Raw genomic sequence first — 230686 nt, forward strand, 5'->3', positions numbered from 1 at the left:
TGACTTCCTTTCCTACGGAAGTGCCTCAAAAAATGTATATCTTTTGCTTCTAGAAGACTATTAGTACATGAAAGAAATACTGAGGCGCGCCCTCACAGGGGCAGTTTATGTTGTCCTTTTAATGGGCTCCATTTTTTTAAGCTCAGATGCTTTCGACTTCCTTTTCATGGTTTTTGGTCTGGCCTGCCTGTACGAATTCAAACGAATTGTACGGATTAAAGGCTACTATATTTTCATAGCCTACTTGGCCCTTTGGTGGGCTTTTATCTATATCGTTAAGGAAAGTTTCCCCATTATCATGCTCATGCTGTTAACCATAACGGTTGATCTTGCTCTGCTGGTTTTTCTTTTCTCGAAAAAACAAAAACATTTCAACACCGTACAAAAATTTATTACTGCGGTGCTTTACATAGGTGGTGGCTGTATTTTCCTAACCATGATTCCCTATAAAAACAATGAGTTCGCAAAATTTCTGATCATGGGGATTTTTATTTTGATTTGGGTTAATGACACCTTTGCTTACCTGGTAGGCAGAACCTTGGGAAGAAATAAACTATATTCTGCAGTTTCTCCAAAAAAAACTGTTGAAGGTTCGTTGGGAGGTTTTATTTTTGCACTTATAGCAGCATATATTTTGGCCCCATACGAAACTTATCTTTCCTTAACCCAATGGATGATACTTGCAACTGTTATCGTTGTTGCAGGTAGCTTGGGGGATTTATTGGAATCCAAGTTCAAAAGAATGTCTGGAGTAAAGGATAGCGGAGCTATTCTGCCCGGGCACGGCGGAATTTGGGATCGGCTGGACAGTCTAGTATTCGCTGCCCCTTTTGCTTATCTGACACTAAATATTTTTTCATATGTTTCATAGAGAGGGTCAAAAAATAATTCTTACCACCTTTTTTATTGTGGTGGCCCTTATTATTGCCTCCCAATATTTTATTGATGTAGAATGGGTGAGATGGTCAGTACAAATTGGTGGGTGGGTTGTTTTAATCTTGATTTTGCAATTTTTTCGAAATCCCAAAAGACTGGTTACCCCGAATTTTGATGAAATACTTGCTCCCGTTGACGGAAAAGTGGTTGCCATTGAAGAAGTATATGAGTCTGAGTATTTTAAGGATAACAGAAGGCAAGTATCCATTTTTATGTCTCCTGTCAATGTGCATGTTACCCGCTATGCTGCCAGTGGCACCGTCACCTATTCCAAGTATCATCCAGGGAAATATCTTGTGGCTTGGCATCCAAAATCCAGCACAGAAAACGAACGCACCACCGTAGTGCTGCACACTCCAAAGTTTGGCGAAATTGGTTACCGACAAATTGCGGGGGCCATGGCAAGGAGAATCGTGAACTACGCCGAGGAAGGTGAACAGGTGACCCAAGGTCAGGATGCAGGATTCATTAAATTTGGCTCGCGCGTAGACCTTCTTTTACCACTGGATTGCGACATCGCGATTAGGCTTAATCAAAAAGTTGTAGGTGCCAAAACGTGCATAGCTGCCCTAAGAAAGAAAAATGACTGACGAGGAGTTAAATAAGGCCTTTAAAGAAGCCGTTTCTTATGTAAACAGCTACACTGAACCGTTACCGGCAGACCTATTGCTTAAACTCTATGCGTATTACAAAATAGCGAACAAGAACTACAACAACCCAGGGAGTAAAACCCCCTTGATCAATGCCTTTAAGGCAAATGCCCTAATCCAAGCACAGAAAATCAGCGCCAATGAGGCGATGGAGCACTACATTCAATTGGTAGAAAAAGAGGTGAAGAAAACCTAGGATGCTAATTTGGGAGAGGCACTTTCCTTCTCAAAGTAGGTGAAATAAATACCCCCAAAAACGGTAATACTAAAATAAAGGGACACCAAATATGCGCCTATTGGGAGATACGAGTTAAACCCGAACCAATCCCCGGTCAGGACAATCAAGGCCAAACCGGCAATTCCCCTAAAAAGTTCTACCCAAACGGCATAGGAATCCCTGTCCATCAAGGTGGTATACCCATAAATTCCCACAAATACGAAAGCTCCATAAAAAAGTAAACCTTCGAATCCTATTTCAGCATAGTTGTAGAACATGAACATCATTAAAGCGGTATTCGCCAGCAGTTGAAAAATAGAATATCCTTTTAGATTGTTTGAGGCTTGCGTCTTAAATTTTTTGAAGTTATAAACATCTTCTATGATTTGCACCGGATACTTAGCCTTCACGTCTTGGGGCCTCCATCCTGTTGGCATAAACCAAATCCTGAACTTGTCCCAGTAACTTTTAGCACGCCAAGCATCTTTAATCAATCGCCATATGTGTTGAAAATTGATAATTATTGGGTTCCAGGTTCGGGCCGGTTTCAATACCCCATATTGTGGCGGGACCTCATCCAACTCTTTCTGAAATGTCCCAAACATCCTATCCCAAATACAAAGTATTTGACCCAGATTTTTGTCGATATACTCCGGATTGATAGCATGATGAACCCTATGTTGTGAGGGTGTCACTATGATATATTCCAACCATCCCATTTTTCCAATATGTTGGGTATGATACCAAAATTGGGCAAATAAATGAATAGGAGCCAAAATCGCGATAACCTTGTTTGGCACACCCAATAACGCAGCTGGAATCAACAAAAGAGGAAAATAACCCAAAATGTTGGAAATGGATTGCCTTAGGGCGCAGGCCAAATTAAATTCCTCACTGCTATGGTGAATAACGTGTTGGTTCCAGAAGAAATTAACGTGGTGGCTGAGTCTATGATTCCAATATCCTGCAAAATCGAGAGCGATAAAACCGACCAACCATACCAGCCAGGTTGCTTTTATCTCAGTAAGTGCCAAATGCTCCAAAAGAAATGGATAAGAGACAATGATAACAGCAAGTCCCAGCGAGTCCTTGATGATGTTGGTAAGTCCAGAACTCAAACTACTGACTGTATCCATCACATTGTGCTTTTGCTTCTTGGCAAAGTGTCCATAAAGAACCTCAAAAAGCACTAAGCCAACAAAAAAGGGAATGGCATACAACAGAGCTGTGGCGTAGGTTTCCATAACTAATGTTTTATTATAATTACCAAAGGAGCAGAGGTATAAACAGGCCTTAAGTTACAGTAATTTTTTGAACGATGGGATATCCCAGGCGTCGGTCAGATCTGGAATATGCTCTGAACGTGGCATGCAAAGCATACTTTTGGGATGGGCCCTAATCATATTGGATACAGCTTTGGTAAGTTCCTTTTCGTTTCTGGCCTTATCCAACGGGCATGATTTTAAAAAGGGGTAAATCATTTCACCTGAAAAACTAAAGATGTTCATACTGACTCTTAGTTCACCAGAAACATCACGATATTGACTTAAATTCTGTAAATCTGGCTTTTCAACGATTTCCTTAAGGAAATTATGCTCCGAAATGGTCATTACAGCAAATTTTGCAACGCGCTCGGCATTGAATTTCAATCCAGAGCTGGCATAGCTTATCAAGGCATTTGGCGAATCCCTATGGGTCCGTAAATCCCTTAAGGCCCCTTCGGAATATAAGTTATCTCCGTTGCAGACCGTAAACATCTGTTCTTTAAGTTCGGGAAATTGTTCCATACATTCCTGTAAAGCATCCGCAGTCCCTAAAGGTTTTGTCCGTCCCTTTGGAATAGGTTGTACCGCATAGCAAATTTGCATGCCCTCAGGAAAAATGCCTTTGGATTCCAATTCTTGGAAAGCTTGATTTTCCTTACCTGTAATTAAATACAATTTTGAGTACCCCGCGCTGAACGCCTTTCTAACCAAATAATACAAAAAGGGTTTAGGGACAGCACCCACCGGAATAAGGCTCTTATGAACCAAATTAGAAGGGTTTTCCGATTTAATCACGAAAGATTGAAGGCTCGTTTTCATCCTTGAGGATGTTCCGCCTACCATAACCACCAAACTAGGATTCTCCATTACTCTAATTGCCTATTTCAACCTCGTAAACGGCCTTGGCACGGGTTTCCAAGAACGCCTTTTTTATTTTCTCAATATTATTGTTCCCCACCAGAGCAAGCATGCAACCTCCCCCACCTGAACCAATAATTTTGCATGCAAGAGCACCTGCTTGTTTAGCCGCTTCCATCATTTGCGTCATTTCGGTCGGGGTGTTTTGAATTCGGCTTTGTAGAATCAATTGATGTTCATTCATCAAACCGGCCAGCTTTTTAAGGTCCGGATTCCAATACAACAGCTCTTCTTTGGCTGCTTTGGTAATTTGATAATTGTGCACTGAAGCATACCAATGCTCTTGATATTGGTCCGGAACGATTTCCAAATACCGGTTGTAATCTTCAGGGCTTACTGAATTCAGGTCAAATTCTGGATGGACGGATCGAATGGAAGAAATAGCGTTTTGAGCGTATTCCCTCGCATTTTTCAACACGCTCAACGTCTTTTTTGGCAAGCCTGATTCGGCCACCAATAGCCTCCCCAAGCCATTCTTCAAGCGTGTGCTTTCACCTGTATTTGTATCAATGTAAAGCATTCCCCCTTGTGCAATGGTATATTGGTCCATTAGCCCGCCTGGCTGATTAAAGAACAATACTTCGGCTTGATGGGCCCATCTTGCTATTTGCAAATCACTGATTGGTTTTTTCCTCGGTTGCACGGCAACCAGAAATCGAATCCAAGCCACCACTAATGCTGAAGAGCTTGACAAACCCGCATTGATGGGAATGTCTCCCCAAATTTCAATATGATATCCTTGAGAGAATTGAAATCCTTCATCTTTTAAGATGGATATCCCTGAACGAAAGTAATCTTTGCCACGTATTTTTTCAGATTTTCCACTCAGGGGAATTACAAACTCCTGTTGCAAGTCCTTTAGGACCACGGAAAACTCCTTCCGCTCAATAGGTACAGCTCGAAGACAGATATAGCGATTCACCGTTCCTGCTATGACGGGAAGCCCCAAGTAGTCCTGATGGTCACCAAAAAAACAGATGCGGGCCGGAACCTTTATTGCTATCATCCGATGTTCAGACTATGATATCCAAGGGATTGGTTTCTTTCCAATTTCCCCTTGTAAAATCAGGAAAATACTGCGGTATACCTTCATTCGCGACAGAACTTTCGCTAAGAGGGGCCACGGCACTCCAGAAACATCCTTCGTAAACGTTTTGATCCAAAGGAAGTCCCTTTTGTAGGCACTCCACGATGCGATACACCATTATTCCGTCCATCCCACCATGTCCACTGCCTTTTGCCGCCTGGTTCAATCTTTTGTACAAGGGGTGGTCATACTTTTCATATAGGGCCTGTAATTGTTCGCCTTGCACCCAGGAGTGATGATCTTCGGTGAGGCCCTCCACTCCGCCTTCGAGTGCCACTCTTGTTGGAAATCCAGCCAAGGTTCCCTTTGTGCCTTGTATCAAGTTCAGTCTGGAATAAGGTCTTGGGCTAGTTTCATCCCATTGCACCATTACCGTTTTTCCCCGTTCGGTTTTTATGATCGATGTATTTAAATCGCCCCCTTCATATTCCAATTGGTTCCATTTGTGATCTTTGGGATAATTTTTTTCCGCATAGGTTTTTCTTCCTCTTGCGGGCGTTGAAAACGAAACTAAATTCTTGAAAGTGTCCTCTTTTCTGCCCAAATTCATGTATTGGGCCACTGGTCCCAATCCATGGGTGGGATAAAGATTACCATTTCTCTTGGCATAATGATGGGTTCGCCATGATCCAGTACCTCTCTCCTGCTCTTCCATCTGCCAACGCAGTTCGTGAATATATGCGGCTTCTCCATGTAATATTTCTCCAATAACTCCTTTTCGACACATGTTCAAAAACATAAGTTCATCCCGCCCGTAATTGACATTTTCAAGCATCATACAATGCCTTCTGGTTCTTTCACTCGCATCGACGATGTCCCACATTTCTTCCAAGGTTACCGCAATAGGAACCTCAACCAAAGCATGCGCGCCTTGTTCCATGGCCTCAATGGCCATAGGAGCATGATTCTTCCAATTTGTAGCAATGAACACCACATCGGGTCGCGCTTCTTTTAGCATCTTTCTCCATTCCTCTTCACCGCCCCAGTAGGTAGCAATATCGGTGTGTCTTTCCTCGGATGAAACTTCCTTTACCCAACCCATTTTTTCCTTTACCAAATCCTCGTACAAATCGCAAATTGCGACTACTTCCGTTCTCTCCAAGGCAGCAAAGAACTTTAAATGGGTGCCTCCTCTAGCACCGACTCCAATGAACGCTGCTCTTATATTTTCCAATTTTGGAGCAGCGAATCCACCCATATAAGTAGATTCCAATGGTCTTTCTGGGCTTGCTTTAAGATAATTGGGTAGAAGGGAGATTGCTGCCGCGGAAAGAGAGGTTTTTTTTAAGAAACTGCGACGATCAATGTGTTTCATGGCCTATGGGTTTGACAATGGAATTATTCTGAAGTTATGAATTATTGAAATCTTTGAATCCCTGGTCATCCTACTTAGTGGATAGTCTCAAGAAATACTACCCCAATTTACTTTTAAAAAAATCCATGGTTCGTTTCCAAGCGAGTTCGGCAGCTTCCTTATCGTATCGTGGAGTAGTCGTATTATGAAATCCGTGATTCACATTAGGGTACATGTAAGCAACATAGTCCTTGTTGAATTTTTTCAGCGCCTCTTCGTAAGCCGGCCAACCCTCATTGACCCGTGTGTCCAATCCGGCGAACTGAAGCATTAAAGATGCCTTGATTTTATCGATATCTTCAGCAGGCTGTCGTCCATAAAATGGTACTGCAGCTGCCAAGTCAGGCAATTTTACTGCCATCATGTTAGAAATCCAGCCACCGAAGCAGAAACCAACCACGCCAATCTTGCCGTTACATGCCTCGTGATTCTTTAAATACTGATATGCGGCGATAAAATCTTCTAACATTTCATTTCGGTCTCGTTGTCGTTGCAAGGTCCTACCTTCATCATCATTGCCGGGGTATCCGCCCAGAGGTGTTAATGCATCTGGGGCCAGGGTAACAAAACCGGCCAAAGCGGCCCTACGTGCTGTATCTTCAATATAGGGATTGAGTCCCCTATTTTCGTGCACCACCACAATTCCGCCAAGTTGGTTTTCATTGTTTTTTGGTTTGGACAAAAGACCTTTGATCCTACCACCTCCCTTTTCAGACTCATAGTGGATATAACTAGAATCCAACTCAGGGTCTTTGGGGTCCACCAGCATCGTATCGACATAGTTGGGCATCAAAAAGCTCATCAAAGAAGAAATGGTAAGTCCGCCTACGGCGTAAACAGAAAGTTTCTCAATGAATTCTCGACGTTGCAGCTTATTATGGGCATATTGATCATAAAGATCAAATACCTCTTGCTTGATATCTTTTTTTTTGACTTTTTTCATGATGACCCCTTTAAATTAGCTAGTGCAGAAGATACTAAATTACTGGGGCTTTCAAAAAAGAACAGGATCAAACCAAGCGATTACTCCAAACTGGCCAGGCTTTTTTCCAACGTTTTAATTTTAGCTTCTGCATCAGCCGCTTTTTTGCGTTCCATCGCCACCACCTTTTCAGGAGCGTTGTTTACAAAACGTTCGTTGCCCAATTTTTTCTGCACCGACTGTAAAAAGCCTTTGGTGTAGTTGAGCTCTTCTATTATCTTTTTGATTTCTGCCTCAACATCGATGGCACCGCCTATGGGGATAAAGTACTCGTTACTTTTTACCCGAAAACTTAAAGCACCTTCCAAAGTGGAATCTACATCCTCTATTTTAGAAATATTACCCAATTTGGAGATAATAGCTTGCATTTTTGAATGATTCCCCTCCGCATTCAAAACGAAAAGTTCCAAGGCTTCTTTTTGAGGAATGTTCTTATCCTTTCGAATAGTTCTAATTCCTGAAATCACCTCTGAAGCAAAATCGAAATCCGTTATGATTTTCGTATCCATTTCAGAAGGTTTGGGCCAATTGGAGATGACCAATGCTTGGTCTGGAGTTCTTTGCATGATGTGTTGCCACACCTCTTCGGTCAAAAATGGCATAAATGGATGCAATAGCTTCAGATTTTCCTCGAAGAGATGAATAACGGCGTCATACGTGGTTTGATCTATAGGTTTTTGGTATGCGGGTTTCACAATCTCCAGCAGCCATGAGCAAAAATCATCCCATATCAATTTATAAATGGCCATTAATGCATCTGAAATTCGGTATTTGCTGAAATGATCATCAATTTCCGTCAGTGTTGCATTGAACTTTGCAGTATACCAATCGATTCCAATTTTGGCCGCTTCAGGTTGCTCCAAATCGGCTATTTCCCAACCTTTTACCAAACGAAATGCGTTCCAAATCTTATTGGCAAAGTTTTTTCCTTGCTGACACAGGGCCTCATCAAACAACAGATCATTTCCAGCTGGGGAACTCAATAAGAGTCCCACGCGAACGCCATCCGCCCCGAAATCCTCCATAAGCTTGAGTGCGTCAGGGGAATTACCCAGAGATTTAGACATTTTTCGACGTTGTTTATCCCTCACCAACCCAGTTAAATACACATTGCTGAAAGGTTTCTCACCCCGATACTCGTATCCGGAGATTATCATTCGGGCCACCCAAAAGAAAAGAATATCGGGGCCTGTAATAAGGTCACTAGTGGGGTAATAATAATTGATTTCCTCATTATTGGGGTCCAATATGCCATCAAAAACCGTGATGGGCCATAGCCATGAAGAAAACCAAGTATCCACAACGTCAGGGTCTTGGGTCAAATCCTCAACTTGGAGGTTTGCATTTTTTGATTGGGTTTGAGCCAAAGCAAGCGCATCTTCCAAGGTTTCGGCTACAACAAAATCGTTTTTACCATCCCCATAGTAGTAAGCTGGTATTTGCTGTCCCCACCATAGTTGTCTGGAGATGTTCCAATCTCTGATGTTTTCCATCCAATGGCGGTAGGTGTTTTCAAACTTTTTGGGGTGAAGTTTGACATCTCCTGTCTTTAAAACCCCGTCAAGGGCAGGTTTTGCCAAATTTTCCATTTTTAGGAACCACTGGTCCGATAACCTAGGTTCAACTACGGCCTTAGTGCGCTCCGAAGTGCCAACTTTGTTGGTGTACTGCTCTGTTTTTACCAAAAATCCCTTTTCTTCGAGCTCTTTGGCTATTTCCTTTCGGACGACAAAACGGTCTTTTCCTTCATAATGCAGTCCATAGCTGTTCAAAGAAGCGTCTTCATTGAAAATATCAATGACCTCCAACCCGTGTTTGTCACCTAGATTCTTATCGTTTTCATCATGGGCAGGTGTAACTTTTAAACAGCCTGTTCCAAATTCAATATCCACATAATCATCTTCAATAATAGGAATGGCACGCTCACAAATAGGAACAATAACCTTTTTACCTTTCAAATGTGTATATCGCTCATCATTGGGATTGATACAGACTGCAGTGTCTCCAAGAATGGTCTCTGGTCTCGTGGTGGCAATGGTTACCGTTTCTTCAGAGCATTCAATGGGATACGAAATGTAGTACAAGAGACCCTGTCTTTCTTCATAAATTACTTCTTCATCGGACAATGTTGTCTTGGCTTGGGGATCCCAATTCACCATTCGATATCCTCTGTAAATGAGACCTTTATTATATAAATCAACAAAAACCTTGACCACAGAAGCTGACATATCGTCATCCATGGTGAATTTTTTGCGGCTCCAGTCCAAAGAACATCCCAATTTTTTCAACTGTTCAAAAATCACACCGCCATACTTGTGTGTCCACTCCCAAACATGTTCCAAGAATTTCTCTCGACCAATTTCGCTTTTGGTTATTCCTTCTTCTTTCAATTTGGCCACTACCTTTGCTTCGGTGGCAATAGCGGCATGGTCAGAGCCCGGTACCCAACACGCATTTTTGCCCCTAAGGCGGGCACGGCGAATCAAAACATCCTGAATGGTGTTATTGAGCATATGGCCCATATGCAGGACCCCGGTTACGTTGGGAGGTGGAATTACAATGGTATAAGGCTCCCTGTCATCGGGTTTGGAGCTAAAAAAATCATGCTCCATCCAGTATTGATACCAGTGTTCTTCAACCTTATTGGGCTCATATTTTGAAGGAATTTCCATTTTTCGGTACAGTTTTTGAAAAAATTTATCCGGATTGGGATTTTAAGCGAAGAAAAGTCAAATCAAATTAGTGCTATACTTCGGCTGAAAGCCTATCCGGAAATACGAAACAAAAATAAGTAACGTTATAACATAACAAAAGAATTTTGGAAGCAGTCGACAAATCGGTTACTTTTGAAATTCACCCAAAACTAGAAATGATGAAAAAAACTGTACTCATGTTATTTGTTGGGCTCCTTTCTGTAGGGATTTATGCCCAAGAAACGGCTACGGCAAAAATCAAGTTTAAGAGTGAAACCATCGACTACGGAGAAATTGCCAAAGGTAGTGATGGTGTTCGGGTTTTTGAGTTTACCAATACTGGTGATGCACCTTTGGTGATCACCAATGTAAAATCAAGCTGTGGATGTACCATTCCAAAAAAGCCAGATGCTCCAATTTTGCCTGGTGAAACTGGTGAAATTCAAGTGAAATATGACACCAAAAGGGTAGGTCCGATTCGAAAAGCCATAACGGTGACCTCAAATTCCGATACGCCCACGAAAGTTTTGAAAATTAAGGGAACCGTAAAGCCCGATGACGCAAAATAAAAGCGGATTAAAAATAAAATTGGAAAACCCTTCGAAAAGTATTTTGGAGGGTTTTTTGATTAGAATACTTTTTTGAGAACAAAAGTGAACAATAGGTCTCTATTGTACCGCTCTATCAATACCCGAACACGCTTGCCCTCTTTCTCGTTCAGCATTTTAAGAACTTCTTGGAGCTTGTAGTTGTAAATTCGTTTACCATTTACAGCCAATATCACATCTCCTTCACGAAGGCCTGCCTCAGCAGCTGGACTTCCAGCCCTAATGGCCGAAACCACAATTTCTGGCACTAAACTAAGCCGGGTTTTATTCTCTAAAAGAATTTGCACATTCCCAAAGGAACTATCATCATCAATAACAACACCATTGGAGTTGGCCAAGCTTTCGGCTATATATCTCAATCCATTGTGCTGTAGCTCGATACCTGCCAAGTTGTATTGGAAAGGCGCCTTAAAATTGCCATTTTTCCTTAAACTGACCTTGCCTCTGGAATAATCGAAAACAATATTGAAACGCCTAAGTATTTCGCCACCTATGCTGCCATTACGATCACCAAAGTCCTTAAGAAATCCAAACGATTCCCTATATGGAAATGCCACCTTAGTATCCTTAAGCTCATAATCTCCCAACTTCACTCCGCTGATCTTTGATCGCTTGCCGAATATATCTCCACTCAAACCGCGGCCCAAATAATCCTCATAATTCAGCTCAGGTATTTCCAAGCCCTTTTCAGGTTGATTGAACAACCATAGCGCATCGCTACTCCCCGTATCTACCAATAGCTTAACAGGAACATTTTTATCATCCCTCATCAACACCATTCCCGTAATGTAAGCTTTCCTAGCATGTACCGCCAATGGCAGTACCTGTGTCTTCTTGTGTGGTACATACTCATACGAATCGGGATTGTGCAATTTGATACTTCGAGCAGAATAATTGATTTCAACTACAAAATCACGAAAAAGATCATAACCAAGAATACCATGAACAGGGATTCCCAACGATGTGGAGAAATTGATTTCCCGGTCTAGAACCACGTATAAGTCTTGATTGTAGTTTTTGGCCTTACCCAATTTGAATGCATTCCCTTTTGAACTCAATGCTTGCATGGGCTCTCCATCTCCCAAACCTTTAATGGTAACCTCCGATACATTATTGATTTGCACGGAGTCTTGATCTGATAAATTAAAAAGAATGGGTTTGCTCACACCAGAGTCGAGCACAAACCTCAGTTTAGAGCCATTGATTTCTACTGGAAGAATAATGAGATTATTGATAAGCTCGAACTTCAGTTTTTGAAACTTTTTGTCCTTTGGCAGTATGAATCCTTGTGCACTTGAGACCAAAGGCATCGAAAGGAACAAAAGCATCAAAAAGACCGTAATTTTCTTCAAACTGTTTACTTCTAAAGGGTTAGGTATTTTAAATATAGCAAAATATGGTGAGATTGATCTTCAATTTAACATTCTTCTAACCCAGCAAATAATCGGTAAATCTGTTGTGTGCATGCGCTGCTTTTACCATTTTTGCTAAAATATTAAGCATGCCTGAAATCTCTTCAAAAGGGCGACAAATGCCCGCCTCACCCATTAGAAAATTAGTTCCTTTTGCGGAACAGGCCAAAAAAAGAGGTACCCATGTTATTCACCTCAACATTGGGCAACCTGACATAAAAACACCAAAAATAGCTTTGGATGCGGTCCGTAACCACACCATTGAGGTTTTGGCCTATAGCATGACCGAAGGTTCAGAAGAATATCGGGAGAAAATTGCCAAGTATTATGAAAAGTACCATATTCAGGTAACCTCTCAAGATATCATTGTTACCACAGGTGGTTCGGAGGCCTTGGCCTTTGTTATGGGCACAATAATGGACGCGGATGATGAAATTATTATCCCTGAGCCGTTTTATGCCAATTACAACGGTTTTGCCACAGCTGCGGGAGTAAATGTGGTTCCCATTGTTTCCTCGTTGGATGACAACTTCGCCCTTCCTCCTATTGACCAATTTGAAGCATTAATTGGTCCGAAAACCAAGGCAATTCTTATTTGTAATCCTGGAAACCCTACCGGTTATCTCTATAGCAAGAAGGAAATACAGCAGCTCTCCGAATTGGTCAAAAAACATGACCTTTATTTGGTTGCGGACGAGGTCTATCGTGAATTCACATACGATAATACTGAACATTATTCCATTCTAGAGGAACCTGGTTTAGAAAAACATGCCATCGTGGTGGACTCCGTGTCAAAGCGCTATAGCATGTGCGGTGCCCGAATTGGGTGCCTGGTGTCGAAAAATAAGGATGTCATTCAAACGGCACTAAAATTTGCCCAAGCCCGTCTATCCCCACCCACCTTCGCACAAATCGCCAGTGAAGCAGCTTTGGAAACCCCTCAGTCCTATTTTGATGCAGTTATTGAGGAATATGTTGAACGCAGGAATACTTTGGTCGATGCTTTACAAAAAATCGAGGGTGTTCGGGTAGCCATCCCCAAAGGTGCTTTTTACTGTGTAGTGGAACTGCCCGTGACCGATGCGGACGACTTTGCCCAGTGGCTCCTTGAAAAATTCGAAATGGATGGAAAAACGGTAATGGTGGCTCCTGCTGCAGGGTTTTATGCTACCCCTGGACTCGGAAAAAATCAGATTCGAATTGCTTACGTGCTTGAGAAAGAACAGCTAATAACGGCAGTAAACCTTCTTGCGGAAGCCCTTAAACACTATAGAAGCCTGTGAAAATAGAGGAAAACATATCCTTGCAGAATCTCAATACCTTTGGAATTGACGCCAAAGCGCGATTCTTTCTTGAGGTTACCAGCCTGTTGCAGCTTCAAAAGGTACTTGGCCTAAAGGCTTACCCTGAAAAATTTATTCTAGGCGGAGGTAGCAACCTTTTGCTCACCAAGGACATTGACACCCTTGTACTCCATATTAACCTAAAGGGTATTTCAGTCGTAGAAGAAGCAGATGGCCATGTGGTTGTAAAAGCCATGGCGGGTGAAAACTGGCATAATTTGGTGCTTTGGAGTCTTGATCGAGGTTATGGAGGATTGGAAAACCTATCACTGATACCAGGAAATGTGGGTACTGCACCAATTCAAAACATCGGAGCTTACGGTGTTGAGCTTAAAGATATATTTGAAAGCTGCACAGCCATGGAAATTGCCACTGGTGAATTGGTGGAATTCGACAATGAAGCATGTCAGTTTGGTTATAGGGATTCAATTTTTAAGAACAAGCATAAGGGCAAATACATCATCACATCGGTGAATTTTAGGCTGTCCTCCAAGAATCATGGCTTGAACACCGGTTATGGTGCCATTGAAACAGAACTGAAACAACGAGATATTGTTTATCCTACAATAAGGGATATTTCGGATGCTGTAATAGCAATTCGAAAGAGTAAATTGCCGGACCCCGATGAGATTGGGAATAGTGGTAGCTTCTTTAAAAACCCCGTTGTTTCCAAAAAAGTGGTACAACGCATTAAGAAAGAATACCCCAATGTCCCTTCGTATGAAGTAGATGAGGATTACTTTAAGGTCCCTGCAGGGTGGTTGATAGAGCAATGTGGTTTCAAAGGCAAACGATTCGGAGATGCTGGTGTCCATGAAAAGCAGGCCTTGGTCCTGGTAAACCATGGAAATGCGACCGGGGAGGAAATCTTAAACCTTGCCTTAAAAATTCAAAAAGAGGTCAAGCAAAGGTTCAAAATTGAGATTCAGCCAGAGGTTAATATCATAAAATAACCCCTGCATCAAGAAGAATAACAGGGGTTATACCAAACCAAACTAACCAAAAATTTAATATCGTTTTATATCTCGAATTTCTTTGTTATCGTATTTTTCGTCAACAAATAATGCTTTTTCTAACTTAGCGTCGTTATATATACGTCATAAAACTTATTTTAGATTATTGCCCCCAGAAATTTACCGCTATCCATAGCTAGATGAGCACACTTATTGAAAAGCATATTGTTTCCCTACTTGCTGAAAAAGACGACAAGGCGATAGCCCTATTGTACGAATACTACGCAGACACACTGTATGGGGTGGCATATAAAGTGGTAAAGGACGAGGACTTGGCTCAAGACATTCTTCAGGAAAGCTTTGTGAAAATTTGGAAAAAAGCAGATTCCTACGATGCTTCAAAAGCAAAACTCTTTACTTGGCTTTTCCGAATAACACGAAATACGGCTATTGACAAACTTCGAAGTATAACCAATAAGGCTGATAAAGAAGTCCAAATTGATGTTTCAGACGTATATAACCTAGGAGTAAGTGGAATTAGGCCCGATACTTTAGACCTCCAAGAAAATTTGGAGAAAATCGAGCCGAAGTACCAAATAGTTCTGGAAGCCCTCTTTTTTGAGGGTATGACCCAACAGGAAGCCAGTGAAGAATTGGGCATCCCGTTAGGAACTATAAAGTCGAGATTGAAAATCGGCTTAAGGGAATTGGGCAAAATTTATGGAGCTGCAACAGCCTTACTCTTCTTAATTAATTTGCTGCCATGAAAGAAAAGGTGAAGATTTTTTTAGATTCTGATTTGCTTGAAAAGTATCTTTTGGAGGATACCTCCAAAGAAGAGGCTTCTCAAGTGGAACGTTATATTGCCATGTATCCCGAAGTTCGCGAAACCTATAACGAACTGCAGGTGAATCTTGAGAAGTTTGCCAAATTATATGCTAAAGAGACACCTGAAGGGCTCAAGCAAATTATCTTGCATACCACGAAAAAGGAGAAAGTGGCCAATAGAAGACTGTTCCGTTATGCAGTTGCGGCCAGTGTTGCCATTATGCTGTTTGCTGGATCTTCCTATTTCTTCTGGAATCAGAACAAATCCCTTCAAGAAGAGAACACTTTGGTCACCAACCAGATAAAGTACTTGGAGGAGAACATGAAGAACCAATTGGAAGACGTAAGAAACCAGTTTATCGTTCTCAACAATCCAGATACCAAAAAGTATACGCTTAATGGCAAAAAAGAAGGTAAGGAGCTTAAGGCCATTGCTTACATCAATCCTGTAAAAAAACTTTCTTACATCAATGTGAGCAACGTTCCAGAACTCCCTGAGAACAAATGCTTCCAAATGTGGGCAGAGGTTAACGGAGAACTTGTAAACCTCGGGGTCATTAAGCAATTTGAGGACAAGGATAAGTTGCTTGCCCTACCCTATGCTGAAAATGCCATTGGGTACATCACCATTGAACCCGAAGGCGGAAATAGCATGCCTACGGTTCAAAACATTGTGGCCAACATCAATTATTAGCTTCCTTAAAGTTACATTAAACCCCATTTAGCTTAGGTTCATATTTTGTACTTTTGCACAAAACCTGTATATGAAACTTGCACTACTTACAATTGGGTTGCTTGGGATTGCTTTTGCCGGTATAGCCATAAAAATTTGGTCAAAAAAGGACGGTAAGTTTGCTGGTACCTGTGCCAGTCAAAATCCGTATTTAAACCAAGACGGTGAGGCCTGTGGATTTTGTGGCAAACTCCCAACTGAACAGGATTGCAAAAGGGATTCCGTGACAGAATTGCAGTAGTGACTTCAGATGAATAATTCAGGTTAATCTTTTTTTTTGGAAAAACCCGATTCCATTTTAGAAAATATTAGAAAAGCAAAGGAAGGAAACCAGATTGCCTTTAGCTTTCTCCTCGACACTTTTTGGAACGACGTTTACGGTTTTCAGCTTCTTCGAACTAAGAATGAAAACGATGCTGAGGATATCACCATACGCACCTTTTCGAAAGCTTTTGATAGAATTTCAACTTACGACGAATCCTACGAGTTTCGAACATGGCTAATTACGATATCGAAAAATCTTCATGTCGATCTTATCCGAAAAAGAAAGCGAAGTGTTCTGGATGAAATGGACACCCATGGAGATGCCGTGAAAAAAGTACTTGATGAGACGCCATCAGCCGAGGACCAGCTGATCACCGAACAAAATCTGGCCAACCTTCTTCAAGACATTAAAAAACTGAAACCGCACTATCAAAAGGTCATCAATCTTCGTTATTTTAATGAATTGAGCTATGCAGAAATTGCGAATGAGCTTAATGAGCCCGTGAACAATGTAAAGGTCAAACTACTGAGAGCCAAGAAATTATTGGCCAAAATCATTGCCGAAAAGTGACATTTCACCAGCAATCGGTTTCATACGCAGTTTCGTATCTTTGTACCTCAAAAAATTGATATGAGCACAACAGCGGTTGAAAGTGTTGCACCTCCCAAAGGCAAACCGAAATGGTTACGTGTTAAACTTCCCACTGGTAAAAAATATACCCAGTTAAGAGGTCTTGTCGACAAATATGACCTTCATACCATCTGCACTTCAGGCAGTTGCCCCAATATGGGGGAATGCTGGGGCGAAGGAACCGCTACGTTTATGATTTTGGGTAACGTTTGCACCCGTTCCTGTGGATTCTGTGGCGTCAAAACCGGCAGACCGGAAAGTGTGGACTGGGCAGAACCAGAAAAAGTGGCCCGCTCCATAAAAATAATGGGGATCAAACATGCCGTTGTCACCTCGGTCGACAGAGACGATTTAAAGGATATGGGTTCCATCATTTGGGCGGAAACTGTAAAAGCCATTCGAAGAATGAATCCCGAAACTACTCTTGAGACTTTGATTCCTGATTTTCAAGGAATTGAATCTCACTTGGACCGAATCCTTGAAGTAGCTCCTGAAGTAATTTCCCATAATATGGAAACCGTACGAAGGCTTACCCGTGAGGTAAGAATTCAAGCGAAATATGATCGCAGTCTTGCTGTTTTGAATTATTTAAAGAAAAACGGGGCAAATAGGACCAAATCTGGTATCATGCTAGGCTTGGGTGAGCTAGAAGAAGAGGTCATTGCCACAATGGAAGACTTGCGGAAAGCAGATGTAGATGTGGTGACCATTGGCCAATATCTTCAGCCTTCCAAAAAACATTTGCCCGTAAAGGAGTTCATACTACCTGAGCAGTTTAAAAAATATGGGGAAATAGGGCTTGAAATGGGATTCCGACATGTAGAAAGTGGTGCCTTAGTGCGTTCTTCCTATAAGGCCCATAAGCACATTCATTAACTTCCATTCCAACTTTACCCTAAAGGTATGAAACAAGTGAATCTGGGTATAAATGGCTTCGGACGTATCGGCCGAACGCTGTTTCGATTACTCCAAAATCACGACGATGTCAATATTGTTGCGGTAAATGACGTCACCGACGCCCAAACTTTGGGCCATTTGTTAAAATATGATAGCATTCACGGTGTTTTCCCCGGAAAAGTCAATATTTTGGAAGATGAAATTGAAGTGGGTGGCCGACGTACGAAGGTCTTGAACCATGTTCACCCCAAAGATATTTCTTGGAGCGATTATGGAGTGGACATCGTTATCGAGGCTTCTGGAAAATTCAAATCCAGGGAAGATTTACAATATCACATCAGAAATGGAGCCAAAAAAGTGATCTTATCCGTTCCTCCAGAAGATGAAAACATCAAAATGGTAGTGTTGGGGGTTAATGAAGAAACACTCTCAGAATCCGACGATATTATTTCCAACGCCTCATGTACAACCAATAACGCAGCACCCATGATTAGGGTTATCAACGAGTTGTGCGGTATAGAACAGGCCTATATCACTACAATTCATTCCTATACCTCGGATCAAAGCCTACATGACCACCCTCACCGGGATTTACGTCGGTCCAGAGCTGCTTCACAATCCATTATTCCAACCACTACGGGGGCAGCCAAAGCTTTGACCAAAATATTCCCAGAATTATCAGAAGCAATTGGAGGTTGTGGCATCAGAGTACCTGTTCCCAACGGCTCCTTGACGGATATCACCTTTAACGTCAAGAAAGACACATCAATAGAAGAAGTAAATAAAGAATTTAAAAAACGGGCCAATACCGATTTAAATGGTATTTTGAGCTATACGGAAGACCCTATAGTTTCCATCGATATAAACAATAGTTGTCATTCTTGTACGTTTGATTCATTGATGACCTCTGTTATTGGAAAAATGGTCAAAATAATAGGGTGGTACGATAATGAAACTGGATATTGCTCCAGATTAATTGATTTAATAGCTTTGCTTATTAAGAAGAAATACGTTTGACCTTGAACTTATTACATCTACGCCTTAGCGGCAAAATGTTAATTCTGCTGTGCAGTTTTCTGTACGCACAAGTTACTTTTGCCCAAGATGATGTGAGTTCTACCGCCAAAGTTCAGTCCATTTTTGACTCCTACATTCAATTTAGGCACCAGAACCAGGTCGACCTAGCCCTGGAAACGCTAAATGAGGCCGCTGAAATAGCGGAAAGCAATGAGGATGCAAAACTGCTCCTCGACACCTATCACCAATATGCCCGAATTTTTCTTGAAGAAGGAGACCGTGAAACGGCAATATTCTATTGGGACCGTGCCAGTATTCTTTTAAAAGACCTGTCTTATCCCTTTGGAGAGGCTTTTCACAAATATTTAGAAGCTGCCCTCCGTTTTGACGAAGGAAACTATTTTCAGTCATTAAAACTGTTGGAGGAATCAAGAACCTTGAGCAATAACCGGAATCTCGGTAATAACATCCTATTGTTGGAAGGTTACATCTTTACCAATATCGAAAAGTATGAGGATGCAGCCACCAACCTAAACGCACTCATTGTCAACTCTGACGATAAAGAAAGGCCTTATTTGGCTACGAAGGCGAACCTACAGCTTGCCCAAATAAGCATTAGCCTTGATGACCTTGAAGACGCCATCATACATGGTAAAGCGGCATTGGAGCTGAGCCAAAAGCATAAATTCTCAAAGGAAAGTAAAATCGCGAATCAGCTGCTTTCCGTTATTTACGAAAAAACAGGCAACTTTAACGAGTCCCTTTTCTACAAAAAGAACCTTGAGAAAATAAAGGATTCCATTTTTAATATTGAGAAGGTAAAATTGGAAAACAAGACGGCGGATAGAATTCGTTTTGATCATCAAATGAATGAAATTAACAAACTCACCGCTAAAAACGAAGAGTTGAGCGAATCAAAGAACCGGTCCGAAATCACTGCGATTTTAACCTCGGCTTTTTTGACCATCATTTCGCTTTTGGCTGTATCCCTTTTTAGAAACAACCAGATAAAGCTCAAGACCAACGACCTTCTATACACAAAAAATAAGGAATTGGAGTTGGCTCGCGATGCTGCAGTATCCGCTATGGAGGCCAAGACGAACTTTTTATCCACGGTTACCCATGAGCTAAGAACTCCACTGTATGCGGTTACGGGTCTAACGCACCTTTTACTGGAAGAGAACCCTTCGAACCATCAAAAAGAGCATCTTAAATCCTTAAAGTTTTCAGGAGATTACCTGCTAAACTTTATCAACGATATTCTTCAAATCAATAAAATTGATGCTGATAAGCTGGAACCCCTGAATATTGAGTTCAAGCTTCAAAAGGTACTTACCGATGTGGTGGATTCCCTTCAGCAAAATGCCAATGAAAACAGTACTAGCCTGATATTGGACTATGACCCCAATATTCCGTCCCAATTACTGGGTGACCCTATTAAGCTTTCCCAGATATTCATGAATCTTGTAGGTAACGCCCTAAAATTCACAAAAAATGGTAAGGTAGAGGTCATTGCCAAACTCTTGCGAAAAGAAGAAGAAGAGGTAAAGCTGTATTTTGAAGTTAAGGACAACGGAATTGGAATTTCTGAGGAGCAGCAAAAAAATATCTTTGACAGTTTTGAACAAGGTTCCGTTCAGATCAACCGCGAATACGGTGGAACCGGACTTGGATTGACCATTGTAAAAAGTCTTCTGGGATTGTTCGACAGTAAAATTCATTTGGAAAGTGAATTGGGCCACGGTAGTTCTTTCTTTTTTGAAATGGATCTACGATGCGACAGTGAGGCTTTGCAAAGCGTGGCGTTTGAGCTTGACCCCGAGGAGTTCGACTTTAAAGGACTGCATGTTTTGGTGGTTGAGGATAACAAAATCAATCAGGTGATCACCAAAAAAATGTTGAACAAAAAGGAAATTACCTGCGATATAGCCAACAATGGTAACGAAGCCATTGATTTGGCCAAAGCCAATACGTATGATGCGATTCTTATGGACATCCATATGCCCGGAATTAGCGGTGAAGAAGCCACAAGACAAATACGTAAGTTCGACGAAGAAATCCCGATTATTGCCCTAACGGCCATTTCTTTGGATGATAGTTTGGACAATTTCTATCAAGCCGGTTGTAACGATGTGGTCACCAAGCCTTTTAAACCAGAAGTTTTTTATCAGAAAATCGGGCAGAATATCTTCAAGAAAAAGACCGAGGGGTTAGTTTAGAGAAGATTCCATAGTTCCTCCCGCAATACGCTTTCATCACTTTTGGAAAATTCATGTTCTACCTCTAAATAATAAAGATTTTGGAGTTTTCCTTTCATACGAACATAGTCTTTTTCCGTAGTCACCACCATATCAAAAGCTTTCAACCGCTCTAACTCCCTTGTGCTAAAATCATGATGATCACCATACTCAAGATGCTGAAATTGGAAATCTTTTGATTTCAGATGGGCGATGAACGGTTCCGGGTTGGCAATTCCGGTTACTACCGCGACCTTCTTTTCCAAAAGTTGGTTCCAATCAAGAGTTTTCCCTGAACCACTCTTTAAGCTTGGAGCATAAGAAAAATGACTGAACAACACCTTCTGATTTGGTCGGGGACTAAGCTTTTTGGTGATTCTTTCTTTGTTTTCTTCGGATAGGTCATCAGGGCATTTGGTCACTACAATCAGATTCGCCCGTTTTGCCTCCCGCTTACTATCTCTTAAATCTCCCGTTGGGAGATACCAATCGTCTTTATACAACTTTCCAAAAGTGGTCAATAAGATGGAAAGGGTCGGTTGCACTTTTCGATGTTGAAAGGCATCATCCAATAGAACCAGCTGGGGCTGCACCAACTTTTCAAGATTTTTAATTCCGTTGATCCGATTGGCATCAACAGCAAGGGTAATTTCGGGGAACTTGTTGTACATCTGAAAGGGCTCGTCGCCCAAATCCTGCGCGTTTGAATTCTTGTCCGCCATTAGGAAACCTTTGGATTTACGCTTGTACCCCCTGCTTAAGATAGCCACCTTATACCCCTCAAGAAGTCTGACCAAATATTCGATCATAGGGGTTTTTCCCGTGCCCCCAACACTCAAATTCCCAACACAAACTATTGGCGTATCGAAGCTTTTGGATTTAAAAAACCGGATATCATACAAGAAATTGCGCGCTATTACGGCTATCGCGTAAATCAAGGATATGGGAAAAGCAATTATTCGAAGAATACGCAACATAGGGCGAAAATATATATTTTATCTTTAGCCCAATTTAGAATTCACTCATGAAAGTAAAGGATATCGCCCGAATTTTAGAAGAACTTGCCCCATTGGCCCATGCCGAGGATTTTGACAATACAGGTCTTTTAGTTGGTGACCCCCATACGACTGTAACCGGGGTTTTGGTGACATTGGACACTTTGGAGAATGTTATCGATGAAGCTATTCGGAAAGAGTGTAATCTGGTAATAAGCTTTCATCCCATTATTTTTAAAGGCCTTAAGAAGCTTACAGGCTCCACCTATGTTGAACGGGTAGTAATGAAGGCTATATCCAATGGTATTTCCATATACAGTATGCATACCGCTTTGGATAACAGTCCTCTGGGAGTTAATGCCAAAATATGTGAAGTACTGGGCATTCAAAATCCAACGATTTTGATTCCAAAAAAGAGGACCCTCAAAAAGTTGACCACCTATGTCCCCAAAGATCAAGCCAATGCTCTAAAAGAAGTGCTCTTCAACGCTGGAGCTGGGGCCATTGGGAAATATGACCATTGTAGTTTTACCACCGAGGGCATAGGTAGCTTCAAGGCTACTGAGGGAGCCAATCCCACCGTGGGAGCCATTGGCCAAACCCACTATGAGGATGAAGCCCAAATCAATGTTGTCTTCTCCTTTGAAAAGGAGAAGAACATTTTACAGGCTTTGTTCAAAAATCACCCTTATGAGGAGGTTGCCTATGAGATTTTTACCCTGGATAACCAAAATCAGGATATTGGTATGGGAATGCTAGGCAGTCTCCCGAAAGAAATGGAGGAAAAGGCTTTCCTGGAGCTGGTGAAACAAAAAATGGGCACACCAACTATCCGACACTCTGAATTTCAGGGCAAAACGGTTAAAAAAGTGGCCGTACTTGGAGGAAGTGGTGCGTTCGCCATTTCAGCTGCAAAGCGGGCCAAAGCGGATGTATTCTTAACCGCAGACCTAAAATACCATGATTTCTTTCAAGCAGAAAAAGAATTGCTTCTTGCGGATATTGGACACTTTGAATCTGAGCAGTTTACAAAAGACCTATTGGTTGACCATCTTAGAAAAAAAATTACTAATTTTGCAGTCGCGTTATCGGAAAGTATAACGAATCCCATCAAGTATTTATAAAAATTTATGGCGACGAAAAACGACAGCATTACCGTTGAGGAAAAGTTAAGAGCACTATACGATTTACAACTTATTGATTCCCGGGTTGATGAAATAAGAAATGTAAGGGGCGAACTCCCTTTGGAGGTTCAAGATTTGGAGGATGAAGTGTTGGGTCTTAAAACTCGTATGGATAAGTTAAAGACTGATGTAGAAACCATAAATTTTGAAATTGCCGCCAAGAAAAACCTTATTGAAGAGTCCAAAGGGCTCATCAAAAAATATTCTGAGCAGCAAAAGAATGTACGCAACAGCCGCGAATTTAATTCCTTGAGCAAGGAAGTTGAGTTTCAAGAGCTCGAAATACAACTTGCTGAAAAGAACATCAAGGAGTTCAAAGCGCAAATCGACCAGAAAAAAGAGGTCGTTGCTGACACCAAGGAAAAACTTTCTGAGCGAGAAAATCACCTTAAACACAAAAAAGGTGAGCTTGATGCCATTTTGGCTGAAACCGAAAAGGAAGAAAAAGCGCTTCTCAAAAAATCAGAGGAGTTTGAAGAGAAAATTGAGGAAAGACTAATCCATGCTTACAAGCGGATTCGCAACAACGTAAAAAATGGTTTGGCCGTTGTTCCTGTTGAAAGAGGAGCTTCTGGAGGATCCTTCTTTACTATTCCACCTCAGGTTCAGGCAGAAATTGCATCCAGAAAAAAAATTATCACTGACGAACATAGTGGAAGAATTTTGGTAGACCCCATGCTTGCCGAAGAAGAGCAAGAAAAAATGCAAGGGCTTTTCTCCAAAATCTAACGAATTCAGTTACTCATACCGCAAGCCACCCTTAAGAGGTGGCTTTTTTATTTTCTTTGTAACATGAAAAGGTTTCCAGTTTTGATGATTTTCATGTTTATGCTTACATCCCATGCACAAGAAGGGATGCTCAAATACCGATGGAAAAAGAGGTTGGTCGTTTTGGTCAGTAAGGACTTTAATGACTCAATACCCAAAGTGCAGCTTGACTTGTTAGATCAAGAAAAGGAAAGAATGAAGGACCGGGACATGCTTGTTTTGAGAACAAGCGCAAAATCAGAAGCACTCGGCGAATTTAGCATTTCGAACAATTTCGAAGGTGTCCTTTTGATTGGTAAGGACGGAGGCATAAAAGCCCGTTATCCCTTTATCGTAGAACCGTCTAAACTGTTTGAAATTGTGGATGGTATGCCAATGCGGAAAGCGGAAATGCGAAGAAAAAAGGGCAATTAACGAGATAACAATTGTACCATTTTTTGCTCCACTACTTCTGAATCCCAAATGGTCTCAATATTGGGTAGTCGCATTACCTCTTGCATTATGGCTTCCTGTTTGTCACCAATGGCCAAAGCTTCTGCATACGGCCTTTCTGAAAATGTTACCCGGCTGTACACCGGAACCCACTTCTCTGGATGTCGCTCTGCAAATCTTTTTTCAATCTTTTTTTGAAGGAGAAACATGGGGTCGGCCGTTTTGCTGCTCATTTCCATAAAATTCCGGTAGCTCAACTCGGCAATGGCATCTGCATTAGGTTTACGCTGTATTTGGTAGGCTTCAAAAATAGCTTCCCAATCATCCCCGTTCGATTCAATCAATTGGTCCAGTGCGTAAATGTCTTCAAAGCCCGCATTCATACCTTGACCGTAAAAGGGAACAATGGCGTGTGCAGAGTCCCCAACCAAGGCAACTTTGTTCCAATAGGTCCATGGGTAACACTTCATGGTCACCATGGCACTGGTCGGGTTTTTAAAAAAATCCTCGGTTAAATTTTCGATTTCCTTGCGTACATTGGGGAAATACGACTTGAAAAATGCTTTTGCCTCTTTTTCCGTAGTGATATTTTCAAAGGAAACCTCTCCTTCAAAAGGCATAAAAAGGGTGCAGGTAAAACTTCCATCCAAATTGGGCATGGCAATCAGCATGAATTGTCCGCGAGGCCAAATGTGAAAAGAGTTTTTGTCAAGTTTATGCCTTCCATCCACATTTGCGGGAATGGTCAGCTCCTTATAGCCAACATTGATAAAATGCTGGGAATAGTTGAACCTACTGCGCCTTTGCATTTTATGGCGAACTCGGGAAAAGGCACCGTCACAACCAAAAATGAGGTCAAATTGATATTCTTTCCATTCACTTTTTTCAGTTTCCCCAGTGTAGACCTTAGTTTCGGGTAAATCAACATCCCAGACCTTTTCATTAAACCGGAATACCGCTCCAGCCTCCTCTGCCAAATCAATCATTTTTCGATTCAAAACTCCACGGGAAATGGACCAAATGGCTTCTCCTTCCTTACCGTAATTTTGGAAGTACACAGGTTTATCATTCACATGCATGGCCCTCTTTTCCAATGGAATGGCAATTTTCTTGATTTCATCCTCCAAACCCACTCTCCGGAGAGCCTTCCAGCCCCTATTGCTCATGGCCAGATTAATGGAACGGCCCGAAAACTGAACCGTTCTGATATCTGGTCTGCGATCAAAAATTGTAACCGCATGTCCCCGTTTTTTTAAATAAATGGCTAAAAGTGAACCCACCAATCCCGAACCGATGATGGCAATATTTTTTGCAGTTTGCGCCATGAAATGACTTGAGGTCAATTTGTTGTTGAGAAGCTAAAATAAACAATTAAACCCTGAACAAAGTTTTTCCAACAATCCTTATACACTAAGAATTTAATTTTGTTTATCTTTTATGTAAATTTGTTAAACAAAATATGAATTACTTCTCCCAACACTCTTTAGAGCACCTGCCATCACGTCAACGGGCCAATCTTATCAACACCATTACGGGATATAAATCGGCCAATCTCATAGCTACACGTACTCCTCAAGGGACCACCAACCTTGCTATTTTTAACTCTGTAATACATTTGGGAAGTAATCCGGCCCTTCTCGGTTTTGTACTTCGCCCCTTAACGATTAGGCGCCATACCTATGACAACCTGAAGGCGACCTCGTGCTTCACGGTTAATGCCATCACTCAGGAAATGTATCGTGAGGCCCATCATACTTCAGCCAAATATCCCGAAAACGAATCGGAATTTTCCATGACTTCATTTACGGAAAGCTATAAAGATGGTTTTGAAGCACCCTACGTTCAGCAAAGCCCTATTCAAATAGGGTGTCGCTATGTAAACGAATATGAAATCAAAGAAAACGGTTGCATTCTAATGGTGGGTGCCGTTGAGCATATATACGTGGTCCCAGGACTTTTGCATGAGGACCATTGGGCTCAATTGGATAGAGCGAAAATAATGTCCGTCGTCGGGATAGACGGATATGCTTTACCCGAGCTCGAAGACCGTTTGGCCTATGCTCGACCCAATCTGACACAAAAATCCATTCTCGATGGCCCACAAGAAGGTTAATCTACCCACCAAAATATGTGCAATCTGCGAGAAGCCATTTGTGTGGCGCAAAAAATGGAAACGCAACTGGGAAGAAGTAAAACATTGTAGTGAACGCTGTAGAAAATCAAAACAACATGCATAACAGTCTAGTCTGGTTCAGAAATGATTTAAGAGTAGCTGACAACAACAGTCTTTCGGAAGCTTTAAAAGCAGATAAGGTAATTGCCGTTTATTTTTTCGACCCAAGGCAGTATGCCATGGATGCCTTCGGTTTCAAAAAAATGGAAAGGTTTAGGGCAAAGTTCTTGCTGGAAACCGTCGCCCAACTGCAAGAAAATCTCAAAAAACTGAACATCACCCTACTTACTTATCATGCCAAACCTGAGGACATCCTCCCTAATTTAATTGAAAAGCATCGTATAGGCAGTCTGTATTTGCAAAAAGAATGGACCAGCGAGGAAACCAAGGTCTTGAATTTGGTCAAAGGTCGACTTCACCGAAATATTTCCATTGTTGAAACCTATGACCAGTTTTTGTTCCATCCTTTGGATATTCCATATGCCTCCTTTCAGGCAATACCAAATGTGTTCACGCAATTCAGGAAAAAGTGTGAAAAAATGGTCGTTGTACGCCCCAGCCTTCCAGAACCTACGGCAAAACCAATAGAAAATCAAATTGAGAATCCTACATGTCTTCCCACATTAGCCGAGTTGGGCCTTCAAACTTTTGTAACTGACCCCCGAAGCGCCTTTCCCTTCAAAGGAGGCGAAAATGAGGCGTTGAACCGACTTCAAAACTACTTTTGGGAAACCAAAAAGCTGGCGTATTACAAAAAAACACGCAACGGACTTGTGGGTACGGACTACAGTTCCAAATTCTCACCTTGGTTGGCCAATGGCAGTATTTCCGCACGCACAGTTTATTGGGAGGTAAACCGTTTTGAAAAGGAAATCAAGAAAAATCAAGATACCTACTGGTTAATTTTTGAGCTTATATGGCGGGATTACTTCAAGTACGTTTCCATGAAATATGGAAATCAAATTTTCAAAATAGGTGGAATCTTAAATAAAGAATATGCATGGGGCCAAGATGAAAAACTGCTAAACCCATGGATTAATGGCAACACCTCGGAAGCTTTTGTCAATGCCAACATGATAGAGCTTAGGGAAACCGGCTGGATGAGCAATCGGGGACGTCAAAATGTGGCCAGCTATTGGGCCAAGGAGCTTGAACAGGATTGGCGCATCGGTGCTGCCTATTTTGAATCCATGCTCATTGATTATGACGTTCACAGTAATTGGGGCAATTGGATGTACAATAGTGGGGTGGGCAACGACCCCAGAGACCGGAAGTTCAACATTAAACGGCAAGCGGATATGTATGACGCCAACAGCAAGTTCCAAAACCTTTGGTTGCAAGAAACACTTTTTTAAAAAATGAAAACACTGCGACTAGTTTTAGGGGACCAATTGAATTTGCACCATAGTTGGTATGCCCATACAGATGATGCCGTAATCTATGTGATGGCAGAAATGCGCCAAGAAACAGATTACGTGAAGCATCATGTTCAAAAGGTAGTAGGGTTTTTTCTTGCCATGCGGAATTTTGCGCAATCACTTCGGGAAAAAGGACATCAGGTAATCTATTTTGAAATAGGTGATTCTGAAAATCCACAAGATTTAAATCGAATCGTTAAGAATCTAATTTCCAAACATGCTATAGAAAAATTCGAATACCAACTCCCAGATGAATATCGTTTAGATGGACAGTTATCCAACATATGTGGTTCCTTAGATATTTCCTCTGAAGCGTTTGACACGGAACATTTTTACACAGGTCGATATGAATTGAGGGATTTCTTCCAAGGCAAAAAGCAGCTCATCATGGAAAATTTTTATCGCATGATGCGCAAAAAGCATGACATCATGATGGTAAACGGGCAACCGGATGGCGGTAAATGGAATTTTGACCAAAGCAACCGTAAAAAATGGAAGGGCGATCCTGCCATTCCAAAGGAATTGAACTTAAAAAAGGAAGTAACTAATATCCTTGAAAAAATAAAAGACGCAGGGGTAACTACATTTGGGAACATTGACCCCAAAACTTTTAATTGGCCTGTTACTGAAGAAGAGTGCAAAAAGCTATTGGAGTATTTCTGTGAAAAGCTTCTTGTACATTTTGGTGATTATCAAGATGCGTTTCACACGGATGAAAAGTTCTTGTTCCACTCCCGATTGTCCTTTGCGATGAACAGTAAAATGCTATCCCCCAAACAAGTTGTGGACACCGTTTTGGAATATTATTATAAAAACACCTCTGACATCCATATCTCCCAGGTGGAAGGTTTTGTAAGACAGATTTTAGGATGGCGCGAATATATGAGGGGTATTTACTGGAAAGAAATGCCTGCTTACAAAGAACTCAACGAGCTTGACAATCAAAACCCTTTACCTGATTTCTTTTGGACAGGGAATACCAAAATGAACTGCCTGAAGCACTCCATATCGCAAAGCTTGGACGAGGCGTACTCCCATCACATTCAACGATTGATGATTATTGGAAATTATGCTTTGCTCACCCAAATACACCCAGATGAAGTAGATGAATGGTATTTGGGTGTATACATTGATGCCATCGAATGGGTGGAAATCACCAATACCCGAGGAATGAGTCAATTTGCGGATGGAGGAATCGTAGCCACAAAACCTTACGTAAGCAGTGCGAACTACATCAATAAAATGGGAAACTATTGCCAAGGATGTCACTATAAGCATTCTGAAAAAATCGGGGACACGGCTTGTCCCTTCAATGCATTGTATTGGAACTTCTTGGATGAGAAAAAATCCTATTTTCAGGATAACCAACGAATGACGATGATGTTGAACCTCCTTAAAAAGAAAAACCCGAAAGAATTATCGGCCTTAAAACAGCGTGCCAAGGAGATAATAGAACATCCAGAGCAGTTTTAGCACTTTTTAACATAAAACCTTGAACTTTTGGTACTGTTGTTGCCGTATATATTATGAATATTCCGCTTCGGCGTCCATATATATGCAGAAAGTCCTTCGTAGTTCATACGAAGGACTTTTTCCCTTTTAAAAGAAATTCTTCTATTCTAAAATCCCGTCAACGATTCCGTATTCAACAGATTCCTCAGCACCCATCCAGTAATCCCTATCAAAATCTTTCATTACCTTTTCATAGGTCTGTCCACAGTTTTCAGCCAAAATTTTAGCACCCAAATCTTTGGTCTTGATGATTTCCCTGGCCTGAATCTCAATATTCGAAGCTTGGCCCTGGGCACCACCACTGGGCTGATGAATCATTACTCGTGCATGGGGCTGGATAAAACGTCTCCCCTTTTCACCTACGGATAACAAAATAGAACCCATAGATGCCGCCAAGCCGGAACAAACGGTTGAAACTGGGCTTTTGATTTGCTTAATGGTATCATAGATTGCAAATCCGGAAGTAACATAGCCTCCAGGGCTGTTAATGATCAGCTGTATTTCGTCATTGCTTTGAATATCTAAATACAACAAGCGGTCGATTACATGTTTTGCCGAATCGTCATCCACCATTCCCCATAAAAACACTTTGCGTTCCTCCAATAATTTCTCTTGGACCAATTCGTTGACTTTTCCTTTTTTTGAACTCATTTTTTGTTTGTTGAAAGTTTCAAAATTAATCAAATTCAAAGGATTTATGGGTCATCATCTCCAGTTGTTCGGTTAAAAACCCTTAAGACTTGATTTCCACCTTTTCAGAGACTACATCCTTTATGGGAATCACATATTTTCCAGACTTGGTGACCAAAGTAAGGCTATTGTTTTCGATGGCCTCAATGGTCCCAGAATATTCACCGATAACCACCTTATCTCCAACAGCATACGTTCTTCGGGTGTAAAAAGACCGCAACATATCGGTGATCACATCACGAGATCCCAAGCCCAAGCCGAGGGCGAAGGCTAACAAAAAAGCCCCCAAGATCATAGTAATATTGTTGGTAATTATTGTGGTGTCTATCCCTGCTTGATTCAAGGCCGTGATGGAAATAAAGATGACAATGATGTAAAACAACAAGTTGCTGACCACATTGGACCCCGAAAACTCAAGACTGTCAAAAAGCCTTTTCACTGTGGTCTTAACAAAGTTACCCACATAAAGCCCAATCATCATAAGGGCCAAGGCACTGAACAATCGGGGCAGATAGCGCAGAAGGTTTCCAATTTCGGTGGAAATGATTTCCCAGCTTAAAATGTCTGCGGCCACGATCAGGAAAACCAAAAGCAAGAGCCATTTTACAAACCCCAAGATGATTTTTATGATATCAAACTTAAAATCGCCTTTGCCGAAAAGATTCATTTCATTGATCTTATCACTGAGGGTATCCATTTTGGCCAATTTCAAAATCTTTCCCAAAACAAAAAGGATGATTTTGGTAACCAGCCAGCCAATGATCAGTACAATGAGGGCACCAATGATTTTAGGCAAGGCAGATGCAATATCCCTTCCCATGGTTATCAGGGAATTAAAGGTCAGGTCTTTCCATTCGTTTATCGTTTCCATTTGTATCGTTTTAGTGTTGTTTTAATTATTGCCAAGTGTTTTAAATAGCCTGCGAAGCGCAGAACCGATATTGAACGAGAACAGGGAACCCAAATCCATGATAAGCTTGGCCGCTGCGATATCGTTCATTACTTTTTTCTTCATCCCTGGGGGAACTTCCCGCAAAGAAGCTTCCAATTCTTTAAAAGGATTTTTCATCTTTTTTGCCATGGTCTACAGGGTTTTATAGGTTTCCATCAATCTTTCTTTAGCACGTTTTAAGCGCATTTTTACAGCACTTTCTCCAATTTCGAGCAGTGTCTCAAGGTCTTTTATGCTTGCCCCATCTTGATACTTCAGCAACAAAATGGATTTGTCTTCCGCGGTAATAAGGTCCAATGCCTTCTTTAATTTTTTGGCCTTCATTTCAAACAGGCTCTCGTCAGGCACTTCTTCGGAAAGCTTGTACTCGGTGTTCTCCATGGGAACCGACTTGTCGCTCATTTTTCGTTGCTTGTTCCTGTTGACATAATTGACACAGAAATTGTACGTAAACGAATACAGCCAAGTAGAAAATTTTGATTTTCCCTTGAACATTTTAAGCTTTATGAAAAGCTGTAGAAATACGTCTTGCGTCAAATCTTCCGCCTCATCATCCGATTTGGCAAAGCCATAGCATTTGTTGTAGACCATCTTCGCATAGCGGTCGTACAACTTTCCAAATAGCATTGGATTATTGTTTGCAACAATTTGAGCTACCAATTGCTCATCCGAAAGGCTGGAATACGGGTCATTCTCCTCCAATGATGCTTTATCAAGGTTATTTATAAGAATGAGAAACAGCCTCTTTAAAAAAGTCACTGGATACGCTTGTTATTGGTGGTTAGTTCTTGGCTTATACCTTCCCCAAGATAAGTGAAAACAAGGTATCTTTGAATCAAAATTCAAACATGAAACCATTCCTAAGCGTTATTTGCCTTTTCACCATCCTCATTTTTGGATGCAAGACCGAACCAAAAAAAGAAACAGCCTCAGAAATCAAGGAGGAAAAATCCGTTTTGGAAAAAATTGCGGATGCGCATGGCTTTCAAAATTGGAACTCTGTAAAGGAATTTCATTTTACATTCAATGTAGATCGAGACAGTTCACATTTTGAACGCAGTTGGGTTTGGAAGCCTAAATTGAACGAAGTTACTGCCATGAATTCCAAGGATACCATTACCTATGCGAGGAGTGACATGGACAGCATTGCTTTTAAGGCCAATGCAGGTTTTATCAATGATCGTTATTGGGTACTGGCTCCTTTCAATCTGATTTGGGATCAAAAGAATTTTGAGCATACCTATGTTGAGAATGCTACCGCACCCATCAGCAAAAAAACCATGCAGAAATTGACCATTGTTTACGGTAATGAGGGCGGCTATACGCCAGGTGATGCGTATGACTTTTACTTCAATAACGACCATATAATCCGTGAGTGGGTATTTCGAAAGAGCAATCAACAAGAGCCTTCAATGACCACCTCTTGGGAAAATTATGTGGAGCTCGAAGGTTTGGTATTGGCCCAAGACCATAAAAAAGCCGACGAGGTCTTCAATTTGAATTTCACGAATTTGAAAGTGGTAAACTAGAGCGTCATTTTTTCTTTCGCAGGAAGAATGTAATGGCCAAAACGAAGATCACACAACCCAATAGGGCATAAAAACTATGCCTTAATGATGCTTCCTCCGCCAGAAATCCAAGGATAACAGGGCCTATCAAAAATCCTGAGTATCCTGTTCCAGCTATAAAAGCTACGCCTTGAGCAGACTCTACACCTTTGACATTGCCCCCAATGCGGAATAGTTCGGGAACAATTACAGAAAACCCCAACCCATTAAGGGCAAAGCCGACAATGGCCAAGAGGGTGTGACCAGAAAGTACGGTACCATAGCCCACTATGGCAATTACGGACCCCAAAGCAACAATATTGACAGAACCTATCCGTGAGCTTATACCATCGCCCAAGAATCGTCCTACGGTCATGGCCGTCGAAAATGCTAAAAATCCTGCTCCGATAAGAGCTTCGGGAGCCAAGGTAATCTCCTTAAGATAAAGTCCACTCCAGTCCACAATGGCACCTTCACTGCCCATGGCAACAAAACCAACCAAGCCCAACAACAACAGCGGTTTGAAAAGTTTAAGGCTAAAGGGTTCTTTTTCTATGGGAGCCGATTTAATATGATAATAATGCCGTTTGAAATACAAATTGACCACAAAAACAAGAATCACTGTTAACAACATGTGCAAAGGAGGGTTGTTGAACAAGGGAATCAAAAAGCTACCCAGTCCTGCTATCACACCGCCCAGACTAAAAAAGCCATGTGCTGCTGACATAAAATTCTGTTTGTCCTCCTTTTCAATTTCTGTCACCAAGGTATTCATGGAAATATCGGTGAGCCCGTTAGAAGCTCCAAATACAAAAAGGGCACCCATAAGTAAATAATAGTTCGGTACAAAAAGTGGAAAAAGGGCAGCTACGCTACTTAACACTACGCCATACCAAGTAGCACGACCTACGCCTAACTTGTTTATGATGGTGGAAGCCAATGGAAAAATGGTAAAAACGCCTAGCGACAGGCAAAAAATGGCAATCCCTAAATCAGCCTTATTGATCCCCAAATTCTCTTTTACCGATGGAATATAAACTGCCCAGGTTCCAAACCAGATGTTTAAACTGGCGAACACCCACGCGGGAGCAAAATACCTGGGATTGGAAAAAATAAGTTGTAATGATTTCATAGCGATATAACAGCGACAAAGTAATTATAGAAAAGAATAAACCTGTAGCATAAATTATTCTAGTTTAAGGACATTATATTCCCATATGGCCTCTTATTTGTTTAAAAAAGATAATTTTAACCCATGAGACCGATGGTAGAGACCGTTAATGTAGCTGCGAATACCTCCTTCAAAGTGGAGACCTATAGTAATTCCCATTCTTGTGGATCTGCAGGCTGGCACATACACCCTGAGTACGAGTTAGTATTCGTGAGAAATGGCTCGGGCAGTTTACGCATAGGAACTGAGAAAAGGTCGTATGCCAATGGCGCATTGGTGTTTTTAGGTGGTAATATTCCACATGCGGACTTTGGAAACAAGGACCGAGAAGATAATCTGGAAGTTGTTGTTCAGTTCAAAAAAGAATTTCTTGAGGAAAAAATAAAGGTATTTCCAGAGCTTACGAAAATCAAAAAATTAGTTGAAAAGTCGAAACAGGTATTGTTGTTTGGTGAAGAGGTACATCACCGCTTGGGAAATGATTTCCTACAGTTCCGTAAGTTAGATGAACAAGGTAGCTTGGTGAAACTACTCTATTTGCTCGATGAACTATCCAAAAATGTGCCATACGAAACCCTGTTTGACTCTTTCACAAGGAGCACTTACAAAAGGGATGAAATCAAAAGATTGGAAGATACCTTCGAGTATGTTAATGAACGGTACGATCAAAATATCTCTGTAAGTGAAATCGCCAATCGGATAGGGCTTACCCCAAATTCCTTTTGTAGATTCTTTAAGCGTATGACCCAGAAAACTTTTATCGGTTTTGTAAATGAGTTTAGAGTGGAAAAAGCGGTAGAACTTTTTCGGGAAGAAAACACTTCCATTTCGGAAGTAATGTATCGATCAGGGTTTAATGACCCTTCCTATTTCGCCCGGCAATTTAAAAAGTATCAAGGGCAAACACCTTCCGAATATCTAAAGGGCAAATACAGCTAACACTATTTGCTGAGAATACCTTCTTTTAGAATCTGACCAAAATGGTACATATCGCTGTAGGAGCAATAAAACGGTGCGGGCCCCAATCGAATTACATTGGGTTCACGCCAGTCGGTAATCACACCATTTTTCATCAGGTAATCGAACAAGGTCCTTCCTTCCCCATGAAGGAAAACCGAAAGTTGACAACCCCGTTCCTTGGGCGTTATCACTTCAAAGGTGCTATCGACTTCTTTGTCTATTTCTTGTAAAACGAATTCGAGATAGGACACAATTTTTTTCTGTTTTTCTAGCAAAGCATCCATGCCAACCTCATCGAATAATTCCAAGGAGGCCAAATACGGCGCCACGGAAAGTACGGGAGGATTGCTAAGTTGCCAGGCATCGGCAGTTTCTATTGGGTCAAACTGGGGTTGCATTAAAAAACGAGTCTCTTTTTTGGTGCCCCACCAACCTTCAAATCTGGGAATGTCGGTTTTTCCCAAATGTCTTGCGTGAATGAATATTCCTGAAGCATTCCCAGGGCCGCTGTTCATATATTTATAGCTGCACCAAGCCGCAAAATCAACATCCCAATCATGAAGTTTCAACTCAATATTACCAGCAGCATGCGCCAAATCCCATCCCACAAAAGCACCTACCGACTTTCCAGCTTTTGTTATTTCCTTCATGTCGAATACCTGGCCGTTATAGTAGTTCACACCACCAATCAAAATCAAAGCCAATTCATCTCCAACAGTTTCGATGGTGTTTAATATATCCTCGGTTCTCCAAAAATGCTCCCCATCCCTTTTTTTGACTTCAACGATGGCCTCATTGGGGTCCAATCCATGAAACCTTACCTGACTTTGCAACATGTACTGATCGGAAGGAAAAGCTTTCTCCTCACATAGAATCTTATATCTTTTCTGGCTGGGTCGGTAAAAGGACACCATTAAAAGATGAAGGTTGACGGTAAGGGTGTTCATAACGGATATTTCCTCTGGGCTAGCACCCACTACCCTGCCTAAACCCTTAGCGAGTCGTTCATGGTAATCCCACCAAGGTTTTTCGGCATAAAAGTGCCCTTCAACTGCCAATTCGCGCCAATCTTTCATTACATCATCCACAAATTTCTGGGTACGCCTGGGCTGCAAACCCAAGGAGTTTCCGGTGAAGTAAATCACGTCTTTTCCATTAACCTGAGGATAATGAAATTCACTGCGATATTTGGCTAAAGGGTCATCGGCATCAAGCTGATTGGCGAATGCCAAGGTATTTTGGTATGATAGGATTTCCATTCTCCAAAAATACGATATGTAGGTCGAATTAAAGTGCTTATGAATCGAGCCTCATTTCTATAATGTGCTTTTTAAACCCTACCTTCTCATAGGCTTTAATGGCAGGAGTATTGTCATCATATACGGTGAGTCGAATTTCGGTGAGACCCTTCTTTTCTGACCAATTTTTCAACTCTTCCACTATCATCGCATTAACGCCCATGCCCCGAAAGTCGGGATGGGTGTACATAAAGCCTAAATAGGCATAATATTCATGATCAAGGTAGTGTCTTGCCCGCTTGGCGATGGCATAACCCGAAGCAATGATTTTACCTTCTTCTTCGGCTACCACAACATGGGCATTTTCGTCCCCTAGCATCTTTGCCAAGTCGTAATAATGGACCGGGTCTTTATCAATCGTTGGGTCGAAAGGTCGTTCGGCCTTTATGATTTCCTGCTCAAAATTGAGCAATACCTCCAAATCGGCAATTGTAGCCTTACGTACAGAACCTTTAAAGGTTTTCATGTTTTGATTCTCATTTACAAACAGAATTTCTAATGTACTTCTTTTCTATATTTTTGCGAAAACTACAGCATGCATTTCCTTTCCCCAATTTTGGAAAACTACATAGAAGAGCACTCGCAGGAAGAACCAAAACTATTAAGAGAACTGACTCGAGAAACCCATTTGAAGGCCGTGCGACCTAGAATGATTACCGGGCATTTTCAAGGTAGGGTGCTTAGCATGATATCAAAAATCATTGCACCCAAAAAGATTTTGGAAATTGGCACATACACGGGTTACTCAGCACTTTGCTTAGCCGAAGGACTTCAGAAAAATGGAGCGTTGCACACTATCGAAATCAACGAAGAACTTTTGGAACTACAGCGTAAATATTTTGAAAGAAGCCCGTATGGCAGTCAAATTGTACAACACATTGGAGACGCATTGCAAATTGTTCCAGAATTGGATGAGGTTTTTGATTTGGTATTTATTGATGCCCAGAAAGTAAGCTACGACGCTTTTTTTGAAGCTGCTCTACAAAAAACTAAGGCTGGCAGCATCATTTTGTCCGATAATGTGCTGTGGTCAGGTAAAGTGGTAGAGCCCATTGAAAAATCGGATAAGGCTACCGAAGCTCTGGTGCGTTATAACGAAAAACTTAAAAAAGACCCAAGGGTTGAGACGGTACTGCTTCCTATTAGGGATGGACTGACATTGAGTCGGGTTTTGTAAAGCGATTAAAAGCCAGATAAAAAATCAACGCTAGGAGAACTCCTGCAAAAGCACCGGCCATTACATCCAACGGGAAGTGTACTCCAAGATACAACCTGCTATAGGAGAACAGCAAGGGCCAAACAAAAAACACGGGGGCCCATTTAACTTTTTCGCGTAAAAAGAGAAACACCAAAAGAGTTATGGAAAATGAACTCGAGGCATGGCCCGAAAAAAAACTATAATCGCCCGGCGTTTTCAGAATACGCATCATAGCATTTATGGATTCGTCATTGCAGGGTCGTAAACGTTCTGACCAAATCTTCACGAATTTCGCCAACCAGGTAATCAAGAACGCAAGTACGGCCACAAGGGCAAATTTTGACAATGCTATTCGTCTAGGAAACTTAATAAATAAAAGAAGTCCAAAGATGAGAAAGAGGGGAATCCAAGTACTGATTTTGGTAATGATGAGCCAAAAAAAGTCGTATTTCTCAGAACCTAATCCATTTAAATAAAGTAAGACTTCCTTGTCCCATTGAATCAAGCGCTCAAACATGGGGCTATTGCCTTTTGATAGTACCTGTTACCTCATCGACATTTTTCTTCACCTCGTTGAGTTCCTCACGAATCTCTTTGGTAAAGTCAGTGTCGATGCCCTGTTTTTCAGCACTTTTTTGGATTTCTCTTTTGATATCATCCGTGGCATCCCGCAATTGGCGCATTCCCTTGCCCAATCCTTTGGCAATTCCAGGAATTTTATCCGCACCAAACACCATCACCACAATGAAGAGGATGAAAAAGATTTCGGCACCACTGATGAATAGAAAATACATGAAACAAATATAGTGAGAACTTCAAAAGGAAAACAAAAAGCCCCGTGAAATCACAGGGCTTTTAAATTTTATTTGGGATTTCTTACTTCCCTTTGATGCTTTCCTTGAATTTGTCAAAATCGGATTTCTCCTCTTTTTTAGGCCAAGAATTATTAGCAGTATCAATATCGGCAGTCTCCAATTTAGGATCAACCACAATACCTACCAGTTCTTTTTGTGTGGCCAATACGCGCTTAACCTCAGCGTCGTTCTTTCTCCAAATTTCTGGAGGATAGGTAACACTTTCCGTGCTTCCATCGGCATAGGTGTATTCAACGATCAAAGGCATTGGAATTCCACCTGGCTTGTCGAAGGTAATTTCGTAAAAGAATTTAGGTTCTTCTACTTGCGCCCTTTCCTCGGCGGTCATGTTGTCCATCATGAATTCTTTCAGGTTTTGTGAAATCTCAGTCGGACTTTTGCCTTTAAGTTCAGGTAAAAAATCTTCACTGTCTTCTTCGGCAAGGTATACCAGCGGTGGGAAATCGGCCTCTGTTAGGTTACGGTCTTCCATATACTTTTGCATTTCTTGGTTCGGCTTGGAAGAAACGTAGTATTTTTTAACGCCCTTCACCCCAATATCAACATAATCGGTGGTGTAGAACCAACCTCTCCAATACCAGTCCAAATCAACTGCAGAAGCATCTTCCATGGTTCGGAAGAAATCCTCAGGGGTTGGGTGCTTGAACTTCCATCGTTGCGCATAGGTTTTAAAAGCATGATCGAACAGCTCCTTGCCCATTACGGTCTCTCTCAGAATATTCAGTGCAGTTGCTGGTTTGCCATAGGCATTGGGTCCAAGCTTGTATACATTTTCTGGATTGGACATGATTGGTGCAATAAAATCTTGGTCACCACTCATGTAAGGAACAATCTTAGAAGGTTCGCCTCTTCGAGAAGGGTAATTCTCATTGGGAGCTACAACTTCTGGGAAGTTCTTTCCGAATTCCTGCTCTGCCAAATATTGCATAAAGGTATCCAAACCTTCATCCATCCATCCCCATTGACGTTCATCTGAATTTACAATCATTGGGAAGAAGTTATGTCCTACTTCGTGGATAATAACACTGATCATTCCATACTTGGTTCGGTCTGAGTATGTCCCATCCTCATTGGGTCTTCCATAGTTCCAACAAATCATGGGATATTCCATCCCTTGGTTTTTGGCGTGCACGGAAATTGCTTTGTGATAAGGATAATCAAAAGTATGCTTGGAATAGGTATGTAGAGTCTGCACCACAGCTTTGGTGGACATGTCTTCCCATAAAGGATTGCCCTCTTTAGGGTAAAGCGAAACTGCCATAACGTCTTTTCCACCGATTTTTACGGCCTGCATATCCCAAATGAATTTTCTGGAAGTGGCAAATCCGTAATCACGTACATTGGTTGCCTTGAATTTCCATGTCTTTTTATTTTCGGAAAATCCTTGTTCCGCAGCTTCAGCCTCTTCTTGGGTAACAATGAGAACAGGCTTATCATAAGATTTTTTGGCCTGTTTGTATCGCTTCATCATTTCCTTGGAAAACACCTCATCGCGGTTTTGCAATACTCCGGTCGCATCCAAAACATGGTCTGCAGGTACGGTGATGCTCACATCATAATTTCCAAAAGGCAGAGCAAACTCTCCACTGCCCCAGAATTGATGGTTTTGCCATCCTTCTACATCACTATAAACCGCCATTCTTGGGAAAAACTGGGCAATAACGTACGCCCTGTTTCCGTCTTTTGCAAAGTACTCAAACCCAGAACGGGCACGGTTAACGGTATGATCGGGAATATTGTACCACCATTTGATGGAAAATGAGATTTTCTCACCACTTTTCAATGGTTGGGGAATATTCAACCGCATCATGGTTTGATTAATGGTATACGACAAAGGCTTCCCACTGGCATCTTTTACAAAATCTATGTTAAAACCACCATCAAAGGGTTCAGTAACATAGGTCTGGGCAAAATTTCCGGCGGTATACGCAAAATTGACCCCATTCCCATTTCTAAGAGGGGACTTTGAGTCCTTGGCCCGTACATTTTGATCTAGCTGCACCCAAAGGAATTCCAAGTCCTCGGGCGAATTGTTGTGGTAAGTAATGGTTTCCTCACCGTAGATTTTAGCGTTCTTATCGTCCAGTTCGATATTCATGACGTAATCAGCCTGCTGCTGATAGTAATCTGGTCCTGGAGCTCCAGAGGCAGAGCGGTAGGTATTGGGAGTGGAAAACTCCTCATAGAGCTGCTTGAACTTGCTCTGATTATAATGACCAGGCTTCCGTTCTTCTTTGACTTCCTCCTCTTGGGCCATCCCAAGGGCGCCGAAAAGAAACAATAAGGAAGCAAAACAATACTTGATTTTGTTCATTTCTTTTTTGATTTTAAAACGTGGGAAAATAACTTTTTTTTAACCAAATCTTAAGAGATCGCTATAAGTTTAACATTCCTTTATTATTCTCTTTGAAGAGTACAAAACTTTTCTTTTTTCCATTCCACTTGAAATGCACGATATTCTGCTGCTCATCAAATAAATCGGTCAAAATTTCATTTTGGAAAGCTACCGAGTTAAGATCATCCAACTTTACATCTGAAAGCTCCAAGTAGCATATGATCACATCGTTATCGTAAGCTTTGCCCAGAAATTGATAATCTACCTTTTCTCCATCGAGTTCTAGCACAAATTTGGCCCTAAAATACTTCTCGATATAGGTCTCGGCAATAGTTGACTCCCGATTTGTGGCCAAATTACTGGTCACTCCATACCGTTCTTGCAAAACAGCCTCCAAATCATCAATAAAAATACGGCTGGTGATTTGTAATGAATTGTTCTTTTCGGAGTATTGAATATTGGTCACGCTAACATAAAACTTGTGTGCAAAACCAAAAGACATCAGCCCCAACACAAGGGTCACTAAAACTGTAGATTTCAAAATTCGTATCATCTGTAATCTTTTCATCATTTTTTTCTGGGAAGGTATCCTCTTAAGGGCAAAGCCCATGCCAAATCTAATCAAGTTTGTTGTTCGCCCGGTAAGTCCGACTCTTGGTTACCATAAAATCCCATATGCGTAGCTTATCTCTGGAATTGACAACCTCTTTAAATCCCTCATCCACCTCGCAGAAATACATAAAATCATCTATTTTTTCCATTGGAATTTTTAAAGTGGTCACAAAAAGGGAATCCACATAGAAGTTCTGGACCCTTTGAGTGCGGGCATATTTTTTGTCCACCTTGACCCTATTTTTGAGCATTTTGGTGCGTCCTGTAATGGCATTTATTAGAGGATCTAACGGAGGGCTAAGAATCATCCCGGCATTGAATTTTGGCCCTGCCGCCTGTTGTAATTTTCTTTCGCTTTGGGTCTTAATTCTAACTTGTGCATTGGGAAGTCCTAAAGCTTCAGCACTAACATCTTTTTCCAATTGAAGTTCCTCCAAATCTTGATCAAGGTTTCCTGATAAATTAAACGGTTTAACCACAACTTCGTCGAGTTCATTAACGAAAACTTCGAGAGGAACCGTAACAAAATTGGAATTGAAAATTACTGCATTTACCGACAGTACTTTTCTTCTGAACTGGACCGCTGAAAACACCAAAGTATCGTTGAGACGTACTCTAATGGAAAACCCGCCATCCATATCGGTAATTACTGCCCGATTCATTGAGATGTTTTGCACGACCACCCCAACAACATCTTTATCATTTGCAGAAACCCGACCCATTAATTCTTTGGAAGTTCTGGTTTGTGAGAGCCCCAAATACACATTAATGAACAGGAGTATAAAAAGGAGGCTATTCCTCATTCAGCTCGACCAAATAATTTTTGCTTTGTGATACCAAAAAATCAATAAGCTGAAATTCATTTTCCTTGCGCAATAAGGTTTGGGAAGGAATTTTATCGTCGCAGTACAACAGAAAGGCATCGATTTTATCCTGTGGAAGTTTTAGGTCAACCACAAAGAACTCATCGTCATAAACCTGACGAAGCACTTCACTGACTTTGAGGGGAGTTCTTTCCACACCCTCTTGATTTCTCGATTTAAAAAGTGCCTTGAAAATATTGACGAAGTTCAGGCCATCCTGCATCCCTCGAACAGTGCGGGACTCAGCAACATTTTCCACTTCGGTGCCTCGGTCGATCTCATATTCAAATCCCTTAAAATCTTCATTTTTAACTTCCAAGAATTTCTTCTGATTCTCTGGGCTTACCACAACCTCGTCCAGCTCACGAATTTTTTCCGTAACCTCAACAACAAGTCGATTATTACGTAATATATCGTCCGTAATGGTCACCACCTCTAACTGATAGTTGACCGCTGTAAATACCAATTGATCTCCTGTCTTTACCATAATAGCAAACCGCCCATCATCATTGGTTATGGTCGCCGTTTCGGCAGTGGCATTGATGACATTTTCATTGGCCACGTTGTTTCCTCGATACAATACCGTTCCCCGTAACATTTGCCTTCCATCTTGAGCTAAAACCAACGTCGTCAAAGAGGAGAACAGCAAAAAGAGAAGGAATTTCTTCATAAAATAACGTTTAGCTTTTGTTAAAGAAAACCTTTGGGACGGAGATAAAAAAATAATTCGATTCTAAACTTTTGTTAATTCTGGCAAAACTACATTGAAACCACAAAGTTCATTCAGCCTTGAACCAAGACATTTTAACGGTAATAATTAGAATAATCGGTTCATAGCTTTAGTTTTGAGGATTACTAAACCCTCAAAGAAACACCTTGTGAAAAAACATGTCCTGTTTTTGATTCTTGGCCTACTCCTGGGAACTTCTGTCAAAGGCCAAATCAAGATTGGGGATAACCCACAAACACTAGACCCTTCCTCAGTTCTGGAATTGGAAAGCAACTCAAGGGTATTCGTCATTACCCGGGTCAACGATGCTCAAATGCAGAGCATAACACCGCTTAGAGGCGCAATGGTCTACAATACTGACACGCAATGCGTTCATTTCTACAACGGAACCGAATGGATCAATCCCTGTGATCAACCAGATGAACAGACGTTTTCGGCAGATGCCATTGTAAACTTCGCCCCTACCATGATCATCACGGAGAATGGAACCAATTTCAATTTCGAAGTAGGGCAAATCACAGGGGACAACATTGTCGGAACCACAGTAAATGGAGATTTTCATTTACAGGATGAATCCGTGACCACCCGCAAACTTGCGGATGGCTTGATAACCCTTGATAAATTGGCCGATGGTACCAGTGCCGGAGAACTTATCCGCTGGAACGGAACCAACTGGGAACTTATTGATGAAACTGGATTGGTGGTAACCGAGCAAGATGGTATTATTGGAAATGAAATTACGGATGCAGCCGATGGAACCTTGGTTCGTTCAGGAACAGGGATTGTTGGCGATGAGTTTTTATTGGATGTAAGTCCTTTGGGCATTACCGATGCAGAGTTGGCCAACAATGCTGTGACCACAAACAAAATTTTGGATGCCAATGTTACAAATGCCAAATTGGACAAGGCCAATATTCCCATTAGTGGGTTTCAAGCTGCTGCTGCAAATATAGATTTGGGAAATTTTCAAATCAACAATCTTTTGGACCCTACCTTGGCACAGGATGCGGCGACCAAAAGTTATGTGGATAATGTAGCAGATGACGATATCACCTCTGCAAGCTTCGACGCGCCAACGAACGTCCTTACCATCAACGAGGGCGCCAGTTTCGTCACGGCGGACCTGAGCGACCTGGACGACAGTGCGGGCGTAACCGCCAATACCACGGCCATTACCGCAAACACAACCAATATCACAACCAATGCAACCGACATAGCAAACCATATTGCAGCCGACGGTGACACCGACGATGAAAACGAGCTGTCGGACCTGAGTCTGACACTGACCACATTGGAGCTGACCAACGCTGCAACTGGGGCAACAGGGGTCGACCTGGACGCAACCTTCGCAACCGACGCCGAGCTACTGGCCGCAACGGATGACGACATCACCTCTGCAAGCTTCAACGCGCCAACGAACGTCCTTACCATCAACGAGGGCGCCAGTTTCGTCACGGCGGACCTGAGCGACCTGGACGACAGTGCGGGCGTAACCGCCAATACCACGGCCATTACCGCAAACACAACCAATATCACAACCAATGCAAATGCTATCGCAGCCATCGATGTAACCGTTAAGCCCATCACTTCTACTGGTTCTGACATTACACTCACGAATGCAAATTACACGGTTATACTTAATAATTCTGGAAGCTTCTCAACAGGTGTTACCTTACCTACAGCCGCAACAGCTCCGCTAGGTAAAATCTTTGTCATTCGGAATAACAGTGGAGGACCTGTCCCAATTGTGGGAGCTACTGTTCCAACAGTATCCGATGCCTCTGCTGTATGGGTACAAAATGATGGTGCAATCTGGCAACAAATAAACTAATGCAAAGAATATTCGCCATACTGTTCATTTTAGGGGTGGGGTTTACCCAAGCCCAAACCGCCCTATACAATAACGGAAACCTGCGTATCCATGCAGGTGGCAATCTGGGCTTCCATACTGATTTAATCAATGACGTTCCTTTTGACAACAATCTGGGACTAGCTGGTTTTTATAGCAATACCCCTATTCAGGTACAAGGGAGTATTTCTCCCACCTTTACTGATGTAGAGTTTTTGGTTCCCAGTAATTTGTTTTTGGGCAACAACCTAAACGTCTTGAACAATGCCAATTTCATTGATGGCAACGTACTTACCCCTCAAAACGATCAAACCATCTATTTGAATTTTGGGGATATTGGCTTTTTCACTGGTGAAAATGATGATTCCAAAGTATCTGGTTTTGCAGCAATTGAAAATCGCGAGTTTTTCTCTTTTCCTGTGGGCGACCAGACCCAGTTACGACCTTTAATGCTGGAATCTGAAGGAATCACACCTTTGGCCATCTGTGCCTATTTCTTTGAGGACCCTTCCAGCCCCTCCTCTATTTTGGAAAGTTTTGATGTCAATGAAAAAGTTCGGGATATTGGCACGGTTTCCGACAGGGAGTTTTGGATTGTGCAAAGTGACGTAACATCGACCGTTACCATTAGTTGGAACCTAAGAAGCAATTTAGCCTTGATCCCAAATGCAACCGCGGAAGATATTATTGTGGTGGGTTGGAGCAAGCAGGCCAACCAATGGGTCATTATTGGTAGTTCGGCGCGAAGTGGTGATATTTCTCAAGGTTTTGTGGTTTCAGAACCTTTCATTCCCAGCGATTTTGCTGCCATTACTTTTGGCACTTTGCCATTGCCAACAGACACCTTTGCTGTGAACAATCCCACCTTGGGAAACTACTTTCTTAGTCCAAACGGCGACGGGACCAACGACTTTTTGGTTATTGATGGCATGGAGGAATCCCCTAATAACAGCCTTCAAATTTATAACCGATTCGGGCAAAAGGTATACGAAAGAGTTAACTACGTAAACGAATTCGTGGGGGAGTCCAACACTGGCAATCTCATCCTAAGTCAAGATATTGGACTCCCTGAAGGAATTTACTACTATCTGGTCACTTTGGACGACTTTCAGTTGGAATATCAAGGATTCCTCTTCTTGGATAGATAACTTGTAAGAAACTTCTTATATCGTTGTAATTATCTAATCCATAGACGATTGGTATAGGCTATTCCCTTTACCACGTCAAACTTTCATTACACAACATTTAATGGCGATTACCTCTTGAATCGCATACTTTTACGCTGCCCTGAAAATTATTGTGAAGTAATGAAAAGAAGATTATACCTTTTTGCTCTTTTGTTTCCCATTCTTGCCTCCTCTCAGGTTAAAGTCGGGAATAATCCAAATACAATTAATCCAGCTTCGATAATTGAGCTGGAAAGTAGTGATAAGGCGTTGGTTCTTACACGTCTCTCGTCTGCACAAATGCAAAGCATCTCCCCATTAAACGGGGCATTGGTTTACAACACGGATACCTCGTGCATCCATTATTTTAATGGATCTCAATGGATAAACCTTTGTAATGGTTCCAGCCCGGCCGGTTTTTCATTTGTTGATAATGGTGATGGTACGTTTACCATTAATTATGACGATGGAACAGTTTTTACTTCATCAGATTTAACAGGACCGCAGGGACCTCAGGGCGATATTGGACCTCAGGGACCACAGGGTCTACAGGGCGATGTCGGACCACAAGGGCCGCAAGGATTACAGGGTGACGTTGGGCCTCAGGGACCTCAGGGTGACGTTGGACCCCAAGGGCCGCAAGGTGACGTCGGACCACAAGGGCCGCAAGGTGATATTGGACCGCAGGGACCACAAGGATCACAGGGCGATACCGGACCACAAGGACTACAGGGTGACGTTGGACCGCAAGGGCCGCAAGGAGACACAGGAGCTCAAGGACCACAAGGACTTCAGGGTGACGTTGGACCGCAGGGACCACAAGGAGATACCGGACCACAAGGGCCACAGGGTGACGTTGGGCCGCAGGGACCACAGGGACTCCAGGGCGACGTTGGACCACAAGGATTACAAGGTGATGTCGGGCCACAGGGACCACAGGGTGACGTCGGACCTCAGGGACCGCAGGGTGACGCCGGACCACAAGGGCCACAGGGTGATGCCGGGCCGCAAGGACCACAAGGTTTGCAGGGTGATGTCGGACCTCAAGGGCCACAAGGATTACAAGGTGACATTGGACTGCAGGGACCACAGGGTCTACAGGGCGATGTCGGACCACAAGGGCCGCAAGGACTCCAGGGCGATGTCGGGCCTCAAGGGCCACAGGGCGATGTGGGACCGCAAGGGCCACAAGGACTTCAGGGCGACGTTGGACCTCAGGGACCACAGGGAGACGCCGGACCACAGGGACCACAAGGATTGCAGGGTGATGCCGGACCGCAAGGGCCACAGGGTCTACAGGGCGATGTCGGACCACAAGGATTGCAGGGTGACGTTGGACCACAGGGTCTACAGGGCGATGTCGGACCGCAAGGGCCGCAAGGACTCCAGGGTGATGTCGGACCACAGGGACCACAAGGAGATACTGGACCACAAGGATTACAGGGTGACGCCGGACCGCAAGGACTCCAGGGCGATGTCGGGCCTCAAGGGCCACAAGGACTTCAAGGTGACATTGGACCGCAGGGACCACAGGGCGATGTCGGACCACAAGGACCGCAAGGAATACAGGGTGACGTCGGACCGCAAGGGCCACAAGGAGACGCCGGACCTCAGGGACCACAAGGAGATACCGGAGCTCAGGGACCCCAAGGAGACACAGGAGCTCAAGGGCCGCAAGGTGATGTTGGACCACAAGGATTACAGGGTGATGTCGGGCCACAAGGGCCGCAAGGTGACGTTGGACCACAAGGATTACAGGGTGATGTCGGGCCACAAGGGCCGCAAGGATTACAAGGTGACGTTGGACCTCAGGGACCACAGGGTGATGTTGGACCCCAAGGGCCGCAAGGTGACGTCGGACCGCAGGGACCACAAGGAGATACTGGACCACAAGGATTACAGGGCGATGTCGGACCGCAAGGGCCACAGGGTCTACATGGCGATGTCGGACCACAAGGGCCGCAAGGATTACAAGGTGACGTTGGGCCTCAGGGACCTCAAGGACTACAGGGTGACGCCGGACCGCAAGGACTCCAGGGCGATGTCGGGCCACAGGGACCACAAGGACTTCAGGGTGACATTGGACCTCAGGGACCACAGGGAGACGCCGGACCACAGGGACCACAAGGAGATACTGGACCACAAGGATTACAGGGTGATGCAGGACCTCAGGGGCCGCAAGGAGATACCGGAGCTCAGGGAGCTCAGGGTGACGTTGGACCGCAAGGGCCACAAGGAGACGCTGGACCACAAGGGCCACAGGGTGATGCCGGGCCGCAAGGACCACAAGGTTTGCAGGGTGATGTCGGACCTCAGGGACCTCAGGGTGACGTCGGACCACAGGGACTTCAGGGCGATGTCGGACCACAAGGACCACAAGGACTCCAGGGCGATGTCGGACCTCAGGGGCCGCAAGGTGACGCCGGACCACAGGGGCCACAAGGACTTCAGGGTGACATTGGACCGCAGGGACCACAAGGTTTGCAGGGTGACATAGGACCGCAAGGGCCACAAGGTGACGCCGGACCACAGGGGCCACAAGGACTTCAGGGTGATGTCGGGCCGCAAGGACCACAAGGATTGCAGGGTGATGTCGGACCACAGGGTGACGTTGGACCACAGGGACCACAGGGTCTACAGGGCGATGTCGGACCGCAAGGACCGCAAGGTGATATTGGACCGCAGGGACCACAAGGACTCCAGGGAGATGCCGGACCACAAGGATTACAGGGCGATGTCGGACCGCAAGGGCCGCAAGGACTCCAGGGCGACGTCGGACCACAGGGACCACAAGGAGATACTGGACCACAAGGATTACAGGGTGATGCAGGACCTCAGGGGCCGCAAGGTGACGCCGGACCACAGGGACCACAAGGACTTCAGGGTGACATTGGACCTCAGGGACCACAAGGAGATACCGGAGCTCAGGGACTACAGGGTGACGTTGGGCCGCAAGGACCACAAGGATTACAGGGTGATGTCGGACCTCAGGGACCACAAGGAGATACCGGAGCTCAGGGACCCCAAGGAGACACAGGAGCTCAAGGGCCGCAAGGTGATGTTGGACCACAAGGATTACAGGGTGATGTCGGGCCACAAGGGCCACAAGGATTGCAGGGTGATGCCGGACCGCAAGGGCCACAGGGTCTACAGGGCGATGTCGGACCACAAGGGCCACAAGGATTACAAGGTGACGTTGGGCCTCAGGGACCTCAGGGTGACGTTGGACCACAAGGATTACAGGGTGATGTCGGACCACAAGGGCCGCAAGGATTACAAGGTGACGTTGGACCGCAGGGACCACAAGGACTTCAGGGTGATGTCGGACCACAGGGACCCCAAGGACTCCAGGGCGATACCGGGCCACAAGGGTTACAAGGTGACGTTGGACCACAGGGACTACAGGGTGATGTCGGGCCACAAGGGTTACAAGGTGACGTCGGACCACAGGGACCACAGGGCGATACCGGACCTCAAGGAATACAGGGCGACGTTGGACCTCAGGGACCTCAGGGTGACGCCGGACCACAAGGATTACAGGGTGATGTCGGACCACAAGGACCACAAGGACCTGTTGGACCACCACAAACCTTAAGCAAAGCTGGAAATACTATTACCTTAAGTGATGGTGGAGGGTCAGTTGATGAAACCGTCACCAATTTGACCCAAAACACCACTACGGGTGTAATCACGTATACGAATGAAACCAATACGAACCAAACCGCAAACGTGGTTGGAGCCGAAACAAATAATAGTATAACCGTTGGGGCCAATGGCGGAGCATTTTATGAAAGCCCTATAAAGGCCTTTGGAAAAATTGCAGCCAATGGAAGCGTTACCCGCGCTACAGCAGGTATTACGGTTACTAAACTTAGTGGAAACGGGTACTATCGCGTGAATCTACCAACAGGACTGGTAGGTGATGCCAATTACATCATTCAACTTTCGCAGCCCAGTAGGGATGGTTCAGGAAATGATGACCCAGGTATTTCTTATAGAAATCAAACCAGTACGAGCTTTGAGGTTATCGTAGGAGATAATGACAACGGTGGATCCGATAGAAACCGTTTCAACTCCGAATTCATGTTCACCGTTATTGATCTATAATCTTCAATATGAAAAGACTGTTTCATCTATTATTGCTTTTTTCAAGCTTGCAGATTGTAGCCCAGGCGCCAACCGCAGGGGATTTGGTAGGTATCCATAATGTTACCGATACAGAAATGAGCAATATCGCGAACCCCATCGAAGGTTCCATGGTGTATAATACAACTACTCGCAGCATTCATTTTTTTAGTAATGGGGCATGGGTGGAAGTGCCCAATGTCACAAACACATACATGGGTACTTTTCAAATTTCCAATACAGGAAACCAAACCATTTCCGGAATACCCTTTGAACCAAACAGCGTTACCTTTTGGGCCTACGCCAATGTGGAGAATTTCAATTTGAATTCTGATAACGGTGTTGGAAACAATAACTCCGGTATTGCGAATTCTTTTGGCTCAATGACAGGATTTGCCAGAAATGATGGAGGAAGTATCACCGAACAAGTAATTTATGTCGGAGGTAGTGGAAATTCAATCAACGATATTTCAAGGTACGCTTCCAACTCTCATTCTATCGGCCTGCGATACGGGAATCAGAATGGAAACAATTTGGGTATCACCTCAGCTACGGTGACCCGTTTTAACTCAGACGGATTTTTACTGAATACAGATAGTTTTGCCGACGGGATTGTGGTGATTTTTCAGGCTTTTAGATGAAACAAAAAAGATGAACAAGAAACTTGGAACATACTTTTTGAGTTTACTGGCGGCAATGACCTTCTCATTGATCAACGCCCAGGATGCCTTCCATAATTTTGGGAATCTGCAGTTCCATTCCACCTCTGCCGTAGGATTTCATTTGGATGTAATTGATGATGGCACTTTTGACAATAACCGAGGACTAACCGGGTTTTATAGTTCGGGTCGATTGAACATTTCGGGCTCGTCAAATCCCATTTTTGAAGATATGGAAATTTTCGTTGATAATGGGTTGCAGTTGGATACCTGGGTGGGTGTTACCAACAATGCCAATTTCATTTCGGGAGATGTCACTACAGTTAAATCAAACTTAAATGACTACCTAAACTTTATCGACGATGCATTTTATACAGGTACCGGTAACAACACTCATGTAAACGGTTATACCGGTGCTTCAAATAAATCGTTGATCACATTTCCTGTTGGTGATGGCGAACGTATACGGTATTTGACCTTAAATTCGGTTGAAATCAATAGTTTGGCACGATGTTCTTACTTTTTTGAAGACCCTAACGCTCCTGTTTCGCTGTCCCAAACTTTCAGCACTGACCTTACCTCCCAAGATGACTTGCAAGTAAGCACCCTGGAATTCTGGAGATTACAGGGTGATCGAAGTTCAGTGGTCACGCTTACATGGGATACCAGAAGTAGTGTATCCCTGCTGGCTGAAACTGTTGAAAGTCTTGTTGTGGTGGGGTGGAACAGAAATGAGGGAGTATGGGAAAATCTCGGCAATACCTCAATTTCCGGGAATTTGGAGAACGGAAGTATTACGTCGGTCAACTTTATTCCAGATGATTACGAGATTCTAACGCTTGGTGGAACGGATGACCTTTTACAGCCCTTTTCAATTTTGGAACTGGACAACTACTTCCTTACGCCAAATAATGACGGTATCAATGATTTTCTGGTAATCGATGGAATAGAAAATGTACCCAATAACATCTTGAACATCTATAACCGATATGGCGTTCTGGTTTATTCGAAAGTAAACTACAATAACGAGTTCAATGGTCTTTCAAACAGAAATGCTGTAATACGTCAAGATTCTGGCTTGTCCGCTGGGATTTATTTCTATGTACTAACCGTAAATGATACCAAAGAAAAGTTTCAAGGCTACCTGTACCTTTCGAACTAAACATGACGGTTAAACAATTGTTCGTCGGCTAGACTGAAAAATACTTCTTAACTTCGGACAAAATCCAATTGTAATTCATGCAAAGAAGGAATTTCATTAAGACAACTGCCGTTGCTGGTGCGGCTTTGGCTTTGCCGCCCTTCGTCTATCCCCAATCCGATATAGAGTATTCCATAGAAGAATTAATGGGTAAGGCGGATATTGAGCTTTTTGGTGAAGGTATCAATCTAAGGGAAGAGGCCTATAAATCCTATCAAGCGATGAAAAAGGCGGCGTATTCGGACGGGTTCAATATAAAAATGATATCTAGTTACCGTGACTTCTATCGGCAAGAAGGAATTTGGGAACGAAAGTATCTTAGGTTTACCGAGGATGATGGAATGCAACCTCTTGACGCTATTGATAAAATAATCGAATATTCTACAATTCCCGGGACCAGTAGGCATCATTGGGGCACGGATATAGATATTATCGATGGCTACCCTAAGGTAAATGGTGATGTTCTTGTTCCAGAAAAGTTTGAAGCTGGAGGTCCTTTCGAAGCATTCAAAAAATGGCTTGATGAAAACTCGGAGCGCTTTGGATTTTATCTGGTCTACACGGATGAACCCAAACGAAGGGGGTTCAAATATGAGCCTTGGCACTATAGCTATGCCCCCATTTCAATACCCATGCTTACGGCATTCCGTAAAAAAAACATCCTTAAACTTCTTCAAAATGAAGATTTTATAGGCTGCGAACACTTCACAACGGGTTTTTTGAGGTCTTATATCCAAGACAACATTTTGGATATCAACCCTAAACTTCTGTAGTCTGATTTTTGTATCTTGAGGTGCCTTCAAGACGTACACCATGAGAAGAGGAAGTTGGAAAATTCGAATTTTAATTGGTCTGGCCATTGTTGCCTTTGCTTTTATACAGCGGTGCAGCAATAAGGAGACGAACCCTTACACTGGGCGAGTACAGAACATCAATATGACTGCTGACCAAGAAATTGCCATAGGGTTACAAAGCGCGCCTGAAATGGCGCAGCAGCATGGAGGGTTATATCCCGATCAACGGATGCAGGCCCTAGTGGATGCTGTTGGCAAAAGATTGGTGCAAAATAGTATTGCTAGGGAAACTCCCTATCAATTTGATTTTCATTTACTGGCCGATGACCGTACCATTAATGCTTTCGCCCTACCTGGCGGACAGTGTTTCATCACCTATGCCCTCTTCTCACAGTTAGATGAAGCGCAACTTGCTGGCGTTTTAGGTCATGAAATAGGCCATGTTATTGGAAGGCATTCTGCCGAACGAATTGCCGAAAGTAGTTTTTGGCAAACCCTTACCATGGGAGCCAGCGTAGGTGGGGATTTAGGTGGATTGGTCAGTGGTATTGGCCAAAATACATTGCTTAAGAATGGCCGGGGCGACGAGTTGGAAAGTGATGAATTGGGAGTGATTTTATTGATTCAATCGGGCTATGACCCCAATCAAATGATCAAAGTAATGGAGATTTTAAAGGCTGCAGCGGGGCCCAATCGTGTACCCGAATTTCAAAGCACACATCCTGATCCTGAAAACCGTATCGAAAAAATTAAAGAAGCTATTGAAAAATATTCAGGTCGATAGAATTGCCACGTTCATCGATTAAAACAAACAATTCCTCAGTTTTGTTTACCTTTGAGTGACCCCAAATCAAGCTACCTTTTCATTTAACCCATTTGTGCTGCCAAATACGAGAACAGATGGGAACACTATTACATTTTAAATCGCTGTACCACGAAGCTTTTGATGATTGCAGGCCAAGTTTTTTGGTAATGCTCCTAAAGGCCTATGCCGTTTTTTGTGGAGTATTGTTAGCTATGGCATTTTACGCCTTTCTATACAGGGCATTCACAGGTTTCGATTTTTAAATCAGTACACTCTTTTACAAGAACACTATATAGTAAAATGAGCAAAAAAGCCCTTCCAAATTGGAAGGGCTTTTTTAGGATGAATAAACTCCTTTCTTATTTTTTCATAGCAGCTTTCAATGCCTGTAACGCTTCCATGGCGCCTGAAAGTTCAGCGTACTTGGCAGCTGTATAGCCTTTATCACACTTTTTCTTGGCATTGGCACCGTTGGCCAATAACAGTTCTACAATCTCAACCCGATTGTAGCGTGCGGCATAATGGATAGGTGCCATCCCCAATGATTTTTTGTCAACGTCCTCTCCAAGTTCAATAAGTTTTTTAACGGTTTCCACGTCTCCTTTTACAATGGCCTTGCAGAAAGAGTTCAGCTCTACCGAAATTTTTGGAACTTCAACTGTGTTGTCCACCGCAGTGGAATTGTTTGCGTTCATGCCCGTGGCCACAAAAAGGCACACGGCAACGACTGTTAGGATTGTTTTTTTCATGATGAATAATTTTTGATTATAAATAAGTTTTATAACTAGATAGACTCCTTCTATCTTCAAATGTTACAGGATTAACACTTATATAACTTAATTTTAACAAGAGCGCACGAAATGGTCCAAATTATTATCAAAATCGCAAAAGGAAAAGACCTTGAAAATCTAGGGCATCCCGCTTAATCATATTATTTTTGGAAATCAACCGATTACGATGGAAAAAAAAGTCATTCTGATGATATTGGATGGTTGGGGGAAATCTCCCGACCCCAAAGTTTCTGCAATTGCACAAGCCGATACCCCATTTGTTGATTCCCTATATCAAAATTATCCTGACGCCAACCTACTGACCGATGGGATGAACGTAGGTCTTCCCGAAGGACAAATGGGAAATAGCGAAGTGGGCCATATGAATTTGGGAGCAGGAAGAATTGTTTACCAAGATCTGGCAAAAATCAACAAGGCCGTAAAGGAGGATACACTTAAAAATGAACCTGTACTAAAAGAAGCTTTCAATTATGCTTTGGAAAACCGCAAGGCCGTTCATTTTTTGGGATTGGTCAGTGATGGAGGGGTTCATAGTCATATTGACCACCTAAAAGCTTTGATTTCGGCGTTTGATGAGCTAGGCAAAGGTGAGGGCAATGGTTATGTACATGCTTTTACAGATGGAAGGGATGTTGATCCAAAAAGTGGTAAAGGCTTTTTGGCGGATTTGGCCTATTTCTGTTCCAATAAGAATACCAAATTGGCTTCCGTAGTGGGTCGTTATTATGCCATGGATCGCGATAAACGATGGGAACGTGTAAAACTAGCCTACGATTTGGTTGTAAATGGCAAGGGTGAAAAAGTGGGCCAGATAGAGAAAGCCATGCAGAACAGCTATGATGAAGGCGTTACCGATGAATTCGTCAAACCAATCGCGATTGTCGATGCAGATAATCAACCTCTTGGGACAATAAAAGAAGGAGATGTTGTCGTTTTCTTCAATTTTAGGACGGACAGAGGTCGTGAATTGACCATGGCTTTGAGCCAACAAGATTTTCACGAGCAAAACATGCATAAGTTAGCGCTTCATTATGTCACCATGACCAACTATGACGATACCTTCGAAGGAATCAAGGTGGTTTATGACAAGGAGAATATCAAAGACACCCTTGGAGAGGTCTTGGCGAACGCGGGCAAAAAACAAATTCGAATAGCAGAAACAGAAAAATATCCCCATGTTACCTTCTTTTTTAATGGAGGTCGTGAAAAACCCTTTGAAGGGGAAAAGCGCATTCTTTGCCCATCACCAAAAGTGGCAACCTATGACCTAAAACCTGAGATGAGTGCCTATGAAATTCGTGATGCCATTGTTCCAGAGCTTGCAAAAGGAGAGGCAGATTTTGTGTGCCTCAATTTTGCAAATCCAGATATGGTGGGACATACGGGAATCATGGAAGCCGCCATCAAAGCATGCGAAACTGTCGATGAATGCGCAAAGGATGTCATTGAAGCTGGATTGGAGAATGGATACTCCACCATCGTAATTGCCGATCATGGAAACTGTGATACCATGGTCAATCCTGATGGAAGCCCCAACACGGCCCATACGACCAACCCCGTCCCGATTATTCTCGTGGATCCCGAAATAAAGAATATTAAAGATGGTGTTCTCGGGGATATAGCCCCAACCATTCTAAAGCTTATCGGGATAGAACAACCGGAACGCATGACTCAAGACTCACTCATATAACCCAACCATGAAAAAGACATTTGTTATCCTTTTGCTCTTGCCCTCCATCCTATTGGGCCAAGAATTAAAATCCCCGAACGGAAAATTCAGCTTGCAGTTTAAACTGGAAGAGGGAACACCGAGCTATGAGCTTTCAATGAGTGGAGAACCCATTATTGAACCTAGCGGATTAGGATTCGAACTGGTGGATATGCCATCCCTTCTAAGCGATTTTGAAATAAAAAATACGACTACCTCAACTTTCGACGAGACTTGGGAGCCTGTTTGGGGCGAATCAAGCAGCATCCGAAACCATTATAACGAATTGTTGGTGGAATTGGAACAAACCAGCACAAATAGGTTGATGAATATCCGTTTTCGCTTGTTTGATGATGGCCTAGGTTTTCGTTATGAATTTCCTGAGCAGGAAAAACTGGTCTATTTCGTTATACAAGAAGAAAAAACACAGTTTGCCCTAACCGGGGACCACAAAGCCTTTTGGATTCCAGGGGATTATGATACCCAAGAATATAACTATACCACCTCCAAGCTTTCTGAAATTCCTGGATTGATGGATGAGGCAGTTACACCAAATGCCTCCCAAACCCCCTTTTCAAAAAACGGAGTGCAAACGGCTTTAATGCTCAAAACCGATAAAGGAATCTACATCAACATCCATGAGGCGGCTTTGGTTGAATACGCTTGCATACATTTGGAGGTCAATCCTGGGACATTTGTTCTTGAATCTCATTTGACCCCCGATGCGCAGGGAAAAAAAGGGTATATGCAATCCCCAAGGAACACCCCATGGAGAACCGTAATTGCCAGTAAGCATGCGGGGGATATTTTGTTGTCCAATATCACATTGAATCTTAACGAGCCCACAGCTTACGAGGACACCTCATGGATTAAGCCCGTAAAGTACATAGGGGTTTGGTGGGAAATGATCACCGGTAAAAGCTCTTGGGCCTATACAGATGTCCCCAGTGTTCGATTGGGAGAAACAGATTTTGAAAATGCCATACCCAACGGAAGGCATGCCGCCAACAACGAAAAAGTAAAGCGCTACATTGACTTTGCAGCAGAACATGGTTTCTCACAGGTTTTGGTAGAGGGCTGGAATGTAGGTTGGGAAGATTGGTTTGGTAAATCCAAGGATTACGTTTTTGACTTTTTGACGCCGTATCCTGATTTTGATGTAGTCATGCTTAGGGATTATGCCAAATCAAAAGGTGTCCGTCTAATGATGCACCACGAAACTTCGGGATCTGCTCGTAATTACGAACGATTTATGGACAAGGCTTACCAGTTTATGGCTGATAACAATTACAATTCCGTTAAAAGCGGGTATGTGGGCAATATTATTCCAAGAGGTGAAACTCACTACGGGCAATGGATGGTGAATCATTACCAATATGCCTTGGAAAAGGCTGCAGAATATAAAATTATGGTCAATGCCCATGAAGCGGTTCGGCCAACAGGTTTGAGCAGAACCTATCCTAACTTAATTGGAAACGAATCCGCTAGGGGAACTGAATACGAAGCCTTTGGTGGAAATACCCCAGACCATACTACCATTTTGCCATTTACACGGCTTATTGGGGGTCCGATGGATTATACACCAGGTATATTTGAAACGGATATGACAAAATTGAACCCTGATAACAAATCCAGGGTCAATACTACCATAGCCCGCCAGTTGGCGCTCTATGTGACCATGTACAGCCCTCTCCAAATGGCTGCCGACTTACCGGAGCACTATGAGCAACACTTGGATGCTTTTCAGTTCATAAAAGATGTCGCCATAGATTGGGATACTTCTCTGGTTTTAGAGGCAGAACCTGGTGATTACATCACTTATGCACGTAAGGAAAAGGGGACCAACAATTGGTTCGTAGGACGCACAAATGACGAGGAAACAAGAACCTCAAATATTGATTTTAGCTTTTTGGATAAGGATAAAACTTATGTTGCCACTATTTATAGTGATGATGCCACAGCCCATTATTTAACCAATCCAAAGGGTTACAAAATCAGCAAGTACCGAGTGACCCCAAAATCAAAGCTAAGCCAGATGTGTGCTCCAGGAGGAGGTTATGCTATCAGTATTATGGAGGTAAAGGACAAAAGTGAAACCAAAGGTCTAAAAAGACTTTAATCGCAATTTCATTTGCTGTAAAGGGATTTCGCGATTAATGTATCTTTGCAGCCATGATTAAAATCAAAACTGCAGAAGAGATTGAATTGATGCGGGAAAGTGCACTGGTAGTGTCCCGCACTTTGGGTATGCTTGCTTCCGAAATAAAGCCCGGGGCCAATCCATTGAAATTGGACAAAATGGCCGAGGAATTCATCCGGGAACAAGGGGCAACTCCAGGATTTTTGGGAATGTACGACTTTCCCAACACCCTAAATTGGAGTCCTAATGCGCAAGTGGTTCATGGTATCCCTAACAATGACCCATTGAAGGATGGGGATATCATCTCGGTGGATTGTGGCGCCCTAAAAAATGGCTTCTATGGAGACCACGCATATACCTTCGAAGTTGGAGAAGTTACGGAGGACACCCGAAAGCTCCTTCGGGTTACCAAAGAATCGCTTTACATAGGAATTCGAGAATTCAAAGCTGGCAATCGAGTTGGAGATGTCGGCTACGCCATTCAAAGGTATTGTGAAAGTTATGGCTACGGTGTGGTTCGAGAGTTGGTGGGTCACGGATTGGGAACCGAACTTCACGAAGATCCCCAAATGCCCAATTATGGAAAACGGGGTCGAGGAAAAAAGTTTGTGGATGGTATGGTTGTGGCCATTGAGCCTATGATCAATATGGGAACACGTCGCATAAAGCAATTAAACGATGGTTGGACCATCTTAACTGCAGATGGAAAGCCCAGTGCCCATTTTGAACATGATGTGGCCTTAATCGACGGTAAACCCGAATTGTTATCTACCTTCCAGTACATTTATGATGCGTTGGGCATACAGAGTGATGAAGAGGAAGAGTTTAGAAGTAAAAAGTTGCAATTATAGCCATTCGTTTCTTTTTCGACAGATTTCTACTGCATGAAAAGGCTTTTTAGATTTTTTCTCAATCTTATTCCGAGACCTTGGCTTATTAAGTTAAGCTATTGGGTAAGACCACTTATAGCTTTTTCCCTTAAAGGAAATCGATTTATCGATCCCATTGATGGAAGAACCTTTAAGAGCTTTTTGCCCTATGGATATGAAAATCCAAGGGAGAATGTATTATCCCCTTCCACCCTGTCGTTGGAACGACATCGTTTGCTTTGGCTTTACCTTCAAAACGAAACAGATTTCTTCAAAAAAAATCAAAAAGTACTGCACTTCGCTCCAGAGCAAGCGTTCCACAAGAGATTTAAAAAGCTCAAGAACATTGAATATACCACCACAGATTTAAATTCTCCCTTGGCCGAAGTAAAGGCTGATATCTGTAACCTACCGTTTGAAGACAACTCCTACGACGTAATTTTATGCAACCATGTTTTGGAGCATATTCCGGATGATACGACGGCCATGCGCGAGTTATATCGGGTTTTGAAACCTGGTGGATGGGGCATTTTCCAAATTCCACAAGATTTAAGTCGGGCGTTTACTTTTGAGGATGATTCGATAACCGACAGAAAGGAAAGGGCCAAAATCTTTGGTCAGTACGATCACGTGCGCATTTATGGCCGTGATTATTTTGACAAACTAAGGAGCGTGGGCTTCAAAGTGCAAGAAGTGGATTATACCGCTAAGCTTTCTTCGGACGAGGTGGAAAAATATAGACTTGCCAAAGGAGAAATCCTTCCGGTGGTATCCAAATAATCAGTTTTGTACCAAATGTTGGAATCCTGGGGTCATAAACTCTTGGGTTTTTCCTTCCTCATCAATATAAATGATGTAAGCCTCCAATTCGTCGCGTTCCTCCAAGAGCAATTGAGAATCTTTTAAATCCATGGCCATAAACGCTGTGGCGAAGGCATCCGCTTCAGCGCAGGTATGGGCCACAACACTGGTCGCTAATACACTTGAATTTTTGGTATACCCCGTCTTTGGATTTATCGTATGCACGTATTTCATTCCTGTTTTTTTATCAATCCTGAATTTTCGGTAGTTACCAGAGGAAGCCATAGCCTTGTTTTCAAGAGAGACAATGCGCTTCAATTGTCGGCCTTCTTCAGCCTGGGGATCGTCTATTCCAACGGTCCACTGTTTTTGCGAGATAGGATTGGTGCCTTTGGTCAAAACCTCACCCCCTACCTCGACCAAATAATTGGAAATTCCCTTTGCATCGAGCATAGCACCCAAACGGTCAATGGCATATCCTTTGGCAATCGCATTGAAATCAAAGTAAATGGATTTGCTTCTTTTTCGCACCGTATTGTTTTCAGTCAAATTGACTTTGTCAAAACCCACATAATCCAACAAACTGTCCACCCGCATGTTATCGAGTTCAATTTGTTCTCCAGGTCCAAATCCCCAAGCATTGACCAAAACACCAACCGTAGGGTCAAAATAGCCCTTGCTGTAGCCATGGATTTTTTTCGAAAGCTCAAAAACTTCTTGGAACATATGGTCCACTACAATAGTTGAATCACCCTGATTGATCTTTGAAATATCCGAAGTAGGAATATAGGTGGAAAGGGATTGGTTCATGACCCGAAATACCGAATCGATTTCTTGTTGAAAGTCCAGAGGCTCATCAGCAATATAAATTATCGAATAGGTGGTACCTAAGGCATTTCCGACGTTTTGATTTTTGACGAGTTCTTTTTGACAAGCAGTGAAAAATACCAACGCAAGAAGCAACAAAACTCTTTTTATCATCTTATATTTCTATTAATCCCTGATATTCCACAATATACTCCTCGTTCAATAGAACCGGTAAGTTTTGGTCCGAGGCATTGGAGAGTCCCACACCTGCAAAATAGGTTTTGGCCTCAAACTTGTCTGCGTGCGACTTTACCTTTTGCATTAAGGCATCGTCAAAATCTCTAGGGTCATCTGGAAAAACTACATTGCGAACTACTATAAAATGCAATGTTTTTTCCTTTAAACACACATATTGCGGATTCTTTCTGGGCTTGCTGTTGATGGCCATAAACTCGAAACCATCCGCCTCTAGCTGACGTCCCACAATGTTCATCGCCAAGTTGTGTAATTCCTGTTCTGTTAATTCTCTGCTCATCGGAAACAAAAGACCGATGCTTTAGGGCATCGGTCAGGTTTATTTTAAAATACCACTCGAACAAGCTCGAGAGGATAAGGGACTAAATATCTATTATCCGCCAAAATCGTCAAAGCGTATATTCTCATCTGGAATACCGAAATCCTCTCCCATTTTCTGAACAGCCTTGTTCATCAATGGAGGACCGCAGAAGTATAATTCGATATCTTCAGGTGCCTCGTGATGGTTCAAATAGTTGTCTATAACGCAATTGTGGATAAATCCAACAAACCCATCACCTTCGGCGTCAATGTCCTTTTTTACTTTCCAGTTATCTTCTTCCAAAGGCTCAGAAAGGGCCATATAGAATTTAAAATTAGGAAACTCACGTTCCAATTGCTTGAAGTGGTCGATGTAGAACAATTCTCTTTTCGAACGTCCTCCGTACCAATAGGTAACCTTCCTGTTTGTTTTCAAGGTTTTGAAAAGGTGATATAAATGCGAGCGCATAGGCGCCATACCGGCTCCACCGCCCACATAAAGCATTTCTGCATCGGACTCGTTGATGAAGAATTCACCAAACGGACCTGAAATGGTAACATCGTCCCCGGGCTTCAATCCAAAGATGTAAGAGGAGGCAACCCCAGGGTTGACATCCATCCATCCATTTTTTGAACGGTCCCACGGTGGCGTGGCAATACGCACATTCAACATAATTTCACGCCCTTCTGCCGGATAGGAAGCCATGGAATAGGCTCGTTCGACAGTTTCGGTATTTTTCATCACCAAGGGCCACAGATTGAACTTATCCCATTCGTTTTTAAACTTATCTGGAGTTTCATGTTCCTCAGGATGCGCGGTGATATCTATGTCTGCATACTTTACTTCGCAAGGTGGTATCTCGATTTGAATGTATCCTCCCGCCTTGTAGTTCATATCCTCCGGAATCTCAACAACAAACTCTTTGATGAAAGAAGCCACATTGAAGTTCCGAACCACCTTGGCATGCCATTTCTTGATTCCGAAGACTTCCTCTGGAATGGTAATTTCCATATCCTGCTTCACCTTCACCTGGCAGGCCAAACGGGCACCTTCATTCAATTCTTTCTTGGAAAAGTGCGGTGTCTCTGTTGGAAGTGCCTCTCCCCCACCAGAAAGTACGTGGCATTCACATTGGATACAGGTTCCCCCTCCTCCACAAGCGGAAGGCAAGAATACTTTTTGGTTTCCCAAAGTTGATAAAAGTGAACTCCCAGAGGCCACTTCAATTTCCTTTTCTCCATTAATGGTAATGGTCACGGGTCCTGATGGAGCCAACTTTTCTTTGGTAAATAGTAATAGTGCCACCAAAAGCAGCAATAAAATAAGGAACGATACAACTGTAATTAGAATGGTACCCCCTGTACTTGCGGCTAAAATCATCTTTACTTGTTTATGACTTCGTTATAAGAGACTGCCTTCTCTTCGTCCTCAATCTCTTTTTCAATTTTCTTTTCTTCAACTTTTTTTGCTGTGGACGTATCTACATCCTCAGGTGGCTCATTGTCTCCGGTCAACATTCCCCCGAAACTCTGAAAACCAATTCCCATCAATCCAGTGATGATGAAAGTGATTCCCAATCCACGAAGTGGAGCCGGAACATTGGAATATCTGATTTTTTCCCGAATGGCCGCAATGGCCAAAATGGCCAAAAACCATCCGATTCCTGAGCTAATCCCATAATTCAAGGCCAAGCCCAAGGAAGGTATTTCCCTAGCTTGCATGAAGAGTGATCCCCCGAGAATGGCACAATTCACCGCAATCAACGGCAAAAATATACCCAAGGAATTATAAAGTGCAGGAGAAAATTTCTCAACAACAATCTCCACCAATTGCACCATTGTGGCAATGGTTGCAATGAATAGGATGAACGACAAAAAGCTTAGGTTGTAATCCGCATATTCTGGACCCAACCAGGCCAATGCCCCATCTTGTAGCAAGTAGGTGTCCAACAACCAGTTCAAAGGTACTGTTACTCCCAAAACAAAGATTACAGCGGCACCAAGTCCTACTGCAGTACTTACCTTTTTGGAAACCGCCAAATAGGAACACATCCCCAAGAATACGGCAAATACCATGTTGTCGATGAAGATGGACTTAAAAAATAATTCTATATGCTCTAACATAACTTCCTCTTTGTTTTTATGCTTCTTCTATCAATGCTCTGTTTCTTGAACGCTGCACCCAGATAATAATCCCAACTACGATCAAAGCCGCAGGAGGTATGATCATAAATCCGTTGTTTTCATAACCTATGGAATACAATCCTGTTTTCGCTACAGGGTCTCCAAATACTGGAATCCCAAAAAGCGTTCCCGATCCCAAAAGCTCACGGAAAAATCCGACGATAATAAGGATAACACCGTATCCAAGGGCATTTCCAATTCCATCTAAAAAGGACCTCCAAACACCGTTGCCCAAGGCAAAGGCTTCAAAACGTCCCATGATAATACAGTTGGTAATAATCAATCCGATAAATACCCCTAGGGTTTTGCTCAGTTCGTACGCAAATGCCTTGAGCACTTGGTCCACCATAATTACCAATGAGGCCACGACAACCAATTGCACAATAATCCGGATTTTGGATGGTATCAAATTTCGCATCAAGGAAATCACAACATTCCCGACGCCCATCACAAAAATTACGGATAGGGCCATTACAACAGAAGCTTTTAATTCAGCGGTAATCGCCAAGGCGGAACAGATTCCCAATACCTGAATGGTAATTGGGTTGTTATCAGCCAAAGGGTCTAGAATCAGATTTGCATCTTTCTTGGATAGTAAGGCCATATTAATTGGATCTAATCGTTTTTAAATAAGGTTCGTAAAGCTTCAGGCTTTCTTTGATCATTGCAGTAACTCCGTTACCAGTAATTGTGGCACCGGCCAGGGCATCGACTTCATTATCGTCTTTATCGGTGTTAGCAGGATCATTATTTCCTTTGACCACCCCAATACCAGCAAACCGATTACCTTCAAGAAGAGACTCACCTATAAAGTCATCCATGAAATAGCGCTGCTTGATATTGGCCCCAAGTCCTGGTGTTTCGGCCTTGTGATCGAAATACACGCCTTGTACCACCATATTTTCATCCAAGGACATAAAACCCCAAATGGCGTCCCATAATCCTTTTCCATACATCGGTAAGATGTAGGTTTTCTTACCATCCTTCTCACCAATAAAAACGGGCAACTGAGCTTCCTGACCATTTTTCAAAGCACTGATCTGCTTTTTTAGGTCAATCAGGTATGCCTCGCTATTTTCCTCAACACCACTATTGGTAATCACCAATTGCTTTTGAATGTATTTTGCAAACTCTTCTTCAACAATATCAGTGGGGACAAAGCTCACATCACCGTTTCCTTCATTCTGATTCACGCCCATGGCATACAGAATATTTTGTTGCTTCTCGAACCGTTCGTTCTCATCGATTCGAGGTCGAAGTCCAGAGGCAAAGAAGGCCAAAATGGATCCTACCACTACCACCATGATGACAGCAAAGAGTACGGTAAAGCTATTTTTTTCAGTGTCTATCGCCATTGTTATACAGTTTCAGTTTTTAATTCTTCCACCTCACCGGATACTTTAGGGAAGATGGTTGCATTTTTCAATCGCTTCATTCTTCGTTTTACGTTTCCTCGAACTACGTAGTGATCTATGGTAGGAGCAAAAACGTTCATCAATAGGATTGCCAAGAATACACCTTCCGGATATCCTGGGTTGAATACCCGAATCATAACGGACAGGAATCCAATCAAGAAACCATAAATCCATTTGCCTCTATTGGTTTGGGAGCCTGTAACTGGGTCTGTGGCCATGTAGACAATACCGAAGGCCAAACCGCCAACAAGCAGGTGTTGCCAGAACTCAAAGCTCATCAATCCATAAAACTTGCTGTATTCAGGAATCCATTCGGCAGCAACTATTCCATTGAATATAAGTCCCATAGCCAATGATCCCACTACGGCACTCACCATTATTCTCCAAGAAGCGATTTTGCTAAAAATCAAGAACAGACCTCCCAAGAGAATTAGGAATGTGGAGGTTTCACCTACCGACCCTGGAATGAATCCAAAAAACATTTCGGAAAGATCATATTTAGCGAACATCTCAGTATTGTTGCCCTGGGCCAGATATCCCAAAACCGTTTCACCTGAAATGGCATCGGCAGTACCGGCTCTATCGACAGCACCGTGCACCCAAACTTTATCACCACTCATCCAAGTAGGGTATGCAAAGAACAAGAAAGCCCGAATGGTCAAAGCAGGATTCAAGATATTCATTCCCGTTCCTCCAAACACCTCTTTTCCTATTACAACACCAAAAGCAACGGCAACAGCCAACATCCAAAGTGGCGTATCAACAGGAACAATAAGGGGAACCAACATCCCGGTCACTAAATACCCTTCTTCCACTTCATGCCCTTTAATTACAGCAAATAGAAACTCAATGGCCAAACCTACTCCGTAGGAAACCACAACTATAGGTAGTACGGTTATTGCGCCCAACCAAAAGTTATCCCATGTAATAAAGTGCTCTAAAACCGAGAAGTTTTCTGGAAAACCATTTATGGCAGAATAGTGCTGATAGCCAGCATTGAAAATCCCGAACAGCAAGCAGGGCACCAAGGCCATAATTACTGTGTTCATCGTGCGCTTTAGGTCGTCAACTGCTCGAACGTGACTTCCAGAATGGGTTGTTTCGTTAGGGCTGTACAAAAAGGTGTGCAAAGCGTTGAACGCCGGTGCCATTTTTTTGCCCTGATACTTCAATTTAGTTTGATGTAACTTTTCTTTCAATCCCATGTTTTATCCAATTTCTTGATACAATAAATCCAGTCCTTCCCTGATTATTTGCTGGTGCGGTTGTTTGGAGATACAAATGAACTCTGTTAAGGAGAAATCCTCAGGGGCCACTTCATACAAGCCCAACTGCTCCATTTCATCCAAATCCTTAACCATGCAGGCCTTAAGCAACTGCAAGGGGTAGATGTCCAATGGGAATACCGCCTCATATCTGCCGGTGACCACAAAGGCCCTATGCTCTCCATTGGTATTTGTATCCAAATCATATTTTTTGTTCGGCTGCATCCACGAAAAGGTCAGTGCCCTTGTGGAGGATATTTTGTTGAATACCGGTTTGTTCCAACCAAAGAACTCGTAATCGTCACCTTCCGGTATGGCCGTAACCGTATTATTATAAAACCCTAAATGACCTTCCGGATGCGTCTTAGATCCTGTGAGCACATCTCCATTGATCAATCTGAACTTTTCTTGACTTACTCCACTCGCATACAAAAAGGTAGAAATCTCAGCGCCAATCTTGGTCGTGTAATACTTGGGAGATTTTACAACCGAACCTCCCAAAGCTATAGTTCGCTCAGCATTGAACTTCCCAGTAAGGAATAACTCACCAATTATGACCAAATCCTGCGGGCTTATGGTCCATACCACCTCCCCTTTATTGACGGGGTCTATTTTATTTATTTGGGTTCCTACGAGCCCAGCGGGATGCGGGCCACTCACCTTATGCAAGGTAATACCCTCCAAACCGGCCAAAGGAGATTGGCTCGATTTACCAACTGAAACATGTATTTTTCCCGGTGTTAATGTCCTTAAAGCACTTATTGCCGCTTGAAGCTCAGCTTCCTTTCCCTGCAAAACAAAATCTGGGTCTGCCGCTAAAGGTGCTGTGGCGTATCCGGAAATAAAAATGGCTTTGGGAGTGGAGTCAGGGGTGGCAATAATGTCATAGGGCCTTTGTTTGATGAAGGGCCATGCACCTGATTGAAGAAGAAACTTGCGCACTTCATCAGCTTCAGCCTTTTCGACATCCATTACTTTGTGCGAAGTGTACTCCTGTGTCTTGTCCGCTAGTATTTTAAGCGTCAAAATTCTTCTTCTTGCTCCTCTTACAATTTCCACTAGCTCACCACTAACCGGAGAAACAAATAACATTTCCTCGTTAGCTTTATTGTAAAACAGAGGCTCCCCAGCTTTGACCTCGGCTCCTTGTTTTACCAACATTTTAGGTGTAATTCCGTGAAAATCGTCTAGGTTCAGGGCGTATACGTTACTTAAAACGGCTTTGGAAGTTGTCTTTTCAGCCGCCCCGACGAGATTGATGTTCAATCCCTTCTTAATCCGAATGTCTTTAGACATATTGGTAGACCTTTTATTATGAAAAATTGGTCGCAAATTTACTACTAAAAGCATTCTTTTCATAATAATTGACCACAAAAAACGGGATTACAACGAGCTAAATTTGGTAGGCACACTTTTTGTTTACCTTTACCCAAAAATTGGGTCCCAAATGCGTTTGATGATCAAACAATTTATATTGCTGTTGTTTACTTCAGGTCTTGTTGCCCAAGTGCAAGAAGAGGTAAATCCACCATCCAACATAAAAACGGTGATTTTTCGTGGTCCGACGGAAGATCAATTCCCTGTTATTAAAATTGGCGAAACCATTACCCTCGAGTTTGACGACCTTACCGCCAGCGAGCAGGATTACTATTATAAAATTGTTCACTGTGATTACGATTGGACACCATCGCAGCTTTTAAAGTCACAATATTTAGTGGGCATAGACAACCAGCGCATTATTGACTACGAAAACAGTTACACCACCTTGCAACCGTATTCGAACTATCGCTTAAGCATCCCCAATGAGAACATAAGACTTAAAGTGAGCGGAAACTATGTTCTTGAAATCTACAACATGCAAGGGGACCTGCAGTTTTCAAGAAGGTTTGTAGTTTATCGTGATTTGGTTCAGGTTGGTGGCGCAATTAGACGCTCCCGCGATTTCAACTTTCTCAACGAAAAACAGGTCGTACAGTTTTCCATAAACACTGCTGGTTTTCCTGTGGTGAATCCCAAAAAGGAAATCAAAGTGGCCATTGTTCAAAATCATTTTTGGCCCACTGCGCTCTATAACATCAAACCACAATTTACGGTTGGCACAGAATTGGTCTATCGCTATGATCAGGAGACCAGTTTTTATGGGGGAAATGAATTTCTCAATTTTGATACCAAGGACCTCCGGACCACTTCTTTTGCCATTTCCAGAATTGAATTGGAAGACGTTTACAACCACTATCTTTTTACCAACGAGTTTCGATATGATCAAAACTATACCTACTTTCCCGATATCAACGGAGATTTTGTGGTAAGGACATTCCAAGGCCAAGACGAAGCGCGGGAAGCGGAGTACACCCGGGTACATTTTAGCCTACCCTATTCGAATGAAATTGGTCTGGACAATGTATATGTCATTGGGAAGTTCAACAACTACACCATTGAAGAGGAGAATCGAATGGAATTTAATGAGAAAGAAGCTAAAATGGAGCTCTCCCTTTTGATGAAACAGGGGTTTTATAACTACAAATATGTTGTAGAACGTGAGGATGGCTCCATAGATCTCAACTACGTGAGCGGCAATTTTCACTTCACCGAAAACAACTATTTAATTTTGGTGTATTACCGCGATTTTGGGGATATGTACGATAGCCTCATCGGCATTGGCTCCATTAATTCGAGAACTATTAGCAATTAATTATCTTTATCGATAAACCGACCAGCGCTATGGAAAACAAACCAACCCTAATTTCCAAGGGGCGTTACGAGTTGAAGTATCGTGGAGACCAATGTCTGAATTGTGGCCATCCATTGGACGTAAGCGATAAATACTGCCCTAATTGCTCTCAGGCCAACAGCACCAAGAAACTTGTTCTTAAGGATTTCGTGGATGAATTTTTTTCAAGCTTGGTGAATTACGATTCCAAACTGCTAAAAACCCTCTATGCGCTGTTGGTCAAACCGGGAACGATTACCAAGGACTACATTGAGGGAAAGCGAATTTCATATACCAATCCTTTCCGGTTTTTGCTGAGTTTGGCCTTCATCTATCTTCTGATGTTCGGTTACAACAACAATTTTTCAAATTTGGACCGAACGGTAAAGGGGTTTGATGGTAAAATCAATCAATCCGGACCCATATCCTTTGATTTGGAATCAGGTTCAATAAATACGGATAGTACAGTAATAAGGGAAGAAACTGAAAAGGTGCTAAAAAAACTGGATTCCCTCGGTGAAGGTAATTCCAACCTTACCGACCAACTTCAGGTACTGGATTCCCTTGGGGTTTTTAGTTCAAAAAAAGAAATCGATGAAGATTCGCTTATTTTGGCAAATCCCAGAGCCTTTTATGATTCCATCAATCTTAAAGAATCGGCAAGTAATCGCTTTATCAACAAGATAGACTTCTTTGCAACATTGATCAAGGACGATTCCATTGTAAATCTTTCAGAAGCGAACACCAGATATCAAATTCCGGAAAGCCGAGGCAATAAAATGGCTTTCAATGCGGCCAACAGCCTTTTAAGGGTTGTTGCACAACCAGGTAATTTTGTAAACGCGACGATTTCGAAAATGCCGTTTGTTATTTTCTTGTTCTTGCCGATCTTCACGGTCTTCATTTGGTTGGTGTACATCAGAAAAAAATATACCTACACCGATCATCTCATCTTTAGCTTTCACAACCAATCCCTATTGTTTATCTTGCTCATCCTTAGTCTCATAATAGACGCTATTTTTGATGGGGCCAGCTCAGGTATTTTTCTGACCATTTTCGGTTTTTATCTGTATAAGGCCATGCGAAAATTTTATGGACAGGGTAGGTTTAAAACGATTGTCAAATACCTCTTTCTGAACACCATTTTTGCTTTACTGGCATTCTTTACAGTGGTGTTATTGTTTACAGGAAGTGCATTTACATATTAAAACTATGTTCACGCAAGTCACAAAAGGAATCAAGGTTTCTGTACAAACCACATTTGAGGGTACTTTTTTCAAGAACTACAAAATGCACTATGCCTTTGGGTATACTGTGACCATTGAAAATCAAAGTAAAAACACGGTACAGCTCACGGCCAGACATTGGGATATTTTTGATTCTTTAAAGGAAATGGAAACTGTTGATGGGGAAGGTGTAATTGGCAGAAAACCGGTCATTAAACCTGGTAAATCCCATACCTATAGTTCGGGCTGTTTATTGGCTTCCCCGGTTGGAGCCATGCAGGGCTATTACCATATGGTGAACCTAGGCACATCGGAAGAGTTTGAAGTGGAAATCCCCACTTTTAAATTTGCCGCTCCCTTTGCCATGAACTAATCAATTTCATTTTACAATCGTTCCTCCTTTTAGTACCTTTGTTGGCATTTTAAATCTAAAAAAATCACCGACATGGGAAAAGGCTTCTTTCAAGTTCCAACTGCATATAACGAACCTATAAAAAGCTACGCTCCAGGCACACCTGAGCGGGAGGAAGTACTTCAACAATACAAGGCATATTATAACGCAAAGGTTGAGGTTCCTTTATATATTGGCGCACAACAAGTGAAGACGGGAAACACAAAACCCATGTCACCACCCCATGAGCACCAACATGTTGTGGGTCACTATCATATTGCCGATAAAAAACAGGTTGAAGAAGCTATAGCAACGGGTCTGGCGGCACGGGAACAATGGGCCAACCTGACCTGGGAACAACGAGCTGCCATCTTCTTAAAAGCAGCTGAATTGATTGCCGGTCCTTACCGTGCAAAAATCAATGCAGCCACTATGATGGCCCAATCAAAAACCATTCACCAAGCAGAAATCGATGCCGCCTGTGAGTTTATAGATTTCCTCCGTTTTAACGTGGAGTATATGTCACAGATATATGCTGAACAACCTGAGTCTTCCGATGGTATTTGGAACAGGGTCGAATACCGACCTTTGGAAGGATTTGTATATGCCATTACCCCGTTCAACTTTACTGCCATTTCAGGAAACCTTCCTGCCAGTGCCGCCATGATGGGGAATGTGGTGCTTTGGAAGCCCAGCGATAGCCAAGTGTATTCCGCAAAAGTAATCATGGACGTTTTTCAGGAAGCGGGGCTCCCAGACGGAGTCATCAATATGGTAATGGGTGACCCTGTTATGATAACAGAAACGGTGCTTTCCAATCCAGATTTCTCAGGACTTCATTTTACCGGTTCCACTTTTGTCTTTAAAGAACTTTGGAAACAAATAGGCAACAACATCCATACCTATAAAACCTATCCCCGCATAGTTGGGGAAACAGGAGGTAAGGACTTTATTGTGGCCCACCCTTCGGCAAAACCTCAACAAGTGGCTACTGCGATTGTCCGCGGAGCTTTTGAGTTCCAAGGGCAAAAGTGTAGCGCGGCCTCAAGGGTCTACTTACCGAAATCCACTGCGGATGAAATCTTGGATTTGGTTAAAAAAGACATTGCTTCGTTCAACAAACCTGGATCCCCAGAAGATATGTCCAACTTTATAACAGCTGTAATCCATGAAGGCTCTTTCGATAAATTGGCTAAATACATTGATCAGGCCAAAACGGATAAGAACGCTGAAATTATTGCTGGTGGAGGGTACGACAAATCCGTAGGGTATTTTGTGGAGCCTACGGTGATTTTGACCACTGATCCCAAATACACCACCATGGAAACCGAACTTTTTGGGCCTGTGGTGACCATCTATGTGTATGAGGATGCAGAGTGGTCCGAAACTCTGGAGTTGGTAGACACCACCTCCGAATATGCACTTACGGGAGCTGTAATATCGCAAGATCGATATGCCATCGATGAAGCCACCAAGGCCTTGCAAAATTGTGCCGGAAACTTCTATATCAATGACAAACCCACAGGTGCTGTGGTAGGGCAACAACCCTTTGGAGGAGCAAGAGCTTCTGGAACCAACGATAAGGCTGGTTCTGCACAAAATTTGTTGCGTTGGGTATCACCACGTTTGATAAAGGAGACTTTTGTCACGCCAGAGGATTACAGGTATCCTTTTTTGGGGTAATTTGTCCCTAACATGCGTGCCTTTTTCTTAATTCCACCCGAAGTCCAATTACTGGACATTACTGGTCCGGCCCATTTGTTTTACGAGGCAAAGGAGTATGGTGCCGAAATACAGGCGCATTATCTTAGCATGGAGGCCTCCGGTCAAGAAATTTCCAGTGCTGGTCTGGCACTGGGCAATTTGAAATCTTTTTCGGAATTTTCATTGACCCAAAACGATTTACTTTTTATCCCCGGTCTGGAGTCCCATCTTTTTTTCTCTGATGATTTTCCCAAGAAAAATCAGCCGTTTTTGGAATGGCTTCCGACTCAATATAAACAAGGTGCCAAAATCTGTTCCGTATGCACTGGGGCTTATATTTTGGCATTCGCCGGATTGTTGGATGAAAAAGAGTGCACCACACATTGGAAGTATTTTAATGATTTTTCCGAACGCTTCCCCAAGGTCAAATTGCTGCAGGATCGATTATTGGTAAAAGATGGCAATCTCTATTCCAGTGCAGGGGTTTCATCTGGAATTGATTTGGCCCTATTTCTTTTGGAAGAATTATTTGGGTCGGTCTTTGCTTCAAAAATAGCGAAGGAGGTCGTTATTTTTTTGCGACGCTCGCCGGGAGATCCCCAACTCAGCGTATTCTTGCAATATCGGAACCATATCGATACCAGAATCCATCAAGTTCAAGATGCCATGGCCCAAAATCTGTCCGAAAAAACCTCTATTGAAGATTTGGCCGAAAAAGTATATATGAGTCCTAGAAACTTGACTCGGCTTTTCAAAAAAACAACTGGCATTACCATAGGTCATTACTTGGACAAACTTCGTGTAGAAATGGCCATAAAACTACTATCCAAAGGGGAAAAGGTGAGTTCGGTATCGAACTCCTGTGGACTCAAGAGCACCAATCAACTCCGAAGCCTTCTTAAAAAATATACCGCATCACTACCCTCTGAGTTCTCTAGTTAGCATGTCCCAATCCTGCGTTTGATTGTCCTTTTCAATTCCATGACGCAGGGTTAGCTTTGTACTTAAATCATCAAAAAATGAACAGGATCGCTCAAATATCTATTTTCTTTTTTAGTATATTTTCTATCATGGCCCAACAAAGTGCCAACACAGAATCTAAGTACATTTGTCCTCCGTGCAGTAGTAGTTGCGACAACATTGAACATGAAGAACCAGGAGTATGTTCACATTGCAATATGGTGCTTATGAAAAAAAATGATTCAAAAACTATTGCCTTTTACCTTCAAGATGGGGTAGAGGTATTGGACTTTGCAGGTCCCATGGAGGTTTTTGCCTATGCCGGCTATCAAGTATTTACAGTCTCAGCGACCAAATCCCAGATTAAATCACAAGGCATCCTAAAGGTCACACCTGACTACAGCATTGAGGATGCTCCCAATGCTGATATTCTGGCTTTTTTCGGAGGAAATTCCAATGTGGCGGTTCAAAATCCCAAAGTAATCGATTGGGTAAGACAGCAAGAAAGCGTTCAATACCATTTTTCGGTGTGCACAGGTGCCTTTATTTTGGCCGAAGCTGGGGTGCTCGATGGAAAAACAGCAACTACTTTTCACAACGCATTGGAAAATTTGGAAGGCTCCTATCCCAAAGTAGATGTTCGAAAGAATGTTCGTTTTGTTGACAACGGAAATGTAATCACAACGGCAGGTATTTCCGCAGGAATTGACGGTGCCCTTCATTTAGTTGCCAAGCTACAAGGAGTGAATGTCGCCAAGCGAACAGCCTTTTATATGGAATATGACAACTGGAAATTGGGCGACGGCCTTATTTTGTCAGATGACAATCCGTACACAAACCAAATATCGATTACCAGTTTAAGCGAATTTGAAGGCACTTATGAATATGAAAATAATCAAAAAATCGAGTTAAAACTCAATGCTGGCAACAAGGACCTTTTTGCAGTGATTGATGGTATGTCACACCCCATTTACCATGAGAGGGGAGATACGTTTTCCAACGAAACCAATAGACCCATACATTTCAAAAGGGATTCCAAAGGAAACATTTTGGGGTATTCCCTAACCGGCGATGGTCCGCTATTTAAAAAGCTATGGTAGCAGTTCCAAAGCAACCTTTGTGATAGGGCTACATCTTTGAGGAAACCTCTGCGATGAACAAACGTGTATCCCTTCTTTTAGTGCCCCTAGTCTTTTTGTTTATTTCTTGCTCTTCTGATGACGATGGTGTGGAGACCGCGAATCTTCGGGTCAATTACTACACATTGCCCTGTACAGGTTCTTTTCCAACAGATTGTTTACAGGTTCAAGAAGGCAATGAAATTGGTGGTTCCAGTTGGTTTAATTTCTTCGGCACCATAGAAGGATTCGAGTTTGAGCCCGGTTTTGTATATGATTTGCAAATTGAAAAGACCCGGATTGAAAATCCTCCGGCTGACGGGTCCTCCTATTCCTTGCGGCTTGTTCGTTTAGTTTCAAAGAGTGAGGTGGTTTGCACTTTTGAAGACCCTGTAGCGGATTTGGAATGGCTTAGCAACGAAATCCGGCGAAGGGAAATTCAAGCCAATGATGAAACTAAGTATTGTTACATTTCGCAGGCCGAACTGGACGGGGAGCCTGTATTTCTTTATTTTGATTGCAACCCACTGATCAACAAAGTGATTCCTGTTTTTGATTGTTTGGGAAGAGCATTGGGTCATTTAGGGCCAGAGAGTGTTGATCCTGCCAACGTCTCCAATTACGAAATCATCTGGCAACCCGAAGATTTTGCCTGTATCGTTTTGTAAGTGCTCAGCCTTTGAATTTTTGTGGCAGATATACCACTTTTTTGGTTTCGAAAAATGGCTCGGAAAAATAATCACTAAGATCAAAGATTTCGGCATTAGGAAAATTTTGTAGTTCCTCGGTCAAATCCCCTCCCTTTAAATAAAGAATGCCATTTCTCCGCTCATGGCTCGATTGTTTTTTGATTTTTCCTTTGGTCCATCGTACAAAAGTTGGCATGGCAGCAACTGCCCGGCTCACTATAAAATCAAACTGATCTTCCAAATCCTCTACTCTGGTATGAATGGCCTTCACATTTTTTAATTCAAGACCATCAATTACCTCTTGAACCACTTTTATTTTTTTCCCAATGGCATCGACCAAGGTAAATTGGGTTTCTGGGAATAAAATAGCCAAAGGAATTCCCGGAAATCCTCCCCCGGTACCAACGTCCAGTATTTGAGAACCCTCATTAAACTGCTGAATCTTGGCTATTCCCAAAGAATGAAGCACGTGCCTCAAATACAGTTCATCGATATCCTTCCTAGAAACCACATTTATTTTGCTGTTCCAATCCTTATATAGCAATTCCAGGGCTTCAAAAAGCTCCTTTTGATGGTCGGTGAGCGTCGTAAAATAGGGATAGATTAGATCAACATTCATTAGGTAAGCTGTTAATTTCAACAAAATTAATACTTTTAGGCACCTTAACATCGTTTTGTAAAAAGGCAACAAAGTTGAGAAGTCAATTTGGTTACCTTTGTAAAAAAATATTTTATGGATAAGAATACCATCCGGTTTTCAAGAAAAGACTCTGCACAATTTTTTAGAACACTGAATAAAAGAGTCAATCAATATTTCGCAGAAAATAAGATTAAGAAAACCGGTAACTGGAAACTTCACCTGAAGACCATTGTGATGTTTGCCGTCTTTTTAACTCCCTATTTTTTGATCTTGACATTAAATCTTCCCTTTTGGGGCTATTTGTTACTGTCCATAACGATGGGCGTTGGAATGGCCGGGGTTGGTATGAACGTGATGCACGATGGTAACCATGGTTCCTATTCGAATAAAAAATGGGTCAACAAGATCATGGGAAGCAGTATTTACATCTTGGCAGGCAATGTATACAACTGGCAAGTACAGCACAATGTATTGCATCATACATATACCAATATACACGAGCACGACGAGGACATGGAAGCAGGAAGAATCCTTCGCTTCTCAAAGCATGCAGAGTGGCAAAAACACCATAGATTCCAACATTATTATTCCATTTTTCTATATGGTTTACTGACCTTTAATTGGGCCGTGACCACAGATTTCCAGCAAATGTATCGATACATGAAGAGGAGATTATCTTATGGTAAATTGCCCAACCCAGTAATCAACTGGAGTACTTTGGTCATCACCAAAATGCTCTACATAACCATTTGGATAGTCTTACCGCTAATTTTTGTAAGCGTTGCCTGGTGGCAGGTATTGTTGGGCTTCTTTATTATGCATTATGTGGCGGGCGTAATTTTAAGTGTCGTCTTTCAATTGGCCCATATTGTGGATGATGCGGAAACTCCTCTTCCTGATGAAAGTGGGACAATGAAAAACACTTGGGCCATACATCAACTGTTCACTACAGTGAATTTTGGCACCAAAAACAGAATTGTGAACTGGTTTACGGGAGGATTGAACCACCAAGTTGAGCATCATATTTTTCCAAACATCAGTCATGTTCACTACACAAAAATTTCCAAAATTGTGAAACAGACTGCCAAGGAATTTAATTTACCTTACAACGAATATAAAACTACCAGAAAAGCTATAATTTCGCACTTCAAACATTTGAAGGAATTGGGTAAAAATCCCGCACTTCAGTACCAGTAAAACCAAAAATCAATGAGCACGCATTTATCCGATCGGATTCAGAACATGTCCACATCGGCGACCTTGGCTATGGCGGCCAAGGCACGTGAATTGCGCAACCAAGGCAAAGACATTATAGGACTAAGTTTGGGGGAGCCCGATTTCAATATTCCTGATTTCATTAAGGAAGCCGCCAAACAGGCCATTGATGATAACTATAGCAGTTATACCCCCGTGGATGGGTATGCTGAACTAAAAACTGCTATCTGCAACAAGTTCAAAAGGGACAATAATCTTGATTATACTCCCAGCCAGGTGGTGGTCTCAACAGGTGCGAAGCAATCCCTTTTCAATGTGGCCATGGTTATTCTAAATCCTGGTGAAGAAGTCATTTTACCCGCACCTTATTGGGTAAGTTACAGCGACATTGTTAAACTGACAGAAGGAGTCCCTGTTGAAGTAAAAACGAGTATTGATACCGATTTCAAGATGACCCCTGAGCAGTTGGAGGCGGCAATTACGCCCAAAACACGTATGCTTTGGTTCAGCTCTCCTTGTAACCCAAGTGGGTCGGTTTATAGCAAATCTGAGCTTGAAGGGCTTGCCCAGGTCTTAAGAAAACATCCTGATATTTATGTAGTTTCCGATGAGATATATGAGCATATCAACTTTGTTGGAGGTCATGTCAGTATTGCGGGGATTGATGGCATGTATGACAGAACCATTACGGTCAATGGAGTTTCAAAAGCCTTTGCCATGACCGGATGGCGGATTGGGTACATTGGAGCTCCCGAATGGATAGCCAAGGGATGTACCAAACTTCAAGGTCAGGTAACAAGCGGGGCCAACGCCATTGCACAGCGCTCCGTAATCACAGCTTTGAAAGCCCCGGTTTCCAAAATCCAATTCATGATTGATGAATTTCATCAACGAAGGGATTTGGTATTGAAGCTTTTGGGTGAAATAGAAGGGTTCAAAGTAAACGTCCCTGAGGGTGCTTTTTACGTTTTCCCAGATGTATCGTCTTTCTTTGGAAAGACCCTAAACGGAACCGTGGTCAACAATGCATCGGACTTTGCTTTATATCTGTTGGAACACGCCAATGTGGCAACGGTAACCGGAGAAGCTTTTGGAAATCCCAATTGCATCCGTATTTCGTATGCGGCTTCGGAAAATGAGCTTCGGGAAGCTATTTCAAGAATTGCTGCGGCAGTCTGATTCAAAGTAACAAAATGAAATGAAATCCCTTAGGATGTAAACCCTGAGGGATTTTTTATATCCTTTTCCAAAAATAGGGGGTCAATAGTATAAGCACGGTGAAAAGCTCAAGCCGGCCCAGTAACATTAAAAAACCACACCACCATTTTCCAAGATTCGGAAGACTATTGTAATTACTAACTGGGTTTAAATCCCCCAGAGCGGGCCCTACATTCCCTAAAGAGGAGGCAGAACCTCCAATGGCTGAGATGAAATCAAGCCCAAGAAAACCCAAAAACAGGGAACCAATAATAAAAAGCAGCATATAAAGCACAAAAAAGGCTATGATATTGTAAACGATATGTTCCGTTACCGTTTTACTATTGTAGCGAACAGGAATTATCGCATTGCTATGAAGGGTACGCTTAAATTCCAATATGCCATTTTTGATAATCAATATATGGCGCATGACTTTGATACCCCCGGCAGTAGACCCTGCTGAACCTCCCAAAAACATTAATCCAAAGAAAAAAACCGTCAAAAACGGTGTCCATCCCGTAAAGTCTGCGGTTACAAAACCCGTGGTGGTCACCACAGCCACCACTTGGAAGAGCGCATGCCTAAAAGCGCTTTCCCCTTCTCCCCAAACCATGGGATGAAAATTGGAAACAGGTACTTCAGCCCTAAAGTATACGACCAATGCGGCTAAAATTGTAAAAAGTACCAAGAAGCTTAGATAATACTTGAACTCTTCGTCCTTCAGGATTCGTTGGACCTTTCCGGTAAAGGCAAAATAGCTCAACACGAAGTTACTCCCGGCCAAAATCATAAAGAGAATCACGATATACTGCACCAAGGGTTGATTATTCCAATAGGCCAAGCTGGCATTCTTGGTAGAGAATCCACCCGTGGAAAGCGTGGCCAAACTATGGTTTATGGCATCAAAAAAAGACATACCGGCCAATTTCAATAACAAAGTCTCAGCAACGGTATACCCAAAATAAATGAGCCATAGTCTTTTAGCAGTGTCCGTTATTCTTGGGTGTAGTTTATCGCCTGCAGGGCCAGGCGCCTCGGCCGCAAATAACTGCATCCCTCCTATTCCCAATAACGGTAAGATGGCAATCGCCAATACAATAATCCCCATTCCTCCAATCCAATGGGTCAAACTTCGCCAGAGAAGAATCCCTTCAGGCAAAGATTCGATATCATCCAAGATGGACGCTCCCGTGGTGGTATATCCTGATATGGTTTCAAAAAATGCGTTGGTAAACGAAGGGATGGCACCGGAAAAAAGGTAAGGCAGGGTCCCCGAAATAGACATAATAATCCATCCAAAGGTAACCACAATATAGCCCTCCTTTCGCTTTACTTCCTTCTTGTGCCCCCGGGTGTAAAACATGGCCATCACCCCAAAAAGCATGGTAACAATGGCAGCCAATGTAATATCCAAAGTAGCTCCGTCTTGACAAATACCACTTGTAAACGCAGCCAAAAGCATAAAAGAGCCGTTGCACAAGAGCAACAAGCCCATAATGTGAACAATAATTCGCGTATTGAGCCCCATTAAAGGAATAGCTTTTCAATTCTCGGAATAGCCTTGGGAAGGCTGCACACCACAACTCGGTCACCTTCCAGTATTTTGAAATCCCCCAAAGCGATGATTCCTTTGCCATCTCGTATGACCCCACCGATGATAGCCTCTCTTGGGAAATCCAGTTCCTTGATGATTTCCCCATTTACAAGGGAAGTTGGCTTTACCTCAAACTCCAAAATCTCTGCATTGAGATTGTTTAAGCGGGTGAGCGCCAAAACCTCTCCCCTTCTGATGTATCTAAAAATATTATTGGCAGCCAGTAGTTTCTTATTGATAAGGGTATCTACACCAATGGACTGGGACAACTGGAAGTAGTCCATATTTTCAACTAGCGCAATGGTCTTTTTAATTTTCTTGGTTTTTGCCACCAAGCAAGACATAATATTGGTCTCAGAATTTCCAGTAACGGCAATAAAAGCATCCATGGAATCCAAACTCTCCTCGTCAAGTAACTCTACATTTCGGCCATCTCCATTGATGACCAAGGCATGTGGTAGTTCATCGGCAATGTCAAAGGCTTTTTCTTTATTTTTTTCGATAAGCTTTACATTGAATTTGTTGGCGCAAAGATCTCTAGCTGTCTTATACCCCACTTTGCTACCTCCCAAGATCATTACATTCTTGATTTCGCGCTTTTGCATACCTGTGAGCTTGTACAACTCATCAACGCCCTCATCCGAAGTTATAAAATAGACTTGGTCTCCTTCCTTGAATACGGTATCTCCCCTGGGAATTACCGTGAATTGGGTCCCCATTCGCTGTAAGGCTATGGGCATAAAGTGCAATTCTGGAAAAATATTTGCGGCTTCTTTTACCATCTTGCCAACAAAAGGAGCAGATTTAGGAAGAAAAACACCAATCATGATCAACAACCCTTCCTCAAACTCGTAGGTATCGTTGAACGCAGATTGGTTGAGAAGGAGCTGAATTTCCTCTGCTGCCAACTCCTCTGGAGAAATCAGTTCGTCTATACCAAGTTCCTCAAATTTAATGAGGTCTCGATTGTCCATAAATTCAGTGTTGGATATTCTGGCAATGGTACGCTCGCATCCCAATTGTTTTGCTAAAAAGCATAGTGTAAGATTGGTGGTTTCCGAGGCGGTCACACCAATTACAAGGTCCGAGGTGTCGACCTTGGCCTCACGAAGCACCTCAACCGATGTGGCGTCTCCTCGAAGTACCCGTATATCCAAATGGCTATCGGCATAGGCCAAGCTTTCCTTGTCCGTATCGATCAATGTAATTTCTTGGGCTTCGTAAGACAATAGTTTTGCCAAATGAAAGCCCACCTCACCTGCTCCAGCAATAATGATCTTCATCGATTAATAATAAGAGAGTTTCTTTGAATCGACCTTTTCCGAGGTCGTATTGTGATAAGTTTTGGATCATCATCCAAAAAGCTACTATCGTGCATAAAATGGAAAAGCTTTCCTTACTACAGGGCAAAATTACATAATTATTTTGTACTCCTACCGTATACCTAAGTCGTATATTTGCGGCCAAAATAGATGGCATGTCCAAAAAAGTCAATCCTTATAAAGATTCTAGCTTGGGGAAAAAGGAACAGGTCAAACAAATGTTTGATACTATTTCTGGGGATTACGACGGATTAAATCGTGTTATATCCTTTGGAATTGATTTAAAATGGAGAAAAAGGGTCGTTGCCTTGGTGGGGAAAGGTTCTCCACAATCGGTTTTAGATATTGCCACCGGGACAGGAGATTTGGCCATTGCCCTTACTAAAATCGGAGCAACAAAAATTGTAGGTCTTGATATTTCCCCCGGCATGCTGGAGGTTGGAAAGAAGAAGATTTCCCAAAAAAAATTGGAAGAAACCATTGAAATGGTGGTGGGCGACAGTGAAAAGTTGTCTTTTGAGGATAACTCCTTCGATGCCATCACAGTGGCTTTTGGAGTTCGCAACTTTGAAAATCTACAAAAGGGTCTTGCTGAAATCCATCGTGTGCTGAAACCCAACGGACGTTTTGTAGTACTGGAAACCTCTGTTCCGACAAAAACCCCTTTTAAACAAGGGTATAAGGTCTACACGAAATACATTCTCCCCACCATTGGCAAAATTTTCTCAAAAGATCGTTCTGCCTATGCTTATTTGAGTGAATCGGCCTCAGTTTTTCCACATGGGGAGGAGTTCAACAATATTTTGGCCAAAATCGGGTTTATAGGAGTAGAGAACATGCCCCAGACATTTGGGGTGGCATCAATATATGTCGCTACAAAATAACTGAATGAAAAACATCCTGTTCACCCTGGGCATAGGTTTACTTTTATGTTCCCATTCCCCGGCACAATTTGCGAAAGACCCCATTCTCAATCTTCAATCGGAAGACCAGAAACTTTTGAATTGGGGATACTATCTTGGTTTCAATCAATATGACTTTCAATTTGAATATGAAGATGATATTGGTCAGGATATTTTAGTGGATACGAGTTTTGGTTTTAATGTGGGTCTTATCGGGGAGTTGCGTCTTAACGAGTTTTTAGACGCCCGGTTTGAGCCCGGTTTATTATATACCCAGCGAATTCTTGGTTTTCCTGGATTTACCACAGAGGCCGAAGCCATTCGTGAAGTACGTTCCACCTATATTCGTTTTCCCTTGCTTTTAAAGGTAAGTACCAAACGCTTCGGAAATTGGAAACCCTACATTACGGGAGGTGTTTATGCCGCCACCAATTTGGGAAGCAAAGAAGATAGCCTTGACGATAACAGCAGTGGGGAGTTTCGAATGAAATCCAACGTATACGGCTATGAATTGGGTTTTGGAATAGATTTTTATACGGAATACTTCAAGTTTTCCCCTTCTATTCGCGGAGTTTTCGCCCTTACGGATGAATTGGTACCAGACAATGATCCCAATAGTCCTTGGACAGGAAATATTAACGCCATGCGAACACGTGGCATTTTTATAAACTTCACTTTTGAGTAAGGGTTAAGTACAAAAACTCGAAAAAGAAACTAGTTTCTTCTTATTTCACTGAGCAGAATCGCGGTTGCGGTGGCCACATTTAGACTTTCGGTGGTTGGTTCACCAAATTGGGGTATGCCAATACGTTCGGTAACATATTTTTCTACTTCGGAAGAAATTCCATTGGCTTCATTGCCCATGACCAAGATGCCCTGTTCTCCCAACTTTTTCCCATACATATTCGTTCCATCCATAAAAGCCCCGTAAACCGGATGTTCATTCTTTTTCAAAAAATCTTCCAAATCCAAATATTGAACCTCTACCCTGGCTATGGAACCCATGGTTGCTTGAAGTACTTTTGGGTTATAACAATCTACGGTATCGGGAGAGCAGATGAGATATTTGATATCGAACCAATCACATAATCGAATTATGGTACCTAAATTCCCAGGGTCACGTATTGAATCAAGGATTATTGCCCAACCTTCAAAATGTAGTTTTTCTTTCTTGGGCATGTGAAATACGCCCAATACCCCATTCGGACTGCTTAAGCTGCTCATTTTTTTAAGAACGGATGGAGAAACCACTTCGCAATTTGTTGCTATTTGATCTGCAAGCGCTTCATTAACCACATAAACCCCATGTGGCTCAATGCCACCTTCAAGAAGTTCATTGACCAATTTAACACCTTCGGCCACAAAGAGTCCATGTTGAGTTCGGTACTTTTTTTGCTGTAAGCTGGTAACTAATTTAATTTGGTTTTTGGGAACCATCTAAATCCTTAATTTTGGCGACTATGAAGGTTTTTCAGGGTGCATTGTGTAATAGGGCAAAAATAGGACTATTGTTGCTCATGGTCACCCTGGCCGGATGCAATACCTTAAAAAAAGTTGATGATGATCAACTTTTGCTCACTAACAATACCATCTATACCGATGACGAAAAGGTAAATGAATCTGACCTCAAAAGCCTAATCGTCCAAAAGCCGAACAGCAGTGTTTTGGGGTATCCCTTGCGACTGAACCTTTATAATTTGGCCAAAGAAGATTCCGATTCATCTTTTCAAAATTGGCTCCATAGAAAAGAAAAGCGGGAGAAAAGATTGAACCGATTACTCTCCAAAAAACAAGTAAATCGGCTTAAGGAGTCTTTTGTGGTTAAGGGAGCCAGTGATTTTTTAAAAAGAATTGGCGAGCCTCCTGTTGTTGTTGACACCTCCCTGGCCCAAAAATCTGTAGATCGATTAAAAGCTTACTTCAATAGTAAGGGCTACTTCAATAACAAAGGTCGTTATGAAATTGTCGAAGGAAGACGAAAAAAGAGGGCAGCCGTTGATTACAAGATTGCCTTGGGTATGCCTTATATGATTGATACGGTATTAAAAAACATTGTTTCGCCCGAGCTTGATTCCATTTACAATATTTCATCAAGCAAATCCTTTGTGAAAAAAGGGGAACAGTTCGATTTGGGCAATTTTAATCTGGAACGGGAACGTTTGACCACTCTTTTCAGAAATTCTGGCGTTTATAATTTCCAGGAAAGTTCCATCAACTATGACATTTTAAGGGATACCGTAGCGGCTTCTGATGATAAATTGATGGAAGTCCAGCTCAACATTCAAAAACCAAGAAGCTCTGACGCCGCCGATTCCTTGAGCAATTTCTATCGCGTTCACCGTTTTGAGAAAATCAACATTTACAGCGATTATCTTATTGGAGGTTCAAGAGATTCCCTCAATTCCTTGGAGTACAACAACTACACGATTTATTTCAACGACAAGTTGAAATACAAACCCAAAGCATTGGTAGATGCGATTTTCTTTCAAAAAGACAGTGTTTACCGAGATTTGGACCGAATTCGTTCCTACAGGCAAATTACCAACCTCAATACTTTCAAATATCCCAATATCGAATTGATTCCTGATACGACCAATGCAAGATTGATTTCGAATATTTACTTGGCACCAAGACCCAAGTACTCCGTTAATTTCAGTTTTGATGTTACCCATTCCAATATTCAACAAATTGGAACCGCTTTTGGGGCAACGGTGGTCACAAGAAACGTGTTTGGCGGTGCTGAAACCCTAAATGTATCCGCTAGGGGCTCCATAGGGCTTTTGAGCGATGCTTCCTTATCCGACGAAACCTTTACCTCAGAATTGGGTGGTGATATCAATATTACCTTTCCTCGTATCTGGCTACCCTTTAACACGGAGCGTATCATTCCCTTTTATATGTTGCCCCAAAGTCGATTTCTTGTGGGTACCAACTTTCAACGGAACATTGGTCTTGACAGACAGACGTTTAACACTATATTATCCTATAATTGGTCTCCGAATCTAAGCTTAAAGAATGAGTTGGAACTGCTCGATATAGAGTTTGTTAGAAATGTAAATCCGGACAATTTTTTTAATGTTTACCAAAACACCTTTAGCAATTTAGACGGAATTGCCGATGATTTTGAGGACAATCCTGATTTTGCTGGGTTTTATGATGAAAATGTAGATCCAAACCTTGATGAGGATGATGAACTCGATCTAATTATTTCAGAAGGGGCCAATTCATTTATCGATGCTATCCTAACACCAGGATTCCAGGTGAGTCAAGATACTCTGGCGGCGGTTAGGAGCATTCAAGAGCGTAGACAACGACTCACGGAAAACAACCTCATTTTCGCTAGTAACTTTACAATCACCAAAAACAGCAAGGACGACATCAACGACCTTGATTTTTATCAGTTCAGTGCCAAATTGGAAAGTGCGGGCAACGTGCTTTCGCTAATGGCCAATGTGGTGCCGTACAACGAGAACGATAATGACCAACTCTTGGTTTTTGGAGTCCCATTTTCCCAATATTTGAAGACAGAGTTTGATTTTATTAGGCATTGGCAAGTTGGTGATGCAAGCGTACTGGCCTTCAGAAGCTTCTCAGGTATCGCCATACCCTATGGGAATTCAGATAATATCCCGTTTGTTAGAAGTTACTTTGCTGGGGGATCAAATGATAATAGAGCTTGGAATGCTTATGAATTAGGACCCGGGAGCACTAGTAACCTCAACGATTTCAATGAAGCCAATCTCAAGATTGCCCTGAACTTTGAATATCGTTTTCCAATCGCTGGGGATGTGAAGGGGGCCTTGTTCGCAGATGCTGGAAATATCTGGAACGTTTTTGATAATGAGGACAATCCCGATGCCATTTTTACCGGATTTGAATCCCTGGGTGACCTTGCTTTGGGCACAGGATTTGGGCTTCGTTACGATTTCTCTTATTTTATTTTTAGATTGGACGTCGGTTTTAAGACCTATAATCCTGCGGAAGAGATTTCCCGACGCTGGTTCAGGGATTATAACTTTAGAAATGCCGTCTTTAACATAGGAATCAATTATCCCTTCTAGAGGAAATATTTTATTACTTTTGTTGCTTGATTTAAACCTATAACTAACTGATTTATGTCCCACAATATAAAGCCCGGAGTGGCTACAGGTGACGAGGTTCAAGCTATTTTTGATCACGCTAAAGCCAACAATTATGCATTACCTGCGGTAAACGTAATTGGCTCCAATACAATAAACTCCGTTTTAGAAACTGCAGCGGAACTGAATTCGCCGGTTATCATTCAATTTTCAAATGGAGGCGCCCAGTTCAACGCTGGTAAGGGATTGTCCAACGAAAACCAAAGAGCAGCTGTTCTTGGGGCGGTAGCTGGTGCAAAGCACGTTCATGAAATGGCCGAGGCCTATGGTGCCACGGTAATCTTGCATACCGACCACTGTGCCAAGAAATTATTGCCTTGGATGGATGGTATGTTGGATGCCAACGAAGCACACTTTAAGGCAACCGGAAAATCCCTTTTTAGTTCTCATATGATCGACCTTTCCGAAGAACCACTTGAAGAAAACATAGAAATATGCAAGGGGTATTTAGAAAGAATGAGCAAAATGGGAATGACCTTGGAGATTGAGTTGGGTGTTACCGGAGGTGAAGAGGATGGAGTGGATAATACGGACGTTGATAGCTCAAAATTATATACCCAACCCGAGGAAGTCGCATACGCCTATGAAGAATTGTCCAAGGTAAGCCCGAGGTTTACTGTAGCTGCGGCGTTTGGAAATGTTCATGGGGTATATAAACCCGGTAACGTGACCTTGACTCCCAAAATCTTGAAAAACTCACAAGAATTTGTATCAGAAAAATATGGTGTAGAACATAATCATATCGATTTTGTTTTCCATGGCGGTTCTGGTTCGACTGTTGAGGAAATTAGAGAGGCCATTGGTTATGGAGTTATAAAAATGAATATTGATACTGATCTTCAGTATGCCTTTTTAGCTGGTGTACGGGATTATGTTTCTGATAAATCAGGCTACTTACAATCGCAGATTGGAAATCCTGATGGTGCTGACCAGCCCAATAAGAAATTCTATGATCCAAGGGTTTGGCTTCGTGAAGGGGAAAAATCTTTTGTGACCCGATTAAAAAAGGCTTTTGAAGACCTTAATAATGTCAATACGCTTTAATATTCCGAAAATAGCTGTTTAATTAAATTTTGATTACATGTCGTCTTGGTTTAAAAGAAAGGAAAAAGGAATTCAGACTGCTACTGAGGAAAAGAAAGACACCCCTAGGGGGCTTTGGTATAAGTCGCCCACAGGAAAAATTGTTGAGTCAGAGGAATTAGCGAAAAACTTTTATGTCAGCCCCGAAGATGATTACCATGTTCGAATAGGCAGTAAAGAATACTTCGAAATTCTCTTTGACGACAATAAGTTCAAAGAACTTGATGAAAAACTATCCTCGAAAGACCCACTGAAGTTCGTGGATACCAAAAAATATTCGGATCGCCTAAAGGCGGCACAGCAAAAAACCAAATTGAAAGATGCGGTACGCACGGCTGTTGGAAAATCAATGGGAAAAGAATTGGTGGTAGCTTGTATGGATTTTAGCTTTATTGGTGGATCTATGGGAAGCGTTGTTGGAGAAAAGATAGCTCGTGCCATTGATGTGGCCAAACGTAGAAAGCTTCCATTTTTGATGATTTCAAAATCGGGGGGCGCCCGAATGATGGAAGCCGCTCTTTCCTTGATGCAGTTGGCAAAGACTTCGGCAAAATTGGCGCAATTGGCAGAAGCGAAAATTCCATACATCTCCCTTTGCACAGATCCCACAACAGGTGGAACCACGGCCTCCTATGCCATGTTAGGGGATATTAATATTTCTGAACCTGGAGCGCTGATTGGATTTGCCGGCCCAAGGGTTGTAAAAGATACCGTTGGAAAGGATTTGCCCGAAGGTTTCCAAACCTCGGAATTTGTAAAAGAGCACGGGTTTCTCGATTTCATCACCCATCGAAGGGATTTAAAAGAAAAAGTGAATCTTTACATCGACTTAATACAAAATCAACCGATAAGAGCATAAAAAAAAAGCCTGCGTTACGCAGGCTTTTTCAGTTACAACCAGAACAAATCTACTTCAAGAATCTTCTAAGAAATATTTCCTGTTCAGTTCCGTCAGGATAGGTCAAAATGCCTTTGGCATCACAACTCCCGTCACCAAAATCCAAACTGGCCGTATTGTCGTTTCTTGAGATTTCCAAAACACCGCTTACAATAAATCGGCACGCCAATTCTCTTCGCAAGGGCTCTATCACCTCTTTTACATACACATTGCCCAATCTTCCGATATAGGTTCTTTTCCCGGTGATCAAAAAGACATTATCCCCCCAAAAACCACTTCCGAAACCTTCAATCCACTCTCTTGTACGAGTTCCATTAAAGGAAGCTGTATCGCCATTTGGCCATGTAGCACTAAATGAAGCATTAACTGTTCCCTGCGGATTGCCATTTTCATTGGCACGTACACGAAGTACATCAGCAGACCCTTCAACAGCCACACCGTTAAACGTGAAATTTTCCAAAGTAAGGGCAATGGATTTGGATGCTGCCTCCATATCCTTGGCATAGCTTAAAAAGATAATTCCACTAAGCACATTGCCATTGGGCAACTCACATCCATCACCAAAATCTATGGTTTTCTCTCGTGTCGTATCTGTCACAACTGTAGTGATCGTCACACAATCAGGTAAATAATCTGAAGCGTAATCACTTTTGGCTGTCAACGAAATTTCATCTGCGGCATATACGTCTTCCGCAATTGTTGAAACTTCTTCTGAAATCAATTCTGTTTCATCACTGGCCTGCAGTTCAGCAACGGTGATAACCTCATCTTGATCTGCAGCTGTATCGATAGCCGTTTCTTCTTCCTTGGTACAGGATACCACTGTTAAAAGTGCAAGACCTATAGCAAGTGGGGCAATTTTTAAAAAGTTCATTTGTTTGAGACTCTTTTTCATAATGATTGAATTTTAGGATTTGGTTCTATGACCCACCCAAATCAAAAAGGTTTAATCTCGGAGGAAAAAATTTTTCATTCTGAAAAAAGGATTATCTTTGCACGCTGATTGAAAGACAATCAAATACATAAAAATCATTAAACTAATATTGGAATGTATTTATCTAAGGAAGTAAAGGCCGACATCTTCAAGAAACATGGCGGTTCTGAAACAAACACCGGTTCCACGGAAGGGCAGATTGCCTTGTTCACGTACCGTATTAATCACTTGACAAAACACCTAAAGAACAACCACAAAGATTTTGCCACTGAGCGTTCTTTGGTAAAATTGGTAGGTAAAAGAAGAAGCCTTTTGGACTACCTGAAGAAAAAAGATATTGAAAAATACCGAAGCCTTATCAAGGAATTAAGTATTAGAAAATAAAATAATGGGGAGGTTTTGCCTCCCTTTTATTTTGGCTGGGTATCAGCCTCCCGTTTTGGTCCCCTAAGACCAAAACCAACATAAAAAGCTGCTTTTTCAGTTTTTCATTGGTCAACACAACAACACAACCCGACCGTCCGGAAGACGGTAGACCAAATGTTTAACGACCCGTATCGAAACGGGTAAGATTAATTTTATGATTCCAAAAACTTTTAAAGAGGTCATTGACCTCGGTGACGGTAGGGAAATTTCTATCGAAACCGGAAAATTGGCAAAACAGGCCCATGGTTCTGTTGTTGTCCAATCAGGCAAATGTATGTTGCTATGTACAGTTGTCTCCAACTACAAACAAAGTGATGTTGATTTTTTACCTCTTACGGTAGATTATCGCGAAAAATTTGCTGCAGCCGGGCGTTATCCCGGAGGATTCTTCAAACGTGAAGCACGCCCCAGTGATGGTGAAGTATTGACCATGAGATTGGTTGACCGTGTTCTTCGCCCTCTTTTTCCGAAGGACTATCATTCTGAGACGCAAGTGATGATCCAATTGATGTCACATGATGAAAACGTAATGCCAGACGCAATGGCTGGTTTGGCCGCATCTGCCGCCATCCAACTTTCAGATTTCCCATTTGAATGCGCCATCTCTGAGGTAAGAGTGGGTAGAGTAAATGGTGAATTGATCATCAATCCAACCAGAGACCAATTAAAAGAATCAGACATCGATATGGTTATTGGTGCTTCTGCAGATTCTGTAATGATGGTCGAAGGGGAAATGGATGAGATTTCCGAGGAAGAAATGGTTGAGGCCATTAAATTTGCCCATGAAGCCATTAAAGTACAATGTGCTGCCCAAATTAAGTTGGCAGAAGCTTTCGGAAAGAAAGAAGTACGTGAGTATGAGCCAGAGGTAGAAGATGAAGATTTGGCCAAAAAGGTACATGACCTTACGTATGACAAGGTTTATGCCATAGCCAAAGCAGGTTCGGCCAAACAAGAAAGAAGTGCTGCATTCGACGCCATAAAGGAAGAGGTAAAAGCAACCTTTTCAGAAGAAGAGTTGGAAGAAATTGGAGATTTGGTCTCCAAATACTTCTATAAAGCTGAAAAAGCCGCGGTTAGAGACCTTACCCTAAATGAAGGGCTCCGTTTGGATGGACGTAAAACCGATGAAATTCGCCCCATCTGGTGTGAAATCGATTATTTGCCATCAGTTCATGGCTCCTCCATTTTCACAAGAGGAGAAACCCAGGCCCTGGCCACTGTAACCTTAGGTACCTCCAGAGAGGCGAATCAAATTGACATGCCGTCCTTTGAAGGGGAAGAAACCTTTTATTTGCACTACAACTTCCCTCCTTTTTCAACTGGGGAAGCAAGACCAATTCGAGGTACTTCACGAAGAGAGGTAGGTCACGGAAACTTGGCCCAACGTGCCTTAAAAGGAATGATTCCTGAAGATTGTCCATATACGGTACGTGTTGTTTCAGAGGTATTGGAGTCCAACGGATCCTCATCCATGGCTACCGTTTGTTCTGGAACCATGGCTTTGATGGATGCTGGTGTTCAGTTGAAAAAACCTGTATCTGGTATTGCAATGGGATTGATTACCGATACCGAAAGTGGCAAATACGCCGTTCTTTCAGATATTTTGGGTGATGAAGACCATTTGGGAGATATGGACTTTAAGGTGACTGGTACCGCAGACGGTATCACGGCCTGCCAAATGGATATCAAAGTAAAAGGCCTGTCCTACGAAATTTTGGTGAAGGCCCTAATGCAAGCCAAAGATGGAAGACTTCATATCCTTGGTAAACTTACGGATACCATTGCAGAACCAAAACCAGAGGTAAAATCCTACGCTCCAAAAATTGTTACCAAAATTATTCCTGGAGAATACATTGGTGCAGTAATTGGTTCAGGAGGAAAGGTGATTCAAGAACTTCAAAAAGAAACCAATACCACTATTGTTATCAACGAAGATCCCGAAACCGAAGAAGGTATTGTGGAAATTCTGGGTACTGGTCAGGATGGTATTGATGCGGTTATCGCCAAAATTGACGCTTTGATGTTTAAACCCGAAGTAGGTAGTATTTATGAGGTAAAAGTCATAAAACTACTTGATTTTGGTGCAGTTGTTGAATATACCGAAGCCCCTGGCAATGAAGTATTGCTGCACGTATCAGAGTTGGCATGGGAACGTACCGACAAGGTGACCGATGTGGTCAACATGGGAGATACCATCGATATTAAATACTTTGGAATCGATCCTAGAACCAGAAAGGAGAAAGTATCCAGAAAAGCTTTGCTCCCAAAACCGGAAGGGTATAAGGAACGTCCTCCAAGAAACGACCGTGGAGGCGACCGCAGAGGTGGAAATCGCGATAGAAAACCACGAAGAGACTAGGTCCACAGTCCTAGATGTAAATAAAACCCCGGGAAAACCCCGGGGTTTCTTGTTTACGAAAAATTATCCAAATAAGTTTTACCAAATTGTAACTTTTTGTCTTTTTCTACGTATAAACTAATGAGCTCTGCTCACAAACTTAAATTGAAGGGATAAAATAGATGAGACAGTTAAAGATTACAAAACAGGTTACCAATAGGGAAACCGCATCGTTAGACAAGTATCTACAGGAAATCGGTAAGGTGGATTTGATCACCGCCGATGAGGAAGTGGAATTGGCACAGCGAATCAAAGCGGGAGACCAAATAGCCTTGGAAAAATTAACTAAAGCCAACCTCAGATTCGTGGTTTCTGTTGCCAAGCAGTATCAAAACCAAGGATTGACCCTTCCTGACTTGATCAATGAAGGAAACTTGGGACTAATCAAAGCGGCACAACGTTTTGATGAAACCCGTGGATTTAAATTCATTTCATATGCAGTATGGTGGATTCGTCAATCCATTCTTCAGGCCCTGGCCGAACAATCCCGTATTGTTCGCCTGCCTTTGAATAAAATTGGTTCTATCAATAAAATCAACAAGACGTTTGCCTTCTTGGAGCAAGCCCATGAAAGGGTACCTTCTGCGGAGGAAATTGCCAAAGAATTGGACATGACCGTTGAGGATGTGAAACAATCCTTAAAAAATTCGGGCCGTCACGTTTCTATGGATGCTCCGTTGATCGATGGTGAAGATTCCAACCTATATGACGTACTTAGAAGTGGGGAATCTCCCAATCCAGATAAGGAATTATTGCACGAATCACTTCGCACTGAAATAGAACGAGCTTTGGAAACCTTGACCCCCAGAGAAGCTGATGTTATCCGTCTTTACTTCGGTTTGGCCGGACAGCACTCAATGACCTTGGAGGAAATTGGCGAAACTTTTGACCTGACCCGAGAGCGTGTACGTCAAATTAAAGAGAAGGCAATCAGAAGGTTGAAACATACCTCCAGAAGCAAGATTTTGAAGACGTATTTAGGATAATTTTAAGGATTATCAACACAAATTACAGTTAAACATACCTTAAATTGGTTTTTTGGCAAGAAAGTTGTAATTTGTAAACCTATAACAGTTTATCATGACTGTTCGTTTTTTGATTGATGAATAAACTCCGGCTGATTACCGGAGTTTTTTCATTTATATACCTTTCTCTTTAACAAAATATCCTCTTTTAGCCCTATTTTTTGTTAAATTTTCAATGCCGCGGACTTTTGGACTTCCCTGCTCGTAGATATCTAGTAGCCATCATATTTTGATATTTAACCCCTGCTCATATGGATTTTAGCATTGATATTCAGTTTTTAGGAGGACTCACTCCCAATCAAGAAATGGTTTTTGATGACGCTTCTGCCCGTTGGGCGGAAATTATTACAGGAAGCTTACCCCGTGTACAGCTTGCCAACGGTGAAATTGTCGAAAACGTTCGTATTGATGCCCAAGGCACCAGTATTGATGGAGCCTCAGGAATCTTAGGTCAAGCCGGGCCAACGCAGCTTCGTTCGGGCAGTTTGTTACCCGCCACGGGCCTTATGCGCTTTGACACGGCAGATTTGGCCCGATTGGAAGCCGAAAACAGCTTAAAAGACGTTATTATTCATGAAATGGGTCATGTTTTGGGCTTTGGAACCCTTTGGTCCCAAGAGTTGTTGAACCTTATTTCAGGGGAAGGCACTGACGACCCTCGATTCACGGGAAAAAACGCCATTCGCGAATATCAGACCCTGATAGATGATTCTGATACTACTTCTGTTCCTGTTGCCAACACAGGAGGATCGGGCACCCGGGATGGTCATTGGAGAGAGCTTGTTTTTGACAACGAGCTAATGACAGGCTTCATCGATGCTGGCGAAAACCCCATTAGCAGGTTGTCCATAGCTGCTTTTGAAGACATGGGCTACGAGGTAAATTATATCGTAGCGGATGATTATTCATTACCAGACCCAGAACTTTTGGCATTGAAATCCCTTGATGAAAATAGGCAATGTAAAATGTGTAGCAGGCGAATTTTGAGATGTCAGCCCATAATTTTGCCAGAATCTGCCTATATCGACTGATTTCTGGGGCCTATTAAAGGGAGGTTCATCCTTGCTTGTGTTCGAAGCTCATCCAAAAATGATTACTTTAGGGAACAAGAGTCAGTATACACTTTCTTATGGAATTCAATTGGGCCCTTTTGTTTTTCTTTAGTGCACTTGGCGCTTTTAATGGACTTTGCTTGGGCCTTTATTTCCTTTTGATAGCCAAACCCAAACACATTTCAAGCAAGTTTTTGGGAGTACTTCTGCTGATGATGAGTGTACGTATTGGAAAATCGGTTTTCTTCTATTTTAAACCTGATTTGGCCTTCATTTATCTTCAATTGGGGATTACAGCCTGCTTTTTTATTGGGCCGTTTTTGTACTTCTATGTCAAATCGGTTGTGCAGCCCAATAGTTCCATAGTAAAGAATTGGAAGTATCACCTCGCCATTTTGATACCTTTTATTTTGATCATTGGGATTATTTATCCCTTTGAGACTCACGTAGATTTATGGAGACCTTATATCGTTTATGGCATTTACCTGCAGTGGCTGGCTTACATTCTTATTTCTGGATGGGTACTACGGGGAGATTTGAAACAACTGTTCTATCGCTCCAAAAGCTTAAAGACCCAACAGGTTTGGCTTTTGAGTATTTTTCTGGGCAACCTCATGATTTGGGCCGCCTATTTCTTTACCAATTTCACGTACTACATTGTGGGGGCATTGACTTTTTCCTTTCTTTTTTACCTTCTCGCCTTGTTGGTTTTCATCAACCGAAAAAAGAAATCCCATCTGTTCATTCCTGAGCAAAAATATGCTGATAAACGAATTGCCACCTCTGAAGCCAAAGCATTATTGGACAAACTGACCCAGCTTGTGGAAAATGAGGAACCCTTTACCAATGCCAATCTGAAGTCTTCTGATATTGCCAAGAAAATGCAGTTATCCGTACATCAATTATCACAGTTGCTCAATGATAATCTAGGTAAAAGCTTTCCAATTTTTATTAACGAACATCGCATAGCAAAGGCGCAAAAAATGTTGGCTTCCAACGATATATTGACCTTAGAGGCGATTGGATACGAATGTGGATTTAATTCAAAATCAACCTTTTACACTACTTTCAAAAAGATAACGGGCTCCACTCCTGCCCAATATAAAGCCCAGCTTCGGGGTTCGTATTTATAAATCCGAACTCCTAATTTATAATCTCTTATCTGCGTCCATCATAAAAAGCACAAATTGCTTTTAAAAATTTAGGGCGATGAAACAACTTTTAGCAGTATGCCTCCTGATAGGGCTCATAGGTTGCATTAAGAACCAAAGCGCAAACAAGGAGAACTCTTCCCTTACATCAGAAGCACCTCAGAATTCACTTGAAAAGGAGCGAGTACTTTTTGTTGTTTCAAATCAACATACATATGGTGAAACAGATATCAATGCAGCGAACCACTTCGCAGAAATTGTTCTCGCCTATGATGTATTTAAGAAGTCAGGTTTTGCCATCGACTTTGTAAGTCCCGAAGGAGGAGCCATTCCCATTGGGTATCTCAGCACTTCCGATTCCATTGAAAAACAGTATCTCTATGATTTTGAATTTATGAAGCTGTTGAAAAACACGCATAAATCAGAAGAAATAGACCCCTCAAGATACAGCGCCGTTTATTACGGAGGTGGTGGAGCAGCCATGTTTGGAGTACCAGAAAATGAACAAATCCAGAAAATTTCCATGGCCATTTACGAAGAAAATGGCGGGGTAGTTTCTGCCATCTGCCATGGTACAGCCGGTTTGGTCAATCTAAAAACCAAGGAAGGATCCTTCTTGTACGAAGGAAAAAAAGTAAACGGGTTCCCAGACCTTTTTGAAAATATGGACGCCCTCTACTATCAGCAATTTCCATTTTCCATAGAACAGACCATTAAAGAACGAGGTGGGATCTTCAGTTTCTCCGCAGAAGGCTGGGACAATTATTTTGTAGTGGATAATCGGTTGATTACGGGACAAGATCCAACTGCTGCTGCATCAGTTGCCCATAAAGTAGTTGAAGCATTGGCTTCCAAATAAGAAAATCAAATACAAGAACTTTTAGACCTTATCATGAAAAAGACTTTCCTTTTTATTTTTTTCTGCGGAACCCTATCAGCACTGGCACAACTTTCCCCAATAGAAGAGCAAGAAATCGATAGTATATTCCAATCTTGGAAAGATAAAGATGCTCCTGGGGTGGCCTCAGGTTTAATCTATGGAAAAACAATTAAATACACCAAAGCATTTGGTCTGGCCGATGTTGAAAACAAAAAACCAATCACCCCGCAGACCAAATTTCAGGTTGATTATCTGTCCAGGCAATTCACTGCCTTGGCTATACTGCTATTGGAAGAACAAGGTAAGATTGCTTGGAACGATCCCATTCAAAAATACCTCCCTGACTTTCCAGAATACGAACACCCTCTCGCGGTATCACATTTACTAAATCATTCCAGTGGATTGAACGACTATGAGATGCTAAAAGGGTTACTTGGCAAACAGGAAAATGATGTTTTCACCCATGAAGATGCCCTTCTATTGATAAAAAGCCAACGCAAATTGAATTTTGTGCCGGGCACTCAATTTTCCTTTATGACCTCCAAAACCGAATTGACCCTTTTGGCAGAAATCATAAAGAAAGCCTCTGGGCAATCCTTTTCGGAATTTACTGGGACGAACATTTTTGGACCCCTACAAATGAATCATACGATGTTTGTGGAAGACTATAATACCATCATTCCCAACGTCGCTAAGTCCTACCAAATTGCAGAGGAGGAGTTGTTCTTTCGCAAAACGAATATCGGGAACGCAGGGCCAACCAATCTTTATACTTCCGCCCAAGATCTGTTGAAATGGTACGACACCCTAACGGGCAATTCACAATCAGAACTTGCCAGCCTTATAAAAAGGCTGGATGAACCGGTAAAACTGGATGATGGTTCTGTCTTTGAATCTTGGTGGGGAAGACTTACACTTGGTCGAGCATTCTATCACAAGGAACGCGGTTTGCCCGCTTTTTGGCAATTTGGACTTGCAGGCGGCTATGCAGCAAACGTATTTCGATTTCCAGAACAAGAACTTACCTCTTTTGTAATAGGGAACAACAATACCTATAATGGTATGCCCGCCATGCTTCAGGCCAACCACTTCATTGAAAACGAGTATACCGAGCCCAGTTCCATTGATCCTACACAAATTGATTCTAAAAACGTACCCCCAAAGCAATTAAAAAAATTTGAAGGACATTATTGGGATGCAAAACGGGGTATAGCTCGAAAACTCCATATAGTTGAAGACACGCTTTTTTATGCACGACTCGAAGCGGATCGGGGAGCACCCATGCTTCCGCTTACTGGAGAGGACAGGTTCCAGTTGCAAATCGAAGGGGACGAAAAGATTATATTTTCCTTTAAGACCATTGATGAAAACTTGGCTTACGAGATTACTTTAGGGGATAGTAGGCCGTATACCTATGTTCAATATCAACCCGTTGAATATACACCCCAAGAACTTGAAGGATACACCGGTAGGTTCCTAATGCAAGACCTAAATTTAGTATACCATTTTAAGGTTGAAAAGGGACAACTTATTGCTCTTGGTCCCGAAGGTTCAGAGCTGACTTTTCATTCAGTTAGCAACGATGTTTTTCGAAGTCCCACGCCATCCATGGGCAGTATTAGATTTCAAAGAAATCAATCAGGAGCAATTATCGGTTTTGCCATATATACAGATGGAATCCAAAACATGCAATTCAAAAAACTCAGTCTATAGCTTTCTTTGTTAATTGGTTGCCAATACGTCCTCAAATCAGAATGGCGCAAAGCACGCATACCATTTGATTTCGCTACTTTTGTACCATAAATTTGAATCATATTATGGGCAAACGTTTGATAGCACCTTCCCTTTTGGCAGCCGATTTTGGAAACCTTCAACACGATATTGAAATGGTGAATGCAAGTGAGGCAGATTGGTTCCATCTTGATATTATGGATGGGGTTTTTGTACCCAATATATCCTTTGGAATGCCTGTGGTAAAAGCTATTGCCAAACATGCCAAAAAAACCTTGGATGTACACTTGATGATTGTTGACCCAGACCGTTATATCAAAGAATTTGCAGACCTTGGTGCCGATGTTTTGACTGTACACTATGAAACCTGCAACCACCTGAATCGAACAATCCAAGCCATTAAAGGAGAAGGTATGAAGGCGGGGGTGGCCATTACGCCACATACTTCTGTTCATTTGCTGGAAGACTCATTGGAGGACATTGATTTGGTTTGTGTAATGAGCGTGAACCCTGGATTTGGCGGGCAATCGTTTATAGAGAATACATATAACAAGGTTTCTGCCCTTAAAGAATTAATAGAAAAGAAAAACACCAATACATTAATTGAAATTGATGGTGGGGTCAATGCAACCAATGCCAAAAGATTGGTGGAAGCTGGCGCCAACGTATTGGTGGCCGGAAGTTTTGTCTTCAAAAGTGAAAATCCTACTTTGACTATATCCGAATTAAAAAAGGAAATTGCATGAGTCAGGTTTATGATATTTTGATTGTTGGTGGAGGACCAATTGGTATAGCTTGTGGTTTGGAAGCTAAAAAAAAAGGACTTTCCTATATAATCATTGAAAAGGGACCCATTGTCAACTCCTTGTTCAACTATCCCATCAATATGCAGTTTTTCTCTTCTTCAGAGAAACTTGAAATTGACGACATCCCTTTTATCAGTAAAGAAGCGAAGCCCAAGCGAAACGAGGCCTTGGAATATTACAGAAGAATTGTCACTTCCAACAAGTTGAACATTCACCTTTTTGAAAAGGTGACCGGGGTTCAAAAATTTCAGGATAGCTTTCTCGTTGAGACGACAAAAGACCAGTATCATGGCAAGAATGTTATCGTAGCCACGGGCTTTTATGACCTTCCCAATAAAATCAACGTCCCGGGAGAGGATTTGCCCAAGGTATCTCACTATTACAAAGACCCTCACTTTTACGCCAGTCAAAAATTGGCCGTTATCGGTGCGAGCAACTCAGCTATCGATGCTGCTTTGGAATGTTGGCGAAAAGGCGCAGAGGTCACTTTGATCATTCGTGGGCCAGAAGTGGGCCAACGTGTTAAATATTGGGTACGTCCCGATATCATCAATCGTATTGAAGAAGGTAGCATAAAGGCGTACTACAATTCCACCGTCAAAGAGATTACAGATAATACGGTGATTATTGATTCCCCAGAGGGTTCTGTGACCCTTGAAAATGATTTTGTCCTGGCGCTTACCGGATATATGCCCAATTTTGAGTTTTTGGAGCAACTGGGGATACGACTTTCAGCAGATGAAAAGCGCTTGCCTGAATACGACCAGAAAACCATGGAAACCAATGTGGATGGGCTTTTTCTTGCAGGGGTCATTTGTGGAGGCATGGAAACCCACAAGTGGTTTATCGAAAACTCAAGAATACATGCCAAAATTATCGTTAAGGCCATTCTTGATAAGATGCAGTTGGTGGAAGAGTCCTAGTCCTGGTTCCAAAAGTCTTCCATTGGAAAATCATTACATTTAGGGAACAACCCTAACATACCTAAAATGGATATGCTCACTCAGCTGCACCTTGCGGCGCAATACCTCGCCACCGCAGGAATCAGTTTCTTGGATAAAAAGGATGATGACAGCCACACCAACCTTGGTTTTTCTATAGAAAATAAAGGCCTTGAGACTTGGCCATTGGATGCCGATGGAACCAAACTTTGTTTGGATTATGCTAATTTTTCCTTGAATTGGGTTGCTCAGGATTCTCTTTCGCTGTCGCTGCATGGAAAATCGCATGAAGATGTGGTGAAATGGATTCAAAAAGCTTCCCAAGCTTTAAATTCAAAAAAATCCTACCAATATGATTTACACTATGAGCTTCCCTATAGTATGAGTTCCAAGGATATTTTTCAACTTTCAGATAAGAGTGAAATCAACAGCTTGGTGAATTTGCGAAGTCTTGCCCAAAAAGTTCTGATTGCAGTATTGGATAAAGAAAATTTGACCTCAGATGTTCGCATTTGGCCCCATCATTTCGACACAGGCGCTTTTGCACCTTTAAAAAATGGAAATACTGCAGTGGGTTTTGGACTATCGATACCTGACGCTTTAGTCGATGACCATTATTTCTACATTAGTGGCTACCAGGGTCATGACAGTCTTGACACTTCCAATTTCCAAACTTTAACGACCGGAGATTGGTTGAATAACGGTTTCAAAGGTGCTGTTCTACCAGCCAATGGAGTGGATAAGCATACGGCCGTTCAATTTTTCAGCGAGGCCATAAATTCATATCGAAAGTAGAAGTATGGAAGGTTGGTATGTTCCCATTACCATTGTCCCCGGAATTGGATTGCTTTTGATGTCCACTTCAAATCTGTTGCTCGGTCTGAGCAATGAGATTAAGGAATTAATCGTGGAACAAGCCAATTATCTGGATTTGCTGGAACGGAAATTAAGACAATTGAAGCTCTTGAACTATGCGATGGTTTTTCTGTACGTTTCCGTGGCCTTCTTTGTGATTTCCGGATTGATTGCAGGTCTTTACGAAAACACTCACCTTATGGAAGGGCAAATACCGCTTTATTTTTCAGGGATTGGTATTATAAGTGCCCTGGCAGCTCTTCTTCTCTTAATCATTTATGCCTTTAGAGCAGTTCGAATCAAACAAGACCAGTTTAAACAGCACTTTTAGAGCGAAAATTGGTATTGCAGGGAAATGCTTCCAATAAATCCCTGGGCGACCTCATCGCCACTAGTGATCACATTGATTTCCCTTCCGAAGCCCAAAGTGAGGCCAATTTGCGATTTGGTGTTTTTTATCGGAAGAAAATACCCCCCTTCCAACCAAGGTTGGAGAACCAAGATATAGGTACTTCCTGAAATTCGGGTCACAGGACCACTTGGAGACTCTTGAAAGTCATCGGTCCAGTCAATGTTCAAACTCCATATATCCAAATTAAGACCAGCAATAAAGCTTCCCTTTCCTGAAGGAAAGTGCTTTCTATAGCCCACAGAGCCTCCAAAACCTTCTCCTTCTTCCGAAACATTTACATCACTAAAATCTTGGCGGTCGGTAAAGTTTCCCCCAAGTCTAAAAAGCAAAGAAGTGTCTTCACCTAAAAAATGCTCTAGATTGATAGTCGGGATGAAGCCAGCTGGATAAGCTTGAATGGAAACGCCTAAATCCGTCTTCTTAGTTGTACCATCGGTATTTTGACCCCATGATAAAACTGGTATCGACATCGCCAATGCGAGTAAAAAAACAAGTGGCTTTATGTTCATTCAAATGAGTTTCAATTGTGCCTCAAGCTGCCCGTTTGCCTTCAACATGGCGCGTCCGTCCCTAAAACTAAGATAGGAGTGCCCCATTTTATGGTTCATGATGCTAATCTCATTTAGGTAGCCCCAATGTCTGGTTATTTCCTTCCAGGCGAAGAAAATTGAATGTCTAGGGTCATAGATGTGTGTGGCTTCGCCCCCTGCTCCGTTGATTTCGATAACACTGAAGTTTTTTCCCTCGGTAAGTTCAGCAAACGAATTGTACAGTACATCGAGTCTTCCATAGTGAAACCCCTCGATTTTTGAACAAATTCCATCAATAATATCGGTAAGCTCCTTATTGATTCTATGGGTATCATCGATAAATTTGGCACCTCGGGTGTGACTTCCGTAAGGCACCAATATAAATTCCTCACCGGAGGCCAGTACCTTGTTCAAGGATTCCCCGAACTTCTTTCTGAGTGCTTTAAGTTGAAAATGGCTTCTTGCATCTTTTTTTATAAGATGAAGCACCGAGCTTTTACCATCCCCCATAACAGAAAGAAATTGTTTGGATACAATTCCGGTTATTCTTCCCCTGACCTCATCGGGTCTGCGTACGTAAAAAATGCCCATTTCCTTGTTAAAAGGAATTAATTCTTGAACCAAGAAATTTTCGGGACTCCGTTGAAAATACTTTTGAAATTCTTCCTTATTATTTACTTTTTCAACTCCGAAGGCCTTCATGCCAATGTCGGGTTTTGCAATAAAAGGGAACCCAATGCCCTTATTCAAAATCCTTTCCAAAGCAAGTTCGGGAGCTTCATCCTTGGCAACAAACAGCGTTTCTGGGATATGCTCATTTGGAATCATGTTATAGATGTCCATTTTAGATTCCATGGCCATTCCCCCATTTTTCATCGTCGGATTAGCGGCATTAAAGAAAAAAAAGGAGCGGGCTTTAATGGAGTAATATAGCCAAACCGGAAAAAGCGGGTAGTAAATGGCCCAAAGTGGCCAATATTCCCAATGCGTCAGTTTGTGCCATCGAAGCCTCCAAGAATCCATTACAGCGAAGTTTCCAATTTATTGGATGAAAAGTCAACCAGATATCTTTTATCTCCTAAAAGATCAAAGTGTTTCAGTGTTACTTCGGAAGATTTCAAAATGGCCTGTGTAACACTGAAGGTTCTTAAACCCGTTTTTCTATCAATTACAAATCCATTCTCATAGTCATTGTGATTATTGGAATGAAAATCCACAATACTTGAGGGCGTCACGGTCTTATGTTCTTCAACAAACTTCGAAAAAAGTTCCTCTCTTGTCTGAATTGCGTCGTCATCATATAATGTGACGGAGGACCAGATATAGCTTTGTTCAGGGTTTAAAATTGAGAAATGTTTCTTGCTACCGTCCCATCGCGATTCCACCAGTCGTCCATCTGCAAAAATCACTACCGTAAAGGGTTCAATGTTTTCCAAATCCATTTCCTGAATTATGGCCAACGGATTTTTGGAACCTATGATCTCTAAGAGTACCAATCCCCTACTTCTTGCATACGGACCTTTGGATTCGTGCCTTACAAAACCACCATTTAAAAGTACTGCCGCCTGATTGTATTCATTGACGGCAAACCAGGTTCCTCCAGCTTTGGGGTCCTGCGGAAACACAACCCGAACCGAATTTATGTTCTGCTCCTTGGGAGCGTACGCCTTCTGACGTGAAATATGTTCATCGCGATTAGACGTGATGAAATAGGAATCATTATGTGCTATGAAACTTACTGTGCACATGCTTCTCGATATTGCAAAGTTGATGGGGCTACGCCGAACGATTCCGGTAGCTGTAAATCTGTTAAGTGTTTGATCCCAACTTTGATCAGGGCATGATGGTGGATGGTATGCTCCAGGTTGTACATCACCTCCCTAAAATAATTGGAATCCAAAACCGCCTCATTTCCTCCAAGTTCATAGGTAATTTTCACCTCCTTGTTCGGTTTTTCAAGTTCATTTTGAATGCGTTCGAGCTGTTGTATGGCAAATGCAGGATCCTGTTCTATTTTCAAGTTTCTTTCCCTTCGATCATAGGAGACATCAGCTGATTCATAACCTTGAATAAGACAAAGATATAGCTCAATGATATGACGGGTATGTTGTCCGATACTTGAATTGGACAATACCTCACAGGATTTGGCATATACTTCTTGGGGAAGCTCCAACAATATTTGTTTGAATTGTTCAATTGTATGTATTGAAGAAATGAACATAGGTATGTTTATTGAAGTTTAAGGTTAAGACGTTTTTTTAGTAAAAGAAATAAAAGATAGAAAGAAAAACCAAGGTACAGCAGACCCAATAACGAATTGGTGACTGTACTGTATTTTTCATAATCGGTAAAAACATATTTGCCCAAGGAAATAAAAATCCCAAGCCCAATCAGCGTTCCTGAACCGATTCCCAATAAATAAAAGTTGTACGATGTTTTTGATTTCATCAAAATTCCTTTGGAGGAAAGCACCTTGGTCCAGGTCATCCAAAAAGGAATCTGCAGGGGATTCAAAGCACTAAGTAAAAGTCCCAAAACAAAAGTAGAATTGATTTTTGGCAATAGCTTAGCTTTCGAACCCACTTCCGAAACTTGGGCGGCCTCCATAAAACTTGAAATACCGAGATAGGCCAGAAAAATAATTCCGAAAGCAAATAGGTAATTGGTGAATCGTGTGGTAAGTTGAAACCTTTCATTGCCGTATATGGTCAATCGAACCACGAGCAGTTCCACTAAAACCACGGCCACAGCGAACCAAAAAGCAGAAAACAATCCTTGGGAAGCTGCTATATCGAATGCAGTCACGTTGAGCGTCCCCAAAGGCAACGCGCCCAGAAAACTGATCAACAAACCTGCAAGAAGAACTTTAGCCGTTTTTTTCATCAACCCTATAAAAATCACACTTCAAAATGGATACAAGCTTATCAGTAAATTATGTTTACTTGAGCTTTACTTCCTCCCAATTTTGATCGGCCTTTAGTTTAAGTTTTTCTGGTGATTCTTTCAACCAAAGCTGCAAGGTGTTCGTTTTTCCGGCATTGTAAAATAGCAGAAGCTGACCGTCCCTAATTTCAAAAGTTTCGGGATTTACATTTACTTTCTTTCCAGAAGTTGCCACTGCATAAGCACAATAGCCGCCATATTGGGGAACATATTTTTCGGGGTCGGATTGAAATTTCTCCAGATTTTCCTGTGAAGAAAACTTGTAGTCAACTCCATCATGGGCAGCACTAAAGGTGTTGTTGCCCTCAACTGCCTGTCCATCGAAATAAGCGACAACGTCATAGCCATTGGCGACATAACCTTTTTTTGTGTTGTAATCTATCGCTTGGGCAGAGCCTAAGGCGCTTATCAATAAGAATGCTAGTACAAATATCTTTTTCATTTTAGTAGATTGAGGATTCTTTATTTAGTTTTTCTATTTCAGTAACATCGATTCGCAAAACATGCCAATCTTCAAGTTTTTCGACCTCACCTTGTAATTGGGAAGGTTGCCCGATATATGGTAGTATGTCTTTATGGAGCGGATTTCCTTTCAAATCCGTCAATAAAAAGTAGTCTGAGATTGCATTTTCATCCGAAGTTACCAAAACTGGGGGTATTCCGCCTGAAATGCAAAGGGAGGCACAACTCCGATGAATTTTTCCATAGCCCGGTTTCATTACCCCAAAATAACACTTAGGATCAACAATCTCCCCTTCCAAGATCTTTTTTCCCAGGGCTTCTTTTGAAATCGGATTCTTTTTACTTGAGTTTGTAAGTGAAATTTTCTGACTGTCATCAATCTGTAGAAGGGTCTTTCCGTTGTAGTAGATCAAATTCCCCTCTATCGTTAATTGCATTCCTTCTAGCGTCCCCTCCTTTTTACAAATGTCCTTCAAATAGGGATTGGCGCCAAACTTCCCAAACCCCAACAATAAAATGTTCTTATGAACATCCTTTTCCAATGCCACCCGAAGCATGGGATAGGGCATTTCATGATAAACTCCTGAAACCTTTGTTGCCGTATCAAAATCAAAACTGCTGTTGCTGGCAGGTCTTTGGAAAAAGCCGAACAAAAAAGCACCCAGGATCAAGGTCCCCAAAGCACCTAAAACAAATACTTTTATCGACTTTCTGGTGTTCTTCCCTACAGAATCTACGTAGCCGATATAAAATTCATCCTTATCTCCCAATTTCTAGCATTTAACGGGTTCAACTTCGGTTCCTTCGTCCAATCCTCTAGGATTAACATAGACCATTCCACTTTCTAACCGTAGCTCATAGGTGGCCACTTTCTCGGTAAAGGGAGGCGGAGATTGACCATTATGTGGCAAATATTGATATCCATGCCAGGGACAGGTCACACATCCATCCACAATCTTTCCTTCTCCCAATGGTCCCCCTTGATGTTTGCATACATTGTGAATTGCAGATAATTTTCCATCATATTTAAAGATTGCCACTCTCTCGCGTCCAACGGTAAATATCTTGGCGCGATTCTCATCTATCTCATCCACAAGACATACCTTAAGCCAACCATTAGCATCTATTTCTCCCTTAAAGGCATCCACCTTTGACTCTTTTAGGGCGGCTCTAATATGAAGCCCCGCCACCAAAAAGAAACCTATCACCAAGATGCCTGTCGTAGCCATTGAGGTTTCTTGTTGAAAGGCTCCCAGAAAGACATGGAGTAAAATCAAGGCATAGGCTAGGTAAACCATCATGTGGAGTCCTTTCCAAACTGATGGTGAAAGATTTTTCAAAAAGAAATCATGACTGGTGGAAGCCATAAAAAATAGAATCAACAGTGCCAAAAATCCTAACACCTGAAAGGGAAAGTTCGTCAAGGAGCCATAATCCATATTCGATGTAAAAATGGAATATATGGGGTTGACATTGCCCAAGGTATGGAATTGAATTATGGAAAAAGCTCCATGAATCAATGCGGCCAAAAACATGCTTACCCCTAAATGTCTTCGATTGTACAAAAGAGGTAGGAAGCTTGGGTTCAACCTAGACAGGGGTCCTATGATCAATATGATGTGCAACATTAAAATGGCCAACGAACCAAATGCCCGAATGATCATGGTCTCCGCTGTACCTTCAGGGTTGAAAACCAGGGTAAGCATCACAAAAAGAACCAAATAGACCACCATGCCCAAAGCGATAAGCTTATCATAGGTTTTTTTGTGCTTGTTCCAGAGAACCAATTTGTAATCCAATCCCATTAAAATTCCAATTTTAGAATACTTTGTTTCTTAATAGGGTCCTTAATGATAATCCCTTTTACACCTTCCTCTACCTGAAACGAATAGGAACCAACACCTTCCAGCTGACCCAACAGTGTTTCTCTTTCCTGCGTGCCCGTCAAAGCAAAAACCACTGAGGATGTGGATCTCAACGGAGATTTTACTACGATTTCTAAAATGCTTCTTTCTTGATTATTGAGAAGAACTGCTGAGACTTTTTCATTTTCCGCCTTGGCCATGGCTGTGGATGAAGTTGTTTCCAACTTAACTATTTCACTGTTTTGGGAAAACCCCAAGTCCTTAGCAACCCAAATGAGTAGCACCATCAATACTGGTGCTAGGACAATCCAAATAATTTTATGTCGCTTCCGAAGCTTTGCGTCCATCAGTTAACCGTTTTGGAATTGAAAAGTTTGCCCAGTAAAAAAGGCCAGGTAGCTACCACCCCAGGAAATAAAAGAAATCGGACCCTTTTTTTGCTGTTTCCCAATAAGGGATCGATGCGCTTTGCGGAAAAAAGGAAAATCAACCCGAATACCAATCCTGCCAAAAAATAAATTTCCAGTGCGATAATAAAGGCCTGTACTATGGTTTGCATATTATATTAAATTAACATCAGTGATGACTTCTAGCACCGCAGGACCCTTTTGATTGAAAAGCGCCTCCATAGCTTTCGTCAAATCCTTTTCTTTTTCCACACGGTGTCCCCAAGCACCGCAAGATTGTGCAAATTCTGAAAAATTTGGATTGGATAAGGAAGTTTTCCAAACGTCAAATTCTCCAGCACGCTGTTCCTTAGAAATTTTGCCCAACTCATGATTGTTCAATACAATCAATTTTACCGGCATTTCGTATTTGACCAAAGTGGTGATTTCAGCAAGATATTGACATAATCCGCCATCTCCTGCAACAGCAACTACTGGTCGCGAAGCACCAACCGCTGTCCACGCTCCAATTGATGCTGGCAAGGCAAAACCAATAGAACCCAAATAGCCAGACATTAAAAAATCATGCTCCTTAGATTCGAAATACCTTCCGAAGGAATAGGCATTGTTTCCGACATCAACACACATCACGGCATTTTCTGGTGTTAATTGGTTCATAGCTTCAAAAACGGCAATGGAACTCACTCCAGTATCGGACGTTTCCAAAAGTCTTTTGGCCTTTTCTTTTTTCCAAATGTCCCAACGTTCTGCGATTTCCTGGGTTTGATCAAAGGTGTTGATATTTCCTTTTAATTCATTCTCAAAAATCTCCAAAGTCCTTGAAATTTCTCCCCAGACGGCTACCTCAACTTGGTGAAACTTGCTCAAGGCCAAGGGGTCAAAATCGACTTGGATAATCGGTTTTTTCGATGTGATTCCTGTGTGGTTCGAAAATGATGCTCCAAAAGCCACCAATAAATCAGCTTCATTCATGAACCAAGATGCAATGGGTGTACCGCTTCGGCCCAAAACTCCTCCTCCCAAGGGGTGGTTGTCAGGAATCAGTCCCTTGCCCTTAAAGGTGGTAACCACGGCAGCATTAAGGCTCTCCGCAAATTGCACAACGGCCTTTTTATGATTCCTAGCCCCATGGCCCATAACAATAAGCGGTCGTTTTGCTTTTTTTAGTAAAGCTATGGCATCTTCCGCTGCTTGTTTTGGAGGAGCAATTTCTAGGGAGGTAATCCTTTTTTCCGGAGTTTGCGGTTTTTCCTCCGGTTTTGTGTTTCGTTCTTGAACCTCATCAGGAAAAGTCAAATGGGAGACATCCCGTTTCAAAATGGCATGTTTTACGGCCAAGGACATCAACTCTGCATGCTTGCTATCACTTTGGACCCTATGATTGAATTCTGCAACACTTCCGAAGGCTTGTACCAAATCTACTTCTTGAAAATTTCCGGTACCCACTACCTGGGTGGCTACCTGTCCCGTTAAGGCCAAGAGTGGCGCTCTATCCACTTTGGCATCCCACATGCCTGTAAACATATTGGTAGCTCCAGGACCGGCAATCGAAAAACAGGCCGCGGGCTTTCCGGTCAGTTTACCATAGGCTGAAGCTGCAAAGGCTGCTGCACCTTCATGCCGGATACCATAAAAATTTAATCTTCCTTTTTCTTCCTGTCTTCGCATAGCATCGGCAAATCCCAAATTGGAATGGCCGACCATGCCAAAAACCTTGGTCACACCCCAGTTGACCATGGTCTCTGCCATAATATCCGACACAGTAGTTTCGTGTTGGTCTTCTTCTGGTAATCCTATAAAAATAGCATCGTCCTCTTCCTTTACTTCAAAAGTTTCCACACCATCATCATAACCTCCTGGTGGCAGTCCGGTACAGGGATGAAAATCCCACCCATGCCATGGACATCGAAGCATTCCATTTTCTATTGACCCTTCTCCCAAAGGCCCACCTTGATGTGGGCATTTGTTATCCAAAGCGGAAAATTTTCCCTCGAAATGGGTCAAACAAATTCCTTTATGGGCGGCCGTCACGGTCTTTACCCTTCCTTCAGGAAGTTCTTTTTTATTGTCCAGAACTTTATACCACACTATCTTTTCTGATGCCATGTCCTTACTTAATGTGTTGTTTGTTTAGTCAAAAGTCTTTTTACCACTTTATCTATGGTCAACCCTTGAACCAGTATTGAAAATACCACCACGGTGTAGGTGGCGAATATTAAAATCTCACGAAACTCTCCCTCCGGGAGGGTCAAGGCCAAGGCGATTGAAATTCCTCCGCGTAAACCTGCCCATGTCAAGATAACCACTTTCTTTCTATCGCTCCTATGCCCTTTTTTCAAAAAAACGTTGGAAAGAAAGACTGAAACAAACCGGGACATCAGAACAATAGGTATCGCCAAGAAGCCCACCAGAAGATAGTTCATTTTAAAGTCAAGACTTACAATCTCCAAGCCTATCAAAACAAAAAGGATGGCATTCAGGATCTCGTCCAATACCTTCCAGAAAACATTCATGTTTTCCTTAAGTGGTTCGCTTTTGCATGATTTGTGCAAATAGTCCCCAATAAGCAAACCGGTGACCACCATCGCCAGTGCTCCAGAAATATGAAGTACGGACGCCAACCAGTATCCTCCCATGACCAGCGCCAAGGAAATATGAACTGCAACCACAGGCGCTTCATAGATATTTCTTAGGAAAAATCGTCCCAAATAACCTAGGGCAAAACCCATCGCTACCCCGCCCAATGCCTCTTGAGCAAACTCAAGAAGTATGTGAGATGGTTCTACGCCATGACCTCCAACCATAGTGGCAATGGAAAGTAATGAAATGAAAACAACAATGCCCACCCCATCATTAAAAAGGGATTCTCCAACAATTTTGATTTCCATATCCTTGGGAGCTCCCGCTTTCTTTAAAAGGGCTAAGACCGCAATGGGGTCTGTTGGCGAAATTAAAGCCCCAAAAACCAAACAGTAGATGTAATCGATATGAAGACCAAAAAGCATAACAGCATAGAAAAAGACGGTCCCAATCAAAAAGGTAGAAATCAACACTCCCAATGAGGCGTAAACAAGAACAGGCCCTCTTTCCTTGATAAGGCTATGTACCTGAACATGAATAGATCCCGCAAAAAGGAGAAAACTTAATAGAAAATCAAAAAGGATCGTACGAAAATCAATCTGTTCCACAATGGCACAAACACTAGTAAAAATGTCTTTGTCAATGAAGTTCAAAGAGCCAATGAGGATGGAAGCGACAATGGCCAATACCGTTACGCCAATGGTATCTGGTAATTTTAACAGCTTTTTGTTGGCAAAACTCAACAAGGAGGAAAGTGCAACGATACCCGTAAAAATTTTAAACATGCCCTTTGGTTTTAACGTACCCCCGCATAGTCGATTCCAGTTAAATCATGCATGTCCTTTTTAAAGGTTGATAAATCTTCAAAATTGAATTTAGAAACATCATCATAGCCGCAAGAACGGGCAATTACCTTAATCAAATCATTGGTCGCCATAAAAAAGTTGGACAACTGTTTTGCAGACGCATCAATAATCAATCGACTTCTCAAATGTTCTTTCTGGGTAGCGATGCCCACTGGACAGTTATTGCTTCCGCAAGCTCTCATGCCCAAACATCCTACTGCTTGAATCGCTGCATTCGATACCGCAATGGCATCTGCACCCAGCATCATGGCTTTGGCAAAATCCTCAGCGATTCGTAAGCCACCAGTGATTACCAAGGTGATATCGCTAGCTCCGATTTTATCCAAATATTTTCTTGCCCTCACCAATGCTGGAATTGTGGGGACATTAATATTGTCTCTAAGAATCGTCGGGGCAGAGCCGGTTCCACCGCCGCGTCCATCCAAAATGATATAGTCCACCCCTACGTCGACTGCAAACTGAATATCTTTTTCGATATGGCTTGCGGCTATTTTGAATCCAATAGGGATTCCACCTGTTCGTTCTCGAACTTTTTCGGCAAAGGACTTAAAATCCTCCACACCGTGAAAATCGGGAAAGGTAGCCGGACTAATTGCAGTTTGACCTTCCTCAAGGCCTCTTACTTCCGCAATTTCCTTGCTTACCTTGTTTCCAGGTAGGTGGCCTCCAGTACCTGTTTTAGCACCTTGTCCTCCTTTAAAGTGAAAGGCCTGCACATTATCAAGTTTATCCCAACTAAAGCCGAATTGGGCAGATGCGAGTTCATAAAAGTATTTGGAATTGTTTTTTTGTTCGTCGGGCAGCATACCCCCTTCCCCAGAACAGATTCCGGTGCCTGCCATTTCCGCACCCTTCGATAGCGCGATTTTCGCTTCGCGAGATAATGCTCCAAAGCTCATATCACTTACGAAAAGAGGAATATCCAAAACCAGCGGCTTTTTGGCCTTTGGTCCGATTACTACCTTGGTGGTAACTTCCTCGTGGTCTAAAAGTGGACGCGTTGCTAATTGGGCGGGTAAAAACTGAATGTCATTCCATTTCGGCAGGGTATTTCGGTCAACACCCATTGATGCTGAAAAACCATGATGCCCCAAATTTTTTAGGCCGTTTCGAGCTAATTCTTTAATGTAGTCCGTATAGGGCTCTGTATCCTCTGGGTGGGTATCGGCATAGGTGCCCAAATACGCTTCACGATCAAAAGGCTGTGGATGTTCCGCTTCAAATGCAGCTATTTCATTTTCATCAACAAACAACGAATCACCATCCACATGCTCTTGAAATTTATGTAGTTGCTCATCGTTGTTATATTCGCTGATACCGGTATCATACCGATAATCCCATCCATGTACTCCACATATCAAGTTTTTTCCATCTACGTGGCCATCCGCAAGAAGGGCACCACGATGATGACACCTTCCATATAAAACGGAAATTCCACTTTCGTGCTTGATGATGACCAAATCGGTATTTTTAACTAGGGCGTAGGAAGGTACTTTTTCTTGAAGGTTTGAAATTTTGGCAATTTCAATCAAATTGGTAGACATATACGGTTAGCTATTTACTTAAAGAGGTTGTGATGAACTATAGGTCGAACCCTATTAATATTCATTACAAGAGTAAGTTACGGTATTATAACTAACCGCTGAAAATGATAGCGGAAGAATTTCAAAGGATATTCATGAATTCAACCATTGTTTGAACTCAGCTGCCCTATTTTTACTAATAATAATATCAACCTCAGAATTCGGATTCACAAGAATCTTAAGCTGATTATTACCATATTTAATAATCTTGCCAATCGCTGAAATCGCAACAATAAATTGCCGATTGGCTCGATAAAAATGGGTTTCATCCAAATTGGAGAACAGTTCGTCCAAGCTTAGGTTCGTTGTAGAACGACTCCCATCAAAACAGACCACATAGGTAATGGTACTTTCCATAAAGATGTAGGCGATGTCATCGGTAGAGATGGGTTTAAGCTCATTCCGAACATAGGTAAGGATACGTTTTTTCCCTTTTTCTGTTTTGGATTTTTGCGTTTGGGGCTTGGCTTCAATAACTTTCTGTTGGTAGGCATCCAAATCTTTGTTCAATTTTGCCAGATTCACCACCTCATCTTCCAATCTTTGGTTTTTGGCTTCCAATCGTTTCTCATAGGAACTTCCTATAAGTCGAACCATAATCACAGATGAGAGTATAATGGCAAATCCCATGATAATAAATATGGTATAGAATTTATTGCGAAGCCCGCTGATCTGATTGGAAATTCTCTTCACGTTTGCATGCGCTCCTATAATCCAATCTGAATTGGGCACAGGGTACAAGTAGATAATCTCTGAATCTTGCCCATCGTTTCCGAAGTCGCGTATGCCTCCAAACGTTCTTTTATTGGTCAATAGATCATAAAAATCCTCCGAGGTCATGGCCCCATTCACAGAAGATACAGACGATTGATTGGGACTTACTTGTTCTCCCACCCTTGTAACATCGGGATGGCATATTTCCTTTCCAGACCAATCGAACATGCAGATAAATCCATTTTCGGTATCTGTATTCTCAATACTTTCCTGAACATTTCGAATCACTTCGTCCTTGTCCATTCCACTGGCCAATTGAAATCCAATGAGTGTAGCCACTTCTTTGGCTTCCCTTTTACTGGCCTCCAACTGGGTTTCCAACAACTGATTGGCACTAACCTTAATAAAAGACCGTATTGCAATCCCAGCAATAAGAATAAAAATGGCAGTGATTGCCAAAAAGGTGAAAAAGTAAAGTCTGTCCTTGCGCATTTTTGAGGCTGAAGTTCTTTTTCGGCTAATATAAAAGATAAGTTTTTGATTTTCAGAAAACCTCTTTTCCCCAGATCATGGACTTTTTGTTCCCTTTTAAAGCCCAAAATTCCCTTTCGCCCACCTTTTTAATGATATAGAGCGCTGTTGGATGTTGATTTGTGCCGTATTTAAACCTAAAAAAGAAAAAATGAAAAAGTATGTTTTTATTTCCGCTCTACTGCTCACAGCATGGAGTTGTACGGAGGACGATTTTAACGGATCAACTGACGATGATCCAAATCCACCAGTTGAAACTGGTGAAGCATCGGTAGTCTTAAACGAGGTGGCCTATTTGGATGGTTCGGTAGAGATATTCAATAATGGTGATATCGATGTTGATTTAAGCGATTATTTTCTCTGCCTTGGCCCTGGTACTTACCGCAGGATTGGGGATTTGGAAACGGAAGGGAACACCAACCTCCCTCCAAATGAATTTTTGGTGGTCAACTACAATATGCCTCAGGCAGAAGGAGGATTGGGGTTGTATCGAAATAGCTCTGATTTCACCAATCCGAACACTATTGAAGACTTTGTACAGTGGGGAGCGGCTGGAAGCGCCCGTGAAAATGTGGCCGCAGCAGCAAATATTTGGACAGAGGGCGAATTTGTACCTGTACTGGGCATAGCAGCCAACTCAATTGCTTATGATGGCGATGGGGAGGCAGCTTCAGATTGGGATGAAACAGGAACAACTACTTTGGGAGCACAAAATGAATTTACGGAACCTGAGCTTATTCGATCCATAATTCTGAACGAAGTGGCTTATCTCGGAAATTATATTGAACTCTATAATAACGGTAACGTATCCGTAGATGTTAGCGATTACTTTCTTTGCCTAGGTCCTGGCACCTACAGAAGAGTTGGAGACCTGGAAACTGAAGGTGAATTGAATTTATCACCTGGAGAGTTTTTGAGTGTCGCTTACGACATGCCCAATGCCCAAGGAGGTATCGGTCTTTACGCCAACAATGCAGGTTTTGGTGATGCAGTAAACATCCGCTCTTTTGTACAATGGGGAGCTGCTGGAAGTCCGAGGGAAAATGTTGCTGTCGAGGCCGGAATCTGGAACGAGGGCGAATATGTAAACGTTGTGGGCAATGCAAATTACAGCATAGCTTATGATGGAGAAGGTATTAGTGCTTCTGACTGGGCAGAAACGACCACGACTACTTTTGGAGAAGCTAACATTTTCACCGCTCCTGAAATTCGCTCCATAGTGATCAACGAAGTGGAATACTTGGTTGATGACCTCATTGAGCTTTATAACAATGGTAATCAAACCGTGGACCTCTCCAATTACTGGATGTGTCTTGGTCCAGGCAAATATTTCCGAGTGGGAGATGCTGCCATGACCACAATTGTCAATGGTAACTTGAATTTGGCTCCGGGTGAATTCCTAGTGCTTACTCCGGTCACCTTGGAAGCTCCAGATGATGCAGGAGGTCTTGGCCTGTATGCCAATAATGACGGATTTGGCAATGCGGAGAACATCCGAAGCTTTGTACAATGGGGTGCCTCTGGGAATGCACGCGAATCTGTTGCGGTCGAAGCTGGCATCTGGAATGCTGGAGGATATGTCCCAAATGTTCCCGTAGGTTACAGCATTGCATATGATGGCAAAGGCAAAACTTCAGATGATTGGTTTGCCGATGATAGCCCAACCCTAGGAAGTGGTAATTCGAACTAGTACCCTAAAACCCCCTTTAGGGGGGGTAGGTAACCCTTTTATAAAGATTAACCCTTAAAATAAGCACCAATGAAAAACTTAAGATTATCGACAACTATTCTTTTAAAAGTCATAGCCTGTTTGGTCATTCTGACCCTCGCTTCTTGCGATGACGATGATGACAGCGGCTATGGAGCCATGGACCAGGGAATTGGCTATGAAAATCTGGTCTGAAGTGCGCGGGAAATCAATTGCTATGATTAAAATTAGTTTTCCAGTTTAGTTGTTTACGACCCATAGGAGTATCGCTTTGCGGTCCCTATGGGTTATTTTTACCTAAAAAGCACCCAATAGACCAAGTTTCTAATCTATTATTAAGTGATTTTTGGAGAATATGCCATATAAAAAAAGATACTTTTTGATCCTTTTGGTAATGATGACCACAGGCCTTATAAGCCTCATATGGTTGGAATACCATAGAACCCCTAAAAAAGTGACTCTGACTACCGAAACAGAGATAAGGGTTCAAGCGAAAGATTTACTGGCCTCCTTTCTTACCGATGAGGCCTCAGCAAACAAAAAATATGTTGAGCGAATCATAGAAGTTCAGGGCATCGTTAAAGAAATCACTTTTTTCAATAACAGATATACTGTATTATTGCAAGGTGACGGGGAGTACGTATGTATCATGTGCGATATGGAAGACGACCAACAATCGCAAGTTGAGAAACTCTCCGTGGGCGACCCAATAATCCTGAAAGGAATATGCAAAGGTTTCTTGATGGATGCCATTTTGTTAAACTGTGTTTTGGTAAATCAAGCAAATGAATAAGTCCATTTTATTTATTGCGCTTTTTGTAGTTCCAGTTTGTTGGAGCCAAACCGCCAACCGCGTTATTACCAAGCAAGGCCAGGTCAGTTTCTTTTCGCATACTTCGGTGGAAGATATCGAGGCAGTAAACAATCAAGTGTTGAGCGTGATTGACTTTTCTACCAGTGAAATGGCGGTAAGCATATTGATGCGTGCCTTTGTCTTCAAAAAGGCGTTGATGCAAGAGCATTTTAACGAAAGCTATATTGAGTCTGATATTTATCCCAAATCCACCTTTGAAGGGAAAATTATGGATTTTGACCCATCCCTGCCCGATAATCAGACCAAACTGGTCAAGGGAACGATAAACATTCACGGGGTGTCGAAGGAATTGGACATCAAAACAAAGATTGAGAATGTTCAAGGAACCATTGTGCTTTCTGGAACATTTGATTTACGGGTCGCTGACTTTAAGATAAAAATTCCACCAATAGTAGCCGGAAACATTTCCAAAACCATTGAAGTTTCATTTAGATTTGAATATCAGCCCTATGAAAACTAGAATTGTACACATAACGGTCTGGTGTTTCTTGGGTATGTCCAATCTTGCCTGGGGTCAGGACTTATTGAAATCCTTGGAAAATGAATTCCCCGATAGCACGTACCACGTTCAAGCTACCTTTAAAGCGACACGAATAGGGCTAGGACATTCTGTAGAAACCCGAAAAGCAGGCAGTTTGGAAATTTCGGCCAATTCACGTTTTTGGAACACTCCCCAGCGAACCCAAGGTTTTTTAGCGGATAGAATGAGTACCCGTTTCGGCTTATCCTATGCGTTTTCAGATAAATTCACCCTGGGTACCGGGGTCACCACTTTTGATGGAATTTTTGATGGCTATGCCAAGTATCGAATTCTTCAGCAGGTCAGCCACGGAAAAGGCTCTCCGGTTGCTTTGACCCTATTCCAAAATGCAAGTGTCAGGACCAATCCCAATCGCAGTATCAATCAAAGTGGTTCCTTTTCCGATAAACTTTCCTTCACCACACAACTCCTTGTGGCCAGAAAGTTTACCAGAAATTTTTCTTTGCAGGTTTCACCAACATTTATTCACAGGAATTCATCCTTATTGGATGCGGACCCTACCAATCATTTTGCCGTTGGCTTTGGGGGACGGTACCGTATAGGAGGGCATATTTCGGTAACTTCTGAATATTTCTATTTGGCAAATCCAGTGGAATCCGTCCAAACCTTTGATGCCTTCTCCATTGGTTTGAATTGGGAGTTGACAGATTTAATTCTCCAATTTAATCTTTCGAATGCTCCCAACATTGCCGAGGATGCCTTTATCACCCAAACAAGAAACAATTTTAATACCCGGGACGGGAATTTGTTTTTTGGATTCAATGCCACCTTTGTACTTCACTTGAGACAAAACAAGCTTAAAAAATAAAAAAGCTTCCAAACTCTTTAGAAAGAAAACCGGGATTGACTGTGTCCTTCCTAACAACGCTACAAGTTGCTCACCAGGTATATAAATGTAGTTGAACTGGTCTCATTTCAATGCACATATCGATAAAATAACCATTTATTCATCTAATCGAAGGAAATCAAAAAATTCAGTACATACCTCCACTGCGCGTTCCAGTTGTTGAAATCATGTTGGCCATTGGTTTCAATGGTACTAAGCTCATACCCTTTGGACCCATATATCCTTTCGAGTTCATCGACATAATTTTCAGCGTCATTTTTTCCAGTAGTAAGTATGATTCTTAAGCTCTTGTTCTGTGAAAACGATATGTCGCTGATTACCTTTTTACATGGATAAATCACTGGAGAAAGTAGGGCATAGTTTCCAAAGAGATCGGTTCTAGCCGAAAAATAAGCCGCATTCAATCCCCCAAAGGAGATACCGACCAAACTTCTTTCAAACGAACTTTTTCCCTTTTCATGGCCTTTTTCCACGAAGGGAACCAATTCACTCTCGAAAAACCTTATATAGCTAGGATTGCAAAAGAAATTTTCATTCCGATAGTCCTGTCCTGAAACTCTATCTACCGTGCTCACAAAAACATAGGTCGCAAAAGGAATCTGCCCAAAAAGAGTCAATCTTTTAATGGAGTCCATCACCCCATTTTCGAGCAATTTTCTGCCGTCGGTCAAATAGACAATTGGTTTTTCTTTTTTTGATGGATTGCTATCGTAAATACTAATATCAATAGACCGTTGCAGGACTTTGCTGTATATACTGGCCCAATCCTGTTGTTGGGCCATTGCTTTGGGGCAGAAAAACAACAACGACGAAAAAAATATCAATAGCCTAGAGTTCAAAAACATGCCTCTACATTGAGGAAGTGGCAGCTTCACCTATTTTCCGGACGGTTTCAGTGGATGCAGTGTCCATAAATACCATAAACTGTGCTTCTGTAATATCAGGGTTCTCCAGAAATTCTTCATATTTTGATGACCATATGAGTGCGGACTTGTTGTAGCCTAAATTCACTACCTTAAAGGTATTTACCATGCCCTTAACAGGAACACCTTCCTCAAGGGAATAGGAGTAAGTGCGCAACCTATCATCGAAGGCCACTATACGCTCCCTGAAAAATCCCTTACCGTCTTCAGAGGTGCACACTCGTTCGCCTCCAACGCCTTTTTTTCCGGTAAATACAACTTCACTAATATTGGAGGAATATTTATCCACATCATCCAGCCTTCGTAACAAACCCCAGACCCTATCGGCGCTGGCATCGATTATGAGTGTTTGGGTAAGTCGGTCATTTTCCCCAATGGAATATACCGTCAGCATCGATTCTGTCACCTCGATATTTTCTTCCAACTCATCGTTCTTTTCCGATTTTTTGCAATTTGCCAAAAGAATTGCTACTATGGCGAAATACTTAATTAGTTTCATAATTTTTGGTTTTAATCTAAGTTTACTTTACTCTTTGATTCATTTTATTACAAAGTGTTACAAAGCCATTCTAGTTTTAGGGAAACAGTCTGGAAGTTGAGTTGAGCTTACTTTTGTAACACCGACGCGTTTTTTGCATCCAATCTTTGTAGACCTCAGCAATGTTGTTATGATGAATCCATTGGTAGAAACACACTCTGATGAACAGGACCAAGTCTTGGTAAAGGCCTCGCTGAACGGGGACCGTAAGGCCCTGGACAAATTAGTCCGGATACATCAACCGTTTATTTACAATGTGGCGTGGAAAATGGCGTTTGAGCCTGATGATGCCCTGGACCTAACCCAGGAAGTACTGATAAAAGTAATCACCAAGCTATCTCAGTTCAATTTTAAGAGCCAGTTCCGTACTTGGCTGTATCGGATTGTTGTGAACGAATTCCTTCAGACCAAAAGAAGAAAAGGGGAATCCAAATTCACAACGTTGGAAGATCATGGCGCCAGGCTGGATGCTGTTCCTGGAACAGACCTTACCGTTGAGGAAGAAATCGAACTAAAGGAATTGACCAAAGAAGTGCAGTTCAGATGCCTTTCGGGGATGTTGATGTGCCTGACTCGAGAGCAAAGGCTCATATATATTCTCGGAGAGACTTTCGAAGTGGATCACAATATAGGTTCAGAAATTTTTGAGATCACCCGCCAGAACTTTAGGGTGAAACTACATAGAGCCAGAAAAGAACTTCACAATTTTATGGACAACAAGTGCGGCCTTGTCAATCCATCCAATCCTTGTCGATGTTCAAAAAAAGCGAAGCACTTTCACAACAATGGATTCCTGACAGAGGACAAACAAATGTTCAACGTCGGGTATCGTGAAAAGATTGCTGACTACGCCGAACTTCACCATAAATCCGTAGCTGATACTGTTGAGGACATACATACCAAATTGTTCCGTAACCATCCAGCCAAAGACAACTTTGACACTGAAACCATCATAGAGGAAATTCTCAGCGACCACGATCTTATGAAACACTTCTTATAAGCCTTTGAGATTTACTTTCGGTCCAATATTAGGCACGCTTTATGGCGTGCTTTTTTATTTCGCTTTTGTAACACTACAACAGTGGGTGCATCAAAATGGTTGAAACAAAAAACTGAATTCATGAATATCAAAAAAGAAATATCCGTTAAGAAACCCGTTTCAGAGGTTTGGGAGGTTTTGGGAAATCAATTTGATCAGGCCCATAAATGGGCGACTGGATTATATCACTCCCAGGGTTCTGGAATGCCCAAAATCAATGGAGCTACATGCAGCATTAGGGAATGTAAAACACAACAAGGTAAAATAAGGGAAGAAATAAGGGTATTTGACCCTGAGAACTATGTTTTAGGCTATGAGGTGGTTGAGGGTTTTCCATTTTTTGTCAAATCTGGGGTCAACAATTGGAAGCTGGCACAAATTGGTTCCACTACACTGGTCAGTATGGATTTTAATCTGGAGACAAAGGGATTGGTAGGAGCGGTAATGAAACCCATGATGAAAATGCAAATGACCAGGATTATAGAAAATGTGCTCAAGGATTTCAAATATTATGTAGAAACAGGCATCCCAAGTCCCGAAAAGGAAAAGGAAATGTTAAAACTCTCCAAAAAGGTGGTTTAGCTATGTAACACCTCCAAGGTCACGGTATCAAAATAGAGTAAACATGAAATAATCAGAATGAAACAGACAAGTAGAGGCTTTAAAATGGATGAAGCATCCAACGAGCCACAGGAAGTACAGGAGATATTTGACTGGTACAAGGAAAACTTTGGGTTCGTACCCAACTTGACCAAGGTTATGAGTGCCGCTCCGGCAGCTTTACGCTCTTATTGGTTGACCCAGATGCAATTGGCACAGTACGGCATGCTCACTCCAGAAGAACACAATATCATCCAAATGACAGTAGCCGTTGAGAACAGGTGCAAATATTGTACCTCTGGCCATCAAATGGCTGGTGGAGCATTTTTTGCATCAGAAGAAGGAGATTTGGAGGCTATACGGAATGAGGAAATCATCCCAAATGAGAAGTTTGATGCCCTGCGTTCTTTTACACTTGATGTGTACCGAGGAAAGGGCAGGGTTTCAGATAGGGTATTGAAACATTTCTTTTCGGCAGGATATGATAAGGCGCGAGCGATAGAGGTCATTACGAATATTGGAGTTAAGGTAATGTCCAATCTCACCAATCAATTGGCCATAACGGAAGTGGATGAGCCTTTTGCCCCACTAGCTAAGGGACTCTTTGATACCGAAGCGGTATATCGTTGAGAAAAATCAATCTGAAATTAATTCTTAAATCACAATTAAATAATTCGAGTAAGATGAACATTAGAAAATCAATTTTCACGTTAGCCCTTGCTATTGCCGGGCTTATTTCTAACCAAGTTAATGCGCAGAGCGCCGATGCCAACAAAACCTACACTAGGGTGGTAGATGCTTCGGCAGATGCCGTTTGGACTGTCCTTAGAAAAATGGATGAAATCCAAAACTATTCCCAAACTATTGCAAGACTGGACTGGAAAGGTCCCAAGGATGTAGGCGGACAGAGGGTATGCTATTCACCCGATGGAAAGGGGTTCTTTAAGGAGAACATTGTGGATTATAACGATACCAATAGGACCTACAGTTATTCGGTAGTTGAGGGGGTGCCTATAAAAGGAATGGTCAACACCTGGAACGTGTTGGACCTTGGGTATAACAAATCCATGGTGGTCTGGACCACAAAATTCGAGAAGTTCATGGATAACCCACAGATGACCAAAGATCAATTTTTCGGGTTCATTGACCAAACTCTTGACGAAATGGTGGGTAACGTGATCGCTGAGGCCAAGATGGGAGCCAAAATGTAATCAGCTATATCTGGGGGATTTTGATACGGATGAAGTAGTTTTTCTTTGTTGTTTTGTTGTGTCGGATTTGTTGGGCCCAGATAATGATAGCGCAGGTATAAAGCCTGCGCTTTTCGTTGCTACAATCTTTATTGCAAAGAAAAAAGCCCCACTTACAAATTCAAGCTGGCTTGATTTGACATGAAGCTTTTCTACTTATTCGTGACCACGGTAGGATTCAAACCTACGACCGCTGGAGCCGAAATCCAGTGCTCTATTCAGCTGAGCTACGTGGCCATTTGTTTTATGAACTTAATTTTGCCTTAACAATGGTGGAAATAGTTTTGCCATCGGCTTGCCCAGCCAATTCCTTGGAAACCATTCCCATTACCCTCCCCATATCTTGCATCCCTGAAGCACCTATAGAGTCAATGGTTTGAACGACAACCTTTTCAATTTCCTCTTCGGTTAATTGTTCAGGTAAAAACTTCTCAATAATGGCTGCTTGGGCCAATTCAGGTTCCGCCAAATCATCGCGACCTTGTTCGTTGAAAATCGCAGCGCTGTCTTTTCGTTGCTTCACCAATTTTTGAACCAATTTAATTTCATCGGCCTCACTTAGGCTATCTGAAGCACCTTTTTCGGTACCCGCAAGCAACAAAGCAGACTTTATGGCCCGCAAAGCTTCAAGGGCAACCGAATCCTTTGCCTTCATCGCCGCTTTCATCTCCGTCATTACCTGTTCCTGCAAACTCATTTATGCATTATTTTGGGCTGCGAAGATAAAAAATAAACCCGAAAGTTATTAACCTTCGGGTCTAAGCTTTCCATTAAAAAATGGAATCTGTTTAAACACTACTAATCAACATTGTCGTGCAAAAAAGAGTTATTGGAACGCAATTGAATTTCATCATTGCTATCCTCACTCAATGTAGTCCTAGAAACTTTTTGTTCCTTGGGTGTATCGTCTAAATCTACTCCCTGCCTTTTATAGGCGGGTTGTTTTTCAATTTCATCTATGCTATTTCGATTGTTCTGAAACTTATAGTTGAAATTCTTCAGCTTTCTTCGGCGTTCATCCGCCCTTTCCTTGAGCATATCGTTGATAGGGCTATTTATTGGATCCTTATCCCCAGATGCCTCGGTATCTGTTACCTTATCTTCAACCTCCAGGGTCTTTTTTTCGAAAACCAGTTCGTTTTCGACCAATTTGGGCTCGTGGGTTTCCGCTACCGATTTTGCTCCGGTCAATTGGGTTTCGAGTTCCATGTACTCTTCCAAATTATATCGGGTTTCCCCTTCTTTCTTGAACTCAAGTACCGGACTTACCTCCACGAATTCTTTTACCTCAATGTCCTTAACTTCTTCATCCAAATCAAAGGTAATCGGAGACTGCTCCTCTTCTTGGCTTGACGTATCGTTAATGGGCAAATCGAAGGTAAGTGCGAACTGGTCATCTTCCTCTGCCTTGGGCGATACCGTTTCCGGGTCTATCACCTCTATATCATTCAATATTTTCTTGGCTTCAATGATGATAAAGTCATCCTCAATATTTTCAGGCACCACTTCTTCATAGAAAACGTTGAAATTTCGAATGTAACTCGTGGTAGGAATAAGGTCAGAAGAAGCAACAATGTCTTCCTCAACCTCCTCATCGATATCCAAAGTGTGCTTTACAATCTCAGGTTCAGGTTCAACCGGGATTGATTTGATTTGAACCTCCTGTACCGATGTGGTTTCTGTAGTAAGTTCTTGTTCGGCAATCTGCTCGTCCTCCAAGGTATAAAAGACCTTTTTGGACTCCGTATTGACAATTTCATTTTGTTGGTCCACATGGAAACCGGTGGCAATTACAGTAACGGCAATAGCATCCCCAAGGTTTTCATCTTCTCCCACACCCATTATGATATTAGCGCCATGACCCGCTTCGATTTGAATATGATCATTGATTTCCCCGATTTCATCAATGGTGATTTCCTGCGTTCCAGATACAATTAACAACAAGACGTTTTTAGCGCCATGGATTTTATTGTCATTCAACAGGGGAGAATCCAATGCCTTCATAATGGCCTCATTGGCCCTAGCAGAACCTGATGCCGTGGAAGATCCCATAATGGCAGTACCACTATCGGATAAGACGGTTTTCGCATCGCGTAAATCAATGTTTTGAGTATAATGATGTGTAATTACTTCAGCAATTCCGCGAGCAGCGGTTGCCAAGACTTCATCGGCTTTCGAGAACCCGGCTTTAAATCCAAGATTACCGTAAACCTCTCTTAGTTTATTGTTGTTGATAACAATAAGCGAATCCACATTAGAGCGCAGCTTTTCAATCCCCATTTGTGCTTGTTTGCATCGCATTGCACCCTCAAATTGAAAGGGAATGGTAACGATACCCACGGTCAAAATATCCATTTCACGGGCAAGTTTGGCAATAACAGGAGCAGCACCGGTTCCTGTTCCACCACCCATACCAGCTGTGATGAAAGCCATTTTTGTTGTGCTTTCCAACATGGCCTTTATATCTTCCATGCTTTCCAACGCAGCCTGCTCCCCCACTTCTGGGTTTGCTCCTGCACCAAGACCTTCCGTTAAGGATACCCCTAACTGAATCTTGTTTGGAACTGCGCTATTTTGCAAAGCTTGTGCGTCGGTATTGCAAATAACAAAGTCCACCCCATTGATGCCCGCAAGAAACATATGGTTAATGGCATTGCTTCCACCACCACCCACGCCAATCACTTTTATGACGTTGCTTTTGTTCTTGGGTAAATCAAAGGCTATATTATCAAATTCGCTGCTCTTGCTCATAATGCTTTGTATTACGTATTACTAGTGTTGTCTTGAGGTTTATTATTCTGCGTTATCTAGAAAATCTTTTAGCTTCTCCGACCATTTGTCAAAAATTGACTTACGTTCCCGGTGTGTTGTCGAAGTGGGGGTTTTAGAACCGCTTTCTTGTTCTACCAAAATCTCATCCAAAACGGGCTCCTCCTCCTGGATTTCGGTCCTGTTTTCATTCTCAACGGCGTTCATTAATAGCCCTACCGCAGTGGCATAAAGAGGACTGGCTACTTCATCATCTGAGTTTCCTGCTAAATGTTCGTTGGGATATCCTATTCTGGTATCCATTCCAGTGATATATTCCACCAATTGCTTAAGGTGTTTTAACTGGCTTCCACCACCTGTTAAAACAATCCCGGCAATGAGTTTCTTCTTTTGCTCATCGTGGCCATAATTCTTGATCTCAACATAGACCTGTTCAATAATCTCCACTACCCGGGCATGAATGATTTTGGAGAGGTTTTTCAGCGTGATTTCCTTGGGCTCCCTTCCTCGAAGTCCAGGAATGGAAACAATCTCATTGTCCTTGTTTTCCCCAGGCCAAGCCGAACCAAACTTGATTTTCAGCAATTCGGCCTGCTTTTCAATAATGGAGCAGCCTTCCTTGATATCTTCTGTAATGACGTTCCCACCAAAGGGTATTACCGCTGTATGACGTATGATACCATCTTTGAAAATGGCCAAGTCAGTCGTTCCACCTCCTATGTCAATCAAGGCCACACCTGCCTCCTTCTCCTCTTGGCTCAAAACCGCTTCAGCAGATGCCAAGGGTTCCAAAGTAATGTTCCCCAAATCCAATCCGGCACTTTTTATACATCTACCAATATTTTTTATGGAAGAAACCTGCCCTACTACCACATGGAAATTGGCCTCGAGACGTCCGCCGTACATTCCACAGGGTTCTTTGATCTCAGATTGACCATCGACTTTGTATTCTTGTGGTAATACGTGGATGATTTCCTCACCGGGAAGCATGACCAGTTTATAGACTTGGTTGCAGAGTTTATCCAAATCATCGTCATTGATGACTTCTTCAGAATTGGGTCTTGTGATATAATCGCTATGCTGTAAACTTCGGATGTGTTGACCCGCAATGCCCACAACTACCGACCCAATTTTGAGACCTGCATTGAGTTCGGCCTGTTCTACGGCCTGTTGAATTGAAGAAATAGTTTGTGTGATGTTGTTCACCACCCCACGGTGAACCCCCAAACTTTTTGATTTACCGGTACCTAGTACCTCAATTTTACCGTATTCATTTTCCCTACCGATAATGGCCACAATTTTGGTAGTTCCGATGTCCAGCCCGACTGAATAATTACCCTGTTCCATAACTTAAATTTTGGTGCAAACCACTTGATTGTTGAACTCTAAACTCACTACTGCATATTTCTCCAAGGAATTATCCTTGGTGGCCTTGGCATAAAAGGCCATAAAATTTTTGAACTTTTCATTAAGGTTATCCACACCTCCAAGGTTGACCACGAAATTCTCCAATCGAAATTTCAATTGATAGTTCCCTTCTTCCGCAATATGGATTCCTATCACATTTTTTCTCAAAAAATCATCGGCATTTACATAATTCAAAATCACATAAACGTCCTCAAGGGTTTCTCCCGTTATCTTACCCGTGATAATGGGCACCCTTGCAGAATGATACTTCGACAACGGCATGTTTTTTCCACTGTCATCCAAATAAAACTTGGATTCACTTTCAATTCTTCCAATGGGTTTTCGCTGAACAATCTTGGAAACAAGCTTGCCATCTACGGTGAAATAGACCTGGGCTTTTTTAACCATATCGTTGGACTGAATTACCTCCTCTATGGTATTCAAAACTAGTTTTTCTTTAGCCCTATTTTTTACCGCCCCATAATTTTGTATTAACAATTTATTAACTGAGGCCTCGGTAACAAACAATGTGTTGTCTCCCAAGAATTTGATCTCTATATCATCAATTTCCCTTTGCTTGCTTCTATAATCCGAAAAGCCATATAGGCCTATTACGGTCGCTAATAGCAAGCTCAGCTTCAGTGTATTCCAATTAACTCGCATATGCCAATTCTTTTTTTATTCTAGGTACTTCCAAACCAATATCCCCGGCTCCCATCGTCACCAACACCTTGGTTTTACATTTCTTTATTTCTTTTATCAGGTCCGATTTTCCTATTAGTTTTTTGTTTGGGTTTTTAATTTTCCCAAGCAACCACGAAGAGTTTACCCCGTCAATAGGCTCTTCTCTGGCCGGGTAGATTTCCAAAAGCAAAATCACCGTAAATCTTTCAAGACTTTTCGCGAACTCATCGGCAAAATCCCGTGTTCTGGAGAACAAATGAGGCTGAAAAACAGCCGTTACCTCTTCTTGGGGATACATTTCGGTAACCGCTTGGTACACCGCATTGATTTCTGTTGGATGATGGGCATAGTCATCAATAAAAACCAGGTCATTTTCCTTGATTTGATAGGAAAATCTGCGTTGTACTCCCTTAAAAGTGTCCAAAGCTTCAGCTAGGCGGTGCGGGTGACACTTCGCTTGCACCGCCATTGCAAAAGCAGCTAATCCATTGAGCAAATTGTGCCGACCAGGTTGATTGAAACGGACTTTTTTCAACCGCTCTGTTGGCGTGACTAAATCAAATATGTAGGTTCCATGTTCAATTTCAATATTTTCTATGATGAATTCCGCTTCATCCTCTATCCCATATGTCGTTCCATCAAGTGGCAATCCGTTACGAACCATTAGGGTTCCACCAGACTTCAATTTTCCTGCAAATGCCCTAAAGGATTTATGGAGTTCGTCTTGATCGCCGTAGATGTCCAAGTGATCCGCATCCATGGACGTTATACAAGCAACATCTGGAGAAAGATGAAGAAAAGAACGATCAAATTCATCAGCTTCCACAACGGAAAATGCAGTTCCTTCCAAGAGGAAATTGCTGCCAAAATTCTCTGATATACCGCCCAAAAAGGCTGTAATTGGCATACCACACTCTTTTAGCAAGTGTGCTAAAATGCAGGACGTAGTTGTTTTTCCATGGGTTCCAGCCACAGCAAAGCAAAAGGTATCCTTGGTGATCAAACCCAACACTTCCGCTCTTTTTTTGATTTGAAATCCTTCTTTCCTAAAAAAGCCAAGTTGGGAATGGGTTTCTGGAACCGCAGGTGTAAATACCACCAGAGTATCGTCTTTGGAATGAAAGGCTTCATCAATCAAGGCAATGGAGTCCTCAAAATGGACTTCAATTCCTCTTTCTACCAATCCGTCAGTAATGGGCGATTGCACCCTATCATATCCAGCAACGTTCTTATCAATGAACTTGAAATATCGGGCCAAGGCAGACATTCCTATGCCTCCTATACCGATAAAAAAGACGTTCTGTATGTCCTTCAAGTTCATTTCAACAATTTTTCAATTTCATCCACAATTTGCTCCGTAGCCTTCGGTAGCGCCATCTTTTTCATATTCCCGCCTAACCTCTCTTGGTCTTGCACGGATTTCATCAGTCCTGAAAACTTGGCCTCAAACTCGCTGTCCAATTCCTTTTCCTTGATCATCAAGGCTGCGTCACGGGCAACCAAGGCCTCTGCATTTTTGGTTTGATGGTCCTCTGCTACATTTGGTGAAGGGATAAAAACAACCGGCTTGCCCACCAAACAGAGCTCTGAGACCGAACCCGCACCTGCTCTACTAATAATAAAGTCGGCTGCGGTATAGGCATAATCCATTCGATTCAGAAATGCCTTTACTTTTACCGTATTGGAATCGTACTTTTCATAATCCGTCAAATACAGCTTACCACATTGCCATAGCAATTGCACGTCGTGGGTGGCAAAAAAATCCAGTTTGCTTTCCACCAATTGGTTGATTCTACGTGCGCCTAGGCTTCCTCCCAAAATCAACACCGTTTTTTTGGCTGGATCAAGTCCAAAAAAAGTGAGGGCCTCTTCCTTTGAGCAGATTAAATTCACCAAATCGGCACGCACCGGATTTCCCGTTTTTACAATTTTTTCTTTTGGAAAAAATTTCTCCATATTATCGTAGGCAACACATATCCGTTTTGCTTTATCCGCCAACAACTTATTGGTAATTCCGGCATACGAATTTTGCTCCTGAAGCAGGCAAGGCACTCCCTTTTTTGTAGCCCTCTGAAGCAAGGGTCCACTTGCGAACCCACCTGTTCCGATGGCCACGTCAGGTTTGAATCTCCTTACTATTTTTCCTGCTTTGATCAAACTACTTATCAATTTCAGTGGAAACATCATGTTCTTCCATGTAAGTTTCCGTTGTAATCCACTTATCCAAAGGCCCTCAATTTCGTATCCGGCATTTGGTACTTTTTCCATTTCCATTTTATCCTTGGCCCCTACAAACAAAAATTCAGCATCCGGATATCTTCGCTTCAATTCATTTGCAATGGCTATGGCCGGATAAATATGTCCTCCAGTGCCTCCTCCAGAAAGTATGAACCTATAATTGCCCACTCAATACCTCTAAAGGATTACTCTCATCAATGTCAATGCTCTCTTCCAAATTTTCACTCTTATTGCTAGCGCTTAGAATTATTCCAATGGCCATGCAGGTCATCCAAATAGAGGTGCCCCCCATACTGATCAGGGGCAACGGCTGACCTGTAACTGGGAAGAGCTGTACCACCACCGCCATATTGATCAAGGCTTGAAAAACGATGGGTAATCCAACCCCAATGACCAATAACTTTGAAAACACGGTTTTCGCGGAATTGGCCACTACCACTATCCGAAACAGCAGCAACAAATAGAAAAACAGCAAGGCACCTCCCCCCAATAGACCATACTCTTCAATGATGATGGCAAATATGAAGTCTGAGGTACTTTGTGAAAGCATATTTTTTATAACACTTTTTCCAGCTCCTTTACCAACCACGCCTCCCTCGGCAACGGCAATTTTGGCCAGAGTAAGCTGATGCAAGGCATCTTTATCCGCTTTTTCGGGACTCCAAAAAGTTTCAATTCGTGATTTCCAGGTTCCTGCACGTTGTGGTAGTACATCTGGGGTTTTGAACAGCACAAAAAGAAACATCCCAAAGAGAACCAAACCTGCTCCTACTATGGTAAGGAGGTATTTTAAGGGATAGCCTCCCAGAAAGCACAATATCAATACCATGAAACAAATGATGGCCGCTGTCGAAAAGTTCTCGGGCAGTATCAACAAAACCACAAGTGCTGTAGGTACCCAAAGTGGCAAAATACTTTCCTTGAATGTGATTTGGATATCCTTGATTTTAGTCAGGTACCGGGCAATCCAAATCATCAGAACCACAGATGCCAAGGTCGAAGTTTGAAAATTCACCCCCACAAATGGAATCTTTATCCATCGATTTGCGGTAACACCTCCTATTTTGGTTTCAACGGTTAAGGTATATGCCAAAAGAATCAATACTATGGGCAAGGCAATGATGGACAAGCCTTTGAAGTAATGCGTGGGTATGCGATGCACCCCATAAATAATCCCAAAGCCTAAAAAGAGGAGTACCCCATGTTTCACCAAGTGTCCTAAGGTGGTACCATCATCATTTACATAGACCAAGTTGGTACTTGCACTGTACACTGGTAAAAATGAGAAGAGAGCCAAAAGGGCAACTACCCCCCAAATGGCTTTATCTCCTTTCAAATTTTTCAGTAGTGCCAACATTGACTATAGTTTTTTGATTTCAGCTTTGAATTGATTTCCTCTGTCCTCGTAATTTTCGAAAAGGTCGAAACTGGCACATGCCGGCGATAACAAAACAGCATCTCCGCGTTCTCCGATTTTATAGGCCACTTTTACGGCTTCTTCCATGGAGTAGGTTTCGACCATTAGGTCGATTACACTGCCAAAAGCCTCTTTTAGCTTTGTGTTATCCATCCCCAAACAAATAATGGCCTTTACTTTTTCCCGTACCAAAGGCATAAGCTCGGTATAATCGTTGCCCTTGTCCACTCCCCCAACAATCCATACAATGGGTTTTTTTATTCCATCGAGGGCATAATAGGTTGCATTTACGTTGGTTGCCTTGGAATCATTGATGTACTCAACATGGTTGATTTTTAAAACCTTTTCCAAACGATGCGGAACTCCCTGAAAAGTTTGAATGCTTTTTCGAATAGCCTCCTTGCGCACATTGACCAAAAGCGCGGCCATACTTGCTGCCATCGTGTTCTTTACGTTGTGTTGACCTTCCAAGGCCAAAATATCTGTGCTCATTTCCAAGGTTTTATGTTCTACGTTTATCTTTATTGTATCATTTTCAAGCCATGCTCCTGTCTCCTGTTTCTCTTTCAGAGAGAAGGGCAGTAATTTGGATTGAACGGGGTGCTTTGCAAATCCTTCGCAAATCACTGGGTCGTCGGCATCATAAATCAGATAGTCATTTTCATCCTGATTCATCGCTATTCGAAATTTAGAGGCGACATAATTCTCAAATTTGTTTTCATAGCGATCTAAATGATCAGGCGTAATATTGGTTATCATAGCGATGTGCGGCTTAAACTGAACAATGCCATCCAGTTGAAAGCTGCTGATTTCCAAAACCAGATGTTCATGGCTGGTCTCTGCAACCATTTTGGCATAACTATCACCAATGTTACCGGCCATTCCCACATTTACTCCTCCATTTTTCAGCAGATGGTAGGTGAGCATCGTTGTTGTGGTCTTTCCATTACTTCCGGTAATGCCTATGACCAAAGCTTTGGAAAACTTTGAGGCAAATTCCATTTCAGAAATAACCGGAATCCCTTTGGTGATTAATTCTTGTACCAAGGGCACTTTATCAGGTATACCCGGACTTTTCATGACCAGGTCGGCCGTCAAAATTTTCTCTTTCGAATGTCTTCCCGACTCCCATTCAATCTCAAAATGTTCAAGAACTTCTTGGTATTTCGGTTGTATTTCCCCTTTATCGGATACAAAAACCTGATACCCTTCTTTTTTTCCTAAAATGGCAGTGCCTACACCGCTCTCGCCTCCACCAAGCACCACCAAAAATGCCATCTATCTAATTTTCAATGTCACAATGCTTATCACGGCCAACAAGATTCCAATGATCCAAAATCGGGTCACAATTTTGCTTTCGTGATATAATTTCTTCTGATAGTGATGATGCAGTGGAGCCATTAAAAAAATGCGTTTTCCTTCCCCATATTTTCTTTTGGTATGCTTGAAGTAGCCCACTTGAAGCATCACTGATAGTGACTCAGCAAAAAAGATTCCGCATAGAATGGGCAACAACAGTTCTTTGCGCACTATAATGGCAATGACCGCAATGACCCCTCCGATCGTCAAACTGCCTGTATCGCCCATAAAAACCTGTGCCGGATAGGCATTATACCAAAGAAATCCGACCAAGGCACCTGCAAACGCAGCAATAAAGACCACCAATTCCCCAGCACGAGGCAGATAGAAAATATCCAGATAGTCCGAAAACTCGATATTACCCGATACCCAGGCGAAAATTCCGAGTGTCAATACAATTATTGCCGAAGATCCCGCTGCCAGACCGTCAATTCCATCAGTCAGATTGGCTCCGTTGGAGACCGCCGTGACAATAAGAATAACCACTGGAATAAAAATCAACCAGGCATAGTCGGCTACACCTTCACCCGCCCATGAAATCCATTCGGCATAATCCAATTCGTTGTCCTTAAAGAAGGGAACATTGGTCCTAACGGACTTCATTTCTTCCCCATATACTTTTTCCACCTTAAAATTTTCAGTGATTCGCGTGGTATCCTTGTCCTTAATAGTAACTTCGGGATGGAAATAAAGAATGGAGCCGACCAATAGGCCTAAAACCACCTGACCGATAACTTTAAAGCGTCCTTTTAACCCCTTTTTATCCTTCTTGAAAATTTTGATATAGTCATCAATGAAGCCAATGATGCCCATCCACACGGTGGTTAGAATCAAAAGAATCACATAGATGTTTTTTAGGTCGGCAAACAGCAATACCGGAACTAAGGTGGACATGATAATGATCAAGCCGCCCATGGTGGGGGTACCTGCCTTCTGTGTCTGTCCCTCTAAGCCCAAATCTCGGATACTCTCGCCTATTTGCTTGGCTTGTAGAAAAAGAATGATCCGTTTTCCGTAAACAACAGCAATTAAAAGGGACAACAACACCGCCATAGCAGAACGAAATGTCAGGAACTGAAATAGTCCAGCTCCTGGAAGTTGGTATTGTTGCTCTAAATATTCAAACAGATAGTATAGCATCTACTTTTATTTATTCAAGTTGGTCAGTGCCTTTTGTACTTCTTCAAAATCATCAAAATCTACCCGCACACCCATAGTCTCTTGATAGGCTTCATGCCCTTTCCCGGCCACCAATATGATATCTGTGGAAGCCGCCAATTTGCAAGCTGTTTTTATGGCCTGGCGTCTATCTTCAATGGATAATATTTTGTTTGAGTTTTGAGGTTCCACCCCAGCCTCCATTTCCTTAATGATCTCCATCGGTGGCTCTGAGCGAGGGTTATCTGATGTGAAAATGGCCTGATCGCTCATTTCGGATGCGATATGACCCATAACCGGACGCTTCGACTTATCTCGGTCACCACCACACCCCACTACGGTGATGACGTTTTCATTTCCAGTCCTCAATGCATTGATGGTAATCAATACATTTTTGAGTGCATCCGGTGTATGGGCATAATCAACAATAGCCGTTATCTTGTTTTTTGATATGAAATACTGAAATCTTCCATCCACAGTTTCAAGCTCGCTTATCAGCTGCAGGATTTCCATTTTTTCCAATCCCAAAATGTGAGCTGTGGCATAGATCGCCAAAAGGTTATAGGCGTTGAAATCACCAATTAGTTTGGTCCATAGCTCGTTATCATCAATTTTCAACAGTTGTCCACTAAACTGTTTTTCCAATATCTGGCCTCGAAAATCTGCGTAAGATTTAAGGCCATAAGTAAGTTTTTTTGCTTTGGTGTTTTGCAGCATTACGCCGCCGTTTTTGTCGTCAGAATTGCTAAGGGCAAATGCCGTTTTAGGTAGGTCGTCAAAAAGCTTTTTCTTGGTGTCCCTGTACTCTGCGAATGTTTTGTGGTAATCGAGGTGATCATGGGACAGATTGGTGAAAATTGCTCCTGCAAAGTGCAAACCTTCCGTCCTCTTTTGGTGAATGCCGTGTGAACTGGCCTCCATAAAGCAGAATTCTACCCCCTCCTCATTCATCAACGATAGGTACCGATTAATTGCCAAAACATCGGGAGTCGTATGGGTAGCGGGGTACTCTTGATCATCAACCATAACTTTAATGGTGGAAAGAAGCCCCACCTTATACCCAGCATTTTTAAAAAGGTTATACAACAGGGTAGAAACGGTAGTCTTACCATTGGTTCCAGTAACGCCAACAAGTTTCAGGTTTTTAGAAGGACTGTCATAGTAGTTGTTGGCCATAATGGCCAAGGCACTATTACTGTTGGAAACTTTTAAATAGGTGACGCCATTGACCAGTAGCTCAGGAAATTCCTCACATATGACCGCTTTGGCACCAGACTCCACAGCTTTTGAAATATACTTGTGCCCATCGGTCAAGATTCCACGAATTGCCACAAAAACATCATCCATCTCAACATTTCTAGAGTCAAAATGGATTTGGTTGACCATTACATTTGTGTTTCCACTAACTGCGGTCAGGCTTACCCCGTATAATATGTCCTTTAATAGATTCATGAAAGTTCCAACACTATTTTTCTGACCTTTTGTATTTCCGTTCCTGCATTAACTGATTGGTTTTTCACCTTTCCATTGCCCCGTATTTCAACTTGAATACCAAGATTCTCGAGGAGAGAAACCGCATCCATACCGCTCATACCTTTCAAATTTGGGATGGTATTATGCTTTTTTTGAGCATGGGCGAAATAACGTTGATAGGCCTCATCCAAATGCTGGATTTCCTTTGTTTCCCCGTTCACCTCATCCACTACCGGCGAGGAGGTATAAATTTTTTGTGCCATTGATTTAAAAACAGGGCCTGAGACATCGGCTCCATAGTACCCTACGCTTTTATCGGGTTCGTGAATAACCACAATGCAAGAATATTTGGGATTGTCCGCAGGGAAATACCCCACGAAGGAAGAGATGTAAGCCAACTTTTCAGGATCTTTTGCCACATAATTCTTCTGACATGTTCCCGTTTTTCCTGCCATGCTAAAATTCTTGGAATAGAGATCATGACCGGTGCCGTATTTCTTTTCGACTACATCCTTCAACAGTTGTTGTACCTTTTTCACAGTTCCATCTGAACAAATGGTGGGATTGATGATTTTCTTATCGAACCGCTTCACCACCTTACTACCTTCCCTTACGGCTTTTATGAGTCTAGGTTTTATGAAAATCCCGTCATTGGCAATGGCATTGTAGAAAGCCAACGTTTGCAAGGGTGTCATTGAAACTTCATAGCCATGGGACATCCAAGCCAATGAAATTCCAGACCAACCCTTGTCTCCCGGGTATCGCAGCACAGGTTCACCCTCTCCAATAATGGGAAGTTCGAGTTTTTTATGTAGGCCCATATTCATTAACCGGCTTACAAACTTTTCAGGTTGCTCTTTATAATTTTCATGAATGATCTTGGCAAAAGCAGTGTTGGATGAAACCGCAAAAGCTTCGGAAACCGATATTTTTCCATAGCCGCCCCATTTAGAGTCCTTTACGGTTCGGTCATATACGCGATACCTCCCTTTTTCGGTATCCACGACCGTACTAGTATCCACCACCTTGTCCTCCAAAGCCGCAATCAGCGACATCAATTTGAAGGTCGAACCGGGTTCATGCGATTCCCCAACAGCATAGTTTAGCTTTTCATAGTATTTGCCTTCCGAGGTTCTTCCTAAATTGGAAATGGCCTTTATTTCTCCTGTTTTTGTCTCCATGACCACCACGCTTCCATGGTCGGCCTTATATTTCTCCAATTGGCCCAACAATGCATGGTGCGCAATGTCTTGAATATTGATATCGATGGTTGACACCACATCTTGACCATCTTGAGGCTCAACAATATTGTCCAAGCCAACAGGCTTCCATTGGCCTTTAGCAATCTTCTGTTTAAGTCTTTTGCCTTCCTTTCCTCGCAGATAGTGCTCTCCAAAAGCCCCATCCAAGCCCACTCGAGTGAAATAACCGTTTTCGTCAACACGCTCATAGCCGATGCTGCGTGCCGCCATTTTCCCCAAGGGATATTCGCGAACCACTCTGTGGGTTTCGATAAATCCACCTTTGTATGGGCCCAATCCAAAAAGTGGAAATTGTTTTATTCGGACGTAATCCAAATAGTCCACGTTGCGAGCCACCAATTTGTAACGGTTTCCGTTGGCCCTAGCCTTTCTGAACAGTTGTCGGTAATACGAGGAAGGCTTGCCGAACAGACTCCCCAACGAATCGGATAGAGCTGGAACGTACGCCTCAAAGTTTTCTTGGGAAACCGTCTTGGCGTCGAAACGAATCTCATATTTTGGTACAGAAGCGGCCAACAGACTTCCATCCTCCGAATAAAGATTCCCACGATTGGGTTCAATAGTGAACATTTTTTCGGTCTTGTTCAAAGCCAACTGCTTATAGTCCTCCCCTTTGATCATTTGGATATCGACCAACTTGAACACAATGGCCGCAGAAAACACGAAAAGTGCACCTGCCACCAAGTACAATCGATTCATGATATTTTTTTCCGAAATCGCCATTATTCTTCAGATTTAACTTTGATTTTTTTTGGAGGATTTATGGATGGCTTAAGTCCAGCATTGGATAAGGACTCGCGAATGGAGGATTCCAACCTCATCTGCTGCACCGTTGATCGACCTTCGACGAACTCACTTCTAAGTTTTCTAACTTCTTCATTTAGGGCTGCTATCTCGTGGACTTTTTTATCGGCATAGTGACTACTGGAAATCATAAGAGCCGCCAAAAAAGAGGCAAACAAAAGAAACATCCAGTTTTTTGGGGCATCTCCGCTCACCAAAAACTTTCCTTTTAAAATGTCCAATAATCCCCTTTTCATTTCGTGTTCTTCCTGTTATGTGCCTTAATCGATACTGCGTTGAATTTTGATTTCAAATTCGTTCAGCCACTCTAAGCTTAGCACTTCGGGCCCTACTGTTCCCTGCTATTTCTTCTGCTGATGGAACCACAAGGCCACCTATTTTTTTCAACGGCACATCCACATTGCCGAAAAAATCTTTTTCCGCAGCGCCCTCAAACTTGCCATCGCGAATAAATCGTTTAACCAAGCGATCTTCCAAAGAATGGTAGCTGATAACACTGAGCCTTCCGCCTTTTTTCAAAATCTTTGGAACTTGAAGAAGAAACTCCTTAAGCACTTCGATTTCTTGATTGACCTCAATACGGATGGCTTGATAAATCTGCGCCAGAACTTTGTTCTCCTTTCCTTTTGGTAGAAATGGAGCCAATATCTGCTTTAGTTGCTGTGTGGTGCGTATGGGTTCGGATTTTCTGCTTTGTACAATCATCTCAGCTATTGGCCTGGCCTTTCGTAATTCCCCATAATGAAAAAGTACCCCGGCCAAGTCATCTTGTGGATAGGTGTTCACCACCTCATATGCAGATAAATCATGGCTCTGGTTCATACGCATGTCCAAATCAGCATCGAACCGTATGGAAAAACCACGTTCAGCTTTGTCGAACTGATGCGAGGAAACCCCAAAATCTGCCAAGATTCCATCAACTTCATGAATGCCATAGAACTTCAAGAATTGGTTGAGGTATCTAAAGTTTTGATTGATCAATTGAAACCTAGCATCGTCAATCGCATTGACCAAGGCGTCCTCGTCTTGGTCAAAAGCAAATAACTTTCCGTTTTCCCCCAACCGCTTCAATATTTCATTGGAGTGTCCACCACCACCAAAGGTGACATCCACATACACTCCATCATGTTTTATATTCAATCCGTCAACCGACTCTTGCAAGAGCACCGGATTGTGATATTCCCTAGTCATCGTCAGCAAAAATCTCTTCTGCTAAATCTGCATAGTCCTTCTCGCCATCAGCCAGCACTTTTTCGTACTTCTGCTTATTCCAGATCTCAATCTTGTCAAAAACCGCATTGAGCACGACTTCCTTTTCAATCTCCGCATAGTCCGCAAGATTTTTAGGAATCTGAAGCCGCCCTGTATCACCATCAATGGCAACCTCTTTCATGCCTGCCACAAAATTTCTCACGAAGGCATCGTACTTGCGATTGATCTTGCCCTTCTTCTTCACCTTCTCCATCAATACATCAAATTCAACTTTGGGATATAGTTCCAAACATTGCTGAAAAACAGATCTCTTGATAACAAATCCATCTTTTAGAACAGGTAATAACTGATTCTTTAGGGAAATAGGTAAAATCACCCTTCCTTTGGTGTCAGCTTTACAATCATGTTGTCCAATGATATGGGTCACTAGAAATCAATTGGTTAGAAACTATAACTCAAATATATAGATTTTATTTCCACATTTCTCCACTCAGCTCCACTTTTGTTAATAAAAATCCACTTTTATCGATGAAATACAGGAACCCTTCCATTAAATGCGTTTTTCCATCAAAAGGTTTCGGTTTACGCAGAAATGGTTTTTAAAGGGCATCTTTTTGACCTAGCCCGAGCCCAAATCTTTATGATATGAATTGCCTATATTTGCCCTCCGAGTACCAACTAACTTTAGATGGAAGACCAAATCAAAAGTGAAGGCAAATTCAGGTATATAGAAAGAGGCGAAGGAAAGCCCATGATCATTCTTCATGGTTTGATGGGCGGGCTGAGCAACTTTAAGGGGGTAACGGACTACTTTCCAACCAAAGGGTACCAAGTTTTGATACCTGAACTTCCCATCTATGATATGCCCATGCTGAAGACCACCGTTAAAAACTTTGCTAAGTTTTTGGAGGAATTCATTGAATTTAAAGGCCTTAAGGATGTCATTTTGTTGGGAAACTCCCTTGGGGGACATATTGGGCTTTTGCACACCAAGTTATTTCCTGAAATGGTGAAGGCCTTGGTGATCACGGGAAGCTCTGGGCTTTATGAAAGTGCCATGGGCGACGGATATCCTAAACGGGGTGACTACGAATTCATCAAAAAGAAAGCCCAAGATGTGTTTTATGACCCTGAGGTGGCCACCAAGGAAATTGTAGATGAAGTGTTTGCCACGGTAAACGATCGAATGAAATTGGTAAAGACCTTGGCTATTGCCAAAAGTGCCATTCGACACAATATGTCGAAAGATTTGCCGCATATGCAAACCCCTACCTGTATCATTTGGGGAGAAAATGACAGCGTAACACCTCCCAATGTTGCCAAAGAATTCCATGAGCTTCTCCCCGATTCTGAGTTGTTCTGGATTGAAAAATGTGGTCATGCCCCGATGATGGAACACCCAGAGGAATTCAACAAAATTCTGGAAGCTTGGCTTGACAAGCGCAATTTCTAAACCTTATGAAAATTACTTCGGCCGAGTTTGTAATGAGCAATTCCAACGTGGCCCAATGTCCCAAGGAGCCCCTACCGGAGTATGCCTTTATAGGACGCTCCAATGTTGGAAAATCTTCGCTGATCAATATGCTCACGGAACGAAAACACTTGGCCAAAACCTCAGGAAGGCCTGGCAAGACACAGTTGATCAATCATTTTAAAATCAATAAAAATTGGTTTTTGGTCGATTTACCCGGGTATGGTTATGCAAGGGTGTCCAAAAAGGATAAGAAAACCTTCCAGAAATATATAACCGAGTATTTTCAAAAACGAGAACAACTTGTAAGTGCTTTTGTCTTGGTTGATATTCGCCATGATCCACAACCTATAGATTTAGAATTTATGGAATGGCTAGGTACCCACCAAATACCTTTTGCCATTGTTTTCACCAAGGCGGACAAACTCAAACCTGCCATCCTTGATTCCCAAGTCCAGGCGTATTTAAAAACACTTTTGGATGGGGCCTGGGAAGAGGCTCCGCCCCATTTTATTACGTCATCAACCAATCGGGCAGGCCGGGAAGCGCTTTTGGATTACATTGGAGTTATCAATCAAGAATTCCACAAAGCCACTAGCTGACTCTGGTGGTTATCAGGTCAATCAATTCTTTTGAGGTCTTGAGCTGGTTCAATTCATCTGTTGAAATAAATACTTCCAAACCCCTTTCCCCTTCAACAAGCACAAGGGGATAGGTGAACTTATATCCAAATTTTGAGGCGTATTGTTTATTAAATTCATCCTTATGCAAAAACATCATATCTGCTGAATGCTCTTTTCGGAATTTTTTCCAAGCTCGGTTTTCAGAAACCACGCCAAAGGTGATATCACACAGATTACAATCGTACGTAGCTGGACTGAATACTTTGTGCATACTGTCTAAAATCGCATTTCGAGCTCCTGAATTGGCATTGTAAACAAAGATGAGTTTTTCACGAATTTTCTTTTCCATGTGTTAAAAATACATTCGTTTTCCTCAAGAAAGATGGCCAGACTTGGTATTTTGGTTAAAAATTAAACATGATCGCCAGAATCTGGAAGGGAAAGACCAAACTCGAACATCGCGAAGTGTATAAAGCTTTTATGCAAGAAAGAGCGGTTCCCGATTATGCAAAAACCGAAGGTTTTGTAAAACTGATTTTCTTACAAAGGGATGACCAACAATTTGCCCATTTCGAATTGATTACCATCTGGAAGAATCTAGAGGTCATTAAAAATTTTGCAGGAGCTGATTTTGAGAAAGCCAAGTACTATCCCGAGGACAAAAAATACCTCATTGAGTTTCCGAAAAAAGTGACCCACTACGACGTTTTCGCCGAAGGATAATCAACATCAAAAGGCAATTAATGGATGAACTACTTGTTCAATTCCAATTTTTCAGCAAAGTAATCGCAAAAATCCTTCATGGTCGCGGTCATCTTTTCATCTTGGGTGGCTCGCATAAAGGTATCCGACATGGTCACCAAGGTTTGATGAAAAAAGATTTTCATCTCATCCACCGGCATATCTTTGGTCCATAGATCAATCTTTAGGGACTCTTGGTTTTTACTATCCCATACAGAAAGCATAATAGCTTTTGCCTCTTCATTATCGATGCCTCCATCTTGGGCTGACCAAGCTAGCTCTTCGGGTACTCTATTTTCATCAAGACCAACAGTCAGTTTAATTTCAGATGTATGTTCTACCGCCATTTATCGTTTTGGTTTGTAGTTTGATTTTTTAAATATTTCATCGGCCGACATGGCCAAAAGTGCTTTCAACCCAACATCGGGATTCCTAGCTTCAAACGCTCTAATAATTTGCCATCCCACATACCTGCCCAACCGGCCTGGCGATTCATTATCCAGCTCAAGCTGAAATTTGGAAAAGGGAGCGGGGTCCAAAAAACGACGATCCAGGTCAGAGGCTGTGCTATACAACAGTTCCCTTTCTACAAAATAGCGCCATATCTCCTCTTCATTGGCTTGGGCCCAATCCATTTGCTCCTCGGTATATCCAATCTTTTGGGCATCTGTATTTGTAGGCAACAATTTATCCTTTATATATAGCTCCTTTCCATAGTGAACCATTCTTGATAAAAAAGTTCGATTTCTGGGGTATTTGATAACCTTTTTGGAAAAAGCACTAACTACGTCGGAAGCCAAGTATTTCTTGTCGAGTGCTTTGGCAACATACCTGGCGATGCTTCGATAAAAACGGTGGTCTTCTCCCAAATAATTGTCCAAACCCAATAATAGTAGGGTGTCTGTTAAAATCACCCTCGAATCGTATCGCACATCGGAAGTCAAGGTGACCACATGAGGCACTTCGCTTTCCGGAAAGTAATACTTCATGTGCCTAAACAGGGATTCAAGCTCGTCGGTTTCATTATCAAAACTGCCAAATGCCTTATCCACCTCTTCTGCTATTTCTACCTGAAGGGTATCGGCCATTTTAGCTTCCCAAACACTATCATGGAACTGTTCTGGGAACAAATAAGGGTAATTTGACTTTAATTCGGGTATTTGGTCTGGTGTGGCATTGGCAAACTCTCGATCAAACCTTGAAATTTTCAAATCAATATCCAACTTGGCAATTTCTTCTTCCCTTTTATCAACCTCCCTACAACTCACAATCACCAAAAGAATCCATAAAATTGGCGCCCAATGTGCAAATGGATTAAAGAATTTTAAAGACCGCTTCATTATTAGGACCACACCGTTTAAATTTACAGGGCACAAAGGTAAATTTTTGAATCTAAAAGTTAGGTATGCAAACAGAAAAGGTAATAGCACATATTATTGATTGGCTAAGGGACTACGCCAATAACGCCAAAATAAAAGGTTTTGTGATAGGTGTGTCAGGTGGAATCGATTCTGCAGTCACCTCTACCCTATGTGCAAAGACCGGTCTTGACCTCTTGTGCGTTGAGATGCCCATTCACCAGGGACAAAATCAGGTTACTCGGGCAGATGCCCATATTAACTGGCTAATGGAGCATTTCCCAAATGTAAAACGGCAACCTGTAAACCTTACTTCGGTTTTCGATAGTCTAGTAGCTGCGTTGCCAACAGTGGAAAATGAGGAGGAACGCTTTATGTCGCTCGCCAATACGCGTGCTCGATTGCGAATGACCACCCTTTACTATTTTGCCGCCCTAAAAGGGTATTTGGTGGCAGGCACTGGGAACAAGGTTGAAGACTTTGGTATTGGATTTTATACCAAATATGGGGATGGTGGTGTGGATTTAAGTCCCATAGCGGACTTATTAAAGACAGAAGTTTACGAGTTAGGCAGGGTGTTGGGCGTAAACCAAGATATTATGGATGCCCCACCTACTGACGGCCTTTGGGGAGACCACAGAACGGATGAAGACCAAATAGGAGCTTCCTACCCTGAGTTGGAATGGGCCATGAAGATGGATGATAAGGGGAGGATCATTGATGATTTTTCTGACAGGCAAAGGGAAGTATTCAGTATTTATAAAAAGTTTAATACTGCGAACAAACATAAGATGATTCCTATTCCCATTTGTGAAATTCCTGAGCAGCTGAAATAGCATTTTGTCCATGAAAACCCAGCATAAGACGAAAAAAACCTCAGAAATTTTAAGGTTTTAAGAAAAAAATGACACTTTTACATCACGAAATTGTTAACTTGCCCGCTACGCCACGTAAGTAAATAAGTACTAACAACTCGTATTATTTTAATTAAACCCGAACCAAATGATAAAAGTATTAATCGCTGACAACCATCCCATAGTTCGACTTGGCATTAAACAGGTTCTGGAATCCAGCTCTGAAATTGAGGTGATTGCAGACGTTTCTACAACAGGTGAGCTGTTCGAAGTATTGGAAAAGGTTACCCCCGATGTGGTTATTTTGGAGATGGATATTCCTGAAATCAACGGAATTGCCACGCTCAGAAAACTGAAGCAGGACTTCCCCGATGTAAAGCCGTTGATGTACAGTGGACAGTCGGAAGATGTATATGCCCTTAGCACGATTCGTTCAGGAGCATTCGGTTATCTTTCCAAAAGAGCCGATTTAGATTACATCATTACGGCCGTGAAGAAAGTAAGCGAAGGAAACATGTTCATTACCAACGAGCTTGCCCAACGTCTTGCTTTTGATGAAGGCACCCAAAAGCCAAGAAGATTTTTCAGAAGACTCTCTTCAAGAGAAGTGGAGGTATTGAAATTGTTGGCCAGCGGAAAACGTAACAAAGAAGTAGCCGAAGGCTTAAATCTTAACGAAAAAACGGTAAGCACCTACAAAGCAAGGCTAATGAAAAAACTCAATGTGGACAATCTGGTAGATTTGCTACAGCAAGCCAAGGCCTTGGAGTTGTATTAAGAATTTGAATTTTATTTAAATGATAGAAAGTCCTGGGCCTAGCCCGGGATTTTGTGTTTTAGGATAGTACCCTATTCAACTTGGCGTTCAATAGTTTGTTGAGTCGTAAGTAATTCATTATTTCCTCCAAAACCTCAGAATTGTCCTCTTTACGGCCCTCTGTTTGGGATTGAAGTTCCTGAATGCGTGCCCTAATCAGATTGCACCGCAATGTCAATATGGTCTCTCCTACCAGTTGCGCGACCCCTTTTTCCCTTTCTTTGGGATAAATATCTTTGCGTTCCCAATCATGAAGCATATAGCGTTCATTTTCCATCAATATGGAGGAAACCTCGCTTACCATTTCTTGGTCCAGACCAGATAAAAACCCATTTACAGTAAACTCTTCCTTCTCATTTAGATCCCCAATGAGCATGTAGTAAATATTCCTGAAATGATCGTTTGTCATTTCAATCTCATCCTCTTGAAGGTCCAGATATACTTTTTGATACACCTTTGCCTCCACCACTTCGGGTTCCAAGGCAAGTTCTCCTTCTTCATTTTCCTTAAGCACCAAATCTTCAAATTCTTGTTTTTGGTCCCCATAGAGCAACAGCATCTCAATTATCTTTCGTTCCAGTTCATAGAGCACATCCACTTTCTCGACCACCGGCTCATTTTTAACCACCTCAAAGGCCTTTTGCTCTTGCTTCAGCTTTTTTCCAGCCTCTACCCTATCTTTCTTATCGATTTGAGCCAAGGTGTTATACAAGACCTCCTCTGAAATCTGCAAAAGTTTGGCACACTCCTGAATGTAGACTTCCTTTTTGATGCGATCGGGTATTTTGCTAATACTGTTGACGATGTCCCGAATGGTATCTGCCCTCTTTATAGGGTCATTAGCAGCTTCTTGGGCCAGTAGCGAAGTCTTAAACTGAATGAAATCCTTGGCATTCTCCTCCAAATAGAGCGCCAAGTCTTCATAGGTGTTGTTTTTGGCAAAACTGTCAGGGTCTTCCCCTTCAGGAAAAGTGCACACCTTTACGTTCATGCCCTGTTCCAAAATCAAATCGATTCCTCGAAGGGATGCTCTTAATCCGGCAGCATCACCATCAAACAGAACCGTTATGTTTTTGGTCAGCCTATTGATTAGGCGTATTTGCTCCGGTGTTAGGGACGTACCACTTGAGGAAACCACATTTTCCACCCCTTTTTGGTGCATTTGGATGACATCGGTATAGCCCTCCACCAAATAGCAGTTGTCTTCCTTGGCGATGGCCTGTTTTGCAAAATAGATGCCATAGAGCACTTTGCTCTTATGATAGATTTCACTCTCGGGAGAGTTCAAATATTTGGCCGCCTTTTTATCGTTGGTCAAAATTCGTCCACCAAATCCCAAAACGCGTCCGCTCATAGAGTGAATAGGAAACATCACTCTCCCCTTAAATCGGTCAAATTTTTTGGAGGTTCCATCCGTTTGTTCCTTAACGATGGTCAATCCGGTTTTATCCAAAAACTCCAATTGATAGGACTTTTCCAAAGCTGCTTTGGTAAATGCCTCCCATTGGTCCAAACTGTAGCCCAGTCCAAACTTTTTGATGGTCGCATCACTAAACCCACGCTCTTTAAAATAGGTGAGTCCTATAGCTTTTCCTGGTTCGGTTTCCCATAGGGTCTCTACAAAGTATTTTTGGGCAAATTCGGAGACCAAATACATACTTTCCCGCTCATTGGCCTGCTCTTTCTCTTCATCTGTCCTTTCGGTCTCCTCAATTTCAATGTTGTATTTTTTGGCCAAATATCGAATGGCTTCGGGATAGGTAAAATGCTCATGCTCCATTAAAAATGCCACAACATTTCCGCCTTTTCCACTACTAAAATCCTTCCAAATCTGCTTTACCGGCGAAACCATAAAACTAGGGGTGCGCTCATCGGTAAAAGGGCTTAAACCCTTAAAATTCGAACCTGACTTTTTCAGTTGGACAAAATCACCAATAACCTCCTCCAAACGGGCGGTCTCGTATACTTGGTCTATGGTAGTTTTTGAAATCAATACTTAAAAACAAACAGTGGTTAAAGGTAACTAAAAAGAAGATTTAGGAAATAGATTCCTGCTGGCATTTTGAACAATCAATTGGGAGTTGTTAAAAAAGAAACGGGGTCGAAATCGTTATCTTCGTTAGACCCAAAGAAGCTTTTGAATTCGATATTTAATTTAGAAATATGTCCTTTTATCAGAAACTGGCGGAAGTAGGTTCCAAGTATGGGGCCAAACATTTATTGTTCAAATATGGATTTAACCTATCACCGATGTATCGTAGGAGCACGGCCAGAGTGACAACCGTATCCAAAGACTTGTTGAAAGTAGCCGTTAAACTTCCCATCAGCTACAAAAACCGGAATTATGTAAATTCCATTTATGGGGGAAGTATGTTCGCGGCGGTGGATCCCTTTCCCATGGTTCAGCTAATGAATCTTTTGGGTGATGACTATGTGGTATGGGATAAATCTGCAGAGATTTTTTTCAAGCGACCAGCCAGAGAACACTTGTATGCTTATTTTACTTATACTTTGGAAGAGTTGGAAAACATAAAGACCAGAATTGTCCAACAAAAGGAACTAGACATTGTAAAAAGTACCCTACTCACAAACAAGGACCAATCCATAATTTATTGCGAAGTTCGAAAAACGATGTACGTGGCAGACAAATCCCACTATAGACAAAAGCGGGCACTTAGAAAGGACAAACCCATAGAAAATACAGTATGATTCTATTCTTCGGAACACGACCAGGCAAGGCCAAGACCCAAAGAATGCACAATATTTCCTGCCCGCATTGCCATCAGTTGGGCACACTCTCCATGGTGTCCCAGCCTAATTATTTTCATTTATTTTGGCTTCCCCTATTTACCATTAATACTTCCCACTTTGTGGAATGTTCGCATTGCAAAAGGGTATTTTATAAAGAGGAATTCACTCAAGAAATGGAAAAGGCTATTGAATCGTTATGATTCCCAACAAAAAATGTCACATCTCGACTAAGCTCGATGTGACATCGAGATTAAAGGTCAAACCGAAGGCCTAGGGAGATATTGTTTTGTTCAATATCGGCGTCTTTGAATATGGGATTAAGGTCATATTTCAGGTATAACAATACCCCATCAAACCCCATATAGGCACTTAATCCATAAATCAAATCGCTAGTATTGTAATCTCTCTTCAATTTATCCTTGACCCGTTCGCCGTCTTGATTATATTTCAGTTTCTGACGTGTACCCAAATTGAAACCACCATAGCCTCCAACAGCTATACGGAACTGGTTTTGAATGGAATACCGGATACTGTTTTCAGATTCGCGAAACCTTGAGGGCCCAAATTCAAAATGGACCGGAAAAACTAAATTATCCATTCTAAGTTTGGATTTGTCTAGTTCAAACTCGAACTCTTCCAAGGTAGTTTGATCCCCGTTCTGGACAAAAACTTGATTGTCATCTGGTTTCAATCCATTGAATTGAAAAGAAAAACCGTAGTGAAATCTCATGAAATTCGAATTTCGAAAGACCCGGGTGCGCCATTGCCAACCCATCTCAAAAAAACGGCTCCCTCCTATTTTATAGGGAGAGTTATCCAATGATTGCCCTTCGATAATGGCATTGTTCAACCCTATGGCCAACACAAAATCAGAATAGGTTCGGCGATCATACTTGAGTTCCCTTTTCCAGCGCTTGTTCCGAAAGGAAAAAGCTGGTTTGCCATCAATATCCACTCCAAAACGTATTCTGTCCTCGCTTATGGTATCGGCTTCAATGGAAATCAAGGTCTTGCCCTCATTTCTTTCCAAAAGGGCAATTTGATTCTCCACTATGGCAATGCGATTCTCTATGTTCAATGCTCTTTTTTGAGCAGCTTTTTCTTTCAGAAGTTGAGCCTCTTCAGAAGTGATATCGCCATCCTGCAAGCGCCTATTGATGTCTCTTACTTCAAGTTTCAAGGCATCTTTTTCTTGTTGGGTAATCTTCTGTTTTTGAGCTTCCAAAACCTCAATCTTCTTTTCATACCTCCTTTGGGCTTGGAGGGTTTCACTAAGAAGAAATAAAATTAAAGAAGCCATAAAAAGTGCGATTGTTCTCATTTTTTTGATTGATTTACCCCTTCTGTTCCCACCCTCCCTGTTAAGTACGGGGAGGTATGGAAATCAAAAAGGTCTTTTGATTGATGATTTACTTATTTATTTCGGTCGGCTACTGCAGTGCGAAGTTTTAGATAGCCCTCCTTAAGAGCATCAAAAATTTGATCTCGAAACGACCCGTCCAATTCGTCTTCCACCTCTGTCAACAGGACCATGGCATCAACTTTACCCTTTTTATTGAAAAGATTGGTGGCCAAAAGTTCTTTTTGTGCGGTGCGAAGGAGCGAATCCACCTCAGCATCGGTGACCTCTATTGCTTTGGTTCGTTCCAAGAGTTCCACTTGCGCCAATACTTCTTCTGCCTTTAAGGAAATCACGTCTACTGGTGCCTCGACTACAGAATCCTTAAGGGGTTGCTTCACCATAGCATTAGGTTGGTCAACATTATCGGTCACTTCAACCAAGGGGTCTTGGTCAAAGACCCCTTCCAATTGACTTTTTGGCTGTTCTTCATGTGGCAGATTCGATATTTCCTCCTTTTCAAGGTCAGCAATGCTATTTTTTTCAGGTATAGTTTTCTTTTGTGGTTTTTCTTTGTTGACTACTTCGACGGGTATATCTACGCCTTGGTTTTCACGTGAAAGCCATACCGACAGGAACAGAACCCCAATAAAACTGGCTGCAATGGCCCAAATGTATTTTCTGCTTCGATTTGGACGATTGTGCACGGGAAGACTTCCTCCAATTTTATTCCATGCTTCTTCCGATGGATGAATCCTGCGCTCCTCTAATTTCTTCTTAATGTATTTATCCAGCTTTTCCATATCCCTTTTCTAACTTCCTCCAAATTTCGAAGAGGAAGAAATTCCTTTTAATTTTAATCCTTCTTGAAGCATTTTCCGTGCTTTGAACAACTGCGACTTGGAAGTGCCCTCAGAAATCTTCAGCATGTCCGCAATTTCATGATGCTTGTACCCTTCCACCGCATAGAGCAAAAAAACCATCTTGTATCCCTGCGGCAAGGCATCAATTTGTTGTTGTATATCATCTTCCCATATTCCGGAACTTGTTTTCGCTTCCGCATATTGGGCCTCATAGACTTCATCATCAAAGACCACAAATTGTCTTTTGCGCAAGAACGAAATACATTCTCGAACCATGATGCGTCTGACCCATCCTTCAAAACTTCCACGATGTTCAAACGAGCCCAAGTTTTGAAATACCTTAGTAAAACCACTGACCATGGCATCCTCTGCAAACTGCAAATCCCGAATATATTGTCGGCATACACTCAGCATTTTAGAGGCATAGTTCTCGTAAATTGTCCTACAAGCCCTTGGATCGCCTGCCACGGCCTTTTTTATCCAGCTTTTTTCGTTTTTATGTAATGTGATAATTTTCAAAAAAGGGTTCCCGGTTAATTCTCTATAAAGATAGACGAGCACATTATCCAAATGGTTGTCCAGATGGGGAAAGTTTTATCCAATCCACTGATATAGAATAAAATAGATTTTATTTTTTTCGGTCTACCACATAGTTGACCATCAAGGTAAGGGCAGTTTTGTAATCTGAATCAGGGTAATTTTGCAATAAGGACAAAGCATCATCCTTAAAAGCCAGCATTTTGGTTACTGCATAATCCAGCCCTCCTTTTTGCTTAACATAGGCGATGACTTCCTTAACCCTCTTTTTGTCCTTGTTATGGTTTTTGATGGAATTGATCAACCAACGTCTTTGCTGTTTATCACTTTGATTCAGTGCATAAATCAAAGGCAAGGTCATTTTTTGTTCCTTGATATCAATTCCTGTAGGTTTTCCAATTTTTTCAGCTCCATAGTCGAATAGGTCGTCCTTAATCTGAAAGGCCATTCCGCAAAGTTCCCCAAACTTCCTAAAGGTTTCCACATGCTCGGTATCTGGCTTTACCGAACAGGCTCCCATGCTACAGCATGCGGCAATTAGGGTAGCTGTCTTTTGGCGTATGATATCGTAATAGACCTCTTCGGTAATATCGAGTAATCGTGCTTTTTCAATCTGCAGAAGTTCTCCCTCACTCATGTCCCTCACAGCATTTGAAATGATATGGAGCAGATCATAATTTTTATGCTCCAGGGCCACCAAAACACCCCGGGAAAATAAAAAGTCCCCAACTAAAACGGCGATTTTATTTTTCCACAGTGCGTTGATGGAGAAAAATCCTCGACGCTTATGGCTATCGTCGACCACATCATCATGTACAAGACTTGCCGTATGTATCAACTCGATTATAGAAGCACCAGAGTAAGTTCGTTCATCCACCACACCATCATTCAGCAATTTGGCGGTTAAAAAAACGAACATAGGGCGCATTTGCTTGCCCTTTCGGTTTATAATGTAATAGGTGATTCTATTGAACAATGCCACTTTGGAGGACATGGATTGGAGGAACTTTTCTTCAAAAAGTTCCATTTCATGTTCAATGGGTTCCCTAATTTGCGAGACAATCTTCATCGTGTTTTCAAAGATACTTATCCGAACGTTTTTAACGGCTCGTTATGAACAAAATAATGGATTAAGCCTTAGTTTGGAGTACTGAAATCAAAAAACGAAATCCATGAGAAAAATCTTCACCCTTGTTTTATTCCTTGGCCCTCTATTCACACTCTCTTGTTTTTCTCAAGAAATTCAGGTTGAGCGCATGAGAATTTCTTGGGAATATCAAAATGACCGGGTTAGGTTCACAGCCTCTGCCCCCGATGATGGGTGGGTGGCTTTGGGGTTTAATGGCAAAAACAACATCGTGGGAAGTAATCTAATTATGGTGGGAGTTCAAGGCTCAAAGACCACTGCAGAGGATTTTTATGTGGTTAGTGCCGGCAATCCCAAACCCGTGGCGACCTTAGGATCAAAATCACAAATAGAGGACATTACAGGAGAGGATAAGAACGGAATTACCACCATATCTTTTACCCTCCCAATTAAGGCCATTGACGAATACCACAAAGATTTGAGCGCGGGAAAAAAGCTATGGCTTATTTGTGCCTATAGCATGGAGGATGACTTTGACCATCACTCTAGGATGCGAAGACATGTACAGATAACCTTATAGCAGCAAAACATTATGCTTTGTTGGCCAGTTGGCCACAAGCGGCATCAATGTCCTTACCTCTAGATCTTCTAACGGTAACGGTAATACCATTGGACTGCAATGTTTTTTGATACATTTCCAAGGCATCATCCCCAGCTTGCTGGAATTCACCTTCATCAATAGGGTTATATTCAATAAGGTTGACCTTAGAGGGAGCAAACCTGCAGAACTTGACCAAGGCATCCACCGCTTCTTGGGTGTCATTGATTCCTTTCCAAACTACGTATTCATACGTAATTCGGTTTTTGGTCTTCGCATACCAATATTGCAGGGCTTCTCTTAAATCGGAGAGCGGAAAAGTAGCGTTGAATGGCATAATGGAGGTACGAACATCATCAATTGCAGAATGCAGCGATACCGCGAGTTTGAACTTCACCTGTTCATCTGCCATCTTCTTTATCATTTTTGGCACTCCCGAAGTGGACACCGTAATTCGCTTTGCCGACATGCCCAGACCTTCCGGAGACGTAATTTTATCAATAGCCTTTAAAACATTGTTATAGTTCATAAGGGGTTCGCCCATACCCATAAAAACAATGTTACTTAATGGTCTATCTAAGTATAGTCTGCTTTGGTTGTCAATTGTAACCACCTGATCATAAATTTCATCAGGGTTCAGGTTTCGCATTCTTTTTAATCGCGCTGTGGCGCAAAATTTGCAATCAAGACTACATCCAACTTGGCTTGAAACACAGGCAGTAGTTCGGGTATCGGTTGGAATCAACACAGATTCCACTATCAAATCGTCATGAAGCTTAACGGCATTTTTGATGGTACCGTCAGAACTACGTTGCATTTGGTCCACCTTGATATGGTTGATAACAAAGTTATCATCCAACATATTTCGGGTTTCCTTGGAAATGTTAGTCATATCTTCAAAAGAATGTGCCGACTTCTGCCATAACCATTCGTAGACCTGGTTACCCCTAAAGGCCTTGTCTCCTTTTCCCTCAAAAAAACTTCTCAGTTGATCTTTGGTAAGCGCCCGTATGTCTTTCTTTCTTACATTCATTTTTGCAAAGATAGCCACAAAAAAAACCGCTGAATCCAATTTGGTAAACAGCGGGATACTATAAAACATATTTGTTGGTTTCTACAGAATCAACATGGCGTCCCCGTAGGAATAGAATCGGTATTGCTCAAGAATCGCCTGTTTATATGCCTTTTTCATCAAATCGTGCCCGATGAAAGCCGAAACCATCATCAAAAGCGTCGATTTTGGAAGGTGAAAATTGGTAATCATACAATTCGCAATGCTGAAGTCGTACGGAGGGAAAATGAACTTATTCGTCCACCCCTCAAAAGTATTCAAAGTGTGCTCGGAAGACACAGCACTTTCCAAACCACGCATCACTGTGGTCCCAACTGCACAGACTTTCTTTTTATTGCTCTTCGCCCGATTGACAATATCGGTCGCCTTTTCATCAATCACCAGCTCTTCGCTATCCATTTTGTGCTTAGACAAGTCTTCCACCTCAACCGGATTAAAAGTTCCCAACCCAACATGAAGTGTTACCTCAGCAAAATCTATTCCTTTGATTTCCAATCGTTTTAACAAGTGCTTGGAAAAGTGCAATCCAGCAGTTGGGGCTGCTACTGCGCCTTCATATTTGGCGTAGATGGTCTGATATCTTTCCTCATCCTCTGGCTCTACATCCCTTTTAATATACTTTGGGAGGGGAGTTTCACCTAGCTCACGGAGTTTTCTTCTAAAATCGGTATACGATCCATCATATAGGAAACGTAGGGTACGTCCTCTAGAGGTGGTATTGTCAATTACTTCGGCTACAAGGTTTTCATCCTCACCGAAGTACAATTTGTTTCCAATTCTGATTTTACGGGCCGGATCTACCAAAACATCCCACAGACGTTGCTCTTGATTGAGCTCACGAAGTAAAAATACCTCAATACGCGCCCCGGTCTTTTCCTTGTTACCATAAAGCCTTGCTGGGAAAACCTTTGTATTGTTGAGCACCATTACGTCTCCCTCATCAAAATAATCGATAAGATCTTTGAACATTTTATGCTCAATTTTACCTGTTTCCCGGTGAATAACCATTAGTTTGGACTCATCCCTGTTTTCGGCAGGATATTCGGCCAATAAATCCTTGGGCAACTCAAAGTTGAAGTTTGATAATTTCATCTAGGCTTTTTTTGGTTTTTATTGAAAGATGGCAAATATACAATCCCGAAATAGGGGATGTCAAGTAATTGGGCGATTAAATTCGGTTATACTTCTTTAATGTTTATTCCCAAGGTTTTTAGGTCATTCCAGAAATCGGGATAGGACTTTGAAACCACCTCGGCATCGTTGATGAACAATGAGGTTCTTAGAGCCAAAGGAGCGAAGGCCATGGCCATTCTGTGGTCATTATATGTGTCAATCGCAACATTCTCCACAATCCCATTTGAGGGACGTAAGGTGAGACTGTTTTCATCCGTATCAACCTCGGCACCAAGCTTGGTCAACTCCACCCTTAAGGCGTCAAGTCGGTCTGTTTCTTTTATGGGAAGCGTATGGAGGCCTGTAAGGTGGCATCCAAGGCCCATTCCAAAACAGGTTACGGCAATGGTTTGTGCCGTATCCGGGGCATTGGATAAATCGTATTCGATGTATGCGGAAGCTGTTTCCTTGGTTTTCGTAAGGGTGATTTGGTTCTCCGAAAAGGTGGTCTCCACCCCGAAGTCCTCGTACAACTTTGATAGCACACTATCACCTTGAAGTGAGCTTGCTTTATACGACCCTAACTTTATCTGGGAGCCTACGTCACTCAAGGCAGCAATACTATAAAAATAGCTCGCCGAACTCCAGTCAGATTCCACTACCATCAAGGTGTCGCCGACCCTTTCTTTAGGTTCCACCTTAATGGTATTTCCTTCAAAAGAGGTGGTCGCCCCTATACTTTCCAAAAGTGATAAGGTCATTTTAATATAGGGTACCGAAGTGATTTTACCAACGAGAAGAAGTTCCAATCCATATTTCAGACTTGGCGCAATCAAAAGAAGGGCCGAAATGTATTGGCTACTGATATTGGCCGGAAGGCTTACTTTGTAGCCTTTTAGTTTCTTACCTGAAATTCTTAATGGAGGATAGCCTTCGTTGTTTTCATAGACAATATCTGCTCCTAAGTCCCGCAGGGCCTCCACCAATACCTTGATGGGCCGTTCCTTCATTCGGGTGGAACCAGTGAGTACCACGTTCTTTCCTTCCTGTGAGGCAAAATAAGCTGTTAAAAAGCGCATGGCAGTACCAGCATGGTGAATATCAACCATACCCGAATTCTTACTCAGCCCGAGCTGCATCACAGAACCATCATCGGAATTGGACAAATTTTCAATTTGAATGTTTGGAAATAGTGCTTGTAACAACAAAAGGCGATTGGTCTCGCTTTTGGAGCCGGTTATTTGTATCTCTTGATTGATATGTTTTTCCTGAAGTAGGGAAAGGTTAAGATTCAAAAGTGCGTAGCTTACGGATTAATCCAAAAATTAAAAGCCCAAATATAAATTATTTGAGCTTTTTATTGTTTTGATGCCGGTCGTGATCCCGTTTTGTTTTTAAATCCAGCTTCTTGTCAAAGGCCTGTTGCAAATCAATTCCCGTTTGATTCGCCAAACAGAGCACTACAAAGAGTACATCGGCCAATTCTTCTCCCAAATCTTTGGCTTTATCGGAATCTTTTTCGCTTTGTTCACCATAACGGCGTGCTATGATGCGCGCTACCTCACCAACCTCCTCGGTCAATTGGGCCATATTGGTAAGTTCGTTAAAGTAGCGCACTCCATGATTTTGAATCCATTCATCTACAGCCTTCTGCGCATTCTTGATGTCCATTGTCCTATATTTTGGACAAAACTAGTTGTTCTGATTCTTTTGCAATCACTTGTTTGAAAAATTCCTTCAAATAGGGGTAGTATATTGGGGAAATTGTGGCGTTGTTTATTTCAAAATTCACCATAATATCCACCTCGGTTTCTTTTGGGTCAACATTGTATTTAAACAAACCCAACTTATCTGGCAAACTCAAAATCATCGGAGCTGGAGATGATTCCACTTTGTAGCCCTCCGGAATATTAAGTTTGACCATATAAACATCCTTGAACGGATAACCAAAATCAACTGGATATTCCCGCTCCTCAATCTTAAAGGGATTTTCTTCCATCATTAAGAAACTTAGCGGTTTCACATACAGTTTTCCATCAATATTGTCCGCTCCATAGTCGTTGTAGAAGTTAAATGATTCACTGACAGGCCCTACATAGCCATCGGCATTCTTGGCTTGGTAGGCTTCAATTTCAATATCAGCGTACATACTTTCTTTTGCCGATAGGTAAGATTCCATATCCTGACTTTTATATCCTGTTCTGAAATTCATTGCACTGTGCCTGTTGAAACGCGCTCGGCAATTTCCTTCCGAGGTACCGTCTTCGCTTAAATCGATTGCAATGGAATACATATTTGAAGATACTCCAGGCGATAACAAATCAATGCGTTTCCAGACCTTTCTATTGTTATCAATCAAAATTCCTTTCCAATTATAGTCCTTTACCGGCAACACATTGATGTCACTGAATTCGTCCGTAGCATCCATGAAGTATGGTTTATCCCCAATAACGGCATAGGCAATTACGTAGTTCAATCGGTCTATTGTCGGAAAAAATGGAATTAAGTTTTCCTTTGTGCTGATAATTACTGGATTGGCATCAACGCCTGCATATCTCAACATCGCCACTAAGAGCAGATTAATGTCCGCTGCATTACCTTTTTTCTCTTTTAGCGTCTTCTTCAGTCCATTATAAAAATACTTGCCATCAAGGCCATTCCAAGTAATGTTCTGTTTTACGTATTTGAATATTGTCTTCATTTTGGCCAATTGGCTGGTCTCCCCTTCCAATAAGGCATCAATTTCGGCATCAAAGGATTTTGTCTTGTCAAGTTCATTCTTGTAGTCATTGGAACCCCCAATAGTCTTGGCCACATCGCCCCAACTTTGAGCGTAGCTTCTAAAAAGTCCTGGTAATTCAACCGAAACCAATTCAAAAAACACACCTAATCGATAATTATGAATATTGTCCACATAACTCTCCGCCTTCATGGCGGGCATATTCTGAATATTATATTCATTCACCACTACGTCCATCCCGATCCGATTATCAACTTTTGTGTATGTTTTGGGATACACATTGTAGTACCCTTTTGGTGTTTGTTTGAATCGAAACCCTTTGGGAGTTCTAATTTCCGCTTTCATTCGATAAACCGGAATATCGTATTGAAACCTAAACTCATCAATGTTCCAAATAAAGGGCGAGATGACCTTATAGGAGAACTCCAAAACCGAGCCCTCTTGAACATTGGGCATCGTAAACTTCACTTGGTTATAGTTGTAACTGACCTCTGTTTCAAAAATGGCATCCTTTTCCAATTCCCATTCCTTTACCTTGCCATCCACAATGTTATAGGTGACCGCCTTTATTTTCTTAACTTTTTCTTCAGAAGAACGGTTCTTGTATAAACTAATTTCCTTGGTGGCATACTCAAAACCATCCTTGTTATAAATCTTTACACGTTCAAAAATCTCAGTAATCAGCTGGGTATTGTCGTTGGTGGTCAACAAATAACTATTTCGATGTTTATATAAAATGGCCGCACTTGCAGATTTGTCATGAAGAAATTCTTTTTCCATTAATTCCTCCTTGGTCACGCTTCCGAACTTGATTTCTTGCGCGGATACATTAAGAGTGAAAAAGAGCGAGGTAAGTATAAGGGTAACTTTTTTAATCATTGTTGCTATCTTTTGATCAGTACTACTTTTGAGTTATCTATTTTGGTAATGGTTCTTTTGAAGTTTCGATATGCGCCATAGTCAGAACTTGGATACGTTCCGGCCTTAATCAAAATTTTCCGAATCACCTTAATTTTTCCATCCTCTACCAGAAAATCGATGGCATATTCCCCGAACTTGGTTTTCAGTTCTCTTTTTTGGGGTAACGATTCTATTTTATAAGCCTCTGGAAAATCAATCTGCATGGTATCTTGGTCCATATACCCCCGTTGAATGTCAAGTGGAAATTTTCTATTACGGTATCTGGGAGGGGCACTTTGCATATTGTTGAAGGCATTTGCCACAAAAATCAATCGGTCTTGTGATTTACTGGCATACCCAATTGCGCCTACCTCCAAATTTTCTTCAAAGGTGATGGCATCTTTATCATTTTCAAACGAGAAATAATTGACTGAAAGGTTATTGATGTTACTCCAATAGTTTTTATAATGTTTCTCAATGTCCAATTTGGAACTCCCTTCGAGATAAAAATGTTGATCGTATTGTATTCCTTTGGTGATGATCTTGACCTTTCCTGATAAATTACCCTGATCATTCAATGAATAAGTACCAATGGTTTCTTGGAGATTATCTTCGTTCAAGTAAGCATCGGTAGTGGTGATTTCCCCACCTTCCGGCTTCATCAAAAGAACTTTTCTGTTGTCTGTAAAGTCGCCTAGGAAGCCAAAAGGATGTACTTGTGAGGTACAATCAACCCAATAGTACTTTTCATTATAGGGAATGGCCAAAATCACATGATTGCCTTGTGCGAAGGAAGCAGCATTTTCCTCAAAATCCACTATTTCCTTACCTGCTTGAACATGCACGTAGTAGGACTCGACCCCTACTGCTTTTAAAAGTGCCTTGGTGTAGTTAGTCAAACCTTTGCAATCTCCGTACTTCACTCGATCCACTTCAATAGCACTAATGGGTTTTAGTCCTCCAATACCCACTTGTACACTTATGTATCTGGTATTTTCTTGTACATAACTGTAGATAGCTTTGGCTTTTTCCAAGTCATCCTCAATCCCAGACACCAAATTTCCCGCCATGGTTATGGTCCCCGGGTCAAGAATATCTTGGCCGTTCAACAAATTGGTGTTCATCCAATTGCCTGCGTCTGTCCAATCATTGACAGAACCATTAAATCCCTCGTAATAGAAATTTACAGGGCACACTAACAAATTTGGAAGGATCTTATGCATTGAAGGCATCAAACTTTCTGCTTTTAGGGCCTTTAGATTTTCAGCAGAATAGGTAATACTTAAAGGAGATTCTTTTTGCGCGATTCCATAGTCCTCCAGGTTGCGCTCTAGCACTTTTGGTTTAAGGGCGGCATCAGCATAAGATATGGTATAGCTTGTTTTTTCTGTACTGACCAAAAAACCGTCAATAAAATACCACAAGGGTATCGTGCCTGTATTCTTTGTTTTAAGTTGATATGAAAAAGAGACGGTATAGGGGTATTCCGTGGGCAAATAGCCCATATATAAAACACGGGAATCAGAATAAAGAGTTCCGCCATCCACGGCGCTCACATCCAGAAAATCTTTCTTTTTTACCTTTTTTAGCAGATTGCCATTTTTGTCATAAATATTGGCATTTGCATTTTTTACTGTAACACTATTACTGTAACCGACATAGGCCTGAACCTGTTTGTTTCCTTTTTCATTCAAAACAGTGACGGTACGAACATAATCGACAAGCATTTCATCTTTGGAGAGAAGATTTACCTGCATTTGATGATTGCGGATTACTGCATTTGCAGAAATGAGCATTTCTGGATTAAAGCTTGAAAATGACAGCTCCGTATTCTGAGAAAAGGAAAAGTGTAATTGAAAAAAAAGGAATAATAGGGGAATTGCGGTTAAGCGCATTGGTTTAAGGTTCGGTTGTATTGGTTACCCCTAATTTGTCAAATTTCTTACAAACCAGAAAAAAAAATTAGACAAAATTCGCTATTCTCGGTTTTTTGTATCGATAAGTATGGTCACCGGACCATCATTTAATAGTTCTACTTTCATGTCTGCACCAAAAACTCCTGTTCCCACTTTTTTGCCCAAATCCTTTTCTTGTTGCAACACGAATCTTTTATAAAGTGGAATGGCAATATCTGGTTTGGCCGCATTGATATAGGAAGGGCGATTGCCCTTTTTGATCAGGGCGTGCAAGGTGAATTGGCTTACCACAATGATATCGCCATTTTGCTGAACGACAGATTCGTTCATGACCTTGTTTTCATCATTGAAAATACGAAGATTGACAATTTTTTTCGAAAGCCATTCAATATCTTCCTGGCCATCAGACTCCTCTATCCCCAACAAGATTAGAAGCCCATTTCCAATTTTGGAAATGATTTCCCCATCGACCTGTACACTGGCTTTGGAAACTCGCTGTATTACCGCTCTCATTTACCTTTCTCTATAAACTTCGTCTTCGCCGGTAACCATTTGAACATAACTGCGATATCTGCTCCATGAGATTTTTTCTTCCTCCAGGGCAGCTTTGATGGCACATTTAGGTTCATCCAAATGCAGACAATTATTAAACTTACATTGGGCCTTTAACTCAAAGAACTCTGGAAAATAGCCCCCAATCTCATCCTTTTCCATGTCCACTATACCAAACCCCTTTATCCCGGGGGTGTCGATAATCCGGGCGTCAAAAGAAAGGTCGTACATTTCGGCAAAGGTTGTGGTATGCAACCCCTGGAGGTGCTGCTCTGAAATTTCTGCTGTTTTAAGTTCAAGGCCCGCTTCCAGAGCATTTACCAAGGTGGACTTTCCCACTCCCGAATGACCAGAGAACATGCTAATCTTTCCAATCATGAGTTCTTTCACCTGATCCACGTTTACACCCTCTTTGGCAGCAATCTGAATGCAATGATATCCGATTTCCCGGTAAAGATCAATCAGATAATCCACCTCAACCATTTCATCCTCATCATAAACATCCATTTTGTTGAACAGCAGCACCACGGGGATATCATAGGCTTCCGCAGTGACCAAAAACCGGTCAATAAAACTGGTGAAAGTTGTAGGGTTATTAAGTGTGATAAGCAGAAATACCTGGTCTAAGTTTGCAGCAATGATGTGCGTTTGTTTGGAAAGTTTCACCGACTTACGGATGATGTAGTTTTTCCTTTCCTCAATTTCAGAAATTATGCCGACGGTTTCATCCCCAATTTTTTCCAAATCAAAAATCACATGATCCCCAACGGCAACAGGGTTGGTACTTTTGATGCCCTTTATGCGAAACTTACCCTTAATACGGCACTCGTAAAACGCTCCTTCATCGGACTTTACGGTATACCAACTCCCTGTGGATTTATAAACAGTTCCGCGCACTATTTGTTCATATTTCTTTGCAAAGAAACAATAATCCTTGTTTTTGTGCGTATATCTTTGAATACAGTATTAACAATCAACATCATCCAATTAATTATGAAAAAAATCTTTTTTACCGCACTAATCGCTTTGGCCTCGGCCTTTTCTGTTAATGCACAAGAGTTCAAGGTCATTACCAGTGTAGAATCCATTGTTCCCAATGGTCTTGGTAGATCAAGAATTGTAAACGCCCTTGAAGACAAGGACTACAGGGAGTACACCAGTGTACAAACTGAGGAAGACAACACCCGAAACAAATCCAAAAGGGGTGATATCCGAGTGAAAAACTTTGAGGAAACCAAACTTTTGAACTTCTATAACCTGGGTGGTATTCGTTTTCAGAACATTGCCGCCAATGATGCTTTGATCACTTCCATGATCAATGATATGATAGCCAACGGCTGGGAATTGGCCTTTGTTACCAGTGCTGTAGAAAGTGAAGGTGGTAAAGGTGATGGACAAGGAATTTTCATTACCCGCTATATTTTCAAAAAATAAATTTTCTTTTTCGAAGAAGAGCATTTATAAAAAAAGGCCCCAACAATTTTGTTGGGGCCTTTTTCATTCATCACGATTATTTTAATCAATAATTCTAACACGTCCTCCTACAAACGTGTTTTTGTTCACTTTCTTGGGTTGGCCATATACAGTAACATCTCCCCCAGCTTTCACGTTGATATCGATTCGGTCCGAAGCAAAAACCTCGGCTTCCCCTCCTGCGGAAATCTTTACATCAGAAGTCGATGTACGCAAGGCTCTTCCATCAAAAATTCCTCCTGTATTCAGGACAATGGATTGGGTTCGCGCCAAACCAGAAGCTTCAATAATACCTCCGGTTACCGCTCTTACATCGGCATAATCCACATCCATTCCAATATGGATTTTGGCACCTTCTTGGGCTCGGAGTTCAATTTTTCCCTGACTCACCATTTCATTGCAGGTGATCTGTGCCCCTTCATTCCCATCGATTACGAGCAAATCAGAGTAATACACTTCGATAAAGGTATCCTCGCCCCTAAATTTTTTATCCAACTGCATTCTAAGTTTCAAAACGCCGTCCTTGTTCATCCACTTAATGTCATCGACATTTCTTCCTTTGATAACAATTCGATTTTCTTCAGATTGAATAAGGTTCACTTCAATTAAATCAAAAACCTTGATTTTTTCAAAATCACCAACTTCAGTATCGATGGTGCGTTGGGCAAAAATGGCTGTTGATGACAAAGCCAAAAATAAGAGACATATTTTTTTCATCGTTGTTCGTTTTTTACTTCATAAGGATGAACCAAAGAGTCATTTGTTACACTTATCGACAAAAATTTAAGCGTTGATGATCTTCTCTTGATGATTGATGGACTCCTGGTGAATGGCTTTGAACATACGAAGTACAAACTCTTCGCTCAAACCGCGTTGCTCCCCTTCCAAAATCATGTTCCCTAAAATAGCGTTCCATCGATTGGTCTGCAATACGGCAACATTTCGTTTCTTTTTGAGCTGCCCTATTTCATCGGAAACTTTCATGCGCTTGCCCAAAGTGTCAATCAATTGATTATCGATTACATCAATCTGTGTCCTTAGGTTATTGATTTTGCTGTTGTACTCCGCCTCCTCATCGGTCTCTTTTCGTATTCTTAGATCTTGCATAATCTGTACGAGTCTTTTGGGTGTAATTTGTTGGGCCGCATCGCTCCAGGCATTATCCGGATCATAATGGGTTTCTATCATCAAACCATCAAAGTTTAAATCCAAAGCGGTTTGGGAAACATCAAAAATCATGTCCCGTTTACCCGTAATGTGACTAGGATCGTTAATCAAGGGTAAATCAGGGAACCGTGATTGTAGTTCAATGGCCAACTGCCATTCTGGAATGTTGCGATATTTTGTTTTCTCATAGGTTGAAAAACCTCTATGGATAACGCCCAGTTTTTCGATGTTTGCCGAAGCCAAGCGCTCAACAGCCCCTAGCCAAAGCGAAAGATCGGGATTGACCGGGTTTTTGACCAATACCACCTTATCGGTACCTTCAAGGGCATCGGCAATTTCTTGCACAATAAACGGGCTTACCGTGGACCGTGCCCCAATCCAAAGTAAATCGACATCATGTTCCAAGGCTAAGTCAACATGGTTCTTATTGGCCACTTCAGTAGCCGTTTTCAATCCCGTTTCTTCCTTGACCTTTTGTAACCACTTCAATCCAATAGACCCTACCCCCTCAAAATTACCAGGACGCGTTCTGGGTTTCCAAATACCGGCACGGTAATAGTTCACATCCGTATCTTTTAAATCGTGGGCTATCTTCAAAACCTGATCTTCTGTTTCAGCACTACAGGGACCGGCTATCACCAAAGGGTGTGGCAATGCCATATCGTCCAACCATTTTCGCAATTCTTTTTTGTTCTCCATGTTAAATTCTATGATTTTGTAAGTGGTATTCCTTTTAAGATTTGTTTTATTCTGTTCGTATTGTTCATTTCGTTGTACACATTCTGGTAATCATCATCGAGCAGCAGTTGTTTGAATTTTTGCAAATTTTCAATGTACTCCTCCAATGTTTCCACTACATTTTCCTTGTTCTGTTCGAAAATCGGCGTCCACATATCCGGGGAGCTCTTGGCAAGTCTCACGGTACTCTCAAAACCACTCCCTGCCATGTCAAAAATATCACGTTCATTTTTCTCCTTTTCAATTACTGTTTTTCCCAACATAAATGCGCTGATATGTGATAAATGGGATACGTAGGCAATATGCTGATCATGTGCAATTGGGTTCATGTAGCGAATCCGCATATTGAGCTTCTGAAACAGTTCCAATGCTCGTTCCTGAAGCTTGAAAGCTGTTTTTTCAACTTCGCAAATAATATTGGTCTTTCCTTCATACAAACCTTCAAAAGCGGCTGAAGGACCCGAAAACTCGGTTCCCGCAATGGGATGACAAGCCAAAAAGTTTCTTCGCTTTGGATGACTTGCAACGGTCTCGCAGATTAATTTCTTGGTGGAACCCGCATCAATGACAACGGTGTCATCACCGCAGGCATCGAGAATTGTTGGCAGCTCCCTGACCAATACATCCACAGGAATTGAAACGATAACCAGTTCAGCATCCGTGAGATTATCATAGTCCCCTTTGGCATCGACAAGATTAAGTTGTATCGCCTGTTCCAGGTGTGCTTCATTGGAGTCAATTCCAAAAATGCTGGAATCGGGCCATATTCGTTTTATGTCCTTGGCGAAGGAACCTCCAATCAATCCAATACCTATTACACCTACCTTCATATTTAAAATCTGTCGATTGCTTCCTCAATTTTTTCTTTCTTCACACAAAGCGAATATCGAATGTACCCCTCACCATTAGCACCAAAAATGGTGCCCGGCGCTATAAAAACATGTTTTTGATGCAGCACATCATCAATAAAATCTTCTGAAGATTTTACGCCATTGGGCAGCTTTGACCAAACGAACATGCCCACTGCATTAGGGTCATAAGAGCATCCCATTTTTTCTGCCAACTGAAACAGTAATTGTCTGCGTTCTGTGTAGATCTTGTCCAGGGATTCAAACCATTCCGGACCACTGTTTAAGGCTGCCACTGCTCCTTTTTGGATACCGTAGAACATGCCAGAGTCCATATTGCTTTTCACTTTCAACACTGCATTGATGTGCTCCTCATTTCCCAAAACCATACCCACACGCCAACCGGCCATATTGAAGGTTTTACTCAGGCTATTCAACTCAAGGGCATGGTCCTTCGCATTGGGAATGGATAACAAGCTTGTTGGATTTTTAGCGAGAACAAAGCTGTAGGGATTATCGTTTACAAGAAGTATCTGATGTTCTTTCGCAAAATGCACCAACTTTTCGAGTTGCTCCTTATCCGCAGTTGCTCCCGTAGGCATATGTGGGTAACTTACCCACATCAACTTCACTTTGGATAGGTCTTCCTGTGAAAGCAAATCCAAATCGGGAAACCATCCATTATCAGCCGATAGGTCATATGTCTTGGGCACAGCTCCAACCAATTTAGTGACCGCCGCGTAGGTTGGGTATCCGGGATTGGGGATCAAGGCTTCGTCACCTGGATTCAAAAATGCCATGCTGATATGCATGATTCCTTCCTTTGAACCCATTAAGGGCAAAATTTCAGTTAAAGGATTCGTTTTAACACCAAACTTCTTGTTGTAAAATTCAGAAATCGCAATTCGGAGTTCTGGAAGGCCTTGGTAGCTTTGATACTGATGGGCTCCATTATGGGCTATCGATGCCCTCAAGGTTTCCAAAACTTGGGGTGCGGGTGCCAAGTCGGGACTGCCAATTCCCATATTGATTATAGGTTTTCCGTTGGCAATCAACTCCCTTACTTCCCGCAATTTTTTTGAGAAATAATACTCCTGAACCGAATGTAATCGTTCTGCTACAATCATAACAACAATGCATTTGTGTATTCACCAAGCACCATAAAATCTTCTGACATGATTTCCAAAAGCGATTTGGCCTTTGTGAAATGGTCGTACTGATCAAAGGTCACGTCAACAAAAAAAGCATACTTCCAAGGTGTTTCAATTACAGGCAGAGATTGTATTTTAGTTAAATTCAAATTACAATCACTCATCACATTTAAAACCGTTGCCAGGCTTCCTCTCTTATGATCTGTGATAAACCGTAGTGAGGCTTTGTTGATTTCCTCTTTCGGAATCACCTTGTTCTTCTTCTTTAAGATGATGAAGCGTGTGGCATTGTTTTTTATGGTTTGGATTTCTGAGGCAATGATTTCCAAATCATATAGTTCAGCAGCCACTTTAGGGGCTATTGCACCAATATTGGTCAATTTTTCTGTTTGAATGCGTCTTGCTGTTTCAGCCGTGTCAACGTCTTCAACCAATTTAATATGGGGATATTGCTTTAAAAACTCCTTGCACTGCAACAAGGCCATGGGATGCGAACGGACCTCTTCAACATCATCAATGGTTTGCCCTTTGAGTGTCATAAGATTATGGTGGATACTTAGGTAGTGTTCACCAATAATGTGGATTTTGTTGTGATACACCAAGTTGTAGTTTGGGATAATAGACCCTGCGATGGAGTTTTCAATGGCCATAACGCCCTTATCCGCCCTACCGGTCAATAAATGGTCTATCATTTTGTCGAAAGACAAGCATTCCACCAATTCCAAATCCTGACCAAAAAAGTCCTTGGCTACCTGATGGTGGTTGCTTCCCTTGATTCCCTGTATGGCCACTTTTAGTTTCATGCAATAAAAAAGTCCCGATTTTATGTCGGGACTCTATTTACTTTTTATACTTAATGTATACTAAAACAGCCCCATACCTCTTCGGAAAAAGAAGTAAAAATAAAAACCGCTCCAGAAATACGTTTTGAACATTATTCGATAATTATGCAGCTAATATTGGCCATTCCATTGAAAAAACAAAGTTGTCTTTCGACTTTTTACCAATCCTAAAGGATTTGTTCGTTTTCGTTGTGAATTTCTAATTCAATTTGCCATTATTTTATGGATTCCCAATTTCAATTGGCGTTGGTCAAAAGCAATCTTAGTCTTACTTTTGAAGTATAGAATTCCATTTATGTCCATTACGGTAAGCAATGTCGTCAAAACCTTCGGCAAACAAAAAGCCTTGAACCAAGTTTCTTTTTCAATCAAAAAGGGGGAAATCGTGGGCTTTTTAGGTCCAAATGGCGCCGGAAAATCGACTATGATGCGCATTTTGACTTCGTATTATAAAGCAGATTCTGGAGAAGCATCGGTCAACGGATTTGATGTGGTGACTGCATCGAGGGATGTGCAAGAAAGTATAGGTTACCTTCCAGAGCACAATCCGCTGTATCTTGAAATGTATGTGCGGGAATACCTCGCATTCAATACTACAGTGTACAAAGTGCCCAAGTCCCGAATTGATGAAGTAATCAAGCAGACGGGATTGGAACCTGAATCCCATAAAAAAATTGGGCAACTATCCAAAGGATACCGTCAACGTGTTGGCCTTGCCGCTGCCTTGTTGCACAATCCTGAAGTTTTGATTTTGGATGAGCCCACTACTGGTCTTGACCCCAACCAGCTTATTGAGATAAGAAAACTAATTCGGGAAATAGGCAAGGAAAAAACCATTTTACTTTCGACACATATTATGAAGGAAGTTGAGGCGGTTTGTGATCGGGTCATTATCATCAACAAGGGGGAATTGGTGGCAGACAAAAAAATGGAGGAACTGCGAGAGGCAGAAGAGCAAATTATTGAGGTAGAGTTTGATTACCGTGTTGAGGAAGTGCTTTTAAAACAACTTCCCAATGTGTCTCAGGTAAAAAATGTGGGAGGATTTGTTTATGAAATTACTTTTAATACCTCTACGGATATGCGCCCTGCAGTATTCGATTTTGCCCATGACAACCAATTAAAAACGCTCCAACTCAGCCGTAAGAACAAAAATCTTGAAAGCCTTTTCACAGAACTGACTTCCTAAATGCCAAAATTTGGAAAAGGTTGTAAAAAGATGGGTAAAATCAGTTTTTAGAGTTTTCTAAAGCGGTAGTTTTGCTCCAAACATTGCCAATTTAATCTCTCTTGATGAAAAAAGACGCCGCAAAGCTTGAACTTTCTGAGGAAGCCATGAGAACCTACGGGTATCAAATTGTTGACGCCATCGTAGATCATCATCATACCCAGAAGGACAAACTGCCGGTAGCCTTGGGATCTCGTGAAGAGATGGATTCCATTTTCTTGGAAGAAGCCCCTGAAAGCCCCATGGATGCCAGTGAGGTACTCCAATTTGTACTGGATAAGGTAATGACCAACAGCACCCTGGTTTCCCATCCGAAAATGTATTCGTTTGTACCAGGCCCCAGTAATTATGTAAGTGTCATGGCCGATGCACTTGCCACTGGTTTCAACGTGTTTTCTGGAGGTTGGGTAACCTCGCCCTCAGCTTCTGAACTTGAGATCATCACCGTGCAATGGTTGTTGAAGATTTTTGGTTTTCCCCAGAAGAAAGGTGGAGGAATTTTTACCAGTGGGGGCTCCATGGCCAATCTAACTGCACTAGCCACCGCCAGACGAGTTAAGTGTGGGCAGAATTTTTCGAAAGCCATCATTTACCTATCCGATCAAGCGCACTCTTCCAATATCAAAGCAATTCGTGTGCTGGGGTTCAAGAAAGATCAAATTCGTATTATTCCGACAGATTTGGAGTTCAAGTTTTCCATAAACAAGCTCAAAAGCTGCATTTCCAAGGACCGTTTGGAAGGACTGCAACCCTTTTGTGTCATCGCTAGCTCGGGTACAACCAACACGGGAACGGTAGATCCCTTAAAGGAACTGGGCAAAGTTTGTAAGCAAGAGGACATATGGTTTCATATTGATGGAGCATATGGAGCTGCTGCCATTTTATCACCTAAAGGAAAGCAATTGCTTAAAGGAATCAACAAAGCCGATTCTTTGACCATTGATCCCCACAAGTGGATGTTCCAACCCTATGAAATGGGTTGCCTTTTAGTTAGAAACCACAAACATCTTAGCCATACGTTTACCGAAAAACCAGAATATTTAAGAGATATTGAGGGAAATACCTCGGAAATCAACTTTTACGACCATGGAATTCAGTTGACCCGAAGGTTTAGGGCCTTGAAGTTTTACATGTCCATCAAGACCTTCGGTCTTAGTGCTTTTAGAGAAGCCATTGGTTATGGAATAGACTTAGCAGAAAAAGTTGAAGCCATCCTGCGAAGGAGTAAGAGTTGGGAAGTTGTTTTTCCCGCAACCATGGCCATTATCAATTTTCGGTTTAATCCGATTGGGAAATCTCTGAGTGAGGAAGAGCTCGATGAAATAAACCAGTACGTTTCGGCCAAGGTGGTTGCCTCTCGAGAGGCTTTGCTGGTCACCACCATTTTGCAAGGCCAAGTTGTGTTAAGAATGTGTTTGATCAATCCGAGGACCCGATTGGAAGATGTAAAAGACACCTTGAATCTCTGTAGAAAATTTGCCAACGAGTTCTTGGAGAAGAAAAAAGTGGTCAGTTGATGCGCTCGATGTTTTCATCCACATTTTTGTTCTGAAACCTTTGTTCCTTTTTTGTGCCAAAGGAGTATTTCACCGAAAGGGCAATTTCATGGCCGTCGGCAATAAAGACCCCATCGGATTCTACTTGATCAATAGTATAGGCTTCTTCAAAATTCAATTGCCTAAAAATATCATTGAACCGAAGTGAGCAAAGCAGCTTTTTTCCAAAATTTTTGTTGATGCTTGCTTCTGCAAACAGTATTGAATTTCTTTGAAAAATCCCCTCTCTTCTTTTCGTAAGCCCCCAACCGCCCAAGGCAATTGTGGTGTCCTTGGCCACTTTAAACTGATGATTGGTATAAAAATAACCATAAGGCCTTGCCTCACCCAGTACAGACCCTTCATCCTCAATCTGATTGTAATACACACTTAAGGTAGTATTTGAGGTCCAAATGCCTTTTGACATTGGAAGATTTGCGGTTGCGTAGAAACCCGAGGCATTGTCCAAATTGACTTGGGATAAAATAGCATTTTGTGTTTCCGCATCAAAGCCAATGGTAAAATTCATGGGGAATTGGGTTTTGTAGTAGCCCACGGTCAACGATTTGGATTGCCACTGAAGATTTGCGGACAATTCATCAGTGATCTCTGGCAATAAATTGATATTCCCGGCACCCTCCAATACCGGATTAATAAATGTGGTAATTGTTGTTGTTCGCGAGAAATTGGGTCGGGTAATGCTTCTGGCATAATTGAGTGATACAGTTTTCGTACTATCGATAGTCACATTCAAGGAAGCTCTAGGAAACAATCGCGTATTCTCCCGTTCGATCAAAGGCACAGATTCATCGGTCAGTTCACTGCCCACTCGATTGTATTCCGTTCGAAGTCCTCCCGAAAAATCCATTTTGGGGGACAGTTTGCCGGAAAAGGAAACATATCCTGCGTATAGGCTTTCCTGATACCCAAAATCAAAAATGGTGGTTTGAGGGGGCTGTAGAATTTGGATATCAGAAAAAGCATTGGCACGGGCCTCGTTCCAGTTTCCTCCGAATTCCAACAAGGAGTTTTTAGAAATCCCATGTTCAAAATCAATTCTCATGGCCAAGGAGTTCAATTCAAAATCCTGGTTACGGAGCTGTTCCAATTCAAATCCTGAATTGTTACGATTGTTGCGAATATCCGTTGCAAAGTCTCTGTTAAAGGTTGAGTATTGAAGGCCAAAAAAAAAGGTAAAATCCTTTTCTATGGATTTATTAAAATTCAAGTTACCACTGAAATAACTATTTGTATTCTCGTTTCCGGTATCCGTTAAAATGGCGTCCGAGCTATCCCTTATTTGAAGTAAGGTTTCGGTTTCAATGGGAAAATCATCGGTTTGAATCCTCAACACGGAATTAAATGAGAGATAGTCACTCCCCTGGTCTGAAATGGGAAGATAAAATCCCAAGCCTGAATTGAGTTGGGTTCTGTTATTCCTAGGAATAAGGACTTCGTAATCCGAAAAAATGTCTGCAGTGGGTATGTTAAATTGAAAAGCATTGCTTTCCCAAGTTGCCAAATGGTTCAAAGCCAAATTTGCATTGATCTCAAACCCCGTTTGGACCCAACTGGCATTGGTATTTAAATAGTTGTTGAAATTCCGTTTCCAAGAAGCGGTTTCCTGCAAAGTGCCTGTCAGTCCCCTACTCATGTTACGTTTTGTTGTGATCAAAAGTACCGCTCTTCCGCTGGCTTCGTATTTGGCAGAAGGATTTTGAATGAGTTCAATTGTTTCTATGGCATCCACCGAAAGTCCTATTAGTGCTTCAAAATCTACTCTTTGGTTGTTCATGTAAATCAGAGGGTTTCCCTTTCCCAGAAGACTTAGGGATTCCCTATCAGCGGCAATCTGTATCCCTGGAAGTTTGGACAAGACTTCCAATGGGTCTGGAATGCTCGAAAACACCGGATGTTGTACATTGATTTTAATATTGCCATTGGTATTCGATACGGGGTTTTGAGTAGCAACGACCTCTACTTCCTCCAAGGCAGTTGCACTCTCTTCAAGCGCAATGTCCAGCTCCAATTCGGAATCTAAAAAAATTGAAATGACCTTTGTTTTAAACCCCAAAGCAGAAATTTGAAGGGAATAATCTTCATTGGACTCAGCCTCAATAACAAATGTCCCATTACTAACCGTGGTATAGGCCAATAGGTTTTGTTCATCAGCATCATACAACAACACATCAGCAATGGAAATGGGGTTACCATTAGGGTCAGTCACGTTTCCATGGACCTTTACACGATATTGTCCAAAAAGAACCAATGGCGCAAAAACCAAAACGAAGAAAAATGCATGGTGTTTCAAAACTTACTTTTGATTACAAAGAAATTTTGAAGTAATCCAGAAAGGAAGAAAAAAGGGTAGGATTTAAGTACTAGTACCTGTGCTTTTTTGCAAAAGCTCTCCTCTACTTGAAACATTTAGCTTCGCATAAAGGTTGGTTATATGGGTTTTTACCGTACTGATGCTGATAAAAAGCTCATTGGCGATTTGTTTGTTGGTCTTGCCTTCCAGAATTAAATTTTTGATGGTTGCTTCCTGTCGACTTAAGGCAACTGGTGCAACTACACGTTTCTTCAACCCGAATCTAAAGGCAAGTGCCACTACTCCAATCAGCACAAAAAGTAATCCGGCGTTGAGCCCCAACGACCATTTGAGTCTTTCTTCCGTTTTTAGCTTGGTCAAGTAGGCCAATTTTCGGTCCAAAAAGGCATATTCTCCAGGATCAAGGTCACTTTTCTCAAGTTCGGTCAATAGGTTAAGATAAAACTGGGGGTGTTCCCCAATATCCTTTTCCAACAAATTCTTTTGATCCAACTGCTTTACCCCAATGAGCTTGACCATCAAAATTTGAAGAGAGTCTTTTACAAACCCCTTTCTAGGTTGGCTACTTTCCTCTTCGGTGAGGTATTGTTCCATAAGTTTGGCCTCGAAAGCCTTTAATCTCTTCCATTCCTTATCGCCCACATTGGAATTGGAATATGGGGCAAAGATTTCTTCGCCTTTGGGAAAGGTCACCCTATCTTCATTGGAAGAAATAAACCTGACATCTTTAGTGATGGTGTCATTGATAATTTGCTGTATACGTTCTACGTGAAGCCTGTAAATCTTATTCCTTCCAGATAGGTATTTGCGGTCGAATTTGAAAAACCCATCTTTGCGGATATCAGCAATGGCGATGGATTTTACTTTGGTCTTATTTTCCAAACCCTCCATAGCAACTTGGCTGAGATACACCTTATTCCCCCATTGCTCTGGATTTTCGAGATTAACAAAGCCGGAAATCGCATTTTGCCCCCTAAGTACTGGACTCATCAAAAAAATTAAAAGGGTAACTATGGAAAGGAATGTTTTCACCGAGTTCTTTATGTATACCGAAATTTACACAATATGAATGAAAATTGAATCCTAACTAAGACTTTGATTCAAATTCAAGGCAATCCAACCGAATTTCTTCTTCCTTCAGCGGTTGCACCAAAAGATTACAATAATGCCCATTGGCACTCTTCGAATAGAACTTGCAGGCAAAACAAGTACGCTGTACGGAAAGTATGCCCTTTTGGTTGAATTGATAAATTACTTTGGAGAGCAATCGAAAAAGCTCAGTTTGTTCAGCTCCTTCCAGCTGATTGATTTGCTCGTAAATGGGTTGGGCAAAATCTTCCGTGCGAGCCACCACCTCATTCCCTTTGTCCGATAAAAGAATGGTATAAGAACGACTATCGGCAGAAGAATGGTCTTTTATAATGAGTTCTTTTTTACCAAGAACACGAACCGCATCACTTATAGTGGGTTTGGTCACATTGAATTCTTGGGCAAGATGGCTCACATTGGCCAATTCTCGATGATGGTGTGCAACAAAAACCAAGATTTGAATTTGAATGGGACTTAATCCGAACGCCTTGGCTTTCTCCCAAAGAAGTACCTTAAACGCCTGGGATACACGCTCCAAACCTGCACCGATTTTACCGGCAAGGTCCGTTTCTTGTAGTTTTGGGTCAAATACTTTTTTTTTCATCATAACAAGGCCTGCCAGTTTCCTGACAGGCAAAGTTAGCTTTCCTAATTAAATTAGGAACAATTTTCCATTTCAATAATGTGATAGCCCTTTTCCGAAATGCTATTCACAACTTGTGGCGGAGCAGACTGGATATGGCAAAAGCGACATTCACTGGAAGTAAGAACTCCGGTTCCAAATAGTTTTGTATTCAAATACTTCTTTCCGTATTCAAAAATGATATCGGTATCTATCATCTTATCGGGAACCAAAATATCAAAATGCATCACTTTTCCATCTTCGCGAGGTACATAGGTATCCCAAACTGAAACTCTCATAGCTATTGTTTTACGGTAAAAGGCAATGATAAATCTCCACTCGCAACACTATAGACGTCATAAACGCCCAACATGGGTTTGTCCTCCAAGCTAGTGTTTACTTTCATAAAAGCAGCTACGCCGTCATACTGAAAATCAGTTTTGTTGCTGATACGATAATTGGGAACCACTACCTTGATAATGTTTTCTTTTTGTAATACAGGATAACCCGGGGAATCCATAAACATGGGCATTCCGGGATTGGTTGGAGGCAAAACGACAGTATGATCGGCCTTTTTGAATTGTTTCACTGAAAGTCCACCTGCAACTCTTGAGTCTTCAACCAGCACTACCCAGTGCGGGTGCCAAATGACGCCATCATTATCATAAATCGCATCACTATTTTCATCCCAAAGCGGGGTGTCGTCAAAATCAGGATGGGAGGTCAGGGCCAACGCCACAATACCTTCGGTTTCACTAAAACCAACATCCACCGATTTAAGACTAGTAGGGAACACATAACCTAAAACCGGTGCGCCATCCAACTGACCCGCAGGGGTCGGAACGGTTCTACCGGCATTTCCCTCTACCGCAATTTCCCAAACTGTCACAGCCAAATCATGTTCATGGGTAACTTGAACAGCTTTTATTGAAAAATCGTTGTTGTTGTACGGACTTTTTTGGGCACAGGAGCTAAATGAAATTCCTATAGCAAACAGTCCCATAATTACAATACTTTTTGTTTTCATAATATTTTAAATTAGGATTCCTAACTTTATAATTTAAAATTACGCCTTGACCTCTTCGAGGGAAGCGCCATAGTTGATATGGAGAACATTTCCCGTTGGGGTCACCAAAGCCGGTACCGACTTCACTCCCAGCGTTTCCGCTTCTGATATTTGACTTGTTTTCTCCCCAAGGTGAACAATATTGATATTGTCTTCACCCACTAGCTGGACAATCTCTTGTTCAGCGCTAACACATACCGGACAACCCGCGTGATAAAAAATTGACTTTTTCATTGTTAATAGAATTAAAATTATTGCAAAATCGCAATGCAAATATAGTAAGGATTCCTAATTAAAACAAATTTGAGCTAATTTTCAATCTTTGTTGCTTGTTTTCTAGTGACTCAAGGTTTGGAATATCCTATTCAAAAGATTTTAAGATGTTCGGTAAGTCGGTGCTATTACCTTTGAGCGTTCTAAAATTTTGATAATAGCCATCATCAATTTGATAAAATCGGTCGGTTTGCTTCGCTTCGGACCAGCCATTTTTTACGGCCTCTAAACTGTGTGGTGCTTTTTGGTGTAAGGTCAAGAACACCTTGCTAATCTTTTCCCTGTCGGTATCTGCCAAATCATTGTTCAATAATACCGGTCCCAAAGGAATTTCGTCAGAGAGCCATAGAACCTTCAGGGAATCAGCACCAGGTTTGGAAGCAATTTGCTTGTAGAATTCACTGCTTCCTATTGCCGCTATATCCGTTTCGTTGGACAGCAACTTATTAAAGGTTTTAGTATGGTCTCCTCCATAACTGACCGATTCAAAGTCTGCTTCAGGGTTTTTGATGCCTAGAGAACTTAGCAACAATCGAGGCATAAGATTACCAGAAGTTGAACCCTGAGCAACAAAGGTCATCCTTAAATTCTCCACCTGGCCCACAAGATCTTTTAAATCCGTAATGCTGTCGGTATTGCCCAATAACACTGATTTGTAGTTATCGACAGCATTTTCAGTAACCTTTAGCGTCGCGATAGGATGCATTACATCATTATCCGTGGATAAAATTAGATAGCCCAGGGTGTTGATCAAGGCGATATCTACCTCTTTTGCCTTAATGCCTCTAATAAAGGAGGGGACATCAGGATAACTTCTCACCTCAACCTTTCTGTTCAATTGTTTTTCCAAGTCTTTGGATAATGGCAACAAATTATCTATGCGGTCATTGGTGGAGTAGGTATAGGTTGCAAGTATTAAAGGTTCTTTTTTTTGACACCTATAGGAGCACAAAACAAGAAAAAGTAGGGTAAGAAGTTTTACCGAATGAAGTTTAATCATTTTTGATATGTTTTAAGATTGATGATTGAATGAGGGCAAAAGTAAACTATATACCATAAAAACAAAGTGTCCTATGCCAGGGTTCCGCTTAAGCTAAAGCAAAAACACCTAAAAAAACAAATTCCTACTACTATCCAGGTCTTGTTGAACATTGGGGTCGGAACAATTGATCAATGCGGTGAACACCACCTCTTCATTGGGGTAAACGAAAAAGTTGGTATAGGCTCCAACGCTATTACCCACATGACCTACAAAGGGTCTGCCATATTCATCTTGACTAACTTGAAAGCCAAGCCCATAGTAGGTGGGCTTCCCATTTACTGTCTGTGAAGACAGCAGCTCAGTATAGGTAGCCGAGGTAAGTAACTCTTGCTTGATAATGGCCTGTCCCAATCGAGCTATGTCATCACTTGTGGAAAGGTAACCCCCACCCGCAAGCTTGTAAAAATTATTCACTGGAACAGCATTTCGAAACCCTAAGGTGTTTTTTGTGTAAAACTGCGGGTTGGGGTTTTTCCGTTTAGATTCATAGCCATCTTTTCTGGGTAAAGAGGTATCGCTCATCCCAAGTGGAATCAAAATCTTTTCCTGAACATAGTTTTCAAAAGGTATTCCACTTGCTTCCTGCATGGCCAAGGAAAGCAGAACAAAATCATAGCTGTTGTAGAGATAGCCCATTCCCGGTTCAAACACCAAGGGGTCATTTTGAAAGACTTGAAGGCTATCTTTTATGGAATAGGGCCGGTTCAATGCAAATTCCTTACCGCGATACCCTCGAATTCCGGCAGTGTGAGCGGCCAATTGCCGCAGTGTAAAATCATATTTCTTTTTTGGATAGTAGGGTACATGTTTGTAAAATGAATCGTCCCATTGAATGACACCTTCCTCTACCATTTTCCCCAAGGCCATGGCAGTAATGCACTTTGAGATACTTGCAATTCGAAAGGGAGTTTTTTTGGGATCGACAGGAACTTTCCTTTCCATATCACTATACCCATAGCCCTTTTGAAGTAAAATCTCTTCCTTGCTGGTTATTGTAATTGAAATTCCGGGAATTCGTGATTCAGCAAATAGATTGTGTAAAATGGCATCTGATTTTTCCCTTCCTTCCAAATCCTCGAGCAATCTAACCCTAGGTTCTGCTTTTAGCCAATTCTGAATCCTAGAGAAAAACCGTTTCATCCTGACTATCTAAAAATCAAACGCCCGTTAAAGAGTTCCTCAACTTCAACCTCGGCAGGTCGATTAAAACTAATGACATCACCTGTTCCCCGAATCACTCCGCTTATTCGCTCCTGTGGATTAACGAAAATATCGTTTGTACCTCTATGGTTCAGGTTCACCGTTTCGGCTATAAGCTCTTGGGCTTCTATCCGTGAATCGCCAGCAGCTACTGTAATATTAAAGTTTGTAACTGCCCCGGCCAACTTAAAAAAGGCTATCCCGTTCACTACTATATTTAAGTCTTGGGAATCCACCTCCAAATCGAACGAACCATCCGTAGTCTCTGCCTCTGGGTCAACAAAGCTTTCAGCGAATAAAGCAAAACTTGGGTAGTTCAATACCCCATCACTTGAAATTAAAAGGCCAGTGCTGCTTCGTATTTCAACAATGTTTGGGGAGGTCACATAGATTGTAGACAATCCGTATTCACGAATAAAATTACACCCGTTCTCATTGCGAACCACAAGTCTATCTCCCTCTACCCTAGCAGAGATATCATTGATCAAAAACTCGCCTGACTCTATTTCCACTTTTTGGGCATCCCCTTGTTTAAGTACCAAATTGAGATTTTCAAAAACGGTAATTGTAGAAAATACAGGTAAATCCACTTCAATACGCTTTAGATCCCCTGCATTTTGAAAACAATCGGGAACATTTTCTCCATTGCAGCCCCAAAACATGAGAACAGCAAGCAGCAACAGGCTTCCTTTTTGAAGAAAAGACCTCAAAACATCAACTCCTATTCCCAATGGTTCCAACTTTATCATATTCAGGCTACAATCTTACTCCTATTCCAAATTCCAACGCTTCGGCCTTAGCGCCATGTGATTTTAAGGTAATTGCCCCAAAAATCTTACCTCCAAAATATCGTTTTAGTCCGATACGATTATATACCCTTCCCTCAAAATCAAAGGGATAATAGACATAATACCCCAGTTGGGTCTCGATACTAAGTTTGTTCACAAATAATTCATGACCCACAAATAGCCCCACTCTTTTAAAATCTGTGTCTGAATCAACGTTCAACTCTGGGAAGGATATCGACTGAAATCGAATCAATTCCTTCAAAAAATTGGAGAAGAAAGCATCAACTCCAAACTGAATCGCACTTCTTCCTCCCAATCGCTTATCTGCATAGGCCGATAAAATCCAAAAGCCATATTGTCCTGAGTTAATTACATCACTTTCGTTCACCCCACTTCGAAGAACAAGATTATAACGAATGGGCTCCGTAATTTTTTCCTTGGCTTTTGGCTCGATGTAATCATAGGTTTTTCCTCCATCCAGATTGTAGGTGAGCCCTACATTAAAAGCCATTGTATTTGTGGAGGTATTGGGGGCCCTGAAATTGGCATTGGAGTAATGAATCAACGTAAGGCCCGCTTTTACGCCCATTCCTTTGAATAAGTTCTCTTTATGGTAGTTTAACAAAACTACTGTTGATGCCAACAAATGTGTGCCATAGGCATTGTTTCGAAAATTGTTGTTTTTATCGTATGGATTGGTATTATAAGCCACGCCCTGTCCTATCCTAAGCTGCAGATTTCTCTTTAAAAAATAAAAGTTATAGTGTGCGTAAAGGCCAAAATGCTCGCCAAGGGTGGCGTTATTCATGTCTTGGTATACAAAAGTGAAACCAGTGTCAGGGTATCCCAAATCAGCTTCCCAATCTTCGTGGCCGTAACGTTTTTTGCTTAGACCCAAGATAATGCCTCTTGGATGCTCGGTAATCAAATGGGATATATCAGGATTGTGCAATACGATGGATCCATAAAATGGGGTGGCATCCAGCACAAACTTTTTAGGAACCTCCCCTTCTTGGGAATATCCTTTGAAGATGAATAAAATCAAACAGAAACAAAGTAGGTGCTTCATGGAGTGCTAAAGTAGAAAATTAAAACACCTCCTTGGCTATTGCCTTAATGTTATCTGATTTTCCCATGGAATAGTAGTGCAGAACGGGAACCCCTCCTGCTTTGAGCTCCTTGGATTGTTCTATACACCATTCGATTCCAACCTGTCTTACTTCCTTATTATTTTTACAACCTTCAACGGCCTCAATCAATTCTTCGGGAATATCTACACGAAAAACTTGGGGCAATAACTGCAAATGCCTTTTTACTGCTATGGGTTTTATTCCTGGAATGATTGGGACTTTGATGCCCATATCCCTGGCAGCTTGCACAAAATCAAAATATTTCTTGTTGTCAAAGAACATTTGGGTGACCACGTATTCAGCTCCCAAATCCACTTTTTCTTTCAATCGCTTCAAATCCGAGTTTAAAGAAGGGGCTTCCATATGTTTTTCAGGGTAACCTGCCACACCAACACAGAAATCAGCACAATTGTCCGTTTCTATTACCTCATGAAGATATTCACCCCGGTTCAGCCCTTGGATTTGTTTTACCAAATCCGAAGCGTATTTGTGACCTCCGTTGGTAGGCTCAAAATACTGTTCCTCTTTCATGGCATCGCCACGAAGTGCCATTACATTATCAATACCGAGGTAATGACAGTCTACCAACAAGTACTCAGTTTCCTCCTTTGTGAAGCCCCCACAAAGTACATGGGGAACGGTATCCACATCGTACTTGTGCTTTATGGAAGCGCAGATACCCAATGTACCGGGCCTCATTCGGGTCAACCTTTTATCGAAAAGACCATCCCTATCAATATAAACGTATTCTTCACGAGATGTGGTCACGTCTATAAAGGGAGGTTCAAACTCCATCAACGGATCTATGTTGTCATACAATTCCTGAATGCTTTTCCCTTTGACCGGAGGGATGATCTCAAAGGAAAACAAGGTCTCCCCTTTGGCGTTTTTGATATGCTCAGTTACCTTCATCTTTTAAACTTCGACAATATTGGGAGCAAGCCATTTTTGAGCCTCCTCCATTGAAATTTGTTTTCTTTTCGCAAAGTCTTCGACCTGGTCTTGCCTTATTTTTCCAAGCCCAAAATATTTGGCTTCGGGATGGGCAAAATAATAACCACTGACACTGGCGGCTGGCCACATAGCCAGACTTTCGGTTAATTTTACTTGGATGTTTTCCTCCACCTGTAGCAACTCCCAAATGGTCAACTTTTCCAAGTGGTCTGGACAGGCAGGATATCCCGGGGCTGGTCTGATGCCTCTATATTTTTCATCTATCAGCTCATCATTGGACAGGGATTCTGATTTTGAGTAACCCCAATGTTTCAGTCGGACTTCCTTATGCAGATACTCGGCAAATGCCTCAGCCAAACGGTCTGCCAGAGCCTTTACCATGATGGCATTATAATCATCATGTTTACGCTCAAATTCTTCCGCCAATTCCTTTGTTCCAAAACCGGCCGTGACGCAAAAACATCCCATGTAATCCTGAATTCCCGATTCTTTTGGTGCTATAAAATCTGATAAGGCCAAATTCGGAACCCCATCTCTTTTCTTTAGTTGCTGCCGCAAGGTTCTAAAAGTAATTGTGGAAGTCTTAATTTCATCGGAAGCCACTTCAATGTCATCCTCATTTATTTGATTGGCTGGAAATAGTCCAAAGATGGCCCTAGCTTTCAAAAGCTTTTCATTCAACACCTTTTGAAGCATTTTCAGCGCATCACCAAATAATTCTGAAGCCTGTTCACCTACAATATCATCCTTAAGGATATTTGGATATTTTCCGTGTAGGTCCCAGCTACGGAAGAAAGGGGTCCAATCAATAAAATCGGTAAGTTTTTTCAAATCGAAATCATCCCAGACCTGAATTCCCAATTGGATTGGTTTTACAATATCGGAAGAATGCCAGTCAACCTGCAGTTTATTCTCCCTTGCTTCTTGGAGGCTTAAGTACTTTTTCTGTTTGGTACGATTTAAAAATTTATCCCTAAAACTCTCATAGTCGAGTTTGACCGTTTTCTTGTAGTTGTCGGAGGTTTCCTTCTGCAACAAGTCCCCGACAACCGTTACTGCCCTTGAGGCGTCATTCACATGCACCACGGAATGGCTATAAACCGGGTCTATTTTAACTGCGGTATGCGCTTTGCTTGTAGTAGCTCCTCCAATCAACAAAGGCACTTTAAAGGACTGGCGCTCCATTTCTTTTGCCAAAAAGACCATTTCATCCAGCGAAGGCGTAATCAATCCACTTAATCCCACAATATCCACTTGCTCTTCTTTGGCCCTTTGAATAATCTTTTCTGGTGGTACCATTACCCCCATATCCACAATTTCATAGTTATTGCAGGCCAATACCACACTTACGATGTTCTTTCCAATATCATGTACATCGCCCTTCACTGTCGCCATCAAAATCTTTCCTGCCGATTTTGAGTTGGACTCCTTTGATTCTTCTATATAGGGGGTTAGGTAAGCAACCGCCTTTTTCATGACTCGGGCTGACTTTACCACTTGGGGCAAAAACATTTTCCCGCTTCCGAATAGGTCTCCCACCACGTTCATTCCGGTCATCAAATGCCCTTCAATAACTTCTATCGGCTTTTCTGCGACCAGTCTTGCTTCTTCCACGTCCTCAACTATGAATTGGTCAATCCCCTTTACCAGGGCACGGGTGATTCTATCTTGAAGGGGTTCTTCCCTCCAAGAGAGGTCGACTTTGCTTTCCTTTGATTTGCCGACCACAGTTTCCGCAAATTCCAATAGCCGTTCTGTAGCATCTTCCTTTCGGTTTAAGAGAACATCTTCCACATATTCGAGCAAGTCTTTAGGAATATCATCATAGATCTCCAGCATGGCCGGGTTTACAATACCCATGTTCATTCCCGCCTTAATGGCATGATAGAGAAATGCAGAATGCATGGCTTCCCGAACGGTATTGTTTCCACGGAAAGAAAAAGATACATTACTCACTCCCCCACTTACATTACAATAGGGCAAATTCTCCCTTACCCATTGGGTGCCTTCAATAAAATCGAGGGCATTTCGTTTATGCTCCTCCATACCTGTGGCAACAGGAAAGATATTCAGATCAAAAATGATGTCCTCGGGAGAAAATTTCACTTGGTCGACCAAGACACGATACGACCGTTTGGCGATTTCGATACGGCGCTCCAAATTATCGGCCTGCCCCACCTCATCAAAGGCCATTACAATTACCGCGGCACCGTAACGTTTAATCAGTTTGGCCTGCCGAATAAACTCTGCTTCGCCTTCTTTAAGGCTAATGGAATTTACCACACATTTCCCTTGAACCACTTGTAATCCAGCTTCGATGATCTCCCATTTTGAACTGTCGATCATTATGGGAACCCTGGCGATGTCAGGTTCGGCCACAATAAGATTCAAGAATCGAACCATGGCTTCCTTACCATCGATAAGGCCATCATCCATGTTCACGTCGATTATTTGGGCTCCTCCTTCCACTTGGTGGCGGGCAATTTCAAGAGCTTCCTCATACTTTTCTTCCTTGATCAACCGAAGAAACCGCTTTGACCCTGCTACATTGGTCCGCTCCCCAACATTGATGAAATTGCTTTCTGGGGTGATGACCAACGGCTCGAGACCACTTAACTTTAAGTATCGTTGTTCTTTCATGAATCTATGCCAAGACTTTGCTTGCGGACTTTGAATTTCGAGGTTGGTATTTGTCTGCCAATTCTGCGATTGCCTTTATATGTTCAGGGGTGGTCCCACAACATCCTCCCACGATATTGACCAATTTTTTATCGAGATATTCCTTGATTTGCCCCGCCATTTGCTCGGGAGTCTCGTCATAGGCTCCAAAGGCATTGGGGAGGCCTGCGTTCGGGTGAGCGGAAATGGCAAAATCTGATTTTGCAGATACCACTTCCAAGTGTGGTGTCAGTTGTTTAGCTCCTAAGGCACAGTTGAACCCCACTGATAATATTGGAATATGGGAAATGGAAATCAAAAAGGCCTCCGCGGTTTGTCCTGAAAGAGTTCTACCGGAAGCATCGGTTATCGTTCCACTTACCATAATGGGAACCTCAATTCCCTTTTTTTCTTTGACATTTTCAATGGCAAACAGGGCAGCCTTTGCGTTAAGCGTATCGAATATGGTTTCAACCAATAAAATGTCAGCTCCGCCATCTATAAGGGCCTCTACCTGTTCCTTGTAGGCTTCATAGAGCTCCTCGAAGGATATGGCTCTGTATCCCGGATCATTCACATCTGGAGACATACTGGCCGTTTTATTGGTAGGGCCGATACTTCCAGCCACAAATCTGGGTTTGTTGGGTTCCTTGGCAGTAAATTCCTTTGCCACTTTCTTGGCAATCTTTGCCGACTCAAAGTTCAGTTCATATACCAAATCTTCCATCCCATAATCGGCCATGGCTATTGAAGTTCCGGAAAAGGTATTGGTTTCAACAATATCGGCTCCCGCTTCAAAATATTTGCGATGTACTTCGGCAATGGCCTGGGGTTGGGTCAGCGAAAGCAAATCGTTATTCCCTTTTAGGGGCATTTTCCAGTCTTTAAAGCGCTCACCCCGGAAATGTTCCTCTTCAAACTGGTATTGTTGCAACATAGTACCCATGGCTCCATCCAAAACCAGAATGCGTTTTTCCAATATTTTTTCAATACTCGACATACAGATATCTTGTAGCCCGCAAGGGCCCGTTTACAATAAAATCAAGAAAATGTGGAATAGTTGACAATGAAGCTTTGTTGTCATCTTCTCCTGAATAAGCAGGATAGAATGTAGCACCTTCTTTATTTCTAAAGGGTTGCCAAGGTTTCAAAGGGTCTATTCCCTCCACCTTTCTTGATAACTTTCAATTTTTACATGAACTGATTGCAAATTAAAGGCACATTCTTATTAAAAACAAACGGAAGTTTGTTTTTGGGCAATAAAAAAACCTCCCAACTAGGGGAGGTTCTTCCGCTTCAAATAATTAAACTATTTAAACAATACTTTGAACCACTTCTTTTTTTGCTTCCTTTTTGCTACCATCGAAACCTTCCACACCTCCGACCGTGGTATATTTCATCACGAATCTTTTGTTGGGATTTATGATTTGATAGGCATATTGACACATCACTGCGGCTTCATGAAATCCTGACAAGATCAATTTCAATTTACCTTCATACGTATTGACATCCCCAATGGCAAAAACCCCAGGAATATTGGTCTGATAGTCTTTACTGTTATTGACCTTGATGGCATTCTTCTCAATTTCCAGTCCCCAGTCTCCAATAGGGCCCAATTTAGGAGAAAGACCGAATAAGGGTACGAAATAGTCCGTCTCCAAATAGGTCTGACCTTTTTCTTCATCCTTATGCTTGATCACAACGGCTTCCAGTGTCTCGCGACCATGGAGTTCCTTAACCTCGGCTTCCGTAAACAACTGAATCTTGCCCAACTTGGCCAACTCCGAAGCTTTTTCAACGGAATCCAAAGCTCCTCGGAATTCATTTCTACGGTGTACCAAGGAAACCTCACTGGCAACATCGGCCAAAAATATGGCCCAATCCAAAGCAGAATCTCCTCCTCCGGCTATGACGACCTTTTTATCCCTAAAAATTTCAGGGTCTTTCACCATATATGTCACGCCTTTGTCTTCAAAATTCCCAATATTTGATATCAGTGGTTTCCGAGGCTCAAAAGAACCTAGTCCTCCTGCAATTACCAGAACCTTTGCATGGTGTCGAGTACCTTTGTTGGTGGTAACAATGAATGAACCATCTTCTTGTTTTACCATGGTATCAGCTCGTTCGCCCAAGGTGAAACCAGGTTCAAACGGTCTAATTTGTTCCATTAATCTATCCACCAAATCCCCTGCTAAAATTTCTGGGTAGGCCGGGATATCATATATAGGTTTTTTAGGATAAATCTCCGAGCATTGCCCTCCAGGTTGGGGCAGCGCATCTATGAGATGGCATTTCAATTTTAACAATCCAGCCTCGAATACAGTGAAAAGTCCTGTTGGGCCAGCTCCTACGATCAGTATATCTGTTTTTATCATTCTTTGCTTATTGTGCTACTTCAACTTTGTGATATCTTTTTTGAATGTCGCGAATTTTTTGACGGTGGCGTACCACTTCACCAATGATTATAATGGCAGGATTGGTCAACTGTTGCTCCTTTGCCTTGTTCTCAATGGAAGCAACAGTGCCAATTCCTATTTTTTCCCTTTCGGTGGTCCCATCTTGTATTATGGCGACAGGAACATCTTGTTTTCCCTCATTTTGGAAAAGCTTCATAATCTCGTGTAGTTTCGACATACCCATCAAGATTACTACAGTAGCACTTGATTTTGCGGCCAAAGACACATCTTTCGAAAGCTTATGTTCTTTTGTTGTGCCGGTAATCACCCAAAAACTTTCAGAGGCACCCCGTTTGGTAACAGGTATGTGCTGCATCGCAGGCACAGAGACAGATGAAGAAATACCGGGTACCATGGCTACCTCAACACCATGTTCTGAGGCATATTCCATTTCTTCCGCACCCCGTCCAAACACAAAGGGGTCTCCACCTTTTAATCGCACCACATGTAATCCTTGAAATGCCCTTTGAACAATCAACTCATTGATTTGTTCTTGTTGATAGGCATAACATCCTTTTCGTTTTCCAACAAAAATTTGTTCCGCTTGAAGCGCATAGTCCAGCAAATCTTGATCTACCAAGGCGTCATACAAGACCACATCAGCATTCTGCAGGGCCTTGATTCCCTTAAGGGTAATCAGCTCAATATCACCTGGGCCCGCTCCTACTATGGTTAGCTTTCCTCTATACATGCTCCAATTCCAATTTTCTAAAGGCCTCTAAACCTTCCAAAACGTTTTTGGCATCTTCCAAATAACTTTGTGCAAATTCCTGTGAAGGTTTGTTCTTGTTCAGCTGTAAGGCCAACTTCTCGAATCCCCCGGCAAAATCAATTTTGTTGGTTTCCACGTACAAGCGATCAAAATCTTTAATGATGCTTGCATGGGTATTGGTTTTAACCTTTTCAGCCGTCAACAAGGCTTTGGCAGAGTTAACAATGGATTGATAGGAATAGTAGATGCTCGCTGCCCACTTTTCGTTGAAAAGGGCTTCCTCTGCTTTTTCAATTTTCTCTTGACTTTCAAAAAAGAGCGTCGCAACTAGATCAACAATAACTCCTGCGCATTCTCCTATTCCGATTTCCTTTTTATATTTTTCTTCGTTGCCCCAGTCGATAAAATCGTCCTGTGTAAGATTCTCAATGTCCGTTAAGGGTTTCAACAATTCATAGAAGTAGGGCTCACCTTTTTCCCAATAATATTCCTCAAAGGATACTCCGCTGCCATTGGAATCAAAGTCATCCAAAATCAATCGTAGAGCTTGTGGACCTCTCTTGCTAGGTATTTTGACCACTTTGTCTGCAAAACGGCCTTTCCCATTTCCGAAGTTTCCACCTCCCAACAATACTTGTAGGGCAGGGGCCACTAATTTATCCTTGGTCCGAATGGACATGCCCTGAAAACCAATATTGGCCATATTATGTTGACCACAAGCGTTCATACAGCCACTAATTTTGATAACTACGTCCGGATTATTGATGTACTGCGGATACTCCGCTTTGATAACTTTCTCGAGCTCCGCCGCGATGCCTGTGCTGCTGGCAATTCCCAAATTACAGGTATCGGTACCAGGACAGGCCGTAATGTCCAAAGCTTTGTTGTAGCCCACATCCGCAAAACCCATCTTCTTCAATTCAGTGAAGAAGTAAGGCACCAGGTCTTCCTTGACGAATGGAATCAAGATGTTTTGACGAAGTGAGAGGCGAATCTCTCCACCTGCATAATCTTGAACCAGTTTGGCCAGTTCCCGAGCCTTATCTGTATAAAAATCCCCAAGTAAAACCTTAATTCCGATGGCGACAAAACCTTTTTGTTTTTGAGGAACTAGGTTTGTTGATTTCCACTGTTCAAATTCCTTGTAGTCGTCAATGTTCACCGTTGGAATCTCGGTTTGGGCAACATTTACCTCTGGATAGCCCTCGTAATCTATCACATATCTTTTATGGGGAATAGCTTTTTGTTCTTCTTGTAAAAGCTGTTTGAAACCCTCCAATCCAATATCTTTCAGTAAGAATTTCATACGCGCCTTGGCCCTGCTTTTGCGTTCTCCATAGCGATCAAAAACCCGAATCACGCCTTCCATAAGCGGAATTATCTCATCGGCACGTAAAAAATCGTAAAGTACATCGGCATGTCTTGGTTGGGATCCCAATCCTCCGCCCAACATAATCTTAAAGCCCCGTTCTCCATTTTTAATCTTCGCAATGAAGCCGAGATCATGCATATAGGAAAGACCCGTATCCTCATCGCTGGATGAAAAGGATACCTTAAATTTTCTTCCCATTTCTTGTCCGATCGGGTTTCGCAAAAAGTATTCGAAAATGGCCTGTGCGTATGGTGAAACGTCGAAAGGTTCATTTACATCTATCCCCGCAGTTTCACTGGCTGTCACATTACGCACGGTATTTCCGCAAGCTTCGCGTAAGGTCACCTTATCCCGTTCCAATTGGGCCCAGAGTTCAGGGGTGCGATCCAAATCGACATAATGAATTTGGATGTCTTGCCTTGTAGTGATATGAAGACGTCCTGTAGAAAATTCATCGGCCACATCGGAAATTCGCAAAAGCTGATTTGAAGTCACCTTGCCATAGGGAAGCTTAATTCGAATCATTTGAACACCTGGTTGACGTTGTCCGTAAACCCCTCTGGCCAAACGAAGACTTCTAAACTTTTCCTCATCAATGTTCCCTCCTTTGAACTGGCGAATTTTCTGCTCCAATTCAATGATATCCTTTTCTACAACCGGATTCTCTATTTCTGTTCTAAAGCTCTTCATTTTCTACTTTTCCTATCTATTTAATAGATTTTTAATAAAACTTCTTTACATCCTTTTTATACTCTCATACTATTAATTGATGAAACCTACACCGGCGGTGGTGTTGGATTGAGAATCAATGAGAATGAAAGCACCATTGGACTTGTTATCCTCAAAGGAATCATAAAACAGGGGTTTACTTAGCTTAATCTGTACCTCTCCAATTTCGTTCAACTCCAATTTGTTTTGCGCATCTTTCTTTCCAGAAAAATCCGTAGAAATCAAACCTTCAATCTGACCTACTTTGGAAAGTACCTGATTATTGTTGTGCTGTACAATGTACTTTGATCCTGAAACCAATTGCTTGGCATCCATCCAGCAAACTGTCGCTGTAATATCTTTTTCAATTTTGGGCAACTCATCGCTCTTTACCATCATATCTCCTCTTGAAATATTGATATCATCTTCTAAAGTAATGGTCACCGAGCTGCCGGGATTGGCTTTGTCAAAAGTTTTATCGAAGAAATAAATATCCTTCACGTTTGACTGTGTCATGGACGGCAATACTGTAACGGCATCCCCCACGTTCAACGCTCCTCCATAAATTTTTCCAGCATATCCCCTGAAGTCATGAAAATCGTCTTGCTTTGGCCTAATTACCGATTGAATCGGGAATCGAAAAGCCCCGTTATCCCTTAGATCATAGGCATCCAACTCCTCCAAATGTCCTAAAATCGTATCTCCTTGATACCACGGCATGGCCGAAGATGTTTCTACAACATTATCTCCTTGTAAGGCACTTATGGGAATATAATGCACGTTTTGTTCGCTATATGTACTCTTGGAATTCAAGTTTTCAAAGCTTCTTTTGATATCTTGAAATACTTCCTGTGAATACCCCACCAAATCCATTTTGTTCACAGCGACAATAACATCTTTCACCCGTAGCAAGTTATTGATGAAAAAATGGCGATAGGTTTGTTCAACCACTCCTTTTCGGGCGTCAATAAGAATAATTGCAGCCTGCGAAGTGGAAGCGCCAGTAACCATATTCCTCGTGTACTCGACATGGCCGGGAGTGTCTGCTATGACATAGCTTGTGCTTGCTGTGGAAAAATAAATATGGGCCACATCAATGGTGATGCCTTGCTCCCGCTCGGCCACCAATCCATCGGTTGCGAGCGAAAAATCAAGGTAATCATACCCTCTCTGCTCACTACTTTTTTTGATGGCTTCCAGCTTGTCTTCGGTGAGTGATTTGGTGTCATACAGCAGCCTTCCTATCAAGGTACTTTTACCGTCGTCCACACTTCCTGCCGTTGCTATTTTAAGTACTTTCATTTCTCTTGTTCTTACTTCTTTTGTTGACCGTTAAAGTATTGGCCTCTTAGAAATATCCTTGTTGTTTTCTCTTTTCCATCGCAGCTTCTGACCGCTTATCGTCAATGCGTGCTCCTCTTTCCGATATTCTGGAGGACCGAATTTCGGCCACAACTTTTTCAATAGTATCGGCATACGATTCAACTGCCGCCGTACAAGACATGTCTCCCACGGTTCTAAATCGAACCATTCGCTCCTCTACCAGCTCATCCTCAGCCCTGTACACTACATCGTCCTCGGCAGACCAAATAAGGCCATCTCTTAAAAAGGTGTTTCTTTTATGGGCAAAATAGATAGAGGGGATTTCTATTTGTTCTTGTTCGATATAACTCCAAACATCGAGTTCCGTCCAATTGCTGATTGGAAAAACACGAACGTTTTGTCCCAATTCGATTTTGCCATTCAACATATCGAACAGTTCGGGTCTTTGGTTCTTCTCATCCCATTGACCAAAATCGTCCCTTACGGAAAAGATTCGTTCCTTGGCGCGGGCCTTTTCTTCATCCCGTCTTGCGCCTCCTATGCATGCATCAAATTTGAATTCCTCAATGGCATCGAGGAGTGTTGTGGTCTGAAGCGTATTTCGACTGGCATATTTGCCAGTTTCCTCAACAACTTTTCCCTGGTCTATGGAGTCCTGTACATTTCGCACAATGAGTTCCACACCCAATTCCTCTACCAACCTGTCCCTGAATTCAATGGTTTCAGGAAAGTTGTGGCCTGTATCAATATGCATTAATGGAAAAGGAATCTTAGCAGGATAAAAGGCCTTTTGGGCCAATCGGACCAAGGTAATGGAGTCCTTCCCTCCCGAAAAAAGCAATACCGGTCTTTCAAATTGAGCGGCCACCTCCCGAAGAATGTAAATGGCTTCACTCTCCAAGGCATTGCTCTTCAAAATCGATGGATTCAAAGTATCTACTTCAGCTATTTCTGAAATCAATGTGCTCACAGTATTTGTTTTTTGAGTTTGGAAAGATTAGGTATGTAATCCGCACTCCCGGTTCTCCAAAACCTTGGTGGGATCAAAATATTTATGTTCGTTGGGCAGACCGTACTGTTTAAGATAAGCATCCAATTGGGCGTCGTTCCAGTAGTAGAAAGGACTTACTTTTAGAACCCCATCGGACCCAAGGCTAAAAATATCAAGTGAATCTCGAAGCGCTGTCTGTCCTTTTCTAAGGTTCGTGAACCACACATCAGGTCGGTGTTCTTTCATCGCCCTTCGGAAAGGTTCCAACTTTACTTGTTCGGTAAATTCTTTGTGCAAAGGGTCATCAATTTGAGGAATGCCCATTACTGCATCACGATGTGCCGCAGTCTGCTTTGGGACGTACAGTTTGATATTAAGTCCCAATCGTGAAATTAACTCCTCAGCATGTGTATAGGTATTTCGAGTATTATAACCCGTATCGCACCATATTATCGGAATCTCTGAATCCACTTGCGTGACAGCATGCAAAATATTGACCTCATAAGGTCTAAAATTTGTGGTAACAACCGGTTTGGAAGCTTGCTGAAGTGCCCAAGAGATTATTTCCTCGGGTGAAGCTTCTTTAAGTTGATTGTTCCAATCTTTTATTTGTTCCTCTGTAAATGCCATATTGATCTATTTTCCCCAACTTATTGAATTCCAAATGCGTTCGTGAAAAAAGTAGAGCACCATTTTGGTCACCAATTCTACCAAGCCTATTGAAAAGGCAAGGGTCAAGGTGCCTGTGATAATCCAAGAAATTATAATGGTATCCAGCGTTCCAATAATCCGCCAGCTCACAGATTTTGCGATACTTCTTTTGGGTTTTTCTGAGCCTTTATCTTTTGCGAAAGAGGCAGTTTCTCGTTTGCTATTGATTAGGAGTTGGTCTGCAATCATAGTATTTCTTATTTCCTATCGATTTACTAGGAATATCAAAACTAGCATAATTTCTTAATACTAATCGTTAAAGTCAACACAAAATTACTTTTACCCTATAGTTTTAATAGATTTTAAACAAAACGAACTAAAAATTGTGTGATTTTCAATACAACTCTAAAAAAAATTGGATATCGCTGTTAGGAAATAAGGTCGGCCAAGGTATTATTTCGATAAACCTCCAAGGCACTATCCCGCACTTGAAGCATTAGCTTATGCACAGAACATTTGTTCTCATCGGGACAGTCGTCACATTTTTCATAAAAATTAAGACTTACACATGGTACCATGGCGATGGGGCCTTCCAATACCCTCATTACAGAAGTCATTTGAATTTCCTCTGGTTTCTTAATGAGATAGTATCCTCCTCCTTTACCCTTTTTAGAACCCAAAAATCCATTTCTTCTCAAGGTCAACAAAATGCTTTCCAAAAACTTTTGTGAAATGTTTTCATTTTTGGCTATTTCAGCAATTTGAACAGGCTCTTTACTATCAACAGATGCTAGATACGTCAAGGCTTTCAGACCATATTTTGTCTTCTTCGAGAGCATCCCACGAAGATAGCGAATTTAAACAACTGAACACTAGCTTAACGCTTGGTTGATATCGTCAACAATATCATCGATATGCTCCAGCCCTACTGACACGCGCACCATGCCATCGGTAATTCCAACGGCTTCCCTATCTTGCTTGGACAGTTTGCTGTGCGTTGTGGAAGCAGGATGTGTAACTATACTCCTTGAATCTCCCAAATTAGCAGAAAGTGACAAAAGCTTTATTGAATCAAAAAACTTGCGGCCCGCTTCCAATCCTCCGTTGATTTCAAAGGCCACTACACAACCTCCAGCCGTCATTTGCTTTTTCGCGATTTCGTGGTTGGGATGGGACTTTAAAAATGGATACTTGACCCACCTGACTTTTTCATGATTTTCAAGAAAAGTGGCCAGCTTCATTGCATTCTCGCAATGTCTGTCCACACGAACCCCTAAGGTCTCCAAACTTTTAGAAAGTACCCAAGCGTTAAACGGAGACAGTGCAGGCCCTGTAATACGCGAAAAGCGGTAAATCCTATCAATCAACTCGCTGTTACCAACGGTAATGCCCGCAAGGACCCTTCCCTGGCCATCCATAAGTTTTGTGCCTGAATGAATCACCAGATCGGCCCCAAATTTTATGGGTTGTTGTAGATAGGGAGTAGCAAAACAATTATCTATCACCAACAAAACTTTATGTTTCTTGGCAATATTCCCCAAAACCTCCATATCCAAAACATCAACTCCGGGATTGGTGGGGGATTCGGCATAAATGATTTTGGTTTTCGGAGTTATCAGGCTTTCGACACTTTGCAAATCATTAATGTCGAAATAACTGGTTTCGATATTCCATTTGGGAAAGAACTGCGTAAATAGGCTATGGGTTGACCCAAAAATGCTCTTGGCGGAAACAATATGATCCCCACTTTCCAAAAGTGCTGCAAAAGTTGAAAACACAGCAGCCATTCCCGAGGCAAAGGCAAATCCATCTTCGGCGTCTTCCATTTTGCATACCTTTTCAATAAATTCTGAAGAATTGGGGTTGGAGTAACGCGAATAAACATTACGGTCCTTCTCCTCGGCAAAGGAAGCCCTCATATCTTCGGCATCCTCGAACACAAAACTCGAAGTCAAATACATGGGACTTGAATGTTCCAGGAAGGTTGTTCTTTCGATTTGGGTTCGAATGGCCTCCGTTTCAAACTGTTTTTTGTTCTCCATTACATTTTTTCAGCAATTCGTAAAATATCTCCAAAGACTCCTCTTGCAGTAACTGCAGCCCCTGCACCAGCGCCTTGAATTACCAGTGGGTTTTTTCCATAGGATTGGGTATAAATTTCAATGATGGAATCTGAACCTGATACCTGCCCCAATGCACTTTCCTTGGGTACAGAAATCAATTTCACCTCCAAAATACCCTTATCTTCCTGCAAGTTGCCATGCAAATCTCCCACATACCGCAACACATGGTTCGGTTTCTGTTGTTTTTTCAACTGTTGAAAGGTATCATTTAAGGTTTCCAGTTTCGTCAAGAACGCCTCTTTGGGTACAGACTGCAATTCGGTCGGAATAAGATTTTGAATATCAATTTCTGAAAACTCATTTTGTAAATCCAACTCTCTGGCCAAAATCAAAAGTTTGCGCCCAACGTCATTTCCAGAGAGGTCCTCTCGGGGGTCGGGTTCAGTGAATCCTTTCTGCATGGCTTCTTCAATGATACTTGAAAAAGAAGTATCCACTTCCGAAAACGTATTGAAGATATAGCTTAGTGAACCTGAAAAAACACCTTTTATCCTGGTGATGTTCTCTCCGGAGAGGTGCAGCAATTTAATGGTATCAATCAAAGGAAGACCGGCCCCTACATTGGTCTCATAGAGGTACTGTTTTTGATTTCTTTTTAATCCGCTTCGGGTTGACTTATAAAAATCAAAATCCAAGGTGTTGGCAATCTTATTGGAAGAAACCAAATCGAATCCGTTGTCAATGAGCTGCTCATAATTGGAAACAAAGCTCTCACTCGCTGTATTATCGACAGCAATTAGGTTCCCCAGATGTTGTTGTTCGGCAAATTCAACGACGGTTTCAAGGGAATAAGGAATCCCTTTCTCCTCTATGGTTTTTCTCCAACTCTTTTTTATTCCCTTGGAATTGAGAATCAACTTTTTTGAGTTGCCCACAGCAAAAATCCTAAGGTCGATTCCCTTTCGGCTTTCTATTTTCTTTTGGGAGGCCAAAATTTGATCAATCAATGTCCCTCCCACATTGCCGTGACCAAAAATGGCCAGATTTACTTGCTTAGCAATTCCAAAAATCTGCCCATGGACAACATTCAGGGCTTTATGCAGATCGGATTGCTTCACGACGAGACTCACATTTCTACCGGAAATGGTATTGTTGAACAATAGGGGGATGACATGGTTCTTGGCCAGGGCATTAAAGGATTTGTGAAATGTCCCCAAATCCAATCCTACAATCGAAATAACCGCTACATCATCATTTACTGTGATTTGGTCCACATCATTTGAACTGTAGTCGGTTTCAAATTCTAGATCTAGCAGCTTTTTAGCCCTTTCCGCTTTCTTTACATCTACTATGAGTCCTATTCCCCTCTCCGAGGAGCCTTGTGAAATAATACCAACATTGATGTTGTTCAGGGCCAAGGTTCGAAATATCCGTGCATCGATTCCCACTTTTCCCAAAAGGCCCCTTCCCTCCAAATAGACAAGGGCAACATCATCCAAAACCGATAGCGAACGTATGCCTCCGTTATCCGTTTTAGGACCTATCAAAGTTCCCTTGCCTCCATTGTTGAAGGTATTCAGTATTCTGAGTGGGATATTTTTTTCCAGTAAGGGGATTATGGTTTTCGCATGCAAAATTGTAGCGCCAAAATTTGCCAACTCGTTGGCTTCATCATAAGATATCGTATCTATCAATTTGGCATCGGGGACCAATTCTGGATTAGCCGTAAAGATTCCATCTACATGGGTATAGTTCACCAGTTCTTTCGCATCTAAATAGTTGGCGAAGAGCGCTGCAGAGTAGTTGGTTCCGTTTCTTCCAAGCGTAGTGGTTTCACCTTGCAAGTTCGAAGCTATAAAGCCAGTGACAATTGGTATGGTATCCCCTTCCAAGTCATGGAAATAACGAATCACATTTTCCTTGGAGCTCGCTTCATCCACCTCTGCATTACCAAAAGCACTGTCCGTTTTAAGTAAATTTCTGGTGTCAACGGATTCTGCATTAACACCATTTCTTTTTAGCAAGGCCGTAATCACCTTGGCCGATATCAATTCTCCATAGGACAACAGTGCATCCTTTGTCTTTGCGCTATAGTCCCCAATCATTGAAACACCTTGAAGTAGTTTTTCAATTTTCTTGACTTCATCATCAATGGCTATATCAAAATCTGCTTGTTGATATTCGACAAAAGATCTGAGCTCCTCTTCAAAATTCTGTCCTTGGCTTGCTATTTCCAAAAGACTTTCCAATTCGTCCGTAGCCTTTCCCCTAGCGGAAAGAACTACGATGAATCTTTCTTTTTGTTTCGCTTTTTCGGAAATGATTTCCAAAACACTTTGAATTCCCACCCCATTGGCCAGGGATTTCCCCCCGAACTTTAAGACTTTGAGCGCTCCACCTTGGCCATTTTTTGGAAAAACAGGCAATAGAAGCTTTTCCAGTTGTTCAAACTCCATTAAAAAGGCATCATGGCCATGAAGCGATTGTACTTCCCCGTAGGTTACATTGGCATTGGCCTGAGCAAAACGGCGATACGTTTCCTTGTTTTCCTCGGCAGTAAAAAATAAATCGGAATTGACCCCAACAATATGAATTCTGGTGTCACTATCCTGAAGCCTTTCGAAGCTGCTTTCGCCATTTCGAGCGACATCGATGGTCTTCAAAAGCTGATTCATTAGCTTATACGCGGACAATTGAAACCGTTCTTGAAGTTTTTTGCCATGATGCATCAGCCAACTCTCCACATTAAATACCTGAAGTTCTTCATTGGTGCTTCGCTGAAAACGTTCTTTAAATGACGCTGGAGTTCGATAACATAGCATCGCATGCATGCGAGCATCATGTACCGGTTCTTTGGAGTTGACCAAAATTTGTTCCTGAATCTGGCAATTGGCAATTAACCAGTCTGTCGACTTCCAATCTGAGGCAACAGGGATGAGATGTTCGGTTATAGCAGGGTCTTGAACGGCCATCTCCCAAGCCAAGCCTCCTCCAAGTGAGCCCCCAATAATTGCGTATAATCTCTTAATATTAAGGGATTCAAGTCCCAGCAAAAAAATCTTGGCTATATCTGCTGCCACAAAGTCTTTGTAGTTCTCAATAATGAAACCGTCATACCCATTACCTGGTATGTTGAAGGCCAAAATGGTATATTTATCCGTGTCGATCCCCTTCTTTTCTCCTATTAAATCGACCCACCAACCCTTCTCACCGGCAACATTGGAATTTCCCGTAAGGGCATGATTGACCAAAACTATAGGTGCAGAATGCAGGGGCCGACCAAACACCTCATATGACAGGTTTATATTTTGCGTAACCCCGCTAAGCGTTTTGAATTTCTCTATTTTCAGGTTTTGAAGCATACCTTCTTTTCCATTGCTATTTAGCGTAGCCAAAGATTCCCCAAAGAAGTTCGGCTACGCGTTAAAAAGGGTTTTTACCAATTACGCCAAAACTGATTTGTCAATAGTGGCAAAGGCTTGTTCCAAATCAGCTTTTAAATCGGATAAATCTTCCAAGCCCACAGAAAGTCGAATCAAATCTTGGGTTACTCCCGTAGACTCTTGAGCAGCCTCGTCCAACTGCTGATGGGTGGTACTTGCTGGATGGATAATCAAGGATTTTGTATCTCCAATATTGGCGAGCAATGAGAATATTTTGGTCTCATCGGCAATCTTTTTGGCAGATTCAAAACCTCCTTTTACCCCAAAAGTCACGATACTACTTTGCCCATCGGGAAGGTATTGGTCCGAAAGTGCTTTGTATGCGCTAGATTCGAGGCCAGGATAATTCACCCAAGTCACCTCATCCTTATCTTCAAGCCATTTTGCCAATGCCAAGGCATTTTCGCTATGCTTTTTCATACGAATCTCCAACGTTTCCAATCCTTGGATAATTTGAAATGCATTGAACGGACTCAAGCAAGCCCCATGATCACGTAGACCTTCAATACGAACTTTAGCGATATATGCCGCAGGCCCCAAGGCCTCGTGATACACCAATCCATGATACCCAGGCGATGGTTCCGTAAACTCTGGAAACTTGCCATTTGCCCAATCGAAAGTTCCCGCATCAATAATTGCACCTCCCAGGGCAGTTCCATTACCATTGATATACTTGGTCAGTGAATGAATCACAATATTGGCCCCATGTTCAATCGGTTTCAACAATGCTGGAGATGCGACTGTGTTATCGACAACAAAGGGAACTTTTGCAGCTTGGGCCTGTTTTGAAATGGCTTTAAGGTCGAGTACATCCAATTTTGGATTCCCTAATGATTCCACAAAAAATGCCCTAGTGTTTTCCTGAACTGCTTTTCCAAAATTCTCTGGGTCCGAAGGATCAACAAATGTGGTGGTTATACCCAATCTTGGCAAAGTCACGCTGAAAAGATTGTAGGTTCCACCATATAGGCTATTGGATGAGACAATGTGGTCTCCGGCTTTGAGCAGTACCAACAAGGCCGTGTTTATCGCACCAGTACCTGAAGAGCATACCACCGATGCTATTCCGCCCTCTAAGGCTGCCAATCGCTGTTCCAAAATATCGTTGGTAGGGTTATTGATCCGGGTGTAGATGTTACCAAACTCTTGCAAAGAAAACAGATTGGCGGCGTGGTCTGCATTATTGAACACGTATGCCGTGCTTTGATAGATAGGAACCGCCCGGGTTCCTCCGTTAACGGTCACATCATGTCCGGCATGAAGGGCATTGGTAGAAAATTTTTGATCACTCATGACTTTAGTTTTTGAGATTATAAACAGAATTAAACTTATAAGTCAAACTTCCTCAGATATATAAACCCGAGCAGCGAAATCAAAAAGTTATAAAGAAAGAGAATCGAAATAATTCGATGTATTGTTATCTATTCCAAAATCCATTACTCTGGAAATCGGATAGAATTTAGCACCTTCTTTGAATTAGGGGACAAAGGGTTGCTAAGGCTTCACAGGGTCTATTCCCTCCACCTTTCTTGATAACTATTCAATACGTGTTTGAACTTTGAGAGACAAATATAAAGTCAGAATCTTCTAAAATCCTAATCTTTTTGGAAAATTTCACAAATCCCCAACCTTAATTGGGTAGAAGGGAGAACTCAATGGTAGAGTCTGTAAAAACCGTATGGGTTTGGGTTTTGAAATCATCTTCCTCCGCTTTGAAAATGTTTTCCACATAGGTTTGTGGATTCAAATCGATCAAGGGAAACCATGTGCTTTGCACTTGAATCTGTAATTTATGTCCCTTTTTGATCGTATGGAAAACGTCCTGCAGTTTTAAGGACACTTCTGTTTTTTTGTTCGGAATGAAGGGCTCTGGATTTGAAAAACTGTTTCTGAATCGACCCCGTATCACTTCGCTACGCACCATTAAATGGTAATTATCCAATTTTAGATGATCCTGCATTTCTTCATTGGTCTCGATATCGGCAGGGTGCACATCAATAATCTTCACGACCCAATCGGCCGCCGTACCTGTGGTAGCCACTTGAAGATTCGTCATAATCTCTCCGGCCAAGGTAAGGTCTTCATCGAGTACCTCGGTTTCAAAAGTCAAAACATCCGATCTGCGCGCTGCAAATCTTTGGTCATCTGTCATGTATTTCCTTGGTGTGAAAACTGACTTGATGTCTTCCGAATAGGGCACTGGTTTTTTGATATCACTTATGAATGTAAGTCCCGTTTGACTTCTCTGGCTTTCTGTCAATTTTTGCCCTTCAGACAAAAAGAAAGTCTTTTTGACCCTTTCTTCTGGTGGCCATGTGTCCAATGTTCTCCATTCCTTTCTTCCAGAATCAAACACGTAGGCCTCAGGCAGTCCCGTTTCGCCATTACCTTCTTCCTTCAAAAAATGGTTGAAGAATTTGGTCTCAATATTTTTTTGATAGAACTCAGAAATGGAATCTCCAAAAAAGTAATTGCCTACTGTGGTTCTACCATTTCTTCGAGCCCATCCCCCATGGTCCCATGGCCCAAAAACAACCGTGTTATAGTTGCCTTCATTATACTTCTCAATGTTCTTGTAGGTTTCCAGCGGACCATAAAGGTCCTCAGCATCAAACCAGCCACCCACGATCATGGTAGCCACATGACTCTTTACATCTTTCAAATGTTGGATGATTCCCCTACTCTGCCAAAGTTCATCATAATTGGGATGGTCCTTTAATTCGTTCCAGAAAAAGTCGTCCGTGACACCTTCGGGGCGAATTTTAGGGGTATCTGCGGTTTCATATTCAAAATAGGAGTTCAGGTTTTCCAAAGGTCCGGAATCCAAAAAAAATTGATATTGGTCAGCGGTTCCAATATCTGGCAAAACATACCAAGCCGTGTCTATGGGACTGTCATTATTGGGTCTTGGTGTCCCAAAAAGGGAGGTGACCCTAAAATAACTCAACAAATAAGCTCCATTATGATGAAAATCATCAAAAAAGAAATCCCCAATACAAGCTTGTGGCGAAGCGGCCTTTAACGCTGGGTGCGCATCCACTGTGGCGTATGTTGCATAAAAACCGGGATAGGAAATGCCCCATACCCCGACACGTCCATTGTTGTTTTCAACATTGTTGACCAACCATTCTATGGTATCGTACGTATCTGAACTCTCATCAACATCCTCATTGGATGTTTTGTTGGGTTTGTAAGCTCGCATGTTCTCATAGTGCCCCTCACTTAGCCAACGCCCCCGTACATCTTGATACACCACATGATAGCCTTCCTTCATCATATGGATGTTCGGACCTATCTGCTTGCGAAACTGACCCTCGCCATAAGGTCTGGAGCTATAGGGTGTTCGCTGCATAATGATGGGATACTCCTTCGAGGTATCTTTCGGGGAATAAATGGTAGTGTGAAGTTTTACACCGTCCCGCATTTCAATATCAACTTCCTTTTTCAGGTAGTTTTCGGCCACATAGTTTTCTTCTGCAACCTCCTTTTTAACGGTTTTCTTGCATGAGGAAAAACCAACAATCAATAGAAATACAAGTACAAAATAGCGTAAGCCTCGCTTCATGGTCAACAAGTTTAATTTGTTGCCCATAAATCTACGAAGAAATCTATAGGTAGTTTCAAAGTAAAAGACCGATTTAAGCCAAATTAAAGGCAGCCTTTACCTGATCTACCATATCCAGTTTTTCCCAAGTAAAAAGCTCAACTTCTTTTTCCACCTTTCCATTATAGGGAGACTCAAAGACCTTGTTCACTTTGATGGATGGTTTGCCCATGTGACCATAGGCCGCAGTTTCCAAATAGATTGGATTTCGAAGTTTAAGACGACTTTCAATGGCAAAGGGTCTCATATCGAAAAGTTCAGAGGCTTTCAACGCAATTTCCCCATCGGAAAGATTCACATTGGCAGTGCCATAGGTATCGACAAAAATGGATGTTGGTTCAACCACTCCAATAGCGTAGCTTACCTGAACCAAAATTTCATCGGCCACTCCAGCAGCCACTAAATTTTTAGCAATATGCCTTGCGGCATAAGCTGCACTTCGGTCTACTTTACTTGGGTCTTTACCGCTAAAAGCGCCTCCGCCATGGGCACCTTTACCGCCATAGGTATCGACAATAATTTTTCTTCCTGTCAATCCGGTATCCCCATGTGGGCCTCCAATCACAAATTTCCCGGTTGGATTGATGTGGTATTTAATGTCATTGGTAAAAAGTTTCTGAATCTCATCCGGCAACAACTTTTTTACTTTGGGAATGACAATCGAAATAACATCTTCCTTGATTTTGGCCAACATGCGCTCATCGGAATCAAAATCATCATGTTGTGTAGAGACTACGATGGTATCAATTCGCTGTGGCACATTTTCATCGGAGTACTCAATGGTCACCTGTGCTTTGGCATCGGGCCGAAGGTAATTTATCTGTGAGCCTTCCCTTCTCAAATCGGCTAAAACCTGCAGAATTTTATGGGAAATATCCAGGGCCAACGGCATGTAATTTTCTGTTTCCTTAGTGGCATAACCGAACATCATGCCTTGATCACCAGCACCTTGCTCTTCCTTGGTGGCGCGATCTACACCTTGGTTAATATCTTGGGATTGTTCATGGATCAGAGAAATCACCCCACAGGATTCGCCACTAAATTGATATTCCCCTTTGGTGTACCCTATTCTGTTGATAACTTCTCTTGCTATGTTCTGTACGTCCAAATAGGTATCACTCTTCACTTCCCCCGCTAAGACTACTTGGCCTGTAGTCACCAAAGTTTCACAGGCTACCTTGCTATCGGCATCAAAAGCCAAAAAATTATCTAAAAGGGCATCACTAATTTGGTCAGCAATCTTATCTGGGTGTCCTTCACTGACCGATTCTGAAGTAAATAAATATGGCATAGTTTTAAATTGCTTTGAATTTTTGACGGGAAGGCAACAGAAAGCTCACAGGAATCGAAATCACCTTTAAAGGAATATAAAGGCTTAACGTTTACTGTTTTAGCATTTAATAGAGGTTGCAATCAGTCAAATCTATCCTCGTTTTGAAGGGCAAAAGTACGTATTTGGAAGATATTTTAAAACTTTGTTTGTATTCAACAATACTCCTGCCATTTCATCTGGTTTTTTTTCTCCAACTGGATATACTTTGTATATTGCGCGGACCGACTTTTTGGGAAAATAAATTCATATGCACATTGCCGTAGCAGGAAATATTGGGGCAGGAAAAACCACCTTAACCAACTTACTTGCAAAACATTACAAATGGAACGCTCAATTTGAGGATGTCGTGGACAATCCTTATTTGGATGATTTCTACACTCAGATGGAGCGCTGGAGCTTTAATCTGCAGATTTATTTTTTGAACAGTCGGTATCGGCAGATTTTAAAAATCCGGGAAAGTGGAAAAAATGTCATCCAAGACCGTACGATTTACGAAGACGCCCACATTTTTGCTCCCAATCTGCACGCAATGGGCTTGATGACGAACCGAGATTTTGAGAACTACAAAAGTCTCTTCGAGCTTATGGAGTCTTTGGTGCAACCTCCTGATCTTTTGATTTATTTGAGGAGCTCCATTCCCAACTTGGTCAACCAGATTCATAAACGAGGGCGAGAATATGAAAATTCAATTTCAATTGACTACTTAAGTCGGCTCAATGAGCGATACGAGGCATGGGTTGACACCTATGAAAAGGGGAAGCTGTTGGTCGTGAATGTCGATAATATCAATTTTGTCGATGAACCTGAAGATTTAGGTGAAGTCATCAACCGAATCGATGCGGAATTGCACGGTCTTTTTTAGAGAAAACCAAGATTTCGTTAGTCCAGTCTTCATTTATTTTACGTTGGGTTAGGCCCATCCCTCACTGAAAGGCCATCTTCACTCATTTTAAGTTTACTTGAACTCCTTCCATAGATAACTTCATGGCATGATAACTTCAAAACATCGTACTATGAAAACAAAAAAGAATTCAAACTTACAATTGGAGAAAAATTCGACATTGTATTTTGTGTTGGGATTAACAGCAATTCTAGCCCTAATTTACACCGCGTTTGAATGGAAAATGTACTACAAGACCAGTACTGAATTAGGAGAATTATATGTTCTGGATGATTTGAGAGAAGAAGCTCCTATAACTATTCACAAGTTGCCACCACCACCACCTCCCAAGATTCAGACGCCACCTGTAATAGAGGTAGTTCCTGATGAAATAGATGTCGAGGAAACGGTAATTCAGTCTACTGAGGTAAATACAGACACTCAGATAGTTGATGTTGATGATGTTGAAGTGGCTGAAGTAGATGGTCCAGAGGAGATTCCCTGGATTCTAGTTGAAGATGCTCCCATTTTTCCTGGATGTGAAGGTGAAAGTGACAAAAAAGCCTGCTTTCAAGAAATGATGCAAAAGCATATTCGAAAAAACTTTCGTTATCCTGAACCTGCACAAGAAATGGGATTACAAGGAAGGGTGAATGTGGTTTTTACCATCCATAAAGATGGCAACATAAGTGATATAAAAATGAGGGGGCCTCACAAGATTCTTGAGGATGAGGCTTCAAGAATCATTGCAAAACTTCCCAAGATGACACCAGGAAAACAAAGGGGAAAAGCTGTAAAAGTACCCTTCGCTATTCCTATTACCTTTAAGCTACAATAGTCGAGCACAAAAAAAACACGCCATAAAGGCGTGTTTTTTATATCAATTAAGGTATAGTTACTTATTATTCTATGGCTTTCGAGCTTTTATAGGCTTCCACCAACTTTTCAATCTCCTCCTTGGAAGAAGCGGTAAACTCTTCTACCTCTTTGGTAAGTTCACCTTCAATTTCACTAGTTGATGTTACAACTGCTTTATAAGCACCATCAGCTGTATTACTGATTTCAACTTTTACCTGTTTTTCAACTGGTTTGGTTTCCTTCATCCCTTCGGCAGTGATGGAAATTTTAGTACCATTTTCTTTTAGCATGCTTACCTCATCTGCTGGGGAAAGGCTCACCAAACTCGGAGCAATTACCAATGCCACAACGGACATCAACTTCAACAAGATGTTCAAAGATGGACCGGAGGTATCCTTAAAAGGATCTCCAACGGTATCTCCAACAACAGCCGCTTTATGCGCATCAGAACCTTTACGGCCTTCACTCTCGATGGTCTTTTTAGCATTGTCCCATGCACCTCCAGCATTGGATTGGAAAATTGCCATTAGTACACCTGCAGTGGTAACCCCTGCAAGCAATCCGCCCAACATTTCGGCTCCGCCGATAAATCCAACAGCTACAGGAACCGCAATGGCCAAAAGACCAGGAAATACCATTTCCTTAATGGACGCCGTAGTTGAGATTGCGACACACTTGTCGTATTCTGCCAAACCATCAGCGGCGTCAAATATTTTTCTATCAGCTTCGGATGCTTTTGAGATATCTGAATCATATTTACGCATCACTTCCAAAGCAGCTTTCAATTGTGGGATATCCCTAAACTGTCTTCTTACTTCCTCAATCATGGCCATGGCTGCTCGTCCAACAGCGTTCATTGAAAGGGCCGAGAATACAAATGGAAGCATACCTCCTACTAACAATCCTGCCATAATATCTGGTTGGGATACATCAATGGAAGTAACACCAGCTGTTTTCATAAATGCAGCGAATAAAGCTAGAGCAGTCAAAGCGGCAGATGCAATCGCAAATCCTTTTCCAATGGCCGCAGTAGTGTTTCCCACTGCATCCAGTTTATCGGTACGCTCACGAACCTCACTTGGCAATTCAGCCATTTCAGCAATACCTCCGGCATTGTCAGAGATAGGTCCGTAGGCATCAACAGCCAATTGGATACCGGTGTTTGCCAACATACCTACAGCGGCAATGGCAATTCCATAAAGTCCTGCAAAGTGATGAGAAACTAGTATGGCAGCAGCAATCAAAATAATTGGGATAGCCGTAGACATCATTCCAACACCCAATCCTGCAATGATATTTGTAGCAGAGCCTGTTTCAGATTGTCGAACTATGGAGTTTACAGGTTTTTTACCTGTTCCTGTATAATATTCAGTAACCTTACCAACGGCAAGACCAGCAACCAAACCAGCAATGGTAGCCCAGAAAACACCCATTGCAGAGTATTCTTTGCCACCCTCCATCCAAGATTCTGGCAACATTTCATTGATTAAGAAGTAAGAGGCCACAAGCATTAAAGCCGCTGAACCAAATTCTCCAATATTCAAAGCGGTTTGTGGGTTTCCTCCATCCTTAACACGAACAAAGAAAGTACCTATTATGGACATAATAATCCCCACAGCTGCCAAAGCCAAGGGCAAGTATACAGCTCCTAGACCGTCAAAAGCGGCTTGAAATTCAGGAAGTCCTGCAAAAACAGCTCCCAATACCATGGTACCGATAATGGACCCTACATAGGATTCAAAAAGGTCCGCTCCCATACCAGCAACATCGCCAACATTATCCCCTACGTTATCTGCAATGGTAGCTGGATTTAAAGGGTGATCTTCAGGAATACCTGCTTCCACTTTCCCAACCAAGTCAGCACCTACGTCCGCAGCTTTGGTGTAAATTCCACCACCCACACGAGCGAAAAGTGCTATTGATGATGCGCCCAAGGAGAATCCGGAAAGTACATTCAATATTTCCCCCAGTGCCCAACCTTGACCGCTATATATCATAAAGAGTCCACTTAGACCCAATACACCAAGACCAACAACACCAAGACCCATTACCGCACCTCCAGCGAAGGCAACTTCCAAAGCTTTTCCCAAAGAGGTTCTAGCTGCGTTCGTAGTCCTTACATTCGCTTTTGTAGCTACTCGCATTCCAATGAAACCTGCAAGAGCAGAACAGATGGCCCCTACTATAAAGGAAACGGCAACCATACCATTGGAACCTTCTTCATTGCTTCCTTTGAAAAAGAGCAAAATAGCCACTGCTATTACGAAGATGCTCAATATTTTATATTCTGCCTTGAGGAATGACATAGCGCCATCGGCTATGTTTTTGGCTATCCTGGCCATCTTTTCATCCCCAACTTCTTGTTTCGAAACCCAGACGTTTTTAATGAACACGTACAGAAGGCCCAAGACCCCAAATGCGGGCAGAAATTTTACGATTAGATCCATAGTTGTTTTGAAATTTTAAGATTTTTTTAATGGTGGCAAAAGTAGTGAAATACCTACGAATAAAAAAAATGCGTTTTTAGGGTAAAAAACGCATTTTTGTTTGGTTGTAAAGCCCTCAAATTGTGAAGGTTCTTTTCTTTTTGTGTTCGCTCTCTTCGTAGCGTTTTACACACTTGTGATAGATTTTTACCGCTTCTTCGGCACCACCCCATCCCCCAGTGTCGACCTTTTTCTCTTCCAAGTCTTTATAAACTTGAAAAAAGTGTTCAATTTCCTTTAACCGATGTGGGTTTAAATCGCTGATATCGCTTCTTTTACTCCAAATGGGGTCGGATATGGGCACACATATCAGTTTTTCATCCGGACCTTTCTCATCGGTCATATGAAAAACCCCAATTGGTTTTACCTCCATAACCACCATGGGATAGGTTGGTTCGGTTCCCATGACCAATACATCCAAAGGGTCTTTATCCAAAGCCAAGGTTTCGGGAATGAAGCCATAGTCTCCGGGATACATCATTGATGAAAAAAGCGTGCGGTCAAATCGGATTTTGTTCAAAACAAAATCGTATTCGTATTTGTTGCGGCTACCTTTTGGAATCTCAATTAGAACATCGAAGGTAACTTCTTGTTTTTCTGCCATTTCTCTATAATTGGTGTTGCAAAAATAGAGGGTTTCAAGGGATTGAAAGCACGATTTTCCGCTTTCTATGTTAACTAAAATTTAAATCCGAAGGAACCGGTTACCCCGAAAGCCCGTGCATCGGGATTATCCAAGTAATTACCCCTAAAGTTAAAGTCGATTCTTAAAATTTTGAAGATATTGCCGATACCAAAGGAATACTCCCAATAGATTTGATCATCTGGCGCGACAAGGGGAATATTGGTTGGCGCATTCAAGGCTATGTTTCCATCAGATAGTTGACCCCAAGCACCGCGAAGTCCAACAATTTCCCTCAGGTTCAGCTTCCGCAATAACGGAATTCTAGAAAAGAGCCTTCCATTAAAATTGTGTTCCAAATGTACTGTGGCATAGGTATCGGTCACAAACTCATAAAAATCCAAATTTGGAAAGGTGTTGTAGAGCGAGAAAAGTGTTTGGTTTCCTGGAACGACGCTCAGAAGGCTCAATGGCACTTCGCCAAAGGTTTTCCCCAACTCAATAGTACTGGTCAACCTACCAAAACCACCAACCTGCCAAGGTTGTGTATAAGAAAATTGAAGTCGCTCGTAGTCAAAATCACTTTCCAAGAATCCATCTATACCTTTGGTATAGTTCAATACCAAGATACTATGATTATCATTAATATTGACACGTTCCACCCCATATCCAATCGTACGTTTCCCAGGAGTATATATTAAGGTAGTGTTGATATCAAATTGCTTTACCTCTGAAGAAATCCCGGTAGGTGAACTTGGGTCAATGTAATCGAGGCTAAAGGCATCGGGTAATGCCGAGCTTAAGGTCCGGAAGGATCCTCCCAATCGAATCCTGAAGTTGGTCACTGGTTCCATTTCAAAATTCATGGTAGAAAGGTTGATATTGGTAAGTCGGTCATTGGCGCCTACCGTTACGAGTGCTGATGATGCAATGCTCCTTCCCAAAACATCGTTGGTGCTAGTTAAGCTTATGCCCAACTGTTCTATATCCCTCCGATTTCCACCAGATAGGATCAAGCGGGTTTTTCGGTCCAGCAAAAACTTTCCGGCCAGCCCGTGTTTAAACTTTCGATCGCTGAATCCATAGGCCATGTACCCCTCTAATCTCCATGTATCATTTTGACCAAAATAGGTCCTTGCCCCTGCCCGTAATCTGGTGCCTTCGGCATCATTAAAGCCAAAGGTGCTGTAAATATCCCCAATGTCGATATTCCATTTATCAATTTCGATGTATCCCGAACCCAATACACTTACTACGTTGTAATAGGTTTTAAATTTCGGGACCGTTTTTAGGGTATCTAAAAGTTTAAAAATACCGGATTCGTCCTCATTGAGTTTCTCCAAGCGGGCATTGTTCCAAAATGTGCTATCCCTACTAAAGACCCGCGGATCATAGGGGTCCGCCACAGCCTTGTAAAACTCTTCCGAGCGCGGCACATCGAACTCATAATTATCGTATACTGTGGTACGCTTTCCGTAAACCCCTCGGGATTTTTCCTTTTTGGAAAAACTGAAATCACTGAGCATATAATCTCGCTTCAGAAGGAAAACAGAATCATTGACCACATCAAAGTCCTGCTCAATATAAACTTCCTTTACCCAGTTGATGTTGGCACTTTTGGTAACCTGAAGATTAATTTTCTTAATGGCGAAGGTGGTGTCGTTCACCCAAAAATCTCCCTTGAAGGTGAGCTCATTTTTTCTTCTGGGGTAATAAATAATGTTATAGCACCATTTGTTGTCTATGAATGTGCTATCCGACAATACATAATTATAGGTGTCCACCCCAGTTTTGGACAAGGGACTGGTGAAACTCTTATCAAAGAATTTCAAGTAATTATTATAAATGTCATAATCGGAATACAGGTCCTCTACAAAGGCAGTTATGGCCTGATTACCGCTAAAGCCAGAATTCTTATTGCCCAGAACATCCTCCTTTTCTTTATTCAAAAGATTATCCCCATATACTTTGGAAAAGTTTTCATTCAAAAACAGCGGGAGGTACGTTTTACCAGTGATTCGGGAGGTATCCAAATCTTCAAAAACAAATTCAAGTCCTTTAAATAGTTTGCTTTTGATCAACGCACTATCAATAGTGTTTAGGTCAAACTCAATTTTTTCATACTTATCGTACTTATACTGCTTGAACTTTCGAACCCCATTTTCCCGTTTCTTCGCCCAGATTTTTTTTAGAATTTCTATCGCAGGATTATCTTTTTTGGATTGTTTTCCGGTATATACAATGACTTCCTTAAGCTGTTCTGTGGATTCCCTAAGCTCAATTTTCATATCGTAATTGACTTTTTGGGGCAAGTCAATCTCAAGGGTCTCATATCCAATAAATGATACAATAACCGTATCGTATGTGCTATCTGACTCTAGATAAAATCGTCCATTGTCGTTGGTAATGGTTCCTTCGGAAGAATTTTTGAACAATACGTTTGCAAAGGCTATAGGAGATCCCGATTCATCCAAGACAATACCTCCTACCTTGGTTTGGGAAAAAGTAAAAAATATGGATAGGAAAAAAAAAGAAAAAAGGAACTTTCTCATGTTTTGATCGCTCATACAACCGAAAACAGCTTTGGCTGTCTGCAGTTAACTCTGGTCAATTTGGTTAGGGTAATTTCTTATCAAAAACTATTCCTTAAAAAAAGCCTCCTTTTAGTTGAGGAGGCTAATATACCGTACAAATAGTATTCTGTTAACACCGACCTACTTATATAACACTTTCTTAACAGCTTTTATTACGTCATTATGGTTGGGCAACCACTCAGCAAGTAAAACTGGAGAGTAGGGTGCAGGCGTATCCGCTGTATTAATTTTGACTATGGGCGCATCCAAATAATCAAATGCTTTGTCCTGAACTTGGTAAATAATCTCAGTCGCCACATTTCCAAAAGGCCAAGCTTCTTCCAAGATGACCATGCGATTGGTCTTCTTCACAGAATTCAAAATCGCATCATAATCCATAGGGCGAACGGTGCGCAGGTCAATAATTTCACAACTAACCCCTTCTTTTTCCAATTCATCGGCAGCCTTGTAGGCTTCTTTTATGATTTTTCCAAAGGAAACTATGGTAACATCATTACCTTCTCTTTTTATATCGGCAACCCCTAGTGGAATTGTATACTCTCCTTCTGGAACCTCACCCTTATCACCATACATCTGTTCCGACTCCATAAAAATAACGGGGTCATCATCTCTTATCGACGACTTCAAAAGTCCTTTGGCATCGGCCGGATTGGAAGGCACAACAACCTTAAGACCAGGGCAATTGGCAAACCAGCTTTCAAAAGCCTGGGAATGCGTAGCTGCCAGCTGGCCAGCTGATGCAGTGGGACCCCTAAATACGATGGGGCACGGAAATTGCCCACCTGACATTTGCCGAATCTTCGCTGCGTTGTTTATGATTTGATCTATACCGACCAGTGCGAAATTAAATGTCATGAATTCAATGATGGGTCGGTTGCCGTTCATGGCAGAACCTACTCCTATACCGGCAAAGCCCAACTCCGAAATGGGGGTGTCGAGTACCCGCTCTGGTCCGAATTCATCCAACATCCCCTTAGAAGCCTTATATGCCCCATTATATTCGGCAACTTCTTCTCCCATGAGGTAGATGGTATCGTCTCTTCGCATTTCTTCGGACATAGCCTCGGCTATGGCTTCCCTGAATTGTAATGTCTTCATTGAACAGTTCTAAAAGGGTTTACGTATTCTGTGTTAAAAAGGCAAGCAAAAATAGGAAATTATAAACGAAGAAAAGGAGGCTAAAAATCAAAAAAAAGAACAAAATTTATTATGCATGCATAATAAATTTCGGATTTTATGGCTATCTTTGGACGTTAAAATGTGAAAGTATATGAAGATTTTAGTTTGCATTAGCAACGTTCCAGACACCACCTCTAAAATCAACTTTACAGAAGGTGATACCAAGTTCGATACCAATGGGGTGCAGTTTGTCATCAATCCCAATGATGAGTTCGGTTTAACCCGTGCCATGTGGTTCAAAGAAAAGCAAGGAGCCACCGTTCATGTAGCAACGGTCGGAGGGGCACAAACCGAGCCTACAATCCGTAAAGCCCTTGCTATTGGTGCCGATGAGGCCATTCGCATAAATGCAGAGCCGACCGATGGCTTTTTTGTGGCAAGACAACTTGCCGAAGTCGTTAAAAATGGTGGATATGACTTAGTTATTGCGGGAAGGGAATCCATTGATTACAATGGAGGTATGGTTCCCGGAATCTTGGCCACACTTCTCGATATGAATTTTGTAAATACCTGTATCGGACTTGAAGTGGACGACAACAACGCCACCGCAATGCGTGAAATAGATGGTGGAAAGGAAAAAATAAGTACTTCCCTCCCTTTAGTTATTGGTGGGCAAAAGGGATTGGTAGAAGAGAGTGATCTTCGAATTCCCAATATGCGCGGCATTATGATGGCACGAAAAAAGGCACTTAACGTGGTGGAACCTATTGATGCACCTAAACCGACCCAAGACCAAAAGTTCGAAAAACCAGCACCAAAAGGACCAGTAAAGCTGGTGGATGCTGAAAACGTAGGGGAGTTGGTCAACCTATTGCATAACGAAGCGAAAGTAATCTAACAAAAATCACAATATAAATCTCAATATCCACTTCGAAATTTGGGATTTGAACATTGAAATTTCAAAAAAATATGTCAGTATTAGTTTATACCGAATCCGATAAGGGAAAATTTAAGAAGAATGCCTTTGAGGTAGCCTCTTATGCCTATGCCGTGGCGCAACAGCTGGGTGAAAGCGTTACTGCAGTGTCCATGAATGTGGATGACAATGAAATTCTGGGCACATATGGGGTATCCAAAGTATTAAAGGTATCAAATGCCGATTTGCACACCTTCAATGCCAAAGCTTATGCCAATGTTCTGGCCCAAGCGGCAGAAGCAGAAGGAGCCAAAGTAGTCATTGTGAGCTCAAGTGCCGATACCAAATTCTTGGCACCCATTCTTACGGCCAAACTCAATGCAGGTTATGTGCCCAATGTGGTGGCCGCTCCTGAAGGTACTTCCCCATTTGTAGTAAAAAGAACAGCCTTCAGCAATAAAGGCTTTGCCCATACCGAAATAAGTGCGGAAATTAAGGTAGTTGGGGTTTCAAACAATGCTTTTGGCGCCGTTGAAAATCCAACATCTGCATCCGTAGAGGATTTTAGTCCAAGCCTTGGTGATGCCGACTTTACCACCAAATCTGTTGAAGTGGATAAGGTAGTTGGAAAAGCGACCATCGCCGATGCGGACATTGTAGTTTCCGGAGGAAGGGGACTCAAAGGTCCTGAAAACTGGGGCATGATTGAAGAATTGGCGGATATCTTAGGTGCGGCTACGGCCTGCTCCAAGCCGGTTTCCGATCTAGGTTGGCGATCCCATGGCGAACACGTAGGGCAAACTGGAAAACCTGTGGCCAGTAACCTATACATTGCCATTGGTATTTCTGGAGCCATTCAGCATTTGGCCGGGGTAAGTGCTTCAAAAACCAAAGTGGTCATCAATAATGACCCAGAGGCTCCCTTCTTTAAGGCAGCGGATTACGGGATTGTTGGTGACGCATTTGAAGTGGTCCCAAAGCTCATCGAAAAATTAAAGGAATTTAAAGCCCAAAACGCTTAATTTTTGTTAATTTGCCCACTGCAAGGGGCTGTTCAGATAAATGGTGAAGCCACTTATTTGAACGGCCTTTTTTGGTTTTAGGAGGAGAATATGAGCTTAGTACGATTGAAAATAAAGGGGATATCTTATAGCCAAACCCAAAATGGCGCTTATGCCCTTATTTTAAACGAGGTTGAAGGAGATCGAAAATTACCTATAGTTATCGGTGCTTTTGAGGCGCAATCCATTGCCATTGCCCTGGAAAAGGAAATCAAGCCCCCCAGGCCCCTCACCCATGACCTCTTTAAAAATTTTTCTGATCGGTTCGAAATCGTCATAAAACAGGTCATCATTCATAAATTGGTGGACGGGGTGTTTTATTCCAGCATTATTTGTGAGCGGGATAAGGTGGAAGAAATCATTGATGCCAGAACAAGTGATGCCATAGCCTTGGCTTTGCGATTTGACGCACCCATCTTTACCTACAAAACCATTTTGGACAAGGCTGGAATCTTCCTTAAATTTTCTTCCAAGGAAAGTGAAGAAAACGAGGACGACAGTATTGTAGTGGATGAAATTCTACAAGAAGGGGAAACCGTTGAAATAGAATCAGGAGCGGCATCACAAGGATACCGCGAACTTTCCTTAGAGGAACTCCACAAAGAGTTGGATAAAGCAGTGGCCAACGAAGACTACGAAAAAGCTGCCAAAATTCGAGACGAAATTTCCAAGCGCAAATAATCTCCCATATGGGTAAATACTACAGAGGTTTTCTTATACTCCTATTATTGGTTTGTGCTAACACCTTTGGTCAAAATACAGCGGTTCCTGATTCGCTAAGCTTAGCTGTTGATACCACCATCATTGACGACATAACCGTTTCCCAGGCTCCTGAACTTGTTCCCAATCAAGGGTTTTCCATTAACACTCTTTGGAGAGGTGCTTTAGGCATGCTGGTTTTAATATTGATTTCCTTCCTTTTTAGTGCCAATCGCAAGGCTATCAATTGGAAAACGGTGGGTATAGGTCTTTCACTCCAGTTGCTCATCGCATTTGGTGTTTTGAAAGTCCCTTTCATACAGCTTCTCTTTGAAAAAATAGGACAAGTCTTTGTCAGCATCCTTGATTTTACAAGAGCCGGCAGCCAGTTTCTTTTTGAAGGATTGGTAGTGGATATGGATACCTTCGGATTCATTTTTGCCTTTCAAGTGCTTCCGACCATCATTTTCTTTTCCGCATTAACCTCCGTTCTTTTTTACCTCGGAATTATCCAAAAAGTGGTGCGAGCCTTGGCCTGGTTGTTGTCAAAAACCTTAGGGATTTCAGGAGCAGAAAGTCTTTCTGTCGCCGGAAACATATTTCTAGGGCAAACCGAAGCACCATTACTCATCAAAGCCTATTTGGAAAAAATGAACAAGTCGGAGATCCTCTTGGTGATGATTGGGGGGATGGCCACGGTGGCAGGTGCTGTACTGGCTGCCTATATTGGGTTTTTGGGAGGTGATGATCCTGCGCTTCGATTGGTCTTTGCGAAGCACCTTCTGGCAGCATCGGTCATGGCGGCTCCGGGAGCCATAACCATTTCAAAAATATTATATCCGCAGACCGAAGCGGTCAATACCGATGTCAGGGTTTCTTCAGAAAAGATTGGAGCTAACTTTTTAGATGCCATCGCCAACGGAACTACTGAAGGACTCAAGTTGGCTTTGAATGTTGGTGCCATGCTATTGGTATTCGTCGCCTTTATTGCCATGATCAATGGCATTTTGGGATGGATAGGCGATTGGAGCACATTCAATGACTGGATCGCGGCCAATTCACCCTACGAGAAATTTTCATTGGAAGCTATTCTGGGAACTATTTTCGCACCTTTAATGTGGCTCATTGGTGTAGCCAATGAAGACATCATGCTTATGGGACAACTATTGGGAATCAAATTAGCGGCCAGCGAGTTTGTTGGGTACATCCAACTGGCCCAATTGAAAGATATGGCCAGTGGTCTTCATTTTACCTACAACAAATCGGTTATCATGGCTACCTATATGCTTTGTGGTTTTGCCAACTTTGCCTCCATCGGTATTCAAATCGGGGGTATTGGTTCCTTGGCGCCAGGCCAGCGTAAAACCCTATCTGAATTTGGGATGAGGGCCGTGTTGGGCGGATCCTTGGCCTCCTTGCTATCAGCTACCATTGCTGGGATGATTTTGGGGTAGGTTTGGTGAAAGATGATGGATGAGAGGTGATAGATTGATTGCTCATAGAATTTGCAGTCAGTATTAAGGACAGCAATCTGTATTAGTCCTTTAAAATATCCAGCTTTTTCAAAAAAGGATTTCATAGTTAATAAAATATAATAAATCCTAAGTGTGAGGCCTTTACCTTTTGCCCTTTACCTTTTAAATTTACAGCTATGAAACAATACCACGACTTGCTCAAACACGTATTGGAGCACGGCAATCAAAAAGGAGATAGAACAGGAACGGGAACCTACAGTGTATTCGGTTATCAAATGCGATTTGACCTCTCGGAAGGCTTTCCTATGGTGACCACTAAAAAATTGCATTTAAAGTCCATCGTACATGAGCTGCTTTGGTTCTTGAAAGGTGACACCAACGTAAAATATCTTCAAGAAAATGGCGTACGCATTTGGAATGAGTGGGCCGATGAAAATGGTGATTTAGGTCCGGTATATGGCCACCAATGGCGTAATTGGGATAGTGAGGGCATTGATCAAATTAAGCAGGTGATCGAAACCCTAAAGCAAAACCCCAACAGCCGCCGTTTGTTGGTTTCCGCATGGAACCCCAGCGTATTGCCCGACACTTCGGTCTCTTTTTCAGAAAATGTGGCCAACGGCAAAGCTGCGCTTCCTCCCTGCCATGCCTTTTTTCAATTTTATGTGGCCGATGGCAAACTTTCATGCCAGTTGTACCAACGTAGTGCCGATATCTTTTTGGGCGTACCTTTCAATATTGCTTCTTATGCCTTATTTACGATGATGATTGCCCAGGTTTGCGGGTATGAAGCAGGGGAATTTGTTCACACCTTTGGGGACGCACATATCTACACCAACCATTTGGAACAGGTGGAGCTGCAACTCAGCCGCGATATTCGCCCTTTGCCCACCATGCGACTCAACCCCGAAGTGAAGGACATTTTTGCCTTCACCTTCGAGGATTTTGAATTGCTTAACTACGACCCACACCCACATATAAAGGCCATGGTGGCGGTATGATGCGCTTCAAACATTATCTGTTGCTCTTGGTTACATCACTTCCCTTTATGCCATGCGCCCAACAAGAGGCTTATTCCTTTAAAGAGGTTGATGAATTTCCAGAAATAGAGGGCTATGCCTGTGATTCATCCACAGTGGACCCAAAAAGCTGTTTTGAGGAAAAATTGGCCGCTTTTTATGATAACACATTCGAGTATTCCTACGATCAATACGAGGATAATGAAGACTTGATTGCCTACACCCAATTTGTTATCACCAGAAAAGGGAAAATCAAGCAGGTCAAGGTTCGTTCGCAAAATGAGGACTTTAAGATCGTTACAACCAATGTTTTAAATCGCATTCCGATTTCAAGTCCTGCGACCAAGGGTGGCGAACCGGTGGATATGATTTTCACCATGCCTTTCTACTACAAGTTTGAAAATAGAATCAAAACCTACAGTTACGAGTTTTCCAAGGATTTGGACACGATTCCTGTTTTCCCTGGATGCGAAGGCAAAAACGATGCAGAGAACAGAGAATGCTTCAAGGAAAAGTTGCAAAACCATATAAGAAAGCACTTTTATTATCCCAAAGAAGCGCAAAGAAAAAAAATTCAGGGAACTGTTATTGTGACCATACGCATTGGTACAACAGGTTCTGTGACCAACTACGAAACTGCCGGACCCGACCCTGTTTTGTCACATGAAACGCTAAGCATAATTAAAAAGTTGCCCACTTTTAAACCTGCCATTAAAAATGGGAAAGCTGTGGAAACTTCCATTAGTTTTCCCGTCACCTACCGATTGACCACCTATTAAACCCCAAATAAGCAAAAGGATTTAAGTACCAATTATGACGAGTTATCCCTAATGGAAATCATAAATCTAAACGATAACACATATCAATTTGTCAAAAACTTCAGGGACAACGCAGACCTAAGAAAAAGTCTTAACGAACTCACCACTGTCACCTTTGGCTTCGATTTCGAACAGTGGTATCAAGATGGGTATTGGGGCGACCACTATGTTCCCTACTCCCTACTGCATAATGACAAGATAATCTCCAACGTTTCGATAAGTAAAATTGAGTTCAATATCGAAAACAAGGCAAAGTTGGGTATTCAAATTGGTACGGTAATGACCGATGAGGCCTATCGCAAGCGAGGTCTTAACAAATTCATTTTGGAACGCGTACTGGGTGAGTGGAAGGACCGATGTGACTTTATTTACCTTTTTGCCAATGACAGTGTTCTTGACTTTTATCCCAAGTTCAATTTCAAGAGACTAGTTGAATACCAACATTCCAAAATTGTAAAACCTTCTGGAGCTTCGGGTATAAAACAACTCAACATGGCGAACGAAAAGGAAAAAGAGCAGCTCATTGAAGCCATACGTACCTCCGCACCAGTGTCTAAAGTAGCAGCACGCAATAATGTCCCCTTGGTCATGTTTTACTGTCTTTCCTTTAAAAAAAATAGCATCTACTACATTGAAAGCCTAAAGGCTATTGTTGTTGCTGAGTATGAAGGTGACACCCTAATTGTGGACGATGTGTTTTGTAGAGAAACAGTTGACGTGAATGAAGTGATTCAATACATGTCCAAGAAAGGAACCCATAAGGCAGCATTGGGATTCACCCCTTTGGACGAAACGGATTTTTCAACTAGCTTAGTAACAGGCGAAGACACTTTATTTGTATGGAAAGACCATCTGGGGTTTTTCAAAAACAACCAGTGCAGATTTCCTGTTTTATCACACGCCTGATTGGAACTAAGGATTTAAAACTAGGGGAAGTGCACCTTTTCGAGCATTAGAGATCATACCAGTACCATGAGCACCATCACTTGGAAAATATATTTGAAATCTGACCCCAAAACCGTCTTCGACTTGTTGACTACCGCCGAAGGCAGAGCAAAGTTCTGGGCAGAAAAAGCGGAGGAAATCGATGGTCAAATCCACTTCGAGTTCCCAAATAGCCAAACCTATCAAAGTAGAATCCTGAAAACTATCTCCAATCAAGAATTCCATTTGGACTATTTTGACAGTTTGGTAAAGTTTACGTTGGTCCCTTCCGAAAATGGCGGCACCGACCTAACCTTGACCAATGAAAATGTAGCGGAAAGCGAATTCGCAGAAGTAAACGCTGGCTGGGTTTCGGTACTGATGAACCTAAAGGCTGTGGCTGATTTTCAATGTGATCTACGAAACCACGACCCCAACAGGACGTGGGGTCAAGGGTATGTTGATAACTGAAAAAAAATAATAATCCACTATTTTAGAAGAAAGAAAATAATGACCAACCTTTTCTTAAGAGCCAAACACTGGCAGCTGTTTTTGGTACTTTTTGTACTTCCTGTTGCACTTCAACTGTATTCCTACTCCCATATTTTTAGGGAAATCGAACCCATTCCCGAACCCGATATGGGCAGCAAGGGGTTTACCCAAGTCTTAAATGAAGAGTTTATTCAATTCGAATTTTTACCCTATACAACAATCTTGGTAGCACTGGTGTTTTTTGGGTGGATTTGGTCCATGGCGATTGGATTGCAGAAAAAGATTCCGACCGACATCCCCATGAAAGTAAAAAAATTCAAGATTTTTTTCTTTGTCCCATTTCTCTACATTCTATTCATCCTCATTTCTTTTACGGGATCATACCCGGAGTTTGTACTTCTTTACATGCAGAATTTGGGCTTCAATCTTGTACTTATATTACCGTTGCATCTACTTTCCATGTTGGGTATTTTGTATTGTCTGTACTTTGCAGCCAAGACCATAAAAACAGTTGAACTGCAACGGAAGGTAAACTTTGGAGACTTTATTGGAGAGTTTTTTCTTTTGTGGATTTCCTTTGTTGGTGTTTGGATTATACAGCCGAAAGTGAACAGACTCCATCAAGACCATAACCCTTGATTTGAACTACTTCACTTTGTAAAAATCAATTGGAGCCGTAACCGGAATACATAAAAGAACCACTTACGCACTGAAAAGGATACTTTGCTCATTTCTGGTTTTCCCGCATGCGATAAAGGAATAATTTGGTTTCAACAAATAACTACACCATGTTGAAAAACTACGCATTCCTTTTTTTTCTTTCCCTATTCGCTTTTGCCCAGTCGCAAACCACCGAATATTCGGGTACAGTCAAAATCAAAGGGGAAGATTATCCTTTACCTGGGGCCAATGTGGTGGTAAAGGGCACACAAATTGGCACACAAACAGACTTTGATGGCAACTTCAAAATAAATGTGCCGGATTCGCTGCGTGTTCTTACGTTCTCCTACCTCGGGGTCAAAACCCTTGATTACAAATTGGGCGAAGAACGATTTCTCGAAATCTTTTTAAAAGAAGATTGCACCATCTGCTTTTTCGACAGCCAACAAATCGGATTTCATGTTCAAAGCGGCATACTCAACAACCCGTTGGGGGGCCAATTTGAGTTCACCTCGCCCATTATGTTTGGTCGACCTGTATTAGGGGGTAGCATAGGGTACCAAACCAATCGTCGGGAAAACCGATTCCTCACTGCAAATCTCGATCTAAAACATTTCTACGCGGATTGTGGAATACGGATTGACCTTAAGACATCCCTTAGAAATCTGAACTTTGATGATCGTATCGATTCCAACAGCTATAGCGTACATGGTGATGTAAGCCTAAGAGGAGTAAAACTCATAGCGGGTTTCAGTAACATAGACTTCGTGGATGTCGATGAAAACAAGACGGTAAGGTCAAACGGGCCGCTGGTTGGGTTTGGAACGTGGATTGGCCGGCCGTTTTATACCTACATTGATGCGAAAACCAGCATTTATAGGAACTTAAGCGAATACCAAGTTGAGGCGAAGTATACCTACAAACGGCTTTCTAGCTTTATCCGCTATACCAAAGTGGGTGGTTTTAATGAATTAAGTTTGGGCGTTGGTTTTGAGTTCACCTACTATCTTCATAAAAGAGGAAAATAAACGTCCCCAATGCTTTGAAGACTTTGTTTCAGCTTAATTGGAACAGCCAAAACCCCAACAATCCACTATCTTTAGAGAAGGTAGATTTTATTTGTCAGCGTTTAAAACTCCAAAACATGAGAATAGTTATCTCCATAGCATTTTTTCTTCTTCAATCGCAAATTTCATTTGCACAGGAAGGCGCCATCTACATTGCAGACAATAAGCTTTATGGGAAGTTAAAAAATGGTCTTCCCAAAAAAGATACCATCATTGAGCTAAAAAAAGATGGGGTTTTAGTGGGCAAAGGAGCAGTTGCCGTGAGCAAAAATGGCGTTAGCGATTTAAAAGTTGGCTATTGGAAAGAATACACTGAAAATGGAACTTTAAAAATGCAAGGGAATTACCGTCTGGGCTCCTATGTAAGTTGCTGCATGGGTGGGGCCTGTCGCTCTTTTTATTATTATCGCGCAGGACCCTGGAAAATTTATGATGGCAAGGGCGAACTCAAATACGAACTGACCTTTGAGCCCACCGAGCTACATATTGAAACGACCTGTGAAGGTGGAGACAAACTGTTATTCGGAATAATCAAAGAGATTCCAGTAAAATATTGGAGTGATTTAACAAGCGAAAAGATTTTTGAGCTTCAAAGGCTCAGAACCGAAGACGAGTACGCCATTGGAATATGGACACCACTGAATGGGCGAATCTTTGTGGAGTCAAAAACAAAAAAGCCAAGTATTCGTCAAGAACCTTGACCCAAAAGATCGCAGGCAAAACCCGGATGAACAGAATAAAGTATTACTTGCTATTGATTTTGGTTTTAATGATTGGAATCTTTCTGGTTTTCATTCTTAAGAATGGAACAAAAGAATTCGATAGCAACACTACTGAAATACCTCCACCATCTGACAATGTTGAGAAGACCACGGTAGAATTTGAACGTGGAAAGGAAATTTTCATGGAAGATTGCCGAAAATGCCATGTTGCAAAATACATGAGACATAATTATCTGCATGACATTGTAGAGAAGGTGGGTGTTGAATATTTGAAACTATATATAACAAAACAAGATTCCTTGTTGAACGCCAAAGATGAATATGCTCTTGCTTTAAAAAATGAGTGGGGAAATAACGGAACCGTTCATAAGTTTAAGTACTCCGATGCCGAATTTGAGTTTTTGATTGAATATTTGAAATGAAAACTAAAACAATACGCGCTAGGACGCACAATAACACCACAAAATCTTGGCCGACAACACTTTTATACATTTAATAAAATGAGTGAAATAGTTCAATTAATTGGCACTTATGAAATAGATGGACAAAAGGACGTTCATTTAATCGAATTGGGAATTGAAAAGAATCACCAGAATATTGATGTCGGACAAATTACACAGGCCCAAGAGGGAATTGACAAGATGAATTGGCAGACCCCATGGGATGAGAAATTTCTAAATTTTGATGGAACAATGATTATAGGTGATTGGATGGACACACCTAAGGACACTTCTAACTTCACAAGACTGGCCTTTTTTCTTCATTTTCTAAATTTTGAAAAACCACTGCTAACACAATTCGGAGAAATTGATTTGATAAAACCTGTAATCTTACCAGATAGGTTGCGTTCAATTATTACCTATGAAAAGCCCAATTGAAAATTCTCAATAAACAAAACCCCAACAATCCATTATCTTTAGGATAGAGTCAAGAAGTAAAGGAAATGATTTTTATGAGCATAAATTATATAGCTGCACTATTATTTTCCCTATTCTCAATTTTGTGTAGTTTCGGACAAGACAATCTTGATATAAAAGAAATTTACATCGATAATGGGCTTGTCTACAAAGTCTCAAATAATACAAGATTCACAGGAGTTGCCCAGAAAGTTCGTAAAAATGGTCATGTAGTGTTTGAAGATTTTTATAATGATGGCGTAATACTCCACAGTATCAACTACTTTAATTCTCGGAACAAAGAACCCGCTGCAAAAACCATCTACCACAAAAACTTTGTCCCTAAACAAACAGTAAAGTATTTGTCAAATGAAAAAGGGGCATGGCAAGAGTTGACACATTATGATGAAAATGGACTCAAAATCCTCGAAGAAACCAAACGAGATGGAATAATCACTTATAGTTGCGAATTCCTAAATGGTAAAAAACATGGTAAGGAATATTGCTTCGAGGAGGATGGCACTAAACTAACATTTTACTACCGTAGGGGAAAAAAGATAAAACAATAGCTATTGGAAATTGAACTTAATACCATTCCCCTATAAAATGATATTGACCGAAGAAAATATCGACGACCGCAAAATAGAACAACTGGTTGGTGAATCCATTAAATTGAATTGGAGAAAACCTGAAGCGAAAGGTGGCCCTGGTCTTTTTCTAAAATCCTTTATAAATAAGTCTGGTGGATTCGAAAGTATTCCAATTGACTCTAAATGTAATCTTGAAAAAAGGATAAACGGGCTATTACTGCATACCAATTTTTCAAATAAAATTGCTCTTATCCCAATTCCTAAAGATGATATTCTCGAGATAAAAATTACTCGTGGAAAAGAAGAAATTAACCCTACCCCTTTTTATCCCATGTGGATTTTGATGAAATTAGGGGTTTCAGTTCTAAAAGCAAGGTATTTTGGTTTACGCATGAATCAGTACTCGATAGGACCAATGGAGCTAAACATAACAGCAAGAAATTATGAAATGGACTTTGTAGCCAACGGCTTTTTGTTTGAGCGGCAATTGGATTTTTTGAAAGGTCTGGATTTGGGCGATAAACTGAATGTGATTCTAAAAGGTAAAGGAAAACCACATAAAATCTACTCTGAATAATACAAGGAATAATTGAACCCATGAGGAAAACTTTGTTGACAATCCCAATTTGCATGATTTTCAGCTTTTGCAATACAAAAACTAAGGAAGAGAAATTTTGGGAATGGTTCTCAAAAAATAATCTAACCTATTACAAAGAGGTTGATGGAATTGACACTACTAAACCCCTATTTCAAAAACTCAATTCAGAATTGTCTAAGGTGGACAATGAGCTCACCTGGGAATTTAGCCCTATTATGGACAATGGCATTAGAGAATTAACGATTTCCGCGGACGGAATTGAAGAGTTCTTTCCTGCAGTGGAGAAACTAGTTCAGGCGGCACCAGAAATAACAAATTGGAAAATAAACGCATTTCGTCAAAGAATTCCTGGTGATGATTTGAAGATTAATTATGGTGATTTTTCCGTTTCATACTCCGATATATTCTTCAAGTATGTGGACGAAGGACACAAAATTGGTATTCAGCTTTTTATTAGGGGTTTTGATGGAAATGGACATAAACAAAATGCCATTTATATTCTTTTGGATGGATTAATTGGAGAATACGATACAGTGACTCAAATTGAATGGATTGAGTGGAAAAAATTAGATGAATCAAAAACCGGTCAACTTTTTAAATTTTACGAATTAAGAAATTTGGTTGATCGAAAGAAAGAAGAAACCAAATAGCACTTTACATTCACGCAATTTCTTGATAAGAAATAAAGACTAAATCTTACTATTATTTACCCCCTCAAAACCCCACAAATACTTCGCAAAGCAGCCGCCACATTTTGAATTTCGGCTCGGGCAAAAGCACCTTCCTCTACATAAAATAGCATTTCGACACCCTGATCCAATACTTCAGCTAGTTTACTTGGTGAGCCATAGCCCTCCTTGATCATATTGAACAAGTGTTTTGGCTTTTGACTCTCTTCATTTTCATCCATCGTCATAATTATTTATGACATAAATATAATTAAAAATCAACATAGTCATAACATGTTATGACTTTTTATCAGTTTAATCTATTCAAATTTGCCTTGTACGTAATAATTTATTGTGACGAGGAAAGAGCTTTCCATAAAAATTGGGAATAGAATCAAACAGTTGAGAAATGAGAGAAATATTTCCCAAGCTGAATTAGGACGACTTTGCAATCGCGATAAACAACACATCGAGCTTATCGAAAACCATAAGGTTTCTGCAAACACGTACACACTCTACACTATAGCAACGGCTCTGAACATCGAACTCAAAGAACTGTTTGACTTTTAAGCATTCCCGCAGTACCTTAAGCGGTATGAAGCGTTTAAATTCCAATATCCTATTTGCACTAGCTGTTTTCACCCTGCTTTTGGGCTGCAACCCACAACCCAAAACCCCCGAGCCAAGCGAACCCATCAACAAGACCCAAAAGATTGTCGACCTCTCGCACGATTATTCCAAAGAGACCATTTACTGGGTCACCGCCAAAGAATTTGAGCTCGATACCGTTTTTGAGGGCCAGACCGATAAGGGCTATTACTATTCCGCCTATAATATTGCCACGGCCGAACATGGTGGCACCCATATCGATGCCCCCATCCACTTTTCCGCCGGCAAACAGACCGTTGATGAAATTCCGCTGGAGCGTTTGGTGGGCCCGGCCATCAAAATAGATGTATCGGCCAAGGTCATGGCCAATCCCGATTATTTGGTCAGCGTGCAAGACTTTTTGGATTGGGAGGCCGAACAAAAACAAGAGATTCCCGATGGCAGCATTGTGCTCCTACAAACCGGCTATTCCCAATTTTATCCCGATAAAATGAAGTATATGGGCACCGACCAACGCGGGGACGAAGCCATTAAGTTGATGCACTTTCCGGGGCTAGCACCCGAGGCGGCAGAATGGCTAGTCAACAACCGAAACATCAACGCCATAGGTCTCGATACCCCCAGCATCGATTACGGGCAATCGCAGTATTTTGAAAGCCATGTGGTGTTGCTCTCCCATAATATCCCGGCCTTTGAAAACCTCACCAACCTTGACCAACTTCCCAAAACAGGATTTGAAATTGTGGCCCTGCCCATGAAGATCAAAGGGGGCAGTGGTGCCCCATTGCGTATTATCGCTCTGTTGCAGGAATAAAAAAACACCCAAGCAAAAGCTTGGGTGCCTATAGGGTGACCACGTTAGGAAAGCACTAACTAATCCTCTTTTTCATTAATTGCGGGTCACCGTAATGGAGTTCGACAGCGCGTAAAAGCCCTCAAAATCTGCCACATTCTTACCGGCAGCCAAACCTTGAAGCCCATCTTCGTAGGTCAAATGCCAAATAAGGCACACCCCTACCCCTGCGGGGTCAAAGTCTACGCCCTCAACAGCCTCAATGGTTGGGGGAAGGCCCAAAATAGTATTTTGGTCGTCGGTAATTACAAAGGTCTGCTTGCTTCCAGTAAGTTCGCTATCGTCCAAGCTAATTCCACTCACCATATCAGGATACCCATCAATGGAAAATGTAAATGGACCTCCGGAGAGAACTCCGGCATTCAATCCGTTTCGGGTCACGGTCAGGGAATTCGAAAGGGCGTAAAAGCCTTCCAAATCGGACACATTGTTGCCAGCCTCCAATCCGGTCAAGCCAGGTTCGTAGGTGATATGCCAAATAAGACATACCCCAACACCGGCGGCATCAAAATCAACCCCTTCCACCGCATCGATTGTTGGGGGAAGGCCTAAAATATTGTTCTGGTCATCGGTAATCACCCATCTTTGGGTGCTTCCGGTCAAGTTGGTGGCATCCAAGGTCACCCCGCTCACCATATCGGGGGTTCCATCGACCGTAAACTCATACGGCCCTCCACCGATAACACCGGCATTTAAACCGTTGCGGGTGACGGTCAAGGCGTTGGACAGCGCATAGGCCCCATTAAAATCGGAAACGTTCATTCCAGGTTCCAATCCAGTCAGTCCCGGTTCGTAGGTCAAGTGCCAAATGAGGCATACCCCTACTCCAGCAGCATCAAAATCGACACCTTCCACTGCTTCAATAGTTGGGGGAAGTCCCAAAATATTGTTCACATCATCCGTAATCACAAAAGTTTGATTTGCGCCGTTCAAATTGGTGGCATCCAAGGTAACACCTGAGACCATGTCGGGATTTCCATCCACGATAAATTCATACGGTCCACCAGAAAGTACCCCAGCGTTCAAGCCATTGCGCACCACCACAATAAAGTTGGACAGGTCAAAGTCGCCCACAAAATCGTTGGTGTTCAAACCGGGTTCCAAACCTTGAAGGTCATCTTCGTACACCAAGTGATAAATGTAGCAAGAGCCCGTACCGGCAGCGTCAAAATCAACGCCCTCCACAGCCTCCAAAGTAGGGGGAATTCCCAAAACGTTGTTCATGTCGTCGGTGATGACGTAGGTGCGGTTGCTGCCCACCAAATTGCTGGCATCCAAGCTAATGCCCGATACCATATCGGGTGTGCCATCAACGATAATGCTAAAAGGTCCTCCGGATAGGGTTCCGGCGTTCAAAACAATGGGTTCATCATCCGAATCCCCTTTGCAGGAGACCAGGAAAACCCCAATTGCCAAAAGCAGTAGTAAAGATTTTAAGTTGTTCATTGCGAAGTTTTTTTAATTGTTTCACAAAGAAACTGGCGAGTTATTGCAGAAGTATCACATAAAAATCAATATTCATTATCCATTGATTTTCAGAGTTTTATGATAAAAAGAGTGGAGAATTGTAAAGATTGGCCCAGAAATTAGACTTTTTAAGAGGTGTACCCCACAAATTTGAAACGAAACGGTGAAGGTTTCGTGATACTTTACATCTTATTTCGTCTTATTATGAAAAAAGTTCTGATTGTTGAAGATGATTCCGAGATCATTCATCTGTTGGAAATACATTTAAAGGACCTCGGTTGCCAAGTGCTATCGGAAACGCGAGGCGATGCCGGACTCCGGAAGGCCATCAATGAAAATCCCGATTTGATCATTTTGGATGTGATGCTGCCGGAAATGGACGGTATTGAGGTCTGCCAAAAAATCAGGGCCAACAACATCACCTCTCCCATTATGATGCTTACCGCCCGATCGGAAGAAATTGACAAGGTTTTGGGCTTGGAAGTCGGCGCTGATGACTATTTGACCAAACCCTTTAGCGTTCGCGAGTTTCTTGCCCGGGTAAAGGCCATTTTCCGTAGGCAAAAAATGGGAGACACGGCCAAGGCATTGAACGGCAATCTCAAGTTGATGGAGTTCGATATGCTTTCCATCAATATTGAAATGCGTAAGGTGTTGTTGGATGGAAAAAAGGTGGAACTCTCCCCCAAAGAATTTGAACTTTTGGTTTTATTATCCTCCAACCCCGGAAAAAGCTACGACCGCACCCAACTGTTGAACATGATCTGGGGCTACGACTTTCAAGGCTACGAGCATACCGTGAATTCACATATTAACCGACTGCGCTCTAAAATTGAGCCCGATATGAGCAATCCCAAGTTTATTTTGACCACTTGGGGCGTGGGCTACAAATTCAACGAAGAACTGGCGGAAGCCTAAGCTGACCAACATGAAAAACAACATTCTCTCCGTTCGATTTATCGTAAAACTGGTGCTTTCCTTCTTGGCCATTTTATTGTTGGTGGGAATTGGGTACACCATCACTTCGATATATCTGTCGAACAAATATTTTTACGAAACCACCCAGCGCCTGCATGCCAATTTAGCGCAAGACCTTATTGACGAAAAATTTCAAAACGCCCAACCTTTTGATTCCACAGGGGCGGTGAACAAGGCGCTTTTTGGGGATATCATGCATGATATGATGGCCGTGAACCGGGCCATTGAAGTGTATTTGCTCGATCAAGAAGGAAGGGTGCAATATTCCGTGGTGTTGGACCATGACGCTCCGGAAACCAAAGAAAAACGGGTGGATTTGGCGCCCATTAAAAAGTTTATTGCTGAAGAGGGAGGTAATTATACCTTGGGCGATGACCCCAAAGACCTCAGCAAACGGACGATTTTTTCGGCCGCTGAGTTCAACACAGAGGGTCGGCAGGGTTATGTATACATTATTTTGGCTGGAGAGGACTTTTTGGCCACCCGAAGCGATCTGATGAACAGTTATTGGATGCGATTGGGATTGGGAGGGTCCATCCTCACCTTGATCTTTGCCACCCTATTGGGCATATTGGCCATTTGGTATTTGACCCGAAGTCTGCGGCAGATCATCTATGCGGCAAAACGATTTCAACAGGGTGATCTCCACTATCGTATAGAGAATGCCGAAAAAACCGACCTGTCGAATGTCGCCACCACCTACAATCACATGGCAGATACCATTCTTTCCGATATCGAAAAACTAAAATCGGTAGAGCAACTCCGAAGAGAGCTGATTGCGAACATTTCACATGATCTAAGAACACCACTATCCATTATACAAGGCTATATTGAAACCTTACACATGAAAGATGCAGAACTTTCACCTAAAGAACGCGAGGAGTACTTGAATACCATTTCAAAAAGCAGCGAACGCCTTTCGAAGCTCGTTTCCCAGCTGTTTGAGTACTCCAAACTGGAGGCCAATCAGATTGAGCCGGAAAAAGAACCCTTTTTGATCAGTGAGCTGGCGAACGACATCCACCGCAACTATTCCCTGCTGGCTGAAAAGAAGAACATTGACCTAAAGTTGGCCATGAAGGAGAACATTCCATTGGTTTTTGCGGATATTTCATTGGTGGAACGTGCCATTCAAAACCTAATGGACAATGCCTTGAAATTCACCCCCGAAGGCGGGAAGGTTATTGTAAAAATTGAATCGGAAAATGACAATGTGGAGGTTACCATCCAAGATTCCGGGCCGGGAATCAAACAGGAAAACCAAGCCTTGATCTTTGAGCGCTACCGCCAGACCAAAACAGGGGAACAGAAGGAAGGTTCAGGACTGGGACTTGCCATTGTAAAGAAAATTATGGAGATCCACGACTCAAGAATACGGGTTTTCAGCAAGCCCAATGAAGGTACCGCCTTTAGCTTTAGCTTGCCTGTTTACGCCATGGGCTAAGCCAATAATTGTTATCTTTAAGCAGTAAAAGTTTTTTATGATTCTTACCGATTCTCTTCTGGATTTCTTTCTGGAAACCCGAAAACATTCCGAAGATATTTGCTCACCGCTTGAAACTGAGGATTATGTAGTGCAGCCTGTGGTGGACGTGAGTCCGCCCAAATGGCATTTGGGTCATACTACCTGGTTTTTCGAGGAATTTATCCTGAAACCCCATGCTTCTGATTATACGGAATTCAATGAGGATTTCTCTTTTGTCTTCAACAGTTATTACGAAACTGTGGGCAAACGGGTGGTTCGATCAGACCGTGGGAATCTTTCACGGCCTTCGGTAAAAAAGGTATACGAATACCGAGAGTATGTTACAGAAGGCATCAAAGGCTTTTTTCAGGAATCACAAAGCAAGGAACTGAATGCCTTGTTGGAGATTGGCATCCATCATGAAAAGCAGCATCAAGAATTATTGTTGACCGATATCAAGTTTATTCTGGGGAATAATCCTCTGTTACCGGTTTACTCCAAAGCATTTCAAGACCACCCTGTAGAGACGCACCAACAGGACTGGATTTCCGTGGAAGCGGGCATCTATGAAATTGGACATACCGCGGAGGATTTCTGCTACGACAATGAATTGGGCAGACATAAGGTCTACCTTCAGTCCTACGAAATCTCAAATCGGTTGGTCACCAATGGTGAATATCTTGAGTTTATCAACGATAGTGGCTACGGCCGGTTTGACCTTTGGCATGCCGAGGGTTGGGACTGGGTAAACCAAAATCAAGTCTCTGCCCCCTTATATTGGCATGAAGTGGAAGGTGAATGGTATCACTACACTGCCCAAGGTTTGCAAAAGATAGATTCCAATGCCCCGGTGACCCATATCTCCTATTTTGAGGCTTTTGCTTATGCGCAATGGAAGGGTCTTCGGTTACCCACAGAATTTGAATGGGAAGCGGCTCAAGCTTTTTTCCCTTGGGGCAAACGATGGGAATGGACCGAAAGCGCTTATTTGCCCTACCCCAACTATAAAAAGGCCGATGGTGCCCTGGGCGAATACAACGGAAAATTTATGGTCAACCAAAAGGTGTTGCGCGGTGGTTCGGTGGCCACGCCGGCGAAACACACCCGGCACACCTATAGAAACTTTTTTCACCCCCAATTACGATGGCAGTTTACCGGTATCCGGTTGGCCAAATAACTTCAGCACCCAAACATGCAGAACAAAAATACGCCTGTATTCACCTCAGCCTTTGAGCAAGAGGTCTTTGAAGGTTTAACGACCTTTCCCAAACATTTATCCTCCAAATATTTTTATGATGAGGTGGGGGATAAACTCTTTCAGGACATTATGGCGATGCCCGAGTATTATCTTACCAATTGTGAATTTGATATTCTTGAAAACCATAAAGAGGAAATAGCCAGCTTGTTTGCCCAAAATGGGGACCCTTTTAGTTTGTTTGAACTCGGTGCGGGAGATGGCAAGAAAACCAAGATTTTACTTCAACATCTTGTCGACAAGAGCATTGCCTTCGATTATAGGCCTATCGACATCAGTCAAAACGCCCTGGACCAGTTGGAGGCATCTTTAAAACTAGAAATTCCGCAGGTGAGTATCAATACCTTGCAAGGCACTTATTTTGATACACTTCGTGATATAGGCGAAACCAACGGTAGGCGAAAGGTGATTTTGTTCTTGGGCTCCAACATTGGAAATCTTTTACATCCCCAAGCCGTGGAATTCTTGATAAATATGAGAGATGCCATACATGAAGATGATTTGATTTTCATGGGCCTTGACCAGAAAAAAAATCCCCAGACGATTTTAGATGCCTACAATGACAAAGCTGGTATTACCGAGGCGTTCAATAAAAACATCTTGAGTCGAATCAATAAAGAAATGGGCGGGGATTTCAATCTCGATAATTTTCTGCATTGGGAGGTTTACGACCCAGAAACGGGAACAGCGAAAAGCTATTTGGTCTCCAAAGTGGAGCAAACGGTACATATCGAAAGTTTGGACCTCGAAGTACGACTGAAGCGTTGGGAGACCATCCACACCGAAATCTCACAGAAATACGATGATGAGGTTGTGGAATGGTTAGCTGAAAAATCAGGACTACAAGTGGTCACTTCTTTTTCGGATCCCGAAGAGTATTTTAAAAACTATGTCCTAAAAAAATAGCAATGAAAGCCATTTGGAACAATACGGTAATAGCCGAAAGCAATGATACGGTCGTAATTGAAAACAACCACTACTTTCCTGAAGAAAGTATTAAAAAGGAGTATTTCAAATCAAGTGATACGCACACCACCTGTCCGTGGAAAGGGGTCGCTTCGTACTACTCCATTGAAGTGGATGGGCAAGAAAATACGGATGCAGCTTGGTACTATCCGGAGACCAGTGAACTGGCCAAATCTATTAAAGGCCGTGTGGCTTTTTGGAAAGGGGTCACCATCGAAGAATAAATCTTCAATGGCGACCTCATCGTTTTTACAATTCCAATACCGCGTTCTCAGTTCCAGCGTAATCGTTCCACTGGTAACGGTCTGCAGCTTCATCGTTAATAAAGTTCCCATCAACAATGTATCTGAACTCATAGGAGTTCTCCATGGGAAGGTCGAAGGTTCCTTTGAAGGTACCGTTCTTTAGTTTTTTCAACATACTTCCTTTTGGGTTCCAATTGTTGAAATCTCCAACTACTGCTACTTTTTTAGCTTCTTCCGCAGGCACAGTAAATGTAACTTTACATACTGGCTTGCTTTTTAGGTATTGCTTTTTTATTGCCATGGTCGTAATTCTTTTTAAAATTCAGAGCAAAACAAAATATAAAACCGCTTTCTTACAATAAGTTAATGTCGATTTATCAAATTGATAAAATGCCCCTTACAATTGCATTACTTTGATAAAATAGAGGTTCCAATTTTTCAAAAAAATGATATGGATCATCAAGATCGGAGGATATCCATAATGGTCTTTATCTCATTTTCAGTATTGTAGAAGTGAAAACTTAAGCGAATTCCCTCTCCCCGCTGCACACAAACCACATCATTTTGCTGTAATTTATCAAATAGGCGACCATCACCCTTAATATTAAAGATGGTGCTATGCTCTTCGCGAAGTTGAACAAGCTCATCCAATAGTCCCAATTCCTGAAAGCCCTTTTTTGCCATTAGACCCAACTTTTTGAGCTGTTCTTCAATGTTCTGCATGCCAATTTGCTCTAAAAACTCAAGGGAGAATTTTAGGCTTCCGAAGTTCAATGAATCCAGGTGTCCGGGTTCAAGGCGTTTGCAAAAGGGAATATCATCCCGTTTAGTTATATCCCGGTCGACAGAGTTGTTTCCTATTGATTTCACATCAAAACGCTTCTTAGCCTCATCCTTCACCAAAACAAAGCCATTTCCATAACCCGCCAAAAGCCATTTATAGGCGCTGGCACCCAGCACGTCAATTCCTGAATCCTCAAAGTCAAAGCGCTGCGTACCACAAAACTGTGTGCCATCCGCTATGATCAAAAGGTCTTCAAATTCGGTTTTTAGCTTTTTTAGAAAATCTAAGTCTATTTTAACCCCACTTATCCATTGCACTAAGCTCAAGGCTAACACGTTGAACTTCCCCGATTTTACTTCGTTATAAATGTTTTCTTCAAGCTGAGCATTTATTTCAACATATTCCCTCTTGAAATCCCTGGTTTCAAAGGGCCAGTTCAATGAGGGATAATCATCCTTTAAAAGCAGCACATTTTGATCTTTGGGCAATCCTTCCAAGAGCAGGTTCAATCCCAAACTAAAATTCTGGACCAAGGCCACGTTCTGGGGTACACATTTGAAAAAACGTCCCACTGACTCGCGAACCAAAAACATCTGCTCAAAACTCTTTTCTTTCATCAAACTGCCCCCAATCAAATAATCCAAGTCGTGTTCTTGTCTCCACTCGAGCAAATCTTCATTTAAAAGTCCGGTTGCGGCCGTATTGGCATAGATAGATTGTTTCAGCACTGGAAATTTGTCTCTTATGTCTTGCATTACTAATGTTTTGGGTGCAATTCAATTATATTTGTTGTTAAAGATAGCCATTCAATGTTATCAAGAAAGAAGGAAAAAAGTACAGTTGACCTAGAGCAACATGAACTGCTCGAAAATGCTCAAAAACGAATCAAACAAAAGAAGCGTTTGTTTTCGCATTTTGTCATTTTTTTGATTGGGAGTGTTTTCTTGGTTTTAATCAACAAAATCCTGAAATACGGCGAAGAATACGATTGGTTTATTTGGGCCATTCTTGTTTGGGCTTTTTTGTTCATCCTTCATGCTTTTAATGTTTTTGTGACCCATAAGTTTATGGGACAGGATTGGGAGAGACGACAGCGTGAACTTTTGGTAGAGAAACAGAAGAAACGTATCTCTGAAATACAAAAGGAAATTGAGACCGAGTTCCCTCTTTCTTCCATCAATAAAAAAAAAGAACCTTGAAAGAGTTGATCATTATTGCCGCTGCCGGTGAAAACAATGCACTGGGCATCAACAATGACCTTCCTTGGCATTTACCTGATGATTTTAAGCGATTTAAGATCTTGACCTCGGGCCACAAAATCATTATGGGCCGAAAAACCTTGGAGAGTTTTCCAAAACCCTTGCCCAATAGGGAACATATTGTGGTGACCCGCGATAAAAACTACATCCCAAAATTCCCTTGTACGCTTACTCATTCCTTGGAGGAAGCCATAGCGATTGTAGGGCCCAATGAACGAGCCTTTATTATCGGAGGAGGCGAAATTTATAAACAATCCATGAGTCTGGCCACTGATATTGAGCTAACCCGAATCCACGCTGCATTTAAAGCGGATACTTATTTTCCTAAAATTGATACCGCCCAATGGGAATTGGTCAAAGAAGAGTATCACGGAAAGGATGAGAAACACCAATTCGATTTTACCTATCAAACCTTTCGAAGAAAGGACATTTAAAAATCGAGCTTTGCCACTTCAGTTTGGTTACCCACCAAGTTTTTGAGGACTTCAATATTGCTGTTGGAAAAGAATTTTGACGTCCCCAATGTTTCTGATTTAGTCAAAAGTTGAAGCTTCTCCAACACCGCGTGTGTCTGCCTTGCTACGGCTTCTCCAGAATCAATAATATGAACATTCTTTGGTAGAATTTCAGTCAGCATTGGGATTAAGTAGGGATAATGT

General features: G+C 42.0%; 232 protein-coding genes, 1 tRNA gene and 2 riboswitches (2 of these 235 only partly in view). Of the genes, 110 read left to right on the forward strand and 123 right to left on the reverse strand.

Annotated elements, in window-relative coordinates; genetic code table 11:
- The 4 genes in view from EW142_RS08590 to EW142_RS08605 are tightly spaced (at most 3 nt apart) and all read left to right on the forward strand, a layout consistent with a single transcriptional unit that may run on beyond the window.
- Window positions 1-64, forward strand: partial view of an LUD domain-containing protein gene (locus EW142_RS08590; RefSeq protein ID WP_130612720.1) — the 3' portion only. 545 nt of this gene lie to the left of the window's left edge; the window shows 64 of its 609 coding nt (coding positions 546-609); its start codon lies off the left edge, out of view; the stop codon is at window positions 62-64.
- A gap of 3 nt (window positions 65-67) precedes the next feature.
- Window positions 68-871 carry a phosphatidate cytidylyltransferase gene (locus EW142_RS08595; protein WP_130612723.1) on the forward strand — a complete coding sequence of 268 codons (804 nt, stop codon included), beginning with the start codon at window positions 68-70 and terminating at the stop codon, window positions 869-871.
- A complete protein-coding gene (locus EW142_RS08600) occupies window positions 861-1526 on the forward strand; it encodes a phosphatidylserine decarboxylase family protein (protein WP_130612726.1) in 666 nt (221 codons plus the stop codon). The genes EW142_RS08595 and EW142_RS08600 overlap by 11 nt, the downstream gene beginning before the upstream one ends.
- Window positions 1519-1782 (forward strand): acyl-CoA-binding protein, encoded by a 264-nt coding sequence (locus tag EW142_RS08605; RefSeq protein WP_130612729.1) that lies wholly within the window; start codon window positions 1519-1521, stop codon window positions 1780-1782. Before EW142_RS08600 ends, EW142_RS08605 begins: the two co-directional genes overlap by 8 nt.
- On the opposite strand, the gene EW142_RS08610 is transcribed toward EW142_RS08605, so the two are convergent.
- From EW142_RS08610 to EW142_RS08635, 6 genes are all read right to left on the reverse strand, one after another.
- Complete coding sequence (locus EW142_RS08610) at window positions 1779-3047, reverse strand: sterol desaturase family protein (protein WP_130612732.1); 1269 nt, start codon at window positions 3045-3047, stop codon at window positions 1779-1781. The two genes, EW142_RS08605 and EW142_RS08610, sit on opposite strands and share 4 nt — an antisense overlap.
- A 54-nt stretch (window positions 3048-3101) precedes the next feature.
- Window positions 3102-3887 (reverse strand): sugar phosphate nucleotidyltransferase, encoded by a 786-nt coding sequence (locus tag EW142_RS08615; protein WP_240740189.1) that lies wholly within the window; start codon window positions 3885-3887, stop codon window positions 3102-3104.
- Window positions 3888-3939: 52 nt separating this feature from the next.
- On the reverse strand, window positions 3940-4992 hold the full coding sequence (locus tag EW142_RS08620; protein WP_130612738.1) for a mevalonate kinase family protein: 1053 nt from the start codon (window positions 4990-4992) through the stop codon (window positions 3940-3942).
- Window positions 4993-4999: 7 nt separating this feature from the next.
- Window positions 5000-6388, reverse strand: coding sequence for a Gfo/Idh/MocA family protein (locus EW142_RS08625; RefSeq protein WP_130612741.1), 1389 nt, complete (start codon window positions 6386-6388; stop codon window positions 5000-5002).
- A 97-nt stretch (window positions 6389-6485) separates the two neighbouring features.
- Window positions 6486-7370 carry a dienelactone hydrolase family protein gene (locus EW142_RS08630; RefSeq protein ID WP_130612744.1) on the reverse strand — a complete coding sequence of 295 codons (885 nt, stop codon included), beginning with the start codon at window positions 7368-7370 and terminating at the stop codon, window positions 6486-6488.
- An 80-nt stretch (window positions 7371-7450) separates the two neighbouring features.
- Window positions 7451-10081 (reverse strand): valine--tRNA ligase, encoded by a 2631-nt coding sequence (locus tag EW142_RS08635; protein ID WP_130612747.1) that lies wholly within the window; start codon window positions 10079-10081, stop codon window positions 7451-7453.
- A 197-nt stretch (window positions 10082-10278) separates the two neighbouring features.
- Between EW142_RS08635 and EW142_RS08640 the strand changes: the two genes are divergently transcribed.
- On the forward strand, window positions 10279-10671 hold the full coding sequence (locus tag EW142_RS08640) for a DUF1573 domain-containing protein (RefSeq protein WP_417935777.1): 393 nt from the start codon (window positions 10279-10281) through the stop codon (window positions 10669-10671).
- Between the two features lie 59 nt (window positions 10672-10730).
- Here the strand turns inward: EW142_RS08640 and EW142_RS08645 are convergent, their stop codons facing one another.
- The gene (locus EW142_RS08645) at window positions 10731-12062 is read right to left on the reverse strand and encodes an aspartyl protease family protein (protein ID WP_240740190.1); all 1332 of its coding nucleotides are present in this window, start codon (window positions 12060-12062) and stop codon (window positions 10731-10733) included.
- Between the two features lie 149 nt (window positions 12063-12211).
- On the opposite strand from EW142_RS08645, the gene EW142_RS08650 reads away from it, so the two are divergent.
- The 9 genes from EW142_RS08650 to EW142_RS08690 all read left to right on the forward strand — a co-directional run bounded on the left by EW142_RS08650 (window position 12212) and on the right by EW142_RS08690 (window position 21007).
- Window positions 12212-13405, forward strand: a complete 1194-nt coding sequence (locus EW142_RS08650) for a pyridoxal phosphate-dependent aminotransferase (RefSeq protein WP_130612753.1) — start codon at window positions 12212-12214, stop codon at window positions 13403-13405.
- Window positions 13402-14418: a UDP-N-acetylmuramate dehydrogenase gene (gene murB / locus EW142_RS08655; protein ID WP_130612756.1), complete on the forward strand. Its 1017-nt coding sequence runs from the start codon at window positions 13402-13404 to the stop codon at window positions 14416-14418. The genes EW142_RS08650 and murB overlap by 4 nt, the downstream gene beginning before the upstream one ends.
- Before the next feature lie 200 nt (window positions 14419-14618).
- The gene (locus EW142_RS08660) at window positions 14619-15185 is read left to right on the forward strand and encodes an RNA polymerase sigma factor (protein WP_130612759.1); all 567 of its coding nucleotides are present in this window, start codon (window positions 14619-14621) and stop codon (window positions 15183-15185) included.
- Window positions 15182-15940 carry an anti-sigma factor gene (locus tag EW142_RS08665; protein ID WP_130612762.1) on the forward strand — a complete coding sequence of 253 codons (759 nt, stop codon included), beginning with the start codon at window positions 15182-15184 and terminating at the stop codon, window positions 15938-15940. Before EW142_RS08660 ends, EW142_RS08665 begins: the two co-directional genes overlap by 4 nt.
- Window positions 15941-16010: 70 nt before the next feature.
- On the forward strand, window positions 16011-16220 hold the full coding sequence (locus tag EW142_RS08670) for a membrane or secreted protein (RefSeq protein ID WP_130612765.1): 210 nt from the start codon (window positions 16011-16013) through the stop codon (window positions 16218-16220).
- Window positions 16221-16256: 36 nt separating this feature from the next.
- Window positions 16257-16814, forward strand: coding sequence for an RNA polymerase sigma factor (locus EW142_RS08675; RefSeq protein WP_130612767.1), 558 nt, complete (start codon window positions 16257-16259; stop codon window positions 16812-16814).
- A 60-nt stretch (window positions 16815-16874) separates the two neighbouring features.
- Window positions 16875-17750, forward strand: coding sequence for a lipoyl synthase (gene lipA, locus EW142_RS08680; RefSeq protein WP_130612770.1), 876 nt, complete (start codon window positions 16875-16877; stop codon window positions 17748-17750).
- Window positions 17751-17777: 27 nt separating this feature from the next.
- Complete coding sequence (gene gap, locus EW142_RS08685) at window positions 17778-18788, forward strand: type I glyceraldehyde-3-phosphate dehydrogenase (protein ID WP_130612773.1); 1011 nt, start codon at window positions 17778-17780, stop codon at window positions 18786-18788.
- Window positions 18789-18790: 2 nt separating this feature from the next.
- Entirely contained in the window at window positions 18791-21007 is a 2217-nt protein-coding gene (locus EW142_RS08690; RefSeq protein ID WP_313790909.1) for a tetratricopeptide repeat-containing hybrid sensor histidine kinase/response regulator, read from the forward strand.
- On the opposite strand, the gene lpxK is transcribed toward EW142_RS08690, so the two are convergent.
- On the reverse strand, window positions 21004-22002 hold the full coding sequence (gene lpxK / locus EW142_RS08695; RefSeq protein WP_313790910.1) for a tetraacyldisaccharide 4'-kinase: 999 nt from the start codon (window positions 22000-22002) through the stop codon (window positions 21004-21006). The two genes, EW142_RS08690 and lpxK, sit on opposite strands and share 4 nt — an antisense overlap.
- Before the next feature lie 47 nt (window positions 22003-22049).
- Here lpxK and EW142_RS08700 point away from each other — a divergent pair, with 47 nt between their 5' ends.
- The 3 genes from EW142_RS08700 to EW142_RS08710 all read left to right on the forward strand — a co-directional run bounded on the left by EW142_RS08700 (window position 22050) and on the right by EW142_RS08710 (window position 24386).
- Window positions 22050-23144 (forward strand): Nif3-like dinuclear metal center hexameric protein, encoded by a 1095-nt coding sequence (locus EW142_RS08700; protein ID WP_130612779.1) that lies wholly within the window; start codon window positions 22050-22052, stop codon window positions 23142-23144.
- A 6-nt stretch (window positions 23145-23150) separates the two neighbouring features.
- The gene (locus tag EW142_RS08705) at window positions 23151-23933 is read left to right on the forward strand and encodes a zinc ribbon domain-containing protein (RefSeq protein WP_130612781.1); all 783 of its coding nucleotides are present in this window, start codon (window positions 23151-23153) and stop codon (window positions 23931-23933) included.
- Between the two features lie 63 nt (window positions 23934-23996).
- On the forward strand, window positions 23997-24386 hold the full coding sequence (locus EW142_RS08710; protein ID WP_130612784.1) for a DUF4174 domain-containing protein: 390 nt from the start codon (window positions 23997-23999) through the stop codon (window positions 24384-24386).
- Here the strand turns inward: EW142_RS08710 and EW142_RS08715 are convergent.
- Entirely contained in the window at window positions 24383-25729 is a 1347-nt protein-coding gene (locus EW142_RS08715) for an FAD-dependent oxidoreductase (protein WP_130612785.1), read from the reverse strand. The genes EW142_RS08710 and EW142_RS08715 overlap by 4 nt on opposite strands.
- Window positions 25730-25863: 134 nt before the next feature.
- Between EW142_RS08715 and EW142_RS08720 the strand changes: the two genes are divergently transcribed.
- Genes EW142_RS08720 through EW142_RS08735 form a run of 4 tightly spaced genes read left to right on the forward strand, consistent with a single transcriptional unit; the run spans window position 25864 to window position 29468 of the window.
- Window positions 25864-26517 (forward strand): flavin reductase family protein, encoded by a 654-nt coding sequence (locus tag EW142_RS08720; RefSeq protein ID WP_130612788.1) that lies wholly within the window; start codon window positions 25864-25866, stop codon window positions 26515-26517.
- Entirely contained in the window at window positions 26498-26641 is a 144-nt protein-coding gene (locus EW142_RS08725) for a DUF2256 domain-containing protein (protein WP_130612791.1), read from the forward strand. The genes EW142_RS08720 and EW142_RS08725 overlap by 20 nt, the downstream gene beginning before the upstream one ends.
- Window positions 26634-27932 (forward strand): DASH family cryptochrome, encoded by a 1299-nt coding sequence (locus EW142_RS08730; protein ID WP_130612793.1) that lies wholly within the window; start codon window positions 26634-26636, stop codon window positions 27930-27932. Before EW142_RS08725 ends, EW142_RS08730 begins: the two co-directional genes overlap by 8 nt.
- Before the next feature lie 3 nt (window positions 27933-27935).
- Entirely contained in the window at window positions 27936-29468 is a 1533-nt protein-coding gene (locus tag EW142_RS08735; protein WP_130612796.1) for a cryptochrome/photolyase family protein, read from the forward strand.
- A gap of 141 nt (window positions 29469-29609) precedes the next feature.
- On the opposite strand, the gene EW142_RS08740 is transcribed toward EW142_RS08735, so the two are convergent.
- The 4 genes from EW142_RS08740 to EW142_RS08755 all read right to left on the reverse strand — a co-directional run bounded on the left by EW142_RS08740 (window position 29610) and on the right by EW142_RS08755 (window position 31908).
- Window positions 29610-30158 (reverse strand): ClpP family protease, encoded by a 549-nt coding sequence (locus EW142_RS08740; protein WP_130612799.1) that lies wholly within the window; start codon window positions 30156-30158, stop codon window positions 29610-29612.
- 82 nt (window positions 30159-30240) lie between these two features.
- Window positions 30241-31068, reverse strand: a complete 828-nt coding sequence (locus EW142_RS08745) for a mechanosensitive ion channel family protein (RefSeq protein WP_130612802.1) — start codon at window positions 31066-31068, stop codon at window positions 30241-30243.
- Between the two features lie 21 nt (window positions 31069-31089).
- The gene (locus EW142_RS08750; protein ID WP_130612805.1) at window positions 31090-31278 is read right to left on the reverse strand and encodes a hypothetical protein; all 189 of its coding nucleotides are present in this window, start codon (window positions 31276-31278) and stop codon (window positions 31090-31092) included.
- Between the two features lie 3 nt (window positions 31279-31281).
- The gene (locus EW142_RS08755; protein ID WP_130612807.1) at window positions 31282-31908 is read right to left on the reverse strand and encodes an RNA polymerase sigma factor; all 627 of its coding nucleotides are present in this window, start codon (window positions 31906-31908) and stop codon (window positions 31282-31284) included.
- An 89-nt stretch (window positions 31909-31997) separates the two neighbouring features.
- On the opposite strand from EW142_RS08755, the gene EW142_RS08760 reads away from it, so the two are divergent.
- Window positions 31998-32678, forward strand: a complete 681-nt coding sequence (locus EW142_RS08760; protein ID WP_130612810.1) for a hypothetical protein — start codon at window positions 31998-32000, stop codon at window positions 32676-32678.
- Between the two features lie 4 nt (window positions 32679-32682).
- Here the strand turns inward: EW142_RS08760 and EW142_RS08765 are convergent, their stop codons facing one another.
- Window positions 32683-33828, reverse strand: coding sequence for an MFS transporter (locus tag EW142_RS08765; RefSeq protein ID WP_130612813.1), 1146 nt, complete (start codon window positions 33826-33828; stop codon window positions 32683-32685).
- A 123-nt stretch (window positions 33829-33951) separates the two neighbouring features.
- On the opposite strand from EW142_RS08765, the gene EW142_RS08770 reads away from it, so the two are divergent.
- Complete coding sequence (locus EW142_RS08770) at window positions 33952-34806, forward strand: AraC family transcriptional regulator (RefSeq protein ID WP_130612816.1); 855 nt, start codon at window positions 33952-33954, stop codon at window positions 34804-34806.
- Between the two features lie 2 nt (window positions 34807-34808).
- Here the strand turns inward: EW142_RS08770 and kynU are convergent, their stop codons facing one another.
- Window positions 34809-36086, reverse strand: coding sequence for a kynureninase (kynU, locus tag EW142_RS08775; protein ID WP_130612819.1), 1278 nt, complete (start codon window positions 36084-36086; stop codon window positions 34809-34811).
- A gap of 37 nt (window positions 36087-36123) precedes the next feature.
- Complete coding sequence (locus tag EW142_RS08780) at window positions 36124-36591, reverse strand: GNAT family N-acetyltransferase (protein ID WP_130612822.1); 468 nt, start codon at window positions 36589-36591, stop codon at window positions 36124-36126.
- A gap of 69 nt (window positions 36592-36660) precedes the next feature.
- On the opposite strand from EW142_RS08780, the gene EW142_RS08785 reads away from it, so the two are divergent.
- Entirely contained in the window at window positions 36661-37302 is a 642-nt protein-coding gene (locus tag EW142_RS08785) for an O-methyltransferase (protein WP_130612825.1), read from the forward strand.
- Here EW142_RS08785 and EW142_RS08790 read toward each other — a convergent pair.
- From EW142_RS08790 to EW142_RS08815, 6 genes are all read right to left on the reverse strand, one after another.
- Window positions 37268-37840, reverse strand: a complete 573-nt coding sequence (locus EW142_RS08790) for a phosphatase PAP2 family protein (RefSeq protein WP_130612828.1) — start codon at window positions 37838-37840, stop codon at window positions 37268-37270. The two genes, EW142_RS08785 and EW142_RS08790, sit on opposite strands and share 35 nt — an antisense overlap.
- Before the next feature lie 4 nt (window positions 37841-37844).
- Complete coding sequence (locus EW142_RS08795; protein WP_130612831.1) at window positions 37845-38117, reverse strand: Sec-independent protein translocase subunit TatA/TatB; 273 nt, start codon at window positions 38115-38117, stop codon at window positions 37845-37847.
- An 82-nt stretch (window positions 38118-38199) separates the two neighbouring features.
- Window positions 38200-40512 carry a M1 family metallopeptidase gene (locus tag EW142_RS08800; protein ID WP_130612834.1) on the reverse strand — a complete coding sequence of 771 codons (2313 nt, stop codon included), beginning with the start codon at window positions 40510-40512 and terminating at the stop codon, window positions 38200-38202.
- Between the two features lie 61 nt (window positions 40513-40573).
- A complete protein-coding gene (locus EW142_RS08805) occupies window positions 40574-41104 on the reverse strand; it encodes a DUF6702 family protein (RefSeq protein ID WP_240740191.1) in 531 nt (176 codons plus the stop codon).
- Window positions 41105-41150: 46 nt separating this feature from the next.
- Window positions 41151-41948 (reverse strand): hypothetical protein, encoded by a 798-nt coding sequence (locus EW142_RS08810; RefSeq protein WP_130612837.1) that lies wholly within the window; start codon window positions 41946-41948, stop codon window positions 41151-41153.
- Window positions 41938-42678 carry a carboxypeptidase-like regulatory domain-containing protein gene (locus tag EW142_RS08815; protein ID WP_130612840.1) on the reverse strand — a complete coding sequence of 247 codons (741 nt, stop codon included), beginning with the start codon at window positions 42676-42678 and terminating at the stop codon, window positions 41938-41940. The genes EW142_RS08810 and EW142_RS08815 overlap by 11 nt, the downstream gene beginning before the upstream one ends.
- A gap of 208 nt (window positions 42679-42886) precedes the next feature.
- On the opposite strand from EW142_RS08815, the gene EW142_RS08820 reads away from it, so the two are divergent.
- The 10 genes from EW142_RS08820 (at window position 42887) to EW142_RS16715 (ending at window position 53600) form a co-directional block, all read left to right on the forward strand.
- Window positions 42887-44569: a hypothetical protein gene (locus EW142_RS08820; RefSeq protein WP_130612843.1), complete on the forward strand. Its 1683-nt coding sequence runs from the start codon at window positions 42887-42889 to the stop codon at window positions 44567-44569.
- Entirely contained in the window at window positions 44569-45735 is a 1167-nt protein-coding gene (locus tag EW142_RS08825; protein ID WP_130612846.1) for a gliding motility-associated C-terminal domain-containing protein, read from the forward strand. The genes EW142_RS08820 and EW142_RS08825 overlap by 1 nt, the downstream gene beginning before the upstream one ends.
- Window positions 45736-46309: 574 nt before the next feature.
- A complete protein-coding gene (locus EW142_RS16800) occupies window positions 46310-48250 on the forward strand; it encodes a hypothetical protein (RefSeq protein ID WP_205783244.1) in 1941 nt (646 codons plus the stop codon).
- Window positions 48251-48811: 561 nt separating this feature from the next.
- Window positions 48812-49348, forward strand: coding sequence for a hypothetical protein (locus EW142_RS16885; protein WP_240740242.1), 537 nt, complete (start codon window positions 48812-48814; stop codon window positions 49346-49348).
- Window positions 49349-49413: 65 nt separating this feature from the next.
- Window positions 49414-49860: a hypothetical protein gene (locus EW142_RS16890; RefSeq protein WP_240740192.1), complete on the forward strand. Its 447-nt coding sequence runs from the start codon at window positions 49414-49416 to the stop codon at window positions 49858-49860.
- An 8-nt stretch (window positions 49861-49868) separates the two neighbouring features.
- On the forward strand, window positions 49869-50519 hold the full coding sequence (locus EW142_RS08835; RefSeq protein ID WP_130612849.1) for a hypothetical protein: 651 nt from the start codon (window positions 49869-49871) through the stop codon (window positions 50517-50519).
- 10 nt (window positions 50520-50529) lie between these two features.
- Window positions 50530-51699 carry a gliding motility-associated C-terminal domain-containing protein gene (locus EW142_RS08840; RefSeq protein WP_240740193.1) on the forward strand — a complete coding sequence of 390 codons (1170 nt, stop codon included), beginning with the start codon at window positions 50530-50532 and terminating at the stop codon, window positions 51697-51699.
- A 77-nt stretch (window positions 51700-51776) separates the two neighbouring features.
- Window positions 51777-52511, forward strand: a complete 735-nt coding sequence (locus EW142_RS08845) for a D-alanyl-D-alanine carboxypeptidase family protein (RefSeq protein ID WP_130612852.1) — start codon at window positions 51777-51779, stop codon at window positions 52509-52511.
- Window positions 52512-52551: 40 nt separating this feature from the next.
- A complete protein-coding gene (locus tag EW142_RS08850) occupies window positions 52552-53316 on the forward strand; it encodes a M48 family metalloprotease (protein ID WP_130612854.1) in 765 nt (254 codons plus the stop codon).
- A 116-nt stretch (window positions 53317-53432) separates the two neighbouring features.
- Window positions 53433-53600 carry a DUF6747 family protein gene (locus tag EW142_RS16715; protein WP_165395248.1) on the forward strand — a complete coding sequence of 56 codons (168 nt, stop codon included), beginning with the start codon at window positions 53433-53435 and terminating at the stop codon, window positions 53598-53600.
- Window positions 53601-53696: 96 nt separating this feature from the next.
- Here EW142_RS16715 and EW142_RS08855 read toward each other — a convergent pair whose 3' ends face one another.
- Complete coding sequence (locus EW142_RS08855; RefSeq protein ID WP_130612857.1) at window positions 53697-54086, reverse strand: ankyrin repeat domain-containing protein; 390 nt, start codon at window positions 54084-54086, stop codon at window positions 53697-53699.
- A gap of 208 nt (window positions 54087-54294) precedes the next feature.
- On the opposite strand from EW142_RS08855, the gene gpmI reads away from it, so the two are divergent.
- Genes gpmI through EW142_RS08875 form a run of 4 tightly spaced genes read left to right on the forward strand, consistent with a single transcriptional unit; the run spans window position 54295 to window position 59625 of the window.
- A complete protein-coding gene (gene gpmI / locus EW142_RS08860; RefSeq protein ID WP_130612860.1) occupies window positions 54295-55818 on the forward strand; it encodes a 2,3-bisphosphoglycerate-independent phosphoglycerate mutase in 1524 nt (507 codons plus the stop codon).
- Between the two features lie 7 nt (window positions 55819-55825).
- Complete coding sequence (locus EW142_RS08865) at window positions 55826-57955, forward strand: glycoside hydrolase family 97 protein (RefSeq protein WP_130612863.1); 2130 nt, start codon at window positions 55826-55828, stop codon at window positions 57953-57955.
- Window positions 57956-58008: 53 nt separating this feature from the next.
- A complete protein-coding gene (gene map / locus EW142_RS08870; protein ID WP_130612866.1) occupies window positions 58009-58827 on the forward strand; it encodes a type I methionyl aminopeptidase in 819 nt (272 codons plus the stop codon).
- A 33-nt stretch (window positions 58828-58860) separates the two neighbouring features.
- The gene (locus EW142_RS08875; protein WP_130612869.1) at window positions 58861-59625 is read left to right on the forward strand and encodes a class I SAM-dependent methyltransferase; all 765 of its coding nucleotides are present in this window, start codon (window positions 58861-58863) and stop codon (window positions 59623-59625) included.
- Here EW142_RS08875 and EW142_RS08880 read toward each other — a convergent pair whose 3' ends face one another.
- The 8 genes from EW142_RS08880 to EW142_RS08915 form a co-directional block, all read right to left on the reverse strand.
- Window positions 59626-60627, reverse strand: a complete 1002-nt coding sequence (locus tag EW142_RS08880) for an FAD:protein FMN transferase (RefSeq protein WP_130612872.1) — start codon at window positions 60625-60627, stop codon at window positions 59626-59628.
- Window position 60628: 1 nt separating this feature from the next.
- Window positions 60629-60988 (reverse strand): Na(+)-translocating NADH-quinone reductase subunit F, encoded by a 360-nt coding sequence (locus EW142_RS08885; protein ID WP_130612875.1) that lies wholly within the window; start codon window positions 60986-60988, stop codon window positions 60629-60631.
- Between the two features lie 93 nt (window positions 60989-61081).
- On the reverse strand, window positions 61082-62389 hold the full coding sequence (nqrF, locus tag EW142_RS08890) for an NADH:ubiquinone reductase (Na(+)-transporting) subunit F (protein WP_130612878.1): 1308 nt from the start codon (window positions 62387-62389) through the stop codon (window positions 61082-61084).
- Between the two features lie 2 nt (window positions 62390-62391).
- Window positions 62392-63132, reverse strand: a complete 741-nt coding sequence (nqrE, locus tag EW142_RS08895; RefSeq protein WP_130612881.1) for an NADH:ubiquinone reductase (Na(+)-transporting) subunit E — start codon at window positions 63130-63132, stop codon at window positions 62392-62394.
- A gap of 16 nt (window positions 63133-63148) precedes the next feature.
- On the reverse strand, window positions 63149-63796 hold the full coding sequence (locus EW142_RS08900) for an NADH:ubiquinone reductase (Na(+)-transporting) subunit D (RefSeq protein ID WP_130612884.1): 648 nt from the start codon (window positions 63794-63796) through the stop codon (window positions 63149-63151).
- A gap of 1 nt (window position 63797) precedes the next feature.
- Window positions 63798-64547, reverse strand: coding sequence for a Na(+)-translocating NADH-quinone reductase subunit C (locus tag EW142_RS08905; protein WP_130612887.1), 750 nt, complete (start codon window positions 64545-64547; stop codon window positions 63798-63800).
- Window positions 64548-64549: 2 nt separating this feature from the next.
- A complete protein-coding gene (locus tag EW142_RS08910; protein ID WP_130612890.1) occupies window positions 64550-65812 on the reverse strand; it encodes an NADH:ubiquinone reductase (Na(+)-transporting) subunit B in 1263 nt (420 codons plus the stop codon).
- Window positions 65813-65815: 3 nt separating this feature from the next.
- Complete coding sequence (locus EW142_RS08915; RefSeq protein ID WP_130612893.1) at window positions 65816-67168, reverse strand: Na(+)-translocating NADH-quinone reductase subunit A; 1353 nt, start codon at window positions 67166-67168, stop codon at window positions 65816-65818.
- 151 nt (window positions 67169-67319) lie between these two features.
- Here EW142_RS08915 and EW142_RS08920 point away from each other — a divergent pair, with 151 nt between their 5' ends.
- From EW142_RS08920 to EW142_RS08950, 7 genes are all read left to right on the forward strand, one after another.
- The gene (locus EW142_RS08920; protein ID WP_130612896.1) at window positions 67320-68564 is read left to right on the forward strand and encodes a type IX secretion system plug protein; all 1245 of its coding nucleotides are present in this window, start codon (window positions 67320-67322) and stop codon (window positions 68562-68564) included.
- A 29-nt stretch (window positions 68565-68593) separates the two neighbouring features.
- Window positions 68594-69790 carry a DUF3667 domain-containing protein gene (locus tag EW142_RS08925; RefSeq protein ID WP_130612899.1) on the forward strand — a complete coding sequence of 399 codons (1197 nt, stop codon included), beginning with the start codon at window positions 68594-68596 and terminating at the stop codon, window positions 69788-69790.
- A 4-nt stretch (window positions 69791-69794) separates the two neighbouring features.
- Window positions 69795-70181 carry a Co2+/Mg2+ efflux protein ApaG gene (gene apaG, locus EW142_RS08930; protein ID WP_130612902.1) on the forward strand — a complete coding sequence of 129 codons (387 nt, stop codon included), beginning with the start codon at window positions 69795-69797 and terminating at the stop codon, window positions 70179-70181.
- Between the two features lie 72 nt (window positions 70182-70253).
- Window positions 70254-71882: an L-glutamate gamma-semialdehyde dehydrogenase gene (gene pruA, locus EW142_RS08935; protein WP_130612905.1), complete on the forward strand. Its 1629-nt coding sequence runs from the start codon at window positions 70254-70256 to the stop codon at window positions 71880-71882.
- A 12-nt stretch (window positions 71883-71894) separates the two neighbouring features.
- Window positions 71895-72845, forward strand: coding sequence for a GlxA family transcriptional regulator (locus EW142_RS08940; protein WP_130612908.1), 951 nt, complete (start codon window positions 71895-71897; stop codon window positions 72843-72845).
- Between the two features lie 245 nt (window positions 72846-73090).
- A complete protein-coding gene (locus EW142_RS08945; protein WP_130612911.1) occupies window positions 73091-73963 on the forward strand; it encodes a DJ-1/PfpI family protein in 873 nt (290 codons plus the stop codon).
- A 53-nt stretch (window positions 73964-74016) separates the two neighbouring features.
- Entirely contained in the window at window positions 74017-74649 is a 633-nt protein-coding gene (locus EW142_RS08950) for a DUF4377 domain-containing protein (protein WP_130612914.1), read from the forward strand.
- A 4-nt stretch (window positions 74650-74653) separates the two neighbouring features.
- On the opposite strand, the gene rsmG is transcribed toward EW142_RS08950, so the two are convergent.
- Complete coding sequence (gene rsmG, locus EW142_RS08955; protein ID WP_130612916.1) at window positions 74654-75289, reverse strand: 16S rRNA (guanine(527)-N(7))-methyltransferase RsmG; 636 nt, start codon at window positions 75287-75289, stop codon at window positions 74654-74656.
- A 114-nt stretch (window positions 75290-75403) separates the two neighbouring features.
- On the opposite strand from rsmG, the gene EW142_RS08960 reads away from it, so the two are divergent.
- Together EW142_RS08960 and EW142_RS08965 are read left to right on the forward strand one after the other, a co-directional pair.
- Window positions 75404-76507, forward strand: a complete 1104-nt coding sequence (locus EW142_RS08960) for a fatty acid desaturase family protein (RefSeq protein ID WP_130612919.1) — start codon at window positions 75404-75406, stop codon at window positions 76505-76507.
- A gap of 12 nt (window positions 76508-76519) precedes the next feature.
- Window positions 76520-77704 carry a pyridoxal phosphate-dependent aminotransferase gene (locus tag EW142_RS08965; RefSeq protein WP_130612922.1) on the forward strand — a complete coding sequence of 395 codons (1185 nt, stop codon included), beginning with the start codon at window positions 76520-76522 and terminating at the stop codon, window positions 77702-77704.
- Window positions 77705-77759: 55 nt separating this feature from the next.
- Here the strand turns inward: EW142_RS08965 and EW142_RS08970 are convergent, their stop codons facing one another.
- Together EW142_RS08970 and trkA are read right to left on the reverse strand one after the other, a co-directional pair.
- Window positions 77760-79250 carry a TrkH family potassium uptake protein gene (locus EW142_RS08970; RefSeq protein ID WP_130612925.1) on the reverse strand — a complete coding sequence of 497 codons (1491 nt, stop codon included), beginning with the start codon at window positions 79248-79250 and terminating at the stop codon, window positions 77760-77762.
- On the reverse strand, window positions 79250-80599 hold the full coding sequence (trkA, locus tag EW142_RS08975) for a Trk system potassium transporter TrkA (protein WP_130612929.1): 1350 nt from the start codon (window positions 80597-80599) through the stop codon (window positions 79250-79252). The genes EW142_RS08970 and trkA overlap by 1 nt, the downstream gene beginning before the upstream one ends.
- Before the next feature lie 194 nt (window positions 80600-80793).
- On the opposite strand from trkA, the gene ubiE reads away from it, so the two are divergent.
- Both ubiE and porT read left to right on the forward strand, forming a co-directional pair.
- Window positions 80794-81522: a bifunctional demethylmenaquinone methyltransferase/2-methoxy-6-polyprenyl-1,4-benzoquinol methylase UbiE gene (ubiE, locus tag EW142_RS08980; protein ID WP_130612932.1), complete on the forward strand. Its 729-nt coding sequence runs from the start codon at window positions 80794-80796 to the stop codon at window positions 81520-81522.
- Between the two features lie 4 nt (window positions 81523-81526).
- On the forward strand, window positions 81527-82225 hold the full coding sequence (gene porT, locus EW142_RS08985; RefSeq protein WP_130612935.1) for a type IX secretion/gliding motility protein PorT/SprT: 699 nt from the start codon (window positions 81527-81529) through the stop codon (window positions 82223-82225).
- A gap of 29 nt (window positions 82226-82254) precedes the next feature.
- Here the strand turns inward: porT and EW142_RS08990 are convergent, their stop codons facing one another.
- Window positions 82255-82977: a TrmH family RNA methyltransferase gene (locus EW142_RS08990; protein ID WP_130612937.1), complete on the reverse strand. Its 723-nt coding sequence runs from the start codon at window positions 82975-82977 to the stop codon at window positions 82255-82257.
- 23 nt (window positions 82978-83000) lie between these two features.
- Between EW142_RS08990 and tamL the strand changes: the two genes are divergently transcribed.
- Genes tamL through accD form a run of 3 tightly spaced genes read left to right on the forward strand, consistent with a single transcriptional unit; the run spans window position 83001 to window position 87621 of the window.
- The gene (tamL, locus tag EW142_RS08995) at window positions 83001-85601 is read left to right on the forward strand and encodes a translocation and assembly module lipoprotein TamL (RefSeq protein ID WP_130612940.1); all 2601 of its coding nucleotides are present in this window, start codon (window positions 83001-83003) and stop codon (window positions 85599-85601) included.
- Between the two features lie 54 nt (window positions 85602-85655).
- Window positions 85656-86723 (forward strand): class II fructose-bisphosphate aldolase, encoded by a 1068-nt coding sequence (gene fbaA, locus EW142_RS09000; protein WP_130612943.1) that lies wholly within the window; start codon window positions 85656-85658, stop codon window positions 86721-86723.
- Between the two features lie 37 nt (window positions 86724-86760).
- On the forward strand, window positions 86761-87621 hold the full coding sequence (gene accD, locus EW142_RS09005) for an acetyl-CoA carboxylase, carboxyltransferase subunit beta (protein ID WP_130612945.1): 861 nt from the start codon (window positions 86761-86763) through the stop codon (window positions 87619-87621).
- A 49-nt stretch (window positions 87622-87670) separates the two neighbouring features.
- On the opposite strand, the gene EW142_RS09010 is transcribed toward accD, so the two are convergent.
- Window positions 87671-88555 carry a hypothetical protein gene (locus EW142_RS09010; protein WP_130612947.1) on the reverse strand — a complete coding sequence of 295 codons (885 nt, stop codon included), beginning with the start codon at window positions 88553-88555 and terminating at the stop codon, window positions 87671-87673.
- Window positions 88556-88708: 153 nt separating this feature from the next.
- Here EW142_RS09010 and rpsO point away from each other — a divergent pair, with 153 nt between their 5' ends.
- From rpsO to EW142_RS09065, 11 genes are all read left to right on the forward strand, one after another.
- Entirely contained in the window at window positions 88709-88978 is a 270-nt protein-coding gene (gene rpsO / locus EW142_RS09015) for a 30S ribosomal protein S15 (RefSeq protein WP_130612949.1), read from the forward strand.
- A 196-nt stretch (window positions 88979-89174) separates the two neighbouring features.
- Window positions 89175-91382: a polyribonucleotide nucleotidyltransferase gene (locus EW142_RS09020; RefSeq protein WP_130612951.1), complete on the forward strand. Its 2208-nt coding sequence runs from the start codon at window positions 89175-89177 to the stop codon at window positions 91380-91382.
- A 161-nt stretch (window positions 91383-91543) separates the two neighbouring features.
- Window positions 91544-92407: a sigma-70 family RNA polymerase sigma factor gene (locus EW142_RS09025; protein WP_073180565.1), complete on the forward strand. Its 864-nt coding sequence runs from the start codon at window positions 91544-91546 to the stop codon at window positions 92405-92407.
- Window positions 92408-92697: 290 nt separating this feature from the next.
- Window positions 92698-93477, forward strand: a complete 780-nt coding sequence (locus EW142_RS09030) for a leishmanolysin-related zinc metalloendopeptidase (RefSeq protein ID WP_130612953.1) — start codon at window positions 92698-92700, stop codon at window positions 93475-93477.
- 98 nt (window positions 93478-93575) lie between these two features.
- A complete protein-coding gene (locus tag EW142_RS09035) occupies window positions 93576-94631 on the forward strand; it encodes a helix-turn-helix domain-containing protein (protein ID WP_130612955.1) in 1056 nt (351 codons plus the stop codon).
- A gap of 76 nt (window positions 94632-94707) precedes the next feature.
- Entirely contained in the window at window positions 94708-95508 is an 801-nt protein-coding gene (locus EW142_RS09040; protein WP_130612956.1) for a type 1 glutamine amidotransferase domain-containing protein, read from the forward strand.
- Window positions 95509-95541: 33 nt separating this feature from the next.
- Window positions 95542-97242 carry a serine hydrolase domain-containing protein gene (locus EW142_RS09045; protein ID WP_130612959.1) on the forward strand — a complete coding sequence of 567 codons (1701 nt, stop codon included), beginning with the start codon at window positions 95542-95544 and terminating at the stop codon, window positions 97240-97242.
- A 104-nt stretch (window positions 97243-97346) separates the two neighbouring features.
- A complete protein-coding gene (gene rpe / locus EW142_RS09050; protein ID WP_130612962.1) occupies window positions 97347-98006 on the forward strand; it encodes a ribulose-phosphate 3-epimerase in 660 nt (219 codons plus the stop codon).
- Window positions 98003-98989 carry a YpdA family putative bacillithiol disulfide reductase gene (locus tag EW142_RS09055; protein WP_130612965.1) on the forward strand — a complete coding sequence of 329 codons (987 nt, stop codon included), beginning with the start codon at window positions 98003-98005 and terminating at the stop codon, window positions 98987-98989. Before rpe ends, EW142_RS09055 begins: the two co-directional genes overlap by 4 nt.
- 66 nt (window positions 98990-99055) lie before the next feature.
- A complete protein-coding gene (locus EW142_RS09060) occupies window positions 99056-99802 on the forward strand; it encodes a hypothetical protein (protein WP_130612968.1) in 747 nt (248 codons plus the stop codon).
- A gap of 4 nt (window positions 99803-99806) precedes the next feature.
- On the forward strand, window positions 99807-100193 hold the full coding sequence (locus EW142_RS09065; protein WP_130612971.1) for a DUF2721 domain-containing protein: 387 nt from the start codon (window positions 99807-99809) through the stop codon (window positions 100191-100193).
- On the opposite strand, the gene EW142_RS09070 is transcribed toward EW142_RS09065, so the two are convergent.
- The 14 genes from EW142_RS09070 to EW142_RS09135 all read right to left on the reverse strand — a co-directional run bounded on the left by EW142_RS09070 (window position 100190) and on the right by EW142_RS09135 (window position 112716).
- A complete protein-coding gene (locus EW142_RS09070) occupies window positions 100190-100783 on the reverse strand; it encodes a hypothetical protein (protein ID WP_130612974.1) in 594 nt (197 codons plus the stop codon). The two genes, EW142_RS09065 and EW142_RS09070, sit on opposite strands and share 4 nt — an antisense overlap.
- Entirely contained in the window at window positions 100784-101827 is a 1044-nt protein-coding gene (locus EW142_RS09075) for an ATP-grasp domain-containing protein (protein ID WP_130612977.1), read from the reverse strand.
- A complete protein-coding gene (locus EW142_RS09080; protein WP_130612980.1) occupies window positions 101827-102552 on the reverse strand; it encodes an NRDE family protein in 726 nt (241 codons plus the stop codon). The genes EW142_RS09075 and EW142_RS09080 overlap by 1 nt, the downstream gene beginning before the upstream one ends.
- Window positions 102540-103025 carry a DinB family protein gene (locus EW142_RS09085; protein ID WP_130612983.1) on the reverse strand — a complete coding sequence of 162 codons (486 nt, stop codon included), beginning with the start codon at window positions 103023-103025 and terminating at the stop codon, window positions 102540-102542. Before EW142_RS09085 ends, EW142_RS09080 begins: the two co-directional genes overlap by 13 nt.
- An 8-nt stretch (window positions 103026-103033) precedes the next feature.
- Window positions 103034-103687 carry a LysE family transporter gene (locus EW142_RS09090; RefSeq protein WP_130612986.1) on the reverse strand — a complete coding sequence of 218 codons (654 nt, stop codon included), beginning with the start codon at window positions 103685-103687 and terminating at the stop codon, window positions 103034-103036.
- A 55-nt stretch (window positions 103688-103742) separates the two neighbouring features.
- Window positions 103743-104189 carry a YHS domain-containing (seleno)protein gene (locus EW142_RS09095; RefSeq protein ID WP_130612989.1) on the reverse strand — a complete coding sequence of 149 codons (447 nt, stop codon included), beginning with the start codon at window positions 104187-104189 and terminating at the stop codon, window positions 103743-103745.
- Between the two features lies 1 nt (window position 104190).
- Window positions 104191-104979, reverse strand: a complete 789-nt coding sequence (locus EW142_RS09100) for a hypothetical protein (protein WP_130612992.1) — start codon at window positions 104977-104979, stop codon at window positions 104191-104193.
- 3 nt (window positions 104980-104982) lie between these two features.
- Window positions 104983-106014 carry a Rieske 2Fe-2S domain-containing protein gene (locus tag EW142_RS09105; protein ID WP_130612995.1) on the reverse strand — a complete coding sequence of 344 codons (1032 nt, stop codon included), beginning with the start codon at window positions 106012-106014 and terminating at the stop codon, window positions 104983-104985.
- A complete protein-coding gene (locus EW142_RS09110) occupies window positions 106014-106421 on the reverse strand; it encodes a hypothetical protein (protein ID WP_130612998.1) in 408 nt (135 codons plus the stop codon). The genes EW142_RS09105 and EW142_RS09110 overlap by 1 nt, the downstream gene beginning before the upstream one ends.
- Window positions 106421-106633 carry a hypothetical protein gene (locus tag EW142_RS09115; RefSeq protein WP_130613001.1) on the reverse strand — a complete coding sequence of 71 codons (213 nt, stop codon included), beginning with the start codon at window positions 106631-106633 and terminating at the stop codon, window positions 106421-106423. The genes EW142_RS09110 and EW142_RS09115 overlap by 1 nt, the downstream gene beginning before the upstream one ends.
- 1 nt (window position 106634) lies before the next feature.
- Window positions 106635-108587 carry a thiamine pyrophosphate-binding protein gene (locus tag EW142_RS09120; RefSeq protein WP_130613004.1) on the reverse strand — a complete coding sequence of 651 codons (1953 nt, stop codon included), beginning with the start codon at window positions 108585-108587 and terminating at the stop codon, window positions 106635-106637.
- Window positions 108588-108595: 8 nt separating this feature from the next.
- Window positions 108596-109846 carry a cation:proton antiporter gene (locus tag EW142_RS09125; protein WP_130613006.1) on the reverse strand — a complete coding sequence of 417 codons (1251 nt, stop codon included), beginning with the start codon at window positions 109844-109846 and terminating at the stop codon, window positions 108596-108598.
- An 11-nt stretch (window positions 109847-109857) separates the two neighbouring features.
- Window positions 109858-111471 carry a glutamate synthase-related protein gene (locus tag EW142_RS09130; RefSeq protein ID WP_130613009.1) on the reverse strand — a complete coding sequence of 538 codons (1614 nt, stop codon included), beginning with the start codon at window positions 111469-111471 and terminating at the stop codon, window positions 109858-109860.
- 132 nt (window positions 111472-111603) lie between these two features.
- Window positions 111604-112716 carry a LytTR family transcriptional regulator gene (locus tag EW142_RS09135; protein WP_130613012.1) on the reverse strand — a complete coding sequence of 371 codons (1113 nt, stop codon included), beginning with the start codon at window positions 112714-112716 and terminating at the stop codon, window positions 111604-111606.
- Window positions 112717-112906: 190 nt separating this feature from the next.
- On the opposite strand from EW142_RS09135, the gene EW142_RS09140 reads away from it, so the two are divergent.
- The 5 genes from EW142_RS09140 (at window position 112907) to EW142_RS09155 (ending at window position 116686) form a co-directional block, all read left to right on the forward strand.
- Window positions 112907-114445, forward strand: coding sequence for a hypothetical protein (locus tag EW142_RS09140; protein WP_130613015.1), 1539 nt, complete (start codon window positions 112907-112909; stop codon window positions 114443-114445).
- Window positions 114446-114514: 69 nt separating this feature from the next.
- On the forward strand, window positions 114515-114658 hold the full coding sequence (locus EW142_RS16720) for a hypothetical protein (protein ID WP_165395249.1): 144 nt from the start codon (window positions 114515-114517) through the stop codon (window positions 114656-114658).
- 160 nt (window positions 114659-114818) lie between these two features.
- Complete coding sequence (locus tag EW142_RS09145; RefSeq protein ID WP_130613018.1) at window positions 114819-115256, forward strand: OB-fold protein; 438 nt, start codon at window positions 114819-114821, stop codon at window positions 115254-115256.
- Window positions 115249-115797 carry a YceI family protein gene (locus EW142_RS09150; RefSeq protein WP_130613021.1) on the forward strand — a complete coding sequence of 183 codons (549 nt, stop codon included), beginning with the start codon at window positions 115249-115251 and terminating at the stop codon, window positions 115795-115797. Before EW142_RS09145 ends, EW142_RS09150 begins: the two co-directional genes overlap by 8 nt.
- Window positions 115787-116686, forward strand: a complete 900-nt coding sequence (locus tag EW142_RS09155) for a DUF5777 family beta-barrel protein (protein WP_130613023.1) — start codon at window positions 115787-115789, stop codon at window positions 116684-116686. Before EW142_RS09150 ends, EW142_RS09155 begins: the two co-directional genes overlap by 11 nt.
- Before the next feature lie 143 nt (window positions 116687-116829).
- On the opposite strand, the gene EW142_RS09160 is transcribed toward EW142_RS09155, so the two are convergent.
- Both EW142_RS09160 and EW142_RS09165 read right to left on the reverse strand, forming a co-directional pair.
- Entirely contained in the window at window positions 116830-117507 is a 678-nt protein-coding gene (locus EW142_RS09160) for an alpha/beta hydrolase (protein ID WP_165395250.1), read from the reverse strand.
- A gap of 67 nt (window positions 117508-117574) precedes the next feature.
- Window positions 117575-118147 (reverse strand): SRPBCC family protein, encoded by a 573-nt coding sequence (locus EW142_RS09165; RefSeq protein WP_205783248.1) that lies wholly within the window; start codon window positions 118145-118147, stop codon window positions 117575-117577.
- Between the two features lie 169 nt (window positions 118148-118316).
- Between EW142_RS09165 and EW142_RS09170 the strand changes: the two genes are divergently transcribed.
- From EW142_RS09170 to EW142_RS09185, 4 genes are all read left to right on the forward strand, one after another.
- Complete coding sequence (locus EW142_RS09170) at window positions 118317-119186, forward strand: RNA polymerase sigma factor (RefSeq protein ID WP_130613029.1); 870 nt, start codon at window positions 118317-118319, stop codon at window positions 119184-119186.
- 120 nt (window positions 119187-119306) lie between these two features.
- Window positions 119307-119807: an SRPBCC family protein gene (locus EW142_RS09175; RefSeq protein WP_130613032.1), complete on the forward strand. Its 501-nt coding sequence runs from the start codon at window positions 119307-119309 to the stop codon at window positions 119805-119807.
- A gap of 57 nt (window positions 119808-119864) precedes the next feature.
- A complete protein-coding gene (locus tag EW142_RS09180; RefSeq protein WP_130613035.1) occupies window positions 119865-120455 on the forward strand; it encodes a carboxymuconolactone decarboxylase family protein in 591 nt (196 codons plus the stop codon).
- Between the two features lie 53 nt (window positions 120456-120508).
- A complete protein-coding gene (locus EW142_RS09185) occupies window positions 120509-121036 on the forward strand; it encodes an SRPBCC family protein (RefSeq protein WP_130613038.1) in 528 nt (175 codons plus the stop codon).
- Window positions 121037-121238: 202 nt separating this feature from the next.
- Here the strand turns inward: EW142_RS09185 and EW142_RS09190 are convergent.
- From EW142_RS09190 to EW142_RS09260, 15 genes are all read right to left on the reverse strand, one after another.
- Window positions 121239-121312, reverse strand: a tRNA-Arg gene (locus tag EW142_RS09190).
- A 7-nt stretch (window positions 121313-121319) separates the two neighbouring features.
- Window positions 121320-121772, reverse strand: coding sequence for a GatB/YqeY domain-containing protein (locus tag EW142_RS09195; RefSeq protein ID WP_130613041.1), 453 nt, complete (start codon window positions 121770-121772; stop codon window positions 121320-121322).
- A 101-nt stretch (window positions 121773-121873) separates the two neighbouring features.
- The gene (ftsZ, locus tag EW142_RS09200; protein WP_130613044.1) at window positions 121874-123826 is read right to left on the reverse strand and encodes a cell division protein FtsZ; all 1953 of its coding nucleotides are present in this window, start codon (window positions 123824-123826) and stop codon (window positions 121874-121876) included.
- A gap of 42 nt (window positions 123827-123868) precedes the next feature.
- Complete coding sequence (gene ftsA, locus EW142_RS09205) at window positions 123869-125191, reverse strand: cell division protein FtsA (protein WP_130613047.1); 1323 nt, start codon at window positions 125189-125191, stop codon at window positions 123869-123871.
- A gap of 3 nt (window positions 125192-125194) precedes the next feature.
- Window positions 125195-125914 (reverse strand): cell division protein FtsQ/DivIB, encoded by a 720-nt coding sequence (locus tag EW142_RS09210; protein ID WP_130613050.1) that lies wholly within the window; start codon window positions 125912-125914, stop codon window positions 125195-125197.
- Window positions 125904-127256 carry a UDP-N-acetylmuramate--L-alanine ligase gene (murC, locus tag EW142_RS09215; protein WP_130613053.1) on the reverse strand — a complete coding sequence of 451 codons (1353 nt, stop codon included), beginning with the start codon at window positions 127254-127256 and terminating at the stop codon, window positions 125904-125906. The genes EW142_RS09210 and murC overlap by 11 nt, the downstream gene beginning before the upstream one ends.
- The gene (gene murG / locus EW142_RS09220) at window positions 127253-128341 is read right to left on the reverse strand and encodes an undecaprenyldiphospho-muramoylpentapeptide beta-N-acetylglucosaminyltransferase (protein WP_130613056.1); all 1089 of its coding nucleotides are present in this window, start codon (window positions 128339-128341) and stop codon (window positions 127253-127255) included. The genes murC and murG overlap by 4 nt, the downstream gene beginning before the upstream one ends.
- Window positions 128328-129530, reverse strand: a complete 1203-nt coding sequence (locus EW142_RS09225; protein ID WP_130613059.1) for an FtsW/RodA/SpoVE family cell cycle protein — start codon at window positions 129528-129530, stop codon at window positions 128328-128330. Before EW142_RS09225 ends, murG begins: the two co-directional genes overlap by 14 nt.
- A gap of 3 nt (window positions 129531-129533) precedes the next feature.
- Window positions 129534-130868, reverse strand: a complete 1335-nt coding sequence (gene murD / locus EW142_RS09230; RefSeq protein ID WP_130613062.1) for a UDP-N-acetylmuramoyl-L-alanine--D-glutamate ligase — start codon at window positions 130866-130868, stop codon at window positions 129534-129536.
- Window positions 130869-132089, reverse strand: coding sequence for a phospho-N-acetylmuramoyl-pentapeptide-transferase (gene mraY, locus EW142_RS09235; RefSeq protein WP_130613065.1), 1221 nt, complete (start codon window positions 132087-132089; stop codon window positions 130869-130871).
- A gap of 6 nt (window positions 132090-132095) precedes the next feature.
- Window positions 132096-133559, reverse strand: a complete 1464-nt coding sequence (locus EW142_RS09240; RefSeq protein WP_130613068.1) for a UDP-N-acetylmuramoyl-L-alanyl-D-glutamate--2,6-diaminopimelate ligase — start codon at window positions 133557-133559, stop codon at window positions 132096-132098.
- Complete coding sequence (locus EW142_RS09245; protein ID WP_130613071.1) at window positions 133556-135565, reverse strand: penicillin-binding protein; 2010 nt, start codon at window positions 135563-135565, stop codon at window positions 133556-133558. The genes EW142_RS09240 and EW142_RS09245 overlap by 4 nt, the downstream gene beginning before the upstream one ends.
- On the reverse strand, window positions 135565-135882 hold the full coding sequence (locus EW142_RS09250) for an FtsL-like putative cell division protein (RefSeq protein ID WP_130613073.1): 318 nt from the start codon (window positions 135880-135882) through the stop codon (window positions 135565-135567). The genes EW142_RS09245 and EW142_RS09250 overlap by 1 nt, the downstream gene beginning before the upstream one ends.
- Window positions 135883-135934: 52 nt before the next feature.
- Window positions 135935-136837, reverse strand: coding sequence for a 16S rRNA (cytosine(1402)-N(4))-methyltransferase RsmH (gene rsmH, locus EW142_RS09255; protein ID WP_130613076.1), 903 nt, complete (start codon window positions 136835-136837; stop codon window positions 135935-135937).
- Entirely contained in the window at window positions 136830-137285 is a 456-nt protein-coding gene (locus EW142_RS09260) for a division/cell wall cluster transcriptional repressor MraZ (protein WP_130613079.1), read from the reverse strand. The genes rsmH and EW142_RS09260 overlap by 8 nt, the downstream gene beginning before the upstream one ends.
- A gap of 261 nt (window positions 137286-137546) precedes the next feature.
- On the opposite strand from EW142_RS09260, the gene EW142_RS09265 reads away from it, so the two are divergent.
- Window positions 137547-138311, forward strand: coding sequence for an alpha/beta fold hydrolase (locus EW142_RS09265; RefSeq protein ID WP_130613082.1), 765 nt, complete (start codon window positions 137547-137549; stop codon window positions 138309-138311).
- A 5-nt stretch (window positions 138312-138316) separates the two neighbouring features.
- On the forward strand, window positions 138317-138931 hold the full coding sequence (gene yihA / locus EW142_RS09270; protein WP_130613085.1) for a ribosome biogenesis GTP-binding protein YihA/YsxC: 615 nt from the start codon (window positions 138317-138319) through the stop codon (window positions 138929-138931).
- Here yihA and EW142_RS09275 read toward each other — a convergent pair.
- Window positions 138924-139301: a GTPase gene (locus EW142_RS09275; protein WP_130613088.1), complete on the reverse strand. Its 378-nt coding sequence runs from the start codon at window positions 139299-139301 to the stop codon at window positions 138924-138926. The genes yihA and EW142_RS09275 overlap by 8 nt on opposite strands.
- A 68-nt stretch (window positions 139302-139369) precedes the next feature.
- On the opposite strand from EW142_RS09275, the gene EW142_RS09280 reads away from it, so the two are divergent.
- Window positions 139370-139675: an antibiotic biosynthesis monooxygenase gene (locus tag EW142_RS09280; RefSeq protein ID WP_130613091.1), complete on the forward strand. Its 306-nt coding sequence runs from the start codon at window positions 139370-139372 to the stop codon at window positions 139673-139675.
- A gap of 29 nt (window positions 139676-139704) precedes the next feature.
- Here EW142_RS09280 and gldC read toward each other — a convergent pair whose 3' ends face one another.
- The gene (gene gldC / locus EW142_RS09285; RefSeq protein ID WP_130613094.1) at window positions 139705-140040 is read right to left on the reverse strand and encodes a gliding motility protein GldC; all 336 of its coding nucleotides are present in this window, start codon (window positions 140038-140040) and stop codon (window positions 139705-139707) included.
- Complete coding sequence (gldB, locus tag EW142_RS09290) at window positions 140041-141033, reverse strand: gliding motility lipoprotein GldB (protein WP_130613097.1); 993 nt, start codon at window positions 141031-141033, stop codon at window positions 140041-140043. It lies immediately after the preceding gene.
- A gap of 65 nt (window positions 141034-141098) precedes the next feature.
- Between gldB and nadE the strand changes: the two genes are divergently transcribed.
- The gene (gene nadE, locus EW142_RS09295; protein WP_130613100.1) at window positions 141099-141887 is read left to right on the forward strand and encodes an NAD(+) synthase; all 789 of its coding nucleotides are present in this window, start codon (window positions 141099-141101) and stop codon (window positions 141885-141887) included.
- A 166-nt stretch (window positions 141888-142053) separates the two neighbouring features.
- On the forward strand, window positions 142054-142683 hold the full coding sequence (locus tag EW142_RS09300) for a response regulator transcription factor (RefSeq protein WP_130613103.1): 630 nt from the start codon (window positions 142054-142056) through the stop codon (window positions 142681-142683).
- A gap of 58 nt (window positions 142684-142741) precedes the next feature.
- On the opposite strand, the gene dnaG is transcribed toward EW142_RS09300, so the two are convergent.
- A complete protein-coding gene (dnaG, locus tag EW142_RS09305) occupies window positions 142742-144715 on the reverse strand; it encodes a DNA primase (RefSeq protein ID WP_130613106.1) in 1974 nt (657 codons plus the stop codon).
- Between the two features lie 170 nt (window positions 144716-144885).
- Here dnaG and EW142_RS09310 point away from each other — a divergent pair, with 170 nt between their 5' ends.
- Window positions 144886-145431, forward strand: coding sequence for a DUF4442 domain-containing protein (locus tag EW142_RS09310; protein WP_130613109.1), 546 nt, complete (start codon window positions 144886-144888; stop codon window positions 145429-145431).
- Window positions 145432-145523: 92 nt separating this feature from the next.
- Complete coding sequence (locus EW142_RS16895) at window positions 145524-145673, forward strand: zinc ribbon domain-containing protein (protein WP_240740236.1); 150 nt, start codon at window positions 145524-145526, stop codon at window positions 145671-145673.
- A gap of 50 nt (window positions 145674-145723) precedes the next feature.
- Here the strand turns inward: EW142_RS16895 and EW142_RS09320 are convergent, their stop codons facing one another.
- The 4 genes from EW142_RS09320 to EW142_RS09335 all read right to left on the reverse strand — a co-directional run bounded on the left by EW142_RS09320 (window position 145724) and on the right by EW142_RS09335 (window position 149281).
- Entirely contained in the window at window positions 145724-146794 is a 1071-nt protein-coding gene (locus EW142_RS09320) for a porin family protein (protein WP_130613115.1), read from the reverse strand.
- 92 nt (window positions 146795-146886) lie between these two features.
- Entirely contained in the window at window positions 146887-147615 is a 729-nt protein-coding gene (locus EW142_RS09325) for a hypothetical protein (protein WP_130613118.1), read from the reverse strand.
- A 9-nt stretch (window positions 147616-147624) separates the two neighbouring features.
- Entirely contained in the window at window positions 147625-148194 is a 570-nt protein-coding gene (locus tag EW142_RS09330; RefSeq protein ID WP_130613120.1) for an RNA polymerase sigma factor, read from the reverse strand.
- Window positions 148195-148303: 109 nt separating this feature from the next.
- Entirely contained in the window at window positions 148304-149281 is a 978-nt protein-coding gene (locus EW142_RS09335) for a polyprenyl synthetase family protein (RefSeq protein ID WP_130613123.1), read from the reverse strand.
- 103 nt (window positions 149282-149384) lie between these two features.
- On the opposite strand from EW142_RS09335, the gene EW142_RS09340 reads away from it, so the two are divergent.
- Window positions 149385-149879, forward strand: coding sequence for a DOMON domain-containing protein (locus EW142_RS09340; protein WP_130613126.1), 495 nt, complete (start codon window positions 149385-149387; stop codon window positions 149877-149879).
- A 10-nt stretch (window positions 149880-149889) separates the two neighbouring features.
- Here the strand turns inward: EW142_RS09340 and rlmN are convergent, their stop codons facing one another.
- The 8 genes from rlmN to rsgA all read right to left on the reverse strand — a co-directional run bounded on the left by rlmN (window position 149890) and on the right by rsgA (window position 159087).
- Window positions 149890-150930 (reverse strand): dual-specificity RNA methyltransferase RlmN, encoded by a 1041-nt coding sequence (rlmN, locus tag EW142_RS09345; protein ID WP_130613129.1) that lies wholly within the window; start codon window positions 150928-150930, stop codon window positions 149890-149892.
- 81 nt (window positions 150931-151011) lie between these two features.
- Window positions 151012-152061, reverse strand: coding sequence for a tRNA preQ1(34) S-adenosylmethionine ribosyltransferase-isomerase QueA (gene queA, locus EW142_RS09350; RefSeq protein WP_130613132.1), 1050 nt, complete (start codon window positions 152059-152061; stop codon window positions 151012-151014).
- Window positions 152062-152147: 86 nt separating this feature from the next.
- Entirely contained in the window at window positions 152148-153377 is a 1230-nt protein-coding gene (locus EW142_RS09355; protein WP_130613135.1) for a 3-phosphoshikimate 1-carboxyvinyltransferase, read from the reverse strand.
- A 49-nt stretch (window positions 153378-153426) separates the two neighbouring features.
- Window positions 153427-153753: a nucleotide pyrophosphohydrolase gene (locus EW142_RS09360; RefSeq protein WP_130613137.1), complete on the reverse strand. Its 327-nt coding sequence runs from the start codon at window positions 153751-153753 to the stop codon at window positions 153427-153429.
- Between the two features lie 4 nt (window positions 153754-153757).
- Window positions 153758-155701, reverse strand: a complete 1944-nt coding sequence (locus tag EW142_RS09365) for a transglutaminase family protein (RefSeq protein WP_130613140.1) — start codon at window positions 155699-155701, stop codon at window positions 153758-153760.
- Between the two features lie 5 nt (window positions 155702-155706).
- Entirely contained in the window at window positions 155707-157617 is a 1911-nt protein-coding gene (locus EW142_RS09370; protein ID WP_130613143.1) for a DUF3857 domain-containing protein, read from the reverse strand.
- A gap of 81 nt (window positions 157618-157698) precedes the next feature.
- A complete protein-coding gene (gene dtd / locus EW142_RS09375; protein WP_130613146.1) occupies window positions 157699-158151 on the reverse strand; it encodes a D-aminoacyl-tRNA deacylase in 453 nt (150 codons plus the stop codon).
- Window positions 158152-159087: a ribosome small subunit-dependent GTPase A gene (gene rsgA, locus EW142_RS09380; protein WP_130613149.1), complete on the reverse strand. Its 936-nt coding sequence runs from the start codon at window positions 159085-159087 to the stop codon at window positions 158152-158154. It lies immediately after the preceding gene.
- A 96-nt stretch (window positions 159088-159183) separates the two neighbouring features.
- On the opposite strand from rsgA, the gene EW142_RS09385 reads away from it, so the two are divergent.
- Window positions 159184-159624 (forward strand): hypothetical protein, encoded by a 441-nt coding sequence (locus EW142_RS09385; RefSeq protein WP_130613152.1) that lies wholly within the window; start codon window positions 159184-159186, stop codon window positions 159622-159624.
- Between the two features lie 81 nt (window positions 159625-159705).
- On the opposite strand, the gene EW142_RS09390 is transcribed toward EW142_RS09385, so the two are convergent.
- The 5 genes from EW142_RS09390 to EW142_RS09410 all read right to left on the reverse strand — a co-directional run bounded on the left by EW142_RS09390 (window position 159706) and on the right by EW142_RS09410 (window position 164370).
- Entirely contained in the window at window positions 159706-160380 is a 675-nt protein-coding gene (locus EW142_RS09390) for a head GIN domain-containing protein (protein WP_130613155.1), read from the reverse strand.
- A gap of 66 nt (window positions 160381-160446) precedes the next feature.
- A complete protein-coding gene (locus EW142_RS09395) occupies window positions 160447-161529 on the reverse strand; it encodes a bifunctional 3-deoxy-7-phosphoheptulonate synthase/chorismate mutase type II (protein WP_130613157.1) in 1083 nt (360 codons plus the stop codon).
- 8 nt (window positions 161530-161537) lie between these two features.
- Window positions 161538-162398, reverse strand: a complete 861-nt coding sequence (locus EW142_RS09400) for a prephenate dehydrogenase (RefSeq protein WP_130613160.1) — start codon at window positions 162396-162398, stop codon at window positions 161538-161540.
- A gap of 2 nt (window positions 162399-162400) precedes the next feature.
- A complete protein-coding gene (locus EW142_RS09405) occupies window positions 162401-163543 on the reverse strand; it encodes a pyridoxal phosphate-dependent aminotransferase (RefSeq protein ID WP_130613163.1) in 1143 nt (380 codons plus the stop codon).
- Window positions 163540-164370 carry a prephenate dehydratase gene (locus EW142_RS09410; RefSeq protein WP_130613166.1) on the reverse strand — a complete coding sequence of 277 codons (831 nt, stop codon included), beginning with the start codon at window positions 164368-164370 and terminating at the stop codon, window positions 163540-163542. Before EW142_RS09410 ends, EW142_RS09405 begins: the two co-directional genes overlap by 4 nt.
- 334 nt (window positions 164371-164704) lie before the next feature.
- Here EW142_RS09410 and gldA point away from each other — a divergent pair, with 334 nt between their 5' ends.
- Both gldA and EW142_RS09420 read left to right on the forward strand, forming a co-directional pair.
- Complete coding sequence (gene gldA, locus EW142_RS09415) at window positions 164705-165598, forward strand: gliding motility-associated ABC transporter ATP-binding subunit GldA (RefSeq protein WP_130613169.1); 894 nt, start codon at window positions 164705-164707, stop codon at window positions 165596-165598.
- Between the two features lie 104 nt (window positions 165599-165702).
- Window positions 165703-167154 (forward strand): pyridoxal phosphate-dependent decarboxylase family protein, encoded by a 1452-nt coding sequence (locus tag EW142_RS09420; RefSeq protein WP_130613172.1) that lies wholly within the window; start codon window positions 165703-165705, stop codon window positions 167152-167154.
- Here EW142_RS09420 and EW142_RS09425 read toward each other — a convergent pair.
- The 26 genes from EW142_RS09425 to metK form a co-directional block, all read right to left on the reverse strand.
- Entirely contained in the window at window positions 167147-169483 is a 2337-nt protein-coding gene (locus EW142_RS09425; RefSeq protein WP_130613175.1) for an outer membrane beta-barrel family protein, read from the reverse strand. The genes EW142_RS09420 and EW142_RS09425 overlap by 8 nt on opposite strands.
- 63 nt (window positions 169484-169546) lie before the next feature.
- Complete coding sequence (locus tag EW142_RS16960; protein ID WP_313790911.1) at window positions 169547-170494, reverse strand: helix-turn-helix transcriptional regulator; 948 nt, start codon at window positions 170492-170494, stop codon at window positions 169547-169549.
- Window positions 170495-170591: 97 nt separating this feature from the next.
- Window positions 170592-171197, reverse strand: coding sequence for a MarR family winged helix-turn-helix transcriptional regulator (locus tag EW142_RS09435; protein WP_130615648.1), 606 nt, complete (start codon window positions 171195-171197; stop codon window positions 170592-170594).
- A 53-nt stretch (window positions 171198-171250) separates the two neighbouring features.
- The gene (locus EW142_RS09440; protein WP_130613178.1) at window positions 171251-171514 is read right to left on the reverse strand and encodes a DUF2024 family protein; all 264 of its coding nucleotides are present in this window, start codon (window positions 171512-171514) and stop codon (window positions 171251-171253) included.
- A 2-nt stretch (window positions 171515-171516) separates the two neighbouring features.
- On the reverse strand, window positions 171517-172242 hold the full coding sequence (locus EW142_RS09445) for a hypothetical protein (protein WP_130613181.1): 726 nt from the start codon (window positions 172240-172242) through the stop codon (window positions 171517-171519).
- A gap of 39 nt (window positions 172243-172281) precedes the next feature.
- Complete coding sequence (locus EW142_RS09450) at window positions 172282-172515, reverse strand: thioredoxin domain-containing protein (protein ID WP_130613183.1); 234 nt, start codon at window positions 172513-172515, stop codon at window positions 172282-172284.
- A 127-nt stretch (window positions 172516-172642) separates the two neighbouring features.
- Entirely contained in the window at window positions 172643-173554 is a 912-nt protein-coding gene (locus EW142_RS09455; protein ID WP_130613186.1) for a phosphate/phosphite/phosphonate ABC transporter substrate-binding protein, read from the reverse strand.
- 108 nt (window positions 173555-173662) lie between these two features.
- Complete coding sequence (locus EW142_RS09460) at window positions 173663-174736, reverse strand: serine hydrolase domain-containing protein (protein WP_130613189.1); 1074 nt, start codon at window positions 174734-174736, stop codon at window positions 173663-173665.
- A gap of 5 nt (window positions 174737-174741) precedes the next feature.
- The gene (locus tag EW142_RS09465; RefSeq protein WP_130613192.1) at window positions 174742-175545 is read right to left on the reverse strand and encodes a head GIN domain-containing protein; all 804 of its coding nucleotides are present in this window, start codon (window positions 175543-175545) and stop codon (window positions 174742-174744) included.
- A 7-nt stretch (window positions 175546-175552) separates the two neighbouring features.
- The gene (locus EW142_RS09470) at window positions 175553-176653 is read right to left on the reverse strand and encodes an acyloxyacyl hydrolase (protein ID WP_130613195.1); all 1101 of its coding nucleotides are present in this window, start codon (window positions 176651-176653) and stop codon (window positions 175553-175555) included.
- A 19-nt stretch (window positions 176654-176672) separates the two neighbouring features.
- Window positions 176673-177626 (reverse strand): methylenetetrahydrofolate reductase [NAD(P)H], encoded by a 954-nt coding sequence (gene metF, locus EW142_RS09475; protein WP_130613198.1) that lies wholly within the window; start codon window positions 177624-177626, stop codon window positions 176673-176675.
- Between the two features lie 3 nt (window positions 177627-177629).
- Window positions 177630-180308, reverse strand: a complete 2679-nt coding sequence (gene metH, locus EW142_RS09480; RefSeq protein WP_130613201.1) for a methionine synthase — start codon at window positions 180306-180308, stop codon at window positions 177630-177632.
- Window positions 180309-180312: 4 nt separating this feature from the next.
- A complete protein-coding gene (locus EW142_RS09485; RefSeq protein ID WP_130613204.1) occupies window positions 180313-181326 on the reverse strand; it encodes a homocysteine S-methyltransferase family protein in 1014 nt (337 codons plus the stop codon).
- Between the two features lie 77 nt (window positions 181327-181403).
- Window positions 181404-181510, reverse strand: a riboswitch (SAM riboswitch).
- Window positions 181511-181639: 129 nt separating this feature from the next.
- The gene (locus EW142_RS09490; RefSeq protein WP_130613207.1) at window positions 181640-182701 is read right to left on the reverse strand and encodes an NAD(P)/FAD-dependent oxidoreductase; all 1062 of its coding nucleotides are present in this window, start codon (window positions 182699-182701) and stop codon (window positions 181640-181642) included.
- Between the two features lie 7 nt (window positions 182702-182708).
- Complete coding sequence (gene cobA, locus EW142_RS09495; RefSeq protein WP_130613210.1) at window positions 182709-183473, reverse strand: uroporphyrinogen-III C-methyltransferase; 765 nt, start codon at window positions 183471-183473, stop codon at window positions 182709-182711.
- A complete protein-coding gene (locus tag EW142_RS09500; protein ID WP_130613213.1) occupies window positions 183466-185556 on the reverse strand; it encodes a HEPN domain-containing protein in 2091 nt (696 codons plus the stop codon). Before EW142_RS09500 ends, cobA begins: the two co-directional genes overlap by 8 nt.
- Window positions 185557-185628: 72 nt before the next feature.
- Window positions 185629-186876, reverse strand: a complete 1248-nt coding sequence (locus tag EW142_RS09505) for a sulfate adenylyltransferase subunit 1 (protein WP_130613215.1) — start codon at window positions 186874-186876, stop codon at window positions 185629-185631.
- Between the two features lie 46 nt (window positions 186877-186922).
- Window positions 186923-187858, reverse strand: coding sequence for a sulfate adenylyltransferase subunit CysD (gene cysD / locus EW142_RS09510; RefSeq protein ID WP_417935791.1), 936 nt, complete (start codon window positions 187856-187858; stop codon window positions 186923-186925).
- 36 nt (window positions 187859-187894) lie between these two features.
- Window positions 187895-188518, reverse strand: a complete 624-nt coding sequence (locus tag EW142_RS09515; RefSeq protein WP_130613218.1) for a phosphoadenosine phosphosulfate reductase domain-containing protein — start codon at window positions 188516-188518, stop codon at window positions 187895-187897.
- A gap of 6 nt (window positions 188519-188524) precedes the next feature.
- Window positions 188525-188788: a DUF2061 domain-containing protein gene (locus EW142_RS09520; protein WP_130613221.1), complete on the reverse strand. Its 264-nt coding sequence runs from the start codon at window positions 188786-188788 to the stop codon at window positions 188525-188527.
- A 179-nt stretch (window positions 188789-188967) separates the two neighbouring features.
- Window positions 188968-189378, reverse strand: a complete 411-nt coding sequence (locus EW142_RS09525) for an RrF2 family transcriptional regulator (RefSeq protein WP_130613224.1) — start codon at window positions 189376-189378, stop codon at window positions 188968-188970.
- Window positions 189379-189411: 33 nt separating this feature from the next.
- The gene (locus EW142_RS09530; RefSeq protein WP_130613227.1) at window positions 189412-190581 is read right to left on the reverse strand and encodes a trans-sulfuration enzyme family protein; all 1170 of its coding nucleotides are present in this window, start codon (window positions 190579-190581) and stop codon (window positions 189412-189414) included.
- Window positions 190581-193964: a bifunctional aspartate kinase/homoserine dehydrogenase I gene (thrA, locus tag EW142_RS09535; RefSeq protein WP_130615652.1), complete on the reverse strand. Its 3384-nt coding sequence runs from the start codon at window positions 193962-193964 to the stop codon at window positions 190581-190583. Before thrA ends, EW142_RS09530 begins: the two co-directional genes overlap by 1 nt.
- Before the next feature lie 81 nt (window positions 193965-194045).
- Window positions 194046-195338, reverse strand: a complete 1293-nt coding sequence (locus tag EW142_RS09540) for an O-acetylhomoserine aminocarboxypropyltransferase/cysteine synthase family protein (RefSeq protein ID WP_130613231.1) — start codon at window positions 195336-195338, stop codon at window positions 194046-194048.
- A gap of 121 nt (window positions 195339-195459) precedes the next feature.
- A riboswitch (SAM riboswitch) is annotated at window positions 195460-195584 on the reverse strand.
- A 91-nt stretch (window positions 195585-195675) separates the two neighbouring features.
- Window positions 195676-197610 (reverse strand): CocE/NonD family hydrolase, encoded by a 1935-nt coding sequence (locus EW142_RS09545; RefSeq protein WP_130613234.1) that lies wholly within the window; start codon window positions 197608-197610, stop codon window positions 195676-195678.
- A 73-nt stretch (window positions 197611-197683) separates the two neighbouring features.
- The gene (gene metK / locus EW142_RS09550; RefSeq protein ID WP_130613237.1) at window positions 197684-198940 is read right to left on the reverse strand and encodes a methionine adenosyltransferase; all 1257 of its coding nucleotides are present in this window, start codon (window positions 198938-198940) and stop codon (window positions 197684-197686) included.
- A gap of 289 nt (window positions 198941-199229) precedes the next feature.
- Between metK and EW142_RS09555 the strand changes: the two genes are divergently transcribed.
- Window positions 199230-199844 (forward strand): deoxynucleoside kinase, encoded by a 615-nt coding sequence (locus tag EW142_RS09555; protein WP_130613240.1) that lies wholly within the window; start codon window positions 199230-199232, stop codon window positions 199842-199844.
- Window positions 199845-199995: 151 nt separating this feature from the next.
- On the forward strand, window positions 199996-200700 hold the full coding sequence (locus EW142_RS09560) for an energy transducer TonB (protein WP_130613243.1): 705 nt from the start codon (window positions 199996-199998) through the stop codon (window positions 200698-200700).
- A gap of 64 nt (window positions 200701-200764) precedes the next feature.
- On the opposite strand, the gene EW142_RS09565 is transcribed toward EW142_RS09560, so the two are convergent.
- The 4 genes from EW142_RS09565 to EW142_RS09580 all read right to left on the reverse strand — a co-directional run bounded on the left by EW142_RS09565 (window position 200765) and on the right by EW142_RS09580 (window position 207520).
- Window positions 200765-203167: a sodium-translocating pyrophosphatase gene (locus EW142_RS09565; RefSeq protein ID WP_130613246.1), complete on the reverse strand. Its 2403-nt coding sequence runs from the start codon at window positions 203165-203167 to the stop codon at window positions 200765-200767.
- A gap of 115 nt (window positions 203168-203282) precedes the next feature.
- Window positions 203283-203810, reverse strand: coding sequence for an inorganic diphosphatase (locus EW142_RS09570; RefSeq protein WP_130613249.1), 528 nt, complete (start codon window positions 203808-203810; stop codon window positions 203283-203285).
- Between the two features lie 74 nt (window positions 203811-203884).
- Complete coding sequence (locus tag EW142_RS09575) at window positions 203885-206380, reverse strand: DUF5686 and carboxypeptidase-like regulatory domain-containing protein (protein ID WP_130613252.1); 2496 nt, start codon at window positions 206378-206380, stop codon at window positions 203885-203887.
- 162 nt (window positions 206381-206542) lie between these two features.
- Window positions 206543-207520, reverse strand: coding sequence for a pyruvate dehydrogenase complex E1 component subunit beta (locus tag EW142_RS09580; RefSeq protein ID WP_130613255.1), 978 nt, complete (start codon window positions 207518-207520; stop codon window positions 206543-206545).
- Between the two features lie 172 nt (window positions 207521-207692).
- Here EW142_RS09580 and EW142_RS09585 point away from each other — a divergent pair, with 172 nt between their 5' ends.
- The 16 genes from EW142_RS09585 to EW142_RS09660 all read left to right on the forward strand — a co-directional run bounded on the left by EW142_RS09585 (window position 207693) and on the right by EW142_RS09660 (window position 220128).
- Window positions 207693-208439, forward strand: a complete 747-nt coding sequence (locus EW142_RS09585) for an electron transfer flavoprotein subunit beta/FixA family protein (RefSeq protein ID WP_130613258.1) — start codon at window positions 207693-207695, stop codon at window positions 208437-208439.
- Between the two features lie 71 nt (window positions 208440-208510).
- Complete coding sequence (locus tag EW142_RS09590) at window positions 208511-209479, forward strand: electron transfer flavoprotein subunit alpha/FixB family protein (protein ID WP_130613261.1); 969 nt, start codon at window positions 208511-208513, stop codon at window positions 209477-209479.
- A gap of 90 nt (window positions 209480-209569) precedes the next feature.
- Window positions 209570-210199: a bifunctional nuclease family protein gene (locus EW142_RS09595; protein ID WP_130613264.1), complete on the forward strand. Its 630-nt coding sequence runs from the start codon at window positions 209570-209572 to the stop codon at window positions 210197-210199.
- An 8-nt stretch (window positions 210200-210207) separates the two neighbouring features.
- Window positions 210208-211671: a NupC/NupG family nucleoside CNT transporter gene (locus EW142_RS09600; protein WP_130613266.1), complete on the forward strand. Its 1464-nt coding sequence runs from the start codon at window positions 210208-210210 to the stop codon at window positions 211669-211671.
- A 197-nt stretch (window positions 211672-211868) separates the two neighbouring features.
- On the forward strand, window positions 211869-212693 hold the full coding sequence (locus tag EW142_RS09605; protein ID WP_130613269.1) for a thymidylate synthase: 825 nt from the start codon (window positions 211869-211871) through the stop codon (window positions 212691-212693).
- The gene (locus EW142_RS09610) at window positions 212690-213490 is read left to right on the forward strand and encodes an energy transducer TonB (protein WP_130613272.1); all 801 of its coding nucleotides are present in this window, start codon (window positions 212690-212692) and stop codon (window positions 213488-213490) included. Before EW142_RS09605 ends, EW142_RS09610 begins: the two co-directional genes overlap by 4 nt.
- 51 nt (window positions 213491-213541) lie before the next feature.
- On the forward strand, window positions 213542-214435 hold the full coding sequence (locus EW142_RS09615) for a GNAT family N-acetyltransferase (RefSeq protein ID WP_130613275.1): 894 nt from the start codon (window positions 213542-213544) through the stop codon (window positions 214433-214435).
- A gap of 66 nt (window positions 214436-214501) precedes the next feature.
- Window positions 214502-214924 carry an SRPBCC family protein gene (locus EW142_RS09620; RefSeq protein ID WP_130613278.1) on the forward strand — a complete coding sequence of 141 codons (423 nt, stop codon included), beginning with the start codon at window positions 214502-214504 and terminating at the stop codon, window positions 214922-214924.
- Between the two features lie 39 nt (window positions 214925-214963).
- The gene (locus EW142_RS09625; protein WP_130613281.1) at window positions 214964-215584 is read left to right on the forward strand and encodes a hypothetical protein; all 621 of its coding nucleotides are present in this window, start codon (window positions 214964-214966) and stop codon (window positions 215582-215584) included.
- A gap of 149 nt (window positions 215585-215733) precedes the next feature.
- Window positions 215734-216633, forward strand: a complete 900-nt coding sequence (locus tag EW142_RS09630; protein ID WP_130613284.1) for a carboxypeptidase-like regulatory domain-containing protein — start codon at window positions 215734-215736, stop codon at window positions 216631-216633.
- Window positions 216634-216749: 116 nt separating this feature from the next.
- Complete coding sequence (locus EW142_RS09635; protein WP_130613287.1) at window positions 216750-217373, forward strand: toxin-antitoxin system YwqK family antitoxin; 624 nt, start codon at window positions 216750-216752, stop codon at window positions 217371-217373.
- Window positions 217374-217399: 26 nt separating this feature from the next.
- Window positions 217400-217816, forward strand: a complete 417-nt coding sequence (locus EW142_RS09640; RefSeq protein WP_130613290.1) for a c-type cytochrome — start codon at window positions 217400-217402, stop codon at window positions 217814-217816.
- Window positions 217817-217894: 78 nt separating this feature from the next.
- On the forward strand, window positions 217895-218272 hold the full coding sequence (locus EW142_RS09645; protein ID WP_130613292.1) for a hypothetical protein: 378 nt from the start codon (window positions 217895-217897) through the stop codon (window positions 218270-218272).
- Window positions 218273-218346: 74 nt separating this feature from the next.
- On the forward strand, window positions 218347-218859 hold the full coding sequence (locus tag EW142_RS09650; RefSeq protein ID WP_130613296.1) for a toxin-antitoxin system YwqK family antitoxin: 513 nt from the start codon (window positions 218347-218349) through the stop codon (window positions 218857-218859).
- Between the two features lie 37 nt (window positions 218860-218896).
- Entirely contained in the window at window positions 218897-219457 is a 561-nt protein-coding gene (locus EW142_RS09655) for a hypothetical protein (RefSeq protein WP_130613298.1), read from the forward strand.
- A gap of 53 nt (window positions 219458-219510) precedes the next feature.
- Window positions 219511-220128 (forward strand): hypothetical protein, encoded by a 618-nt coding sequence (locus EW142_RS09660; RefSeq protein ID WP_130613301.1) that lies wholly within the window; start codon window positions 219511-219513, stop codon window positions 220126-220128.
- 56 nt (window positions 220129-220184) lie between these two features.
- On the opposite strand, the gene EW142_RS09665 is transcribed toward EW142_RS09660, so the two are convergent.
- Entirely contained in the window at window positions 220185-220388 is a 204-nt protein-coding gene (locus tag EW142_RS09665; RefSeq protein ID WP_130613303.1) for a hypothetical protein, read from the reverse strand.
- A gap of 112 nt (window positions 220389-220500) precedes the next feature.
- Between EW142_RS09665 and EW142_RS09670 the strand changes: the two genes are divergently transcribed.
- Together EW142_RS09670 and EW142_RS09675 are read left to right on the forward strand one after the other, a co-directional pair.
- On the forward strand, window positions 220501-220716 hold the full coding sequence (locus EW142_RS09670; RefSeq protein ID WP_165395251.1) for a helix-turn-helix domain-containing protein: 216 nt from the start codon (window positions 220501-220503) through the stop codon (window positions 220714-220716).
- 25 nt (window positions 220717-220741) lie between these two features.
- Window positions 220742-221569, forward strand: a complete 828-nt coding sequence (locus EW142_RS09675; protein WP_130613307.1) for a cyclase family protein — start codon at window positions 220742-220744, stop codon at window positions 221567-221569.
- A 75-nt stretch (window positions 221570-221644) separates the two neighbouring features.
- Here the strand turns inward: EW142_RS09675 and EW142_RS09680 are convergent, their stop codons facing one another.
- A complete protein-coding gene (locus EW142_RS09680) occupies window positions 221645-223054 on the reverse strand; it encodes a hypothetical protein (RefSeq protein WP_130613310.1) in 1410 nt (469 codons plus the stop codon).
- A gap of 225 nt (window positions 223055-223279) precedes the next feature.
- Between EW142_RS09680 and EW142_RS09685 the strand changes: the two genes are divergently transcribed.
- From EW142_RS09685 to EW142_RS09705, 5 genes are read left to right on the forward strand one after another with little or no spacing between them, the layout of a single operon-like run.
- On the forward strand, window positions 223280-223993 hold the full coding sequence (locus EW142_RS09685; protein ID WP_130613313.1) for a response regulator transcription factor: 714 nt from the start codon (window positions 223280-223282) through the stop codon (window positions 223991-223993).
- A 10-nt stretch (window positions 223994-224003) separates the two neighbouring features.
- Entirely contained in the window at window positions 224004-225497 is a 1494-nt protein-coding gene (locus EW142_RS09690) for a sensor histidine kinase (RefSeq protein WP_130613316.1), read from the forward strand.
- A 37-nt stretch (window positions 225498-225534) separates the two neighbouring features.
- The gene (gene egtB / locus EW142_RS09695) at window positions 225535-226695 is read left to right on the forward strand and encodes an ergothioneine biosynthesis protein EgtB (RefSeq protein WP_130613319.1); all 1161 of its coding nucleotides are present in this window, start codon (window positions 225535-225537) and stop codon (window positions 226693-226695) included.
- 15 nt (window positions 226696-226710) lie between these two features.
- Window positions 226711-227679: an L-histidine N(alpha)-methyltransferase gene (egtD, locus tag EW142_RS09700; RefSeq protein ID WP_130613321.1), complete on the forward strand. Its 969-nt coding sequence runs from the start codon at window positions 226711-226713 to the stop codon at window positions 227677-227679.
- 2 nt (window positions 227680-227681) lie between these two features.
- Entirely contained in the window at window positions 227682-227963 is a 282-nt protein-coding gene (locus tag EW142_RS09705) for a DUF427 domain-containing protein (RefSeq protein ID WP_130613324.1), read from the forward strand.
- Window positions 227964-227988: 25 nt separating this feature from the next.
- On the opposite strand, the gene EW142_RS09710 is transcribed toward EW142_RS09705, so the two are convergent.
- Window positions 227989-228285 (reverse strand): isoamylase early set domain-containing protein, encoded by a 297-nt coding sequence (locus tag EW142_RS09710; protein ID WP_130613327.1) that lies wholly within the window; start codon window positions 228283-228285, stop codon window positions 227989-227991.
- Between the two features lie 158 nt (window positions 228286-228443).
- Window positions 228444-229523 carry an aminotransferase class V-fold PLP-dependent enzyme gene (locus EW142_RS09715; protein ID WP_130613330.1) on the reverse strand — a complete coding sequence of 360 codons (1080 nt, stop codon included), beginning with the start codon at window positions 229521-229523 and terminating at the stop codon, window positions 228444-228446.
- Between the two features lie 54 nt (window positions 229524-229577).
- On the opposite strand from EW142_RS09715, the gene EW142_RS09720 reads away from it, so the two are divergent.
- Together EW142_RS09720 and EW142_RS09725 are read left to right on the forward strand one after the other, a co-directional pair.
- Entirely contained in the window at window positions 229578-229967 is a 390-nt protein-coding gene (locus EW142_RS09720) for a 2TM domain-containing protein (protein ID WP_130613333.1), read from the forward strand.
- Window positions 229964-230461 (forward strand): dihydrofolate reductase, encoded by a 498-nt coding sequence (locus EW142_RS09725; RefSeq protein WP_130613336.1) that lies wholly within the window; start codon window positions 229964-229966, stop codon window positions 230459-230461. The genes EW142_RS09720 and EW142_RS09725 overlap by 4 nt, the downstream gene beginning before the upstream one ends.
- Here EW142_RS09725 and murI read toward each other — a convergent pair.
- On the reverse strand, window positions 230458-230686 hold the final stretch of the coding sequence (gene murI / locus EW142_RS09730; RefSeq protein ID WP_130613339.1) for a glutamate racemase. 548 nt of this gene lie beyond the right edge of the window; the window shows 229 of its 777 coding nt (coding positions 549-777); its start codon lies off the right edge, out of view — the gene reads right to left on this strand; the stop codon is at window positions 230458-230460. The two genes, EW142_RS09725 and murI, sit on opposite strands and share 4 nt — an antisense overlap.

This window comes from Flagellimonas allohymeniacidonis, assembly GCF_004296335.1.
GTDB lineage: Bacteria > Bacteroidota > Bacteroidia > Flavobacteriales > Flavobacteriaceae > Flagellimonas > Flagellimonas allohymeniacidonis.

What these genes read in the sequence shown, in the direction of transcription:
- EW142_RS08595 (WP_130612723.1), top strand. Translation starts at nt 68, where the DNA reads ATGAAAGAAATACTGAGGCGCGCCCTCACAGGGGCAGTTTATGTTGTC.
- EW142_RS08600 (WP_130612726.1), top strand. Translation starts at nt 861, where the DNA reads ATGTTTCATAGAGAGGGTCAAAAAATAATTCTTACCACCTTTTTTATT.
- EW142_RS08605 (WP_130612729.1), top strand. Translation starts at nt 1,519, where the DNA reads ATGACTGACGAGGAGTTAAATAAGGCCTTTAAAGAAGCCGTTTCTTAT.
- EW142_RS08610 (WP_130612732.1), bottom strand. Translation starts at nt 3,047, where the DNA reads ATGGAAACCTACGCCACAGCTCTGTTGTATGCCATTCCCTTTTTTGTT.
- EW142_RS08615 (WP_240740189.1), bottom strand. Translation starts at nt 3,887, where the DNA reads ATGAAAACGAGCCTTCAATCTTTCGTGATTAAATCGGAAAACCCTTCT.
- EW142_RS08620 (WP_130612738.1), bottom strand. Translation starts at nt 4,992, where the DNA reads ATGATAGCAATAAAGGTTCCGGCCCGCATCTGTTTTTTTGGTGACCAT.
- EW142_RS08625 (WP_130612741.1), bottom strand. Translation starts at nt 6,388, where the DNA reads ATGAAACACATTGATCGTCGCAGTTTCTTAAAAAAAACCTCTCTTTCC.
- EW142_RS08630 (WP_130612744.1), bottom strand. Translation starts at nt 7,370, where the DNA reads ATGAAAAAAGTCAAAAAAAAAGATATCAAGCAAGAGGTATTTGATCTT.
- EW142_RS08635 (WP_130612747.1), bottom strand. Translation starts at nt 10,081, where the DNA reads ATGGAAATTCCTTCAAAATATGAGCCCAATAAGGTTGAAGAACACTGG.
- EW142_RS08640 (WP_417935777.1), top strand. Translation starts at nt 10,279, where the DNA reads ATGATGAAAAAAACTGTACTCATGTTATTTGTTGGGCTCCTTTCTGTA.
- EW142_RS08650 (WP_130612753.1), top strand. Translation starts at nt 12,212, where the DNA reads ATGCCTGAAATCTCTTCAAAAGGGCGACAAATGCCCGCCTCACCCATT.
- EW142_RS08660 (WP_130612759.1), top strand. Translation starts at nt 14,619, where the DNA reads ATGAGCACACTTATTGAAAAGCATATTGTTTCCCTACTTGCTGAAAAA.
- EW142_RS08665 (WP_130612762.1), top strand. Translation starts at nt 15,182, where the DNA reads ATGAAAGAAAAGGTGAAGATTTTTTTAGATTCTGATTTGCTTGAAAAG.
- EW142_RS08670 (WP_130612765.1), top strand. Translation starts at nt 16,011, where the DNA reads ATGAAACTTGCACTACTTACAATTGGGTTGCTTGGGATTGCTTTTGCC.
- lipA (WP_130612770.1), top strand. Translation starts at nt 16,875, where the DNA reads ATGAGCACAACAGCGGTTGAAAGTGTTGCACCTCCCAAAGGCAAACCG.
- gap (WP_130612773.1), top strand. Translation starts at nt 17,778, where the DNA reads ATGAAACAAGTGAATCTGGGTATAAATGGCTTCGGACGTATCGGCCGA.
- lpxK (WP_313790910.1), bottom strand. Translation starts at nt 22,002, where the DNA reads ATGTTGCGTATTCTTCGAATAATTGCTTTTCCCATATCCTTGATTTAC.
- EW142_RS08700 (WP_130612779.1), top strand. Translation starts at nt 22,050, where the DNA reads ATGAAAGTAAAGGATATCGCCCGAATTTTAGAAGAACTTGCCCCATTG.
- EW142_RS08705 (WP_130612781.1), top strand. Translation starts at nt 23,151, where the DNA reads ATGGCGACGAAAAACGACAGCATTACCGTTGAGGAAAAGTTAAGAGCA.
- EW142_RS08710 (WP_130612784.1), top strand. Translation starts at nt 23,997, where the DNA reads ATGAAAAGGTTTCCAGTTTTGATGATTTTCATGTTTATGCTTACATCC.
- EW142_RS08715 (WP_130612785.1), bottom strand. Translation starts at nt 25,729, where the DNA reads ATGGCGCAAACTGCAAAAAATATTGCCATCATCGGTTCGGGATTGGTG.
- EW142_RS08720 (WP_130612788.1), top strand. Translation starts at nt 25,864, where the DNA reads ATGAATTACTTCTCCCAACACTCTTTAGAGCACCTGCCATCACGTCAA.
- EW142_RS08725 (WP_130612791.1), top strand. Translation starts at nt 26,498, where the DNA reads ATGGCCCACAAGAAGGTTAATCTACCCACCAAAATATGTGCAATCTGC.
- EW142_RS08730 (WP_130612793.1), top strand. Translation starts at nt 26,634, where the DNA reads ATGCATAACAGTCTAGTCTGGTTCAGAAATGATTTAAGAGTAGCTGAC.
- EW142_RS08735 (WP_130612796.1), top strand. Translation starts at nt 27,936, where the DNA reads ATGAAAACACTGCGACTAGTTTTAGGGGACCAATTGAATTTGCACCAT.
- EW142_RS08740 (WP_130612799.1), bottom strand. Translation starts at nt 30,158, where the DNA reads ATGAGTTCAAAAAAAGGAAAAGTCAACGAATTGGTCCAAGAGAAATTA.
- EW142_RS08745 (WP_130612802.1), bottom strand. Translation starts at nt 31,068, where the DNA reads ATGGAAACGATAAACGAATGGAAAGACCTGACCTTTAATTCCCTGATA.
- EW142_RS08750 (WP_130612805.1), bottom strand. Translation starts at nt 31,278, where the DNA reads ATGGCAAAAAAGATGAAAAATCCTTTTAAAGAATTGGAAGCTTCTTTG.
- EW142_RS08760 (WP_130612810.1), top strand. Translation starts at nt 31,998, where the DNA reads ATGAAACCATTCCTAAGCGTTATTTGCCTTTTCACCATCCTCATTTTT.
- EW142_RS08765 (WP_130612813.1), bottom strand. Translation starts at nt 33,828, where the DNA reads ATGAAATCATTACAACTTATTTTTTCCAATCCCAGGTATTTTGCTCCC.
- EW142_RS08770 (WP_130612816.1), top strand. Translation starts at nt 33,952, where the DNA reads ATGAGACCGATGGTAGAGACCGTTAATGTAGCTGCGAATACCTCCTTC.
- kynU (WP_130612819.1), bottom strand. Translation starts at nt 36,086, where the DNA reads ATGGAAATCCTATCATACCAAAATACCTTGGCATTCGCCAATCAGCTT.
- EW142_RS08780 (WP_130612822.1), bottom strand. Translation starts at nt 36,591, where the DNA reads ATGAAAACCTTTAAAGGTTCTGTACGTAAGGCTACAATTGCCGATTTG.
- EW142_RS08785 (WP_130612825.1), top strand. Translation starts at nt 36,661, where the DNA reads ATGCATTTCCTTTCCCCAATTTTGGAAAACTACATAGAAGAGCACTCG.
- EW142_RS08790 (WP_130612828.1), bottom strand. Translation starts at nt 37,840, where the DNA reads ATGTTTGAGCGCTTGATTCAATGGGACAAGGAAGTCTTACTTTATTTA.
- EW142_RS08795 (WP_130612831.1), bottom strand. Translation starts at nt 38,117, where the DNA reads ATGTATTTTCTATTCATCAGTGGTGCCGAAATCTTTTTCATCCTCTTC.
- EW142_RS08800 (WP_130612834.1), bottom strand. Translation starts at nt 40,512, where the DNA reads ATGAACAAAATCAAGTATTGTTTTGCTTCCTTATTGTTTCTTTTCGGC.
- EW142_RS08805 (WP_240740191.1), bottom strand. Translation starts at nt 41,104, where the DNA reads ATGATGAAAAGATTACAGATGATACGAATTTTGAAATCTACAGTTTTA.
- EW142_RS08810 (WP_130612837.1), bottom strand. Translation starts at nt 41,948, where the DNA reads ATGAGGAATAGCCTCCTTTTTATACTCCTGTTCATTAATGTGTATTTG.
- EW142_RS08815 (WP_130612840.1), bottom strand. Translation starts at nt 42,678, where the DNA reads ATGAAGAAATTCCTTCTCTTTTTGCTGTTCTCCTCTTTGACGACGTTG.
- EW142_RS08825 (WP_130612846.1), top strand. Translation starts at nt 44,569, where the DNA reads ATGCAAAGAATATTCGCCATACTGTTCATTTTAGGGGTGGGGTTTACC.
- EW142_RS16800 (WP_205783244.1), top strand. Translation starts at nt 46,310, where the DNA reads ATGTCGGACCACAAGGGCCGCAAGGATTACAGGGTGACGTTGGGCCTC.
- EW142_RS16885 (WP_240740242.1), top strand. Translation starts at nt 48,812, where the DNA reads ATGTTGGACCACAAGGATTACAGGGTGATGTCGGGCCACAAGGGCCAC.
- EW142_RS08835 (WP_130612849.1), top strand. Translation starts at nt 49,869, where the DNA reads ATGAAAAGACTGTTTCATCTATTATTGCTTTTTTCAAGCTTGCAGATT.
- EW142_RS08840 (WP_240740193.1), top strand. Translation starts at nt 50,530, where the DNA reads ATGAACAAGAAACTTGGAACATACTTTTTGAGTTTACTGGCGGCAATG.
- EW142_RS08845 (WP_130612852.1), top strand. Translation starts at nt 51,777, where the DNA reads ATGCAAAGAAGGAATTTCATTAAGACAACTGCCGTTGCTGGTGCGGCT.
- EW142_RS08850 (WP_130612854.1), top strand. Translation starts at nt 52,552, where the DNA reads ATGAGAAGAGGAAGTTGGAAAATTCGAATTTTAATTGGTCTGGCCATT.
- EW142_RS16715 (WP_165395248.1), top strand. Translation starts at nt 53,433, where the DNA reads ATGGGAACACTATTACATTTTAAATCGCTGTACCACGAAGCTTTTGAT.
- EW142_RS08855 (WP_130612857.1), bottom strand. Translation starts at nt 54,086, where the DNA reads ATGAAAAAAACAATCCTAACAGTCGTTGCCGTGTGCCTTTTTGTGGCC.
- gpmI (WP_130612860.1), top strand. Translation starts at nt 54,295, where the DNA reads ATGGAAAAAAAAGTCATTCTGATGATATTGGATGGTTGGGGGAAATCT.
- EW142_RS08865 (WP_130612863.1), top strand. Translation starts at nt 55,826, where the DNA reads ATGAAAAAGACATTTGTTATCCTTTTGCTCTTGCCCTCCATCCTATTG.
- map (WP_130612866.1), top strand. Translation starts at nt 58,009, where the DNA reads ATGATTAAAATCAAAACTGCAGAAGAGATTGAATTGATGCGGGAAAGT.
- EW142_RS08875 (WP_130612869.1), top strand. Translation starts at nt 58,861, where the DNA reads ATGAAAAGGCTTTTTAGATTTTTTCTCAATCTTATTCCGAGACCTTGG.
- EW142_RS08880 (WP_130612872.1), bottom strand. Translation starts at nt 60,627, where the DNA reads ATGATAAAAAGAGTTTTGTTGCTTCTTGCGTTGGTATTTTTCACTGCT.
- EW142_RS08885 (WP_130612875.1), bottom strand. Translation starts at nt 60,988, where the DNA reads ATGAGCAGAGAATTAACAGAACAGGAATTACACAACTTGGCGATGAAC.
- nqrF (WP_130612878.1), bottom strand. Translation starts at nt 62,389, where the DNA reads ATGATTTTAGCCGCAAGTACAGGGGGTACCATTCTAATTACAGTTGTA.
- nqrE (WP_130612881.1), bottom strand. Translation starts at nt 63,132, where the DNA reads ATGTTAGAGCATATAGAATTATTTTTTAAGTCCATCTTCATCGACAAC.
- EW142_RS08900 (WP_130612884.1), bottom strand. Translation starts at nt 63,796, where the DNA reads ATGGCCTTACTATCCAAGAAAGATGCAAATCTGATTCTAGACCCTTTG.
- EW142_RS08905 (WP_130612887.1), bottom strand. Translation starts at nt 64,547, where the DNA reads ATGGCGATAGACACTGAAAAAAATAGCTTTACCGTACTCTTTGCTGTC.
- EW142_RS08910 (WP_130612890.1), bottom strand. Translation starts at nt 65,812, where the DNA reads ATGGGATTGAAAGAAAAGTTACATCAAACTAAATTGAAGTATCAGGGC.
- EW142_RS08915 (WP_130612893.1), bottom strand. Translation starts at nt 67,168, where the DNA reads ATGTCTAAAGACATTCGGATTAAGAAGGGATTGAACATCAATCTCGTC.
- EW142_RS08920 (WP_130612896.1), top strand. Translation starts at nt 67,320, where the DNA reads ATGCGTTTGATGATCAAACAATTTATATTGCTGTTGTTTACTTCAGGT.
- EW142_RS08925 (WP_130612899.1), top strand. Translation starts at nt 68,594, where the DNA reads ATGGAAAACAAACCAACCCTAATTTCCAAGGGGCGTTACGAGTTGAAG.
- apaG (WP_130612902.1), top strand. Translation starts at nt 69,795, where the DNA reads ATGTTCACGCAAGTCACAAAAGGAATCAAGGTTTCTGTACAAACCACA.
- pruA (WP_130612905.1), top strand. Translation starts at nt 70,254, where the DNA reads ATGGGAAAAGGCTTCTTTCAAGTTCCAACTGCATATAACGAACCTATA.
- EW142_RS08940 (WP_130612908.1), top strand. Translation starts at nt 71,895, where the DNA reads ATGCGTGCCTTTTTCTTAATTCCACCCGAAGTCCAATTACTGGACATT.
- EW142_RS08945 (WP_130612911.1), top strand. Translation starts at nt 73,091, where the DNA reads ATGAAAAAAAATGATTCAAAAACTATTGCCTTTTACCTTCAAGATGGG.
- EW142_RS08950 (WP_130612914.1), top strand. Translation starts at nt 74,017, where the DNA reads ATGAACAAACGTGTATCCCTTCTTTTAGTGCCCCTAGTCTTTTTGTTT.
- rsmG (WP_130612916.1), bottom strand. Translation starts at nt 75,289, where the DNA reads ATGAATGTTGATCTAATCTATCCCTATTTTACGACGCTCACCGACCAT.
- EW142_RS08960 (WP_130612919.1), top strand. Translation starts at nt 75,404, where the DNA reads ATGGATAAGAATACCATCCGGTTTTCAAGAAAAGACTCTGCACAATTT.
- EW142_RS08965 (WP_130612922.1), top strand. Translation starts at nt 76,520, where the DNA reads ATGAGCACGCATTTATCCGATCGGATTCAGAACATGTCCACATCGGCG.
- EW142_RS08970 (WP_130612925.1), bottom strand. Translation starts at nt 79,250, where the DNA reads ATGGGGCTCAATACGCGAATTATTGTTCACATTATGGGCTTGTTGCTC.
- trkA (WP_130612929.1), bottom strand. Translation starts at nt 80,599, where the DNA reads ATGAAGATCATTATTGCTGGAGCAGGTGAGGTGGGCTTTCATTTGGCA.
- ubiE (WP_130612932.1), top strand. Translation starts at nt 80,794, where the DNA reads ATGTCCAAAAAAGTCAATCCTTATAAAGATTCTAGCTTGGGGAAAAAG.
- porT (WP_130612935.1), top strand. Translation starts at nt 81,527, where the DNA reads ATGAAAAACATCCTGTTCACCCTGGGCATAGGTTTACTTTTATGTTCC.
- EW142_RS08990 (WP_130612937.1), bottom strand. Translation starts at nt 82,977, where the DNA reads ATGGTTCCCAAAAACCAAATTAAATTAGTTACCAGCTTACAGCAAAAA.
- tamL (WP_130612940.1), top strand. Translation starts at nt 83,001, where the DNA reads ATGAAGGTTTTTCAGGGTGCATTGTGTAATAGGGCAAAAATAGGACTA.
- fbaA (WP_130612943.1), top strand. Translation starts at nt 85,656, where the DNA reads ATGTCCCACAATATAAAGCCCGGAGTGGCTACAGGTGACGAGGTTCAA.
- accD (WP_130612945.1), top strand. Translation starts at nt 86,761, where the DNA reads ATGTCGTCTTGGTTTAAAAGAAAGGAAAAAGGAATTCAGACTGCTACT.
- EW142_RS09010 (WP_130612947.1), bottom strand. Translation starts at nt 88,555, where the DNA reads ATGAAAAAGAGTCTCAAACAAATGAACTTTTTAAAAATTGCCCCACTT.
- rpsO (WP_130612949.1), top strand. Translation starts at nt 88,709, where the DNA reads ATGTATTTATCTAAGGAAGTAAAGGCCGACATCTTCAAGAAACATGGC.
- EW142_RS09020 (WP_130612951.1), top strand. Translation starts at nt 89,175, where the DNA reads ATGATTCCAAAAACTTTTAAAGAGGTCATTGACCTCGGTGACGGTAGG.
- EW142_RS09025 (WP_073180565.1), top strand. Translation starts at nt 91,544, where the DNA reads ATGAGACAGTTAAAGATTACAAAACAGGTTACCAATAGGGAAACCGCA.
- EW142_RS09030 (WP_130612953.1), top strand. Translation starts at nt 92,698, where the DNA reads ATGGATTTTAGCATTGATATTCAGTTTTTAGGAGGACTCACTCCCAAT.
- EW142_RS09035 (WP_130612955.1), top strand. Translation starts at nt 93,576, where the DNA reads ATGGAATTCAATTGGGCCCTTTTGTTTTTCTTTAGTGCACTTGGCGCT.
- EW142_RS09040 (WP_130612956.1), top strand. Translation starts at nt 94,708, where the DNA reads ATGAAACAACTTTTAGCAGTATGCCTCCTGATAGGGCTCATAGGTTGC.
- EW142_RS09045 (WP_130612959.1), top strand. Translation starts at nt 95,542, where the DNA reads ATGAAAAAGACTTTCCTTTTTATTTTTTTCTGCGGAACCCTATCAGCA.
- rpe (WP_130612962.1), top strand. Translation starts at nt 97,347, where the DNA reads ATGGGCAAACGTTTGATAGCACCTTCCCTTTTGGCAGCCGATTTTGGA.
- EW142_RS09055 (WP_130612965.1), top strand. Translation starts at nt 98,003, where the DNA reads ATGAGTCAGGTTTATGATATTTTGATTGTTGGTGGAGGACCAATTGGT.
- EW142_RS09060 (WP_130612968.1), top strand. Translation starts at nt 99,056, where the DNA reads ATGGATATGCTCACTCAGCTGCACCTTGCGGCGCAATACCTCGCCACC.
- EW142_RS09065 (WP_130612971.1), top strand. Translation starts at nt 99,807, where the DNA reads ATGGAAGGTTGGTATGTTCCCATTACCATTGTCCCCGGAATTGGATTG.
- EW142_RS09070 (WP_130612974.1), bottom strand. Translation starts at nt 100,783, where the DNA reads ATGAACATAAAGCCACTTGTTTTTTTACTCGCATTGGCGATGTCGATA.
- EW142_RS09075 (WP_130612977.1), bottom strand. Translation starts at nt 101,827, where the DNA reads ATGGATTCTTGGAGGCTTCGATGGCACAAACTGACGCATTGGGAATAT.
- EW142_RS09080 (WP_130612980.1), bottom strand. Translation starts at nt 102,552, where the DNA reads ATGTGCACAGTAAGTTTCATAGCACATAATGATTCCTATTTCATCACG.
- EW142_RS09085 (WP_130612983.1), bottom strand. Translation starts at nt 103,025, where the DNA reads ATGTTCATTTCTTCAATACATACAATTGAACAATTCAAACAAATATTG.
- EW142_RS09090 (WP_130612986.1), bottom strand. Translation starts at nt 103,687, where the DNA reads ATGAAAAAAACGGCTAAAGTTCTTCTTGCAGGTTTGTTGATCAGTTTT.
- EW142_RS09095 (WP_130612989.1), bottom strand. Translation starts at nt 104,189, where the DNA reads ATGAAAAAGATATTTGTACTAGCATTCTTATTGATAAGCGCCTTAGGC.
- EW142_RS09105 (WP_130612995.1), bottom strand. Translation starts at nt 106,014, where the DNA reads ATGGGATTGGATTACAAATTGGTTCTCTGGAACAAGCACAAAAAAACC.
- EW142_RS09110 (WP_130612998.1), bottom strand. Translation starts at nt 106,421, where the DNA reads ATGGACGCAAAGCTTCGGAAGCGACATAAAATTATTTGGATTGTCCTA.
- EW142_RS09115 (WP_130613001.1), bottom strand. Translation starts at nt 106,633, where the DNA reads ATGCAAACCATAGTACAGGCCTTTATTATCGCACTGGAAATTTATTTT.
- EW142_RS09120 (WP_130613004.1), bottom strand. Translation starts at nt 108,587, where the DNA reads ATGGCATCAGAAAAGATAGTGTGGTATAAAGTTCTGGACAATAAAAAA.
- EW142_RS09125 (WP_130613006.1), bottom strand. Translation starts at nt 109,846, where the DNA reads ATGTTTAAAATTTTTACGGGTATCGTTGCACTTTCCTCCTTGTTGAGT.
- EW142_RS09130 (WP_130613009.1), bottom strand. Translation starts at nt 111,471, where the DNA reads ATGTCTACCAATTTGATTGAAATTGCCAAAATTTCAAACCTTCAAGAA.
- EW142_RS09135 (WP_130613012.1), bottom strand. Translation starts at nt 112,716, where the DNA reads ATGCGCAAGGACAGACTTTACTTTTTCACCTTTTTGGCAATCACTGCC.
- EW142_RS09140 (WP_130613015.1), top strand. Translation starts at nt 112,907, where the DNA reads ATGAAAAAGTATGTTTTTATTTCCGCTCTACTGCTCACAGCATGGAGT.
- EW142_RS16720 (WP_165395249.1), top strand. Translation starts at nt 114,515, where the DNA reads ATGAAAAACTTAAGATTATCGACAACTATTCTTTTAAAAGTCATAGCC.
- EW142_RS09145 (WP_130613018.1), top strand. Translation starts at nt 114,819, where the DNA reads ATGCCATATAAAAAAAGATACTTTTTGATCCTTTTGGTAATGATGACC.
- EW142_RS09150 (WP_130613021.1), top strand. Translation starts at nt 115,249, where the DNA reads ATGAATAAGTCCATTTTATTTATTGCGCTTTTTGTAGTTCCAGTTTGT.
- EW142_RS09155 (WP_130613023.1), top strand. Translation starts at nt 115,787, where the DNA reads ATGAAAACTAGAATTGTACACATAACGGTCTGGTGTTTCTTGGGTATG.
- EW142_RS09160 (WP_165395250.1), bottom strand. Translation starts at nt 117,507, where the DNA reads ATGGCCCAACAACAGGATTGGGCCAGTATATACAGCAAAGTCCTGCAA.
- EW142_RS09165 (WP_205783248.1), bottom strand. Translation starts at nt 118,147, where the DNA reads ATGAAACTAATTAAGTATTTCGCCATAGTAGCAATTCTTTTGGCAAAT.
- EW142_RS09170 (WP_130613029.1), top strand. Translation starts at nt 118,317, where the DNA reads ATGATGAATCCATTGGTAGAAACACACTCTGATGAACAGGACCAAGTC.
- EW142_RS09175 (WP_130613032.1), top strand. Translation starts at nt 119,307, where the DNA reads ATGAATATCAAAAAAGAAATATCCGTTAAGAAACCCGTTTCAGAGGTT.
- EW142_RS09180 (WP_130613035.1), top strand. Translation starts at nt 119,865, where the DNA reads ATGAAACAGACAAGTAGAGGCTTTAAAATGGATGAAGCATCCAACGAG.
- EW142_RS09185 (WP_130613038.1), top strand. Translation starts at nt 120,509, where the DNA reads ATGAACATTAGAAAATCAATTTTCACGTTAGCCCTTGCTATTGCCGGG.
- EW142_RS09195 (WP_130613041.1), bottom strand. Translation starts at nt 121,772, where the DNA reads ATGAGTTTGCAGGAACAGGTAATGACGGAGATGAAAGCGGCGATGAAG.
- ftsZ (WP_130613044.1), bottom strand. Translation starts at nt 123,826, where the DNA reads ATGAGCAAGAGCAGCGAATTTGATAATATAGCCTTTGATTTACCCAAG.
- ftsA (WP_130613047.1), bottom strand. Translation starts at nt 125,191, where the DNA reads ATGGAACAGGGTAATTATTCAGTCGGGCTGGACATCGGAACTACCAAA.
- EW142_RS09210 (WP_130613050.1), bottom strand. Translation starts at nt 125,914, where the DNA reads ATGCGAGTTAATTGGAATACACTGAAGCTGAGCTTGCTATTAGCGACC.
- murC (WP_130613053.1), bottom strand. Translation starts at nt 127,256, where the DNA reads ATGAACTTGAAGGACATACAGAACGTCTTTTTTATCGGTATAGGAGGC.
- EW142_RS09225 (WP_130613059.1), bottom strand. Translation starts at nt 129,530, where the DNA reads ATGTTGGCACTACTGAAAAATTTGAAAGGAGATAAAGCCATTTGGGGG.
- murD (WP_130613062.1), bottom strand. Translation starts at nt 130,868, where the DNA reads ATGGCATTTTTGGTGGTGCTTGGTGGAGGCGAGAGCGGTGTAGGCACT.
- mraY (WP_130613065.1), bottom strand. Translation starts at nt 132,089, where the DNA reads ATGCTATACTATCTGTTTGAATATTTAGAGCAACAATACCAACTTCCA.
- EW142_RS09240 (WP_130613068.1), bottom strand. Translation starts at nt 133,559, where the DNA reads ATGAATCTATTAAAGGACATATTATACGGGGTAAGCCTGACCGCAGTT.
- EW142_RS09245 (WP_130613071.1), bottom strand. Translation starts at nt 135,565, where the DNA reads ATGGCGATTTCGGAAAAAAATATCATGAATCGATTGTACTTGGTGGCA.
- EW142_RS09250 (WP_130613073.1), bottom strand. Translation starts at nt 135,882, where the DNA reads ATGAAAAGGGGATTATTGGACATTTTAAAAGGAAAGTTTTTGGTGAGC.
- rsmH (WP_130613076.1), bottom strand. Translation starts at nt 136,837, where the DNA reads ATGACTAGGGAATATCACAATCCGGTGCTCTTGCAAGAGTCGGTTGAC.
- EW142_RS09265 (WP_130613082.1), top strand. Translation starts at nt 137,547, where the DNA reads ATGGAAGACCAAATCAAAAGTGAAGGCAAATTCAGGTATATAGAAAGA.
- yihA (WP_130613085.1), top strand. Translation starts at nt 138,317, where the DNA reads ATGAAAATTACTTCGGCCGAGTTTGTAATGAGCAATTCCAACGTGGCC.
- EW142_RS09275 (WP_130613088.1), bottom strand. Translation starts at nt 139,301, where the DNA reads ATGGAAAAGAAAATTCGTGAAAAACTCATCTTTGTTTACAATGCCAAT.
- EW142_RS09280 (WP_130613091.1), top strand. Translation starts at nt 139,370, where the DNA reads ATGATCGCCAGAATCTGGAAGGGAAAGACCAAACTCGAACATCGCGAA.
- gldC (WP_130613094.1), bottom strand. Translation starts at nt 140,040, where the DNA reads ATGGCGGTAGAACATACATCTGAAATTAAACTGACTGTTGGTCTTGAT.
- gldB (WP_130613097.1), bottom strand. Translation starts at nt 141,033, where the DNA reads ATGAAGCGGTCTTTAAAATTCTTTAATCCATTTGCACATTGGGCGCCA.
- nadE (WP_130613100.1), top strand. Translation starts at nt 141,099, where the DNA reads ATGCAAACAGAAAAGGTAATAGCACATATTATTGATTGGCTAAGGGAC.
- EW142_RS09300 (WP_130613103.1), top strand. Translation starts at nt 142,054, where the DNA reads ATGATAAAAGTATTAATCGCTGACAACCATCCCATAGTTCGACTTGGC.
- EW142_RS09310 (WP_130613109.1), top strand. Translation starts at nt 144,886, where the DNA reads ATGTCCTTTTATCAGAAACTGGCGGAAGTAGGTTCCAAGTATGGGGCC.
- EW142_RS16895 (WP_240740236.1), top strand. Translation starts at nt 145,524, where the DNA reads ATGGTGTCCCAGCCTAATTATTTTCATTTATTTTGGCTTCCCCTATTT.
- EW142_RS09320 (WP_130613115.1), bottom strand. Translation starts at nt 146,794, where the DNA reads ATGAGAACAATCGCACTTTTTATGGCTTCTTTAATTTTATTTCTTCTT.
- EW142_RS09325 (WP_130613118.1), bottom strand. Translation starts at nt 147,615, where the DNA reads ATGGAAAAGCTGGATAAATACATTAAGAAGAAATTAGAGGAGCGCAGG.
- EW142_RS09335 (WP_130613123.1), bottom strand. Translation starts at nt 149,281, where the DNA reads ATGAAGATTGTCTCGCAAATTAGGGAACCCATTGAACATGAAATGGAA.
- EW142_RS09340 (WP_130613126.1), top strand. Translation starts at nt 149,385, where the DNA reads ATGAGAAAAATCTTCACCCTTGTTTTATTCCTTGGCCCTCTATTCACA.
- rlmN (WP_130613129.1), bottom strand. Translation starts at nt 150,930, where the DNA reads ATGAATGTAAGAAAGAAAGACATACGGGCGCTTACCAAAGATCAACTG.
- queA (WP_130613132.1), bottom strand. Translation starts at nt 152,061, where the DNA reads ATGAAATTATCAAACTTCAACTTTGAGTTGCCCAAGGATTTATTGGCC.
- EW142_RS09360 (WP_130613137.1), bottom strand. Translation starts at nt 153,753, where the DNA reads ATGGACATCAAGAATGCGCAGAAGGCTGTAGATGAATGGATTCAAAAT.
- EW142_RS09365 (WP_130613140.1), bottom strand. Translation starts at nt 155,701, where the DNA reads ATGATTAAAAAAGTTACCCTTATACTTACCTCGCTCTTTTTCACTCTT.
- EW142_RS09370 (WP_130613143.1), bottom strand. Translation starts at nt 157,617, where the DNA reads ATGCGCTTAACCGCAATTCCCCTATTATTCCTTTTTTTTCAATTACAC.
- dtd (WP_130613146.1), bottom strand. Translation starts at nt 158,151, where the DNA reads ATGAGAGCGGTAATACAGCGAGTTTCCAAAGCCAGTGTACAGGTCGAT.
- EW142_RS09385 (WP_130613152.1), top strand. Translation starts at nt 159,184, where the DNA reads ATGAAAAAAATCTTTTTTACCGCACTAATCGCTTTGGCCTCGGCCTTT.
- EW142_RS09390 (WP_130613155.1), bottom strand. Translation starts at nt 160,380, where the DNA reads ATGAAAAAAATATGTCTCTTATTTTTGGCTTTGTCATCAACAGCCATT.
- EW142_RS09395 (WP_130613157.1), bottom strand. Translation starts at nt 161,529, where the DNA reads ATGGAGAACAAAAAAGAATTGCGAAAATGGTTGGACGATATGGCATTG.
- EW142_RS09400 (WP_130613160.1), bottom strand. Translation starts at nt 162,398, where the DNA reads ATGAAGGTAGGTGTAATAGGTATTGGATTGATTGGAGGTTCCTTCGCC.
- EW142_RS09405 (WP_130613163.1), bottom strand. Translation starts at nt 163,543, where the DNA reads ATGATTGTAGCAGAACGATTACATTCGGTTCAGGAGTATTATTTCTCA.
- EW142_RS09410 (WP_130613166.1), bottom strand. Translation starts at nt 164,370, where the DNA reads ATGAAACTAAAAGTGGCCATACAGGGAATCAAGGGAAGCAACCACCAT.
- gldA (WP_130613169.1), top strand. Translation starts at nt 164,705, where the DNA reads ATGTCCATTACGGTAAGCAATGTCGTCAAAACCTTCGGCAAACAAAAA.
- EW142_RS09420 (WP_130613172.1), top strand. Translation starts at nt 165,703, where the DNA reads ATGAAAAAAGACGCCGCAAAGCTTGAACTTTCTGAGGAAGCCATGAGA.
- EW142_RS16960 (WP_313790911.1), bottom strand. Translation starts at nt 170,494, where the DNA reads ATGAGTCCAGTACTTAGGGGGCAAAATGCGATTTCCGGCTTTGTTAAT.
- EW142_RS09435 (WP_130615648.1), bottom strand. Translation starts at nt 171,197, where the DNA reads ATGAAAAAAAAAGTATTTGACCCAAAACTACAAGAAACGGACCTTGCC.
- EW142_RS09440 (WP_130613178.1), bottom strand. Translation starts at nt 171,514, where the DNA reads ATGAGAGTTTCAGTTTGGGATACCTATGTACCTCGCGAAGATGGAAAA.
- EW142_RS09445 (WP_130613181.1), bottom strand. Translation starts at nt 172,242, where the DNA reads ATGAAAACAAAAAGTATTGTAATTATGGGACTGTTTGCTATAGGAATT.
- EW142_RS09450 (WP_130613183.1), bottom strand. Translation starts at nt 172,515, where the DNA reads ATGAAAAAGTCAATTTTTTATCACGCGGGTTGTCCGGTATGTGTTAGC.
- EW142_RS09455 (WP_130613186.1), bottom strand. Translation starts at nt 173,554, where the DNA reads ATGATTAAACTTCATTCGGTAAAACTTCTTACCCTACTTTTTCTTGTT.
- EW142_RS09460 (WP_130613189.1), bottom strand. Translation starts at nt 174,736, where the DNA reads ATGAAACGGTTTTTCTCTAGGATTCAGAATTGGCTAAAAGCAGAACCT.
- EW142_RS09465 (WP_130613192.1), bottom strand. Translation starts at nt 175,545, where the DNA reads ATGATAAAGTTGGAACCATTGGGAATAGGAGTTGATGTTTTGAGGTCT.
- EW142_RS09470 (WP_130613195.1), bottom strand. Translation starts at nt 176,653, where the DNA reads ATGAAGCACCTACTTTGTTTCTGTTTGATTTTATTCATCTTCAAAGGA.
- metF (WP_130613198.1), bottom strand. Translation starts at nt 177,626, where the DNA reads ATGAAGGTAACTGAGCATATCAAAAACGCCAAAGGGGAGACCTTGTTT.
- metH (WP_130613201.1), bottom strand. Translation starts at nt 180,308, where the DNA reads ATGAAAGAACAACGATACTTAAAGTTAAGTGGTCTCGAGCCGTTGGTC.
- EW142_RS09485 (WP_130613204.1), bottom strand. Translation starts at nt 181,326, where the DNA reads ATGTCGAGTATTGAAAAAATATTGGAAAAACGCATTCTGGTTTTGGAT.
- EW142_RS09490 (WP_130613207.1), bottom strand. Translation starts at nt 182,701, where the DNA reads ATGATAAAAACAGATATACTGATCGTAGGAGCTGGCCCAACAGGACTT.
- cobA (WP_130613210.1), bottom strand. Translation starts at nt 183,473, where the DNA reads ATGTATAGAGGAAAGCTAACCATAGTAGGAGCGGGCCCAGGTGATATT.
- EW142_RS09500 (WP_130613213.1), bottom strand. Translation starts at nt 185,556, where the DNA reads ATGAAGAGCTTTAGAACAGAAATAGAGAATCCGGTTGTAGAAAAGGAT.
- EW142_RS09505 (WP_130613215.1), bottom strand. Translation starts at nt 186,876, where the DNA reads ATGAAAGTACTTAAAATAGCAACGGCAGGAAGTGTGGACGACGGTAAA.
- EW142_RS09515 (WP_130613218.1), bottom strand. Translation starts at nt 188,518, where the DNA reads ATGGCATTTACAGAGGAACAAATAAAAGATTGGAACAATCAACTTAAA.
- EW142_RS09520 (WP_130613221.1), bottom strand. Translation starts at nt 188,788, where the DNA reads ATGATTGCAGACCAACTCCTAATCAATAGCAAACGAGAAACTGCCTCT.
- EW142_RS09525 (WP_130613224.1), bottom strand. Translation starts at nt 189,378, where the DNA reads ATGCTCTCGAAGAAGACAAAATATGGTCTGAAAGCCTTGACGTATCTA.
- EW142_RS09530 (WP_130613227.1), bottom strand. Translation starts at nt 190,581, where the DNA reads ATGGAGAACAAAAAACAGTTTGAAACGGAGGCCATTCGAACCCAAATC.
- thrA (WP_130615652.1), bottom strand. Translation starts at nt 193,964, where the DNA reads ATGCTTCAAAACCTGAAAATAGAGAAATTCAAAACGCTTAGCGGGGTT.
- EW142_RS09540 (WP_130613231.1), bottom strand. Translation starts at nt 195,338, where the DNA reads ATGAGTGATCAAAAATTTTCTACCAATGCCCTTCATGCCGGACATGAT.
- EW142_RS09545 (WP_130613234.1), bottom strand. Translation starts at nt 197,610, where the DNA reads ATGAAGCGAGGCTTACGCTATTTTGTACTTGTATTTCTATTGATTGTT.
- metK (WP_130613237.1), bottom strand. Translation starts at nt 198,940, where the DNA reads ATGCCATATTTATTTACTTCAGAATCGGTCAGTGAAGGACACCCAGAT.
- EW142_RS09555 (WP_130613240.1), top strand. Translation starts at nt 199,230, where the DNA reads ATGCACATTGCCGTAGCAGGAAATATTGGGGCAGGAAAAACCACCTTA.
- EW142_RS09560 (WP_130613243.1), top strand. Translation starts at nt 199,996, where the DNA reads ATGAAAACAAAAAAGAATTCAAACTTACAATTGGAGAAAAATTCGACA.
- EW142_RS09565 (WP_130613246.1), bottom strand. Translation starts at nt 203,167, where the DNA reads ATGGATCTAATCGTAAAATTTCTGCCCGCATTTGGGGTCTTGGGCCTT.
- EW142_RS09570 (WP_130613249.1), bottom strand. Translation starts at nt 203,810, where the DNA reads ATGGCAGAAAAACAAGAAGTTACCTTCGATGTTCTAATTGAGATTCCA.
- EW142_RS09575 (WP_130613252.1), bottom strand. Translation starts at nt 206,380, where the DNA reads ATGAGAAAGTTCCTTTTTTCTTTTTTTTTCCTATCCATATTTTTTACT.
- EW142_RS09580 (WP_130613255.1), bottom strand. Translation starts at nt 207,520, where the DNA reads ATGAAGACATTACAATTCAGGGAAGCCATAGCCGAGGCTATGTCCGAA.
- EW142_RS09585 (WP_130613258.1), top strand. Translation starts at nt 207,693, where the DNA reads ATGAAGATTTTAGTTTGCATTAGCAACGTTCCAGACACCACCTCTAAA.
- EW142_RS09590 (WP_130613261.1), top strand. Translation starts at nt 208,511, where the DNA reads ATGTCAGTATTAGTTTATACCGAATCCGATAAGGGAAAATTTAAGAAG.
- EW142_RS09595 (WP_130613264.1), top strand. Translation starts at nt 209,570, where the DNA reads ATGAGCTTAGTACGATTGAAAATAAAGGGGATATCTTATAGCCAAACC.
- EW142_RS09600 (WP_130613266.1), top strand. Translation starts at nt 210,208, where the DNA reads ATGGGTAAATACTACAGAGGTTTTCTTATACTCCTATTATTGGTTTGT.
- EW142_RS09605 (WP_130613269.1), top strand. Translation starts at nt 211,869, where the DNA reads ATGAAACAATACCACGACTTGCTCAAACACGTATTGGAGCACGGCAAT.
- EW142_RS09610 (WP_130613272.1), top strand. Translation starts at nt 212,690, where the DNA reads ATGATGCGCTTCAAACATTATCTGTTGCTCTTGGTTACATCACTTCCC.
- EW142_RS09615 (WP_130613275.1), top strand. Translation starts at nt 213,542, where the DNA reads ATGGAAATCATAAATCTAAACGATAACACATATCAATTTGTCAAAAAC.
- EW142_RS09620 (WP_130613278.1), top strand. Translation starts at nt 214,502, where the DNA reads ATGAGCACCATCACTTGGAAAATATATTTGAAATCTGACCCCAAAACC.
- EW142_RS09625 (WP_130613281.1), top strand. Translation starts at nt 214,964, where the DNA reads ATGACCAACCTTTTCTTAAGAGCCAAACACTGGCAGCTGTTTTTGGTA.
- EW142_RS09630 (WP_130613284.1), top strand. Translation starts at nt 215,734, where the DNA reads ATGTTGAAAAACTACGCATTCCTTTTTTTTCTTTCCCTATTCGCTTTT.
- EW142_RS09635 (WP_130613287.1), top strand. Translation starts at nt 216,750, where the DNA reads ATGAGAATAGTTATCTCCATAGCATTTTTTCTTCTTCAATCGCAAATT.
- EW142_RS09640 (WP_130613290.1), top strand. Translation starts at nt 217,400, where the DNA reads ATGAACAGAATAAAGTATTACTTGCTATTGATTTTGGTTTTAATGATT.
- EW142_RS09645 (WP_130613292.1), top strand. Translation starts at nt 217,895, where the DNA reads ATGAGTGAAATAGTTCAATTAATTGGCACTTATGAAATAGATGGACAA.
- EW142_RS09650 (WP_130613296.1), top strand. Translation starts at nt 218,347, where the DNA reads ATGAGCATAAATTATATAGCTGCACTATTATTTTCCCTATTCTCAATT.
- EW142_RS09655 (WP_130613298.1), top strand. Translation starts at nt 218,897, where the DNA reads ATGATATTGACCGAAGAAAATATCGACGACCGCAAAATAGAACAACTG.
- EW142_RS09660 (WP_130613301.1), top strand. Translation starts at nt 219,511, where the DNA reads ATGATTTTCAGCTTTTGCAATACAAAAACTAAGGAAGAGAAATTTTGG.
- EW142_RS09665 (WP_130613303.1), bottom strand. Translation starts at nt 220,388, where the DNA reads ATGGATGAAAATGAAGAGAGTCAAAAGCCAAAACACTTGTTCAATATG.
- EW142_RS09675 (WP_130613307.1), top strand. Translation starts at nt 220,742, where the DNA reads ATGAAGCGTTTAAATTCCAATATCCTATTTGCACTAGCTGTTTTCACC.
- EW142_RS09680 (WP_130613310.1), bottom strand. Translation starts at nt 223,054, where the DNA reads ATGAACAACTTAAAATCTTTACTACTGCTTTTGGCAATTGGGGTTTTC.
- EW142_RS09685 (WP_130613313.1), top strand. Translation starts at nt 223,280, where the DNA reads ATGAAAAAAGTTCTGATTGTTGAAGATGATTCCGAGATCATTCATCTG.
- EW142_RS09690 (WP_130613316.1), top strand. Translation starts at nt 224,004, where the DNA reads ATGAAAAACAACATTCTCTCCGTTCGATTTATCGTAAAACTGGTGCTT.
- egtB (WP_130613319.1), top strand. Translation starts at nt 225,535, where the DNA reads ATGATTCTTACCGATTCTCTTCTGGATTTCTTTCTGGAAACCCGAAAA.
- egtD (WP_130613321.1), top strand. Translation starts at nt 226,711, where the DNA reads ATGCAGAACAAAAATACGCCTGTATTCACCTCAGCCTTTGAGCAAGAG.
- EW142_RS09705 (WP_130613324.1), top strand. Translation starts at nt 227,682, where the DNA reads ATGAAAGCCATTTGGAACAATACGGTAATAGCCGAAAGCAATGATACG.
- EW142_RS09710 (WP_130613327.1), bottom strand. Translation starts at nt 228,285, where the DNA reads ATGGCAATAAAAAAGCAATACCTAAAAAGCAAGCCAGTATGTAAAGTT.
- EW142_RS09715 (WP_130613330.1), bottom strand. Translation starts at nt 229,523, where the DNA reads ATGCAAGACATAAGAGACAAATTTCCAGTGCTGAAACAATCTATCTAT.
- EW142_RS09720 (WP_130613333.1), top strand. Translation starts at nt 229,578, where the DNA reads ATGTTATCAAGAAAGAAGGAAAAAAGTACAGTTGACCTAGAGCAACAT.